At 66.3% G+C, this 202,557-nt stretch carries 179 protein-coding genes, 4 tRNA genes and 3 pseudogenes; 116 read left to right on the forward strand and 70 right to left on the reverse strand.

From position 1 onward, the window contains the following. Nucleotides 1-74: 74 nt before the first annotated feature. From argS to ABIB14_RS00610, 25 genes are all read left to right on the forward strand, one after another. Complete coding sequence (gene argS / locus ABIB14_RS00485; protein ID WP_354233302.1) at nt 75-1,739, forward strand: arginine--tRNA ligase; 1,665 nt, start codon at nt 75-77, stop codon at nt 1,737-1,739. Between the two features lie 5 nt (nt 1,740-1,744). Next, nucleotides 1,745-3,226 (forward strand): diaminopimelate decarboxylase, encoded by a 1,482-nt coding sequence (gene lysA, locus ABIB14_RS00490; protein WP_354233304.1) that lies wholly within the window; start codon nt 1,745-1,747, stop codon nt 3,224-3,226. Beyond that, the gene (locus tag ABIB14_RS00495; RefSeq protein ID WP_354233306.1) at nt 3,227-4,558 is read left to right on the forward strand and encodes a homoserine dehydrogenase; all 1,332 of its coding nucleotides are present in this window, start codon (nt 3,227-3,229) and stop codon (nt 4,556-4,558) included. It abuts the gene before it with no gap. After that, nucleotides 4,559-5,665, forward strand: coding sequence for a threonine synthase (gene thrC, locus ABIB14_RS00500; RefSeq protein WP_354233308.1), 1,107 nt, complete (start codon nt 4,559-4,561; stop codon nt 5,663-5,665). 2 nt (nt 5,666-5,667) lie between these two features. Beyond that, nucleotides 5,668-6,654, forward strand: coding sequence for a homoserine kinase (gene thrB / locus ABIB14_RS00505; protein WP_502909570.1), 987 nt, complete (start codon nt 5,668-5,670; stop codon nt 6,652-6,654). Nucleotides 6,655-6,963: 309 nt separating this feature from the next. Then, the gene (gene rho, locus ABIB14_RS00510) at nt 6,964-9,123 is read left to right on the forward strand and encodes a transcription termination factor Rho (RefSeq protein WP_354233309.1); all 2,160 of its coding nucleotides are present in this window, start codon (nt 6,964-6,966) and stop codon (nt 9,121-9,123) included. A 188-nt stretch (nt 9,124-9,311) separates the two neighbouring features. Continuing rightward, the gene (prfA, locus tag ABIB14_RS00515) at nt 9,312-10,385 is read left to right on the forward strand and encodes a peptide chain release factor 1 (RefSeq protein WP_354233310.1); all 1,074 of its coding nucleotides are present in this window, start codon (nt 9,312-9,314) and stop codon (nt 10,383-10,385) included. A gap of 31 nt (nt 10,386-10,416) precedes the next feature. Then, nucleotides 10,417-11,325, forward strand: a complete 909-nt coding sequence (prmC, locus tag ABIB14_RS00520; protein ID WP_354233311.1) for a peptide chain release factor N(5)-glutamine methyltransferase — start codon at nt 10,417-10,419, stop codon at nt 11,323-11,325. Then, the gene (locus ABIB14_RS00525; RefSeq protein ID WP_354233312.1) at nt 11,322-12,083 is read left to right on the forward strand and encodes an L-threonylcarbamoyladenylate synthase; all 762 of its coding nucleotides are present in this window, start codon (nt 11,322-11,324) and stop codon (nt 12,081-12,083) included. Before prmC ends, ABIB14_RS00525 begins: the two co-directional genes overlap by 4 nt. Nucleotide 12,084: 1 nt before the next feature. Beyond that, nucleotides 12,085-12,996: a glycosyltransferase gene (locus tag ABIB14_RS00530; RefSeq protein WP_354233314.1), complete on the forward strand. Its 912-nt coding sequence runs from the start codon at nt 12,085-12,087 to the stop codon at nt 12,994-12,996. A 6-nt stretch (nt 12,997-13,002) separates the two neighbouring features. Further along, on the forward strand, nt 13,003-13,938 hold the full coding sequence (locus tag ABIB14_RS00535) for a glycosyltransferase (RefSeq protein WP_354233315.1): 936 nt from the start codon (nt 13,003-13,005) through the stop codon (nt 13,936-13,938). A gap of 167 nt (nt 13,939-14,105) precedes the next feature. Next, the gene (locus ABIB14_RS00540; protein ID WP_354233532.1) at nt 14,106-15,956 is read left to right on the forward strand and encodes a polysaccharide biosynthesis protein; all 1,851 of its coding nucleotides are present in this window, start codon (nt 14,106-14,108) and stop codon (nt 15,954-15,956) included. Further along, entirely contained in the window at nt 15,953-16,978 is a 1,026-nt protein-coding gene (locus ABIB14_RS00545) for an MraY family glycosyltransferase (RefSeq protein WP_354233316.1), read from the forward strand. The genes ABIB14_RS00540 and ABIB14_RS00545 overlap by 4 nt, the downstream gene beginning before the upstream one ends. An 80-nt stretch (nt 16,979-17,058) precedes the next feature. Next, entirely contained in the window at nt 17,059-17,544 is a 486-nt protein-coding gene (locus ABIB14_RS00550) for a Cg1360 family ATP-synthase-associated protein (protein ID WP_354233317.1), read from the forward strand. A gap of 449 nt (nt 17,545-17,993) precedes the next feature. After that, nucleotides 17,994-18,794, forward strand: coding sequence for a F0F1 ATP synthase subunit A (atpB, locus tag ABIB14_RS00560; protein ID WP_354233320.1), 801 nt, complete (start codon nt 17,994-17,996; stop codon nt 18,792-18,794). Nucleotides 18,795-18,870: 76 nt separating this feature from the next. Further along, nucleotides 18,871-19,089, forward strand: a complete 219-nt coding sequence (gene atpE / locus ABIB14_RS00565; RefSeq protein ID WP_211882710.1) for an ATP synthase F0 subunit C — start codon at nt 18,871-18,873, stop codon at nt 19,087-19,089. 53 nt (nt 19,090-19,142) lie between these two features. After that, a complete protein-coding gene (locus tag ABIB14_RS00570) occupies nt 19,143-19,694 on the forward strand; it encodes a F0F1 ATP synthase subunit B (protein ID WP_354233321.1) in 552 nt (183 codons plus the stop codon). After that, on the forward strand, nt 19,694-20,518 hold the full coding sequence (locus ABIB14_RS00575; RefSeq protein WP_354233322.1) for a F0F1 ATP synthase subunit delta: 825 nt from the start codon (nt 19,694-19,696) through the stop codon (nt 20,516-20,518). The genes ABIB14_RS00570 and ABIB14_RS00575 overlap by 1 nt, the downstream gene beginning before the upstream one ends. 87 nt (nt 20,519-20,605) lie before the next feature. Continuing rightward, nucleotides 20,606-22,243 (forward strand): F0F1 ATP synthase subunit alpha, encoded by a 1,638-nt coding sequence (atpA, locus tag ABIB14_RS00580; protein ID WP_354233534.1) that lies wholly within the window; start codon nt 20,606-20,608, stop codon nt 22,241-22,243. Between the two features lie 75 nt (nt 22,244-22,318). Next, entirely contained in the window at nt 22,319-23,212 is an 894-nt protein-coding gene (locus tag ABIB14_RS00585; protein ID WP_354233323.1) for a F0F1 ATP synthase subunit gamma, read from the forward strand. Nucleotides 23,213-23,293: 81 nt separating this feature from the next. Beyond that, nucleotides 23,294-24,748: a F0F1 ATP synthase subunit beta gene (gene atpD, locus ABIB14_RS00590; protein ID WP_354233324.1), complete on the forward strand. Its 1,455-nt coding sequence runs from the start codon at nt 23,294-23,296 to the stop codon at nt 24,746-24,748. 1 nt (nt 24,749) lies between these two features. Then, nucleotides 24,750-25,034 carry a F0F1 ATP synthase subunit epsilon gene (locus tag ABIB14_RS00595; protein WP_354233325.1) on the forward strand — a complete coding sequence of 95 codons (285 nt, stop codon included), beginning with the start codon at nt 24,750-24,752 and terminating at the stop codon, nt 25,032-25,034. A gap of 10 nt (nt 25,035-25,044) precedes the next feature. Beyond that, nucleotides 25,045-25,476, forward strand: a complete 432-nt coding sequence (locus ABIB14_RS00600) for a DUF2550 domain-containing protein (protein ID WP_354233326.1) — start codon at nt 25,045-25,047, stop codon at nt 25,474-25,476. Between the two features lie 5 nt (nt 25,477-25,481). Then, a complete protein-coding gene (locus ABIB14_RS00605; RefSeq protein ID WP_354233327.1) occupies nt 25,482-26,852 on the forward strand; it encodes an alpha/beta hydrolase in 1,371 nt (456 codons plus the stop codon). Continuing rightward, nucleotides 26,849-29,338, forward strand: coding sequence for a phosphatidylglycerol lysyltransferase domain-containing protein (locus ABIB14_RS00610; protein ID WP_354233328.1), 2,490 nt, complete (start codon nt 26,849-26,851; stop codon nt 29,336-29,338). The genes ABIB14_RS00605 and ABIB14_RS00610 overlap by 4 nt, the downstream gene beginning before the upstream one ends. Nucleotides 29,339-29,448: 110 nt before the next feature. On the opposite strand, the gene ABIB14_RS00615 is transcribed toward ABIB14_RS00610, so the two are convergent. After that, nucleotides 29,449-29,652 (reverse strand): cold-shock protein, encoded by a 204-nt coding sequence (locus tag ABIB14_RS00615; RefSeq protein WP_011692441.1) that lies wholly within the window; start codon nt 29,650-29,652, stop codon nt 29,449-29,451. A 331-nt stretch (nt 29,653-29,983) separates the two neighbouring features. Beyond that, a complete protein-coding gene (nucS, locus tag ABIB14_RS00620; RefSeq protein WP_354233329.1) occupies nt 29,984-30,679 on the reverse strand; it encodes an endonuclease NucS in 696 nt (231 codons plus the stop codon). Nucleotides 30,680-30,803: 124 nt separating this feature from the next. Here nucS and ABIB14_RS00625 point away from each other — a divergent pair, with 124 nt between their 5' ends. Further along, nucleotides 30,804-31,184, forward strand: a complete 381-nt coding sequence (locus ABIB14_RS00625; RefSeq protein ID WP_354233330.1) for an Rv1322 family protein — start codon at nt 30,804-30,806, stop codon at nt 31,182-31,184. A 33-nt stretch (nt 31,185-31,217) separates the two neighbouring features. Further along, nucleotides 31,218-32,018 (forward strand): alpha/beta hydrolase, encoded by an 801-nt coding sequence (locus ABIB14_RS00630; protein ID WP_354233332.1) that lies wholly within the window; start codon nt 31,218-31,220, stop codon nt 32,016-32,018. A 57-nt stretch (nt 32,019-32,075) separates the two neighbouring features. Here the strand turns inward: ABIB14_RS00630 and ABIB14_RS00635 are convergent, their stop codons facing one another. Continuing rightward, the gene (locus ABIB14_RS00635; RefSeq protein WP_354233536.1) at nt 32,076-33,248 is read right to left on the reverse strand and encodes an AI-2E family transporter; all 1,173 of its coding nucleotides are present in this window, start codon (nt 33,246-33,248) and stop codon (nt 32,076-32,078) included. 390 nt (nt 33,249-33,638) lie between these two features. On the opposite strand from ABIB14_RS00635, the gene ABIB14_RS00640 reads away from it, so the two are divergent. The 8 genes from ABIB14_RS00640 (at nt 33,639) to ABIB14_RS00675 (ending at nt 43,346) form a co-directional block, all read left to right on the forward strand. Then, nucleotides 33,639-35,447 carry a hypothetical protein gene (locus tag ABIB14_RS00640; protein ID WP_354233333.1) on the forward strand — a complete coding sequence of 603 codons (1,809 nt, stop codon included), beginning with the start codon at nt 33,639-33,641 and terminating at the stop codon, nt 35,445-35,447. 35 nt (nt 35,448-35,482) lie between these two features. Beyond that, a complete protein-coding gene (locus tag ABIB14_RS00645) occupies nt 35,483-36,514 on the forward strand; it encodes a tetratricopeptide repeat protein (protein WP_354233334.1) in 1,032 nt (343 codons plus the stop codon). Continuing rightward, nucleotides 36,514-37,614 (forward strand): NADH:flavin oxidoreductase/NADH oxidase, encoded by a 1,101-nt coding sequence (locus ABIB14_RS00650; protein ID WP_354233335.1) that lies wholly within the window; start codon nt 36,514-36,516, stop codon nt 37,612-37,614. The genes ABIB14_RS00645 and ABIB14_RS00650 overlap by 1 nt, the downstream gene beginning before the upstream one ends. A gap of 85 nt (nt 37,615-37,699) precedes the next feature. Beyond that, entirely contained in the window at nt 37,700-38,521 is an 822-nt protein-coding gene (locus ABIB14_RS00655; RefSeq protein WP_354233336.1) for an ABC transporter ATP-binding protein, read from the forward strand. Continuing rightward, the gene (locus tag ABIB14_RS00660) at nt 38,503-40,074 is read left to right on the forward strand and encodes a transporter (protein WP_354233337.1); all 1,572 of its coding nucleotides are present in this window, start codon (nt 38,503-38,505) and stop codon (nt 40,072-40,074) included. Before ABIB14_RS00655 ends, ABIB14_RS00660 begins: the two co-directional genes overlap by 19 nt. A gap of 133 nt (nt 40,075-40,207) precedes the next feature. Beyond that, nucleotides 40,208-40,990: a glucosamine-6-phosphate deaminase gene (gene nagB / locus ABIB14_RS00665; protein WP_354233338.1), complete on the forward strand. Its 783-nt coding sequence runs from the start codon at nt 40,208-40,210 to the stop codon at nt 40,988-40,990. A 40-nt stretch (nt 40,991-41,030) separates the two neighbouring features. Next, nucleotides 41,031-41,375, forward strand: coding sequence for a DUF3039 domain-containing protein (locus ABIB14_RS00670; RefSeq protein ID WP_354233537.1), 345 nt, complete (start codon nt 41,031-41,033; stop codon nt 41,373-41,375). A gap of 174 nt (nt 41,376-41,549) precedes the next feature. Beyond that, the gene (locus ABIB14_RS00675; protein ID WP_354233339.1) at nt 41,550-43,346 is read left to right on the forward strand and encodes a DEAD/DEAH box helicase; all 1,797 of its coding nucleotides are present in this window, start codon (nt 41,550-41,552) and stop codon (nt 43,344-43,346) included. Nucleotides 43,347-43,462: 116 nt separating this feature from the next. On the opposite strand, the gene ABIB14_RS00680 is transcribed toward ABIB14_RS00675, so the two are convergent. The 3 genes from ABIB14_RS00680 to ABIB14_RS00690 form a co-directional block, all read right to left on the reverse strand. Further along, complete coding sequence (locus tag ABIB14_RS00680) at nt 43,463-43,807, reverse strand: hypothetical protein (RefSeq protein WP_354233340.1); 345 nt, start codon at nt 43,805-43,807, stop codon at nt 43,463-43,465. A 79-nt stretch (nt 43,808-43,886) separates the two neighbouring features. Next, entirely contained in the window at nt 43,887-44,522 is a 636-nt protein-coding gene (locus ABIB14_RS00685; RefSeq protein WP_354233341.1) for an isochorismatase family protein, read from the reverse strand. A gap of 1 nt (nt 44,523) precedes the next feature. After that, nucleotides 44,524-45,852 (reverse strand): nicotinate phosphoribosyltransferase, encoded by a 1,329-nt coding sequence (locus ABIB14_RS00690; RefSeq protein ID WP_354233342.1) that lies wholly within the window; start codon nt 45,850-45,852, stop codon nt 44,524-44,526. A 96-nt stretch (nt 45,853-45,948) separates the two neighbouring features. Between ABIB14_RS00690 and clpS the strand changes: the two genes are divergently transcribed. Genes clpS through ABIB14_RS00710 form a run of 4 tightly spaced genes read left to right on the forward strand, consistent with a single transcriptional unit; the run spans nt 45,949 to nt 48,802 of the window. Next, nucleotides 45,949-46,329 carry an ATP-dependent Clp protease adapter ClpS gene (gene clpS / locus ABIB14_RS00695; protein WP_354233344.1) on the forward strand — a complete coding sequence of 127 codons (381 nt, stop codon included), beginning with the start codon at nt 45,949-45,951 and terminating at the stop codon, nt 46,327-46,329. After that, nucleotides 46,322-46,882, forward strand: a complete 561-nt coding sequence (locus ABIB14_RS00700) for a DUF2017 domain-containing protein (protein ID WP_354233346.1) — start codon at nt 46,322-46,324, stop codon at nt 46,880-46,882. The genes clpS and ABIB14_RS00700 overlap by 8 nt, the downstream gene beginning before the upstream one ends. A 55-nt stretch (nt 46,883-46,937) precedes the next feature. Beyond that, nucleotides 46,938-48,008 carry a glutamate racemase gene (murI, locus tag ABIB14_RS00705; RefSeq protein WP_354233347.1) on the forward strand — a complete coding sequence of 357 codons (1,071 nt, stop codon included), beginning with the start codon at nt 46,938-46,940 and terminating at the stop codon, nt 48,006-48,008. Next, nucleotides 48,005-48,802, forward strand: coding sequence for an MBL fold metallo-hydrolase (locus tag ABIB14_RS00710; protein ID WP_354233348.1), 798 nt, complete (start codon nt 48,005-48,007; stop codon nt 48,800-48,802). Before murI ends, ABIB14_RS00710 begins: the two co-directional genes overlap by 4 nt. Before the next feature lie 93 nt (nt 48,803-48,895). On the opposite strand, the gene ABIB14_RS00715 is transcribed toward ABIB14_RS00710, so the two are convergent. The 4 genes from ABIB14_RS00715 to ABIB14_RS00730 all read right to left on the reverse strand — a co-directional run bounded on the left by ABIB14_RS00715 (nt 48,896) and on the right by ABIB14_RS00730 (nt 52,296). Next, nucleotides 48,896-50,305: an MBL fold metallo-hydrolase gene (locus ABIB14_RS00715; protein WP_354233350.1), complete on the reverse strand. Its 1,410-nt coding sequence runs from the start codon at nt 50,303-50,305 to the stop codon at nt 48,896-48,898. Nucleotides 50,306-50,575: 270 nt separating this feature from the next. Beyond that, a complete protein-coding gene (locus ABIB14_RS00720) occupies nt 50,576-50,893 on the reverse strand; it encodes a rhodanese-like domain-containing protein (protein ID WP_354233351.1) in 318 nt (105 codons plus the stop codon). A 27-nt stretch (nt 50,894-50,920) separates the two neighbouring features. After that, nucleotides 50,921-51,679, reverse strand: coding sequence for a sulfite exporter TauE/SafE family protein (locus ABIB14_RS00725; RefSeq protein WP_354233352.1), 759 nt, complete (start codon nt 51,677-51,679; stop codon nt 50,921-50,923). Further along, the gene (locus ABIB14_RS00730; protein WP_354233354.1) at nt 51,676-52,296 is read right to left on the reverse strand and encodes a rhodanese-like domain-containing protein; all 621 of its coding nucleotides are present in this window, start codon (nt 52,294-52,296) and stop codon (nt 51,676-51,678) included. Before ABIB14_RS00730 ends, ABIB14_RS00725 begins: the two co-directional genes overlap by 4 nt. A gap of 153 nt (nt 52,297-52,449) precedes the next feature. Here ABIB14_RS00730 and ABIB14_RS00735 point away from each other — a divergent pair, with 153 nt between their 5' ends. Genes ABIB14_RS00735 through ABIB14_RS00745 form a run of 3 tightly spaced genes read left to right on the forward strand, consistent with a single transcriptional unit; the run spans nt 52,450 to nt 53,609 of the window. Further along, nucleotides 52,450-52,707 carry a metal-sensitive transcriptional regulator gene (locus ABIB14_RS00735; RefSeq protein ID WP_354233355.1) on the forward strand — a complete coding sequence of 86 codons (258 nt, stop codon included), beginning with the start codon at nt 52,450-52,452 and terminating at the stop codon, nt 52,705-52,707. Between the two features lie 49 nt (nt 52,708-52,756). Then, nucleotides 52,757-53,185 carry a DUF302 domain-containing protein gene (locus ABIB14_RS00740; protein WP_354233357.1) on the forward strand — a complete coding sequence of 143 codons (429 nt, stop codon included), beginning with the start codon at nt 52,757-52,759 and terminating at the stop codon, nt 53,183-53,185. Between the two features lie 43 nt (nt 53,186-53,228). Then, the gene (locus ABIB14_RS00745; RefSeq protein ID WP_354233359.1) at nt 53,229-53,609 is read left to right on the forward strand and encodes a DsrE family protein; all 381 of its coding nucleotides are present in this window, start codon (nt 53,229-53,231) and stop codon (nt 53,607-53,609) included. 269 nt (nt 53,610-53,878) lie between these two features. On the opposite strand, the gene ABIB14_RS00750 is transcribed toward ABIB14_RS00745, so the two are convergent. Then, nucleotides 53,879-54,592: a TetR/AcrR family transcriptional regulator gene (locus ABIB14_RS00750; RefSeq protein WP_354233360.1), complete on the reverse strand. Its 714-nt coding sequence runs from the start codon at nt 54,590-54,592 to the stop codon at nt 53,879-53,881. Nucleotides 54,593-54,704: 112 nt separating this feature from the next. Between ABIB14_RS00750 and ABIB14_RS00755 the strand changes: the two genes are divergently transcribed. Continuing rightward, the gene (locus tag ABIB14_RS00755; RefSeq protein WP_354233362.1) at nt 54,705-55,433 is read left to right on the forward strand and encodes a DUF4386 domain-containing protein; all 729 of its coding nucleotides are present in this window, start codon (nt 54,705-54,707) and stop codon (nt 55,431-55,433) included. Between the two features lie 62 nt (nt 55,434-55,495). Here the strand turns inward: ABIB14_RS00755 and ABIB14_RS00760 are convergent, their stop codons facing one another. Together ABIB14_RS00760 and ABIB14_RS00765 are read right to left on the reverse strand one after the other, a co-directional pair. Then, nucleotides 55,496-56,128, reverse strand: a complete 633-nt coding sequence (locus tag ABIB14_RS00760; RefSeq protein WP_354233363.1) for a thioredoxin-like domain-containing protein — start codon at nt 56,126-56,128, stop codon at nt 55,496-55,498. A gap of 53 nt (nt 56,129-56,181) precedes the next feature. Further along, entirely contained in the window at nt 56,182-57,372 is a 1,191-nt protein-coding gene (locus tag ABIB14_RS00765; protein WP_354233364.1) for a TDT family transporter, read from the reverse strand. 114 nt (nt 57,373-57,486) lie between these two features. Between ABIB14_RS00765 and ABIB14_RS00770 the strand changes: the two genes are divergently transcribed. The 3 genes from ABIB14_RS00770 (at nt 57,487) to rdgB (ending at nt 60,111) form a co-directional block, all read left to right on the forward strand. Continuing rightward, nucleotides 57,487-58,440 carry a LysR family transcriptional regulator gene (locus ABIB14_RS00770; RefSeq protein WP_354233366.1) on the forward strand — a complete coding sequence of 318 codons (954 nt, stop codon included), beginning with the start codon at nt 57,487-57,489 and terminating at the stop codon, nt 58,438-58,440. 268 nt (nt 58,441-58,708) lie between these two features. Next, the gene (gene rph / locus ABIB14_RS00775) at nt 58,709-59,467 is read left to right on the forward strand and encodes a ribonuclease PH (protein ID WP_354233367.1); all 759 of its coding nucleotides are present in this window, start codon (nt 58,709-58,711) and stop codon (nt 59,465-59,467) included. Then, on the forward strand, nt 59,464-60,111 hold the full coding sequence (gene rdgB / locus ABIB14_RS00780; RefSeq protein ID WP_354233369.1) for an RdgB/HAM1 family non-canonical purine NTP pyrophosphatase: 648 nt from the start codon (nt 59,464-59,466) through the stop codon (nt 60,109-60,111). The genes rph and rdgB overlap by 4 nt, the downstream gene beginning before the upstream one ends. Before the next feature lie 48 nt (nt 60,112-60,159). Here the strand turns inward: rdgB and ABIB14_RS00785 are convergent, their stop codons facing one another. Continuing rightward, nucleotides 60,160-60,924, reverse strand: a complete 765-nt coding sequence (locus tag ABIB14_RS00785; protein ID WP_354233538.1) for a VTT domain-containing protein — start codon at nt 60,922-60,924, stop codon at nt 60,160-60,162. A gap of 67 nt (nt 60,925-60,991) precedes the next feature. On the opposite strand from ABIB14_RS00785, the gene ABIB14_RS00790 reads away from it, so the two are divergent. Both ABIB14_RS00790 and ABIB14_RS00795 read left to right on the forward strand, forming a co-directional pair. Continuing rightward, on the forward strand, nt 60,992-62,020 hold the full coding sequence (locus tag ABIB14_RS00790) for a 3'-5' exonuclease (protein ID WP_354233370.1): 1,029 nt from the start codon (nt 60,992-60,994) through the stop codon (nt 62,018-62,020). A gap of 60 nt (nt 62,021-62,080) precedes the next feature. Then, nucleotides 62,081-62,632 carry a DUF4395 domain-containing protein gene (locus ABIB14_RS00795; protein ID WP_354233371.1) on the forward strand — a complete coding sequence of 184 codons (552 nt, stop codon included), beginning with the start codon at nt 62,081-62,083 and terminating at the stop codon, nt 62,630-62,632. Here the strand turns inward: ABIB14_RS00795 and ABIB14_RS00800 are convergent. After that, nucleotides 62,619-63,743 (reverse strand): ADP-ribosylglycohydrolase family protein, encoded by a 1,125-nt coding sequence (locus tag ABIB14_RS00800; protein WP_354233373.1) that lies wholly within the window; start codon nt 63,741-63,743, stop codon nt 62,619-62,621. The two genes, ABIB14_RS00795 and ABIB14_RS00800, sit on opposite strands and share 14 nt — an antisense overlap. A gap of 139 nt (nt 63,744-63,882) precedes the next feature. On the opposite strand from ABIB14_RS00800, the gene ABIB14_RS00805 reads away from it, so the two are divergent. From ABIB14_RS00805 to ABIB14_RS00835, 7 genes are all read left to right on the forward strand, one after another. Then, the gene (locus ABIB14_RS00805) at nt 63,883-64,239 is read left to right on the forward strand and encodes a YidH family protein (RefSeq protein ID WP_354233374.1); all 357 of its coding nucleotides are present in this window, start codon (nt 63,883-63,885) and stop codon (nt 64,237-64,239) included. Beyond that, nucleotides 64,236-64,583: a DUF202 domain-containing protein gene (locus tag ABIB14_RS00810; RefSeq protein ID WP_354233375.1), complete on the forward strand. Its 348-nt coding sequence runs from the start codon at nt 64,236-64,238 to the stop codon at nt 64,581-64,583. Before ABIB14_RS00805 ends, ABIB14_RS00810 begins: the two co-directional genes overlap by 4 nt. Before the next feature lie 80 nt (nt 64,584-64,663). Next, a complete protein-coding gene (locus ABIB14_RS00815; RefSeq protein WP_502909571.1) occupies nt 64,664-65,635 on the forward strand; it encodes an MIP/aquaporin family protein in 972 nt (323 codons plus the stop codon). Between the two features lie 65 nt (nt 65,636-65,700). Continuing rightward, the gene (locus ABIB14_RS00820; RefSeq protein ID WP_354233376.1) at nt 65,701-66,882 is read left to right on the forward strand and encodes an exonuclease SbcCD subunit D; all 1,182 of its coding nucleotides are present in this window, start codon (nt 65,701-65,703) and stop codon (nt 66,880-66,882) included. Further along, the gene (locus ABIB14_RS00825) at nt 66,879-69,956 is read left to right on the forward strand and encodes an AAA family ATPase (protein ID WP_354233377.1); all 3,078 of its coding nucleotides are present in this window, start codon (nt 66,879-66,881) and stop codon (nt 69,954-69,956) included. The genes ABIB14_RS00820 and ABIB14_RS00825 overlap by 4 nt, the downstream gene beginning before the upstream one ends. Nucleotides 69,957-70,045: 89 nt before the next feature. Next, entirely contained in the window at nt 70,046-71,380 is a 1,335-nt protein-coding gene (locus ABIB14_RS00830) for an MFS transporter (RefSeq protein ID WP_354233378.1), read from the forward strand. A gap of 244 nt (nt 71,381-71,624) precedes the next feature. Then, nucleotides 71,625-72,956 carry an MFS transporter gene (locus ABIB14_RS00835; protein WP_354233379.1) on the forward strand — a complete coding sequence of 444 codons (1,332 nt, stop codon included), beginning with the start codon at nt 71,625-71,627 and terminating at the stop codon, nt 72,954-72,956. 100 nt (nt 72,957-73,056) lie between these two features. Here ABIB14_RS00835 and ABIB14_RS00840 read toward each other — a convergent pair whose 3' ends face one another. From ABIB14_RS00840 to ABIB14_RS00860, 5 genes and pseudogenes are all read right to left on the reverse strand, one after another. Then, on the reverse strand, nt 73,057-73,884 hold the full coding sequence (locus tag ABIB14_RS00840) for an alpha/beta fold hydrolase (RefSeq protein WP_354233380.1): 828 nt from the start codon (nt 73,882-73,884) through the stop codon (nt 73,057-73,059). 4 nt (nt 73,885-73,888) lie between these two features. Further along, nucleotides 73,889-74,218 carry a biotin/lipoyl-containing protein gene (locus tag ABIB14_RS00845; RefSeq protein ID WP_043482513.1) on the reverse strand — a complete coding sequence of 110 codons (330 nt, stop codon included), beginning with the start codon at nt 74,216-74,218 and terminating at the stop codon, nt 73,889-73,891. Further along, a complete protein-coding gene (locus tag ABIB14_RS00850) occupies nt 74,211-75,266 on the reverse strand; it encodes an alpha-ketoacid dehydrogenase subunit beta (protein ID WP_354233383.1) in 1,056 nt (351 codons plus the stop codon). Before ABIB14_RS00850 ends, ABIB14_RS00845 begins: the two co-directional genes overlap by 8 nt. Then, entirely contained in the window at nt 75,259-76,296 is a 1,038-nt protein-coding gene (locus ABIB14_RS00855) for a thiamine pyrophosphate-dependent enzyme (protein ID WP_354233384.1), read from the reverse strand. Before ABIB14_RS00855 ends, ABIB14_RS00850 begins: the two co-directional genes overlap by 8 nt. A gap of 135 nt (nt 76,297-76,431) precedes the next feature. Then, a pseudogene (locus ABIB14_RS00860) lies at nt 76,432-77,822 on the reverse strand (amino acid permease). A gap of 171 nt (nt 77,823-77,993) precedes the next feature. Here ABIB14_RS00860 and ABIB14_RS00865 point away from each other — a divergent pair. After that, a complete protein-coding gene (locus tag ABIB14_RS00865; RefSeq protein ID WP_354233385.1) occupies nt 77,994-78,467 on the forward strand; it encodes an Lrp/AsnC family transcriptional regulator in 474 nt (157 codons plus the stop codon). A gap of 14 nt (nt 78,468-78,481) precedes the next feature. Here ABIB14_RS00865 and ABIB14_RS00870 read toward each other — a convergent pair whose 3' ends face one another. After that, a complete protein-coding gene (locus ABIB14_RS00870) occupies nt 78,482-79,108 on the reverse strand; it encodes a maleylpyruvate isomerase N-terminal domain-containing protein (RefSeq protein ID WP_354233386.1) in 627 nt (208 codons plus the stop codon). A gap of 219 nt (nt 79,109-79,327) precedes the next feature. Here ABIB14_RS00870 and ABIB14_RS00875 point away from each other — a divergent pair, with 219 nt between their 5' ends. From ABIB14_RS00875 to ABIB14_RS00895, 5 genes are read left to right on the forward strand one after another with little or no spacing between them, the layout of a single operon-like run. Further along, nucleotides 79,328-80,044: an NUDIX hydrolase gene (locus tag ABIB14_RS00875; protein ID WP_354233542.1), complete on the forward strand. Its 717-nt coding sequence runs from the start codon at nt 79,328-79,330 to the stop codon at nt 80,042-80,044. Then, entirely contained in the window at nt 80,041-81,339 is a 1,299-nt protein-coding gene (nadA, locus tag ABIB14_RS00880; RefSeq protein ID WP_354233387.1) for a quinolinate synthase NadA, read from the forward strand. The genes ABIB14_RS00875 and nadA overlap by 4 nt, the downstream gene beginning before the upstream one ends. Then, a complete protein-coding gene (locus tag ABIB14_RS00885) occupies nt 81,336-83,147 on the forward strand; it encodes an L-aspartate oxidase (RefSeq protein ID WP_354233389.1) in 1,812 nt (603 codons plus the stop codon). The genes nadA and ABIB14_RS00885 overlap by 4 nt, the downstream gene beginning before the upstream one ends. Beyond that, on the forward strand, nt 83,144-84,064 hold the full coding sequence (gene nadC / locus ABIB14_RS00890; RefSeq protein ID WP_354233390.1) for a carboxylating nicotinate-nucleotide diphosphorylase: 921 nt from the start codon (nt 83,144-83,146) through the stop codon (nt 84,062-84,064). Before ABIB14_RS00885 ends, nadC begins: the two co-directional genes overlap by 4 nt. Further along, nucleotides 84,061-85,218, forward strand: coding sequence for a cysteine desulfurase family protein (locus ABIB14_RS00895; RefSeq protein WP_354233392.1), 1,158 nt, complete (start codon nt 84,061-84,063; stop codon nt 85,216-85,218). Before nadC ends, ABIB14_RS00895 begins: the two co-directional genes overlap by 4 nt. Before the next feature lie 32 nt (nt 85,219-85,250). On the opposite strand, the gene ABIB14_RS00900 is transcribed toward ABIB14_RS00895, so the two are convergent. Together ABIB14_RS00900 and ABIB14_RS00905 are read right to left on the reverse strand one after the other, a co-directional pair. Then, the gene (locus tag ABIB14_RS00900; RefSeq protein WP_354233394.1) at nt 85,251-85,760 is read right to left on the reverse strand and encodes a GtrA family protein; all 510 of its coding nucleotides are present in this window, start codon (nt 85,758-85,760) and stop codon (nt 85,251-85,253) included. A 4-nt stretch (nt 85,761-85,764) separates the two neighbouring features. Next, nucleotides 85,765-86,439, reverse strand: coding sequence for a DUF1684 domain-containing protein (locus tag ABIB14_RS00905; RefSeq protein WP_354233396.1), 675 nt, complete (start codon nt 86,437-86,439; stop codon nt 85,765-85,767). Between the two features lie 152 nt (nt 86,440-86,591). Here ABIB14_RS00905 and ABIB14_RS00910 point away from each other — a divergent pair, with 152 nt between their 5' ends. Together ABIB14_RS00910 and ABIB14_RS00915 are read left to right on the forward strand one after the other, a co-directional pair. After that, on the forward strand, nt 86,592-87,401 hold the full coding sequence (locus tag ABIB14_RS00910) for a hypothetical protein (protein ID WP_354233397.1): 810 nt from the start codon (nt 86,592-86,594) through the stop codon (nt 87,399-87,401). 15 nt (nt 87,402-87,416) lie between these two features. Then, nucleotides 87,417-88,223 carry a transglutaminase-like domain-containing protein gene (locus tag ABIB14_RS00915; protein WP_354233398.1) on the forward strand — a complete coding sequence of 269 codons (807 nt, stop codon included), beginning with the start codon at nt 87,417-87,419 and terminating at the stop codon, nt 88,221-88,223. Here the strand turns inward: ABIB14_RS00915 and ABIB14_RS00920 are convergent. The 6 genes from ABIB14_RS00920 to ABIB14_RS00945 form a co-directional block, all read right to left on the reverse strand. Continuing rightward, a complete protein-coding gene (locus ABIB14_RS00920; RefSeq protein ID WP_354233543.1) occupies nt 88,213-88,734 on the reverse strand; it encodes a MarR family winged helix-turn-helix transcriptional regulator in 522 nt (173 codons plus the stop codon). The two genes, ABIB14_RS00915 and ABIB14_RS00920, sit on opposite strands and share 11 nt — an antisense overlap. After that, nucleotides 88,734-89,837, reverse strand: a complete 1,104-nt coding sequence (locus ABIB14_RS00925; protein WP_354233399.1) for an LLM class flavin-dependent oxidoreductase — start codon at nt 89,835-89,837, stop codon at nt 88,734-88,736. Before ABIB14_RS00925 ends, ABIB14_RS00920 begins: the two co-directional genes overlap by 1 nt. Before the next feature lie 295 nt (nt 89,838-90,132). Next, nucleotides 90,133-93,414: an efflux RND transporter permease subunit gene (locus ABIB14_RS00930; protein WP_354233400.1), complete on the reverse strand. Its 3,282-nt coding sequence runs from the start codon at nt 93,412-93,414 to the stop codon at nt 90,133-90,135. A gap of 76 nt (nt 93,415-93,490) precedes the next feature. Next, entirely contained in the window at nt 93,491-94,996 is a 1,506-nt protein-coding gene (locus tag ABIB14_RS00935; RefSeq protein WP_354233401.1) for a malate:quinone oxidoreductase, read from the reverse strand. Between the two features lie 79 nt (nt 94,997-95,075). Beyond that, nucleotides 95,076-96,734, reverse strand: coding sequence for an ABC transporter substrate-binding protein (locus ABIB14_RS00940; protein ID WP_354233545.1), 1,659 nt, complete (start codon nt 96,732-96,734; stop codon nt 95,076-95,078). Nucleotides 96,735-97,203: 469 nt separating this feature from the next. Then, complete coding sequence (locus tag ABIB14_RS00945; protein WP_354233403.1) at nt 97,204-97,680, reverse strand: MarR family winged helix-turn-helix transcriptional regulator; 477 nt, start codon at nt 97,678-97,680, stop codon at nt 97,204-97,206. A 175-nt stretch (nt 97,681-97,855) separates the two neighbouring features. Here ABIB14_RS00945 and ABIB14_RS00950 point away from each other — a divergent pair, with 175 nt between their 5' ends. From ABIB14_RS00950 to ABIB14_RS00970, 5 genes are all read left to right on the forward strand, one after another. After that, nucleotides 97,856-99,976, forward strand: a complete 2,121-nt coding sequence (locus tag ABIB14_RS00950; protein WP_354233404.1) for a transglycosylase domain-containing protein — start codon at nt 97,856-97,858, stop codon at nt 99,974-99,976. A 703-nt stretch (nt 99,977-100,679) separates the two neighbouring features. Further along, on the forward strand, nt 100,680-101,867 hold the full coding sequence (locus tag ABIB14_RS00955) for an FAD-dependent monooxygenase (RefSeq protein ID WP_354233405.1): 1,188 nt from the start codon (nt 100,680-100,682) through the stop codon (nt 101,865-101,867). 181 nt (nt 101,868-102,048) lie between these two features. Beyond that, the gene (locus ABIB14_RS00960) at nt 102,049-102,327 is read left to right on the forward strand and encodes a DUF4193 family protein (RefSeq protein WP_354233406.1); all 279 of its coding nucleotides are present in this window, start codon (nt 102,049-102,051) and stop codon (nt 102,325-102,327) included. Between the two features lie 437 nt (nt 102,328-102,764). Further along, nucleotides 102,765-104,090: a DUF2254 domain-containing protein gene (locus ABIB14_RS00965; protein WP_354233407.1), complete on the forward strand. Its 1,326-nt coding sequence runs from the start codon at nt 102,765-102,767 to the stop codon at nt 104,088-104,090. A 798-nt stretch (nt 104,091-104,888) separates the two neighbouring features. Beyond that, nucleotides 104,889-105,221, forward strand: coding sequence for a LapA family protein (locus ABIB14_RS00970; RefSeq protein ID WP_502909572.1), 333 nt, complete (start codon nt 104,889-104,891; stop codon nt 105,219-105,221). Nucleotides 105,222-105,754: 533 nt separating this feature from the next. Here the strand turns inward: ABIB14_RS00970 and ABIB14_RS00975 are convergent. The 5 genes from ABIB14_RS00975 to ABIB14_RS01000 form a co-directional block, all read right to left on the reverse strand. Continuing rightward, a complete protein-coding gene (locus tag ABIB14_RS00975; RefSeq protein ID WP_354233410.1) occupies nt 105,755-106,234 on the reverse strand; it encodes a MarR family winged helix-turn-helix transcriptional regulator in 480 nt (159 codons plus the stop codon). Nucleotides 106,235-106,245: 11 nt separating this feature from the next. Beyond that, entirely contained in the window at nt 106,246-106,989 is a 744-nt protein-coding gene (locus ABIB14_RS00980; protein ID WP_354233411.1) for an SDR family NAD(P)-dependent oxidoreductase, read from the reverse strand. Nucleotides 106,990-107,084: 95 nt separating this feature from the next. After that, nucleotides 107,085-108,029, reverse strand: coding sequence for an FUSC family protein (locus tag ABIB14_RS00985; protein ID WP_354233412.1), 945 nt, complete (start codon nt 108,027-108,029; stop codon nt 107,085-107,087). Between the two features lie 790 nt (nt 108,030-108,819). Then, nucleotides 108,820-109,479, reverse strand: a complete 660-nt coding sequence (locus ABIB14_RS00995; RefSeq protein ID WP_354233413.1) for a response regulator transcription factor — start codon at nt 109,477-109,479, stop codon at nt 108,820-108,822. Further along, nucleotides 109,476-110,816 (reverse strand): histidine kinase, encoded by a 1,341-nt coding sequence (locus ABIB14_RS01000; RefSeq protein WP_354233414.1) that lies wholly within the window; start codon nt 110,814-110,816, stop codon nt 109,476-109,478. The genes ABIB14_RS00995 and ABIB14_RS01000 overlap by 4 nt, the downstream gene beginning before the upstream one ends. 174 nt (nt 110,817-110,990) lie before the next feature. Here ABIB14_RS01000 and ABIB14_RS01005 point away from each other — a divergent pair, with 174 nt between their 5' ends. From ABIB14_RS01005 to ABIB14_RS01015, 3 genes are all read left to right on the forward strand, one after another. Next, nucleotides 110,991-112,124, forward strand: a complete 1,134-nt coding sequence (locus ABIB14_RS01005; protein ID WP_354233416.1) for an ABC transporter permease — start codon at nt 110,991-110,993, stop codon at nt 112,122-112,124. Nucleotides 112,125-112,201: 77 nt separating this feature from the next. Next, nucleotides 112,202-112,903, forward strand: coding sequence for an ABC transporter ATP-binding protein (locus tag ABIB14_RS01010; RefSeq protein WP_354233417.1), 702 nt, complete (start codon nt 112,202-112,204; stop codon nt 112,901-112,903). An 89-nt stretch (nt 112,904-112,992) separates the two neighbouring features. Beyond that, a complete protein-coding gene (locus ABIB14_RS01015; protein ID WP_354233419.1) occupies nt 112,993-113,430 on the forward strand; it encodes a DUF2871 domain-containing protein in 438 nt (145 codons plus the stop codon). A gap of 465 nt (nt 113,431-113,895) precedes the next feature. Here ABIB14_RS01015 and purU read toward each other — a convergent pair whose 3' ends face one another. The 7 genes from purU to glyA are packed head-to-tail and all read right to left on the reverse strand — an operon-like array spanning nt 113,896 to nt 122,640. After that, nucleotides 113,896-114,789 (reverse strand): formyltetrahydrofolate deformylase, encoded by an 894-nt coding sequence (gene purU, locus ABIB14_RS01020; protein ID WP_354233420.1) that lies wholly within the window; start codon nt 114,787-114,789, stop codon nt 113,896-113,898. A gap of 3 nt (nt 114,790-114,792) precedes the next feature. Beyond that, entirely contained in the window at nt 114,793-116,166 is a 1,374-nt protein-coding gene (locus tag ABIB14_RS01025) for an L-serine ammonia-lyase (RefSeq protein ID WP_354233422.1), read from the reverse strand. Then, nucleotides 116,166-116,801: a sarcosine oxidase subunit gamma gene (locus tag ABIB14_RS01030; RefSeq protein ID WP_354233423.1), complete on the reverse strand. Its 636-nt coding sequence runs from the start codon at nt 116,799-116,801 to the stop codon at nt 116,166-116,168. Before ABIB14_RS01030 ends, ABIB14_RS01025 begins: the two co-directional genes overlap by 1 nt. Further along, nucleotides 116,794-119,742 (reverse strand): sarcosine oxidase subunit alpha family protein, encoded by a 2,949-nt coding sequence (locus tag ABIB14_RS01035; RefSeq protein ID WP_354233424.1) that lies wholly within the window; start codon nt 119,740-119,742, stop codon nt 116,794-116,796. Before ABIB14_RS01035 ends, ABIB14_RS01030 begins: the two co-directional genes overlap by 8 nt. Next, nucleotides 119,742-120,068 carry a sarcosine oxidase subunit delta gene (locus ABIB14_RS01040; RefSeq protein WP_354233425.1) on the reverse strand — a complete coding sequence of 109 codons (327 nt, stop codon included), beginning with the start codon at nt 120,066-120,068 and terminating at the stop codon, nt 119,742-119,744. Before ABIB14_RS01040 ends, ABIB14_RS01035 begins: the two co-directional genes overlap by 1 nt. A 14-nt stretch (nt 120,069-120,082) precedes the next feature. Then, nucleotides 120,083-121,303: a sarcosine oxidase subunit beta family protein gene (locus ABIB14_RS01045; RefSeq protein ID WP_354233426.1), complete on the reverse strand. Its 1,221-nt coding sequence runs from the start codon at nt 121,301-121,303 to the stop codon at nt 120,083-120,085. Further along, nucleotides 121,300-122,640 (reverse strand): serine hydroxymethyltransferase, encoded by a 1,341-nt coding sequence (glyA, locus tag ABIB14_RS01050; protein WP_354233427.1) that lies wholly within the window; start codon nt 122,638-122,640, stop codon nt 121,300-121,302. The genes ABIB14_RS01045 and glyA overlap by 4 nt, the downstream gene beginning before the upstream one ends. Nucleotides 122,641-122,867: 227 nt before the next feature. Between glyA and ABIB14_RS01055 the strand changes: the two genes are divergently transcribed. The 3 genes from ABIB14_RS01055 to ABIB14_RS01065 all read left to right on the forward strand — a co-directional run bounded on the left by ABIB14_RS01055 (nt 122,868) and on the right by ABIB14_RS01065 (nt 126,474). Beyond that, nucleotides 122,868-124,244 (forward strand): MFS transporter, encoded by a 1,377-nt coding sequence (locus ABIB14_RS01055; RefSeq protein WP_354233428.1) that lies wholly within the window; start codon nt 122,868-122,870, stop codon nt 124,242-124,244. A gap of 68 nt (nt 124,245-124,312) precedes the next feature. Continuing rightward, the gene (locus ABIB14_RS01060) at nt 124,313-125,569 is read left to right on the forward strand and encodes an aminopeptidase P family protein (protein WP_354233430.1); all 1,257 of its coding nucleotides are present in this window, start codon (nt 124,313-124,315) and stop codon (nt 125,567-125,569) included. 80 nt (nt 125,570-125,649) lie between these two features. Continuing rightward, the gene (locus ABIB14_RS01065) at nt 125,650-126,474 is read left to right on the forward strand and encodes an IclR family transcriptional regulator (protein WP_354233432.1); all 825 of its coding nucleotides are present in this window, start codon (nt 125,650-125,652) and stop codon (nt 126,472-126,474) included. Nucleotides 126,475-126,672: 198 nt separating this feature from the next. On the opposite strand, the gene ABIB14_RS01070 is transcribed toward ABIB14_RS01065, so the two are convergent. From ABIB14_RS01070 to ABIB14_RS01130, 13 genes are all read right to left on the reverse strand, one after another. Further along, nucleotides 126,673-128,199, reverse strand: coding sequence for an aminopeptidase P family protein (locus ABIB14_RS01070; RefSeq protein ID WP_354233434.1), 1,527 nt, complete (start codon nt 128,197-128,199; stop codon nt 126,673-126,675). A gap of 563 nt (nt 128,200-128,762) precedes the next feature. After that, nucleotides 128,763-130,247 carry an aldehyde dehydrogenase (NADP(+)) gene (locus ABIB14_RS01075; RefSeq protein ID WP_354233435.1) on the reverse strand — a complete coding sequence of 495 codons (1,485 nt, stop codon included), beginning with the start codon at nt 130,245-130,247 and terminating at the stop codon, nt 128,763-128,765. Between the two features lie 37 nt (nt 130,248-130,284). Beyond that, entirely contained in the window at nt 130,285-131,748 is a 1,464-nt protein-coding gene (locus ABIB14_RS01080; RefSeq protein ID WP_354233437.1) for an FAD/NAD(P)-dependent oxidoreductase, read from the reverse strand. Continuing rightward, nucleotides 131,745-132,077: a (2Fe-2S)-binding protein gene (locus ABIB14_RS01085; protein ID WP_354233438.1), complete on the reverse strand. Its 333-nt coding sequence runs from the start codon at nt 132,075-132,077 to the stop codon at nt 131,745-131,747. Before ABIB14_RS01085 ends, ABIB14_RS01080 begins: the two co-directional genes overlap by 4 nt. Further along, on the reverse strand, nt 132,074-133,258 hold the full coding sequence (locus ABIB14_RS01090; protein WP_354233439.1) for an NAD(P)/FAD-dependent oxidoreductase: 1,185 nt from the start codon (nt 133,256-133,258) through the stop codon (nt 132,074-132,076). The genes ABIB14_RS01085 and ABIB14_RS01090 overlap by 4 nt, the downstream gene beginning before the upstream one ends. Beyond that, nucleotides 133,255-133,980 (reverse strand): GntR family transcriptional regulator, encoded by a 726-nt coding sequence (locus tag ABIB14_RS01095; RefSeq protein WP_354233440.1) that lies wholly within the window; start codon nt 133,978-133,980, stop codon nt 133,255-133,257. Before ABIB14_RS01095 ends, ABIB14_RS01090 begins: the two co-directional genes overlap by 4 nt. Beyond that, a complete protein-coding gene (locus ABIB14_RS01100; protein WP_354233441.1) occupies nt 133,977-134,933 on the reverse strand; it encodes an ornithine cyclodeaminase family protein in 957 nt (318 codons plus the stop codon). The genes ABIB14_RS01095 and ABIB14_RS01100 overlap by 4 nt, the downstream gene beginning before the upstream one ends. Then, nucleotides 134,930-135,931 (reverse strand): proline racemase family protein, encoded by a 1,002-nt coding sequence (locus ABIB14_RS01105; RefSeq protein WP_354233442.1) that lies wholly within the window; start codon nt 135,929-135,931, stop codon nt 134,930-134,932. Before ABIB14_RS01105 ends, ABIB14_RS01100 begins: the two co-directional genes overlap by 4 nt. Before the next feature lie 88 nt (nt 135,932-136,019). Further along, nucleotides 136,020-136,925, reverse strand: coding sequence for a dihydrodipicolinate synthase family protein (locus ABIB14_RS01110; protein ID WP_354233443.1), 906 nt, complete (start codon nt 136,923-136,925; stop codon nt 136,020-136,022). Between the two features lie 141 nt (nt 136,926-137,066). After that, entirely contained in the window at nt 137,067-137,939 is an 873-nt protein-coding gene (locus ABIB14_RS01115; RefSeq protein WP_354233444.1) for a substrate-binding periplasmic protein, read from the reverse strand. A gap of 57 nt (nt 137,940-137,996) precedes the next feature. After that, entirely contained in the window at nt 137,997-138,650 is a 654-nt protein-coding gene (locus tag ABIB14_RS01120) for an amino acid ABC transporter permease (protein ID WP_354233445.1), read from the reverse strand. Next, a complete protein-coding gene (locus ABIB14_RS01125; RefSeq protein WP_354233446.1) occupies nt 138,647-139,291 on the reverse strand; it encodes an amino acid ABC transporter permease in 645 nt (214 codons plus the stop codon). Before ABIB14_RS01125 ends, ABIB14_RS01120 begins: the two co-directional genes overlap by 4 nt. A gap of 1 nt (nt 139,292) precedes the next feature. Beyond that, nucleotides 139,293-140,078: an amino acid ABC transporter ATP-binding protein gene (locus ABIB14_RS01130; protein WP_354233447.1), complete on the reverse strand. Its 786-nt coding sequence runs from the start codon at nt 140,076-140,078 to the stop codon at nt 139,293-139,295. Nucleotides 140,079-140,204: 126 nt separating this feature from the next. Here ABIB14_RS01130 and ABIB14_RS01135 point away from each other — a divergent pair. Continuing rightward, a pseudogene (locus tag ABIB14_RS01135) lies at nt 140,205-140,342 on the forward strand (transposase); the annotation flags it as partial. Nucleotides 140,343-140,444: 102 nt separating this feature from the next. Here the strand turns inward: ABIB14_RS01135 and ABIB14_RS01140 are convergent. From ABIB14_RS01140 to arsB, 4 genes are all read right to left on the reverse strand, one after another. Continuing rightward, nucleotides 140,445-141,122: a fasciclin domain-containing protein gene (locus ABIB14_RS01140; RefSeq protein ID WP_354233449.1), complete on the reverse strand. Its 678-nt coding sequence runs from the start codon at nt 141,120-141,122 to the stop codon at nt 140,445-140,447. 214 nt (nt 141,123-141,336) lie between these two features. Next, nucleotides 141,337-142,314: a thioredoxin-disulfide reductase gene (gene trxB, locus ABIB14_RS01145; RefSeq protein WP_354233450.1), complete on the reverse strand. Its 978-nt coding sequence runs from the start codon at nt 142,312-142,314 to the stop codon at nt 141,337-141,339. Nucleotides 142,315-142,339: 25 nt separating this feature from the next. Continuing rightward, nucleotides 142,340-142,762, reverse strand: a complete 423-nt coding sequence (locus tag ABIB14_RS01150; protein ID WP_354233451.1) for an arsenate reductase ArsC — start codon at nt 142,760-142,762, stop codon at nt 142,340-142,342. 25 nt (nt 142,763-142,787) lie between these two features. Next, the gene (gene arsB / locus ABIB14_RS01155; RefSeq protein ID WP_502909574.1) at nt 142,788-143,879 is read right to left on the reverse strand and encodes an ACR3 family arsenite efflux transporter; all 1,092 of its coding nucleotides are present in this window, start codon (nt 143,877-143,879) and stop codon (nt 142,788-142,790) included. Between the two features lie 101 nt (nt 143,880-143,980). On the opposite strand from arsB, the gene ABIB14_RS01160 reads away from it, so the two are divergent. Then, a complete protein-coding gene (locus tag ABIB14_RS01160; RefSeq protein ID WP_354233453.1) occupies nt 143,981-144,331 on the forward strand; it encodes an ArsR/SmtB family transcription factor in 351 nt (116 codons plus the stop codon). A 39-nt stretch (nt 144,332-144,370) separates the two neighbouring features. Here the strand turns inward: ABIB14_RS01160 and ABIB14_RS01165 are convergent. Further along, nucleotides 144,371-144,452 (reverse strand) — tRNA-Leu (locus ABIB14_RS01165). Between the two features lie 118 nt (nt 144,453-144,570). Then, on the reverse strand, nt 144,571-145,044 hold the full coding sequence (gene bcp, locus ABIB14_RS01170) for a thioredoxin-dependent thiol peroxidase (RefSeq protein WP_354233455.1): 474 nt from the start codon (nt 145,042-145,044) through the stop codon (nt 144,571-144,573). An 85-nt stretch (nt 145,045-145,129) separates the two neighbouring features. Between bcp and ABIB14_RS01175 the strand changes: the two genes are divergently transcribed. The 4 genes from ABIB14_RS01175 to ABIB14_RS01190 all read left to right on the forward strand — a co-directional run bounded on the left by ABIB14_RS01175 (nt 145,130) and on the right by ABIB14_RS01190 (nt 147,266). After that, entirely contained in the window at nt 145,130-145,621 is a 492-nt protein-coding gene (locus ABIB14_RS01175) for a MarR family winged helix-turn-helix transcriptional regulator (RefSeq protein WP_502909573.1), read from the forward strand. Nucleotides 145,622-145,690: 69 nt separating this feature from the next. Beyond that, complete coding sequence (locus ABIB14_RS01180; protein WP_354233457.1) at nt 145,691-145,825, forward strand: hypothetical protein; 135 nt, start codon at nt 145,691-145,693, stop codon at nt 145,823-145,825. A 76-nt stretch (nt 145,826-145,901) separates the two neighbouring features. Next, nucleotides 145,902-146,132 (forward strand): hypothetical protein, encoded by a 231-nt coding sequence (locus ABIB14_RS01185; RefSeq protein WP_354233458.1) that lies wholly within the window; start codon nt 145,902-145,904, stop codon nt 146,130-146,132. Nucleotides 146,133-146,171: 39 nt separating this feature from the next. Next, entirely contained in the window at nt 146,172-147,266 is a 1,095-nt protein-coding gene (locus ABIB14_RS01190; RefSeq protein ID WP_354233460.1) for an AI-2E family transporter, read from the forward strand. A 93-nt stretch (nt 147,267-147,359) separates the two neighbouring features. On the opposite strand, the gene ABIB14_RS01195 is transcribed toward ABIB14_RS01190, so the two are convergent. From ABIB14_RS01195 to ABIB14_RS01220, 6 genes are all read right to left on the reverse strand, one after another. Further along, on the reverse strand, nt 147,360-148,316 hold the full coding sequence (locus ABIB14_RS01195; RefSeq protein WP_354233462.1) for a hypothetical protein: 957 nt from the start codon (nt 148,314-148,316) through the stop codon (nt 147,360-147,362). Next, on the reverse strand, nt 148,313-148,795 hold the full coding sequence (locus ABIB14_RS01200) for a hypothetical protein (protein WP_354233463.1): 483 nt from the start codon (nt 148,793-148,795) through the stop codon (nt 148,313-148,315). Before ABIB14_RS01200 ends, ABIB14_RS01195 begins: the two co-directional genes overlap by 4 nt. An 81-nt stretch (nt 148,796-148,876) precedes the next feature. Beyond that, nucleotides 148,877-149,326, reverse strand: coding sequence for a hypothetical protein (locus ABIB14_RS01205; protein ID WP_354233465.1), 450 nt, complete (start codon nt 149,324-149,326; stop codon nt 148,877-148,879). Nucleotides 149,327-149,856: 530 nt separating this feature from the next. Next, nucleotides 149,857-149,932: transfer RNA gene (locus ABIB14_RS01210), tRNA-Lys, on the reverse strand. A gap of 115 nt (nt 149,933-150,047) precedes the next feature. Next, nucleotides 150,048-151,142, reverse strand: coding sequence for a PQQ-dependent sugar dehydrogenase (locus ABIB14_RS01215; RefSeq protein WP_354233466.1), 1,095 nt, complete (start codon nt 151,140-151,142; stop codon nt 150,048-150,050). Nucleotides 151,143-151,144: 2 nt separating this feature from the next. After that, a complete protein-coding gene (locus ABIB14_RS01220; RefSeq protein WP_354233468.1) occupies nt 151,145-152,146 on the reverse strand; it encodes a sunset domain-containing protein in 1,002 nt (333 codons plus the stop codon). A gap of 104 nt (nt 152,147-152,250) precedes the next feature. On the opposite strand from ABIB14_RS01220, the gene ABIB14_RS01225 reads away from it, so the two are divergent. The 21 genes from ABIB14_RS01225 to ABIB14_RS01325 all read left to right on the forward strand — a co-directional run bounded on the left by ABIB14_RS01225 (nt 152,251) and on the right by ABIB14_RS01325 (nt 178,375). Continuing rightward, a complete protein-coding gene (locus ABIB14_RS01225; protein ID WP_354233470.1) occupies nt 152,251-153,189 on the forward strand; it encodes a LysR family transcriptional regulator in 939 nt (312 codons plus the stop codon). Between the two features lie 138 nt (nt 153,190-153,327). Beyond that, entirely contained in the window at nt 153,328-155,049 is a 1,722-nt protein-coding gene (ilvD, locus tag ABIB14_RS01230) for a dihydroxy-acid dehydratase (protein WP_354233472.1), read from the forward strand. A gap of 410 nt (nt 155,050-155,459) precedes the next feature. Beyond that, nucleotides 155,460-157,358 carry an acetolactate synthase large subunit gene (locus ABIB14_RS01235; RefSeq protein ID WP_354233474.1) on the forward strand — a complete coding sequence of 633 codons (1,899 nt, stop codon included), beginning with the start codon at nt 155,460-155,462 and terminating at the stop codon, nt 157,356-157,358. 2 nt (nt 157,359-157,360) lie between these two features. Beyond that, complete coding sequence (gene ilvN / locus ABIB14_RS01240) at nt 157,361-157,873, forward strand: acetolactate synthase small subunit (protein ID WP_354233475.1); 513 nt, start codon at nt 157,361-157,363, stop codon at nt 157,871-157,873. Nucleotides 157,874-157,940: 67 nt separating this feature from the next. Further along, nucleotides 157,941-158,966, forward strand: a complete 1,026-nt coding sequence (ilvC, locus tag ABIB14_RS01245; protein ID WP_354233477.1) for a ketol-acid reductoisomerase — start codon at nt 157,941-157,943, stop codon at nt 158,964-158,966. A gap of 132 nt (nt 158,967-159,098) precedes the next feature. Continuing rightward, the gene (serA, locus tag ABIB14_RS01250) at nt 159,099-160,706 is read left to right on the forward strand and encodes a phosphoglycerate dehydrogenase (RefSeq protein ID WP_354233478.1); all 1,608 of its coding nucleotides are present in this window, start codon (nt 159,099-159,101) and stop codon (nt 160,704-160,706) included. Between the two features lie 202 nt (nt 160,707-160,908). Then, nucleotides 160,909-163,698 (forward strand): FtsX-like permease family protein, encoded by a 2,790-nt coding sequence (locus ABIB14_RS01255; protein WP_354233479.1) that lies wholly within the window; start codon nt 160,909-160,911, stop codon nt 163,696-163,698. 38 nt (nt 163,699-163,736) lie between these two features. Beyond that, entirely contained in the window at nt 163,737-164,459 is a 723-nt protein-coding gene (locus ABIB14_RS01260; protein ID WP_502909575.1) for an ABC transporter ATP-binding protein, read from the forward strand. 61 nt (nt 164,460-164,520) lie between these two features. Further along, nucleotides 164,521-166,080, forward strand: a complete 1,560-nt coding sequence (metG, locus tag ABIB14_RS01265) for a methionine--tRNA ligase (protein ID WP_354233481.1) — start codon at nt 164,521-164,523, stop codon at nt 166,078-166,080. Between the two features lie 280 nt (nt 166,081-166,360). After that, nucleotides 166,361-166,978, forward strand: coding sequence for a hypothetical protein (locus ABIB14_RS01270; RefSeq protein WP_354233482.1), 618 nt, complete (start codon nt 166,361-166,363; stop codon nt 166,976-166,978). Nucleotides 166,979-167,057: 79 nt separating this feature from the next. Beyond that, a complete protein-coding gene (locus ABIB14_RS01275; protein ID WP_354233483.1) occupies nt 167,058-167,816 on the forward strand; it encodes a class F sortase in 759 nt (252 codons plus the stop codon). Between the two features lie 65 nt (nt 167,817-167,881). Further along, entirely contained in the window at nt 167,882-168,934 is a 1,053-nt protein-coding gene (locus tag ABIB14_RS01280) for a 3-isopropylmalate dehydrogenase (RefSeq protein ID WP_354233484.1), read from the forward strand. A gap of 108 nt (nt 168,935-169,042) precedes the next feature. Further along, entirely contained in the window at nt 169,043-170,155 is a 1,113-nt protein-coding gene (locus ABIB14_RS01285) for a branched-chain amino acid aminotransferase (RefSeq protein ID WP_354233485.1), read from the forward strand. A 100-nt stretch (nt 170,156-170,255) separates the two neighbouring features. After that, nucleotides 170,256-171,050, forward strand: a complete 795-nt coding sequence (locus ABIB14_RS01290) for an MBL fold metallo-hydrolase (RefSeq protein ID WP_354233487.1) — start codon at nt 170,256-170,258, stop codon at nt 171,048-171,050. Between the two features lie 46 nt (nt 171,051-171,096). Further along, entirely contained in the window at nt 171,097-171,873 is a 777-nt protein-coding gene (locus tag ABIB14_RS01295) for a fumarylacetoacetate hydrolase family protein (RefSeq protein ID WP_354233488.1), read from the forward strand. Between the two features lie 35 nt (nt 171,874-171,908). Beyond that, a complete protein-coding gene (gene gltX / locus ABIB14_RS01300) occupies nt 171,909-173,432 on the forward strand; it encodes a glutamate--tRNA ligase (protein WP_354233490.1) in 1,524 nt (507 codons plus the stop codon). Next, nucleotides 173,432-174,163 (forward strand): HAD family hydrolase, encoded by a 732-nt coding sequence (locus tag ABIB14_RS01305; protein ID WP_354233492.1) that lies wholly within the window; start codon nt 173,432-173,434, stop codon nt 174,161-174,163. Before gltX ends, ABIB14_RS01305 begins: the two co-directional genes overlap by 1 nt. A gap of 403 nt (nt 174,164-174,566) precedes the next feature. Next, nucleotides 174,567-174,638: transfer RNA gene (locus tag ABIB14_RS01310), tRNA-Gln, on the forward strand. A gap of 129 nt (nt 174,639-174,767) precedes the next feature. Continuing rightward, a tRNA-Glu gene (locus tag ABIB14_RS01315) sits at nt 174,768-174,843 on the forward strand. Between the two features lie 107 nt (nt 174,844-174,950). After that, on the forward strand, nt 174,951-176,762 hold the full coding sequence (locus ABIB14_RS01320; RefSeq protein WP_354233494.1) for a dynamin family protein: 1,812 nt from the start codon (nt 174,951-174,953) through the stop codon (nt 176,760-176,762). Further along, nucleotides 176,759-178,375 carry a GTPase gene (locus ABIB14_RS01325; protein ID WP_354233496.1) on the forward strand — a complete coding sequence of 539 codons (1,617 nt, stop codon included), beginning with the start codon at nt 176,759-176,761 and terminating at the stop codon, nt 178,373-178,375. Before ABIB14_RS01320 ends, ABIB14_RS01325 begins: the two co-directional genes overlap by 4 nt. A 13-nt stretch (nt 178,376-178,388) precedes the next feature. Here ABIB14_RS01325 and ABIB14_RS01330 read toward each other — a convergent pair whose 3' ends face one another. Both ABIB14_RS01330 and ABIB14_RS01335 read right to left on the reverse strand, forming a co-directional pair. Then, the gene (locus ABIB14_RS01330) at nt 178,389-178,928 is read right to left on the reverse strand and encodes a DUF1697 domain-containing protein (RefSeq protein ID WP_354233498.1); all 540 of its coding nucleotides are present in this window, start codon (nt 178,926-178,928) and stop codon (nt 178,389-178,391) included. 36 nt (nt 178,929-178,964) lie between these two features. Continuing rightward, nucleotides 178,965-179,684, reverse strand: a complete 720-nt coding sequence (locus ABIB14_RS01335; protein ID WP_354233500.1) for an IclR family transcriptional regulator — start codon at nt 179,682-179,684, stop codon at nt 178,965-178,967. 161 nt (nt 179,685-179,845) lie between these two features. Here ABIB14_RS01335 and leuC point away from each other — a divergent pair, with 161 nt between their 5' ends. Next, the gene (gene leuC / locus ABIB14_RS01340; RefSeq protein WP_354233501.1) at nt 179,846-181,306 is read left to right on the forward strand and encodes a 3-isopropylmalate dehydratase large subunit; all 1,461 of its coding nucleotides are present in this window, start codon (nt 179,846-179,848) and stop codon (nt 181,304-181,306) included. 56 nt (nt 181,307-181,362) lie between these two features. Continuing rightward, entirely contained in the window at nt 181,363-181,965 is a 603-nt protein-coding gene (leuD, locus tag ABIB14_RS01345) for a 3-isopropylmalate dehydratase small subunit (RefSeq protein ID WP_354233503.1), read from the forward strand. A 95-nt stretch (nt 181,966-182,060) separates the two neighbouring features. Here leuD and ABIB14_RS01350 read toward each other — a convergent pair. Then, a pseudogene (locus tag ABIB14_RS01350) lies at nt 182,061-183,531 on the reverse strand (HNH endonuclease). A gap of 498 nt (nt 183,532-184,029) precedes the next feature. Between ABIB14_RS01350 and murA the strand changes: the two are divergent. From murA to ABIB14_RS01370, 4 genes are read left to right on the forward strand one after another with little or no spacing between them, the layout of a single operon-like run. Continuing rightward, nucleotides 184,030-185,355 (forward strand): UDP-N-acetylglucosamine 1-carboxyvinyltransferase, encoded by a 1,326-nt coding sequence (gene murA / locus ABIB14_RS01355; protein WP_354233505.1) that lies wholly within the window; start codon nt 184,030-184,032, stop codon nt 185,353-185,355. Between the two features lie 9 nt (nt 185,356-185,364). Further along, nucleotides 185,365-186,195 (forward strand): lysophospholipid acyltransferase family protein, encoded by an 831-nt coding sequence (locus ABIB14_RS01360; protein WP_354233507.1) that lies wholly within the window; start codon nt 185,365-185,367, stop codon nt 186,193-186,195. 8 nt (nt 186,196-186,203) lie between these two features. Continuing rightward, nucleotides 186,204-187,253 carry an NAD(P)H-dependent glycerol-3-phosphate dehydrogenase gene (locus ABIB14_RS01365; RefSeq protein WP_354233548.1) on the forward strand — a complete coding sequence of 350 codons (1,050 nt, stop codon included), beginning with the start codon at nt 186,204-186,206 and terminating at the stop codon, nt 187,251-187,253. A gap of 2 nt (nt 187,254-187,255) precedes the next feature. Then, nucleotides 187,256-188,404 (forward strand): D-alanine--D-alanine ligase family protein, encoded by a 1,149-nt coding sequence (locus tag ABIB14_RS01370; RefSeq protein WP_354233508.1) that lies wholly within the window; start codon nt 187,256-187,258, stop codon nt 188,402-188,404. 73 nt (nt 188,405-188,477) lie between these two features. Here the strand turns inward: ABIB14_RS01370 and ABIB14_RS01375 are convergent, their stop codons facing one another. After that, on the reverse strand, nt 188,478-188,981 hold the full coding sequence (locus ABIB14_RS01375) for a DUF3515 family protein (protein WP_354233509.1): 504 nt from the start codon (nt 188,979-188,981) through the stop codon (nt 188,478-188,480). A gap of 515 nt (nt 188,982-189,496) precedes the next feature. Between ABIB14_RS01375 and ABIB14_RS01380 the strand changes: the two genes are divergently transcribed. From ABIB14_RS01380 to ABIB14_RS01420, 9 genes are all read left to right on the forward strand, one after another. Further along, on the forward strand, nt 189,497-189,883 hold the full coding sequence (locus tag ABIB14_RS01380; RefSeq protein ID WP_354233510.1) for a hypothetical protein: 387 nt from the start codon (nt 189,497-189,499) through the stop codon (nt 189,881-189,883). Between the two features lies 1 nt (nt 189,884). Next, entirely contained in the window at nt 189,885-191,150 is a 1,266-nt protein-coding gene (locus ABIB14_RS01385) for a glycosyltransferase family 4 protein (protein ID WP_354233511.1), read from the forward strand. Continuing rightward, entirely contained in the window at nt 191,147-192,904 is a 1,758-nt protein-coding gene (locus ABIB14_RS01390; RefSeq protein ID WP_354233513.1) for a glycosyltransferase family 4 protein, read from the forward strand. Before ABIB14_RS01385 ends, ABIB14_RS01390 begins: the two co-directional genes overlap by 4 nt. Continuing rightward, nucleotides 192,904-193,791: an ABC transporter permease gene (locus ABIB14_RS01395; protein ID WP_354233515.1), complete on the forward strand. Its 888-nt coding sequence runs from the start codon at nt 192,904-192,906 to the stop codon at nt 193,789-193,791. Before ABIB14_RS01390 ends, ABIB14_RS01395 begins: the two co-directional genes overlap by 1 nt. Before the next feature lie 52 nt (nt 193,792-193,843). After that, nucleotides 193,844-194,674 (forward strand): ABC transporter ATP-binding protein, encoded by an 831-nt coding sequence (locus tag ABIB14_RS01400; protein ID WP_354233517.1) that lies wholly within the window; start codon nt 193,844-193,846, stop codon nt 194,672-194,674. Further along, a complete protein-coding gene (locus ABIB14_RS01405; protein ID WP_354233518.1) occupies nt 194,671-196,578 on the forward strand; it encodes a glycosyltransferase family protein in 1,908 nt (635 codons plus the stop codon). Before ABIB14_RS01400 ends, ABIB14_RS01405 begins: the two co-directional genes overlap by 4 nt. 11 nt (nt 196,579-196,589) lie before the next feature. After that, nucleotides 196,590-197,843, forward strand: a complete 1,254-nt coding sequence (wecC, locus tag ABIB14_RS01410; RefSeq protein WP_354233519.1) for a UDP-N-acetyl-D-mannosamine dehydrogenase — start codon at nt 196,590-196,592, stop codon at nt 197,841-197,843. 92 nt (nt 197,844-197,935) lie between these two features. After that, nucleotides 197,936-199,939: a DUF6270 domain-containing protein gene (locus tag ABIB14_RS01415; protein ID WP_354233521.1), complete on the forward strand. Its 2,004-nt coding sequence runs from the start codon at nt 197,936-197,938 to the stop codon at nt 199,937-199,939. A 191-nt stretch (nt 199,940-200,130) separates the two neighbouring features. Beyond that, nucleotides 200,131-201,720: a hypothetical protein gene (locus tag ABIB14_RS01420; protein ID WP_354233522.1), complete on the forward strand. Its 1,590-nt coding sequence runs from the start codon at nt 200,131-200,133 to the stop codon at nt 201,718-201,720. Nucleotides 201,721-202,557: the final 837 nt, after the last annotated feature.

A 202,557-nucleotide genomic window follows, 5' to 3' on the forward strand; every position in this document is an offset into this window, starting at 1 on the left:
CCCCGGGAACACCGCAGCCGAACATGACGACGCCGTAGTTCCGCGCTGCTGCGGGCCCCCGGTAGGCTAGAACCGTGACCCCAGAAGAACTCTCCCTCGCCATATCCGCCTGCCTGAAGGACGCCGTCGCTGCCGGTGAAATCGCCCTCGCCGCCACCGACATCCCCGAAGCCGTGCGTGTGGAGCGACCCAAGAACAGGGAACACGGGGACTGGGCCACCAGCATCGCCCTCCAGCTGGCGAAGCCGGCCGGAACCAACCCGCGTCAGCTCGCCACCCTGCTCAGCGCGCGGCTGGCCTCGATCGCGGGAGTCTCCGCCATCGACGTCGCCGGACCGGGATTCCTGAACATCACAGTCGACGCCGCCGCAGCCGGAACCCTCGCCAAGGCGATCGTCGAAGCAGGGCCCGCCTACGGGACCAACACCGCGCTCGCCGGCCGCACGGTCAACATGGAGTTCGTCTCGGCCAACCCCACCGGGCCGCTGCACATCGGCCACACCCGCTGGGCCGCCCTGGGCGACTCGATTGCCCGGGTGCTCCGGGCCTCCGGTGCCGACGTCACGGCGGAGTACTACATCAACGACGCCGGCTCGCAGATGGACGTCTTTGCGCATTCGGTGCTGTCCCGGCTCCACGGCCGCGGCGTCCCGGAAGGCGGCTACCCCGGCGAATACATCGCGGACCTCGGCCATAAGGTCCTGACGCAGCACCCCGACATCCGGGAACTCACCGACGTGGCGGCGCTGCCGGTGATCCGCGGTGCTGCCTACAAGGAGCAGCTCCATGACATCCAGGCGACCCTGGCTGAGTTCGGCGTCGAGTTCGACGTGTTTTTCTCCGAGCAGGAACTGCACGACGCCGGCGCCATCGCGGACGCCGTCGCCCGGCTCCGCGAGCAAGGCCACGTCTTCGACGACGGCGGCGCGGTCTGGTTGCGCACCACCGACTTCGGCGACGACAAGGACCGCGTGATGATCCGCGCGAACGGCGAGCCGACGTACTTCGCCGCCGACGCGGCGTACTACCTGTCCAAGAAGGACCGCGGTTTCACCGAGAAGATCTACCTGCTCGGCGCCGACCACCACGGCTACATCAACCGCCTCAAGGCGATCGCTGCCGCTGCCGGCGATGACCCTGAGGTCAACATCGAGGTGCTGATCGGCCAGCTGGTCTCGGTCAACGGCGCCAAGCTGTCCAAGCGGGCCGGAAACATCATCGAGCTCAAAGACCTGATCTCCTGGCTGGGCAAGGACGCCGTGCGGTACTCCCTGGCGCGCTTCCCGGCCGACTCGCCGCTGACCCTGGACCCGGAGCTGCTCAAGAAGCACAGCAACGAGAACCCGGTGTTCTACGTCCAGTACGCGCACGCCCGGTCGCGCGGCGCCGCGCGCAACGCCGAGGCAGCCGGCGTGGACCGCAGTGTTGAAGGGAAAGAGGCCTTCGACGCCGCGTTGCTGGACCACGCGACCGAAAACGAGCTGCTCTCGCACCTGGGCAGCTACCCCTCTATCGTGGCAAAGGCCGCCGAGCTGCGCGAACCGCACCGCGTCGCCCGCCACCTGGAAGTCATCGCCGGCGCCTACCACCGCTGGTACGACGCCTGCCGCATCACGCCCCTGGGCGGGGAAGACATCACCGACCTGAACCGCACCCGGCTCTGGCTCAACGACGCTACCAGCCAGGTGCTCGCCAACGGACTGGACCTGCTGGGCGTCTCGGCGCCGGAACGGATGTGAACGCCATGACCGCGAATCCGCATAAGGAACATGCTGCCTCCCCGCTCGCCCCGAACTGGCTCGCTGTCCCGGACGACCTCAATGCCCTGCACGAACCGATGTGGGCTGCCGGCGCGGCGCGCACCGACGCCGGCGAACTCGCCATCGACGGCATCCCGGTCAGCGACCTGCAGCGGCAATTCGGAACGCCGCTGTTCGTGATGAGCGAGAGCGACTTCCGGGCCCGTGCCCGGGCGTTCCAGGATGCGTTCAACGAGGCGTTCTCGGATATCTGCGGGGGAGTGGACGTCTACTACGCCGGCAAATCCTTCCTGTGCACCGCCGTCGTCCGCTGGGTCGAGGAGGAAGGCCTCCGGCTGGACACCGCCTCCGGCGGGGAACTCGCCGTCGCGGCGATGGCCGGCATTCCCGGCGCCGCCGTCGCCCTGCACGGCAACAACAAGTCCGACGCCGAGATCCACCGCGCCCTGGACATGAAGCTGGGCCGGATTGTCGTGGACAGCCTCGCCGAACTGGAGCGGGTAGCCGTTATCGCCGCGAACCGCGGCGAACGGGCCAAGGTCATGCTGCGGCTGACCCCCGGAGTGTACGCGCACACCCACGAATTCATCGCCACCGCGCACGAAGACCAGAAGTTCGGCCTCTCGATGGCCGGGGACTCGACCGACCATGCCGGGTTGTCCGCCGCGGAGGAAGCCGTGGCGGCCGCCGCCGGGCATGAGAGCATCGAACTGCTGGGCCTGCACTGCCACATTGGCTCCCAGATCTTCGAACCGGACGGATTCGCCCTGGCCGCGCAGAAGCTGCTCGACTTCCTGGCCGCGATGCAGTCCAAATACTCGATCGTGCTGCCCGAGCTGGACCTGGGCGGCGGCTACGGCATCGCCTATACCCCGGCAGACACCCCGCGCCCGCCGGCGGAAATCGCACGGGCGATGGCCGCCGTCGTCCGCGCCAAGGTGGCCGAACTGGGCATAACCGCGCCGCGGATCTCGATCGAGCCGGGCCGCGCGATCGTGGGCACCAGCACCTTCACGCTCTACGAGGTCGGCACGTGCAAGACGGTACGGGTCGACGCCCCGGACGGAGCTCCCGGTGAAAACACGGCAGAAAACGTTACGTACCCGCGCCGGTATGTGTCGGTGGACGGCGGCATGAGCGACAACGCGCGCCCGGTGCTTTACGACGCGGATTATTCCGCAATTCTTGCCTCCCGGGCCTCCGGCGCCGCCCCGCAACTGTCCCGAGTGGTGGGCAAACATTGCGAGAGCGGCGACATAGTTGTTAGAGATGTATATCTGCCCGAGGACGTGGCAGCCGGTGATCTGCTCGCTGTACCGGGAACCGGCGCCTACTGCTGGGCCCTGTCAAGCAACTACAACTATCTGGCCCGGCCGGGCGTTGTCGCGGTGCGCGATGGGTCGGTCCGGCTCATTGTCCGCGGCGAAACCGAACAAGATCTGCTCAACCGCGACATGGGAGTCTGAATGACGGAAATGCGAACCCTGAAAGTGGCCCTGCTGGGCTGTGGCAATGTCGGGGCCCAGGTTGCGCGGATTCTAATCGACGACGCTGAGACTCTGGCGTCTCGTGCCGGCGCCCGCCTGGAGCTCAGCGGCATCGCCGTACGCAACCCTGACGCCCGCCGCGACGTCGAACTGCCCCGTGAGCTGTTCACCACCGACGCCGACACTTTGGTCAAGGACGCCGACCTGGTGATCGAGCTGATGGGCGGCATCGAACCTGCGCGCACCCTGATCCTCACCGCGATCCGGCACGGCGCCTGCGTCGTGACCGGCAACAAGGCGCTGCTGGCCCAGGACGGCCCGACCCTCTACGAGGAGGCCGACAAAGCCGGGGTGCAGCTCTCCTACGAGGCCGCCGTCGCGGGTGCCATCCCGATCCTGCGCCCGATCCGGGACAGCCTCTCCGGGGACCGGATCACCCGCGTGCTGGGCATCGTCAACGGCACCACCAACTTCATCCTGGACCAGATGGACACCACGGGCGCGCAGTTCGCCGACGCCCTCGCCGAGGCTCAGCGCCTCGGCTACGCAGAAGCGGACCCCACCGCCGACGTCGAGGGACACGACGCCGCAGCGAAGGCCGCGATCCTGGCCTCCCTGTCCTTCCACACGCGTTTCGCGCTCGAGGACGTCTTCTGCGAGGGCATCAGCTCCGTCACCGCCTCGGACATCGCCGCCGCGAAAGACGCAGGCTTCGTGATCAAGCTGCTGGCCATCGCCGAAAAGCTCGGGGCCGCCGGCACGGAAACAGGCGAGGGGACCGACGGCGTTTCCGTCCGCGTCCACCCCACTCTCCTGCCCCGCGAGCACCCGCTGGCCGCGGTGCACGGCGCGTTCAACGCCGTCTTCATCGAGGCCGAAAACGCCGGCGAGCTGATGTTTTACGGCCAGGGCGCCGGTGGTACCCCGACGGCCTCGGCCGTGCTGGGAGACCTGGTCTCGGCGGCCCGCCGGATCGTCCTGGGCGGACCGGGGCGCACCGAAACCACCACCGGTCATGTCCCCGCGCTCCCCATCGACGCGGCCGTCACCAGTTACTACATCGGCCTCGACGTGGCGGACCAGCCCGGCGTCCTGGCCCGGATCGCGCAACTCTTCGCCGAGCACGGTGTTTCCATCGAAATCATGCGGCAGACCATCCACCGCGACTCCGCCGCCAAGGCGGAGTCGGCTGAACTCCGGATCGTTACGCACCGCGCGAGCGAAGCCGCGCTGGCAGCAACCGTCGAGGCCGTCAAGGGCCTCGACGTCATCAATTCCGTCACATCCGTACTGCGGGTAGAAGGGGTCTAAGTGGCTCACCAATGGCGCGGAGTCATCCGCGAATACGCCGAACGACTGCCGGTCACCGAGGCCACCAAGGTCATCACCCTGGGCGAGGGCGGCACCCCCCTCGTGCACGCTCAGAAGCTCTCCGAGCTCACCGGCTGCACCGTCTACCTCAAGGTCGAGGGTATGAACCCGACCGGATCCTTCAAGGACCGCGGCATGACCATGGCCATGACCGCGGCCGTCGCCTCCGGAGCCAAAGCCGTGGTCTGCGCCTCCACCGGCAACACCTCAGCCTCCGCCGCGGCATACGCGACGTCCGCCGGGCTGCAGTGCGCCGTGCTGGTGCCCGAAGGCAAGATCTCGATGGGCAAGCTCAGCCAGGCGATCGCGCACGGCGCGACGCTGCTGCAGGTGGACGGCAACTTCGACGACTGCCTCGACATCGCCCGCAAACTCGGCGAGTCCTACCCGGTGTTCCTGGTCAACTCGGTCAACCCGGCCCGGATCGAGGGCCAGAAAACCGGCGCGTTCGAGATCGTCGACGCGCTCGGGGACGCCCCGGACATCCATGTGCTTCCGGTCGGCAACGCCGGCAACATCAGCGCGTACTGGAAGGGCTACAAGGAATACGCGGCACCCTTCGAATCCGCCACCGCCGGACGGCTTGCCGCCGTCGCCACGAAGACGCCGGTGATGTGGGGCTTCCAGGCCGCGGGTGCCGCCCCGTTCGTCGCCGGACACCCCATCACGGAGCCGGACACCATTGCCACCGCCATCCGGATCGGCAACCCCGCGTCCTGGGACACCGCTGTCGCGGCCCGGGACCAATCCGGCGGCGTGATTGAAGCCGTCACCGACGAGGAAATCCTCTCCGCGCACCGCTGGCTCTCCGCCCGCGAAGGCGTGTTCGTGGAACCCGGCTCCGCAGCCGGGGTCGCCGGGCTGATCAAAAAGCACGCCGCGGGCGAGGTCCCCGCGGGTAAGACCATCGTCATTACTGTCACCGGCCACGGCCTGAAGGATCCGCAGTGGGCCCTGCGCACCGAGGACGGCAGCGAGGTGCAGCCGGTCAAGGTTGCCAACGACGTCGTCACGGTGGCCGCCGAACTGGGACTGGAAGAAAAATAGCTTTGGAAACCACGCTCACCGTCCCGGCCGAATCTCCCGCCGACACGCCGGCGGTTCCGGCCGGGCTGGCTGTCACCGTCCGGGTCCCGGCCACCAGCGCGAACCTGGGCCCGGGCTACGACAGCCTGGGGCTGGCTCTCTCACTGCACGACACGCTGACAGTGGAAACCCTGGAGAGCGGGGAGCTTGAATTCGAGCTCAACGGCGAGGGCGCGGACACGCTGCCGCGCGACGCGAGCCACCTGGTGGCACGGGCCCTTACCGAGGCCTTGCACCTGCTGGGCTTCCGCCACGATGGGCTGCGGATCACGGCGGACAACGTCAACCCGCACGGCCGCGGCCTCGGCTCCTCGGCCGCCGCCGTGGTTGCCGCCGTCACGGCCGCAAACGCACTGGTCCCGGCGGCGTCGCGGCGCGGCAAGGACTGGATCCTGCAGCTCACTTCCAAGATGGAAGGCCATCCGGACAACGTCGCACCCGCCATTTACGGCGGACTGGCGCTGTCATGGCAGGACAGTGACCAGTACAGCAGCACCTGTGCGAGGGTGGATCCCGCCATCGTTCCGGTGGTCGCGGTGCCGGACTTCGAGCTGTCCACCGAAGCCGCCCGGGCGCTGCTCCCGGCCTCCGTGGGACACCACGCGGCGGCCATGAACTCGGGCCGGGCAGCGCTGCTGATCCACGCGCTGACGCAGAAGCCTGAATTACTGCTGCCGGGAACCGAGGACTACCTGCACCAGCACTACCGTGCCCAGGCCATGCAGCCGAGCGCCGGGCTGATCGCGGCGCTGCGGGATGCCGGCCACGCCGCCGTCGTGTCCGGCGCGGGACCCACCGTGCTGGTACTGGCGGCCAGCGAAAAGGAAGCGGCCGACGTCGTCGAGTTCATCGGAGCTTTTACTGCGGCCAACACGCCGGACGTCACCTGGCGTGTGATGAAGCTGGCTGTGGACACTGAAGGTGCTAAAGTGGAATTGCACCGGCGGTAAGCACGCAAGTTTGTCAAAAGACCGCGATGTTGGCCAAGTTGCCCTCTCTCATCTTTCACTGCGCAATATTTTCCGGTGCCACCTGCTTTCGGTCTGACGCAGGAAGCTGCAGAATTCCTCTGTACCGCTGAAGTGTCAGCCGCCGTTCCTCCATTTCGGGACGCGTATTGGTGTAGCAGTATCCGGCCCTGCTGGCGAAAATCCAACCGGCAAGGCCGAAAATCCCGGCTGCAGATCTGAACTGCAGCCCAGATCAAATCACCGCGTCCAGCTCCTAGCCTGGACGCCGTCGAGGGGGAAGGATCCTTCGTGACCGAAACCACTGAGCTGTCTTCAGCTGTGGAACTATCATCTTCTGCTGCCGAACCGGCAGCACCCGCCAAGAGCAGCGGCCTCGCAGGCCTCAAGCTCGCCCAGCTCCAGGCCCTGGCCAGCCAGCTGGGGATTTCCGGGGGCTCGCGGATGCGCAAGGGCGATCTGGTGACCGCCATTTCCGCCCACCGTGCCGGTACTCCGGTCAGCAAGGCGCCCGCCCGCGCAGCCGAGAAGGCTACCGACAACGGCACTGTCGCCCAAGCGGCTCAGGCCCCTGCACCCGCAGCCGCCTCGTCCGAGGCTCCGGCCCAGGAAAACCCGCGGGCACGTACCCGTGGGCGCAGCCGGCGCGCAGGCAGCGACGGCGTCGTCACCGCCCCCGTTGCTGAGGCGCCCGCCGCAGCAGCGGTGGAGGCTCAGTCCGCCCCGGCCGAAGCCGCTCCGGCCGACCAGACCGCCGAAGGCAGCGACCGCACCCGCCAGCCGCGGACCCGCAACCGCCGCCGCGGCGAGGTTGCCGGTCAGGGGGAAAATGCAGCCGCACCCGCTGCCGAAACCCACACGGAGCAGCCCTCCGCCGAGCAGCGCCAGGAGCGTCACACCGAACAGGGCGGCGACGACGGCCAGCGCCGCGAGAACACCCGCGGCCGTGGCAACCGTGAGGACAACACGTCCGGCAACCGGGACAACGCATCCGGCAACCGGGACAACGCCTCCGGCAACCGCGACAATGCGTCCGGCAACCGGGACAACGCGTCCGGCAACCGCGACAATGCGTCCGTCAACCGCGACAACGACGACGACGGCGGCAGCCGCCGCAACCGCCGCAACCGCCGCGACCGCAACGACCGCAACGACCGCTCCGGCGGCCAGGACAACCGGGACAACAGCTCGCGCAACGACCGCTTCCGCGACCGGAACGAACGCCGCCGCGGCCGTTCCCAGGGACCCGACGTCGACGACGTCGAGGTCACCGAGGACGACGTGCTGCTGCCCGTCGCCGGCATCCTGGACGTGTTGGAGAACTACGCGTTCATCCGCACCTCCGGTTACCTGCCGGGCCCGAACGACGTCTACGTGTCCCTCGCCCAGGTCAAGAAGTACAACCTGCGCAAGGGCGACGCCGTCGTCGGGGCCATCCGCGCCCCGCGTGAAGGCGAAACCCAGCAAGGGAACCAGCAGCAGTCCGCCCGCCAGAAATTCAACGCCCTCGTCCGCGTCACCTCGGTCAACGGCAAGGCCCCGGAGGAGCTGAAGGACCGCGTCGAGTTCGCGAAACTCGTCCCGCTGTACCCCTCCGAGCGCCTGCGCCTCGAGACGGACCCCAAGAAGATCGGCCCCCGTGTCATCGACCTGGTGGCCCCGATCGGCAAGGGCCAGCGCGGCCTGATCGTCTCCCCGCCGAAGGCCGGCAAGACGCTCATCCTGCAGTCCATCGCCAACGCCATCACCACCAACAATCCTGAGGTCCACCTCATGATGGTGCTCGTTGACGAACGTCCCGAAGAAGTCACGGACATGCAGCGCACCGTCAAGGGCGAGGTCATCGCCTCAACCTTCGACCGTCCCGCCGACGACCACACCACCGTGGCCGAACTCTCCATCGAGCGCGCCAAACGCCTCGTGGAAATGGGCATGGACGTTGTGGTGCTGCTGGACTCCATGACCCGCCTGGGCCGCGCCTACAACCTGGCCGCACCGGCGTCCGGACGCATCCTGTCCGGCGGCGTCGACTCCGCCGCGCTGTACCCGCCGAAGCGTTTCTTCGGGGCAGCCCGCAACATCGAAAACGGCGGCTCACTCACCATCCTGGCCACCGCTCTCGTCGAGACCGGTTCCAAAATGGACGAGGTCATCTTCGAAGAATTCAAGGGCACCGGCAACATGGAACTGCGCCTTTCCCGCCATCTCGCGGACAAGCGCATCTTCCCGGCGGTGGACGTCAACGCGTCCGGCACCCGCCGCGAAGAGAACCTGCTCTCGCCGGAGGAAGTCAAGATCATGTGGAAGCTGCGCCGAGTCCTCTCCGGGCTTGAGACGCAGCAGAGCCTGGAGCTGCTGACCAACAAGATCCGGGAGACCCAGAGCAACGTCGAGTTCCTCATGCAGGTGCAGAAGACGACGCTTGGGGCGAAGTCCGATAACGACAAGTAGCTGAGTACAACCGCTCGAAAATTGGCGGCCCCGCCCCTCCGCCGGGTGCCTCACGATCTGCGATCGTGAGGCACCCGGCTACGGCAGGCCCGAAGCCACTCCCTGGCCGCCAATTTCTCGAGCGGTTGTTGGTTTAAAGGGACCGGCCCGCAGTAACTAGACTTGAGAGAGTCGAAAGAGGTTTTGAAATGTTTGAGTCCGTACAGGGGTTGCTGGATGAGCATGCTGCCATCCAGGCCCAGCTTGGGGATCCTGCTGTCTATGCTGACCAGAAGCTGGCCCGGAAGTTGGGGCGGCGCTCGGCCCAGTTGAACGGAATTGTCGAGGCATACCATCGCTGGGAGGCCATCAGCGATGACCTCTCCGCTGCGAAGGAAATGGCGGGCGAGGATCCGGAGTTTGCCGCCGAGGTGCCCGTGCTGGAGGCCGCCCTGGACACGGCGGCGGCCAAGCTGCGCCGTCTGCTCATCCCGCGAGACCCCGACGACGCCCGCAACGTGATCCTCGAGGTCAAGGGCGGCGAAGGCGGCGACGAGGCCGCCCTGTTCGCGGCCGACCTGCTGCGCATGTACACCCGTTACGCGGAATCCCGCGGCTGGAAGACCGAGCTTATCTCGGCCACCGAATCGGATCTGGGCGGTTACAAGGACGTCCAGATGGCCGTCAAGGGCAGCTCCAACGACCCGGCCGAGGGCGTGTACGCGCGGCTGAAGTTCGAGGGCGGCGTGCACCGGGTCCAGCGCGTTCCCGTGACCGAATCGCAGGGCCGCATCCACACCTCCGCGGCCGGTGTGCTGGTGCTGCCCGAAGTGGACGAGCCCGAAGAGCTCGACATCAACCAGAACGATTTGAAGATTGACGTCTACCGTTCTTCCGGCCCCGGCGGACAGTCGGTCAACACCACCGACTCGGCCGTCCGCATCACACACCTTCCCACCGGGATCGTGGTGGCGATGCAGAACGAGAAGTCCCAGCTTCAGAACCGTGAGGCCGGCATGCGCGTGCTGCGCGCCCGCATCCTCGCCCACCAGCAGGAACTGATCGACGCCGAGAACTCGGCCCAGCGCAAGTCGCAGATCCGCACCATGGACCGCTCCGAGCGCATCCGCACCTATAACTACCCGGAAAACCGGATCGCTGACCACCGCACCGGCTACAAGGCGTACAACCTGGACCAGGTCATGAACGGCGACCTGGAGCCGGTGATCCAATCCGCCATCGAGATGGACGAACAGGCCCGCCTCGACGCCATCGGCGACTAGCCAGGTTCCTTGCCGCCGATGACACCTGACAATGAGACCTGAGCCCGGGCCGAGCCTCGCCGAGGCCGTCCGCGAGGCCACCGCCGTGCTGGCCGCCGCCGGTGTACCGAGCCCCAGGGTCGACGCCGAACTCCTTGCCGGCCACCTCCTGGGCGTCGGTCCGGGCCGGCTTCGCGCCATGGTTCTTGGCGACTCGTTGGCGCCGGCCGGTTATGCCGAACTCGTGGCTGAGCGAGCGCAGCGGATCCCGCTGCAGCACATCACCGGCGTGGCGTACTTCCGCTACCTCGAACTCGCGGTGGGCCCTGGCGTGTTCATCCCGCGTCCGGAAACGGAATCCGTGGTCCAGTTGGTGATCGACTGGCTCGTGGACAGGGAGCGAACGCACGGGTTGACGCGGCCCAAGGTTGTGGACCTCGGGACAGGCTCAGGCGCGATTGCCGGGTCGATCGCGCACGAGGTTCCCGGCGCTGAAGTCCATGCCGTGGAGTTCAGCGAGTTCGCACACGCCTGGGCGGCGAAGAACCTCCTCCCGCTTGGCGTCCAGCTGATGCGCGGCGATCTGCGGGACGCACTGTCCGAACACAACGGCAGCTTCGACGTCGTCGTGTCCAATCCGCCCTATATACCCGCTGAGGCAGTCCCCAACGAGCCCGAAGTGGCGCTGCACGATCCGCCCGAGGCGCTGTACGGCGGGGGAGCGGACGGGATGGATCTCCCGACGGCGGCTGCGGCGTCCGCGGCGCGGCTGCTGGTTCCCGGCGGCTACTTCGTGATGGAGCACGCCGAGGTCCAGGCAGGCTGGATCGCCGCGATGCTGGCGCGCTCCGGACTCTGGACCGGGGTGGCAACGCACCTGGACCTCAATGGCCGTGAACGCGCCACCAGCGCCTTGCGTCACACGACCCACACCAGAACTGATGAAAGGATAGGCCAGTGACGACTAGCTACGATTGCGCGGACGCCGATCAGCGCGCCGCAGGACTCGAACACGCCCAGCGGGCCATCCGCGAACACAAGTGCGTGGTCCTCCCCACCGACACCGTGTACGGCATCGCCGCGGACGCGTTCTCCCCCCAGGCCGTAACGCTGTTGCTCGCCGCCAAGGGCCGCGGCCGCACGATGCCGCCGCCGGTGCTGATTCCGCGGCTGAACGCCCTGGACGGCCTCGCCACCGACGTCCCGGCCGAGGCCCGCCGGCTGGCCGAGGCTTTTTGGCCCGGCGGACTGACGCTGATCCTGCACGCCCAGCCCTCGCTGGACTGGGACCTCGGCGAGACGAAGGGCACCGTGGCCCTGCGCCTCCCGGCCGACGACGTCGCCCAGGACCTACTCACCCTGACCGGGCCGCTGGCGGTCTCCTCCGCAAACCGCACCGGCCAGCCGGCCGCGCAGAGCGCCGCCGGGGCCGAGGCGCAGCTGGCGGAATCGGTGGAGGTCTACCTCGAGGGCGGCCACCGGCCGGTCGACGGCAGCGAGGCCGAGCCGTCCACCATCGTCGATGCCACCGCACTGCCGCTGCGCGTGGTCCGGCAGGGCGCCATCAGCCTCGAGCGCCTGCGTGAAGTGGTGCCGGGCGTGCTCGGCGCCGGGGAAGCGGAGCCGGCCATGAACGAAACCCCGGACAGCGGCCCCGCTACCCCCGACGAAACCCCGGACAGCGGCCCCGCTACCTCCGACGAAACATCAAGGAACTGACATGCAGCCCAAAGTCGCCGTCGCGGCCGTAACCTTTGACCGCCACGGGGAACTAGCCCTGCTACTGCAGGGACTGGCCGCGCAGACCGCGCCGATCCACTCGATCGCCCTCGTGGACTCCGGCACCGTTCCGGCCACCGACGTCGTCACGGCCGGCGGAGCGCACAACATCAACTATCTGCGGTCCGAAGCGAACCTCGGCGGGGCCGGCGGCTTCGCGTACGCGATCCTGGCAGCGATGGCCAGCGGCGCCGAATGGATCTGGATGATGGACGACGACGGCCACCCCGAGGACGCCAGCTGCCTGGCCGAGCTGCTGAAGACCGCCAGCGAGCATCGGCTCGACATCGTGAGCCCGCTGGTGGCCGCGACGGCCGACCCGGACCGGCTCTCCTTTAACTTCAGGATCAACGGTCTGCTGACCAACGACCGCTCTCGGCTGGCGCCGATGGGCTACCTCCCGGACATGGTGCACTTCTTCAACGGCGCGCTGATCAGGACCGAGGTGTTCTACAAGATCGGCATCCCGGATGTGAAGTTCTTTATCCGCGGCGACGAAGTCGACTTCCTCTCGCGCGTGAAGAAGGCGGGCCTGAAATACGGCACGCTCGCCACCGTCGCGGTACAACACCCCGCCACCTGGACCGAGATGAAGCCGGTCTTCGGCGGGTTTATCACGCCAGTCATCCCCGAGGGCGAATTCAAACGCTACTGCTACTTCCGCAACCGGGGTTACCTGACCCGCAAGTACCGGAACCTGCGCTGGTTTGGTGCCGACATCATCGGCTTCCCGTACTACTTTCTGAAGGCCGGGGACCTCAAGGGCCTGGCGCACTGGTTCCGCGCCTATTCCATCGGTTTCCGCGGCAAGGGCTTCGGCTCGCCCGCGGAACTGATGTCCGCCAACAGCTAGGCCGCCGTGAAAGACCTGTACGCCGTCGTCGTCACTTACAACCGTGCCGGCTTCCTGGACAATCTGCTCCAATCCTTCGCCCGCCTCGACACCGGCCCGGCGCGGATCATCGTGGTGGACAATGCCAGCAGCGACCACACGGCCGACGTCGTGTCCCGGGCGATCGCGGCCGGCGGGCCGCCGATTGTGTACGAGCGGCTGGGCGAAAACATCGGCGGCGCAGGCGGATTTTCCCGCGGCGTGGAACTGGCACTGGAAACAGGGGCTGGATGGCTGTGGCTGATGGACGACGACGTCGAGGTGCTCCCGGGCGCGGTCGAGGCGCTGGACAAGTTTACGCCGGACTACTCCTGCCTGATCGGCCGCCGTTACGACGCCAACGGCAGGCCCTTTTTCTGGCAGCACCACTTTGTCGAGGCGCTCGGCGTCTTCCTCCCGGTGTCGGGCAATGTTTTCCGACATTCGGAGGTCTTCCGCACCAACGTCGGAAACTTCGAGGGCATGCTGATCAAAGCCTCGGTGGCCCGGAGCATCGGGTTGCCGGATCCGCGCTTCTTCATCACCTGGGACGACCTGATCTACGGCTGGCTCGCAGCTCTTCAAACCCCGGTGGTCTACGTCAACGCGTTCGTCATCAAGAAGGTCCGCGCGCAACGCCAAGTGGACCTGGGCCTGCGCCATCTCAACGATTCGTCCGACCTCAGCCGCCGCTACGTGATGCGGAACCGGGGGCACGTCGCACAGTATCTCAGGGTCCACGGCAGGTTCCACCGGGCCGGATTCGGGGCAGGGACGGCGCTGACGTTCCTGAAGGAAGTTGCCCGGCTCCTCCTCGTCGAACGGACGTTGAAGGGTATCGGCGCGCTCTGGCAGGGATGGCGGGAATCGCGTGCCATCCTCGCCGACCGTGGCTGGAAACCCATGCCCCCGCTGCCGAATTGACGCCCGGTCTGGGACACGGACCCGGGCTGCGGAGGCGGAAGCGATTACTATCGTTCTAGGCCCCGACGCCGTCCGACAGTTTTGCGGCGGGGAATTTTTTGAAACAGGCGGATGGCCGCCGTGGTAGTGGAAGTCGGTTGCAATCTCTGTTGACTACGAAATCTGAAATGCGCGAAGCTGCGGCGGGCCGTGACGAGAAGCCCGCCCTTTGGATCTGGATCCAGCTGTTCCTTGACTCCATGTCCTGGGTCGTGGCGATTGTCCTGGCCCTGCTGCTGCGCTACGAGATGGGAATCCGGGCGGAACAGTTCGCCGGCGCCTTCGCCATCGCCGCCGTCGCCGTCGCCGCCCAGGTGCTCGCCGGCTACGCACTGGCCCTGTACCGGGGCCGCTACCCGTTTGGCAGCTTCCAGGAGGCACGGGCACTCGTCTTCGTCACCGTGATTGTGGCCGCCTCGGTCACCGCGAGCCTGCTGGTGGTCTATGAAGCCATCAACATCGGCCGGAGCGTGGGCCTGATCGCGTTCCCCTTCGCCTGCCTCTTCATGGGGGCCGCCCGCTACGCCAAGCGGCTCTACGTCGAAGGCAAGACCAGGCCCGGCGACGAAGCGCAAAACACGCTGATCTACGGCGCGGGATTTCTGGGCAACTCGCTCCTCACCCGGATGCTGCAGGATCCGGAGTCCCCGTACTTCCCGGTCGGCCTGATCGATGACGACCCGGCCAAAAAGCACCTCCGTCTTTCCGGAGTCCAGGTCCTCGGCCGCGGGGACGACCTCCCGGCGATCATCCGCCGCACCCGCGCGAAAGTTCTGGTCCTGGCCTTCGCCCACGTCGAGGCCCCCATCGTCCGCCGCATCTCGGACGCCGTGGCCGGCCTGAACATCCGCGTGCTGGTGCTGCCGCCGTTGCGGGACATGCTGGGCGGCGGTGCGCCGGACGGCTTCTCCGATTTCCGCGACGTTGCAGTTGAAGACCTGATCGGCCGGCGGCCGGTCGACATCAAGGTCGAAGAGATTGCCGGCTACATCAAGGACAAACGGGTGCTTGTGACCGGGGCCGGCGGCTCGATCGGCTCGGAACTCTGCCGCCAGATCGTGCAGTTCGCCCCGGCGGAGCTGATCATGCTGGACCACGACGAGACCGGCCTGCAGCACACCCAGATCTCCATCACCGGCCGGGGCCTGCTGGCCGGCCGCGATACCGTGCTGGCCAACATCCGCGACGGCGAGGCCCTGTTGGACATTTTCGAGGACCGGCGGCCGGAAGTGGTGTTCCATGCGGCAGCCCTGAAGCATGCCCCGCTGCTCCAGCAGTACCCGGTCGAGGCCTGGAAGACTAACGTTTGCGGCACACTGAACGTGCTGCGCGCGGCCCAGCATGTGGGTGTCTCGCACTTTGTGAACATCTCCACGGACAAAGCGGCCAACCCCACCACCGCCCTTGGCCATTCCAAGCGCGTCGCGGAGAAGCTGACCGCCTGGATGGCAGGCAAGACCGCCAGCAAGTTTGTGTCCGTCCGCTTCGGCAACGTGATGGGCAGCCGCGGTTCGATGGTGCCCCTCTTCACCGAACAGATCCGCGTCGGCGGCCCCGTGACGGTCACCGACCCCGACGTCACCCGCTTCTTCATGACGATTCCGGAGGCCTGCCAGCTGGTGATCCAGGCCGGTGCGATCGGCAGGGGCGGCGATGTCATGATCCTGGACATGGGTGAGCCGGTCAGGATCGTGGACGTAGCCCAGCGGATGATCGCCATGTCCGGCAAAAAGGTCGACATCATCTACACCGGACTGCGTCCGGGGGAGAAGCTGCATGAGGAGCTGGTGGGCACCGGCGAACTGGACCAGAGGCCCCTGCATCCGAAGATTTCACACACCCTGGCGACCGAGCAGAACCCGGACAAGCTGGACCTCAACGTCTGGCTGGCCCGCTGCGAGGCCGAACAGGGCGCCAACATCGCCGAGATCCCCGACGACGAGGCCGATGAAACGGGACCGATCCGGGTGGCGTCGTGACTCCACTGGCCCTGGCGGCCGGGGTCACCCTGCTGGCCAGCCTGCTGCTTCCGCTGGCCGTCAAGCCGTGGCTGGTCCGGATGGGCGTGGTGGACATCCCGTCTGCCCGTTCCTCGCACCAGAAGGCGACCATCCGCGGCATGGGCGTGGCCGCGGCCCTGGCCACCGCCGTCGGCTACTTGGCTGCGGTGCTCCTGCAAGTGGTCACCGTCGACCGGTCCGTGTTCGCCGTCGTGCTGTCGATCATCGCCGCGTGTGCGGTGGTGGGCTGGATCGAGGATCTCCGTGGTCTGTCCATCCGCGGCCGGGCGGCTGCCCAGCTGGGGATCGGTGCAGCCGGCTCCGCTGCACTGATCGTGCTCACGGCCCAGTCCTTCTGGTGGCTGCCGCTGGCGGCCGTGGCGATCGCGGCCTACGTCAACATCGCGAATTTCATGGACGGCGTCAACGGGATATCCGGCCTGCACGGGGTCACCGCGGGCGGCGCCTACGCGGTGGCCGGCCTGCTGGCCGAACAGCCCTGGCTCATGGCCGGCGGCGCGGTGCTGGCCATGTCCTTCCTCGGCTTCCTGCCGTGGAACCTCGGCCGAGGTTCGGTCTTCCTGGGCGACGTCGGCAGCTACCTGCTGGGCGCCTCGATCGCCGCCCTCGCCGTGGCGGGCTTCCTTAGCGGCGTCTACGTCGAATACGTCCTCTCGCCGATCCTCGTCTACGCCGCCGATACCGGTTACACCCTGCTGCGCCGGATCAAGGCGGGGGAGCGCTGGTACGCGTCCCACCGCGAGCATGTCTACCAGCGGCTCACCGACGTCGGCCTTTCGCACCTGCAGTCGGCGGCCGTGGTCACACTGTGCACCGTCGCCGTGATAGTTTTCGGCTTTATCGCCGCCACCGCCCCGCTGCCGGCCGTCGTACTCTGCGTGGCAGGCAGCCTGCTCGTGCTGGGGCTGTACCTGGCGTCCCCGGATCTGATCGGCCGGTTCCGGCGCCGGTCGAAGGTGACCCGCCTGCCCGTAACCTAGCCTTGTTCTATCTCGTGTAGAATTTAGGGGCGGCTTATCGCCGCACTCCTTCCCCTAACAGCCACGAAGATTGGGACCCCATGAGCTCCGACGCCGAGTCCGGACACAAGTCCGGCACCGGATCAGTCGGCGTCTCCGGTCCCACCAGGTCGCTGTGGCTGGGCTTGCTGGCTCTCAGTTCAGCTGCCGCTGCGGGTGTTCTGCTGCTCACCGCTGTCATCGCCTTCGTGTTCAACGGCGGCTTCGGAGCCCTGTCAAGCCTCTTCGGCGGCGCGGTGGTGATGGCGTTTTTCGCCATCAGCCTGGCGATCGGCCACTTCGTTGGACGTAACAATCCCTCCGGTGCCATTGGCATGTTTGTGGCCACCTACTTCGTGAAGGTCGTCGGCTTTGCCGTGGTGCTTTTTGTCATCGGCGCACCGGCCTGGCTGCACGCACGCTGGTTCCTGATCGGCGCCGTCGTGAGCGTGGTCGCCTGGCAGGCGGCCGAGATCATCGGCTTCGCCAGGGCACGGCTGCAAATCTACAACGACCCCGAATCCCCGGAAGGCGGAACCAATGCTTAGACGCAGGTCCGCAGGCAAGAACCCGGGCAGCAAAGCTGCCAAGAACGCTTCCAAAAGTGGCTCACGGACCCCCCGCAGGACCGGTGGCGCCCCCGGCGTGTCGCAGGACGGCAACGACGGCGGGTACAACGCCGGGATCGCCGTCTTCAGCTACATTGTTGGCGGAATCATCGTCTGGAGTTTGATAGGGTGGGGTCTGGATAATCTGTGGGGAACCCGCTGGATTGTGCTCGCAGGCGCCCTGCTTGGAGCCGCGGGAGGGTTCTATCTTTCTCATATGCACGGCCTCACCAGTCAACGGATTCCGACTGGCAGAGAGGGCGCTGCAGGTGGCCCGTCCAAAGACGCGGAACAGTAATGCCAAAAAATTTCACAACGGGAAAGGCTGGCAGGAATGCCGCCGCTCCCCGCCCAACGCCCAATGACGGACACTGCAGAGAGGAAACGCGTTGATCGCGCTTGCGCTCCCGGCCCAAGATTCAGGAGAGTTCACTCCTCCTGGAATTGAACAATTGCACCTGCCGGCTATCCTGCCCTGGGGTGCGGCCGAAGGATTCTCCAAGCAGATGCTGCTGGTGATCCTCTCGGTCGTCATTATCGCCACGTTCTTTTTGCTGGCTGCGCGGAAGCAGCAGCTGGTTCCCGGCAAGCTGCAGTTCGCCGGCGAGGCCGCCTACGGCTTCGTCCGCAACGGCATCGCCAAGGACATCATCGGCGGCAAAGACTTCATGAAGTACGTCCCGCTGCTGTTCAGCCTGTTCTTTTTCATCCTGGTGAACAACATCTACGGCGCGATCCCGGTGATCCAGCTGCCGAGCTTCTCGCATGTCGGCGGGGCCTACGTGCTTGCCGGTGTCGTGTACATCACCTGGATTGCTATCGGCATCAAGAGGAACGGCCTGAAGTACTTCAAGCTGGCCACCGTGCCGAGCGGTGTACCGATCTACATCCTTCCGATCGTCATCCCGATCGAGATCATCTCCAACTTCCTGGTCCGGCCCGTGACGCACAGCCTCCGTCTGTTCGCCACCATGCTGGCCGGCCACCTGATCGTGATGATCGCCGGCTCCGGCATCGAGTTTCTCGTCATGCAGGAGAACGTCCTGCTCAAGGGCGCCTCGGTGCTGGTGCTCGCCGGCTCGGTGGCGATGTACATGCTGGAGGCGCTGATCATGGCGCTGCAGGCGTATGTCTTCACGTTGCTGACCGCGATCTACATCGAAGGCGCGCTGCACGCCGACAGCCACTAGGCACCCACAAACTTCCCCTCGGGGATGAAGCAACCCAAACAACCTGCCACCTGGATGGCATCTTGAAAGGAAAACCATGAACGGCTCCATCAACGGCTCCCTCAACCTCATCGGCTACGGCCTCTCCGCCATCGGCGGTGGTATCGGTGTGGGTCTCGTGTTCGCTGCTTACATCAACGGCGTTGCACGTCAGCCGGAAGCCCAGCGCGTCCTGCAGCCGATCGCATTCCTCGGCCTTGCGCTGACTGAAGCCCTCGCCATCCTCGGCCTGGTCTTCGCATTCGTTCTCAAGTAAAGCTTCAGAACCCAGCGAACATCCAGAACCGAGTAGATAAGGACGGGTGAAATATGAAGCAGCTGATCATCTCAGCCGCCACCGAGGGTGACACCAACCCCCTCGTTCCCAACATCTGGGAAATGTTTGTCGTCCTCGTAGGCTTTGCTGTCCTCCTGTTCATCGTGATGAAGTTCGTCGTCCCGATGTTCGAGAAGACGTTCGCAGAGCGTTCCGAGGCCATTGAAGGCGGCATTGCCAAGGCCGAAAAGGCGCAGGCAGAGGCTTCTGCAGCACTGGAAGAGTACAAGCAGCAGCTCACCGACGCCCGCACCGAAGCCAACCGCATCCGTGAGGAAGCCCGCGGCGAAGGCGCCCAGATCCTGGCGGATCTGAAAGAGAAGGCAGCTGCCGAGTCTGCCCGTATCACTGCCCAGGCACACGCGCAGATCGAATCCGAGCGCCAGGCGGCCGTTGTGTCGCTCCGCGCCGAGGTCGGAACGCTGGCGACCACGCTGGCTGGCCGCATCGTTGGCGAGGCGCTCACGGATGATGCGCGTTCGGCCCGTGTGGTTGACCGCTTCCTGGCAGATCTGGAGAACCAGAACGCAGGTGCAGCCAAGTAATGGCAGGTGTATCGAGCGAATCGCTGACCGCGGCACTCGTCGCGTTGGAGGCCAAGCTTCCCAACGCGTCGCTGCAGTTGGCTACGGAACTCTTCGGAATCCTGGGAACGGTGGACAGCTCGGCTGGCTTGCGCCGTGCACTGACTGACCCGTCCCGCAGTGGTGACGAAAAGTCTGCGCTGGTCAAGCAGCTCTTCAGCGGAAAAGTTTCCGCTGAAGCTGTGGAGATCACGAGCGGGCTGGCCAGCTCACGCTGGGCGTCGGCACGTGACATCGGCGATGCACTCGAGACTCTTGCCGCTTCGGTGGTAATTGCCGTTGCAGAAAACAAGTCGGCAGTCTCTGCCTCGGGCATCACCGGCCTGGAAGAGCTCGAGAACGATTTGTTCTCCTTCAACCGGACCGTCGATTCCAGCCACGAGGTTCAGCGTGCCTTGTCCGAGCCGCAGGCGAGTCACGCTGCCAAGGTGGCCCTCGCCGACAAGCTAGTGCCCAGTGCAAGCTCGGAAGCGAAAGTCCTGATTGGACAGGCAGTTTCGCAGCCCCGCGGCCTCAAGGTCACCAAGCTGGTCACCCGTTTTGCCGAGCTAGCAGCCAAGCGCCAGCAGCGCTGGATCGCTACGGTGAGCGTCACCCGTCCGCTGACGGAGGCCCAGGCCAGTCGTCTGCAGACAGGGCTCAACGCCCTGTACGGCCGCGAGCTCAAGATCAACTTGAATGTTGATCCGGCTCTGATCGGTGGCATCCGGATCCAGATTGGCGACGAAGTGGTTGACGCTTCGGTCTTCGCTCGTCTGGGCCAGCTCCAGCGTCAGCTTGTTTAGTTACCCGGACAAGCACAACTTACCGACAAGAAACCCCGGTCATCGTGAGCAACGATGATCACGAAAACAGGAGAGCAGGGACTGCAGATGGCCGAATTGACCATCAACGCCGACGACGTCCGTAATGCGTTGAACGAGTTCGCGGCGTCCTACGAACCCGGAAACGCGGAGCGCGTAGAGGTTGGCCGTGTAACGACCGCAGGTGACGGCATCGCCCGTGTTGAGGGCCTTCCCTCGGTCATGGCGAACGAGCTGCTTCGCTTCGAAGACGGCACGCTGGGCCTGGCCCAGAACCTCGACGTCCGCGAGATTGGCGTCATTATCCTCGGTGACTTCACCGGCATCGAAGAAGGCCAGGAAGTACACCGCACCGGACAGGTTCTGTCCGTTCCGGTCGGCGACGCCTTCCTCGGCCGCGTGGTTGACCCGCTGGGCCAGCCCATCGACGACCTCGGCGACATCAAGGCCGAAGCGACCCGAGCCCTGGAACTCCAGGCGCCCGGCGTGACCCAGCGAAAGTCGGTCCACGAACCGATGCAGACCGGACTCAAGGCCATCGACGCCATGATCCCGATCGGCCGCGGCCAGCGCCAGCTGATCATCGGTGACCGTCAGACCGGCAAGTCGGCCATCGCCATCGACACGATCATCAACCAGAAGGCCAACTGGGCTTCCGGCGATGTGACCAGGCAGGTGCGCTGCATCTACGTCGCCATCGGCCAGAAGGCGTCTACGATCGCGGCTGTCCGCCAGACGCTCGAGGACAACGGCGCGCTCGAATACACGACCATCGTGGCTTCCCCCGCGTCCGACCCCGCCGGCTTCAAGTACCTGGCACCGTACGCCGGCTCGGCCATCGGCCAGCACTGGATGTACGGCGGCAAGCACGTCCTCATCGTGTTCGATGACCTTTCCAAGCAGGCCGAGGCCTACCGTGCGGTGTCACTGCTGCTGCGCCGCCCGCCGGGACGCGAAGCCTACCCGGGCGACGTCTTCTACTTGCACTCCCGTCTGCTTGAGCGTTGTGCCAAGCTTTCCGACGAGCTGGGCGCAGGCTCGATGACCGGCCTGCCGCTGATCGAGACCAAGGCGAACGACGTGTCCGCCTACATCCCGACCAACGTCATCTCCATCACCGACGGCCAGATCTTCCTGCAGTCGGACCTCTTCAACGCCAACCAGCGTCCCGCAGTCGACGTCGGCGTGTCCGTCTCCCGTGTTGGTGGCGCCGCGCAGGTCAAGTCGATGAAGAAGGTGTCCGGCACCTTGAAGCTGGAACTTGCGCAGTACCGCGACATGCAGGCATTCGCCATGTTCGCATCGGACCTCGATGCCGCATCCCGCCAGCAGCTGACCCGTGGCGCCCGCCTGATGGAACTGCTGAAGCAGGGCCAGTACTCGCCGTTCCCGGTTGAGGATCAGGTTGTCTCCATCTGGGCCGGCACCAACGGCTACCTCGACGACGTACCGGTTGAAGACATCAGGCGCTTCGAGTCCGAGTTCCTGGAGCACCTCAAGCACAAGTCCTCCATCCTGACGACGCTGGCGCAGACCAACGTCATGGACGATGACACGGCCGAGGCGCTGAAGACCGCGATTGTTGACTTCAAGAAGGGCTTCTTCGGCGAGGGCGACAGCTTCCTGGTCGGCGCGGGCCATGAGGAGCACGCCGCGATCGGCGAGGACCAGGTCGATCAGGAAAAAATCGTCAAGCAGAAGCGCTAGTTTCGCTGGCAGGGACTGCCGGACCCCCGCGGGTCCCGGCAGTCCCTGCCACCGGGATCTTAGGAAAGGATAAGTATGGGAGCCCAGATTCGGGTCTACCGCCAGAAGATCAGCTCGACGACGTCGATGCGCAAGATCTTCAAGGCGATGGAACTGATCGCTACCTCGCGCATCGGCAAGGCCCGCGCACGCGTAGCGGCTTCACTGCCTTACGCAAATGCGATCACGCGCGCCGTTTCTGCTGTCGCAAGCCAGAGCGAAGTCGACCATCCGCTGGTTACCGAGCCGGAGCAGATCCGCCGCGCCGCAGTCCTGGTCATCACCTCCGACCGCGGCCTCGCCGGATCCTACTCGGCCACCGTACTCAAGCAGGCGGAAGGCCTCGCCGAACTGCTCGTTGAGGAAGGCAAGGAAGTCAAGACGTATGTCATGGGCCGCAAGGCACAGGCATACTTCGACTTCCGGAACCGGCCCTACGAACGGGTATGGACCGGCAACACCGACGCACCGCTGTTCGAGACGGCACGGGAAGTCGGCGAGGCACTGCTGGCAGACTTCGCCACGGCCTACGAAGAGGGCGGTGTCGATGAGATCCACGTTGTCTACACCCGCTTCAAGTCCATGGTGACGCAGGAGCCGACGGTCATCCGCCTGCTCCCGCTTGAGGTCGTTGAAGAGCAGGCCGCCTCCGAATCGGAGCTTCTGCCGCTTTACGAGTTCGAGCCGGAGACGGAGCAGGTACTCGACGCCCTGCTGCCGCGCTACATCGAGTCACGTATCTTCGCCGCCATGTTGCAGGCAGCCGCTTCGGAGCTCGCAGCACGTCAGCGGGCGATGAAGTCCGCCGGCGATAACGCCACGGACCTCATCAAGAAATTCACGCGTCTGCGCAACACTGCCCGCCAGGCTGAAATTACGCAGGAGCTTTCCGAAATCGTTGCCGGTGCCGACGCCCTGAACGCGTCCTAGCCAGCACCAGTCCGGAACCAGCTTTACCTGCAGCAAAGAATTAACTAACCCCCACGCCATCTACTGAGTGAAGTGAGAGAGATGACTGCCACTGCTACCGAACACGTAGCCGCGACGACCGGTGCTACCGGCCGTATTGCACGTGTTATTGGCCCGGTTGTCGACGTCGAATTCCCGGCTGACGCAATCCCCTCGATTTACCACGCCCTCACCGCTGAGATTACTCTCAACGGTGAAACGAGAACCATCACGTTCGAGGTTGCACTGCACCTCGGCGACAACGTCGTTCGCGCCATTTCCCTGCAGGCCACCGACGGACTCGTCCGCGGCAGCGCCGTGGTTGACACCGGAGCACCCATCTCCGTTCCCGTCGGCGACGTCGTCAAGGGACACATCTTCAACGTGCTGGGTCAGCCCCTGGACGTTGCCGAGTCGGAACTCGAGATCACCGAGCGTTGGCCCATCCACCGCAAGGCTCCGGCCTTCGCGACGCTTGAGGGTTCCACCGAGATGATGGAAACCGGCATCAAGGTCATCGACCTTCTCACCCCGTACATCAAGGGTGGAAAGATCGGCCTGTTCGGCGGCGCCGGCGTCGGCAAGACCGTGCTGATCCAGGAAATGATCACCCGTGTTGCCCGCAACTTCGGCGGCACCTCGGTGTTCGCCGGTGTTGGCGAGCGTACCCGTGAAGGTAACGACCTCTGGGTCGAAATGGAAGAGGCCGGCGTTCTCAAGGACACCGCCCTTGTCTTCGGCCAGATGGATGAGCCGCCGGGAACGCGTCTGCGCGTGGCCCTGTCCGCACTGACCATGGCGGAGTACTTCCGTGATGTGCAGAACCAGGACGTGCTGCTCTTCATCGATAACATCTTCCGCTTCACCCAGGCCGGCTCCGAGGTTTCCACCCTCCTCGGCCGCATGCCTTCGGCCGTGGGCTACCAGCCCAACCTGGCCGACGAGATGGGCCTCCTGCAGGAGCGCATCACGTCCACCAAGGGCCACTCCATCACCTCGATGCAGGCCATCTACGTTCCCGCGGATGACTACACCGATCCGGCCCCGGCCACGACCTTCGCACACCTCGACGCGACCACGGAACTTTCCCGTGAAATCGCTTCCCGTGGTCTGTACCCGGCCGTTGACCCACTGTCCTCGACGTCCCGCATCCTGGATCCGCAGTACATCGGGCACGACCACTACAACACGGCCGTGCGCGTCAAGCAGATCCTGCAGAAGAACAAGGAACTCCAGGACATCATCGCCATCCTCGGGGTCGATGAGCTCTCCGAAGAAGACAAGATCGTCGTGTCGCGTGCACGCCGTATCCAGCAGTTCCTCTCGCAGAACACCTACACCGCAAAGCAGTTCACCGGCGTCGAAGGCTCCACCGTGTCCATCAAGGACACCGTGGAAGGCTTCACCGCGATCTGCGACGGCGACCTCGACCACATCGCAGAGCAGGCGTTCTTCAACGTCGGCGGCCTGGATGACGTTGAGCGCCAGTGGGCCAAGATCCAGGAACAGACCAAGTAACATGGCTGAACTTGAGGTTGAGATTGTCGCAGCGGACCACTTCGTGTGGTCCGGAGCGGCCACCATGGTCAAGGCCCGCACCAGCGATGGTGAAATCGGAATCCTGCCCGGCCACTCGCCCCTGCTGGCGATTCTGGCCGAAGGTGAGCTGGCGATCGAGCCGGTGTCCGGTGACCGTATTGCTGTAGTCGTCGACGGCGGGTTCTTCTCCGTCGACAACAACAGGGTCGTCATTGTTGCTGACAACGCCCAAATGGGTGACGCGGCTACTGCGGGGATCCGCTAGTCCTACCTTGATGAACGTCATCGGTTTCCCGTTCATCGTTCTGGCAACGGTCTTCGCGTTGCTGGTCTTTACACTGTGCCTTGCCGGGGTGCGCCGCTTCAATCTGCGGCGTGCCCTTGGCACGGTGGACGCCTCCATCTGCGTGGCTGGAAACAGCTGGCAGATGGGGGTTTGTCGTTATCAGGACAACGATCTTGAGTGGTTCCGGCTCGCCTCGCTGAGCGTGCGGCCGAAGCACACTTTCCGCCGCAGCTCGCTCGAGCTGATCGGCCGCCGTCAACCCACCGAAACCGAACTGGTCCGGGTGCCGCCCGAGACCGTGATCGTAGAGCTGCGCTATGAGGGCCTGGATGTCCTGCTTGCCATGAGGTTCGACGCCTACACCGGGCTCTCCTCCTGGCTCGAGGCCGGTCCGGTCATCGGCGTCGGCACCTGGCGCTAGCCCCGGTGGACTTCATCGAGGACATCCGGCTGGCCGACGGTCCGGTGCTATGGATCGCGTGGGCGGCGGGCGTGGCCGGTCTGGCATATCTGCTGTGGCGGAGCGGGCGGCGTCATACGATCAGTGCCTCCGCCGTGGTGATCGCCGCTGCGCTCATGCTCGCGGCAGCCCTGGTGGCAGGCACCCACCTGCTGCTGATCTACGTCTTACTGGCCTTCCCCGAGGAGCTCCCGTGGGAGACCCTCGTTTGGAGCGTTCCGGCTGTCGCCGCCCTGCTGCTGTGGTTGCTCCGGCTGCATGGCATTTGGGGACGGCGGCCTTTTCTTGCGAGCATCCCCCGCCCCACGCTACCGGTACTGCACCGGGTCCGATCGACCGCCGCGGCATCCGCGGCACTGTTGGGTGTGGTGGCGTTGTCCGCAGTGCAGGTCAACGCCTACTTCGGGCTGAACCATACGGTGAGCGATCTGACCGGTACCGCCGTCGCACGGATCCCTGTCCTCGAGGACGCGCTTAAGCGCCAGCCGGGGGAGAGCGCTACGGTCAGCCTGTCCGACTGGGCGCCGCCGGCAGGCCTGCCGGCGGACGGGATCATCCGGAAGGCTGCCATCCCCGGAACGGTCTCCGGCTTCCGCAGCCGGGACGCCTACATCTATCTACCGCCGGCCTACCAAAGTTCGCCGCGGCCGGCCCTTCCGGTGCTGGTGCTCTTCTCCGGCCAGCCGGGAAGCCCCGCGGACTGGCTCACGGGGGGCGCCTTGCGGAGCCGGCTGGACCGCTTCGCCTCCGGCCACGGCGGCGTCTCGCCGGTAGTGGTTGTAGTGGACCCCAACGGCACACCGTCCGGCAACACGCTGTGCATGGACAGCCGGATCGCGCAGGCGGATACTTTCCTGGCCCAGGACGTGCCGGCCTGGATCCGTGCCACCGTCGACGTCGACCCGGACCCCCGGCAGTGGGCGGCCGGCGGCTTTTCCTTCGGTGCCACCTGCGCGATGCAAATGGTGACCCGGCATCCCGATATCTACAGTGCGGCGCTAGCATTCTCGAGCGAGAAGGAGCCCGCCATCGCCAAGGAGCGGCACAAGACCATTGACGCATCTTTCGGCGGCGACACCGCCGCTTTCGATCGGCTGACGCCGCTGGGCGTTATGAAGGAACGCCGCTTCGACGGCAAGGCCATCTACTTTGGTGCCGGCGAACGGGACCCGGAGTTTGTTCAGTACATGGCGCTGCTCTCCGGGGCCGCCCGGGCTGCAGGCTTCACGGTCGAAGTCCACCGGATTCCCAACGCCGGCCACTCCTGGGAGACCGCGTCCCGTGGGCTGCCGGGCGGTCTGGACTTTCTAGCGGCACGCTGGGGGATCAAGCCATGACGGGCCTGCGCGGTATCTGGACCCAGTTCCGGCATCTTCCGTTCACGCTGTCCGTGCTCGTAGCCTTTCTGTTCACGGCGGCGGCCACCGGAAGCTTCCTGAACGGTCCGCCCGAGTCGCTGCTCGAGGTGGCCTCCGTCAGCGCCCAGGGACTGCAAGCCGGCCGGTGGTGGACGATGTTCACGTCGCTGTTCTTCGCGACCAACCCGCTGGCCTATCTGGCCGCCTCCTTCATGATCGTGGCACTGCTGGGGGCCGCAGAACGGCAGCTCGGCTCGCTGCGCGCCGCGGTGTTCTTCTTCGCGGGCCAGTTTGGTGCCGTATCGCTGTTCCTGCTCGTCACCCAGCTTGCCCGCTACGCCGGCGACGGCTGGCTGGGCCTGATGGTGGACGCCCCGCTGATTGGGCCCTATGCGGCCATCCTTGCGGCCGTGCTGGCGGCTTGCGGGCTGTTGCCCACGCTGTGGCAGCGGCGCTTGCGGACCGCCGTGGTTTCTGCCGCCTTGTTGCTGGTGCTCTACGTGGGCCATCCGGAAACCGTTGCGGGCCTGGCCGGCGCCCTGATCGGGTTGGTGGCGGGCTGGTGGCTGCAGGGGGACAAGGGAACCCTGCACAGGCACCGCTCCACCGGCCGGGAAACCCGCAACCTGCTGGCCCTGACCGTGGCGATCTTCGCCGTCGGTCCGATCCTCACGGCTACCGTGCGGACTCCCACCGGGCCGCTGGCGCTGCTGCGCGACGTTGTACTGAATCCGCTGCCCACCTTGACACAGCTGGAGCAGAACTGTGGGGGCACCGTTGACGTGAACTGCCTGGAAGCCGGTCGTTCGGGCTTCGCCGGCCCGCTGGGTCTGGTGCTGGCCGTGGTTCCCGTGGTGCTGCTGCTAATTTGTGCCGATGGCATGCGGCACGGACGGCAGCTTGCGCTGCGCATCGCCGTCCTGGTCCAGCTGGCGGTCACCGCTCTGGCCACCGTCTACCTGGCGTTGTTTGCCAGGATCCCGCACTACCCCAACCGGCCGCACACTGCGCTCATGGGGTCCGGCTTTGTCCACGTCCTGCCTCTGGTGGCCGTCCCGCTGGCGCTGGTGCTGCTTCTCGCTGCCAACCGGCATCTGTTCCGGGTGGAAACCACGCGCAAGGCCCGCCGCATCCTGGGCCTTGGAGTCGGGGGGACATTCCTGGGGCTCGCAGGCGGCTACGCCGGGGCATGGTTAGCCGCCGGCGGGCTGGACCGCGACGGCGGCTGGCTGGGCCTCGCCGCGGAACTGGCCCGGCAGTACCTGCCCCTGCCCATTCCCAGCGCCTACAACCGCGTCTTCCAGCACCGCAACGCCGTCGAAGCTTTCCTGTTCGCCTACTCGGGGGTCGTCTTCTGGGTGGTTGCGCTGGCCGGTGTGTGGCTCGTGCTGCTGCGCCGGTCCCACGGCACCGACGCCGGAATCGGGGACCGGGACGTGGTGCGTCGGTTGATCCGGCAGGGCGGCGACAGCCTGTCCTGGATGGCACTCTGGGAGCCGAATAAATACTGGTTCAGTCCGGGGCAACGCGGAGCCGTGGCGTACCAGCAGCACGGGAACGTGGCGTTGACGCTGGCCGGTCCGCTCGGTCCGGCGGAGCAGTGCGAACAGACGGCGGCGCAGTTCCTGGACTATTGCGCCGAACACGCCCTCATCCCCTGCTTCTATTCCTGCACTGACGAGCTGTGGCCCATGCTTCAGGCGCGCGGCTACCGCAGGCTCGCCGTGGCGCAGGAGACCCGGCTCGGCCTCCGCGAGCTCACGTTCAAGGGCAAGGAATGGCAGAACGTGCGTACGGCGCTGAACCGCGCCGCCAAGACCGGGGTGCACCCCGTCTGGAGCCGCTACGCCGATTTGTCCCCTTCACTTCGCGCCCAGCTGAGTGAACTCTCCGAAGAGTGGGCGGCGCGTAAGTCCGTCCCGGAAATGGGGTTCACCCTGGGCGGCCTGGACGAGCTGGCCGACCGCGAGGTGCAGTGCTGCCTCGCCGTGGACGTTGACGGCCGCGTGCAGGGTGTCACCAGCTGGCTGCCGGTGTACAACCGGGGGGTCCTGGTCAGCTGGACGCTGGACTTCATGCGCCGGCGCACCGATGCTTTTCCGGGAGTGATGGAATTCCTGATTGCCTCGGCCGTGCTGGAGTTGCGCAATTCCGTGGAAGCCATTTCGCTTTCGGGCTCGCCGCTGGCCACGGAGGAATTGGGGGAGGAATCCGGGGACGATGCAAAGCCGGCCGAAGGACTGGCCGGAATTCTGGACGTGGTGGCCCGGGCCCTGGAACCGGTGTACGGATTCCGCTCGCTGGCCGCGTTCAAATCGCGGTTCAAACCGGAATACCGCACCTTATTTCTGTACTACCAGGACCCGCTGCAACTGCCGGCGATCGGCCGTGCCCTGAGCCGGGCGTACCTTCCCGACCTTTCGGTGCGCCAGAGCGCCCGGCTACTGCGGACGCTCGTCCGCTAAGACAATTGCCGGCGGCCGGACTAAACCGAAGCAAATAAATGATCCCCGGCAATATAGCCGGGGATCATTTATGGAGCGGGGTGCGCCGGAGGCAGCCCCGCCGGGTGAGCCTAGACCAGCGTGACGCCGGTGGCCTGGGGGCCCTTGGCGCCCTGGCCGATCTCGAACTGAACGCGCTGGTTCTCGTCGAGGGTCTTGAAGCCGCCGGTCTGGATCTCGGAGTAGTGAACGAAGACATCGCCATCGGAGTCATCCGGAGTGATGAAGCCGAAGCCCTTTTCAGCGTTGAACCACTTTACGGTTCCCTGTGCCATTAAATTCTCCTCATCATTGATCTTGAATAAGTCCGACGCACTTTGCGCCGGGCTTGGTCACTCTGCGAGAAGAACCTTGGCTTCCGCCCGGAACAACCGGGCCTTGGCGGCAGGAGCTTCGCGCTCGCAACATGTCTTGCGAGCATGAAAAACACCTACACAAAGACTGATACAAGAATTCCATGGGACTTCCGTTAGGTCAACGGCGCCGGCGGATAATTCCGGAAATTTTATGCAAAGCGTGCGTTAACGACTTTGCGTCAGCGGAATGGGCGGCCGTACCTGCCATTCTCCGCCGCGCATTGCGCGCTAAGGTCGTGGCCCGCTGCCGTTAGAAAAGCCGCGACTCGCTATCGTCAACGCCGCGCATGGCGTCGTAGTCCAGGGTGACGCAGGAAATGCCGCGGTCGATCGCGAGCACCTTCGCCTGCGGCTTGATCTGCTGGGCAGCGAAAATGCCCCGCACGGGGGCCAGCAGCGGGTCGCGGTTGAGGAGTTCGAGGTAACGGGTGAGCTGCTCGACGCCGTCGATGTCGCCACGCCGCTTCAGCTCGATGGCGACTGTGACGCCGTCGGCGTCGCGGGCCAGGATGTCCACCGGGCCGATCGCGGTGAAGTACTCGCGGCGGATCAGCGAGAAGCCGGCGCCGAGGGTTTCGATCTGGTCGGCGAGCAGCCGCTGCAGATCGGCCTCCACGCCGTCCTTGATCAGTCCCGGGTCCCGGCCCAGCTCGTGCGAAGTGTCGTGCAGCTGCTCGTGGATGTTGATGATCAGCCGGTCGTCGGTCTTCGCGGACTGCACGGTCCACTGTTCGACGACCCCGACTTCGACGTCGACCTCGTCAGGGGTAGAGACGCGGAGGCTGGCCGGGGGGCTCATCCAGTTCAGCGGCTTATAGGAACCGCCGTCCGAATGGATCAGCACCGAACCGTCGGCTTTGACGAGCAAGAGCCGGGTGGCGAGCGGAAGATGGGCTTTGAGCCGGCCGACATAATCAACGGAGCAACGGGCTATGACTAAACGCACCCGGTCAACACTACCGCCACCGCCGGCGCTGCACGGTCCCCGGCGGCCCGTCGGCGGGCTGCCGACGCGCTGCTGGTGCGCCGTCGATGGGCAGGGAGCGTCCGGGCTGGGGCAGAATGGAACCATGCCCCGTTCCAACCGTCCCCGCCGAGCCGCGTCGGCAAATGCCGCCGCCGGGAAGGCATCCGCCGGTAAGGGTACCGGACGGGCGGCAGGCGGCAAACACGCCGCAGGACCCGCGGCCGAGCTGGACCTGGAACGCGCCCGCACCGGGATCGCGCGGCGGGAGAGTGCTCCCGACGGCGAATGGATGGTCCGCTCGATCTCTGCCAGCCGGGCCGGGAAAACCTATGTCTGCCCGGGCTGCTTCACCGCCGTCACGCCCGGCACCGCGCACCTGGTGGTCTGGTCAGAGGACCACATCTACGGGGCCGCCGCGGGTTTGGCCGAGCGGCGGCACTGGCACTCCAACTGCTGGACCTCGCGCAGCTACCGGTACCGCTGAACCGTTCCCCGCTGTGTCGCTAAGCTGGAGGGCATGACTTTTGACCCGGCGTCCTACCTGTTCAGCCAGCCTTCCGCGCCCACCGCTATCCGTGCCTCCACGGTGCTTCCGGCGCACCGCGAGAATGTGGAACTCCGGACCGAGGACGGGCACCGGCTGGTCGGCGAGCTGGCCGTCCCGGAGTCCGGCGTGATCAAGGCAACCCTGATCACGCTGCATCCGCTGCCCACGCACGGCGGATTCATGGACTCCCATGTGTTCCGCAAGGCCTCCTACCGGCTGCCCGCCCTTGCCGGCGTCGCGGTGCTCCGGTTCAACACCCGGGGGACCGCCTCCCCGCGCGGCACCAGCCAAGGCTCCTTCGAGGAAGGCATCGGTGAGCGGCTCGACGTCGAGGCGGCGGTCCGTTTCGCCGTCGAGCGCGGTCTCCCCAACCGCTGGCTGGTGGGCTGGTCCTTCGGGACCGAGCTTGCCCTGATGTACGGCGCCACCGAACCCGTTGCCTCCGCGATCGAAGGCGCCATCCTGCTCTCGCCGCCGCTGCACCGGGCCACCGATGTCCATCTCAAGGAATGGGCCGCCGCGGGCAAACCGCTGAAGGTGCTGGTCCCCGAACACGACGACTACCTGCAGCCGGACGCCGCCGCGGAACGCTTCAGCCTGGTGCCGCACGCCGAGCTTGTGGGGGTCGACGGCGCCAAGCACCTGTGGGTGGGGGAGAAGTACGCAGGCCGGGTCCTCAACGAGATTGTCGCCGAGGTCACGCCGCGCGGAGGCGGCGCGCCGGCCTTGCCGGAAACGTGGGACGGCCCGGTCGCCAGCGCGCACTCGTGACGCGCACGCGTCACGCGCCCGCCTGACCAGGGCGGCGGGCCCGTACAAAGCGTGTGACTAGTGCTTGTCCTGGCGCGCGATGAAGATTTCCTTGACCAGCAGCATGGTCGCCGCGGCCGTGGGGATGGCGATCAGGGCGCCGAGCACTCCGAGCAGGCTGCCGCCGGCGATGACCGAGATCACGGCGACCGCGCCGGGCACCGCGACGGCCTTCTGCATGATGCGCGGAGAGATGAAGTAGGCCTCGAACTGGAGGTAGGCGAAATAGCAGATCGCGTAGACAGCGGCCGTCTGCCAGCCCGCCGTCAGCGAGATCAGCGTGACCAGGACGCCGGCGATCATTCCGCCGACCAGCGGGATGAACGCGAGCAGGGCCACGACGAACGCCAGCAGCACGGCGAACGGGACACCCACAATCGACATCACTATGAAGGCAAAGGTGGCGTTCAGCAATGCGACGCAGACCTGGCCGATGACGTAGTTGCCCACGGAGCCGGTGATCTCCTCGGACAGCGCCTCGACCCGTCCCCGGCGTGAGCGCGGCGCCAGCCGGTAGCCCCACCGCTTCATGGCCGGCATGGCCGAGAGGAAATAAAGGCTCAGGACAAGGACGATCAGTGCACCGAACAGGCCGTTGGCCACGGTGGAGCCGAAGCCGACGACGCCGCCGAAGATGCCGCTCATGGCCTCCGGGTTATTGACGAACTTCGCGAGTTCCTGGCTGACCCGGTCGCGCACACCGAACTGGTTGTCGAGGGTGTGGAAAAAGTCCGAGGCGATGAAATCCTGGATCCAGCGCGGCGCCTCCTGCACGATCTGGGTCACCTGCTGGACGATCGTGGGGATCAGGGTGGCGAAGAAACCCGCAATGACCCCGGCCAGGACGGCCACGGAGATGACAATACCGGCCGGCCGCGGGACCTTCTTGCCTTCGAGCCAGCGCACCACCGGGTCCAGGCCGAGCGCAATGAACAGGGCCGTGACGATCCAGAGCAGCAGCTGCGTGGTGTTTGAGCCGATCCAGTAGACCAGCAGGGCGGCGCCGACACCGACGGTGCCCATAAAACCGACGTACAGCGGGTGCTGGGACGACAACCGGGGTCCGGGACTGCCGAAGCGTGCCGTGCCCTCGACGTCGAGTCCGGCGTCGTCCTCTTCCTGTTCCGGCGGCATCTCGAACCGCAACCGCGGCTGGGCCCCGGGCAGCGGCTGGCGCAGGCGCCGGGCCATCGAGATGAGGAAGCCGGCGACGGCCGCACGCGGGGTCGATAGCTGCGGGGCCGGCTCCTGCGGGCCGCGTGGCTGGCTAACGGGTTCCTGGCTGGCTGGGTATTCTGTGGGGGTCGGAACCGCTGGTTCAGTCACTGCGTTTAGAGCCCTTTTTGTCTGGTACTTCCCGGCAGATCCGCGGATGCGGGCAGGGGTGTGACGATCACCGCAAACACTATCAGCAGGCTTGCCAGCTGGCGGATTGGCGGACCCGGGAACGCCCCGGCAGGAGGTCGGCAGGGTTTGACCACGCCACCGATCTGACTCGGAGGTAACAAAACGGTTACCCTTAAAACTACGTGTCCGCTGATGATGGGTAATATTTTGCGTTTCAAGACTGCCGTTGCACTAATGATGCTCGGCCTCCTGACATTGCTGGCCGGAATCGGCCAGACAACGGTTTGGGCTCCGCCTGAGACCGTTACCGCCAGCGCGCCCGCCGGCGGGACCGCCACACCGTTGACCGTCTTCGACGGTAAACTGCGGACCCTGCACGGCGGCACAGTGAAGATCGACGTCAAGGGGGAGGGCAGCTTCATGCTGGCCGCCGGACGGCCGGACGACGTTGCAGCGTGGGTCGGTAAGACCGCCCACAACACCGTTTCCGGTGTTTCCGGGGACGGCAAAATGCTGCAACTCGACCACTCCGACGGCGAAGCCGCGGCTCCCTCCCCGGCAGGCTCGGACCTGTGGGTAACGACGGAGAACGCCAACGGCGAGCTGACCTACAACTGGACGCCGCCGGCGGACGGCGACTGGTCCCTGCTGCTTGCTGCCGACGGGACCAAGCCGGCCCCCTCGGCTATTTCGATGACATTCCCCAACGACACCTCCACCCCGTGGGCCATTCCATTCATGGTGCTGGGCGCACTGCTGATCCTGGCCGGCGCAGCCCTGCTGGTGATCAAGCCCAGGACCGGCAACGCGGACGACGACGATTCCGGCGACGGCCAGGGCGGCAGCCGGAAGGGCAGCCCGTTTGCCCGTCGCGCCCGGGCCCAGGCCATGACGCGGTCCAAAGCCCGCAGTGCCGGTACCGACGCCGGCGCCGCGACAGGTGAGACCGGCGGGGCGCCGGGCGGGGCGCCGGCGCCGAAGGGCAGCGCTGAACGCGTTGCCGCCGGTTCCGCCGTCCGGCGGGCCGCCGGCACCGCCGTTGCGCTGCTGACTGCCGCCGCGGTCGCCGGCACGGGAGTCGCGGCGCAGGCCAGCCAGACGCCGTCGCCGAGCGGTTCCTCTGCGGCCGCCGCCACGGGTGCCCCCGCCCCGGGTGCCCAGGCCCCGGTCCTGCTGGATGCCCAATTCCGCCGCATCCTTGAGCAGGTCGCCAGCGCAGTCGATGCCGGTGACGCGGCCAAGGACGCCGCCAAGCTGGCCCAGCGCGTGGCGGCGACGGAGCTGGACGTGCGCACGCAGAACTACAAGATCCGGTCCCAGGTGGGCAGCTACGAGCCGCGGATGCCGGTCCGGGCCACGAAGCTGCTGACCACCGTGGTCAGCAGCAAGCGCGAATGGCCGCGGTCAGTGCTGGCCGTGACGCAGGGTGACGGCAACGTCGTCCCGCAACTGCTTACCCTCGTGCAGGCCTCCCCGCGGGAGAACTACAAGCTGGTCGGCGCCACCCCGCTGCAGCCGGGCACCACCTTCCCGGGTATCAACCGCGGCGGCACCGATACGCTCGCCGCCGCGGACAAGTCCGGGCTGCTGTACAGCGGCGAGGAGGCACTCGCCGGGCTGGGGGACCGCCTGACCACCGCCGAGTCGACCTTCAAGGACAAGCTCACCGAAGGACAGTCCTCGCCGTACATCGCGGACACCCTGGCCTACCAGAACGACGTCGTGAAGTCCGGCGCGAACGGCAACTTCGCCTTCAGCCACAAGGTTGTGCCGGAGAACACCGTGGTGTTCCGCACCGCCGACGGCGGTGCGCTGGTGTTGGGCCGGCTGAACTTCGGCCTTGACGGCACCCCGAAGAACCCCGGTGACAAGCTCACCATCGGAGACGATGCTGCCGCCCTGGCCGGAGGCAAGGAAACGACCACGGGCATGGTCCTGAACTATGCCGAATCCGTCGCGGTCTACGTGCCGCCGGCCGGTTCCAAGGATCCGATGAAGCTGGTGGCGGCCACCCGCGGTTTGGTGGGGGCAAGCTTCAAATAGGCCCGTGGGCGCGGCGTAGTGGATAGAGTGGGGCTATGACTTCGCCAGCTTCCCGCCCGGTCCCTCCGGCCGCCGCCAACCCGCTCAACCTGAGGGGCGCCGTCGACCTTTCCTCGCTGAAACAGCGACCCGCGCCGCCCGCCGGCGGTGCGGGTGCCGGCCGGCCCCCTGCTGCCGGCCCGGCTGCAGGGGAGGCTGCCGACGGCGCTGCAGACCAGAAAATGGCAGGCGCGCCGCTGCGGGTGGACGTCACCGAGGCGAACTTCCAGGAGCTGGTGGATCTTTCTGCGCAGGTCCCGGTGGTTATCGCCCTCTGGGCCGGCTACTCGCCGGGCTCCGCGGAGCTCGTCGACGTGCTTGAGCGGATCGTCGACAGTTACGACGGTCGGCTGGTCCTTGGTGCGGCCGATATTGAGGCTTTCCCCCAGCTCGCGCAGGCGTTCCAGGTCCAGGCCGTTCCAACCGCCGTCGCCGTGGTCAAGGGCCAGCCCGTGCCGCTGTTCCAGGGCGGCGCCGAAGAGCAGCAGGTCCGGAGCCTCTTCGATGAACTCCTGAAGTTGGCCGCCTCCAACGGCGTGACTGGCCGGCTCGGAGCCGGCGGGCCAGGCTCGGCTGAGGCTGAGGCTGAGGCCGAGGTTCCGCCGCTGCCGCCGCTGCACCAGAAGGCGTTCGACGCCATCGAGGCCGGCGACTATGCCGGCGCCGCCGCTGCCTACCGGCAGGCGCTGACGGAAATGCCGGCCGACGCCGAGGCGAAGGCCGGGCTGTCGCAGGTGGAGCTGATGGGCCGCCTCCAGGCCCTGTCCGCCGCAGAAACGGATGCCGTCCGCGGCCGTGCCGCCCAGGAACCGGACAACCTCGATGCCCAGCTAGCCGTCGCCGACGTGGACGTTGCCGGCGGCCACGTCGAGGACGGCCTCGGCCGGATCGTGACGTTCATCGGGCGGAACTTCGGGCCGGAGCGTGAAACTGCCCGGGTCCGCCTGTTGGAGCTCTTTGACGTGGTGGGAACCTCCGACGAGCGTGTCGCCAAGGCCCGGCAAAACCTCGCGCGGGTGCTGTTCTAATGGGCTCGGCGCTGTTCGCTCCGTTGGAGCTGCGTGCGCTGAGGCTGGAGCACCGCGGCTGGGTGTCCCCGATGTGCCAGTACAGCTGCGGGCCGGAGACCGGCGAGGCAGTGCCCAACGACTGGCACCTGATGCACCTCGGGTCCTTCGCAACCGGGGGAGCAGCCCTCATGCTGACCGAGGCAGCCGCCGTCAACCCCGTGGGCCGGATCAGCCCCCGGGACACCGGCCTCTACAACGATGCACAGGCCGAAGCGTGGGAGCGGATCGTCTCCTTCGTGCACCGGCACGGCTCCGCCAATGCCAAGATCGGCACCCAGCTGGCACACGCAGGGCGCAAGGCGTCCTCCTACTGGCCGTTCTCCGGCAAGAGCGGCACGGTGCCTGGCTCCGACGGCGGCTGGGACACCGTGGGGCCAGGTTCGGGCGCCTTCGACGGCTACGCGCCGCCGTCGGCCATGACCGAGGATGAGATCGACGGCGTGATTGCCGACTTCGCCGCCGCCGCCGTGCGCGCCGTCGGCGCGGGCTTCGACACGATCGAGATCCACGGCGCCCACGGCTACCTGCTGCACCAGTTCCAGAGCCCGCGGGTCAACGACCGCACCGACGGGTGGGGCGGGGACGAGGACGGCCGCAACCGGCTGACGCTGGCAGTCCTCGACGCCGTTCGGGACGTCATTCCCGACTCGATGCCGTTGCTGCTGCGGATCTCCGCTTCCGACTGGGCCGAAGGCGGCATCGACGTCGAGGCTTCGGTGCGGCTGGCAAGTGCGGCCGCCGAACACGGTGTGGACCTCGTGGACGTCTCCAGCGGCGGGGCGGTGGCGCACCAGTCGATCCCGATCGGCCCCGGGTATCAGACCGGATTCAGCGCCCGGATCCGGCGCGAGGCCGGAATCCGGACCGGTACCGTGGGGCTGCTGACCTCCGCGGGCCAGGCCGAGCACGCCGTCGCCACCGGGCAGGCGGACGGCGTCTTCATTGCCCGCGCCGCGCTGCGCGATCCACACTGGTGGCTGCGCGCGGCGTTCGAGCTGGGCCATGAACTGGCGTGGCCGCCGCAGTACGAGCGGGCCGTCCCGCGGCACACGTTTTAGCCCCGCGGCCGTCCGCAGGGATCAGGGCCTAAACTACCCCGTCCGGACGGCGCCGTCCGCAGTCGGCGGCGGTTAGTCTATCGATATGACTTTCGAGCACCTGCAACCGCCCGTCGCTGCGGCGCCGGCCAGTCCGGCTGACCCTGCCCCGCCGGTCCCGGCGCTGGCCCTGCGCGGACTAGCCAAACGCTTCGGCACGAAGATCGCCGTCGACGGCATCAGCCTCGTCGTTCCGGCCGGCTCCTTCTACGGGATCGTCGGCCCCAACGGTGCCGGTAAAACCACCACCTTGTCGATGGTAACCGGGCTGCTGCGGCCGGATTTCGGCACCGCACTGGTCCACGGCGTGGATGTCTGGCAGCATCCCCTGGAGGCCAAGAAGTTGATGGGCGTGCTGCCGGACGGGGTCCGGCTCTTCGACCGTCTCACCGGCGAACAGCTGGTCAGCTACGCGGGCCTGCTGCGTGGCATGGACAAGGCGGTCGTGGTGTCCCGGGTCGCCGAGCTGCTCGCGGCCCTGGACCTCAGCCAGGACGCCGGGACGCTGGTGGTGGACTATTCCGCCGGCATGACGAAGAAGATCGCGCTCGCGTCGGCGCTGATCCACGCGCCCAGGCTCCTGGTGCTGGATGAGCCGTTCGAATCGGTCGACCCCGTCTCGGCCGCCAATATCCGGGACATCCTGGAACGCTATGTAGCCTCCGGCGGCACTGTCATCGTCTCCAGCCACGTCATGGACCTCGTCCAGCGGATGTGTGACCACGTCGCCGTCGTCGCCGCGGGCCGGGTGCTGGCCGCCGGAACCGTCGACCAGGTGCGCGCCGGCGAGTCGCTTGAGGACCGCTTCGTCCAGCTGGTGGGCGGCCGCAGCCACGCGGAAGGGCTGGAATGGTTGCGCACCTTCTAAGGCTCAAGCTCACCCTGCTGCGCAACGGCCTCCGGCGCAGCCCCTGGCAACTGGCGGGCCTCGGCATCGGGGCGCTGTACGCACTCGGCGTCGTGGGGATCGGCATCGCCGGACTGTTGCTGCTGCGCCAGGCCGACGTGGCGACGGCGCAGACCGTGGTGGTGCTGGGCGGCGCGGCCGCGGTGCTGGGCTGGGCGGTCATCCCGATTGTGGCCTCCGCGGCCGACATGACGCTGGATCCGGCCCGGTTCGCGACCTTCGCCGTGCCGATGCCGCAGATGCTGTTGGGCCTGGCCCTGGCCGGCCTGATCGGCGTACCCGGGGCGGCGACGTCGCTGGTGGCGCTGGCCACCGTCGGCACCTGGTCGCGAAGCGTCCTTGGCGCATTCGGGGCCCTGGTAGGCGCGGTCCTCGGGGCGCTCACCTGCGTGGTGCTTGCCAGGGTGGTGACTGCCGGTACCGTCGGCCTGGCCAGTTCCCGGCGTTTCAAGGACGTCAGCGCCATCGCCTTTCTGATCCCGCTGGTGCTGATGGGGCCGATCGTGGCCGGCGTTGCCCGCGGGATCGCGGGTTCCGCCGGGTTCGTGGCGGATCTGGGGCGGTTCCTGGAGTGGACGCCGGCCGGAGCCGCGTGGGCGCTCGGCGGTGAGTTCGCCGCCGGCCACTACGGGCCCGCCATGGTCAAGCTGCTGATTGCTCTTGCCAGCCTGGCCGCGCTCGCACTGTGCTGGAAGGTGCTGCTGCAGCGCGCGCTCGTCACACCGCCCTACGCGGGCACCGCAAAGAAGAAGACCTCGGGCCTGGGGCTGTTCGGGGTTGTCCCGGCCACCCCCACCGGGGCAATTATTGCCCGCTCACTGAGCTACTGGCTGCGCGATCCGCGCTACGCCGCGGCGCTTGTGGTGGTGCCGCTGCTGCCGGTGCTGCTGTGGTTCCAGGCCAGCCAGTCCGGATTCTACGGGCTCCTGCAGTTCGTCGGGCCGCTGACGGCCTTCCTGCTCGCCTGGTCCATTTCCTCGGACGTCTCCTACGACAGCACGGCCTTTGCGCTGCACGTCTCTGCCGGGGTGCGCGGCATCCACGACAGGCTCGGCCGGGCCTTGGCCTGCCTGGTCTTCGCGCTGCCGGTTGTGCTGCTGTTCAGCGTCGTCCCGATGTTCATCAGCGGCGGCTGGACGCTGCTGCCCGGCATCCTGGGCCTGTCCCTGGGCGCGCTCTTCACCGGGTTGGGCCTGTCCTCGGTGGTCTCGGCACGTTACAGCATGCCTGTGCCGCTGCCCGGCGACAGCCCGTTCAAGAAGCCCCCGGGCAACGTGGCGCAGACCCTGGCCGTGCAGTTCGGCGGGATGGCGGTCCTGCTGGTTCTCGTGAGCCCGGAGCTGGCCCTCGTGGCCCTGCAGCTCGCGGGCGGCAGCGCGGTGCCGGGCTGGATTTGCCTTGCCCTGGGCCCGGTCCTTGGTGTGGTCCTGTTCGTCGCCGGTGTGAGTCTCGGCGGCAGGTGGTTGGACGCGCGCGGGCCGGAACTGCTCGCGCAGCTGGCTGTGAACCGCTGACCGGGCCTGACGGCCCGGGCTGCGACAGCCGGAGTGGGATAGCCTGCCGGTAGGCGGCGGCGTCCGGCGCCGACCGCGCCCGCCGCACGCCCGGCCTCCAAGGATGCGGGCCGACACAACGAAGGCAGGGACCATGGAAATTGTCATCCTTCCGGGCAGCAGGCCAATCGCCGCCCTCGCCGCCGACGCGGTCGAGGCCCTGTTGCGGAGCAAACCCGAAGCCGTCCTGGGCCTGGCCACCGGATCCTCGCCGCTGCCCGTATACGAGGAGCTGGTGCGCCGGTACGAACGCGGCGCCCTCGACTTCAGCCGTGCCCGGGCTTTCACGCTGGATGAGTACGTCGGGCTGCCCGCCGACCATCCGGAGTCCTACCGTGAAGTCATCCGGCGCGACTTCACCGGCCGCGTGAACATCAGCCAGTCCCACGTCCTCGGACCCGACGGGCAGGCCGCCGATATTCCCGCCGCCTGCCGGGCTTTCGAGGACGCCATCGGCGCGGCCGGGGGAGTGGATTTGCAGCTGCTGGGGGTGGGCACGGACGGCCACATCGGCTTCAACGAGCCGGGATCGTCCCTGGCCTCCCGTACCCGGATCAAGACCCTGCTGGAGCAGACTCGGCGGGACAACGCCCGCTTTTTCGGCAGCCAGGCGGAGGTGCCCCACCATGTCCTTACCCAGGGCCTGGGCACCATTCTGGAATCCCGGCACGTGATCCTGCTCGCCGCCGGGGCGCAGAAGGCGCAGGCCGTTCGCGACCTTGCCGAGGGACCGGTGGCCGCGATCTGCCCGGCATCGGTCCTTCAGCTACACCCGCACGTCACGCTCCTGCTGGACGAGGCCGCGGCTTCCTCGCTGCGCCTCGCCGACTACTACCGGCACAGCTACGAGGGAAAACCGGGCTGGCAGGGCCTGTAACGACCCCGCCGTCGCAATGAGGTCAGTACCAGCGGCTAAGATGGATGTCATGACCAGCATGACGGATCCTATGACGAGTGCCGTGGAAAACCCCTTGGAAAACGACCCGATGCGGGAGCTCTCCGGAGCCGGGACGTCGACGGCAACCATTGAGCGCGAGGAAGTGCGCCAGGAAGTGGAACCGGGCGACCGGGAGCGCTTCTCGCACTACGTACGCAAGGAAAAGATCATGGAATCCGCCCTGTCCGGGGAACCAGTGATTGCCCTTTGCGGCAAGGTGTGGACGCCCGGCCGCGACCCGAAGAAGTTCCCGGTCTGCCCCGAATGCAAAGAGGTCTACGAAGGCCTGCGCCCGGGTGGCGACGGCGGGGACTCCGGCAAATAGAGGGACTCTCCCGCGGCGGCCCGCTCCGTTGCGTTGCCGGCGCCGGCCGGCGCTGTTGGCCCGTGGCCGGGTCCGGGACCGTTGATGTCCGGTTTTTCCGAAAAGATTGGTGTTTTTGTGCTTAATTGGGTTTCTCCGGAACCGGCTCACGTGTGCGGACGGGAGGCCTCGTAGGTGACCGAGACACTCTTCGGCGGACCAGTCCTGCCGCCCGCCTATCCCGAGCGGGCCGCCTGGGGAACCGCACCGAAGCTCCGTGCCTGGCAGCAGGAAGCCCTGGACAGCTACTTCAGCGGCAACCCCAAGGATTTCCTGGCGGTCGCCACACCCGGCGCCGGCAAGACGACGTTTGCCCTCCGGGTCGCCTCCATGCTAATCGACGCCGGGGTGGTCAACCGGGTGACCATCGTGGCCCCCACGGACCACCTCAAGCGCCAGTGGGCGGACGCCGCCGCGAAGGTCGGCATCGCCATCGACCCCAACTTCAAGAACGCCGACGGCCAGCACGGACGCGGCTTCGTCGGCGTCGCCGTCACCTACGCGCAGGTGGCCAGCAAGCCGATGCTGCACCGGGCCAAAACCGAGGCGGCGCGCACGCTGGTGATCCTCGACGAAATCCACCACGGCGGCGAGGCGCTGTCCTGGGGCGACGGGCTGCGCGAGGCCTTCGACCCGGCCACCCGGCGCCTGTCCCTGACCGGGACTCCGTTCCGCTCGGACACATCCCCCATCCCGTTCGTCGAGTACGCCGAGGACCGCGACGGCATCCGCCGCTCCAAGGCCGACTATACCTACGGCTACGGCAAGGCCCTCCGCGACCACGTGGTCCGCCCGGTGATGTTCATGGCCTACTCCGGCCAGATGCGCTGGCGTACCAGCGGGGGCGAAGAAATGGCGGCCTCGCTCGGTGAGGCATCCGTCACCAAGGACGTCACCGCCCACGCCTGGCGCACTGCGCTGAACCCCACCGGCGAGTGGATCCCGGCCGTGCTGGCCGGGGCCGACAAGCGGCTCAGCGAGGTCCGGCGCAGCGTGCCCGACGCTGGCGGCCTGGTCATTGCCACCGACCACGACGACGCGCGCGCCTACGCCGGCCAGTTGAAAAAAATCACCGGCGAGTCACCCACCGTGATCCTCTCCGACGATTCGAAGGCCTCGAACAAGATCGAGGAGTTCTCCGCCGGCGGCAAGCGCTGGATGGTCGCCGTCCGGATGGTGTCCGAAGGCGTGGACGTCCCCAGGCTTTCGGTGGGCGTCTACGCGACCTCCACCGCCACTGCGCTGTTCTTTGCCCAGGCCGTGGGCCGCTTCGTGCGTGCCCGCAAGCGCGGGGAGACGGCGTCGGTGTTCCTGCCCTCCGTCCCGCAACTGATGGGGCTGGCGAACTCGATGGAAGCCGAGCGGGACCACGCCCTGGACCGTCCGGACAAGGAAGACGCCGACGGGCTGTTCAACCCCGAGGACTCCCTGATGGACGAGGCCAACCGCGCGGAGAAGGCCTCCGACACCCTGATGAAGGGCAAGTTCGAGGCGCTCGACTCGCAGGCTTCCTTCGACCGGGTGCTGTTCGACGGCGGCGAGTTCGGGACCGGCGGCGAGGTGGGGTCCGAGGACGAGCTCGACTTCCTTGGCATCCCCGGCCTGCTGGACGCCGATCAGGTGGGGACCCTGCTGCGGCAGCGCCAGCATGAGCAGCTCAGCCGCAAAAATAAGCGCGCCCCGCAGGGCGCTGCGGCGGCCTCCGCCGTTCCCGACGCGCCCGCGGTCCCGGACCACCGGATGCTGATGGACCTGCGCACCGAGCTGGCCAAGAACGTCGCGGCCTGGTCCGCGCGGACCGGAACCCCGCACGGGGTCATCCACAACAAGCTGCGCACCGTATGCGGCGGCCCGGCGGTGGCGCAGGCCAACGAGAACCAGCTGCAGACCCGGCTCAGGAAGCTCCAGGACTGGTTCATCGGCCGGAAGTAATCCGGCGTGATCCTGGGTACTAGCAGCGGACCCTAACGGTCCGGGGAGATACGAAAGGGACCGGGGAAACCCGGTCCCTTTTCGTGTAGGGCCTCGCGCGCGGGTGGTCGGCGCCGTTACTGCGCGGCGCTGCAGGCCTGGGAGAAGACCTGGCCGGCCGAGGTGTACTTGGCCTTCAAGTCCGCCAGTTTGGCCTGGTCCGGGTCCTTCTTGGCGGACTCGTCGAGGTACTCCACGATGGACTGCAGCGGCGCTTGCAGATCCGCCGAGGCGCTGGCTTCGATGGGCCGGATCTGGTTCGCCAGCCGGGTCATGCCGAACTTGTCCGAGCCGGAGGTCGGGGACGCGGTGATGGTCTGGATGCGGGCGCAGGTTTCCTGGCTGGTCATCTTGGGGGCTGAGCAGGCTGCTGCGCCGAGCAGGGTACCGGCCGCGATCAGGACGGTCAGGGTCTTCTTCATGGTGTACTCCGGGAATTTACGGGTCCGACGTTACTGGCAAGGATTCCGAGTCTACTGTGCGCTGCGTGGTGCCACGAGTTCAGGCGAGGTCCACACCGCCCAGCTCCATCTCAGCAAAGGCATCCTCGAGGTCTTCGGCGATCCCCACGGTGAGCCCGCGCGGCACGGTGACGGAGTAGCCGGCCTGGACGGCGTCCAGGGCGGTCGCCTTCACGCAGTGGTCGGTGGCGATCCCCACAACCACTACTTCCTCGACGTCGTGGCTCTGCAGCCAGTCATCGAGCCCGATGGCGTCCTCGTCCACGGCAAAGGCTCGTGCGTCGCCCGCCGGCAGCGAACCGGGTGTGCGGTCCCCGGTGGGGACGGCGTCGTCCGGGGCGAGCAGCCCCTCGAAGCCGGAGTAGGCGGCCGTAAACTGTCCCTTGCGGAAGTAGGCCTGGACGTATTCGGTGTCCAGGTCCGGGTGCAGCTCGGCGCCGCGGGTGCCCGCGACGCAATGCGGCGGCCAGCTGTTGACGTGGTCCGGCTGGTCCGAGAAGTGCGCGCCGGGGTCGATGTGCCAGTCCTGGGTGGCCACGATGTGGTCGAACTGCCCGCGGCGGGCGTCGACGTATTCGCTGATTTCGGCGGCAAGGGCCGCGCCGCCCTGGACGGGGAGAGCCCCGCCCTCACAGAAATCGTTCTGCACGTCGACGATGATTAAGGCGCGTGACATTTCAGTCCTCCTCGTAGATGGTGGGGATCGCTGCTTCGCCGCGCTGGAGCCGGTTTACCGCTGCCGGGAGCTCCTTCATGCTGTCCGCGTGACGCTGCTTGGCCCGCAACACACCCTCGGGTCCGGTCCAGCCGGGCAGCAGTTCGCCGTTTTTGACGAACTGCTGCAGCAGTTGCCGGTCGTTGCCGTCGTCGTCCGGGCGGTGCCCGATGCCGACAAGCTCCTGGGTGGCGGTGCCGCGGTCGTTGAGTTTGCGCAGCGCGTACTTGCGCCCGCCCTTGCTGGCCTTGTTCTTGGCCGTCTTGGCCACCGAAACGAAGGTGCCGGCGTCGTCGGTGTGGCTGACCAGCTTGTAGACCATGCTGGCCGTCGGCGCGCCGGAGCCGGTCACCAGCGAGGTGCCCACGCCATACAAGTCCACCGGGGCGGACTGCAGCGCGGCGATGGCGAATTCGTCCAGGTCGGAGGTGACCATGATGCGGGTGTTTTCGTTGCCCAGCTGGTCCAGGAGCTGACGGACCCACTGCGCCTGCGCGACGAGGTCGCCCGAGTCCAGCCGGACCGCGCCGAGCTTGTCGCCGGCCAGTTCGACGGCGGTGCGGACGGCGGCCTCGACGTCATAGGTGTCCACCAGCAGCGCCGTGCCGGCGCCCATCGAGGCGATCTGCGCTTCGAAGGCTTCCCGCTCGGTGTCATGCAGCAGGGTGAAGGAGTGGGCGGCTGTGCCCACCGTCTTGATCCCGTAGCGGCGGCCGGCCTCGAGGTTGGAGGTGCTGTCGAAGCCGGCGATCACCGCGGCCCGGGCGGCCGCGACGGCGGATTCCTCGTGCGTCCGCCGTGAACCCATTTCGATGCAGGGCCGGGCGCCCGCCGCCGTGATCATGCGGGACGCCGCGGACGCGATGGCGCTGTCGTGGTTGAGGATCGAGAGGATGTACGTCTCGAGGATGCAGGCCTCGGCAAAGGTGGATTCCACGATCATGACGGGGGAGTTGGGGAAATACGCCTCGCCCTCGGCGTAGCCCCAGATATCGCCGGCAAAGGAAAAGCCGGCGAGGTACTCCAGGGTCTCTTCATTGACCACCTTGGTACGGCGCAGGAAGTCGAGTTCGGCGTCGCCGAAGCGGAAGTCGGCGATCCCCTCGAGAAGCCGCCCGGTGCCCGCCACGATCCCGTACCGACGCCCGTCGGGGAGCCGGCGTGCGAAGGCTTCGAATACCGACTTGCGGTGCGCGGCGCCGGAATGCAGGGCTGCCTGCAGCATGGTCAGCTCGTAATGGTCGGTGTACAGGGACGTGCGGGGATGGTCCCAGCCAGCGGAGGTACTCACAAATTCACTCTAGTCCCCACCGGCTCCCTCGTCTCGCTTCGCTTCGGAGGCTGGGCCCTCGCCGGCGTGGGCCCAGCCTCCCCATAGAATGGACAGATGACCCTCAGCGTTGCGCTCGGCCCTGACACCCAGGAGAGCACCCAGACCGGAACAGCGGCGTCGACCGACGTCCTGACCGCCCCGGACATCCCGTGGAACCTCGTGATCTGGAATGATCCGGTGAACCTGATGAGCTATGTGAGCTACGTCTTCCGCAGCTACTTCGGTTATTCCGAGGCGAAGGCCAACAAGCTCATGCTGGAGGTCCACAAGAAGGGCCGGTCCATCGTGGCGCACGGCAGCAAGGAACAGGTGGAGCAGCACGCCGTGGCGATGCACGGCTACGGCCTGTGGGCCACCGTGGAGAAGGCCAGCGGCGGCCCCGGCGGCGGATCGGGCGGTACCGGATCGGGCAGGGGCAAGGGAAAACGTGGCTAAGGCATTCAAATACGGGCTTAAAGGCATCACAGGCTACCTGGAGCCGGCCGAACGGGACCTCCTGCGCAGCCTCTTCGACGACGTCATCTCCATGCTGGAGCCGGAGGAACGGGCTAACCAGGATCCGCTGGCGGCCCTCGTCGGGCTCGACAGCGAGGCCAGGGAACCGTCCGACCGCGCCCTGCGGCGCCTGCTGCCCAACGTCATGAAGGACGACGACGAGGCCTCCCTTGAGTTCCGCCGGTACACCGAGCGCTCGCTCCGGGAGAGCAAGACCGGCGCGCTGAAGGCGGCCGCCCTGGGGCTGGACAAGGACGAGCTGGTCCTGACCCCGGTCGACGCAAGACACTGGTCCACCGCGCTCAACGACGTCCGGCTGGTGCTCGCCGAACGCCTCGACATCCGGGATGACGCCGACGCCGAGCACGTCCGCCGGATGCAGGACTGGTCCCAGGCCGAGGACGTGGAAAGCTACCTGGCCCTCGTCTACAACTTCACCACCTGGCTGCAGGAATCACTGGTCCAAGCGATGCTGGCCTCGCTGGAGGCGTAGCGTGCCTCGGGCCCGCCGTGTGACCCACTAGACACGAGTCGCTCGCCACAATGTGATGGCCGCACCTGCAGCGAAGCCCTATCCTCGAATAATCATGACTTCAGCATCGAGCACGGATCCGGCAGCGGACGCTGCGGCGGAGACCGCAGCGGGCAGCGCCGAAACTTCAGGCCTGGGGGAGCGACCGATCGGGGTCTTCGATTCCGGCGTCGGCGGCCTCACCGTGGCGCGGTCCATTATCGACCAGCTGCCCAACGAATCCATCCTCTATGTCGGGGATACCGCGCACGGGCCTTATGGACCGCTGCCCATCGCCGAGGTCCGCGCCAACGCCCTCGGCGTGATGGACGAGCTGGTGGATTCCGGCGTCAAGCTGCTCACCATCGCCTGCAACTCCGCTTCCGCCGCTGTGCTCCGCGATGCCCGTGAGCGCTACACCGCGCGGTACGGCATCCCGGTGATCGAAGTGATCCAGCCGGCCGTCCGCCGTGCGGTCGCGGCCACCCGTAACGGCCGGATCGGCGTGCTCGGCACCTCCGCGACCATCGGCTCCCGCGCCTACGAGGACACCTTCGCAGCGGCGCCGGACCTGGCCATTACCTCGGTGGCCTGCCCGGCCTTCGTACCCTACGTGGAGGCCGGCATCACCACCGGCCCCGAGCTGCTCGCCGTCGCCCGTGAATACCTGGCACCGCTCACGGCGGCCGGAGTGGACACCGTGGTGCTGGGCTGCACCCACTACCCGCTGCTCACCGGAGTGATCTCCTTCGTCCTGGGCGAGGAGGTGACGCTGGTGTCCAGCGCGGAGGAGACCGCCAAGGACGTCTACCGGGCGCTGGCGTCCCGCGGCCTGGAGCGCACCGGTGCTGCCGCGCCGGAACACCATTTCATCGCGACCGGGGACGCCGCGCAGTTCGAGCATCTGGCCCGCCGCTTCCTCGGCCCGGAAGTCCTCAGCGTGCGCCACGTGGACCACGTCGCCGCGCAATACCCCACCGGCAGCCTGGCCCGGATCACCCCGGAAATGATCGTCGCCGCGCAAGCCGCGGCGGGACGTCCCCGGATCTCCAACTTCGTCTCCTCCGAAGGTCCGCGGCTGACCCGCCTGCACGGGACCGGCCTGTGAAGCTGACCATCGTGGGCTGCACCGGATCCTTTCCGGGGCCCGGCTCGCCGGCGTCGTGCTACCTGCTGACCGCGCACGACGGCGAGCGGCGCTGGAAGATCGTGCTGGACCTGGGCAGCGGGGCGCTGGGCGCCATCCAGCGGTACACCGACCTCGAGGACATCGACGGGATCTTCCTGACCCACCTGCACCCGGACCACTGTATGGACCTGTGCGGCCTGCATGTCGCGGTGCGCTGGAAGCCGGGCGGCTGGGGACGCGGCAGGATCCCTGTCTGGGGGCCCGCGGCCACCGCCGACCGGATGGCCACCGCGTACGGACTGGACCTGGATCCGGGCATGCACGAGGAATTCGACTTCAGCAACTGGGCCGAGCGCAAGGCCGTTGCCATTGGCCCCTTCACTGTCACCCCGTACGCGGTAAACCACCCCGTAGAGGAGGCCTATGCGCTGCGGGTGGAGGTCACCGAGCCGGACAAGGACGGCACCCCGGTCACCCGGGTACTGAGCTACTCCGGGGACACCGACTCGTGCCCCGGCCTCGAGGACGCCGCCCGGGACGCGGACCTGTTCCTCTGCGAGGCGGCCTTCGAGGAAGGCCGCGACGACGCCATCAAGGATGTGCACCTGACCGGAAAGCGTGCCGGCGAGGCGGCGGTGGCGGCCGGGGCGCGGCGGCTGCTGCTGACCCACATCCCGGTCTGGACCTCTCCCACGATCGTGATGGCAGAGGCCAAGGAAGTTTTCGGCCAGCATGTGGCCGTCGCCGTCGCGGGCGTGCACTACACCGTGTAAGGGCTGACCCGCATCCGTGCGGCGACGATAACCCCGGACGCGGCGAAGAGCACAGGGAACAGGCCCCAGACCGGCGCCGTCTGCGGTTGTGGATCAGTTTTTGCCGGCTGAGAGCTGGGAGCTTTGGAAGGCGTCCCAGGCGGCGTAGCTGCCGTCGAGTTCGACCACGTCGTACCCGGCGCGGCGCAGGGCGCTGGCCGCGACGGAGTTCCGCACTCCGCTCTGGCAGTACGTCACGATGCTGCCTTCGGCCGGGAGCTGGTCCAGATGCCACATGACGCGGCCGCCGCTGAGCTGGAAGGAACCGGGAATGTTGCCGGCGATGTGCTCGCCGCGGTTACGGACATCAAGCACCATGGCCGCGTCAAAGTTTGACAGTTCCGCGGGCTGGACCAGCTTCGGGGTGAAGGTGGGCAGACCGTCGATGCTGGTGACGTAGCCGGCGACGTTGTCGATGCCGACCCGGACCAGATGGTCCCGCATCTCCCGGGCCTGCTCCTGCCCGTCAGCGAGCAGTACCAGCGGGTTCTTATCGGTCTCCGGGTTCACTACCCAGGCGCCGTAGCTGGCTACGGACTTGCCCGCCGGGATGTTCAGCGAACCGGTGACGGTGCCCTGGTGGACCTCGGCATTCGGACGGGTGTCGATGAAGGTCAGCGTGTCCTCTGCCAGGCTTGCAGCAACGGTACCGGTTGGCAGTTCATGCAACGGCGTACGTTCGCCCATCACGGCGGGGCCTTCACGGTTCTCGCGCTTCATCCGGCCGAAGTAGGCGTGCGCGTCGGGCTGGCCGTCCAGGAGCTCGGCGATGAAACCCTGCTCGTCGTTGACCGCGAGGAAGTTGCCCCACCAGGCGTAAAGCCGTTCGTAGCCGACGGTGGAGGAGGGGATGGCGCCCAGGGCTTTGCCGCAGGCACTGCCGGCACCATGCGCGGGGTGGACCTGGACGTGGTCCGGCAGGGTCAGGAACTTATCCCGCAGGCTGGCGAACAGCTGCCTGGCGCCCTCGAAGCGGGTGTCCACCCCGCCTGCGGCCTCATCGAGCAGGTCCGGCCGGCCCAGGTCCCCGGAGAAGACGAAGTCACCCGAGAGCAGGTAGCCGGGCTTGTCGCTGAACGCGCCGTCGGTCACCAGGAACGACAGGTGCTCCGGGGTGTGCCCCGGGGTGTGGACGGCCTGGATGCTGATGTTGCCGACGGTGATCTTGTCGCCGTCGTAGAGCCGTTCACCCTCGAATTCGTATTTCCAGTCAGGTCCGCCTTCACCGGAGACGTAGATTGTCGCGCCGGTCGCGGCCGCGAGCTCCCGGGTGCCGGAGAGGTAGTCCGCGTGGATGTGCGTTTCGGTGACGGCGACGATCTTCATGCCGTTCTTCTTAGCCAGGTCCTGGTACACCGCGATGTCCCGCCGGCTATCAACCACGACGGCGGTGCCGTTGGCCTGGCAGCCGATCAGGTAGCTGGCCTGGGCGAGGTCCTCATCGTAAATGCGCTCAATAAGCACTGGTGGTCTCCTTGGTGAAGTGGCGGGAGGGGGGAATCGTCCCGGTGTTCTGATAACAATAATAATACCCTATGGGGTATACGGCCAGTAGGGGTGGGCCGTGCAGTCAACGCTCAGGAGGTGCGCCGGACCCGCCTGAGGATCCGGTTAAGGAACGCAGTTCGCGGATGCCGGTTTCCGGGTCGGGAATGTTCGGCCGGAGGGGCGGCGAAGGCGACGGGGTGACCGTTGCGGTACCACCCGGTGATTCCTCCGGCGGCGTTCACGGTGTCATAGCCGTACCCGGTGAGGATCCTGGCCGCCTGGCCGCCTGGCCGCCTGGCCGCCGGGCTCGGCTGGGCCGCAGAGCAGGCAGACGTGGTGTTCGGTAGCAACGACGGTCCGGATTTTCTGGATCCCTGCGGTGCTGCTCTGCAGCCGGACCAGGGGGACGTGCTTGGGCTGGAGAGCCCGTCCGGACCGCCATTCGGCGACGGTGCGGACATCGATCAGGGTGGCACCTGAGGAAATGAGTTCCTTGGCTTCGGCCACCAAAACGGTCTTATAGGGTTTGCCGAGTGCCTTTTTGAGCGAGCTGATCAGTCCCATGGACTTCTCCCGGGTAACAGTCGGCTGTTAGGCGGTGAGTGTGCCGGCAGAGACCCAGGCTGCGACGGCGAAGATGAGAACCGCGAAGGACATGCGGATGTGCTTGTCCTTCAAGCGGCGGGCAAACCGGGCTGCGATGACCGATCCGAGGAGGGCGGGGATCGCGAACGCCAGTGTCGTTGCCCAGTCGATCGTGTAGCCGGCGGCGTGGGCGCTGAAGCCGGCGGCGGAATTGATGGCGATGATCGCCAGTGATGTCCCGACGGCCTGTTTCATGCGCAGGCCCAGGAAGATCGTCAGCGCCGGGGTGACGAGGAAGCCGCCGCCGACCCCCAGCAGGCCGGTGAGGAACCCGACGAGCAGGCCTACCGCGACAGCTTTGGGGGCGCAGGAGCGGAAAGCCCGGGAGGGTCCGGTGCTGCAGGAGCCCTCGGTTTCGGTGGTGCCGGTGAGCATCCGGATCCCGGCGATCACCATGATGGCTGCGAACGCCAGCATCAGGATGTTGGGGTCCAGCAGGCCGCCCACTGCTGCTCCGCCCCAGGCGGCCGGGATGCCGGCACCGCCGACCAAGAGTACTACGGGCCAGTTCAGGCCCTCCCGGACCCTGGGCAACAGCGCTGCCAGGGAGGACAAACCGACCACGAGCAGCGAGGTCGGGATGGCCTCGGCCGGGTGCATGCCCACCCCGTAGACCAGGGCCGGGACGGCGATGATCGACCCGCCGCCCCCGACCAAGCCCAGCACGATCCCGACGACGAGCCCCAGTACCAGGGGCGGGATCATGCCGCTGCGGTCTCTTCGGACGCGCCGCTACGGACGGGAAGTTGCTGGATGGCCGTTTCGCGCGTGGGCTCCTTGGCGGCCTTGTTCCACGGCATCGCTGAGATGGCCTGGCCCATGGCGCAGGTATTGGTCGCGGCGGAGAAGGTCAGGCCGGTGCCGATGGCCCCGGCGAGCATGCGGATCTTCGGGGAGACGAACCTGCCTCCCGCCAGGCCAAGGACAACGAGGGAACCGGCAGCCAGTCGCACCTGACGCTCCAGGTCCCAGCGGGTCCTGCCGCGGACAACATCACCGCCGGCGGACGCGAATCCGGGAACACCGCCGGTCAGGACGTACGCGGTGCCGATGCCGGCGCCGCCAAGGCGCTGCCGCGCATGCTGGGCCCGCGCCCCGGACTGGCAGACCAGCACCACGCGGCTGCCCAGCCGGTCCGCCAGCTCATTTGTGTGCTCGGAGAGCAGCGGCAGCGGAACGTTGTAGGAGCCGCGGATATGCATCGACTCGAACTCGGCCGCCGACCGTACATCGATCACCAACAGGTCCCCGTGCTCCTTAAACCAGCTGTTCAGGGTCTCCGGAGCCAGTGAAGTATCGGCGGGAGCGGAAGTGGAAGTCATGGATGTCCTTTCGAGACGGATCACGGCGTAGCTGAATACCCCACCGAGTATTACAGATACCCCCCAGGGTAGTCAATTACACCCCAGGGGGTATAGGATAGAGTATTGGTCACCGCTTTAGGGGACCCCATGACCTGCTTTTGGAGAAAAACCTTGGAACTGAACCCGTCAGAACTCACGCCCGTGATCAACCGCCTCAAGCGCGCCCAGGGCCAGTTGGCTGCCGTGACGCGCATGCTGGAGGAAGGCCGGGACTGCAAAGACGTCGTAACCCAGCTCGCTGCCGTCTCTAAGGCCCTGGACCGGGCCGGTTTCGCTATCATCGCCACCGGACTCGAGCAGTGCATCGTCCAAAAAGATGCAAGCATGAACACCAAAGACTTGGAGAAGCTCTTCCTCTCCCTGGCCTAAAACACGGTTGCCGCCCGCCTTGGCGGTGACCTAAGCGCAAGGAGCCCGCATGAGTTATACCCACACCATCACCGTGCCGCTGGACTGGGCGGAAGCGGTCGAACGCACCCGTGAGGCGCTGGCCGGGCAGGGATTCGGGATCCTGACCGAAATTAACGTCCGCGCCACGTTCGAAAAAAAGCTCGGAACCGGGGCCGCCGACGCCGTGGGTGACTATGTGATCCTCGGCGCCTGCAACCCCGAGCTGGCGAGCAAGGCCTTGGCCGCCGAACCGGACCTTGGCGCGCTGCTGCCCTGCAATGTCGTCGTCCGCCGCGGCACCGACGAGGCAGTGACCACCATCCAGGCCATCGACCCCCAAACCATGGTCCAGCTCAGCGGCAGTCCCGCGGTCCGGGAAGTAGCCGATGACGCGGACACGCGGCTCCGGGCAGCCCTCGCCGAGCTCAACGGGACCGGTCCATCCTCCGCCCAGTAAGCGCCTCACCTCACCATGCCCGCGGGCGACCCGGAAGGACACCATGCCAGAAACCCGTAACATCACGCCCCCAGCAACAACCGGCCCCGGCTTGCTGATCCATGCCGCCGGCCCGATGGATGAGGAGGGACTGCTCGCCGTCCTGCGCAGTGCAGCCAACGCCACCGCGGCCCTACCGACCGATAGGCCCATCGAAGTCCTAATCCAGGGCCCAGGGGTCAAATTACTCGCCAGCGACTCGGTCGCGATCGCAGCGGTCCAGGAAGCGCTCGGCGCGGGAACGCACCTCCTGGCCTGCGAAAACAGCCTCCGATCCGCGAATCTGGAACCCGGTCGGCTCACACCCGGTGTCGGCACCGTCCCGGCCGCCATCGCGCACCTCGCGTACCGTCAATGGGATGGCTGGGCCTACGCGCGGCTGTAGGTCGATGGTGCTGACCTCGTTCGGAATCAGAACCATCGACGGCGGGTTCGTCTTTGGCATTGCCCAGCTCCGCAAGACACAGAAGGTCCCCATCACCGTACTCGTGGGCTGGCAGCGGGTCTCTGGCGACTTGAATTCCGTGAACGGACCCTTTACCTGGCGGGTTGAAACGGCCGGTTTTCTGGATAGGCGTGGGGAACTGCGACGACTTGCACTGCGTCCTTGTAGACAAATCGGGAGGGATTGCGGGTTCGAAGCGCTATGGCCAGTCAGCTCCGCCCCGGCGGACGCCATCCTGTTTGGTGGAGCCGCTCGAAACCGTCAAGGAGTAGGTCGAGGGCGAATTCGAACTCGAATCTGTCGTCGCATCCGTGTGCCACGACTGTTCCGTCATGGTCGGCCGCGCCGCTGATCCGCGCGATGTTGGGGTAGCGCTCTGCCACGGCGAGGGTCTGGGCAGATTGCACTTCGGGGGCCGTCTCGGCTGCGGCCGCACTGCCGGAGCTGGGGGATTGGTCGAACAGTTCCTGGGTGAAGCCCCACATCCGGCTGCCCAGAGCGTGCATGACGTGGTGGGTGAGGTCCACGGAGAACCCGCCGGTCAGGAACATCCCGATCGTGGACTCGAGGTAGTCCAGCACGGTCGGCGTGTGATTGGTACGCGACTCAAGTACGGGGCGCGCCCACGGATGCCGCATCAGTACCTGCCGGGCCGAGATAATCCGCAGACGGACAGCCGTCTTCCAGTCGGTGCTGCTGATCGGCGGATCGATCTCGTTGATAATCACCTCGACCATCGCGTCGAGCAGCTCTTCTTTGTTCGCGACGTGCTTGTACAGCGCCATCGGTACGACCCCGAGCTCTTCGGCGAGCCGGCGCATGCTCAGCGCCTCGAGGCCGATCTCGTCGGCGAGCTCCACCGCGGCCTGAAGCACTCGATCGCGGTTAAGACGTGTGCGCGGGGCGGCCAGCCCTGGAGCCATTGCGGTCCCTTTCAGGTTGGGAGACGGTTCACCCTTGACAGGAGTACATCGTACACCTTACAGTCTTTTCACCAAAGGTGTACCGCGTACACCGTGACTCAAAGGAGTTCTTATGACCCCCACCCGCAGAACCGCAGTTCTCATCGGCGGTCTCTTCCTGCTCAGTGAAGTCGGCGCGATCGTCGCCCGGCTCCTCTACGCTCCGGTGCTAAACACGCCAAGCTACGTCACCGGAACCGGCCGGGACCCGTCGGTGGCCCTCGGTGTTTTGTTCGAGGTGTTGCTCGTGATCGCCGTCGTCGGCACCGCAGTGGCCATCTATCCCGTCGTTAGACGCCGGAGCCCAAGGTTGGCCCTGGCCTACGTCGCCGCCCGCATCCTCGAGGCGTCAATCATCACGGTGGGCACTATCAGCCTGCTCACCGTGCTGCTGCTGCGGCAGCAGCCCCACGGCGCCGACGAGGGCACCCTCGAAGTCGTCGCGGCGGCCCTGCTGGCGCTGCAAGACGCTTCGCTCCTGTTCGGCCAGGGCTTTGCGCTCGGCACCGGCTCGATCGTGCTGGCCTGGCTCATGTACACGTCCCGCCTCGTGCCTCGCTTCATCGCGGTTCTCGGCCTCGCAGGTGGCGCGGTCATCACGCTCTCAACCGTGCTGGTCATCTTCGGCCTGTACGGGCAGTTCTCACCGATCGGGCTGCTCGTCGCGCTGCCTGTATTCGCCTGGGAGATATCACTCGCGCTCTGGCTGATCATCAAAGGCTTCAATGCCACTGCACTTGAGCGGGTGGAAGAAAGCCGCGTTGGCACCGAGCGGGCGAAATATTCAGCCATCACCAACTAGCCCTGACAATCGATAGGGACGCGCATTCCTCCGTAGCGGACCGGCCGACAGATCAACGGCCACTATCCATTAATTCCGCCGCTGCAGGTCTCTCCAGGTTCTGGTGTTTGCGGGCCTTGCTGGAACGCGTTGATGAAGGCGGTCAGGCGCGGGTCTGTCGGGTCGGTGACGCTGAGTTGTTTGCCCCAGGCGGTGGCTTCGATGCGGGAGCTTTGGCCGGGGAAGGGGCTGACCAGGACGTGGCTTTGATTTGTTGCGAGTTGGGCGAGCCTGGCGATGTCGTCGGTGGGAAGTCCGGGTTGGTAGCTGATCCAGACGGCACCGTGTTCCAAGGAGTGCACGGCCAGGGTTTCCAGAATGGGCCGGTCATAGGCTCCGCAGTTCGTCCAGATCGGGGCATGGTCTCCGCCGACGCCGGGACGTTGTGGATAGATCACCGCGGTCTGTACGTGGTTCCTACTCAGTCCCGCATAGCTGATGACTCCTTCAATGTTCGTCGGGTCCTTCTCTACTGCCGGGTTCGATTGGTGGGTGCTGTTTGTGCTGAGTCCGTAAGTGAGTGCCCCGACGGCGACGACGAGTGGCACGCCGACGGCCACCAATAGCCGCCGCCATCGGACGGGCGCATGGGGCGTTTGCTTGTTGATGGATGCGTGCTCAGTTGGGCGGGAACCGGGTGGTGTTCTGGGGGTCATGGAGTGGTCCTTCGGATGGGGGCGGTGGGTTGCACGGCTGAACGGTGGGTCTTCTACAGCTTCCCCGAAGGTATGGCGGTGGCGGGTTTCTGGAAGAGGGTGCCTTCGAGGATGCTGCCGTGGAAGGTCCGGGCGGCGACGACGATCCAGGCGGCGACCAGCAGGGCGTAGCCGGTGACGGCCATCGCGTCGAACGCGGTCAGGTGTGTGTGGGCGGCGAGGCCGGTCAGGCCGGTGACGCAGGTCCCGATGGGGAAAGTGAAGGACCACCAGGTCAGGGAGAACGGCAGGCCCTGACGGGCGGTGCGGATGGTGATGGCGGTTGCGAGGGCCGCCCACATGAGTGCGAAGCCCAGGACCGGTACGCCGTAGAGGACGCCGAAAGCTTCCATCGCCCTGGCCAGGGTCCCGGACACGGCGAGGTGGGCGTTTCCGCCGAGGAGATTAGCGGCGGTGATGGACTGACCGAGCGGGCCCAGGACGATCCACAGAGTGGGGACTGCCGCGGCGGCCCCGATCTTGTGTGCGGCCAGCCTGCTCCAGATCAAGGTGATGATGATGATAGAGGCGAGCAGGCTCAGTCCGAACATCGCGTAGCAGCCCATCAGAAGGGTCAGGCGCGCCTGCCCGGCCGGGACGTAGGGCAGCAGCAGTGCCCCGGTGGAGGCCGAGACCATCGGGGGGACCACGGGCATCAGCCAGCCGCCGAACGCGCTGTCCTGTGTGATCTGGTGCCGGGTGAACTGCAGGTACGGGACCGCGACGGCGCTGGCCAGCCCGAGCACGGTCCCGGCGGTCCACAGCACCGCATCGATGCCGAGCGCGAGCTGTTCGCCGAGGATGTCCTTGCCCAGCAGCAGGGTCCCGGCCCCGACGGTAAGCAGCGCCATCGGAGGTGCGCCGTAGAAATGCGCCATCACCGGATGGCTGTGGTGGCTTGCCGCGGTCTTCCGGTGCTGGATCCAGTGCACGCCGGTCGCTGCGGTCAGCAGGATCAACAGCACGGACGCGAGGGCCCAGACGATGGTGGCGCCGGTGCGCAGGCCCGGGAATTGCAGGGGAAGCGTCGCGGCGGCGGTCGCGACGATCCCGGTGCCCATGATGGAGGCAAACCAGTTCGGGGTCAGGTTCGCGAACAGCTCCGACGGCTTCTCCAGCCGGCGCAGGACGCGACGGCCGCCAGCACGGAAGCCCGGGGGCAGTTCCGGTGGTGCGGTGTGGTGTTTATCGGCGGTTAGCAGCATGGTTCCCATACCTTCCATGATCCCGGTCCCGGACCGGCCGCAGTAGGGGGCATAGACTTGTCCGGGTACAAGTCGAACTTGTATCACATGCGCCGTTTTGAAGGAGATTCCCCGATGCTCAGCCCCCGCATACCGCAGCTCTCCGCCCTGGAAATGCTCGCCGCGGTCCATGATCTGGGATCCCTCTCCGCCGCCGGGAAACACCTTGGGCTATCCCAGCAGGCTGTCTCCTCCCGGATGCGTTCCCTGGAATCCCAGATCGGGTCCGCACTGTTGACCCGGACACCGCGGGGATCCACCCTGACAGAGTCCGGCGCCCTGGTCGCGGGCTGGGCGGCGGAGGTCCTCGCCGCCGCGGAGCGGCTCGATGCCGGGATCGCCTCGCTCCGATCCGACACCGCCCGCCAGCTGAAAGTCGCAGCCAGCCAGACGATCGCCGAACATCTGCTGCCGCTCTGGCTGGTTGCGCTGCGCCGCCAGCAGGAGGCCCTCGGGCTCACGCCCACCGTCGTGGAGTTGACGGTGAACAACAGTGAAGCCGCCGTAGCCATGGTCCGATCCGGACAGGCGGCCCTCGGTTTCATCGAAAGCCCGCACCTTCCCCCGGACCTGAGCGCCGCCGCGGTGCAGGACGATGACATGGTCCTGGTCGTCGCACCGGGGCATCCCTGGGCCCGGCGCCGGACACCTGTCACAGCAAGGGAACTGGCGGCAACAGCACTGGTCACCAGGGAACACGGCAGCGGAACCCGGGACGCCCTCGAGCACCTGCTCAAGGCCGCCGGAGCCGCGACCCTGGCAGCTCCGCTGGTGGAACTCTCCACCACGGCGGCCGTCCGCTCCGCCATCGCCGCCGGCACGGCCCCCGGCGTACTTAGCGCACTGGCCGTCCGTGACGACCTTGCCCTGCACCGGCTCGTCGTCGTCGCCGTCCGCGGGCTGCCCCTGCGCCGGACACTGACAGCCCTCTGGCAGACCGGCACCTTACCCCCACCCGGACCGGCCCGGGACCTGACAGCCATCGCCGCCAGGCCTGCGCCCGGGGCTGGCGCGCGCCGTAAGGCATAACCCGGCGGCGTCGAACGAATGGCCCACCGCCGACTTGCACTAAAACGGGTAATGCTCGGACCGCGCTTGCGAGACCGAACGGAGTTGGAGAATTTAGAGCAGCCAGTGTCGGGGAGCAACACGCCCCAGCCGGGCCGTTACACCACGCTAATGGACGCTACTTCTGCGGGAGGGGCGTGCGTGTCCGGCGTCCGCATCCGGTCCAACCGGTTGGTCTTCACCGGGGCTCCGCTAAGGAAGCTCGCGCCGAGTCGATAAGCTAGAAGGCATGACTTCCGAAGCCCTCCCTGCCCCCGTTATCCGCGCCGATGGCCGCACCCCCGACCAGCTCCGCCCGATCAGCATCACCCGCGGCTGGTCCAAGCAGGCCGAAGGCTCGGCCCTGATCGAGTTCGGAAATACCCGGGTGCTCTGCACGGCGTCGTTGACCGAAGGCGTGCCGCGCTGGCTCAAGGGCGAGGGCCGGGGCTGGGTGACCGCCGAGTACGCCATGCTGCCGCGGGCCACCAACACCCGCTCCGCCCGCGAGTCAGTGAAGGGCAAGATCGGCGGCCGCACGCACGAAATTTCCCGCCTGATCGGCCGCTCGCTGCGCTCCATCATTGACACCAAGGCGCTGGGCGAAAACACGATCGTGCTCGACTGCGATGTCCTGCAGGCCGACGGCGGCACCCGCACGGCGGCGATCACCGGCGCGTACGTGGCGCTGGCCGAGGCCATCCGCTTCGCCCGGGAGAATAAACTCATCACGCGCAATGCCCAGCCGCTGGTCGACACGGTCGCCGCCGTCTCGGTGGGCATCATCGACGGTGTGCCGATGCTGGACCTGCCGTACGTGGAGGATGTCCGCGCCGAGACCGACATGAACGTGGTGGTGACGGGCTCGGGTAAGTTCGTCGAGGTCCAGGGCACCGCCGAGGGCGCCCCGTTTGACCGCGACGAGCTCAACAAACTGCTGGACCTGGCCTTGCTCGGGACGGAGCAGCTCGCCGCCATCCAGCGCGAGACGCTGGCCGAAGCCCCGTGACGGGAGTCGCCGCGCCCGTTTTGGTCCTGGCCACCCATAACCAGGGCAAGCTCAGGGAACTGCGCGAGCTCCTACGCGGGCAGCTGCCCGGGGTCGACGTCGACACGCAGGTGGTGGACGCCGGCGCCGTCGGAGCCCCCGACGTCGTGGAGACCGGGGTGACCTTCGCGGAGAATTCGCTGCTTAAGGCCCGGGCTGTGGCGGCCGCCACCGGCCTGATTGCGATCGCCGACGACTCCGGCCTGGCCGTGGACGTCCTGGGCGGGGCGCCGGGCATCTTCTCGGCGCGCTGGGCGGGACATCACGGGGACGACGCCGCGAATCTGCGGCTGCTGCTGGACCAGCTCTCGGACGTGCCGGACGACTTCCGCGGCGCGGCTTTTGTCTGCGCCGCGGCGCTGGCCCTGCCGGCCATGGCCGGCGAGGAAGCCCGGGAGGTGGTGGAGTACGGCCAGCTGGAGGGGACTCTGCTGCGTGAACCGCGGGGGGCCGGCGGCTTCGGTTACGACCCGGTGCTCCAGCCGAGCGGCCTGGACCGCAGCTGCGCCGAACTCAGCCCGGAGGAGAAGAACGCCATCAGCCACCGCGGCCACGCCTTCCGGGCGCTGCTTCCGGCGATCGTGGCGGCGTTGGCCGGCAAGTAGCCGGTGCGGCCGGCCCTGACGGGCCGGCCGGCGGGGGAGTAGCGCTCCCTACGGCGTCTTGCGCTCTTCTTCCGGTTCGTGCTCCTCGATGAATTCCTCGACGACGTCGGTGCCGTTCTTTGCGCCCTGGCGCTTGGCGATCAGGCCCCGGAGTATTTCGATGCCGATCGGGATCACGGATAGCAGCACGATCACGATGAAGATGATGTCGATGTTCTTCCCGACCCAGTCGTACTGTCCGAGCCACGCGCCCAGGAGCGTGACGCCGCCGCCCCAGAGCACCGCGCCGATCACGTTGTAGACGAAGAACTTGTGCTTGCTCATCTGGGCCACGCCGACGATGACCGGGACGAAGGTCCGGATGATCGGGACGAAGCGGGCAAGGATGAGGGCCTTGCCGCCGTGCTTTTCGAAGAAGGCGTGCGCGCTCTCCACGTTTTCGCGCTTAAAGAGCTTGGAATCGGGCCGCTTGAAGATCGCCGGGCCGGCCTTGGAACCGATCAGGTAGCCGGCCTGATTACCGAGTATTGCCGCGACGATGATCAGCGCGCACATCCCCCAGAGATTGAACTTGATGGCCCCCGTCGCGACCAGCAACCCCGCCGTGAACAACATGGAGTCACCCGGCAGGAAGAACCCGATCAGCAGCCCGGTTTCGGCGAAGATGATGGCGCAAACGACCAGAACAACCCAAGGACCCAGCGGAGAATCGCGCAAGAAGACATCGGGGTTGAGCCAGTCGGGCAGGAAGGCGGACAGGTGCGGCTGGACGGGTCCGGCGCCTCCGAGGGTGGTCACGGCGAGTTCGTGCAGGCTAATAGGGTTCACCCATCAAGGGTACTTGACGGGCCGGTCCCGGTTCCGGCGCTAAAGTGGCAGCGTGGGTTTGGACTTTACGGCGATCGACTTCGAGACAGCTAACGGCTTCCGCGGCTCGCCGTGCGCCGTCGGCCTGAGCAGGGTGCGCGACGGTGTCGTCGTCGAGGAGGCCGCCTGGCTGATGCGGCCGCCGGCGAACCACGACGTGTTCGACCACCACAACGTCCGCATCCACGGCATCCGGCCCGAGCAGGTGGCTGGGCTGCCCCGTTTCGGTGAGCTGTTCCCCGAGATCGGCGCCTTCATTGGCGATGACGTGCTGGCCGCCCACAACGCCGCCTTCGACCTCGGCGTGATCCGTTCCGGCCTGGAGGTCTCCGGCCTGCCGGGGCCCGCCTACGACTATGTCTGCACTGTGATGCTGTCCCGGCGCTGCTATTCGCTGGTGTCCAACTCGCTGCCGTACGCCGCCGAGGAGGCCGGCGTCCCGCTGCTCAACCACCACGACGCCGCCGAGGACGCCCGGGCCTGCGCCGGCATCCTGATTGACATCGCGGCCCGCAACGGCGCCGCCAGCATCGCGGAACTGTACCTCTCGCTGGGGCTGGCCATGTCCCGGCAGCAGGCCTTCGACCCGCGCCGCGACCCGCTCTCCAAGGCCACCCGGTCCGCAATCGAGGCGCTCGCCTCCGGCCAGGGTCCGGGTTCCCCGGGCCGCGGGTTCCGTCCGGGCTGGCCGGAGGAGGGAGCCAACCCGGAGCCCAACGCCGCGGCAGAGGCCGACCACCCGCTGTTCGGGCAGACCGTGGTGTTCACAGGGGAACTGGCGATTGCACGGCCCGAGGCGAAGCTGCGCTCGGCCGAGCTCGGTGCCCGGCCGGAAAGCCGTGTCACCGCCCGCACCACGGTCCTGGTGGTGGGGGACGGCTTCGTCGCCGCGGACCTGCGCTCGGGCCGCCTCACCGGCAAAGCGCGCCGGGTCCTCGAACTGCACGAACGCGGCCAGCGGATCGAGGTCCTCTCCGAGGGGGAGTTCCTGCAGATGGTGGGCGGACACGTGACCGAAGTTCAGCCCGCCCGGGCCTTCTAAGCGGGTCATACTGCGCAACAATCGTTTCGCCCGGGCCGGGCCCGCTCCTAGCCTTGGACGATGAGCAAACTGATCTCTGCACCGGTCCGCCCGGCCCAGGTTCCCGCCCCCGGGGCGCGGGGCCGCGTCGACTGGCGCAAGGTCTTCGCCTTCCCCAACCCGGTGAACGAGTACTCTGCGCGGATCACCGCGGCCCTCGTGGTGCTGCTGTCGCTCGTGACCCTGCTGACCGGCGCCGGCTGGGGGCTGGCGGTCATCGCGGCCGGCTTCTGGCTGCGGATGCTGTTCGGCCCGCGGATCTCGCCCTTCGGTGTGCTCTCGGTCAAGGTCCTGACGCCGTTGTTGGGCAGGAAGCGGCTTGTCCCCGGCCCGCCGAAACGCTTCGCGCAGGGCATTGGCGCAGCCATGTCCACGGCTGCCGCCATCCTCTTCGCCGCGGGCCTGGCACCGGCCGCCTGGATCCTGCTCACGGTCCTGATCATCGCCGCGTCACTGGAGGCCTTCGCCGGCTTCTGCCTCGGCTGTGCAATCTTCGGACTGCTGCAGCGCCGCGGACTCATTCCGGACGATGTCTGCGAAGCCTGCAACAACATTTCGCTCAGGCGCCCGTAACCGCCACCAGCCGCGTGGCCATGCCCCGGATGAGCTCGGGGGCCTCGAGCGCGGCCAGCCAGTCCGCGGGCAGGCATCGCTCGCCGTAGTGTGCCCCCAAGATGTTGCCGGCGATCGACGCGGTGGAGTCGCTGTCGCCGCTGTGGTTTACCGCCACGCCGATCGCGGCCCGGAAGTGGTCCGCCGGGCTGGCGGCAGCCGCCGTCGTCTCCGGGGCGGTGGCCAGTACGGCGTAAAGACCGACGGCGAGTGCCTCCTCGGCCGCCCAGCCCTCACCCAGCTGCCGCACCAGTTCTTCGGCGCCCAGCAGGCCGGCTGTTGCGGCTTCGGGGGCCAGGCGCAGGGCCGCCGTCAGCCGCCCGACCAGGGCCGGATCGGGTTCCTCACCCTTCGGCAGCCGGCCCTCCTGCAGCTGTGCGAGTGCGACGCCGGCCGCCTCGTGCAGGCCTCCGCCGTCGACCAGGGAGCGGATCAGCAGGCTGAACACGCCTGCGCTCTGCCGGGCCGAGGGGTGCCCGTGGGTCAGCGACGCCGCGTCCGCACTTATCTTGTAGACCGCGTCCGCCGGGATGTGCGGAATCAGTCCGAACGGGGCCGAGCGCATCACCGTGCCGCAGTCCTTGGACTCCGGGTTGACCGGCCGGTACACGGTGCCCATCTGCCCGGTGGAGAGGCCGCTGAGGCAGGCGTTGCCCGGCGCGCGGCGGTGCCGGAGCACCTCGTGGCTGTCGATCCAGCGCGGCGGCTGGAACGGTGCGGAGTCCGGGAGCGACACGCCCTGGCTGCCGAGCCAGCGCAGGTAGGCCAGCCACAGGCAGGCGTTCGTGTCCGCCGCCACACCGGAGTTGGCCCACTCGAGCGCCTCCAGCAGCCCGTCCACCGTGTACAGCGTCATCTGCGTGTCATCGGAGAAGTGGCAACCGCCGCCGAGTTCGGCGAAGTCCCGCAGCCCGTCCGGCCCGAAAACGGCACGGATGGCGCCGATGGCCTCGAATTCCACCGCGTAGCCCAGCGAATCGCCCAGGGCGCCGCCCAGCAGGCAGCCGTGGATGCGGGACCGGTGGGACGGTACGGGGGACGCTGCAGGGGTGCTGACGGTCTCGAAACTCATGCCCTCAAATTTACCCCGGCGCTCTGCCCGAGGGTAAAGCGGTCCGGCGCGGTGCCTGCCGCTGCCGGTAGGGTTCTATTGGCGCACTGTCAGTCAGGGTGCCGTGTTAAAGGACAAGGAACACGGGTGGAGGAGACGGATGCGCGAACCAGCCTGGCGGAAGACCGGCAGCACGCCCGACTACAGGTTTTCGCTGGCCAACGAGCGGACGTTCCTGGCCTGGATCAGGACCTCGCTGGCCCTGATCGCCGGCGCGCTCGCCGTTGACCAGCTGGCGCCGGGAATCGCGCCGGGTCCGGTCCGGGTGGTGCTCTGTGTGTTGCTGGCGCTGATCGGCGCCGGGCTGGCGGCCCTTTCCTACCGGCGCTGGGGGAAGATGGAGGCGGCAATGCGGAACAATCGCGAATTGCCGTTTTCCGGCGTGCCGCTGGTGGTGACGGTGGGCGTGGCCGCCGCGGCGTTCATCCTGGCCGGCCTGATCCTGCTGGCCCGTTGAGCGCTCCGGCGCACCGGGACCCCGGGCTCCAGCCCGAGCGGACCTCGCTGGCCTGGCGGCGCACCTTGCTGGCGCTCGTCGTCGTCGACCTGTTGGTCTGGCGGAGCTGGGCGCACGGCGGCGGCCCGGCGGCAGGGGGTATTGTCTCCGGAGTCGACCTCCGGGGCCTCTGCGTCCTGGCCGCCATGGCGGCCACCGTCGTGCTTGCCGGTTGCGGGTTCGTGCGCGGCCGGGAGCTGCACCGGGGGTCAGGGGCGCCGCCGGCTGTCCTGATGGGGTGCGCCGCAGCCGCCGTGATCACCGTCGCCGGCGGCACGGTAGCTGCCCTGGCACTGGGCCGCTAAGCTCCGTCCCAGCCAACGTCCAGACTCCGCTGGGAGACTTTTTCCGGCAGCAGGCCCCCAAACGAAGGAATCCCGAGAACATGACGATGCCAGTGTCAGCCTCCGAGCCCGGCGGTCCCCACCCGTCCGCCGTCCGGGACGACCGGCAGCCCGGCCTCATCGCCCGGCTCTCCGCCGAGGCCCTCGGGACCCTGTTCGTGGTGGTCGTCGGCCTGGGCGTGGCGATGTTCGCGATTCCGCAGTACAACCCGATTCCCGCTTCGCTGGCGGCGGGCCTGGCCCTTACTGCGGCCATGCTCGCCTTCGGCTACCTGTCCGGCGGCCACTTCAACCCCGCCGTGACGGTCGGCAACGCGATCGCCGGCCGGATCAGGCCGGTCGAGGCCGCCGCCTACATCGGCGCGCAACTGGTGGGTGCCCTGCTCGGTGCGCTGGCGCTGTTTGGCGTGCTGCGCACCGTGCCCAAGCTCAACGGCACCCAGGCGGCCTTCGACACGGTGGCGGCCGGCTTCGACGCGCGCTCGGTCATCCAGGCCCCGCTGGCCGGCGTCCTGCTGGTCGAGGTGGTCGGGGCGGCCCTGCTGGTCGCCGTGTATCTCGGCACTACCGCAGGACGCAATCCGGCCAGGGCGGCGGCACCGTTCGCCGTCGGCCTGAGCATGGCCGTGCTGTTGCAGCTGGGCCAGAGCGTCGGAAACGCCCCGTTCAACCCGGCCCGCGCCACGGCCGCCGCGCTGTTCAGTAGCCCGGATGCGCTGGGCCAGCTCTGGCTCTTCTGGGTGGCGCCGCTGGTCGGCGCGGCCGTGGCGGGGCTGGTGTTCCGTGGCTTTGCCCACACTTCGGTGCGGGCGGGCTCGGAGTCCGGTGACCCGGCGGCGGAGTCCGCGGACGCCGGTGGCCCCGACGACATCGATGACATCGATGACCTTGGTGACGTTGATCACCTCGACGGCGACACGGCCGCGCCGGCCAGTGCCCCGACCAAGGAGCCGGCGCCGGGCCCGGCGCGCTCCGATGAGGCCCGCGACTTCTTCGACAAGCGCACCCCTTAAGGTTCCCTACCGCCGTCACCGGGCCGGTGCGCAAGACTGTCGGTGGCAGCCGATAGCGTAGTGGCATGCGGTTATTGCACACCTCGGACTGGCATTTGGGCCGGTCGTTCCACGGCGTCGGGATGCTCGACGCCCAGCGGGCCTTCGTCGACCAGTTGGTCGATGTCGTCCGCGAGCGAGCTGTCGATGTGGTGCTGATCGCGGGCGACGTCTACGACCGCGCGCTGCCCGGCGTCGACGTCGTCGGCCTGCTCGACGACGCCCTGGTGCGATTGACCGGCGCCGGGGCGAAGGTGGTGCTCACCAGCGGCAACCACGATTCGGCCATCCGGCTGGGCTTCGCCTCCCGGCTGCTTGAACGCGGGGGAGTGCACCTGCGCACCCGGCTCGCGGAGCTGGACACTCCGCTGCTGCTGCCCCTCGCCGATTGCACGGACGAAGACAGCGGGCCGGTGCTGGCGATTTACGGCATCCCCTGGCTGGAGCCGCGGCTGGTCGCCGGGCAGTTGGGCGTCGAAACCGCCAGCCATTTCGAGGTGACGCGCGCCGCCACCGAACTGATCCGCGCCGACATCGCGGTCCGGTCCGAGTCCCGGACCGTCCATTCCGTGGTGCTCGCCCACACCTTTGCCAGCGGCGGGATCAGCTCCGACAGCGAACGGGACCTGAGCATCGGCGGGGTCGGCGCGGTGCCGCTAGATCTCTTTGACGGCTTCAGCTACACAGCCCTGGGCCACCTGCACGGCCGGCAATCGCTCTCGCCCGGCGTCCGCTACTCCGGTTCGCCGCTGGCCTATTCGTTCTCTGAAGCGAAGCACCGGAAAGGCGGCTGGCTTATCGACCTGGACGCCAGCGGCGTCACCGACGTCACCGAGGTGCTGTGGGAAGCCCCGCGTGAACTCGCCGTGCTGCGCGGCAAACTGGACGAGCTGCTTGAGGACAAGGAGTTCGGGTGGGCGGAGGTCGCCTACTGCCAGATCACGCTGACAGACCCGCAGCGCCCTTCCCACGCCATGGAACGGCTGCGCGCCCGCTTTCCTGACACCCTCGTCCTGGGCTTCGACCCCGACGGCGGCGCGGCAACGGCCAAGATCAGCTACAGCAGCCGGCTCGCCCGGGCCGGGGACGACCTCTCGATCTGCTGCGGATTCCTGGAACACGTGCGCGGCCGCAGCGCCGACACGGCAGAATCCGCCGTCCTGGCTGAAGCGCTCGAAGCCGTCCGGCTGGAAGGGGTGTCCCGGTGAGGATCCACCGCCTGGAAATTTCCGCGTTCGGCCCCTTTGCCGGCACGGAGCGTGTCGACTTCGACCGGCTCAGCAGTCACGGGCTCTTCCTACTCAACGGTGCCACCGGGGCCGGAAAAACCAGTGTCCTCGACGCCATCTGCTTCGCCCTTTACGGCTCGGTACCCGGCGCCCGCCAGGAGGGCAAGCGGCTGCGCAGCGACCACGCCGACGCTGCCGCTGAGCCGCGCGTGACCTGCGAGTTCTCCGCCAAGGGCAGGCACTTCGAAGTGTCCCGGACGCCCGCCTGGAACAAGCCCAGCGCGCGGGGCAAGAACGGCTTCACCGAGCAAAAGGCCAACACGCTGCTGCGCGAGCGGGTCGACGGAGAATGGGTGGAAAAGTCCGGCCGCAATGACGAGGCGGGCGCCGAAATCACGGCCCTGCTGGGCATGGACCGGGACCAGTTCACCCGGGTGGTGATGCTGCCGCAGGGCGACTTCGCGGCCTTCCTGCGCTCCAAGGCCTCCGACCGGCTGGTGCTGCTCCAAAGCCTGTTCGGGACCCAGCGCTTCGAAGCCGTGGAACAGGAACTGGGCCGGCGGGCGGCGGCCGCCCGCGCGGAGGTGGAGAGCCTCAACAACCAGCTGGGGCTGCTGCTGGCGCAGGCCGAGGCGGAAACCGCGGGCCTCGGCGTGGAATTGGACGAGGCGCCGGACCGCGAGGACGCCGATCGGCTGCTGGCCTGGCTTGAGGCCGCTGCAGCGTCCACAGCCGGCAACCGGCAGGGCGCGGCGGCCGAGGCCGAGCGCCTCGGCGCAGACCTGACCGCCCGCTTGGAGGCGGCCGCGGCGCGCGCCGCCCGGGAGGCAAAACTGGCGGCGGCCGAGCGGCGCAGGGCCGACGCCGAGGCAGCCGCTCCGGAGCTGCGCAACAAGGCCGCGCGGCTCGAACAGCACCGCAAAGCCGAAGTGCTCGGCGGCCAGCTGCAGGCCGTGGACAGTGCCAAGACCGCTGAGGAACGGGCAGGCGCTTCCGTGTCCGCGGCGGCCGCCGAGCTGCGTGCCGCGGCGCTCCTGGACCCGGAGCTGGCCGGGCTGCCGGGCACACTTCCGGGCACGGGGCCGGACGCGCTGTCCGACGGCGGTCCGCCAGTCGACGGATCCGTGCTGCGGAGCGGGCTCGCCCGGCTTCGCTCTCTCGGGGCCGTACTGGAGGAGCGGCTGCCGGACGAGGAACGCCTGGCCGCCCTGCTCACCCGCCGCACCGAACTGCAGCTCAGCCTGGACAAGCTCCACACGGCAACCCGCTCCGGTACCGCGGCACTGGACATCCTGCGCGCCGAGGCGAAGGAACTCTTTACCGTACTGGCCCCGCTCGAGGAGCTGGCCGCTGACGTCCAGCTGCGGACCAAGGAGGCCGCCGCCGCGGACGAGCTGGTCAGCATCGTGGGCAGGCACACTTCGGCCGCGGCAGATTGTGCAGGCATCGCCCAGCGGCACCGCCTGGCCCGCGACCAGCACCAGGACCGCCGTCAGCGCTGGCTGGACCTCAGGGAGGAGCGGCTCACCAATGCCGCAGCGGAACTCGCGGCTCAACTGCTCCCGGACCAGCCGTGCCCGGTCTGCGGCAGCCCCGAGCATCCCGACCCCGCTCCCGCCGCGGCGTCGGCGCTCGCCATCGCCGAGGCCGAAAGCGGAGCCCAGGAAGATGCCGAGGCGGCCGAGACCGTGCTGTCGGCGCTGGAACGCGAGCTGGCCGAAGCCCAACAAGTCCTCGCCGTGCTGGCAGCGCAGGGCGGCGACACGGACCCCGACGTTGCCCGCAGCGACGCCGCGCTGACCAAGGCACGGGCAGCCGACGCCACCCGCGCCGTCGCGGAGTTGGCGGCCAACCGGGCCCGGCGCTCCGAACTGGAGCAACAGATTTCGGCCGCGGAACAAGCCCGAACGGCGGCCGCTGAAGGGATCGCCCGGACCGGGTCCACCCTCAGCGAAGTCCGAGAGCAGTCCCAGGGCCTCGAAGCCGCTGTGGCGAGCCTGCGCGGCGGGCACGCAACCCTCGCGGCCCGGCTTGATGCGGTCCGTGGAACGACGGCGCTGCTCGAGCGTGCAGACGCGGCCGCAGACGGCCTCGAACAGGCCCGGGCGCGGACCGCGGACACCATGGCCCTGCTGGACCAGGCCCTGCCTGCCTCCGGCTTCGACTCGGCCGCCGCGGCCCGCGCGGTGCTGCTCCCGGCCCCCGACGCGGCCGGGCTGGAAGCCTCTCTCCGGGCCGGGCATGATGAAGCCGCCCGGCTCGAGGAACTCTTTGCCGGCGAGGAACTCGCCCTCGCCGCCCGTGAACTGGCGACTGACGGGCCCGTGGACCCCGGCATGCTCGATCAGCTTCGGGCCGACTCCGCCGCGGCGGATCGCAACGCCCGTGAGGCTGTGCTGGCCTCCGGACTCGCCGGGAAGTCGGTGCGGACGCTGGGCGGGATCTCCGCCCAGTACGCGGAACAGGCCGCCGCCGGCCGTGGTCCCCGGGACCGGGCGGCGCTGTGGACCGCCGTGGCGGAAGCGGCCCGTGGCGGCGGCGACAACTCCTACCGCATGAGCCTGAACAGCTACGTTCTGGCCGCCCGGCTGGAACAGGTGGCAGCGGCGGCGTCGGAGCGGTTGATCGGTATGAGCGACGGCCGGTACACCCTGCAGCACACCGACGCCCGGGCAGCCCGCGGACAAAAATCCGGGCTGGGCCTGGAAGTCGTGGACCAGTGGACCGGCCAGCGCCGCGATACCGCCACACTGTCCGGCGGGGAGTCCTTCATGGCCTCGCTCGCCCTGGCCCTCGGCCTCGCGGACGTGGTGCAGATGGAATCCGGCGGCGTGGACATCGAGACCCTGTTCGTTGACGAGGGCTTCGGAAGCCTCGACGAGCAGTCACTCGAACAGGTCATGGATGCGCTCGAAGGGCTTCGCGATGGCGGCCGGGTGGTGGGCCTGGTAAGCCATGTGGCCGAAATGAAACAACGGATTACCACCCAGCTGCAGGTGGTCAAGGGCCGCAACGGATCCACCCTGCACATCTCCGACGACGGCCAGGCCTGAGGCCGGCCCGCTCGGCTACACTTGAAGGGTTACCGGGTCGCGCGCATCGGGAGGAGGGACGATGCGCACCATCGAACGAGCCCGGAACCATGAACCCTTCACCGTCGTCTACGACGTCCCTGACCGTTGCGACCCCAGCGGCACCCCGCAGCGGCGGGCGTTTCGCCCGGTTGCCCCTGCTGGCCGGCCCGGGTTTCATCCCGCTTGGGCTCTTCGCCCGTCTGCCGCTGGCCATGCTGACAGTGGGCGCCCTGACGCTTGTCACGGCCGTGACCGGGTCCTACGCGGTCGGCGGTGCCGCGGCCGGGGCCGTCGGGATCGGCTCGGCTCTCGGCGCCCCCGTGCTGGGGATCCTGGCGGACCGGCTGGGCCAACGCCCGGTCCTGCTCTTTTTCGCAGTCTTCAACACCGTGGCCGTGACCGCCCTGATCCTCGCCGCGTACCTTGTCCCCGGCACCCAGGAGCTGTCCGCCGCCGTGCCGGTTCTCGCCGCGGCGTTCGTGGCCGGCGGCAGCTGCCCCCAGGTCGGCCCGCTGGCCAGGGTCCGCTGGATGGCTATGAGCTCCAGCGGCAGCGGCCAGCAGGGGGACCTGGACACCGCACTGTCCTATGAGAGCACCGCCGATGAACTGACGTTCGTGATGGGTCCGGCGCTGGTGGGAATCCTCGCCAGCCTGGTCAGCTCCTGGCTGCCGCTCGCGCTTGCCGCAGCTCTCACCCTCACCCTGGTGCCCGCCTTCGCGGTGCACCCGACGCACCGTGCCGTGCCGCGCACCCCGGCGCTGAGCGGCACCGCTGCGGCCGCCGCCCGGCAGCGCCGGAAAGCCCTGCCGGCGTCGCAACGCGCGGCCGGCGTCTTCGCCGTCGGTCTGCCGGTCCTGGCCATGGTCTGCATGGGAACCTTCTTCGGCTCGACCCAGACCTCCCTGAGCTCGTTCGCAGCCGGCTTCGCCAGCTCGGAGCTGGCGGGGCTGTTGTATGCGGTGATGGGCCTGAGCTCGGCCGCCGCGGCGCTGTCGGTGGCGTACTGGCCCGGGCGCTTCAGCATCCCCGCCCGCTGGCTGGCCTGCGCGGCCCTGATGGCCGGACTCGCGGCACTGCTGCTGCTGCCCTCGACCGCGCCGCCCATGATCCTCGTGCTGCTGGTACTGGGGGTTCCGGTGGGTCCGCTGATGGTCACCGTGTTCGCCATCGGCGGCCTCGTGGCCCCGGAAGGGAAACTCGGCACCGTGATGACGGCGCTGGCCAGCGGCCTCGTCGCCGGAACTGCCGTGGGGTCGTCCATCGCCGGGCAACTCGCACAAACCGTCGGCTATTCGGCCGCGTTCCTGGTTCCGGTCTGCGCCGCCTCGGCGCTGTTCCTGCTCGGGGCGGCAGCCGCCGTCGTACTCCGGCGAAGCACCGGACCCGCGGCCTCAGCCTGACCCCTCAGCCTGACCCCTCTTCCTGACCCCGCTTCCTGACCCAACTGACAGAGCAGATTGAACCGGCAGACTGAACGGCGTTCGACCCGCCGGCCGGGCATTTCCCCGACTATGTGCGACTTATCACAGTTTCATAGTATGATCACGAATACCAACTGACCGTTCGATCAGTAATCACGAGGCACTCAGTTATTCACTTCGCACCCACCCGGGCAGCACCTCTGCCCCCAGCTATGGAGTTCCAATGACCGCAACTTCCACCGTCGATTCAGAGGCCGGCCCCAGCAGTAAACATGAGGAACGCAAGGTCCTCGCCGGGACCCTGGTCGGCACCACCATCGAGTGGTACGACTTCTTCATCTTCGCCCAGCTGACGGCAACGCTGCTGTCTCCGCTCTTCCTGGCCCCCCTGAATGACTCAAATCCCGGCCTGGCGCAGATCCTATCCTTCGCGCTGATCGGAATCAGCTTCCTGTTCCGTCCGCTGGGCGCCATCATCGCCGGGCACCTTGGCGACCGTCTCGGCCGCAAGGCCATGCTGGTTTTCACCCTTGTCATGATGGGAGCCGCTACGGCCCTGATCGGCGTGCTGCCGACCTACGCCCAGATCGGCTTCTGGGCCCCGGTCCTGCTGATCCTGCTCCGAGTCATCCAGGGCTTCTCGGCCGGCGGTGAATGGGGCGGCGCCGCCCTGATGGCTGTGGAGCACGCCCCGATGAGCAAGCGCGGCCTGTTTGGTGCCTACCCGCAGATCGGCGTTCCGGTGGGCATGATCCTCGCCACCGGCCTGCTCTACTTCCTCAACACCGGCATGTCGAAGGAAGACTTTGCCGCCTGGGGCTGGCGGATGCCGTTCCTGCTCTCGATCGTGCTGATCGTGGTGGGTTACCTGATCCGCCGCGCCGTCGCCGAAAGCCCGGTCTTCAAGGAGATGCAGGACCGCAAGGAGGAAAGCAAGGCTCCGCTGGGCGAGCTGATCCGCAAGCACAAGAAGGCTGTCCTCTACTCGACGATGATCTTCATCGGCAACAACGCTGCCGGCTACCTGCTGATCGCGTTCTTCATCTCCTACGCCACCAAGACGCTGAAGATGCCCACGCCGCAGATCCTGCTGGCCACCACGCTGGCCTCCTTCGGCTGGCTGGTCTTCACCCTCGTCGGCGGCTGGCTTTCGGACAAGATCGGCCGGGTCAAGACCTTCCTGATCGGCTACGCAATCGTCTTCGCCTGGATGATTCCGATGTTCGCCCTGATCGACACCAAGAACATCGTGCTCTACGGCGTGGCGTTGTTCGTCCTGACCATCGGCCTGGGGCTGTCCTATGGCCCGATGTCCGCAATGTACGCCGAGATGTTCCCGGCGAACGTCCGCTACTCGGGCATCTCGATCGGGTACGCCTTCGGCGCCATCCTCGGCGGCGCCTTCGCGGCAACGATCGCTGAGGTCCTGCTGCAGGGCACGCACTGGACCGGGTCGATCGGCATCTACATCATGATCCTCTGCGTCATCTCCGCCGTCGGCGTCGTCCTGGCCAAGGAGACGCGCGGCCGCCCGCTGGGCGTCAGCAAGCACTAAGCGGGACCACAGCAACGCGGGATCACCTCGTGCCCGGCCGGAACCTCCGGGCCGGCGCGAAGTGACCCCGCGTTGGCTGTTTAAGGCTGGCTAAGAACGCCTAGACGGCCAGGAAGCTGATGGCGCCCTGCTTGAAGGCCCGGCTGGTGACGGCGTTGGTGTGGTTCCGGCCCGGCAGGATGAGCTGTTCCGCCATGGAGCCGGCCCTGGCGCCCAGCTTAGCGAGGTCGGGCATGGTCGCAGCCCGCTCGTCCTGCTCTCCGGCCACCAGCAGCATCGGCATCGGCGGGACAGCCTCGGCCGGGTCGAACGGCTCGTCCTTGATCGCCTCGATCAGCGACAACAACGCAAAGATGTTGTTGCTCGGCAGCAGTTGCGCCATCTTCAGCAGGCCGGCGGTCGATTGGTCAGCGATCGGGGTGCCGTCGGCCAGGTACCGTTGCGCGGCGACCAGGTCGAAGTCCGCCAGCGGGTCCGCCACGTTGGGGCCGCCGAGGACAAGCCGGTGGACCAGTTCGTGCTGCGTGGCACCGAATTCCCAGGCCAGCCTGGCCCCCAGCGAGTAGCCGATCACGTCCAGCCCGCTCGCCGGATCGCCGTCGCGCAGGGGGCGGGCGCCGGCGTCCGACGCGATTTGGAGCAGATCCGCGCGGATCCGGCTGGGGGAGTACGAGTCCCGGTCCTCCGGGGCGCCGCTGCGGCCGTGGCCGGGCAGGTCCACGGTGATGACGCGGCGGCCGGCCTGGCTGAGGGCCGCGATCCAGCCGGTGTCCTCCCAGTTGAGTTTGGCGGAGGAGGAGAAGCCGTGCAGCAGCAGCACCGGGCGCAACCCGGCGTCGTCCGCTGGATCGTGCACCCCGACGTACAGCCGGGGATCGGTGCCCTCGACGGTGTGGGAATGCTGTTCGCCGGTGTGCCTGCCGCTCATGGTCTCAGTCCTCATCAAGTACGGCGCTCAGGCGGACCCGGCGCTTCGGTGCCTCTTCCTTCGGGACCGTGCCCACGATGCCGGCGGTGTTGTCCGGCACCTCGAACACGATCAACGGCTCGCCGACATTGATCTTGTCGCCGGGCCCGCCGTGGATACGCACTACCTTACCGGCCTGCGGGCTGGGCAACTCGACGGCCGACTTGGTGGTTTCGACCTCCACGAGCGGCTGGTTGCGTTCCACCTGGTCGCCCGGGGAAACCAGCCATTCCAGCACGGTCGCCTCGATCAGGCCCTCGCCGAGATCCGGCAGCGGGAAGGAAATTTCAGCCACGTTTGTACTCCAATACTCGCTGGATGCCGAAGAGGATCCGGTCAATGTTCGGGATGTATTCGTCTTCCAGGTCACCCGAGGGGTACGGGACATCGAAGCCGGTGATGCGTTCCACCGGCGCCCTGAGGGTGTCGAAGCAGTGCTGGGTGATCAGTTGCGCCACCTCGGCGCCCAGCCCGGACGTCAGCGGCGCCTCATGGACGACGACGGCGCGGCGCGTCTTCCGCACGGAGGCGGCCAGCGCCTCGGCATCGATGGGCTTGAGCCAGCGCAGGTCCAGGACCTCGACCTCGATCCCGTCTTCGGCGGCGAGCTCGGCCACCTGCAGGCAGCGGGACACCATGGCGCCCCAGGCGACGAGCGTCAGGTGCTTACCCTCGCGCATGACCTTGGCGCCTTCCGGGGCCCCGCCGGACGGATCGGCTATGACGGGATCGACGTCGCCCTTCTGCCAGTAGCGGGACTTCGGCTCCATGAAGATCACCGGGTCCGGACGGGTGGCAGCGTACTTAAGCAGGTGGTAAGCCTCGTGCGGGTTCGACGGGGAGACCACCTTAAGCCCGGGCACGTGCGCGAAGAGCGCCTCGAGGCTTTCGCCGTGGTGTTCAGGGGCACGGATGCCGCCGAAGCTGGGCACGCGCAGGGTAATGGGCATCGGCAGGGTACCGCGGCTGCGGTAGTTCAGCCGGGCGATCTGGCAGACGATCTGGTTGATCGCCGGATAGGCGAAGCCGTCGAACTGGACCTCGGGGATGGGGTGGAAGCCGGCCATCGCCAGGCCCACGGACATGCCGAGGATGCCGGATTCCGCCAGCGGGGTGTCGAAGACCCGCTGCGCGCCGTGCTTGGCCTGCAGTCCGTCGGTGATCCGGAAGACGCCGCCGAGCCGGCCGCAGTCCTCGCCGAAGATGACGGCCTTGGGGTTGTCCGCGAGCACCTCGTCCAGGGCCCGGTTGAGCGCCTGCTGCATGGACATCACGGTGACGGAAGCTGGCGTGGCTGCGGGCGTGCTTGCAGCGGCCCTACTGTCGAGAATCGAGTTAGACATGTTCGGACTCCTCGCGCCAGTTGGCGGCCTGGGCCTGCAGGGCAGGGGTGGTTTCCTGGAACACCAGGTCAAACATTTCGGCTCCGGGCCGCGGCCCGAGGGCCTCGATGCCGGCCCGGATGTCCTCCTCTTCGGCCTTGGCCGCGGCGAGGGCCTCGGCGAAGAAGGCCTCGTCCGCGATGCCGTCCGCCAGCAGCCGCTGCCGCAGGCGCTCCAGCGGATCTTCACCGGCACCGTCGCGCTCCTCGTCGAGCGAGCGGTAGCGGCCGGGGTCATCGGCAGTGGAATGCGGGCCGCGGCGGTAGGTCTTGGCCTCGATCAGCACCGGGCCGTTGCCGGCCCGGGCGTGTGCGAAGGCGCGGCGGGTGGCGTCGACGACGGCGACGACGTCGTCGCCGTCGATCTGCAGGGCCGGCATGCCGTAGCCGGCGGCGCGGGCGGCGACGGAGCCGCCTGCCACCTGGCGTTCGGTGGGCACGGAGATGGCCCAGCCGTTGTTCTGCACAAAGAAGACCACCGGCGCCTTCATTACGGCGGCGAAGTTCATGGCCTCATGGACATCGCCCTGCGAGGATGCGCCGTCGCCGAAGTACGTCAGGGCGACGCCGTCCTTCTGCTCCAGGGTCTGGCCGTGGGCCCAGCCGACGGCGTGCAGCACGGACCCGGCGACAACAGCCTGGATCGGGGCGAGCCGGGACTCCAACGGGTTGTACAGGCCGCCGTGCCAGGTGGCCTTGTGCGTTGACATGTAGCCCACCATGTCCACTCCCATGGTCCGGGCGACGCCCATCTCGCGGTACGTGGGGAACACGAAGTCGCGGGTGGTGTCCACGGCGTAGCCGCTGCCCACCTGCGCCGCCTCCTGGCCGAGCTCGGGGGCGTAGCCGGGGATGATGCCCTGCCGCTGCCAGGCGATCGCGGAGCGGTCCAGATGCCGCACTGCGACCATCAGTGAGTACAGTTCGCGGAGCTGGGCGGGGCTGAGCGGTCCGGCGTCGCCGCCGGCGATCGCAAGGGGGAGTGCGTCCATATCTGTGACCTTAGTCACCCGTGAAGTGCTGTGCAATCAGCCTGGATATCAGTGATCATGCTGCGCAATTACTTACGCTGGGTCACTGATTTTGGCGACAATTTGTGCAGCCGGTGGTGTTCGAGGTATTACGGGTCAGCGGGGCCCGGGGTCAGCTGCGCGGCGGGAGCGGGTGAGGCGCGCGCCGGCCCAGCACGCGGCGGCGATGCCGGCAATCAGCGCCAGGGTACTGAAGAGCTGCCTGCTGCTCTCCGGGCTGCTGAAGCCGACCGCGAAAATCAGCGCCAGGAGCACCAAACCGAAGATGGTCAGCCTGGGGAAGCCCTTCATCCGCAGTGGCAGGGGAGTGCCCTCGCGGTCGGCCCGGCGGCGGAGGATCAGTTGGGACACCAAGGCCGAGCCCCACACCACGAGGCAGGTGGAACCGACCAGCTGGAACAGCGCCGGCAGCACCCGGTCCGGGAAGAGCAGCTCCAGCACGGCGGCCAGGAAGCCGAAGGCCACCGAGACGCCGACGGCGACCACCGGAACGCGGGCCTTGTTGAGCATCGAGAGGACCCGCGGGGCCTCGCCGCGAACGGATAGCGAAAACACCATCCGCGAAGCGCCATAGAGATTCGCGTTCAGCGCCGAGAGCAGGGCGACGACGGCAACCAGGGTGATGGCCGTGCCCGCCCCCGGAATCCGGGCCGCGTCCAGGACACCGGCGAACGGCGATTTGAGGGCCGCCGACGTCGACGGCAGGATCGCGGCAATGACGAACACGGAGCCGATGTAGAACACCAGGATCCGCCAGACGACGGTGCGGATGGCCAGGCCCACGCTGTGCTCCGGGTTTTCGGTCTCGGCGGCGGCCACGCTGACGATTTCCGTGCCGCCGAAGGCGAAGATGACCACGAAGAGTGCGGTGGCGATGCCGCCCAGGCCTGCCGGGGCGAAGTTCGAGGTGATGTTACCCAACCCTGGGGTGGCGACGTCGGGGAGCCAGCCGAGCAGCAGCGCGACGCCGACTGCCAGGAACAGCAGGATGGCGGCGACCTTGAGGATGGCGAACCAGAATTCGAACTCGCCGAAGTTTTTCACCCCGGCCAGGTTGATGGCCGTGAAGGCGGCCATGAAAATCAGCGACAGCCCCCAGACCGGGATTACGGGCCAGACGGTGAACAGTAGCGCCGAGGCACCGAGGGCTTCGGCCGCGATGACCACCACGAGCTGCAACCACCAGAGCCAGCCCACCGTGGCGCCGGCGGTTTTGCCCATCGCTTTTGTGCGTACACGGAGAAAGCGCCGCTGTTCGGGTTGGCGGCGGCCATCTCACCGAGGGCCCACATGACCAGGATGATCAGGGTTCCGGCCACCAGGTAGGAAATCAGGACGGCCGGGCCCGCCGCCTGGATTCCGGCCCCCGATCCAAGGAACAGGCCGGCTCCGATAGCGCTGCCGAGTCCCATCATGGTGAGCTGGCGGGGCTTCATGGAGTGGCCGAGCTTCAGGGCCGGGCGCTCCGTGGCGGACTTCGTTGTCATGCTGGCGAACCTTCTTAGCTGGTGGCGGCGTCCTTTTGGGACCCTACGAATTTACCGCCCCGGGCGGCCCGTTCTGCACGGAGGGCGTGACAGCATGGTTACAGTCTGTTGAGCCATTGGCACCAATCGCGAAGATTTGTGCTGTCGAATCCCTGAGGTAGAGGAAGTTACGTGAACGTCGACCCGCTGGACGCGAAGATTGTCCGTTTCTTCACGGATTCCCCGCGGGCCTCCGTGCTGGAGGCATCCCGGGTGCTGAAGGTGGCCCGCGCGACCGTGCAGTCACGGTTGGACCGGATGCAGGACAGCGGCGTCATCGGCTCCTGGGTCCCGCAGCCGGACCCGGCCCGCTTCGGCTATCCGGTGGTGGCGTTCTGCTCCCTGACCATCAACCAGGACCTCGGGCACGACGCCGTCGTGGAGGCGCTGTCACGGATCCCCGAACTGATCGAGATCCATACGGTCTCCGGGAGCTCGGACCTGATGGCACGCATCGCGGCGCGCTCCAACTCTGACCTGCAGCGCGTACTCGATGCCATGATCACCACGAAAACCGTACTGCGTTCCTCTTCGGTGATTGTGCTGAACACCCATTTCCAGGGCCGGACCCTGCCGCTGCTGGAAGCCGCCGCCCGCGGCCGGTAGGTCCGCCCCGGGAGCTACAGCACGCTGAGATTCCGGGGAAGGCCGGAGCGGCCGGTGAGCAGGAGCAGCAGGTCCCCCGCCGCGGGCAAGTGCGCGCCGACCGCTGCGGCGAGTTCCAAAGAGGCTGCCACCGCGGGGCCGAGCGCGGCAGGGGACGGAAGGGTCAGCGCGCGGGCCAGGTCCAGGCTGTGCACGGCCAGTTCGAAGGTCCGTGTGGGCAGGTAGCCGATCAGGTTCATCGCACCCGCGGGCGTGGCCACGGCCGCGTCATCCGGGGTGTCGCGGAGCAGTGTGGTGACCCGCTGTACGAGGTCCTTCACGGCGGTGGCCGGTTCAGCCCCCAGCGCATCGCCCGTCTCCCTCCCTCGCCGTGCGATCATATCCGGCGCCATGGAACTGCGGACGGCCAGGAAGTAGGCCGCCGGGCCAGCAACGCTTTCCCCGGTGGCTGGCATCGCTAGGTAGGTCTCCACCGTGCTCAGGGCCCGGCTGGCGTGCCCGGTGAGCCCGCGCACGTCCCACACCCCCAGCGCCGGCTTTGCCCAGGCGGCTTCCGGCACTTGTTCGACCAGCTCCAGGAAGGCCCGGGCGGCTCCGAGGTAGCAGGTCCTGATTGTTTCGCTGTCCTGAGCGCCGTCCATGCCGCCGATTAAAACAGCGGCAGGCCCGGGCTTTCAATAGCGGCCGCGCAATGACGTCCATGCGGCGGCAGACGCACCGCTGGCCGAAACATTTCCCATCCGGGCGATCGGGTCGTAGAATTAGTTCTAGTCATATTGACTATAACTAATCCGGCGGTCGGGCCGGAACCGTCCGGGCAGCCCGCAGGGGCCGGTCCGGACCCCGGACAACGGGGGTCGATCACCGTCTACGCCTCACCAGCCAACGTCTCGGAGCGCCAGCTCGCACCGCCGTCGTTGGCCATTTCCACCGTGATCTTCGCGTTGCGCCCGAGCGAAAGCTCCGGCCGCCCGACGCTGTGGATTCCGCTGGTGCGCCGGATCCGGGAACCCTTCAAGGACCTGTGGGCCCTTCCCGGCGGCCCGCTGACCCACTCGGAGTCGCTACAGGACGCCGCGTCAAGGAACCTGCGCGAGACCACCGGGCTGGCGCCGAACTACCTCGAGCAGCTTTATGCTTTCGGCGGCCTGCACCGCTCACCCTCCCAGCGGGTGGTCTCGATCGTCTACTGGGCCCTGGTCCAGCCCACCGAAGCCGCGCTCGCCGACGAATCCGAAAACGTCCGCTGGTTCCGGGCCGACCGGCTCGGCGAACTGGCCTTCGACCACAAGTCGATCATCGACTACGCGCTCTGGCGGCTGCGGAACAAGATGGCCTATGGCTCGATCGCCTACCACCTGCTCGGCGAGTACTTCACGCTCGCGCAGGTCCGGGAGGTCTACGAGGCCGTTCTGGACCGTGAGCTGGACCCGGCGAACTTCCGGCGCCAGATCAAGGCAGCCCCGGAAATCGAAGAAACCGACGACTACCTCCAGGGCGGCAAGCACCGCCCGCCCCGCCTGTACCGCTTTACCGGCCGCCCCGGCCTCGATCCAGACAACAGGAGCACACCATGAGCAGCGTCAACACGGCGATCCAGCTGATCACGCGCGAACAGGCTGAAGGCACCCCGGCAGAGTCCACCTGCAGCCCGGCCCTGGCCCGCGGCCCCTGGGACTTCGACCTCGCAGAGGCCCGGGCCGGCGTGCCGGCATACGGTCCCGGCGCGTCCGCGGCGGACGTGGCCCCGCCGTCGACCCCCCGGCAGGGCCAGCTTCCGGAGGAATACCGGCTGGCCGGCGACGCCGAACTGGACGCCAGGATCCGGGCCGCCAAAGCGGTACTGGGCGACCGGGCCGTCATCCTGGGCCACTTCTACCAGCGTGACGAGGTAGTCGAATACGCCGACTTCGTGGGGGACTCCTTCCAGCTCGCCAACGCGGCCCTGACCCGGCCGGACGCCGAGGCGATCATCTTTTGCGGCGTACATTTCATGGCCGAGACCGCGGACATCCTCTCCGCCCCCGAGCAGGCCGTCATCCTGCCCAACCTGGCCGCCGGCTGCTCGATGGCGGACATGGCGGACATCGACTCGGTGACTGAATGCTGGGAACAGCTGGCAGAACTGTTCGGCACCGAGCCCGGCGCTGACGGCCGCGTGCCGGTCATCCCGGTCACCTACATGAATTCCTCGGCAGCGCTCAAGGGTTTCTGCGGCGAACACGGCGGTATTGTCTGCACCTCCTCGAACGCGGCCACGGTGCTGGAGTGGGCCTTCGAACGCGGCCAGCGCGTCTTGTTCTTCCCGGATCAGCACCTGGGCCGGAACACCGCCAAAGCCATGGGGGTGCCGCTGGAGCAGATGCCGCTGTGGAATCCGCGCAAGGAGCTCGGCGGCACTGACGAACGGACCCTGCAGGACTCCCGAGTGATCCTGTGGCACGGTTTCTGCTCGGTGCACAAGCGCTTCAACGTGGCCCAGATCGAGAAGGCCCGCGCCGACTTCCCGGGCGTGCAGGTCATTGTGCACCCCGAATGCCCCATGGAGGTGGTGGACGCCGCGGATTCCGCCGGTTCCACCGATTTCATCCGCAAGGCCATCGCCGCCGCTACCGAGCCCGCCACGTTCGCCATTGGCACCGAGATCAACCTGGTCAACCGGCTGGCGGCGGAATACCCGCAGCACACCATCTTCTGCCTGGACCCGGTCATCTGCCCCTGCTCTACGATGTACCGCATCCACCCGGGCTACCTGGCCTGGGTGCTGGAGGCCCTGGTCGGCGGCGAGGTGGTTAACCGCATCACGGTCGACCACGACGTCGCGGCCCCCGCACGGGTCGCGCTGGAGCGCATGCTGGCGGCGCGGCCATGACCAGGCGGCTCGTCGTCGTCGGCGGCGGGATCGCCGGGCTGTACGCCGCGCTGCTCGCCTCCGAGCCTGCCTCCGGCCCGGGGGGCGTCGCTGCCCCGGCCGCCGAGGTGGTGCTGTTGACCAAGGGCACGCTCGAGGCGAGCAACACGTTCTACGCCCAGGGCGGAGTGTCCGCAGTGCTGGCGCCGGGCGAGGCCGCCCCGGGCGACTCCGTGGCTGCGCACATCGCGGACACCCTCGCTGCCGGGGCCGGGCATAACAACCCCGACGCTGTGCGCATCCTGTGCTCCGAGGCCGTCCGGGACATCGCCGGGTTGCGCCGGTTCGGCGTGCGCTTCGACGTCGGCGCCGACGGCGGGCCGGCCCTGGGACTCGAAGCCGCGCATTCCGCCGCCCGCATCCTGCACGCCGGCGGTGACGCAACCGGCGCCGCCATCGCCCGCGGGCTCGTGGCCGCGGCGCTGGACCGCGCAGAAAAGGGGAGGCTGCGGGTCGAGACGGGAGCCTTCGTGACCGAACTGCTGACCGGACGCCGGAGCCCTGCGGGACGCGGCTCTGTCCATGCCGTCACCGGCGTCGCCTACCTCTCCGGCGGGGAACTGAGGCAGCTGGACGCCGACGCCGTGCTGCTCGCCACCGGTGGCGCCGGGCGGCTGTTCGCCCGCACCAGCAACCCCTCGGTCGCCACCGCCGACGGCCTCGCCCTGGCCTGGCGCGCCGGGGCCGCCGTCCGCGACCTGGAGTTCTTCCAGTTCCACCCCACCACGCTGGCCGCTGCCGAAACGCCGGGCGGCCCGCCCGCGCTGCTGATCTCCGAGGCGGTCCGCGGTGAGGGCGCCATGCTGCTGGATGCCGCCGGCCGCCGCTTCTTGCCCGACTACCACCCCGACGCGGAGCTGGCCCCGCGCGACGTCGTCTCCCGCAGCATCGCGCTGCATCTGGCGTCCGCCGGGCTGCCGGCCGACAGCCCGGTGTACCTGGACGCCCGCGGCATCGAAACCCGCCGCGGGGCCGGTTTCCTGGCCCGCCGGTTCCCCACCATCACCGCCCGGACCCGCGCCGCCGGCTACGATTGGACCGCCGAACCGCTGCCGGTGTCCCCGGCCGCGCATTACTGGATGGGCGGGATCGCAACCGACCTGGACGGACGCACCACCGTGCCGGGTCTCTACGCAGCGGGAGAGGTGGCGTGCACCGGGGTCCAGGGCGCCAACCGGCTGGCCAGCAATTCCCTGCTCGAAGGGCTGGTGTTCGGGCGGCGGGCCGTGGAGGATTTCCTCAGAGTCGAGGCGCCGCACGACCGCACTGCTCCGCGTGCTAGCTCAGCCGCGGGCGGCCTCGCTTTGACGCACGCTTCCGCAGTACCGTCGCGCGACTCGGCCGGGCAAGGAACCTCACGGACCGCCGCCGAGGTTGTTTTTGACTTTGGGCCGGGTCCCGGGCCGTTTTCGAGGGAGGCCCTGGGGCGGTTGATGACCGGTACGGCCGGGGTGCTGCGCAGCGGCAGACATCTGCGGGAGGCGGAGGCCACCCTCGCTGCCTGGGCCGCCGTCGTCCGTCCCGAAAGTGTGACAGACGCACTGGACCCGTCCGCCCACGAGGACGCGAACCTGCTGCTGGCCGCCCGCCTGCTGGTGGACGCTGCGCTGGACCGTACCGGCTCCCTCGGCGCCCACTTCCGCACCGACGCGGCCGGTGGCGCCGCCCGCCAGGCAGTGCCCGCGGGACCGCACCGCTCCACCCCGGCCGGCACGCACAGCCCCCGGTCTGCCGCCGCCTTCCGTCCGAAACAAAGGATCCCGTCATGACAGCCACCGCTCTAGCCCGAACCGCAGCCCGGGCAGCCGCTCTCGCCGGCACGCTTCCCGCGGCTGCCGTCGACGCCGTGCTTCGTGCTGCCCTGATCGAGGACGCACCCTACGGCGATATCACCTCGCAGACCCTCATCCCGGCCGAGGCGCGCGCAACGGCGGTGCTGGCGGCGCGGGGGCCCGGCGTCTTCAGCGGCGGGGAGGTGTTTGCCGCGGCAATGAAGCTGGCGGACCCGGCCGCCGCCGTCGAACTGCTCGTGGCGGATGGCGAGGCCTTCGATGCGGGCACGGCGCTGGCACGGGTGACCGGCAACGCCCGCGGCGTGCTGCTGGCCGAACGGGCGGCGCTGAACCTGGTCCAGCGGATGAGTGCCATCGCCACCCGGACCGCGGAGTTCGTCGCGCTGGTAGCCGGCACCCACGCACGGATCACGGATACCCGAAAGACGACGCCGGGGCTGCGGGTGCTGGAGCGCTACGCAGTCCGCTGCGGCGGCGGGGCAAACCACCGCTTCAGCCTCTCGGACGCAGTCCTGGCCAAGGACAACCACCTCGCGGTGCTCACCGGGGGAGACCCGGCGCGGCTCACCACGGTGCTGCGCGAAGCCAAAGCGCGGCTGGGGCACACCACGCACTTCGAAGTGGAGGTGGACAGCATGGACCAGATTGAACCAGTGCTGGCCGCCGGCGTGGACACCATCATGCTGGATAATTTCTCGCTGATCCAGCTCGCCGACGGGGTTGAACTGGTCGGCGGGCGGGCCCGGGTGGAGGCCAGCGGCAACGTCAACCTCGCAACCGTGGCCGGCATCGCCGCCACCGGCGTGGACGTCATCTCCGTCGGCGCGCTCACGCACAGCGTCACGGCCCTGGACCTGGGACTCGACGTCGAACTGGAACCGGGGACGCCGTGATCTTCCTCGACGCCGCCGCCACCACTCCGGTCCGCCGGGAGGTGCTGGAGGCGATGTGGCCTTATCTCAGCGGGGATTTCGGCAACCCGTCCAGCCGCCATTCGCTCGGTGACGCCGCCGCTGCGGGGCTCGCGGGAGCCAGGGAGGCGACGGCGAAGGCCTTGGGCTGCCGCCCCGGCGAGATCATCTTCACCTCCGGCGGCACGGAAGCGGACAACCTCGCAGTCAAGGGCATCGCCCTGGCCCGGCGTGCCGCTGATCCACGCCGGAACCGGGTGGCAATCAGTGCCGTCGAACATCCCGCGGTCGAAGAGTCCGCGCGGTACCTCGATCGCGTCCATGGCTTCGCCGTCGACGTGATCCCGGTGGACCGCTACGGGCAGGTCACCGAGGAGGCGCTCGCGGCCGTGCTCCGGCCGGACACGGCGCTGGCCAGCGTCATGTATGCCAACAACGAGGTGGGCACGGTCCAGCCCGTGGCCCGGCTGGCGGCGCTGGCGCGCGGCCACGGCATCCCGTTCCACAGCGATGCCGTGCAGGCCGCGGGCTGGCTGTCCCTCGACGCGCGGGACCTGGGAGTGGATGCACTGAGCATTTCCGGCCATAAGCTCGGCGCCCCCAAGGGCTGCGGGGCGCTGTATGTGCGGGGCCGGACCCGGTTGGAGCCACTCATCCACGGCGGCGGGCAGGAACGCGGCCGTCGCTCGGGCACCGAAAACGTGGCCGGGGCCGTGGCGTTGGCGACGGCGCTGACCCTCGCCCGGACGTCACAGCGGGAAGCCTCAGCCCGGGTCGCGGCACTGCGTGACGAGTTCATCGCTGCAATCCTGGCCGGGGTGCCCGGCGCTTTCCTCACTGGCCATCCGGCTGCGCGGCTGCCCTCGGTGGCGTCGTTCTGCTTCCCGGGAACCAGCGGTGAGTCGGTGCTGCTGGAACTCGAACGGCAAGGCGTCATTTGTTCCAGCGGCTCGGCTTGCGCCGCGGGCTCGGACGATCCTTCCCCGGTGCTCCTGGCGATGGGGATCGCCGCCGACGTGGCCCAGACCGCGGTTCGGTTCAGTTTTGATGCCAGAGTCACTGCCGCCGAGCTGCGCGAGGCGGCAGGCGCGGTCCGCACCGCCGTCGGCAGCGTCAGCTCCCTTGGCAGAAGGTAACCGGGTCGCGGAAGGTAACCGGGACGCGGAAGTCAGCGGTGCCGGGCTCGGCGGAAGATCCAGTGCCGCAGCATGGTGAAGCGCACGGCCGTGGCCAGGAACCCGGACAGCGTAGTGGTCCAGAGTTCGGCGGCGACGGTCGCATCCGGGTTGATCCAGTGCAGGATGCCCAGGCTGCCGCCGGTGAGCAGCAGCGCGACGGCGATCACGATCAGGCCGTTGAGGTGGTCACGTTTTATCCGGTGCCGCTCGGTGATCTTAAACGTCAGCCGCCGGTTCAGGGCAGTGTTCATCAGCGAGGTCAGGATCAGTGCCGCGGCGTTGGCAGGCTGGGGACCGATCCAGGGCCGGAGCAACGCGTACAGCGCCAGTGAGGTCACGGTACAGATAACGCCGACGCCGGTGAACCGCAGAAGCTGCCGCGCCACCGGATAGCGGAGGAGGCCGCGTTGCCGCCGGCGAGTCGAAGCGGACGGGGCGCGCGGCGCCGTCGTCGCCCCGGAGGGCAGGCGCGGCTGTGCGTCTTGTAGCGTCGGCTCCATCCGCCTAGTACAGCTCTCCGACCGGGATGTCCACGGCGAGGCGGTTGGACGGACCGGCGAGGGGGCAGGCCCACGCCTCGTTGTACGCGCAGGACGGGCTGTAGGCGAAGTTGAAATCCAGCACGAACTCGGCGTCCGGTCCGGAACCGGCCACGCCGTGGAAGGCGCCCTTGACCGTGTCCACCAGGTAGCGCCCGGCGCCGTAGCTGCCGCCGGGCCGGCCGGCGGTGGCGTCGCGGAATGGCACAAAGATGCCGCCGCCGTAGCCGTTGAGCTTCCAGACCGCCAACTGGCCCATCTCGGGCAGGTCGAACGTGCCCAGGCGGACAAAGCGGACGACGCCGTCGGTGCCGGTTTCGACGTTCATCTCCCGCCCGGCGCCCTCCTGGGTGACGGGCACGTGAAAGCGGTAAATCGGGTCGTAATCGGCGGTCCTGAGACCGCCGAAATTCGCCTTGTCAGCTTCCGTCAGCGGCGAGGCGGGGTGCGTGCCGAACATCCGGTCCCGCTCATGCCGCCAGTAGGAATGGGCTTCGGCAGGGCTGTCGGCAGCGATCTTCCGCACGGTGGCGTAGAGCGCGAAGGTCCGGAGCCGCCAGTCAGCGATGTCTACGGCGGACATTCCCGCCACGCGGTCCGGGCCGCCAAGGTCCGCTGCATCCAAGTGCTGTTCCACCATGCCCCCAGCCTAGCCTTGTTTGGCTGGCCGACCTGCGGGCCCCGACCGCGGGGCGCCGCTACCCGGGCCAAAGACCCTGGGCCGGGCGTCCGCTTCTACGAAACGCTGCTCCGGAAGCTCTGAACCGACCGGGCCCCGGCTAGGCTGGCACCATGACTGGGACGAACCTTTCCCGTGGAATCCGGCTTGCCGCCGCGCTGGCGCTCGCAGCCTCGGCGCTCGCCGGCTGCAGCAGCGAAGGCAAGGGCATGCCGGCCTGGACTGCAGGCGCCCCGGAGGGCAGTACGACGGCGGATCCGTCCGCCGCTGCCGCGTCGCCGGGCGCAGCCGGTACGGCATCCGCGTCGGCAAGCGCCGGCACCGGTGCGACGGCGGGTGCGACGGCCGCGGCCTGGAAGACGTATTCCGATCCTGGAAAGAACGTGAGTTTTGACCTGCCGGCGGCGTGGATTGCCCAGTCAATCACCCCGGCGCAAGGCACACTGCCCGGCGCGCTGCGGATCGAGATCAAGGACGCGGAGGGACGGTACCTGGCCGCCCTGCAGACCGGACTCCCGGCGCAGCCCGCCGGTGCGTGTGCGGCCGATTCAGCGAAGCCCTACGTGGTGGTCAGCAGCGTCCCGGTGGACCTGCCGCACCGTAGCGGGGAGGGAACCATCGACCCGCACGTCGTGTTCCGGGTGATCCAGGGCTACAAGTATTTCGGTTCTTACGGCGTCACCAATGTGGTTGGCGGCGCGGACGGAAAGTCCTGTGCCTTGCAGAACCTCGTGCGCGGGCCCGAAGGGAAGGGCGACTACTCCTTCACAGACCTGGCCGAGCTCAAGGCGTTCGCCCCGGACCAGAAAGTTGCCCCGGCCAAGTCCTTTGACACGCTGGCGCAGGCAGACAAGTACGTCAACGATGGCTCGGAATTTGCCAACGTCCAGCGGATGCTAATGTCGCTGAAGATCAAAAACTAGTCCCTCCGGAGATTCATGGAACGCATAGTGTCCGCACGCCTGGCCTTCAAGACCGCGGCCGACACCAAGGTCGCGATGGCCGTCGCCGTTGCCCGCAATCCCGGCTATAGCGGATTCGAGGAGTCGCTCTCCGTCACAGCGGCCGGGGAGGACGTGCCCCTGACCGAACTCTCGGACCACCACGGCGGACGCTTCCACTACATGCAGTTCGCCGAGCCCACCGAGGTCCTGGTCGAGTATGGCGCCACGGTCACCGGGCGCGCGGCCCCGGAGAGACTAGGACTGATGGAGCTCATCCGCTACGTCCGGCCCAGCCGCTACGCCGAATCCGACCGGCTGCTCCCGACAGCGTACGCCGAGTTCGGCGGGCTGCAGGGTGCCGAACTGCTGCACGCCGTGCGCGACTGGGTCTTCAATGAACTGCGCTACATCAGCGGGTCATCGCGGGGGACCGACGGTGCCGTCGAGACGCTGTTGAACCGGCGGGGCGTCTGCCGGGACTTCGCCCACCTGGCTATCGCACTGCTGCGTTCCAAAAACGTCCCGGCGCGGCTCGCAGCAGTCTACGCTCCCGGGCTGAGCCCGATGGATTTCCATGCCGTGGCCGAAGCCCATCTTAACGGCGTCTGGCACGTGATCGACCCGACCGGACTGGCGCCCCGGGAGTGCATGCTCCGGATCACCGCCGGCCGGGATTCCTCGGACACGGCGTTCCTGTCAACCGTGGGCGGCAGCCTTTTGCTCAGGGAACTCAACGTCACCGCCACCGTGACAGGCCAACTGCCAACCGAGGATCCGGCTGCGCTGGCCGCTATTGTTTAGCGTTCAGGACCGAGGTCCGCAGCTTCTCCGTCAACCGCAGCAACTGGCGCTGTTCCTCGGCGGTCAGGGCCGGGGCAACCAGGGACGCGATGTCGCGCACATGCTCGCGGCCGATCTGTTTCTGCAGGTCCCGCCCGGCCTCGGTGAGTTGGACCAGGACGCCGCGGCCGTCGTCGGGGGCGGGCATCCGCTGTACCAGTCCCCGCTTTTCCAGCCGCTCCACCAGCCGGCTTAGGCTGGACTGACTCAGCAGCACATGGTCGTTGAGTTCGTTCTGCCGGAGCCAGCCGGACGGACAGCCGGAGAGCGCGAACAGCACATCGTACTCATTGAGGGCCAGGGCCTTGAACGCCGGGCCGGCTTGCAGCCTGCGCATCATGGCGACCTGCGCCCGGAACAGCGACTCCCAGGTCTGCGCAGCCAGCCGCACCGGGGAGGCCGGTGCGACTGGAGGGTCGGCTGGCGTCAAAGCCTTCGTCCCGGCGGCGGCCGGCGTCGCCTTGGCAGGCATCATGCGTCCTGCGGGGCCGCTTCACGGGCGGCCAGCGAGGCTGCCACGCGTCCGGCGTGCGTCGGCGGTGCCGGCACGTGGGCCGGAGTCTTCTCCGCGTATTCCTTGCGGAGCACCGGCAGTACTTCCTCGCCGAACAGGTCAAGCTGATTCAGCACCGTCTTCAGCGGCAGACCGGCGTGGTCGATCAGGAACAGCTGGCGCTGGTATTCGCCGAAGTACTCGCGGAAGCTGAGGGTTTTCTCGATGACTTCCTGCGGACTCCCGACCGTCAGCGGGGTCTGCGACGTGAAGTCCTCCATCGAGGGGCCGTGGCCGTAGACCGGGGCGTTGTCGAAGTACGGGCGGAACTCCCTGACGGCGTCCTGTGAGTTCCTGCTCAGGTAGAACTGTCCGCCGAGGCCCACGATGGCCTGGTCTGCCTTGCCGTGGCCGTAGTGCTCGTAGCGTTCACGGTAGAGACCGATCAGCTGCTGGTAGTGCTCCTTGGGCCAGAAGATGTTGTTGGCGAAGAAGCCGTCACCGTAGTACGCGGCCACTTCGGCGATCTGCGGCGTGCGGATGGAGCCGTGCCAGACGAAGGGGGCGACGCCGTCGAGCGGGCGCGGCGTCGAGGTGAAGTTCTGCAGCGGGGTGCGGAACTTGCCGGACCAGTTGACCGTTTCCTCGTCCCAGAGCCGGCGCAGCAGGCTGTAGTTCTCGATCGCGAGCTCCACCCCGTCCTGGATGTTCTTGCCGAACCAGGGGTAGACCGGGGCGGTGTTGCCGCGGCCCAGGACCAGATCCACCCGGCCGTCGGCGAGGTGCTGGAGCATCGCGAAATCCTCGGCGATCTTGACCGGGTCGTTGGTGGTGATCAGCGTGGTGGCGGTGGAGAGGATGATCCGCTCCGTCTGCGCCGCGATGTAGCCCAACGTGGTGGTAGGGGAGGAGGAGAAGAACGGAGGGTTGTGGTGCTCGCCGATGGCGTACACATCCATGCCGATTTCTTCGACCTTCCTGGCGATGGCCACCGAGGCTTTGATGCGCTCATTCTCGGACGGGATGTGACCCGTCGTAGGGTCGGGGGTGATGTCGCTGACGCTGAATACGCCGATCTGCATGGTGTTCCTTTCCGGTCCGGAGTCTTCCGGTTGCTGCTTCCAGTGTAGCCGATTTATATGCGTTTGCATCTATCGGCCGGTATAACGCCGCTCACGCCGGTATATTCCGCGGGGCGGTGGTGGCGGCTCACAGACCACCTGTCCGCCCCGCCAGGGCAAGTCGAAGGCGGGATTCCGGGGTGCGTAGGACGATTTCAACAGGCCAGGAGCCCACAATCCCAACTAACTGGCAGCAGGGGCCGTTTTGAGCCCTCAAAACGGCCCCTGCTGCCAGTCAGTTGGGTAGCGCGGGGCGCTAGCTGCGGAGCGCGGGGGCATCGTCCGGTTCGTCGGCTTCTTCCGGAACGCCTGCGCGCGGGAATCCGTTTGTCTCATCCGGATCGGCGGTGCCCCGGGGGCCGGAGGCAGCTCCTGCTCCGGTGGCAATGTCGGCAGGTGCAGGCTGTGCCCGGCGGCCATGGACGCGCTTGCCGCCGTCGGCCTTCTGGAGCGCCCTGCGTTCGCGGCGGCCCTCCACCAGCCGGTACAGCACCGGGACCAGGACCAACGTCAGGGCGGTGGAGGAGATCAGGCCGCCGATCACCACAATGGCCAGCGGCTGCGAGATGAACCCGCCGCCGCCGGTCAGGCCCAGCGCCATCGGAGTCAGCGCGAACACCGTAGCCAGCGCGGTCATCAGGATCGGCCGCAGACGCTGCCGTGCACCGTGCGTGATCGCCTCCGCGACGCCCATGCCCGGCTCGCCGTTGCGGGGCTGGCGGTACTGGTTGATCAGGTCGATCAGCACAATCGCGTTGGTCACCACGATGCCCACCAGCATCAGCATCCCGATCAGGGACGGCAGCCCCAGCGGAACGCCCGTCACCAGCAGCAGGGCGATGGCGCCGGTGGCCGCGAAAGGGATCGAGACCAGCAGGATCAGCGGCTGCACGAGCGACTTGAACGCGGCGACCATGATGACGTACACAATTGCGATGGCGGCCAACAGGGCCAGCCCCAGCTGGGCGAAGGACTCGGTCTGCTGCGTGGTGGCGCCGCCGATCTCCGCGGTGACGCCCGGCGGCAGCTGGACCGACTTGAGCCGCGCCTGCACCTCGGTGCTGACCGCGCCCAGATTGCCGCCCGACGGCGTGACGGACACCCGCGCGGTCCGCTGGCCGTTGCTGGCGGTGATTGAGACCGGCACGTCCACCTGTTCCACGGAGGCGATTGAGGACAGCGGAACGGGCCCGCGCGCCGTCGGCAGTGGGAGGGCGCGGACGGCGTCGATGCTGGTGAAGCGGGTGCCTTCGCCGATCCGGACCGGGAAATCGCTGGTGCCGATCCGGACGGTGCCGCCGGGGATCGGGCTGATGGTGGAGGCCAGCACGCCGGCGACCTGCTGCTCGTTCAGGCCGGCGGCGACGGTCTTAGCGCGGTCCACCTTGACCTGGACCACGGGCTGGCTCGCCGCCAGGTTGGTGCTGACCTCGGACGAGCCGGGAACGCCGGCCATGGCCTTGACCATGGCATCGCTGGCGGTCTGGAGATCGGCGGACGTGGCGGCCTTGAGCGTAATGTCGACGGTCGACGTCGTGCCGAAGCCGCCCTGCTGCGAGCCGACGGTGATCTTGCCGGCGCCGGCGATTCTGGCGAGTTCGCCGCGGACGGTGACCTGCAGCTTGCCCTGGTCGGTTTTGTCGTCGGTCACCACTGTGAAGCTGGAATTCGCTGCCCCGGCGGACAGCAGCGCGGAGAAGCCGGACTGGGCGTTGCCGGTGGTGACCTGGACGTCCTTGATCCCGTCGATGCCGCGCAACACGTTTTCGACTTCGATCGCCGCGGCGTTGCCCTCGGCCAGGCTGGTGCCGGCCGGAAGGGCCTGCCGGACGGTCATGCTGTTTTCGCCGGAGCGGCCCAGCAGGTCGGTGGCGAGCAGCGGGGACATCGCGGCGGTGCCCCCGAGCACCAGGAGGGCCGCGACCAGGGTCATCACCGGGTGCCGCTGGGTCTTGGTGAGGACGGGCAGGTAGGCACGCTGAAGGACGCTGCGCTGTTCGGCCTCGTGGGCCTTCGCGGCGGCCTCACGGGACGATGACTCGGACACGGAAGTTCCGGCCTTCTCCGCCGCCGTCCGCAGGAACCAGTACGCCAGCACCGGAACGATGGTCAGGGACACCAGCAGCGAGGACACCAGGGCGATGGTGACGGTCAGGGCAAAGGGCCGGAACAGCTCGCCGGCCAGCCCGGCCACGAAGGCAATGGGCAGGAAGACCGCAACCGTGGTGAGGGTCGACGCCGTGATCGCGCCGGCGACTTCCCGGATGGCGGTCAGGATGGCGGTGATCTTGGTCTCGCCGTAGCTGAGGTGGCGCTTGATGTTCTCGATCACCACGATCGAGTCGTCCACCACTCGGCCGATCGCGATCGTCAGCGCGCCGAGGGTCAGGATGTTCAGCGAGTAGCCGGTCGCCGAGAGTCCGATGAAGGTGATGAGCAGGGACAGCGGGATGGAAACGGCAGTGACCAGCGTGGAGCGGACCGAGAGCAGGAACAGCAGGATGACGGCGACGGCGAAGCCCAGGCCCAGCAGGCCCTCGGTGGTGAGGTCCTTGATGGACTTCTCGATGAACGGCGCCTGGTCGAACACCGGGGTGAACTTGGCGTTGGCGCCCAGTTCGGCTTCGAGTTGCGGAATGGAATCCTTGACCGCATGCGAGATAGCCACCGTGTCGCCCCCGGGCTTCTTGGTGACCGACAGCGCCAGGGTTTCCTTGCCGTTGGTCCGGGTGATCGAGGTGCGGGCGTCCTCGGCGATGCTGACGTCCGCGACGCTGCCGATGGTCGCGGCGTTGCGGGCGCCTCCCAGTGGCAGGGACTTCACCGCGTCGAGGGAATCCACCGGACTTCCGATCTGCAACGAGAGCGTTTTTCCCTGCTCCTCGATGCTGCCGGCCGGTACCAGCGAGCCGTTGTTCTTCAGTGCATCGGTTATGGACTGGATGGTCGTCCCGGCGGCTGCCATCGCGTCGGGCCGCGGCAGGATTTGGATGTGCCGGGTGGCCCCGCCGGTCACGTCGGCGCCCCGCACGCCGTCGAGCTTCTGCAGCCGCGGGACGCTCAGCCGGGCTAGGTCAGTGTTGAGTTCGCTCAACGGCTTGTCCGAGGACACCGCGAGGTACACGATCGGGAAGTCGCTGATGCTGCCGGCGATCGCCTGTGGCTGGACGTCCTTGGGCAGCGCCTGCTTGGCGTTGGAGATGGCGCGGTCAATCTGGTTCCGGGCACGGTCCAGATTGGAGCCGTAGGTGAACACCAGGGTGATCTGCGAGACGCCGTTGCGCGAAGTCGACGACGTCGACTCCAGCCCCTCCACGCCGTTGAGCGCCGTCTCCAGCGGGCCGCTGATCTGCTTGTCCACGACTTCCGGCGAGGCCCCGGGCATCGAGGTGATGACAGTGATCTGTGGGAACTCGATGGAGGGGATGAGTTCCTGCTTGAGCGAGGACATGGTGATCACGCCGAAGACCGAGGCGAACACGGTGATGAGCGCGATCAGCGCCCGGTTTGCTAGCGAGAGCTGGGCGAGCCGGAACATCTCATGGTCTCCTGGCAGGTCGACGGACGTACTTCAAGGTCCAAACGAGTAAAACGTGCCGCCGCCCGCAAGGGTGTCAGCCCTGGCTGGCGCTGACCGGCTCCAGCTGGAGGGCTGCGGCCGTCTCGGCCTCGAGCCGGGCGGCAAGGTCCGGGTTCTCATTGAGCTTCACGCCGTAGCCGGGCATCATCTCCTTGAGCTTGGACTGCCAGCCCTTGAAGTCCTTCGGGAACGACTTCTGCAGCAGCTCGATCATGATCGGCACCGCGGTGGACGCGCCCGGGGACGCGCCCAGCAGGGCGCCGATCGTGCCGTCGCGGCCTGCGATGACCTCGGTGCCGAACTGCAGCACGCCGCCCTTCTTCGGGTCCTTCTTGATGATCTGTACACGTTGGCCGGCCGCGATCAGTTCCCAGTCGCCGTCTTTGGCTTCCGGGTAGTACTCACGCAGGGCCTCCACCTTGGCGCCGTGCCGCTTGGCGACCTCCTTGACCAGGTAGGCGGTCAGGTCCATGTTGTCCTTGGCTACAGCCAGCATCGGGATGATGTTGGAGGCCCGGATGGACAGCGGCAGGTCCAGGTAGGAGCCGTTCTTCAGGAAGTTGGTGGAGAAACCGGCGTATGGGCCGAACAGGAGTGAGCGCTTGCCGTTGACGTACCGGGTGTCCAGGTGCGGCACGGACATCGGCGGGGCACCCACCGAGGCCTGGCCATAGACCTTTGCGCTGTGCTGGGCAGCGAGAGTCTCGTCCGTGCAGCGGAAGAACTGGCCGGAAACCGGGAAGCCGCCGTAGCCCTTGCTTTCCGGAATGCCGGAGGCCTGCAGCAGGTGAAGCGCCCCGCCGCCGGCGCCGACGAAAACGAACTTGGCGTGGATTGAGCCGCGCTCACCGGAGCTAGGGTGCTTGAGCGCAAGGTCCCAGCCGCCGTCGGAGGCCTTGGAAATACCGGTTACGTCGTGGCCGTAGTTGATTTCCACACCGTTGTTGCCGAGGTAACCGTTCAGCTCGCGGGTCAACGCACCGAAGTCGATGTCGGTGCCCTCGGCGGCGCGGGTCGCCGCGACGTGCTGCTGCGGGTTGCGGCCCTTGACGATCAGCGGCGCCCACTTGGCGATCTGGGCGTGGTCCTCGGAGAACTCCATCGACCGGAACAGCGGATTTGGCTTGAGCGCCTCGAAGCGGGTCCGCAAGAACTTGGTGTTGGCGTCGCCGACCACGAAGCTCATGTGCGGCACCGTGTTGATGAAGCCTTTGGGCGAGCCAATCAGGGAATTGGTAACCAGGTGGGACCAGAACTGGCGGGACAGCTGAAACTGCTCGTTGATGTGCAGGGCCTTTGCCGGGTCCACCGAGCCGTCTTGGGCGGCGGGGGAGTAGTTGAGCTCACACAGGGCGGCGTGTCCGGTGCCGGCGTTGTTCCAGGGGTCGGAGCTTTCCAGGCCGGGTTGGTCCAGCCGCTCGAACAGCGAAATGGTCCAGTTTGGCTCGAGCTGCTTCAGGAAGGCGCCCAGCGTGGCGCTCATGATGCCGCCGCCAATCAGGACGACGTCGGCATGTTGGGTCTTGGAAATGAAAGTCACAATCAGTCTCCGATAGCAGCGGCTCTGGCTGTCACAGAATATCCCCGCACGGCCCACTAACTGAAATTGGGCCCTGCCGTCAAGGCTTTAGCACGACCTTGGTGAAAACTTCATTCAGGACCGGTGACGCCGGGTATTTCAGCACCCGGTCGGACAGTGCCAGCGCCGAGATCGGGAACGCGATCGGGACGGCGGGCACCGTCGCGGCGATCTGGGCATTGATGGTCTGGTACTGGTCAGTGCGTTCCTTGCCGTCTGGCAGGCCCCGGGCGCGGGCGATCTTGGAAAACACCTGCGGGTCCTGGTAATTGAACTCGCCGTTGTTCTGGCCGAAGAGCGGGCCAACGAAATTGTCCGGATCCGAATAGGAGCCGTTCCAGCCGAGCAGGTGCAGGGCGTGGTCCCCCGGTGAGGTGACCTTCTGCAGGTAGCCGTCGGCCCAGTCCACCGGCACAGGTTTGATGTTGAGTCCGACGGCGGTCAGTTGGCGGCTGATCTCGGCGTAGATCTTTTCCGGGGTCGGTAGGTATGGCCGATCAACGTTCAGCGGGTAATAGAACTTCAACTCTTCGCCCTTGTAGCCGGCCTCAACGAGGAGTGCCTTGGCCTTGGCCGGGTCGTATCCTAGCGAGGGGGCGTTGTTGTTGAAGCCGCTCAACTTCGGCGGGACGAACTGCGAGGCGGCCGAGGTGTTGTCAATAAAGAACTTGCGGATCAGGGTGTCCTTGTCCAGGGCCATCTCGATCGCCTGGCGGACCTTCAAGTTCTGCAGCACCGGCACTGCCTGGTTCATGCCCAGGTACATCACGGAGAATGGATCGCGCTGGATGATTTGTTTGCCGCGCTTGACCAGCTGGTCGAAGTTGCCGACGGTGACGGAGTCGTAGGCGTCAATCTTGCCGTCCAGCAGGGCCTGCATCCGGGTCTGCGGGTGATCGAAGCTGATGAAATTGATCGTTCCGATCTGGCCCTTATCGCCCCAATAACCCGCGTTGCTGTTCAGCGTGACGGTGTTGTTGTCCCACGAGCCGAAGACGTAGGGGCCGGTGCCGACCGGGTGCAGCGCGTAGGCGGACACAGGCTGGCCCTCGCGGTTCTGGTTTAGTACGTCGGCGGACCGGCCGGCGAGTGCCTGCGGCGAAGAGATCGCGAACGCCGGCAGGGTGAGGGCCTGGAGGAAGCCCGTGAACGGCTCGGTGAGATCGATCTTGACGCTGTCCGCCGCCAGCGCTGTGCAGCCCTTGTAGACGGAGAGCGAGGCCTGGTCCGCGTGGGCCCTGAATGCGGACTTGAAGGTGGTGCCCGGCGCCTGCTTGCGGAGCGCCTCGGGGAAGTTGAACCAGCGGTTGAAATTGGTGCACACCGCCGCCGCGTCGAAGACCGTTCCGTCATGGAACTTCACGTTATCGCGGAGCTTGAAGGTGTAGGCGCGGCCGTCGTCACTGCCGTTCCATTCAGTGGCCAGCATGGGGGTGGGCTTGCCGCTGGTCTCGTCGACGCCGACCAGGCCTTCGAGTACCTGGCGGGTGACGCGGTAAGAGTCGGCGTCGGACACTAGGGCGGGGTCCAGGCCGAGGGGCCGGGACGCCGTGCCGAAATTGAATGTGGCGGTGGGGCCGGCAGTGGACGCGCTGGCGCTGCCGCTGGCTGACGACTGCGCCGGGGCGGGTGTTCCGGTGCATGCGCCGAGCGGAAGCAGGAGCAGGACCGCCCCGAAGCCTGCCGCGATCCGGCGCAAGGCCCTGCTGGGGCAGGTACGGGTCGGCGCGGGACTGCTTGGCACTCGGGAATCACCTCTGGGAACTGTAAAGCCGCCGGCTGCGGAACAGCCCAGTCTAGTAGACCGGATTGTGGATTCCCGGCGGGGCGCCCAGTTGGGTGCCTGCTCCCCAGGCCGGTGGTGGGCGCCTGTGACTGTTACATAGCCTTGATCCACCGACGCGGATCGGGATCCTGACCGCGGTTTAACCCGGGAATGCCTGTCTTTTCAGGGCCGGCGAAGGCCCCGGCGGTGGAGAATGAGGACGCCGTAGCCGTAAAGCCTCAGCAGGATCAGGACGATCGTCGGCAGGAGGGGAACGTGCTGGGGGGTGCCAGGCGAGAACACGCGCCAGTGTCACGGCTGGGCCGGCATCCGCATCGGCCCGCTCATCATGACGCCCGGATCGCCGTCCCCGGGGTCGGCAAGCCGGCCAGCAGCGCCACGCCTAGATCCCCAGGATGAGGGTCTCGTCCGGGGACGGCTCGCCAGCGGCCCGGGCGAATATTTCAAATCCCGCCTGTACGGCGTCCAGGTCCGTGGCGGAGAGCTTCTCCAGCACCTCGGTGATCTCCCGTCTGCGCGCGCTAGTGACTTCGGCGTACACCCGTTCCCCGACCTCCGTCAGGGCGATGATGACTTCGCGGCGGCTGTCGGGGCTGGCGGAGCGCGCGATCAGCCCGCCGGTGACCATCCGGTCCGCGAAGCGGCTGAAGCTGGATTGGTTCGCCCCGAGGTGGAGGGCGAGTTCGCCCATGCGCTGAGGGCCGAAATTGGAGAGCACCACGAGGACCCGGAACTGGGGGAGCGTGACGGTGTCCATTACCGGGGCCAGTGACCGGGCGATGACGCCCAGGAGGGCGCGGGAAGCAATGAGGGTGCCCTCGAGCGCGGCGTCGCTGTGTTGCCCGGTCCAGGGTTTCACGCCTCGCCCGCCCAGGAAAGAGAACTACGAAAATTCATACTTGCTATAGTACATATATTGCGAAAGATCATGCATTGGGGGGTGGGCCGGCCGGTCTCCCTCCGATTCAGCTTGAACCCGGGGGCCGCCAAGACGGCACCGGAAACAACATTCCCGACAGCTAAGGATCTTCATCGTGGCTCATGCCCGGACTGCCCTGGGGCGGCTTCTTCTCTTTCTCGTTGTCGGCGCCGTGTGCGGTGTGATGGTGGCGGGGCTAATGATTCCGGCCGCCGCGGTTGCCGGTTCGGCGGCAGGGCTCTCAGCTGACCTCGTGGGCCGCCTGCCCGATGAGTTGAAGATCGGCACGCCCGCCCAGGCCACCACTGTCCTCGCCAATGACGGATCCGTCATCGCCACCTTTTTCAGCCAGAACCGGGACAGCGTAGCCCTGGACCAGATGTCGCCCTACATCCGGGATGGCATCGTCGCGATCGAGGACGCCCGGTTCTACGAGCATGGTGGTATCGATCCGACCGGGATTCTCAGGGCGTTGGCGGCCACCGCGGGAGGCGGACGACAGGGTGCCTCGACCATCACCCAGCAGTACGTGAACAATGTCATTATCCAGTCCCACATCGCCGCGGGACGCCCGGATCTGGTCAAACTCGGCGCGGCGAAGACGGTCGGGGATAAAATCCGGGAAATGAAGCTGGCTATCGCGCTGGAAAAAACGTACTCCAAAGATCAGATCCTCCGGGGTTACCTGAATATCATCTATTTCAACAACAACGTCTACGGGATTCAGGCGGCCGCGGAGTATTACTTTGGTGCGCTGGCCAAAGACCTCAGCCTGCCCCAAGCCGCCACCCTCGCCGGTATCATCAACAATCCGGCCTTCTACGATCCCGTCACCGAACCGGACCATGCAGTCGCACGGCGGAACCTGGTGCTGGACAAAATGCAGGAACAGGGGAAAATCTCGGCGGCAGCACATGACAACGCCGTCAAGAGCCCGATCGGGCTGAATGTCCATCCCGCCCGGCAGGGGTGCACAGCCGCCGCCATGGCCCCGTATTTCTGTGACTACGTTCAGCGGCTGGTTCTTAACGATCCGGCCTACGGCGCCGATGAGAGCGCGCGGCGCGGTTTCCTCTACCGCGGCGGGCTGACAATCAGGACCACCCTGGACCCCAAGCTGCAGCAGGTGGCCCAGGACCAAGTCAACGCCACCATCGCGGGGACTGACCCCCTGCAGCGCGGAGCCGAACTGGTCAGCATCGAACCAGGCACCGGCAAGATCCTGACCATGGCCCAGAACACTGCCTACAATCCGGCGGACGCCCCGGGAAACTACATGGGCAACTTCGCGCTTCCCGCATCCGACACCCACGGCCAACCACTGGACGGGGCCGGCGGGTTCCAAGTCGGATCCACTATCAAACCGTTCATCTTCGCCCAATGGCTCAACGCCGGAAAATCCATGAACACCATCCTCAACGGGGCCGCCCGGGACTACCCGCCGGGGTTCCCATGGCGGAACTCATGCGGGACAACCACGGGATCCTATGATCCGGCGGCCGGGACACACCTGCTGCCCAACGACGACCCGCACCACTACTACCCGATGACCGTGCTCCAGGGCCTGTATCAGTCGATCAATACGATTACATTCCAGTCCGCCAGCCGGCTGGACCTGTGCGACGTGCAGAGAATGACTACGGCCGCCGGAATAGCGGACGGACACACCAACGAGGCCTACAACTTCTCGAACATTTCCAACCTGATCGGCTCCGTCGACGTCGCCCCGCTGACCATGGCCAACGCGTTCGCGACCTTTGCCAGCGGAGGAGTCTACTGCGCCCCGACGGCGCTTACATCCATCGCCGACAGCGGTGGAAAGGCGCTTCCGGTTCCGGGATCGGACTGCCACCAGAGCATCGACCCCGGAGTCGCCGCCGGGGTGACGTACGCGCTCAAGGACGTCCTGAAAAAAGGATCCGGCTACAACATCCCCGTCGACAAGAGCAGCTACGACATCTTCGCCAAAACCGGTACCACCGACGGGAACACCATGACCTGGACCGTTGGCGCCACCGCAGGCATCGCCACCGCATCCTGGTTCGGCAGCTACAAAGGCACCGGCCCGCGATGGGTCAACCAGAACATCACCATCAACGGTCGCTACTACGCAGGCGTCGACGGCGCCGACCTCGCAGGCGGCCAATGGGGACGCTTCATGGACGCGGCCGCCCCCCAATTCAAAACCAACGCATTCCCGCAACCGCCGGCAGCCATGCTCGGCCGGACCCGATGAATACCAAAGGCAATCTCGCTGACAATGCTGATCGGGGGCGCGGTCAGCCGCCTAACCTAACCCACGGGTACGGCGTGTCCGGTCCGCAGACCTAGCGGGGGTGACTGCAGCCGGAATCCGTTGTGGAGGGCGGACTGTGCCGCGTACCATCCGCACAGGCTGTGGACTGAGGGGCCCGGCGGGTCTGCAGGTCCGGCCGCCGAGAGATCCAGCAGTATCGCTTTCACTCCGGAACGCGGCAGGGAGGAACGCGAAGACGACGGCGCCGGGACTGACGGCAGCCGGCCCGGCGTTGGTACTTCGTCCGGGCTATTCGGATCGCTCGGCCCTCCGACTGTGGGTGGCAGTCGGCGCCACAACGGCCCGCACGGCCTCGGCCGCAATGCGGGGTACGCCGAATGACGTCATCACCTGTCACCCGTGCTATCCGGACCGGGAACTCCTGCCCGGCGGCACAAAGGCGAATCGCCTGACTGAGTCGGTCCCGCCCCGAAATCAGCGCCGCTAACTCAGGCGGCACCCGGGGTCGGACCCGTGGCGGAGCGCTATCTATGTGACCGATAAATGACACCCCTGCGGAAATCCTGAGCGCTGGACATCCCGCGAGGAATGAGTCAAGAATGAGCCGGCGGGTGTCGGCGAAACTCCCTGTGCTCCCGGTCGGGCTCATTAGCCCGGCGGATCAGATCGATGGAGGCGGGACATGAAGGCTGTGATTGTCGGGGCGGGCATTGCGGGCCTCGTCGCGGCCCGCCAGCTCGGTTTGGCCGGCTGGGACATCGAGGTCCTCGAGAAATCGGCCGCTCCGCGCCCCGATGGCTACATGATGGACTTCTTTGGTCCGGGAGTGGAAGCGGCGGAGCGGATCGGCCTCTACCCGCGGCTCGCCGCGGTGGCCTACCACGTCGAGGCCGCCGAATACGTCGATGCAACAGGACACCCGACCTCCAGCATCGATTACGAACAGTTCGCCCGGCTTGCCGGCGGGAAGGTCCTGAGCCTGCTGCGCCCCGACATGGAACGCGCCGCCCTCGCTGCGCTCGACGACGTGGCCTCCGGCAGGGTGCGAATCCGTTACGGGGCGGCGGTTTCCCGGGCGTGGAGCGGTGACGACGGCGTGCAGGTCGTCGTCGGTGGCCAGCACGCCGTCACGCTCGGCGCGGACGTCCTCGTCGGCGCCGATGGCGTCCATTCCGGTGTACGAGCCCACGTCTTCGGCCCCGAAGAGGGCTACCTGCGCCCCTTGGGCATGCGTGCCGCCGCGTTCATTGTGACCGAACCGATCCTGAATGCCCGCTTCCGGAACCGGTTCGTCCTCACCGACAGCATCGACCGGATGGCGGGGCTCTACAGCCTCCGCTCGGGCGAGGTGGCGGCATTCATGGTCTACCGGGATGCCACAGACGCGGCAGGGCACCAGCGCTCAGGGAGTCCGAGGGAGCGGCTGCGCCGTGAGTTCGCCGGCCTCGGGAACGCCGTCGACCGGCTGCTGGAGCTGTGCCCCGAGCATCCGTACGACGATGTCGTCGCACAGATTGTTATGCCGGGCTGGCAGAAGGGGCGGACCGTTCTCGTGGGGGACGCCTGCGGGGCCGTGTCGCTACTCGCGGGTCAGGGCGGCTCGCTCGCCATCGCCGGTGCCGCTTTGCTGGGGGACGTCCTGGGACCCGTGGCGTCATCTGACGGGATCAGCGCAGCCCTCGCCGAATTTGAGCGACGCTGGAAACCGGTAGTAGAGGAGGCGCAGGCCGCCGGGAGGCGCACCGCGTCGTCGTTCCTCCCCGCAAATCGGACCCAGCGTCTCCTGCGCCGCTGGATCATACGGGCCACCCATCTGCCAGGAATCGACCGGTTCGTGGCCCGCCAGATCGTGGGCAGAATCGCCAAATAGGCCGCGCGACCGGCAGCGGTCGTCCAGAAGAGCGTCGGGAATCGGCCGAGAGCTGCCCTAGTTTCCCGCGGAGCTGGAATGCTCCGCGCCGCGGTGGAGGCCAGTATCGCGCCTCAGCACAACCCGCCCTGCCGTTACTGCTCCGGAACCAAGTTGGGGAACATGCGCCGCTGCGCATTCGTTGCACTCGGGACGACTAACGCAGGATAAGTCCCTTGAGGCACTAAAGTCCGCCAACACCCCTGACGCGCTCAGCGTGGTCCGGGAACTCGACGCACCCGATGGTGCTGACGCTCCCCGCGTTCCGGGCGGAGAAATCGTAACTGAGGAACTCACCGTTCAGGTCGTCCCCCAAGCCGCGGACGAATTTACGTGTCACTCCTGCTTCCTGGTCCGGCACCGCTCCCAAATGGCCCGGGAACACGACGGTCACCAATATTGCCAGGAATGCGAAGGCTAACCGCCCCGTTCGGCGCTCTAGCACCGAACCTCACACCATGCCGGAGCCGGCCGCTTCCTGCAGATGCGACCGGAGAGCAGACCCATCGCCGAGTTTGCTCTTGGGATTGACGCTGATGGTCCCGTTCGTTTCAAGCACCACCGCTGCCATGTCGGCGAGGTCGCCGGGTCCGGTGCCACGCGCCGCTTGCAGTGACCCGGAGAGTATCCGCCCAGGAATCAAACCACGTATGCTCCATGCTCCTTCGATACGGTAGGCGGCCGATATCAGGGACAGGGGAAGGCCACTGACAGTACGCTGGGTATGTCCGGTTCGGTTAGCTTCAAGCCAAAGGGCAGCGGGCAGGGAAGCTGAATCGCCCATCGAAAGCTGGCCTTCGAGCAGGAAGAGCAGGACCTTATGACTGGAGTGACTTCACTACAGGCGGACCGCTGCTGATGAACGAGCGGGCCGCACACTGGCTGGACGCGCTGCGGACCCAGTTATGGCCTCTCCCGGCGTTGGCGGTTGCCCTCGCCGTGGTGCTGGGTGTGGTGTTGCCTGCTCTGGATTCCGCTGTCGACGGTCAACTGCCTAAGAATGTCAGTGTATTTCTCTTCAGCGGAGGCCCTGCAGCGGCCAGATCGGTCCTTCAAGCCATCTCGGGGTCCCTGATCACGGTGACGTCTCTGACCTTCTCGCTCACCGTGGTCACACTGCAGCTGGCCAGCAGCCAATTCTCGCCGCGGCTGCTGCGGACCTTCACTTCCGACCGCTTCGTGCACGGAACGCTGGCCCTCTTTCTGGCATCCTTCGCCTTCGCGCTGACCGTCCTGCGCAGCGTCCGCGACGAAACCAACGGAAACACCGCCTTCGTACCGGAGATTTCAGTCACCCTCGCGTTCGCCCTTGCCATAGCCAGCGTCGTCGGGCTGGTGCTCTTCCTGGCGCATCTCACCCGGGAAATCCGGGTGGAAACCATGATGCGCAAAGTCAACGTGGAAACCCGGGAAACCATTGACCGGGTTTTTCCCGGGGACCGGCCCGCACGCGGGCCAGAACCCGTCCCGGCGTCCGGCGCCTTCCTCATCAAATCCATCTCCTCGGGTTTCCTGACCTCGCTGGATAAAGGCGCACTCCTGAAGGCAGCGAAAGAATCCGGTGCCGTGGTACGGATAGACCGGGAACCGGGCAGCTCCCTCGTGCAGGACGTTCCTTTCGCTACCGCCTGGCCAGCCGAACCGGGAAGAATATTAGGACACGAGGCCCGCGAGAAGCTGGCCAAAGATGTCAATGCCGCTGTCTCTACAGGGTATGAACGCACCAACGTCCAGGACGTCGGGTTCGGGTTCCGGCAACTGGTTGATGTCGCCGCGCGGGCACTCTCGCCGGGCATCAACGACCCCACCACGGCAGTGCACGTCATCGGGCACCTCTCGGCCCTGCTGTGCCGGCTGGCGGGAAGGAACCCCGGCCGGGAGCACGTGACCGACGACGACGGGCGCGTCAGGGTGGTGCTGTCACATCCCACACTCCAGGACCTGCTCGACATGGCGATGAACCAGCCCCGGCAATACGGCGCCGCGGACGCGGCCGTCGCGCGCCGCCTCCTGGGGCTCCTTCACGAACTAGCATGGTGCGACCCGAAGGGCCACTACCGGACGGAGATCCAGGACCACCTGGGCCGCATGCGCAACGCCATCGGCGCCGGGGATTACTCAGGCCCCGAACGAAAAAACCTACTGGACACGGCCGACTCCATAGGAAAAAAGATAAGCTCGTAGACGTGTCCAACAGGAAGTGGGGACGGCTGCGCTGAGTTGGCCTTCGCTGCCTCGTTTCGCTGCGAAGCGCTTTCGTGCGTTTCCTCGCGGCGTTTCTGCTCCCGGGGCCGCCTCGTACACCCACGGCAGCCGGTATGCCAGCGTTAGACACAGCCCCTTTCACTCAGTGAGCCCAATCGCCCGGCCCGGGTGAGATGCGGTCGTCGGCTTCTCTGGCTGTCCGCGTGACCGGGCCACCACCCTTGCCGGAGCCCGGGCCGGCACCTCCGGCGACCCCACCACCGCGCTACGCGGCTACGAATCGCACCAACCGCAAAGCGGGCCAACTCCGGCCAGGGCGGCCACGTCTTGGCCGCCGCGCTGCTCGTCCCCGCGACCCGAACCGGCCTCACTGCCCGCAACCTCACGGCCCAACCTCTGCCGCAACGAGCACCGAAACCAGCGCGGTCGCCACCAACTGGAAACTCCCGCAAAGGCGCCCCGGCTGGCCGCAGGAGAAAGTTGTCCGAGCCGAGGCGACGGGTCTGAATTTGTCGCCCGGACGTGACCCAGCCCGCGTCTTCTGCGCGGCGCCAGCGCTGGGACTTACCCGGCAGAGGACGCAGGCCCGCGGGGGGAGTACCCTGTGAATATCCGTCCGGCACGGACGGACGCCTTCGGTGTTAGGGGATGAAAATCGTGGCTGCTGATCCAGCGCCGGGTCCAGCAACCGGGCCGAACCCCGCCTCGCGTCCGGTCAACAAACCTGCCCCTTCCAAGCCAAAAAGCCCTCCCGAGAAACCATCCCAACATAGGGAGGTGCCCACGGACGTGACGCGGGCGGGGATGATCTGGGTTGCCGTCAGTGCGGGTCTAGTCCTTCTGGTGTTGCTGATCATTTTCATCCTGCAGAACCAGGATCGCGTGACCGTGTACTATTTCGGCGCGGCGGGGGAGCTTTCCCTGGGCATGGCGCTGTTCATCGCGGCAGTGGCGGGCGGGATCCTCGTCGCGATCGCCGGGGCAGCGCGGATCCTCCAGTTGAGGAAGCAACGACGCCACCCGCCCGCCGGGCCTCCGGCCGCCCCGGCGAACGGCACACTGCCGGGGCCCGCCACCACTGGCCGACACGAACCAACCCCCGGGCAGTGATTCCGCTGCGCTAGTCGGGACAGCGCTCAACTTCCTGAGCCGCCGAGCGGGCCTTGGTCAGCAAGAGCGCATAGGGGATCGCTGCGCTCGGACAGCACAAGCATTTCTTGACCCTTTTTGTTGCTGTCCGCCGGATCTTACGTGCCTACTCCACCGGCTCTGCCGTCCTGCGGTCGTCGTTCGACGTGCCGAAGCTGTTGGAAGTACCCGTCTGCCCTGAGAATGGTCAGCCAGACCCGCCAGACGTGGGCGACCGGATCCCCGACGAGGATAGATGGAAAGTATAGACAGATGTCGCATGGCCGCCCGAGCGCCCGGCGCTAGGGAGTTGGGGTGGAGGGGAGGTGGCGTCCAGGCCTCGACCGCCCACCCGGGATGCGAACAGACCTGAAAAATTCATGGTTTTGGGGCCCGACCCGGGTATCACCCGCTCCAGCCTCTACCGTTACCCACCGCCCCGTCCGCTGGAGGCGCTGACCCCAGGACCAAGGTCTGAAGAAGCCGTAGGTTTATGAGATCGCTCGAGGTGGCGGCTACGGGTCCGTAGGCGTGTCTTGAGTGTCCCTCAAGGTGGCTGCTACGCGGTTGCTTTCTATCTCGAACCGGGCCATTAGCCGCACCAGGTCGCTGCGGTCCTCGGCGCTCCAGCCTTCCAGCAGCTCATCGATGAGGGAATTTCCTGCATGCTGCAGTGCCTCTCCTGCCCGCTGCCCGGCCTCGGTGAGCAGGATCAGTGAGGCCCGTGAATCCAGCGGGTCCCCGGAACGACCAACGAGTCCGGCCTGTTGAAGGCGCGCGGTGATTTTGGAGATGTTGGAGGCTCCTGTGACCATCCGCTCGGCCAGTGCCGAGGGCCGCTGAGCTCCGGAATTGTTCAGGATGGTGAGCAGTGTCAGGGCCGCCGGGTCCAGCGCTACGCCCTCGCGCGCGGCGACAGCGGTGGTGAAGTCCGGTGCCGTCCATTGCGCCAATATCCCGTTCAGAACCTCGATAAGCGCCGTATTCTGCTCCACTGCCGCCAAGGCTAGGCCTCCGTTCCGCCGTCGACGCGCAGCACGACGCCGGTGATGAAGGCCGCCTGGTCCGACAGCAGGAAGGCAGTTGCGTTGGCGATGTCCTCCGGCTTTCCCAGGCGTTTCATCGGGATCTCTGCGGCGTATCCGGCCTTGGCCTTGGCAGGCAGGGAAGCCAGCGCAGCGGTTTCAATGGCACCGGGCGCCACCGCGTTGACGCGGATGCCCAGTGCCGCGTTTTCCTTGGCCACGCTGCGGGTCAGGGAAACCACCCCGTGCTTTGCCGCTCCATAGGGAGTCAGTTGGGGTGTGGCACTGATGCCTGCCAGCGAGGCGATGTTGACGATCGAACCGCGTCCCTGCTCCAGGAAGTGGGCGATCTGTGTCTGCATGGCCAGAAAGGTGCCGCGCAGGGTCACGTTGATGGTGCGGTCCCAGTCCGCGGCGGTGATCTCCTGAACGGGCTTCGGCATGGCCCCGACACCTGCGTTGTTCACAGCCATGTCCAAGCGGCCGAAGCTCTCGATCGCGAAAGGAACCAGGGCATTGACCTCTTCCGCTTCGGCGACGTTGGCATGCTTGTAGGCGGCCCGTCCGCCTGCGCCCTCGATGAGCGAAACGGTTCCGGCGCCGGCCTCGTCGTCGACGTCCGAAACGATGACCGAGGCACCCTCGGCGGCCAGTCTTAAGGCAATCGCGCGGCCGATGCCGGCACCGGCCGCGGTGACAAGTGCAACCTGGTTTTCAAAAAGCATGGGAAGGTCTCCTCCTTGGATCATATACTGTCGTACGGACAGTATATGCCCAGAGTCCGGCTACGCGGTACAACGCCCAGGGGCGACTTGAGGTTTTAGCCGGAGACAGCCTCACGCCGGGATTCCCAGCGCCGTAGCAGCAAGGCAACCAGCACCGCCGCGGCAATTCCAATCACCGTGAAAATGACACGTTCAATGGTCAGCTCGAAACCGCGCTCGACGTCGCCGAGGGAAGCGAAGATCAACAGCATCGGTGTCAAGGCAAGCGCCTGCATCAGGTATGCCCCTCCCATGGAATACCAGACCAGGAAGAACAAGCACAGCACGGCCACAATGACAGCGCCCCACACGGGCAGGAACAGCACAGCCAGCAGGGCCAGCACGGCCCCTAGAAAAGTGCCAATGAGGCGTCCGTTTAGGGTGGCGCGGCGCTGGTCGGGCAGCGGCCGCAACGCCATCAGCACGGTTACGGCGATCCAGTATCCATGGGGAATGTGATTGGTCAGGCTCCAGAACATGATCGCTGCGCACAACAGACCCACCGCGATGCCGTGCTCCCAGGCAGTACGCTTCTCTACGGGAAGGGTCGGGGCCTGGAACTTCAGCATGCGGGTGATGACGGCGCCCACCACGCCACCGGCAAGAATCCATAACGCGGCGGACCACCAGTTGAGATTGATAGGACCCGGGCCAAACAGGATTACCATGACCGGGGTCAGCGATAGCAGCCCGGCGGAACGCTGGTTGGTTACCGCAAACAGGAGCGCGGAGATGAACATGAGCACCGCGATGGCCCACGGCGTTGAACCAGCCAATGACGCCAACGCGCCAAGTGCCGCACCCAGGATCACCAGCAGCGCCGCCTGGCGCGGCCGACTGACGGGCGTGACCGCCATCCCCAGACCCATGGCCAGGCCAAATCCCATGCTGGCCGAGGTCCCTCCCAGCACGCTCACGATTGCGGAAGGAATCAGGATTGCCACTAAAAGCTTGAACGTTGTCAGCAGGGTTCCCGGTTGAGGTCGGCTAAAAATCGCCATGGTGTCGTCACCTTTTGCATGGGTCGGAGGGCAGCAGGAGAACCAAAGCCTCCGAGGACGGATTTGGTGAAGAGGCCGTTCTACCAACCACCATACTGGTGTGAATCCCTCTCGATTCCACTACAGAACAGCATTCCTCTCACGGCACGAATCACCCAGGCAATCCGTCCTGTCTGCTACACACCCGAGATGGCCGGGTTTGGCCCGGCAACGCTGGGCAGATCCGATCCGGGTCGATTCGGCAAATCCGGAGGATTCGATGTCCCGGGCTGCAGAGTCAGCGGCGAAGCACGTCGTGATCACACCAGCAACCACAACCGGTTGGCGGAGCGTCGGAAGGGGCGGATACCCCCCCGCGCAGCGATGTCGGCGATTCGCATAGACTGGCCGGATATCCGGTAAACCTGCGCTCAGGAAAAAGATCCTGGATGAGTTCGAGGCGATTCTCATCCAGGAGGGTGAACGCTCCGCCACGATGGACGCGGTTGCCCTGCGTGCGGGGGTCTCGTGTGCCCTCGGTTGCAGGGACTTCTGACGGGAACTAACCTCGATTTCGCTGAACCGTGAACGCCTCCAGCTGTGATGGTAAGAGCCGTCAGGATCGCAGCTTTTCGATTGAGTGAATTCCGCGGACGAGGGTGGGGCCGCACCTACCAGGATCCGGGCTCCGGCGGCCAGGGCAAGCAGGACGATGACGGCCAGGAATTGCCCAAGGAGCATGACGTAGGCCATCCCGATCGTGGTGGCGTACGTCAAGTGGAAAGCGGGCCTCGAGGAGTCAGTCCTATGCTTACGCCTGCTGGCCGGGGGCCCGGATGATGCGGCGCTGGGTAGCGGCAGCGATGGCGGCGGTGCGGTTGTCCACACCGAGTTTGCCGTAGATATGTACGAGGTGGGTTTTTACGGTTGCCTCGGAAATGAAGATCTGTTTCGCGATGGCCCGGTTGGAGAGCCCGGTCGCGAGCAGTTCCAGCAGTTGGACTTCCCGCCTTGTGAGGGTGGGGGCCGGATTGTTGATCCGGCCCATGAGCAGGGCAGCCACTCTCGGTGCCAGTGCTGTCTGGCCGGCGGCGGCGGCCAGCACGGCGTGGTGGATCTGTTCAGGAGGGGCGTCCTTGAGCATGTAGCCGCTGGCGCCTGCCTCCACGGCGGCGAGGATGTCCGCGTCCGTATCGTACGTGGTCAGGATCAGGACCGGTGGAGGATCGTCCAGAAGTCGGATCTGCGAGGTGGCGGTAACTCCGTCCATGCCTGCGCCCATCTGCAGGTCCATGAGCACAACGTGCACCGGATCGCCTAGAATCTGTAACCGTTTCAGTTCTTTGAGTGCTGCGTCGCCGTCGGCTGCTTCGGCTGCCACTGAAATGCCTTCGAATTCGGTGAGCATGGCCCGCAGCCCGGCCCGGACCACGGGATGGTCATCGACGAGCAGAATGCGGATGCCGTTCATTGTTCTTCCTTCTCAGGCTCGTCGTCCAGGGGCAGGCGGATCGCCACCACCGCGCCTTCCCCGGGAGCTGATTCGATCTCCAAAGATCCTTGGAGCGCCGTCACCCGTTCCTGTAGTGACCGGATCCCGAAACCGCTCCCGTCCGTCCGGGCCATAATATGAGCGCCTAACCCGGCGGGGTCGAAGCCGACACCGTCATCATAGATGTCCATGGTGACCTCGCTGCCGAGAAAAGAGATGGTGACGACGGCGTTGCTGGCTTTGGCGTGGTCCCTGACGTTGGCGAGGCTGGCCTGGGCGGCCCGGAGCAGGGTCACCCGGTACGGTTGCGGCAGCTCGACGGCGACGCCGTCTAGTTCGAGCCGGCACCGCAGCCCCAGACCACGGGCAGCAGCGCTGGTTTCGAAACTTTCGCAGAGCCGGCGAAGGCTCTCGATCAGCGAGGTCCCCTGCAGCTGCGGGGAGGAGAGCCCGCGGACGAAATTCCGGGCTTCTGCGAGGTTCTCCGACGCGGTCTGCTGCACTAGCGCGAACCGTGCGACGGCGGTGGCGGTGTCTCCGTCCGCGAGCGATTTTTCTGCCGCTCGGGCCACCAGCACGATGCTCGAGAACCCCTGAGCGAGCGTGTCGTGGATCTCCCGCGCCAGCCGCTCGCGCTCGGCCAGGACACCGGCATCATGTTGGGAGGCTGCCAGCTCCGCCCGGGTCCGCCGGAGTTCATCGGCTGCACGGCGCTGGTTCTCCGCCTCGCGGTAGAGCGCGAGGTAGGCAAGTCCGGTCACGACAGAGAACCCCGCACCGAAAAGCGGTCCCAGAACGACCGCCAGAGCGGGGACGGGAAGCCCGCTGGCAGTCCATTGGGCGGCAATCACCGCCGCCGTCATCAACGCGATCGTCAGCAGGGCAATCCGTCGCGGCAGCAGGTGCAGGTGGAGGAAGAAGAGGGGAAATGCCAGCCAGGCGAAATCAGCGCTCCCGGCCAGCAGGAGGAACCACAGTGCGGTGATGATCCCCAGCCACAGGACACCGTAGCGCCGGGGGTCGAATCCTCGGCCACCGGCGGCATAGCGCTTTTCCATAATCGTTCCGGTCAGGTAGACCCCGGAAAGGACCAGCGCTATCCCGGTCAGGACATACCGCAGAGCGTCCACCCCGCCGGATACCAGCAGCCTCAGGACAGCCACCCCGAGCAGGGCGGCGAAGCCCACGTGCAGGGTCACTCTCAGAACGCGCAGAATCGCAACAGAAGGGGCAGCCTCCAACCCTCTGAAAGGTTCATCACCAGGCCCTGTGGGGCAGGCTCCGTCCAGGGGAGGCAGGGGTTCGGTGGCGGGCATTGGATCAGCTTATGCGTCCCCGGCCGGGTCCGGGTCAACCAAAAGGTTGATAGGGGGATCAACCCTTCGCCCGCCCGGATCAACCACCTGCACGATGGCCCGAGGCCCTGCCCGCGGAAGAGTGGATATAGGAGCTTTTCCCGCCCCGCATCCTCGATTGAAAGAAGAGAAACCGTGTTTCTTGCTATCCGCGATATCCGCTTTGCCAAGGGCAGGTTCGCCCTGATGGGCGGCGTCGTCGCCCTGATCACCGTGCTGCTTGTCATGCTCTCGGGACTGACCGCCGGCCTGGGCGACCAGTCAACCTCGGCCATCGAGAAATTAGGCGCGGCCCACGGCAGCGGCGTCGCCTCCAAGGCAGTTGACAGGATCGCGTTCGGTGCACCCGGCACCAACGAGCCCAAGGCCTCCTTCACCGAAAGCGAAGTCACCGCCGCGCAGCTTGAGAGCTGGAAGAACCGGGCCGGCGTGCAGGACGCCGAAGCCCTGGGCATCAGCCAAACCCGTTTCCAGGCCGTGGCCGAGGGCACCGGAGCCGGTACCGGCACCACTAACGTCGCCGTGTTCGGCGTCGCACCCGAGGGCCAACTGGCACCGTCCCGCGTCAGCGCCGACACCGTCGTGATCGGCACATCCGTGGCCAGGGCCCTTTCCCTGAACGCCGGCGACAAGGCCAACGTCGGAGGCACCGAACTAACTGTCGGCGCCGTCGTCGAAGACCAGTGGTACTCCCACACCAGTGTTGTCTGGACTGCCCTTCCCACCTGGTCCAAGCTCGCCCACCTGTCCGCCCCGGGACAGGTCGGAACCGTTGCCGCCATCACGTACAAGGACGGCGCCACCGTTGACGAAGCCGCCGCCAACACCGCAGCACACACCGTCAGCGCATCCCGTACCGGATCCTTCCAGGCCCTGGGCTCCTACAAGAGCGAGAACGGCTCCCTGACCCTGATGCAGGCCTTCCTCTACGGCATCTCCGCCCTGGTCATCGTGGCCTTCCTGACGGTCTGGACCGTGCAGCGGACCCGCGACATCGCCGTGCTCAAAGCCATGGGCGCCTCCGGCGGCTACGTCCTGCGCGACGCCATCACCCAGGCCGCGATCGTCCTGCTCGCAGGCGCCGGAATCGGCGGCGGGATCGGCGTCCTCGGCGGATTCTTCGCGGCCCAGGCAGCACCCTTCCTGGTCACCCCCGCGACGACCCTGCTGCCCATCCTCGGGATCATCGCCCTCGGCCTGGCCGGCGCAGCCGTGGCTGTCCGCCGGGTCACCAAAGTCGACGCCCTCATCGCCCTCGGCGGTAACTAAACCCTCCAACGGCCCGGCACCACCCGCAGACCCACCCCGGAATCCTCCCCGAGCACATTCTCAAAGGAAGTACCACCATGTCCTCCACCCCCAGCCCCCTGAACCTCGTCAACGTCACCCTCGAATACCCGGACGGCGACGGAACCATCAAAGCCCTGGACACCGTGAACCTCACGGTCCAGGCCGGCCAGATGATATCCCTGGTCGGACCATCGGGATCCGGTAAATCCAGCCTTTTGGCCGCCGCCGCGACCCTCGTGCGCCCCACCCACGGACTGGTGATCATCGATGGCACCGATGCCACCGGGCTCGGCGACAAGAACCTCACCGCGCTGCGGCGGGAGAAGATCGGCATCATCTTCCAACAGCCCAACCTGCTCGCGTCCCTGACAGCCACAGAACAACTCATCATCGGCGATCACCTGCGCGGAAAGTCCGTCAAAGCCGCACGCGCCAAAGCCGCGGAACTCCTCGAGATCGTCGGCCTCTCCTCCAGCGCGGACAAACGTCCGCACCAGCTCTCCGGCGGCCAGCGCCAGCGGGTCAATATCGCCCGTGCTCTCATGGGAGAGCCCAAGGTTCTGCTCGTGGACGAGCCCACTGCGGCCCTGGACCACGAACGCAGCGACTCCATCGTCCGGCTCCTGCGCCGCGTTACCGACGACTTCATGGTCGCCACCGTCATGGTCACCCACGACACCGAATTCGTCCCGCTGACAGACTCCGTCGCCACCATGCGCGACGGGAAGCTCACCGCGCCCGTACTCACCACCGTCTGACGTCCGCCGTCGCCCCCCGCAAAACCACGCCCCTCCCGGGCACCAGCGCGGTAACCCGCTTCCACCCCATCAAGCCAAGGACCACCACCATGAAAAAGCTCTACTACGCCGCCCTCACCTACATGATCGCCGGACTAGCGTCCGGGTTGTTCTACCGCGAATTCACCAAAGCCAACGACTTCACCGGCGACAGCCAGCTCTCCGTGGTCCACACCCACCTCCTGGCCCTGGGCATGCTCTTCTTCCTCACCGTCCTGGCACTGGATAAAATCTTCAACCTTTCCGGCCTGCGCATGTTCAACCCGTTTTTCTGGACCTACAACGCCGGACTGGCCCTCACCGCGGCCATGATGGTCCTCAGCGGCATCCTTACCGTCCAGGGCACCACCCCGTCCGCCGCTATCGCAGGCATCTCCGGGCTGGGCCACATTGGCCTCACCGCCGGCCTGATTCTCCTCTTCATCACCCTCAGCAAGCGCGTCTCCGGTAAAGAAAACGCCGAAGCCGAACTCACCACCGCCAACTGACCCCCCGCTGACCCGGGGGAGGAAGATATGACCTTGAACCTGGAAGGGCCGGCGACCGGCACGCGGAAACGGTCGCCGTGGTGTCAATAGTCTTAGGGATTGGCATGTCTATTTGAATGCTGAGGCCGACTACATTCCTTTGGCGCTGAACCCCTCATTCCGAAGTGTTGATTCGGGAAGTCGGCGTAGGTCTTGAGAGGCCCGCGGACACCATGTTTCCAGGCCGCGACGCCAACGGCGACGAGGCCGGTGTACCTGCCCATTTGCTGGAGCTGGCTGTCACCTCTGTGACACCCCGCTGCCGGCTTAACAGCGTAAGCCGGCGGATTGGGACTGAGGAGTGATCCCAGGGTCCGCGTCTAACGAGGACTCATCGTCGTGCGCAACCCCTACATGTGGGCCCGCGCGATGCCGTCCGGGCGTCGACGAAGGCGGCGCCGGTGCCTTTCGCGGCCGGCTGTTGGTCTATTTCAGGACGACGGTGCGGTTGCCTTGGAGGAAGACACGTCCCTCGCAGTGCCAGCGGACGGCGTTGGAAAGTGCTTTGCGTTCGGTGTCGCGTCCGGCGGCCACCAGGTCCTCGGCAGTGTAGGTGTGGTCCACTTCCACTACCTGCTGGGAGATGATGGGGCCCTCGTCGAGTTCCGCGTTGACGTAGTGGGCGGTGGCCCCGACGGTTTTCACCCCGCGGGCGTGCGCCTGGTGGTAGGGTTTTGCGCCTTTGAAGCTGGGCAGGAAAGAATGGTGGATGTTGATGGCGCGGCCGTCGAGGCGGCGGGTGAGGTCGTCGCTGAGGACCTGCATGTAGCGGGCCAAGATTACGAGTTCGACATCGAGGCGGTCAACGAGTTCCATCAGGCGCCCTTCGGCCGCCGGCTTTGTGGCTGCCGTGACGGGCACATGGAAAAAGGGGATGCTGTGCCATTCCACAATCCCGCGGTGATCGGGGTGGTTCGAAACGACACCGACGATGTCGATGGGCAGCTCGCCGATGCGTGCCCGGAACAGCAAATCGTTGAGGCAGTGCTCGAATTTGGAGACCATGATCAGGACCCGGCGTTTCGTCCTGTGGGTCTGCAGTTGCCAGTGCATGCCGAATTTTTCGGCGACCGGCCCGAAGGCCTCCCGGAGCGTATCAATACCGGCCGGTCCGCCGACGGGCTCGCCCGACGGGTCTTCGGCTGCGGCGAAGAGGATCCGCATGAAGAAATGGCCGTCCAACTGGGAGTCGAACTGTTTGCTTTCCAGGATGTCGCAGCCCTGTTCCAGCAGGAATCCGGACACGGCGTGGACAATTCCGCGGGTCTCGGGGCAATCGAGGGCCAGGACATATTCATTGCTGCTGTTTGGAGTATTCACGGTTCAGCACTCGATGACGTTCACGGCGAGGCCTCCGCGGGAGGTTTCTTTGTACTTGGTTTTCATGTCCGCTCCTGTTTCGCGCATGGTCTTGATGGCTTTGTCCAAGGACACTTTGTGGCTGCCGTCCCCGTGGAGGGACAGGCGGGCTGCGTTGATGGCCTTCACGCTGGCGATCGCGTTCCGTTCGATGCAGGGGATCTGCACCAGGCCGCCCACCGGATCGCAGGTCAGGCCGAGGTTGTGTTCGATCCCGACTTCGGCGGCATTTTCCACCTGGGCGGGGCAGCCGCCCAGGACTTCGCAGAGACCGGCCGCCGCCATGGAGCAGGCGGATCCGACTTCGCCCTGGCAGCCCACTTCGGCGCCGGAGATGGACGCGTTGATTTTGAACAGGATCCCGATGGCCGCAGCCGTCAGGAGGAAGCGGATGACGCCGTCGTCATTGGCTCCGGGGACGAACTTGGTGTAGTAGTGCAGGACAGCCGGCACGATGCCGGCCGCGCCGTTGGTGGGGGCGGTGACGATGCGTCCGCCGGCGGCATTTTCCTCGTTGACGGCGAGTGCGAAAAGGTTCACCCATTCCATTGCCCGGAGCGGATCGGTCACACCGGTGTCCGCGGTCAGGGTGTGGAATAACGACGGCGCGCGGCGGCGGACGTTCAGCCCGCCGGGAAGGATTCCTTCCGCGGCGCAGCCGTTGTCCACGCACTGACGCATGACCGCCCACAGGGCCAGGAGCTTTTCCCGAAGTTCAGCCTCGCTGCGCCAAACCAGCTCGTTGGCGAGCATCACTTCGGAGATGGACATGTCCTCGCGCCGGCAGATTGCCAGGAGTTCGTCGGCTGTGGTGAAGGGGTAGGGCAACACCGTGTCGTCGGCAATCACCTGGTCGGGGCCCTGCGCGTCCCCGTCAACGACGAAGCCGCCGCCGATCGAGTAGTAGCTGCGTTCCCGGAGCACTGTCCCGGTGTGGTCCAGGGCCCTGAAGGTCATGCCGTTGGGGTGGGCCGGCAGGGACTTGCGGCGGTGCAGGACGACGTCCTCGTCCCAGTTGAAGTCCACCCGGTGGTCCCCGCCGAGCCGCAGTTCGGCGTCCAGCGCGGCCGCCGCGACCTGGTCATCGGCGGTTCCGGTGTCCACCGTTTCGGGGGACTGGCCCTGGAGGCCCAGGACCACGGCCTTGTCCGAGCCGTGGCCCCGGCCCGTGGCGCCGAGGGAACCGAACAGTTCGGCCTGCACCCTCGTGGTTGAACTCAGCTGCCCGTCGCTTTTGAGCCCGTCCGCGAACCGTTTGGCCGCCCGCATCGGGCCGACCGTGTGGGAGGACGACGGCCCGATGCCAACAGAAAACAGATCCAGGACGCTAAGCGCCATCAGGGAACCTCGGGGGACGCATATTCGCGCATGGCGTCCAGGAGCCAGCGGCCAAGGAACTCCGCGAAGGAGGCCCGCGGGAAGATCCGGTAGCTCTCCTCCGTGGTTTTCCACAGAATGGCCGGGATGCCGCCGATTTCCGTGGACAGTGCTGTCCCGGCCTTGAAGACGCGGGGATGCAGATCCAGGGAGCAGCCCTTCTCCAGGACGGACCGTGCCCGGGGGCCGGAGAGTTCGAACGTGGTGCGGTTGGCGGAGAGATCCACTACCTGGCCCTCGCCGCCGGCCAGGGCCTCGAACAGCGCACCGGGAAGGTCGCCGCCGAGGCTTTCGTGGGAGTCGGCAGATGCCACGAGCATGAATTCCGACGGCCCGAGCCACAGCACCGCGGTGTCGCCGCCGGTGCAGACGTCACCGGATGCGGAAGGCAGCCCTCCCGTCAGGGTACCGAGCCGACGCCCGGCGTCGCTGGCCGGGTCGACCCGGAGACCGGCCATGGTCAGGAACGGTACCTCGCGCAGCTCCACGGTGCCCGCCACGGATCCGGTTTCGAAGGCTGTGCCCAGGATTGACGCCGGGCTCTTCCGGAGGGTCTGGATTTTCTTGGAATTTTCGAGTGCTGCTGTGTCAGCCATCTTTGCGGGTCCCTTCAGAGTCAAAAAGTACGGTTTCTGCGATGACTACGTCCACCAGTTGGTCGCCAGCGGCAGCGACGAGGGTTTCGCCGATGCGGTTGCGGCCGTTCTTGATCAGGGCCAGGGCAAACGACCTGCCCAGTGCGGCGCTGTGGTAGCTCGAGGTCACGAATCCCTGCATGGGCACCGGGCCGTAGGCGGGGTTGACGGTGATGCCTTGTTCCACCAGCTGGGTGCCTTCGGGGAGCCGGATTGAGCCGTCCACGGGGAGGACGCTGACCAGGTGTTTCCGGTCGGTGCGGCCGGCGTCCTGGCGGGCGTAGGAGCGCTTTCCGATGAAGTCCTTGACCTTGGATACGACCCATTCCATGCCGGCGTCCTGCGGGGTGACGGTCCCGTCGGTGTCCTGGCCGACGATCGGGTAGCCCTTCTCCGCTCGCAGCACGTGCATGGTTTCGGTGCCGTAGGGGGTGATGTTGAATTCGGCTCCGGCGGCTGCCACGGATTCCCAGGTGTTTAGGCCGTACCAGGACGGGACGTTGATTTCGTAGGCCAGCTCACCGGAGAACGAGATCCGGCAGATCCGGGCCCGGACGCCGGAGGCGAGGGTTGTTTCCTTGAACGTCATGAACGGGAAAGCCTCGGCGTCGAGGCCGCCGTCGGCCGCCAGTTCGGGCGCGAGCTTCGCGACGACGGCGCGTGACTTGGGCCCGGCGACGGCGATGGTGGACCACTGCTCAGTGACGGAGGTGCAGTGCACGTCCAGGTCCGGCCATTCGGTCTGCAGCCATTCCTCCAGCCAGTCGAGCACTTTCGCGGCACCGCCGGTGGTGGTGGTCATAAAGAACCGGTCCTCATCGAGGCGGAGCGTAACGCCGTCGTCGAAGATCATCCCGTCGGGGGTGCACATCACGCCGTAGCGGGCCGAGCCCGGAGCAAGCTTTTTGAACGCGTTGGTGTAGATCCGGTTCAGGAACTCGCCCGCGTCCTTGCCCCGGATCTCGATCTTGCCCAGGGTGGTGGCGTCCATGAAGCCCACCGAGTCCCTAACGGCGGCGCATTCGCGCAGGACCGCGGCGTCCATGTCCTCGCCGTCCTGCGGGTAGTACCAGGGCCGCTTCCACTGGCCGACATCTTCGAAGAGGGCGTTGTGGGCGACGTGCCAGGGGTGGATCGAGGTGAGGCGGGCGGGGTCGAAGAGCTCGCCGCGTTGACGACCGGCCAGGGCAGCGAACGCAACGGGGGTGAAGGGGGCGCGGTACGCGGTGGTCCCGATTTCTCCGATGCCCCGGGACGCTTCGCCGGCCTGCCGCAGTGCGGCGGCGATGACGCCGATGGCGTTCACCCCGGAGGTCTTGCCCTGGTCGTTGGCGGTGCTGATCGAGGTGTAGCGCTTGACGTGCTCCACCGAGCGCATGCCGGCGCCGGTGGAGCGGAGCACATCCGCCACGGACTGGTCGCGCTGAAAGTCGACGAAGTGGTGGTGCCAGTCATCGGGGCCGCCTTCCTGCCCGGGGACCAGCCAGAGCTGGCGGGTCGGGGCGGAGGCGCGCGGCGCCGTTGCCGGCTTGGCGTCCGAGCCTGCGGCGGTCTCGAAGCCGGCGGCGCCGGCCGCCGCAGCCCCGGCGGAAATGCCTTCGGCGAGGCAGTCGGCGAGTTCGAAACTGCCGCGGCCCGAACCGGCCACCTGCTGGTTGGGGACGATGCTGCTGGGCACGAAGGCCGCCAGGTCCTCGTCCCAGCGGATCTTGCCTTGCCGCTGGGAGTGCAGGTGCACCACGGGTGACCAGCCGCCGGAGACGGCGAGCAGGTCGCAGGCGATATATTCGACGCCTGAGGTGATCTCGCCGGCGTCGTTGATGCTGCGGACGGTGACGCTGGAGATCCGCTCTTCGCCCAAGGTGTCGGCAACAGCGCTGCCGATCAGCACCCGCGTGCCGGCAGCGCCCGCTGCGGCGGCTGCTTCGCTCAGCTGAGGGCGGGCGTCCACGACGGCTTCGACGCTGAGGCCGGCCGCCTGGAGGTCGGCGGCCAGGGCGTAAGCGCTGTCGTTGGTGGTGCTGATGACCACCCGGGAACCGGCGGCAACGGCGTAGCGGTTGAGGTAGCTGCGGACCGCGGAGGCCAGCATGATGCCGGGACGGTCGTTGTTCTCGAAGACCAGCGGGCGTTCGTGGGCGCCAGGGGCCAGGATGACCTGGGCCGCGCGGATGTGCCAGATCCGTTGGCGGGACACGCCGGGCGCGGCCGGGGTCAGGAGGTGGTCCGTCCGGTTCTGGGCTGCGATGACGTAGTTGGAGTCGTAGGAGCCGAAGGCAGACGTGCGGTTCAATACAGTGCACTCGACCGCGGAGATCAGCTCGGCTTCAACGTTGGACACCCAGTCCAGGGCGGGTACCCCTTCGATGCTCTCCGCGAGTGCCGGATCGGTGGATCCGGACAGCAGCGAGCCGCCCAGCTCGGGCTGGTCGTCAATGAGGATGACCCGGGCGCCGGCACGGACGGCTTCGCGGGCCGCGGCGAGGCCTGCCGGGCCGCCGCCGACGACGAGGACATCGGTGTGGACATACTTCTTGTCGTATTCGGCACGGTCCTCGTCCGGGTCCAGTTTCCCTAGTCCGTTGAGGAGTTCGGCGCTGAGGCCGTCCACGAGGGACACCGTGGTGGCGGGGAGCATGGACTCAGCGACGTGGCCCGGGAACCGGGCTGCGATCTTGACCAGGGCGTTGGATTCCTCGACTCCGGCGGACATGATGCCGCGGGGGCGGTTCTCGTAGAGGGAGTTGCCCGCCTGCAGCCGGCCGTTGGCCAGCAATGCGGAGGCGAGGGTGTCGCCGGGGTGACCGGTGTATTCGCGGCCGTCCAGGGTGAAACGCCAGGTGACGCTGCGGTCGATGCGACCACCGGTGCGAAGACGCGCGGGCTGCGGGTGAGCGGTCATTATACTGCTCCTTCCGGGGAAACGGGGGCGGGGATTGTGGGGGCTGTGGTTCCCGTGGCTGGGCGAAGCTGGCCCATCGGATAGACAGCCTGGATGTCATAGGTCAGCGTGTCGCGGAGCATGTTGAACCATTGCCGGCATCCGGTGCTGTGGAGCCAGCGTTCGGCGAAGGCACCCTTGGTGTTGTCGCGGTAGAAAAGGTACTCCGCCCACTCGCGGTCGGTGAGCTCTGCCGGGTTTTCGGGGTAGGCGACGTGGGCCTGGCCGCCGTAGTGGAATTCTGTTTCGTCGCGGGGACCGCAGTTGGGGCAGGGAATCAGGAGCATGTCCTTACCTCTTTCTAGTGGGCCACGGCGGCAGCGCCGTGTTCGTCGATCAGGGCGCCGGTTTCGAAGCGTTCGAGGGCGAAGGGCTTGTTGAGCTGGTGCGGGGCGCCGGTGGCGATGGTGTGCGCGAACGTTAGCCCGGCGGCCGGGGTGCCCTTGAATCCGCCGGTTCCCCAGCCGCAGTTGACGAACATGTTCTCCACCGGGGTGGTGCCGACGATGGGGGAGGCGTCCAGGGTGGTGTCCACGATTCCGCCCCAGGTCCGGAGTACGTGGGCGCGGGCAAAGATGGGGAAGAGTTCGACGGCGGCGGCCATTTGGTGCTCGATGACGTGGAAGGAGCCGCGCTGGCCGTAGCCGTTGTAGGAGTCGACGCCGGCGCCCATGACCAGTTCGCCCTTGTGGGCCTGGGAGACGTAGACGTGGACGTGGTTGGACATGACCACGGTGGGGTGGACGGGTTCATGGAGTTCGGATACCAGGGCCTGCAGCGGGTGGGACTGGATGGGCAGCCGGAAGCCGGCCATTTCCGCCAGGACGGAGCTGTGTCCGGCCGCGCAGAGACCGACTTTTTCGGTGTGGATCGTGCCGCGGTTGGTCTTGACCCCGACGACGCGGTTGCCGTCCTTGAGGAAGCCGGTGACTTCGCAGTTCTGGATGATGTCAACGCCGAGTTCGTCGCATTTGCGGGCGAACGCCCAGGCGACGTGGTCGTGCTTGGCGATGCCGGCGCGGGGCTGGTAGGTGGCGCCCATGACCGGGTAGCGGATGTTGTCGTTGATATTGAGAATCGGGCAGAGTTCCTTGACCTGCTTGGGGTCCAGCCACTCTGCGTCCACACCGTTGAGCTTGTTCGCGCCGACACGGCGGACGCTTTCGCGGACGTCACCTAGGGTGTGGGCCAGGTTCATCACGCCGCGCTGGCTGAAGAGGAAGTCGTACTCCAGTTCCTCCGGCAGGATTTCCCAGAGCTTGAGGGCGTGCTCGTAGATTGCAGCGCTCTCGTCCCAGAGGTAGTTGGACCGGATGATGGTGGTGTTGCGGGCCATGTTCCCGCCGGCGAGCCAGCCCTTTTCCAGGATGGCGATGTTGGTCATGCCATGGTTCTTGGCGAGGTAATAGGCCGTGGCCAGTCCATGGCCGCCGCCGCCGACAATGACGGCGTCGTAGGAGGACTTGGGCTCGGGATTGCGCCAGAGGAACTCCGGGTGCTCCGGCAGGTGCTCAGTGGTCATTGTGCTGCTCCAATCAGGTCTGCCTCAAGGGCGGGTGCCGCGGTCTTTCCGCCGAGGTGCGGGTAAAGGGGGAACCTTCCCGCCAGGGCGCTAACCCGTCCGCGGAGCCCGGCGGCGGTTTCGTCGCTGAGTTCGTTCTCGGTGGCCGGGGAAACAAGTGCGGTGGCGATGATATCTGCCACCTCCGCGAATTCAGCGGGACCGAATCCGCGGGTGGCCAGGGCCGGGGTGCCGACCCGGAGCCCGGAGGAAACCATGGGCGGGCGGGGGTCGAAGGGAACGGCGTTGCGGTTGACGGTGATGCCGATCCTGTGCAGCCGGTCTTCGGCCTGCTGTCCGTCCAGTTCCGAGTTCCTCAGGTCCACCAGGACCAGGTGTACATCGGTGCCGCCGTTGACTACGGATATCCCGGCGGCAGCGACGTCATCCTTCAGGAGACGGGACGCGAGGAGGCGGGCGCCTTCAAGGGTGCGTTCCTGACGTTCTTTGAACTCCGCGGACGCCGCTATTTTGAATGCCACGGCCTTGGCCGCGATCATGTGTTCCAGCGGGCCGCCTTGCTGGCCGGGGAACACGGCGCTGTTGATCTTGCGCGCATACTCCTGCTTGCTCAGGATTACCCCGCCGCGCGGGCCGCCGAGGGTCTTGTGGGTGGTGGTGGTGACAACGTCGGCGTAGGGCACCGGGTTCGGGTGGAGTCCCGCGGCGACGAGTCCGGCAAAGTGTGCCATGTCCACCATGAGGTAGGCGCCTACGAGGTCGGCGATCCGGCGGAATTCGGCGAAGTCCAGTTGCCGTGAGTAGGCCGACCATCCGGCCACGATCAGCTTGGGGCGGTGCTCAAGGGCGAGGGCCTCGACTTCGGCCATGTCGACCAGATGGTCGTGCTCGCTTACGTGGTAGGGGACCACGTTGTAGAGCTTGCCGGAGAAGTTGATGCGCATGCCGTGGGTGAGGTGTCCGCCGTGGGCCAGGGAAAGTCCCATGATCGTGTCGCCCGGTTCCAGCAGGGCAAACATGGCGGCCGCGTTGGCCTGGGCGCCGGAGTGCGGCTGAACGTTCGCCGCTTCCGCGCCGAACAGGGCCTTGACCCGGTCGATGGCGAGCTGTTCGATCACGTCGACGTGCTCGCAGCCGCCGTAGTAACGCTTGCCAGGATAGCCCTCGGCGTATTTATTTGTCAGGACTGAGCCCTGCGCCTCCATGACGGATGCAGGAGCGAAATTCTCGGAGGCGATCATTTCGAGGGTGGACTGCTGGCGCTCCAGCTCGCGGTCGATGGCCCGTGCGACATCAACGTCCACGCTGGCCAGGGATTCAATCAGAGTGCCCGTCATGGCTGCCTCTTTCGTTCATAGGAGGAACAGATGAACTTCTGCAACTGTGTTGCGTTGAGTGCAACTCTAGATCGTTAGATGTGTTGCGTCAATCACTTTTGATTTCGGGGATTATGTAAGCAGACTTCTTCTAGCAAGATAAAAAAGCCCTTGACTGTGGTCTGGCTCACGCATAATCTGATGCAACAGCGTTGCGTTCAATGCAACCCAAATTAATTGGTGGACATATGAGTAACGAACCAAATCAAGCGGCAACCATGCCCGGCCCAAGCTCGCAGCAGAAACCGGGATCCGGAGAGTCCCGGCCGGCCAGCGGGCCCGGACACACAGTCAGTAAGGAGACCCGGCGACGGGTGATCGCCGCCAGCTTCATCGGCAACTTCGTCGAGTGGTTTGACTACGCCGTCTACGGCTACCTGGCAGTGACCATCGCCGCAGTGTTCTTCCCCGAATCCAATCCCCAAACAGGGCTCCTGCTGACCTTCGCCCTGTTCGCCATCTCGTTCCTGGTGCGGCCACTGGGGGGCTTCGTCTGGGGACACATCGGAGACCGGGTGGGCCGCCGGACGGCACTGTCCCTTTCCATCCTGATCATGTCCGGTGCGACATTCTGCATCGCCCTGATACCGGGCTACGCCACGATCGGCATCTGGGCCCCTATCTTGCTGCTGATCATCCGGGTCGCCCAGGGCTTCTCCGCCTCCGGTGAATACGCCGGCGCCTCCGCCTTCCTGGTGGAGTATGCCCCGGCCAACAAACGCGGCCTCTACGCCGCAGTCGTGCCCGCCAGCACAGCCGCGGGTCTGCTGCTCGGTTCCCTCCTCGCCGGACTGCTGACCATTCTGCTCACTGCCGACGCCATGCAGGGCTGGGGCTGGCGTCTGCCGTTCCTGCTTGCAGCTCCCATGGGCCTGATCGGACGCTACATCCGCACCAAGTTGGAAGACACCCCTGTCTTCCGCGAGCTCGCAGCGGAGGACCAGACGATCAAGGCTCCTGTCTTTGGCCTCTTCCGCAACCACTGGCGGCTGCTGCTGAGGGCGGTTGGAGCAGTGCTGCTCAACGCCGTCGGCTTCTACGTCATTCTCAGCTACATGCCGACGTACCTATCCTCGGAACTTGGCCTCGGGAAAACCGAATCCTTCCTCGCCACCACCATCGCTCTGGTCACATACATCGGGTTTATCTTCCTGACCGGAATGCTTTCGGACCGCTACGGCCGCAAGAAAGTGCTCATCGCCGCATCACTGACCTTCATCGTGCTGACAGTTCCGGCCTTCGCCCTGCTGGGAACCGGAAACTTCCTGGTGATCGTCCTTGTCCAGGTCCTGCTGGGTGCCATGCTCACCCTCAACGACGGCACGCTCCCGAGCTTCCTGGCGGAGATGTTCCCGACCCGGGTCCGCTACAGCGGCTTCGCCGTCAGCTTCAACCTCTCCAACGCACTCTTCGGCGGCACCGCACCCTTCATGGCCACGCTACTTATCGCTGCCACGAAAAATGAACTCGCACCCGCCTGGTACCTCGTCGCCGCCGCACTCGTCTCCCTCGTAGCGGTCGCTCTCTCCCGGGAGACGTGCAAAGAACCACTACGCCACGAGTAGAGAAGCACGGCAACACTCAACCGACAAAGACCTCCCAAAGAACGTAATTGCAGAAAGGCTCGACCCCAATGACCAGCACAACATCCTTGACCGCCTCCTCCATCTCCGAGCTGGAGCGCCTGAAGGTCCTGCACAACGGACGGAAGGAAAAACTGACCTTCTCCGATGCCGAGTTTGAGCGCCGGCTGTCCGGGCTGCGCCGCATCATGGCAGAGAAGGACCTCGACGCCGTCGTCCTGACCAGCTACCACTCCATCAAGTACTACTCCGATTTCCTCTTCACCTACTTCGGCCGCTCCTACGCCATGGTGGTCACCAAGGACGACACCGTGACCGTCACCGCCAACATCGACGCCGGCATGCCCTGGCGGCGCAGCTACGGCGAGAACGTGGTCTACACGGACTGGCGCCGGGACAACTACATCTTCGCCATCCAGGAGGCCCTGCGGACCCGCGGCATCAGCCCCCGCCGGCTCGGCGTCGAAGACGACTCGCTCCCGCTGGACAACCGCAACAAGATCCAGGCGGCCTTTGCCTCGGCCACCCTGGTGGACGTCGCCCAGGCAGCCATGCGCCAGCGGATGATCAAGTCCGCCGAAGAAATCGAGGTCATCAAGCACGGTGCGCGCATCGGCGACCTGGGCGGGGAAGCCATCCGCAACGCCATCACCGCCGGCATCACCGAATACGAGGTTGCCCTGATCGGCACCGAAGCCATGGTCCACGAAATTGCCCGCACGTTCCCGGATTCCGAGATCCGGGACACCTGGGTCTGGTTCCAGTCGGGTATCAACACCGACGGCGCCCACAACTGGGCCACCACCCGCAAGCTCCAGGAACACGACATCCTGTCGCTGAACTGCTTCCCGATGACCTCCGGCTACTACACGGCCCTGGAACGCACCCTGTTCTTCGGCGAACCCGACGCCCGCTCCCTGGAGCTGTGGAACATCAACGTCGAAGTCCACCGCCGCGGCCTGGAACTCATCAAGCCCGGAGCCGTCTGCAAGGACATCGCCGCCGAACTCAACGAGATCTACGTCGGCCACGGGCTGCTCGCCAACCGCACGTTCGGCTACGGCCACTCCTTCGGCGTCCTGAGCCACTACTACGGCCGCGAAGCCGGACTCGAGCTCCGCGAGGACATCGACACCGTACTGGAACCGGGCATGGTGGTCTCGATGGAGCCCATGATCACCGTCCTGGACGGCCAGCCCGGCGCCGGCGGCTACCGCGAACACGACATCCTGGTCGTCGGCGAGGACGGAGCAGAAAACATCACCAAGTTCCCCTTCGGCCCCGAACACAACATCATCAGCGCCTAACGCCAGTGTCCCGTATCTAAGCGGCGCCACGTCCCACGTGGCGCCGCTTTTGGCTTCCGTAAGGAATGATGGGAGACACCATGACCTCAGCAGATACCCCAGAGACCAGCGGAAACGGCGACACCAAAGGCGCCTCCGTCATCGTCAACGCCATCGCCGTGCTGCGGTCATTCACAGCCGACGAGCCGCTGCTCGGGGTCACCGAGATCGCCAACAGGGTCGGTCTGCACAAGAGCACTGTCTCCCGAATCTTGTCCACATTCGAACAGGAACGCATCGTGGAGCGTGATGCGGAAACACGCCGCTTCCGTCTGGGGCTGGGACTGATCGCCGTCGCCGGACCGTTGCTCGCAGAACTGGAGGAACGGCGCGTAGCCTATCCAGTCCTCCAGGAACTAAGGGAGCAAACAGGGGAAACCAGTGCCCTCATGGTCTGGAACGGCACCGAATCAATGTGTGTGGAGCAGATCGGCAGCCATCATCAGATCAAGCACACCACCCCGCTGGGCGCGCGCTACCAGGACGCCATGAGCGCCTCAGTGCAGGTTTTTCTCTCCACGGAGCCCGCCGATCGCGTCTCAGCCCTTCTGCGCAGCGGTGAAATCACCTATCCGGGGCTCGATGAAGCAGGCCTCGACGGTTACAAAATCAGACTCGGCGACGTATCTTGCCGCGGTTGGGCCATCAACTACGGTGAATCGTCCATCGATGAAGTGGGCGTCGCCGCCCCCGTTTACGATCATCGGGGCGACGTCGTGGCCGCAGTGCTGATCTCGGCTCCAAAATTCCGAGTCTCACGAGAACGGCTGCAAAGCCTGGGAGAGGCCTGCGCCGCTGCCGCAGGCAGAGTAACGACACGACTCGGCGGCCGTTTACCAGAGAGAGCTGACCCTGCCGGCCGTTGATTGGACAGCCGGTAAACGCCCGCCGGAATGAGTCAGTACGCGCATACTCCGCCGTTCACCCCGGGGCGGGGGACGGGCGAGAGAAGGCCTCGAGGGCGTCACGTCCGCCTCACGCGGTTCCCGAATGGAAAACGGCCACGGGACGGTACAACTATGTCAAGGCTGGCTTATTGATCTCACCGGCACGGTCTCGCGATATTATCTGGAACCAGGGTGAAGCGCGGCGCGCATCCACCGCTCCAGGCCGGAGGCGTCCAGCGGGAGAGCGTCGGAGAGCACCTCCGCCCCGGCGGGGGTGATCAGAATGTCGTCCTCAATCCGGACTCCGATCCCGCGCAGCTCTGGCGGGACCATGAGGTCGTTGGCGTGGAAGTAGAGCCCGGGCTCCACGGCAAGCACCATTCCCGGCGCCAGAATGCCTCCCTGATAAGCTTCGTAGCTGGATTGGGCACAGTCATGGACATCCAGGCCCAAGTGATGCCCGACCCCGCAGACTATCCAGCGGCGGTGCTGCTGACCTTCCGGCGAGAGCGCTTCATCAACCGAGACCTTCAACAGGCCCCAGTCGTGCAGGCCCTGCGCAATGACCTCCAGCGAGGCCACATGGAAGTCGGAAAACTTCTTTCCTGCCTGGGCCGCGGCCAGGGCGGCACGGTGGGACTTCTCTACGAGATCGTGCACCTGGCGCTGAACGCCGCTGAATGTGCCCGACGCCGGGAATGTCCGCGTGATGTCAGCGGTGTAGTAACTGCGCATTTCCACGCCCATATCCAGCAGCAGCACCTCTTCGGGCAGGACCGCCCCGTCGCAGCGAACCCAGTGAAGGGTCGGAGCGTGACGCCCGCTGCCAACGATGGTCGCGTACCCCACTCCGTTCCCATACGTCCGCGCGTGCCGGTCAAACGTGCCCTGCAGCCAGCGCTCCCCCTTGCCGTCGATAGCGTCCGGGATTTCACGGATCACGGAGCGGAACCCCTCGATCGTGTGTCCGACGGCCTCACGCAGCTGCGCTATTTCCCAGTTATCCTTGACCATGCGCAGCTGGGCCAGCATGCGCAGTAGTACCGTCGATGGGCCAAGCTGGTGGCGGGTCGCGGTCTCACAGTCCAACGGCCCGGCTGCAAGTGCCCCGGCAGCCTTCGTCAGCGCAGTATCGAGCTCTGCCAACGGGCGCACAGGAACCCCGAGCGCCGAGGACCACTCGGGCATGCCGGGCGCCGCGCCGACCCACATTTCGCCTTGGGCGGCGTTGGCAAAAAAATCCCGCTCGCCCGGATAGGCGGGCTGCGGCATGTAAACGGTAGCGTCGTGGCCGCCAGCGGTGGGGGCCATGACCAGCACCGCTCCCTCCCGGGAGCACCCGGTCAGCCAATAGAAATTACTGTCCGGGCGGAAGTCATAATTATTGTCATTCACACGCACCGGGGCGCGCCCAGCAGCAATCACAAGCGCAACACCTTCAAACTCGGCCCCGAGCTTGCGCCTGTGCACACCGGCGGCATGCTCGGCGCCGTCCACCATCGGGGGTGTGCGGTCAGGAACTGCCCAGCCGTGACCCATATAGGCAACGAATGACGCCGAGTCGGCCAATCGGGGAAGCCGCGGGTCGGGCGTGAGCGCAACGGGCATCGAGCCTGCATGGCTCGGAAGGCCGGCCCCGGCACTCTGCGTGGGGCTGAAGGGGCCGGGCACCGGGAGTGCCGGGATGATGGATGAATGGGTCATTTCGGGGATCCTTGCCGTCCAAGCGTGCGATGGGGTTGGTACTGAATATTGGTCGCCTACCCAGAACTTAGACACGCGGTGGGCCGGGGCGGTACGGCCACCTAACTCGCGTGAAGTGTTACATATCACCCTTGGAAGGAGGCTGGTCGGTCGGTGCACGACCGGACGGCAGCCACCAGCGCCTTCCGGATGGGGCTTGCCGGGCGATCCGGTCTTGATGTTGGTCAAGCCAGCGGATCGATAGGCCACAGACCGGGCGGATCCTCGCGTCTTCTGAACAGTTCAGGCGTTGCAACTATGGTGAGAATCCAACCTCCCAAGTGATTTTTCGTGGAGGCGGCGAAGAGCATCGGGTTAGGTTTGTCGAGGCGGTCCAACGTAGGCCCCGAATCCGGGAACGTGTATTCCGCCCGCGAGAATCCACCAGTAGGAGTCGCTTGAATCCAAGCGTTCGCTCACGATCCAACGGCCGGGATCGCGCTTAGGGGCATGCCGGCTGGCCTCGCGTGATCTCCGAGTGCCGCGCCTAGTGATTGCCTGCAACCACTGAAGCATAACCATGGCTATGCTTCCCGCCGGCCGTCCATCAGCCGCGGCACTCGGAGAGGGTTGTCATCGCGGAGTGCTTCCGGCAGGAGGTGCTGCGGGAACCCCTGGTAAGCGACCGGACGCAGAAAGCGTTCGATCGCGGCGCTGCCCACGGAGGTGCTACCGACGGCTGTTGTCGCCGGATACGGTCCGCCGTGTTGTTGCGCATGAGTCACCGAGACACCTGTCGGCCACTCGTTCCAGACTATTCGCCCCGCCTTGCGGACCAGAACTTCTACAAGTCCGGAGACCTGGCAGGTATCTGTTCCATGAACTGTGGCCGTCAGTTGACCTTCGAAGGTCTCGGCGAGCCGGGGGAGCTCGGACTCTTGATCGTAGGTAACCACTACTGCGGTGGGGCCGAAACACTCCGTCTGTAGTGCGTGTGGTTCCGAGAGCATGTCCGCCGCGGTGGTGAGGAGCAGCGTTGGACTTGGTGGATCGGCCAATGGATCTGAGCCCTCTGCCAGTGTGGCTAAGCGGGGGTTGGCTTGCAGGCCTCTGAGGACGTCCGTGTAGCCGGATTGGATCCTTTCGTTGAGCAGGGGAGCGGCAGGGGGAAGGGCGGCGTCGCGCAGTGCCCTCACCATGCCTGAGCCGGCCGGAACGAAGAGTGTTCCGGGCTTGGTGCAGAATTGCCCGGCCCCCATGGTGAAGGAGTTCACGAAACCCTGGGCGATCTCCGCGCCGCGCTCGCCGGCTGCGGCCGCGGTGACGAAGACAGGGTTGTTGCTGCCCAATTCCCCGAAGAAGGGGATGGGTTCCGGCCGGGAATTCGCGATGTCAAAAAGTGCGCGGCCGCCTGGGATGGAGCCGGTGAAGGCACCGGCTTTGATCCGTGCGTCGCGCAGCGCCGCGGCTCCAGCGGCAGTCCCGGCGATGAGGGCGAATGAGCCGTCCGGAGCGCCCGCCTCGCGAAGCGCGGAGGTAACCACCTCTGCCGTAAGCCGGGACAGCCCGGGATGGCCGGAGTGGGCTTTGAGCAGCACCGGGCTGCCTGCGGCCAGCGCTGAGGCAGTGTCTCCGCCGGCAACGGAGAACGCGAAGGGAAAGTTACTTGCTGCGAACACCACCACCGGTCCCACGGGTACGCGCAGGCGCCGCAGATCGGGTCGTGGGGCGCCCATGGGCCACTCGGCGTCGGCGTGATCGATGCGGGCGTCAAGGTAGCCGCCGTCGCGCAGCAAGTCTGCGAAGAGGCGCAGTTGGAAGGTAGTGCGCTTGAGCTCTCCGCGCAGGCGCGCCTCGGGAAGGTGGGTCTCTTGTTCTGCCTCGGGAATGAGTTGGCCGGCTGCAGCATCCAAGGCGTCACCGATGGCGTCGAGCAGCCCGGCGCGCTCGGCGGGACGGAGTGCGGCAAGTGGTGCCGCCGCCGTTTGGGCCGCTGCCAGCCGTTGTTCCAGTTCGGCGTCGGTGGTGGGTTGGAGTACGACGGCGGAGGCGGGGGTGATGGTGGTCATGCGTTGTCTCCTTTCGGGAGGCAGGTCAGAGGGGACTTCAGTTGGCCGTAGTCGTTAGCAAGGCGAGCTCGCCGATGTTCACGGGTGCGGCCAGGGGTCGTTTTGCTGCAGCGGAGAGGCTCTCAAGGGTAGGAGTAGTTCCCGGGCCGGAGCCGAGGCAGGCGGCCGCGAAACCGCAGACGCGGCCCTGGCACCAGCCCATTCCAGCGCGGGTGAAGGATTTGAGTGTGCGCGCGTCGCGTGCACCCAGATTTTCCCGGGCCTCGGTGATCTCGCGGGCCGTTACCTCTTCGCAGCGGCACACGGTGGTCTGGGGAGTGAGCCAGTCCTGCCAGGCGGCGGGTAAGGGGTGGGCCCGGTGCATGGCCGCGGCGAAGCGCCGGTGCCGCGCCATGGCACGAAAACCCGATACCCCCGCGGGAGCTTCAGCTGCGGCCGCTGCGGCCGCACCAGCGGTGAGGCCCTCAAAGACTGCCAGGGTAGCGCCTCCTACGCCGGTGGCCTCACCTGCCAGGTACAGGCCGGGAATGCTCGATTCCTGCCGCTCGGTGACGACGCCGACAAGGGAGCCGTCCGCATCCAGACGGGTGTCCGCGCCGAGGGACAGGGGTAGCTCCATCTGCGGTGTGAAACCCCAGCCGAAGCCGATGACGTCCACGTTCTGGTAGGCGCGCTCCGTGCCGGGCCGGACCCGGCCGTCGGCGTCCACCTTGGCTGTGCGCACGCCGGAGGCGCGGCCGTCCCCCAGTACCTCCGTGACGATAGTCCTGATGCGGTACGGGATCCGGTGCCGGGCGAACGCGGCGGCGTACTCGAGACCCTCCACGGCTTTCGCCGGCACCCCCGCGGCTGCCCTAAGGTGCGGCAGCCAGGCCGTCGGTGAGGACGACTCCAGCACTGCGAGGACCTGGCCGCCGGCTTCGGCGATGCCCGCCGCCACCGGCAAGAGGAAAGGGCCGGTGCCGGCGATGACGAACCGCTTTCCCGGCAGGGCTCCGTTTCCCTTGATGAACGCCTGGATTCCGCCGGCGGCCATCACGCCGGGCAGGTCCCAACCGGGAACAGGCAGCTGGCGGTCGTAGCCTCCGGGGCATAAAACCAGGCGCCGGGCGATGACGGTGGTGCCGCCGCCGGTCTTCCCGGATGTCCGGTTCCCGGTCACGGTGGGCGTGGTGCGGACAACGAATCCGGTGTCGGCCTTTTCCGTCATCCAGACCTGCTGGCCCGGGAAGTACGCAATTCGTCCCGTGTCATGGGCGGCGTCGAAGCGGGCACGGAGGTCTCGGTAGGTCCGCCAGCCATGGTGGCCCCTACCATCGGGGTCGGGCTCGACGGTTTCGGGGCGGTGGCGCCAGAACTGGCCGCCTGGTTGGGGGCCCGCATCCACAACCACGACGGCGGCTCCGGCCTCGGCCGCCGCGACGGCCGCGGCCAGCCCCGCCGGGCCTGCACCCACGACGGCAACATCCGCGTCAATAGTGCCCGGGAGTGCGGCTCTCATTTCCGTCCCCCTTCTGGTTCGGCCAGTGGAGCGACGGGTGGCTCACAGGAACCCTTGACGTCCATGCCGTCGCGCACTTCGACCAGGCAGGCCCGCTGATTCGGTACGCCGTCGACTGCGACAAGACAGTCGAAGCACACGCCGATGCCGCAGAATAGCCCGCGGGGACGTGCGTGCTTGCGGGTATCGCGCCAAGCAGTGATGCCGTTGGTGACCAGCGCGGATGCCACGCTATGGCCCGGGGCTGTCCTGATCGGGCGGCCGTCAAAGCTCACGGTTACCTCGCCCGGCGTGCTGGAAGGGTTGGCTCCTGATGAGTGGGCGTTCATGCTGTGGCCTCCTCTCGGTGGGTTGTTCTGTTGGGGGCTTGTTCGCCGAATCGGGCCGGGGCAAAAGGGGCCAAATCAAGGTCCGGAGATTGTCCGGCCAGTGCCTGTGCCAGGAGTTTGCCCGTTCCTGCGGATAAGCCAATGCCGGCGCCCTCATGGCCGGCCGCGTGCCAAAGGCCGGGGGCGCGGTCGTCGTGTCCTATCACCGGGAGGTGATCCGGGCAGTAGGGCCGGAAGCCGTGGTAGTGGCGGATGGCCTTAATGTGTTCGAGGAAAGGGAAGAGCGCCACGGCGTTGCCCGCCAGCAGCCTGAGGGCCTCCGTGCTGACGGTGCGGTCGAAGCCGACGCGTTCGCGTGTGGAGCCGATGAGGATGGTGCCGCTGGGGGTTCCTTCTACCACGGGGGAGGCCTGGAGGCCGGCGTCGGAACTGCCCACGTTGTCGATGTATTCGGCTGCATAGACCTTGTGGTGGACCATGGGGGGCAGCGGCTCGGTGACCATAACGAATCCCCGTCGGGGAAGGACCGGAACGCTGACCCCCGCAAGGGCGGCGAGTTGGCCGGCCCACGTCCCGGTGCAGTTGACCACGGCGCTGGCGGAGAAGTCCCCGCGCGGTGTCCGCACACCGGTGACGCGGTCTCCGCTCCGGAGGAAGCCGCTGACGGGCGTCTCGGCAAGGAAAAGTGCTCCGGCTTGTATCGCCAGACGGACCAGGTGCGCGGCAACAAGCATGGGCTGCACCTGGCAGTCTTCCGGGTAGCTCGCCCCGCCCAGGGCGTCCGGCGTGATGTGCGGCTCGGCTTTCCGCAGGTCATCCGGGTCCAGCCTGTCCACCACAACGCCGTAGCCGGCCTGGGCGGCCATCACCCGGTTGAGGGAGGTCAGGCTGCTTTCCCGAGAAGCCACGATGATGCCGCCCTTGGACTCGAATTCCCAGAGCCGCTTGTGCTCAGCCAGATCGCCCTGCCACACGTCCAGAGAGTAGCGGGTCAGTTCAAGCTCGGGACCGAGTTCCTTATCCGAGACAAGGATGTTTCCTTCACAGGCCGACGACGTGCCGCTGGCGGGGAGCCCCTTGTCCAGGACGGTCACGGTGAGGCCTTGTTGCGTTGCGAAATAGGCAGTGGCGGCCCCGATTACGCCTGCGCCGATAATCAGCACATCACTCGCTGCGTTCATGTCTGCTGCTCCACGGCTATCTCGGTCTCCCCGGTGGCCCAAAGGCCACGAGCATGGCTGATGTGTTGGCGCATCAATTCAGTCGCGGCGGCTCCGTCTCCGGCCTCGACGAGGTCCAGCAGAACGTGATGTTCCTGCGCGGAATCGGCCAGCCGGTTGCTTTCGCTCAGGATCTTAAGGCCGTACAGGCGGGTACGGGACCTAAGGCTGGTGGCCAATTCGACAAGCTGGCCGTTGCCGGCATACCGCAAAAGCTCCGCATGGAAAATGCGGTCCGCGGAAAGGTAGTCCGTCAGGTCGCCCTGCCGCGCAGCGTCCACAATGTCGTCGGCCATGGACCGGAGAACCTTGACTCCGGCTGGTGGAATAGTGCCTGCCACATCGCCAACAACAGGCGGTTCGAGAAGCAGCCGGATCTCCGTCAGTTCGTCCAACTCGCGGTCGCTCATGGTGGTGATTCGGAAGCCCTTGTTCTTGACTGTCTCCACCAGGCCTTCACGGGTCAGGTCCATCATCGCCTCGCGCACTGGCGTGGCTGAGACACCCAAAGCGGCGGCAAGTGCCGGCGCGGAATAGAGCGCGCCCTCCTCCAACGTTCCGGCGATGATCGCCGTGCGCAGGGACTCCGTCACTGATTCGCGCAGGCTGTGCTGGCGGCCGAGCGGGGCGATCGGAAGCTGGTTGCTAGCTGGCACAGTGAGCACTCCTTGTTCGGGATTCATGGACGGGTGCCTCCTTCATACACCAGGCCGGCGATCACGAGGTCTTCCCAGGCCATCCCAACCCCCGCGTAGAGGCAAGGCTTTCCTGCCGCCCGCCCGAATTCGCCTTTCACGAGATCGCGGAGGTTGGCCGGACGGATCACCTCCCATTCCTGTGCAGACCGTGCGGGTATCAGGTCCCCGGCTTCGCGCAGCGCTGACGCCCGCCCTTCAACCACGACGTCGCTTCGCAGAACAAGCTCCGCGTCAACCTCCCGGGCATCCAATCCGTGCTGGCCAACGGCTGCCACCACGGCACCGGGGGCAACCAAGCTGCCCCTGAACAGCGGCGTACGGGAGGAGGTAGCGCAGATCACCGCATCAGCCTCAGCCACGTCGTCGGGGGCGCCCGGGCGCACGTCCAGGCCCTCGGCAGCCAGCTGCCCGATCAGCGACGTCACCCTCTTCGGGCGACGTCCGACGACGGTGAGGCGCGCCTCCGGGATTACGGCGTGCGCGGCGCGCAGGTGGTTGAGCGCCTGCACTCCGGTGCCGAACACGAGCACCCGGATCGTTTCGGTGTGCCGGGGAGCGGCGGTAAGGGGCGCAGCTGCAAGGATGTGCTTGATGGCCAGCAGCGTGGTGGCCGGCGTCCGGATGGCGGTGAGCTCGATGCCGTCCATCGTGGCCAGCGGGGTGGACGTATCCGAATCGAACAGAACGTAGACCCCTTGGATCTTTTCCAGCCCCCGTGCCGGGTTGGCTGGCGCCATGGTGAGCGCCTTGATCCCGCTGTACTGCCGGTTCGTCGCAGGCATGAGCAGGAATTCACCGTTTGGTGCTGGGCTGAACAACCGCGGGCTGTCGTCCTCAGGGTCGACCGCGTTCAGGAGCGCCTGCTCCAGGGCCTCGATAGCCGTTGTCCAAGGTGCAGCTGCGCGCACAGCAGCCGAATCGAAGTAGGGAATGTTCACAGCAGGAAACCCGCCGGAAAGGGGTCGGTGGGGTCCAGGAAATACTGGGCGGTACCGGTCAGCCAGGCCCGTCCTGTGACGGTCGGGATTACCGCCGGACGGCCGGCTACTTCCGTCTCCTCGACCAGGCGGCCGATGAATCGGGTGCCGATATAGGACTCGTTGACGAAGTCCGTGTCCAGGGCCAGCTCGCCGCGGCCGTGCAGCTGGGCCATCCGGGCACTTGTCCCTGTGCCGCAGGGGGAACGGTCGAACCAGCCCGGGTGGATGGCCATCGCATGGCGGGAATGTTCGGCCGTGGAGCCGGGTGCATTGAGGTACACGTGGTGACAGCCCCGGATGTCAGCGCGCTCCGGGTGTACCGGTTCATCCGTGGCGTTGATTGCTTCCATGACGGCCAAGCCGGCCTTAAGCAGGTCATCTTTGCGCCCGCGCTCGAACGGCAAACCCAGGCTGTCCAGGTCAACGATGGCGTAGAAGTTTCCGCCGAAGGCCAGGTCGTAGGACACGGCACCGTACCCGGGCACTTCTACCTTCGCGTCCAGCCGCTCCACGAACGAGGGAACGTTGCGGATGGTCACGGACTCGGCGTGCCCGTCCCTCACTGCCACCTCGGCAATGACCAGGCCAGCAGGTGTATCGAGCCGTACTGTGGTGACCGGCTCGATAACCTCCACCATGCCGGTCTCTACCAGGACGGTTGCGACGCCGATGGTGCCGTGGCCGCACATCGGCAGCAGCCCGGAAACCTCGATGTACAAAACGCCGAAGTCCGCGTCCGGCCGTGTGGATGGCTGGAGGATGGCCCCGCTCATCGAGGCGTGGCCCCGCGGCTCCGTCATCAGGAGGGTGCGGATCCAGTCGCTGTTCTCCATAAACCAGAGCCTGCGCTCGGCCATGGTGGCGCCGGGGATCGTCCCGATTCCTCCGGTGATAACCCGCGTGGGCATACCCTCGGTGTGTGAGTCCACGGCGTGGAAAATGCGGCTGGTTCTCATGAAGTGCTTCCTTGTTGTTCCATCGGTTGCTCCGTAACTGCCCTCGGGTTTTCAGGGGCAGTTACGGAGCGGGCGTTGGCCTGGTTGGTTACTTGTAGCCCTTGGCCAGGGCTGCTTCAGTGTCCCGGACGACGGCGTCGCGCACCGCCGGGGAGAGCGGGCCACGCGGCGGGCGGCAGGCACCGCCCCGGAGGCCGACTACATCCATGGACAGCTTGATGGCCTGGACAAACTCGGTCTTGCTGTCCCACCGCAGCAGAGAGTGCAGATCGCGGTAGATCTTGCGGGCGCGCTCGAGGTCAGCGACGTCACCGGAGGTGGAGAGGCGGTAGAGCTCCAGAGTGGACTCCGGGATGGCGTTCGGGTAGCCGGCAACCCAGCCCACGGCACCTGCCAGGCCCATCTCTACTACGGTGTCGTCCGTCCCGATCAGGAGGTCCACCTCCGGAGCGAGCTCCTTGATCTCGTAGGCACGGCGAACGTCGCCGGTGAATTCCTTCACGCCGACAATTAGTCCTTCGCCGTGCAGACGCGCTATGAGTTGGGGGGTCAGATCCACTTTGGTGTCGATCGGGTTGTTGTAGGCCACAATCGGCAGACCGACCTCGGCGGCGCGTCGGTAGTGGTCCACTACCTCGTCATCGTTGGCCCGGTAGGAATTAGGGGGGAGCAGCATCAGGGCTTTCGCGCCGGCTTCGGCGGCTTGCTCTGCCCACTTCTGCGTCTGGAGTCCACCGTAAGCTCCAACGCCGGCCATCACGGTGAAACCCTCCGGCGCGGCCTCGACCGCCGTCGTGATCACACGGGCACGTTCTTCTTCGCTCAGCGTTTGGTACTCGCCCAGCGACCCGCTGGGCGCAACGCCGTCACAGCCTGCGTTGGCCAGGAAACGGACATGTTCAGCGTAGGCGTCATAGTCCACGCTCAGGTCATCCTTGAACGGCAACGCTGTGGCTACGAGTACGCCATGCCAGGGCTTGCGGGTTTCAGTCATTGTGGGTCCTTTCGGTGTGGCACACGCGGCGCCGATATAGTGCTGCCGTGAGATACCTCACAGCTAATCTACCATGTGACATTGCACAGGAGGTATGGGATGCCGGGCCGAAACCCGGCATCCAGGGTTTGTTGTAAGGGGCTAACTTGCGGGAACGACGTACTGCTTATCGGCGACTTTGCCGAGGCCCTCGGAGAGGCCGGCGTCGGTCAGGAGCTTGGTGATGGTCCCATCCGCGCGTTGGGCTTTGATGCCGTCGTCGAGGGCTGTTTGCAGGCTCTTGTTGCCCTTGGTCATCGGGAAGGCGGCCTCGGGTGCGTGGGCTATAGCCCCAACGCGCGCGTCCGGCTTTTCGTTGGCCAGTGCAACCTTGACTCCGGCGACACCCTTGAACTGAAGCACCTGCACCCCGTAAGCGTCGACGTCGGCATCCAGGCGGCCAGCATCGAAATCGGCCTTAAGTTCGACGCTGCTGGGATAGGTGACCAGCTTGTCGCCCAGGATCTTCTTGAGGTCCTCGACCCACAGGTAGCCGTCGATCGTGCCGACCTTCTTCATCTTCTCGAGGTCAGTCACCGTGGTGGCACCTGACTTGGAAACGATCCCCATACCGTCGAGGTAGGTTGAGGCGGAGAAGTCAACGGCCTTGAGCCGCTTTTCGGTGGCGTCGATGGTGCCGACCGCGAGGTCAATGTTGCCGCCGGAGATGGACTGGACGGCATCGGCGTAGGTGGCCTGCTGGTAGGCCGGCTCGAGGCATTCGTCCTTGGCGATCTTGCTGACGATCGAGATATCGATACCGTTGGGATTGCCGCTGTTGTAGCTGCTGAATGGCGGGATGTCTATGACACCGACCGTGAGCTTGCCCGGTGCGACGGTCTGGATGCCCGCGTGCTTGGGTGTGCACGAGGGGGTGCTTGCTGCGGAGGATCCGCTGCAGGCAGTCAGACCGAGGCTGAGGGCGATCGCGCTGGCGGTCAGGATGCCGGCGCCTTTGAGGGGGTGGATATTCATGGTTCCTCCTGTGATGGGGTGCTGGGGTTTGGGAGCCCTGCGGGATAAGTGGAGTGGTTAGTTGTGGCGCGCCATGCGTTTTTCGAAGAAGACGGTGATCCAGGTGGCCGGCATGGAGATGGCGGCATAGCAGAGCCCTGCGAGGGTGAAGACCTGCAGGTAGTTGAAGTCCTGGCTGCCGATGTTATAGGCGGATTTCATGAGCTCGGGGACTGCGATGGCGTAGGCCAGGGACGTGCCTTGGAACATCTGGATCGCTACGCCCATCAGACCCGGAATGGCCGAGCGCATGCCCTGGGGCATGATGACTCGGAAGAAGGCGTCGCGCTGGGACAAGCCAAGAGCATTGGAGGCCTCGAGTTGTCCGCGGGCCACGGACTGGATCCCTGCGCGGATGATCTCGCTTGAGTACGCTGCGGAGTTCCAGGTGAGGGCGAGGCAAGCCGCCGTGATGCTGTCGAAGGTGACGCCGAATTTCGGCAGGCCGTAGTAGAAGAGGTAGAGGATGACCAGGGCCGGGGCCCCGCGGCCTATTTCGACGACGGCGAGACCCAAGGTGCGGGCGGCCAGGCTCTTGGCGGTGACCATGAGGCTCAGGCCCAGGCCCAACGGGTAACCGAAAACGATCGCGATACCGGCGATCAGGAGGCTGACGCCAAGTCCGGACATCATCTGCGGGAGGTAGCCCGCCCATTCTGTTAGCCAGGTCATACGTAGATGGCCTTCCTCATGCGGGAATCGAGTCGACGAGACAGGTAAGCGACCGGCAAGCTGAGCACGATGTAGAGGACGCCTACGAGGATGTAGGGCAGGATCCCCTCCACGGTGGGGTGCTGTCGGGCGAAGGCCTGGGATTGGAAGACCATCTCCGTGACGATGATCGTCGAGGCGATCGAGGAGTCCTTGAGCAGACCGGTCAGGTAGGTGGCGATGGAGGGGGAGACGATGCGAAAGGCCTGCGGGACCACGACACCGAAGAATGTCGTGGGGTTTGCCAGGCCCAGGGCCTGGGACGCTTCGAGCTGACCGCGTGGCACTGCCTGCAAGCCTCCACGGTAGATCTCGGCCAAGTAAGCGATGGATACGACGCCCAGCCCTACTATCGCTGCGGCCACAGGACTGAACTTGAACGTTCCGATCTGGATGCCGAACTTGAGCAGGAACAGCCAGACGATGATCGGTACTCCGCGGACAAGGTCAACGAAGAAACGGCACGCCAGCCGGACCAAGGCGTTCGAGGACGAGAGCCCCACCGCGAGCGGGACGGCCCCGACGATGCCGATCCCGAAAGCCGACAGCGTCAGCAGGATGGTCATGGGCAGCCCTTGGAGGACCGCAGAAAACGCGTCCATATCAGCGCTCCAGCACGGCGCGCAGGAAGCGTCGGGTGCGGGCCTCCCGCGGATCGCTCAGGATGGCCCCCGGATCACCCTGCTCGATAATCTTGCAGTCTGCCATGACCACGAGTGTGTCTGAGACGTCGCGGGCGAACTGCATCTCGTGGGTGACTACGATCATCGTCATGCCATCGGCGGCCAGTTCGCGCATCACGGCCAGGACCTCGAGCCCCACCTCGGGGTCCAAGGCCGACGTCGGTTCGTCGAAGAGCATAATCCCGGGGTCCAGGGCCAGGGCGCGGGCAATCGCAATACGCTGCTGCTGGCCGCCCGAACAGCGGCCGGGATGCTGGTCCGCCTTTTCCCTGAGGCCCACCCGCTCGAGGAGCTGCAGGGAGCGCTCGTCCGCTTCTTCCTTGCTGCGCCCGAGGACCTTCTGCTGCGGGAAGCTGATGTTCTTCAGCGTGGACATGTGCGGGAAGAGGTTGAAGGACTGGAACACCATCCCAACCGTGCGCCGCAAGGCAGCGAGGTCCCGGCTGTTGATTTCCTTGCCCGGTTCGATGGTGTGCTGGGCTACCTGGATGGTGCCGGAGTCGGGACGCTCCAGGAGGTTGATGCACCGCAGGAAGGTGCTCTTACCCGCCCCTGAGGGGCCGATAAGGGCTGTAACAGTTCCCGGTTCGACGTGCAGGGAAACATCATCAAGGACGACATGCTCGCCGTAGCGCTTCGAGATGTTGTCGAGTTTGATGCCGAAACGGGGTGCGATCCTGCCGTCCGCAATTTCTGAAAGGGTCATAGTGATCTTCCATGTGGGGAGCCAATGAGACGCCGGATTGTGTGCCATGTCACGTAATATGTGCAATGGTACATGGCACAACGTAAAATGCAACCCCTTCGGCGATCGCCATAGCCGCTTGCAGGTCAACTCCCGTCCAACAACCCGCAGGATCGCCTAACCATGGAAATCCGACGACGCACCGACGTCGCGGGCATCTTGCCGGACCGCACCGCGCTGGTCCGGCTCGGCAGAGCTGTGCTGGCCCAGCAGGGCGACGGATGGTGCTGAAACAGGCGAAGGCCCGCACCATCAGGTGCGGGCCTTCGTTTCTCCAGGTGGATCCAGGGAGTCAGGCTGGATCCGGGGCGGAGGGCTTGGTGCTGCCTACTTGGGCATCAGGACGGAGTCGATCATGTAGACCGTGGCATTGGCGGTCTTGACGCCGCCGCAGACCACGTTCGCGCCGTCGACCTTGAGCGCGTCCTTGGTGCCGCTGACGGTCACTGAGCCGCCCTCAACCGTCTTGTGCGTTCCGACGATCTGGTCCGGGCTGATCTTGCCGGGAACCACGTGGTAGGTCAGGATCTTGCTCAGCAGGGCGTCGTCCGTCTTGAGCTTGTCGATGGTGGCGGCGTCGATCTTCTTGAACGCGTCATCCGTCGGGGCGAAGACGGTGAATTCGCTGCCGTTCAGGGTGTCCACCAGGTTGACCTTGGGGTTGAGCTTGCCGGATACGGCAGCCGTCAGGGTCGTCAGGATCGGGTTGTTGGAGGCGGCCACGGCGACCGGGTCCAGGGCCATGCCGGACACGGAGCCCTTGCCGCTGGGCACCTGGGCGGCGTACGCGGCGCAGCCGGGGCCAACCAGGTCCGCTGCCGGGTTCGCGGCTGCGGCGGAGGAGCTCATGGACGGCGACGGCGCCATGCTTGAGGTGGACGGCGCGGCCGCCGGAGCCGAGGAGCTGCTGGAGCTCGTGCCGGAACCGCCGCAGGCGGTGAGGCTGAGCATGGCTGCAGCAGCGATACCTGCAACGGCGAAAGTCGTGCGCTTGATGGTCTGCATTTCGAATCTCCCTTGTTGTGCCGATGTATTGCCGGCAGCGGACGTCTTTGCCGCTGTGGCCCTTTTCCGACTGTTGGGCACCGACCCTTGGTTGGTGTCTCAATTGATATTCGCGGGCTCGGCGGACACGGATGGGTGGGATTTGAAATTCTTTTTGGCGCCCCGGCTCAGGGCAGGCGGGGCCGGCGGCTCGGGTGTTCTCCCAGAGTGCGGGTCAGGCGTGGGTGGGCGCCTCGACCAGGGCGGTGGCGATGCTGTCCGCGTCGTCGAGGGCGGCCAGGTAGCGCTCGGCGTCGAGGGCTGCAGCGCACCCGGTTCCGGCGGCGGTGATGGCCTGGCGGTAGCGGTGGTCCACGGCGTCCCCGCAGGCGAAGACGCCGGTCAGGTTGGTGACAGTGGTGGGGGAGTCAACCTTGATGTAGCCCTCGGCGTCGAGCGCCACCTGGCCGTGCAGCAGTTCGGTGCGCGGCAGGTGGCCGATCGCGACGAAGATGCCGGTGGCGGCCAGTTCGCGGGTTTCACCGGTGGAGGTATCGGTCAGGGTGACGCCGGTGACCTTGCCGTCGCCGTGGATGGCAGTGACGGCCGAGTTCCATGCGAAGCGGATCTTGGGGTTGTCCTTGGCCCGCTGGGCCATGATCCGTGAGGCGCGCAGCTCGTTTTTGCGCACGACGACGGTCACCGTCTTGCCGAACCGGGTCAGGAACGTCGCCTCCTCCATGGCGGAGTCGCCGCCGCCGACCACGATGATGTCCTGCCCGCGGAAGAAGAACCCGTCGCAGGTGGCGCACCAGGAAACGCCGTGGCCGCTGAACTTCTTTTCTTCGGGCAGGCCGAGTTCCTTGTAGGCGGAGCCGGTGGCGAGGATGACGGCGGGCGCCTCGTGGATCTCGCCGGCTCCGGTGACCACCCGCTTGAGGTGGCCGCTAAGTGTCACTTCGGTGACGTCGTCGAACACCACCTGCGCGCCGAACTTCTCTGCCTGCTGCTGCAGGCCGTCCATCAGCTCCGGTCCCTGGACGCCCGCCGGGAAGCCGGGGAAGTTTTCCACCTCGGTCGTGTTCATCAGCGCGCCGCCGGCGGTGACCGACCCGGCGAGGACCAGCGGCTTCAGGCCGGCCCGTGCAGCGTAGATCGCCGCGGTGTAACCGGCAGGACCGGATCCAATGATGATCAGCTGTTGCGTGCTCATGAAGACTCCTGGTTGTATCTAGCGGCTACTTGGCGGCAGGGGTAAGCGAGGCGATGAGGTCCACGATACGGGTCTTGATCTCGTCCCGGATGGGCCGGACGGCGTCCACGCCCTGGCCGGCCGGATCTTCGAGGTCCCAGTCCTCGTAACGTTTTCCCGGGAGGATCGGGCAGGTGTCGCCGCAACCCATGGTGATGACGACGTCGGACCCTTTCACGGCGTCGGTGGTGAGGACCTTGGGGATTTCGGCGGACATGTCGACGCCGAGTTCGGCCATGGCCTCGACGGCGGCGGGGTTGATTTTGTCCGCCGGCTGCGAGCCGGCGGAACGGACCTCGATCTGTCCGTCGCCGAGGGCGGTGAGGAAGGCGGCGGCCATCTGGGAGCGGCCGGCGTTGTGGACGCAGACGAACAGGACGGAAGGCTTCTTGGCGGCTTCGGTACGCATAAATTCTCCTGAACGCTGGTGGGGGTTAGACGTAGTGCGGGGCCGGGGCGAAGTAGCGTTTGCGGGCCGCAAGGGCGACATACACCAGTGCAACAAGGACGGGAACTTCGATCAAGGGGCCGACGACGCCGGCCAGGGCCTGCCCGGAGGTGACGCCGAACGTGCCGATCGCCACGGCGATGGCGAGTTCGAAGTTGTTGCCGGCCGCCGTGAAGGCCAGCGTGGTGGTTTTGGCGTAGCCAAGCTCCAGCCACCTGCCGATCAGCATGCCGGCGCCGAAGACCACCAGGAAATAGACCAGCAGCGGCACGGCAATCCGGACCACGTCCAGCGGGCGGGCGGTGATGGTGCCGCCCTGCAGCGCGAACAGCAGGGTAATGGTGAAGAGCAGCCCGTACAGCGCCCACGGTCCGAGCTTCGGCAGAAATGTCCCCTCGTACCAGTCGCGGCCCCTGGCCTTTTCGCCGAGGACCCGGCTGAGGAAGCCGGCGAGCAGGGGTATCCCGAGAAACACCAGCACGGAGGCGGTGATGGTCCAGAAGGAGAAGCCGGCGCTGGTGGCAGGCAGGCCGAGCCAAGCGGGCAGGAGTTGAAGATAGAACCAGCCGAGGGCACCGAAGGCGAAGACCTGGAAGACGGAGTTAATGGCTACCAGCACGGCCGCTGCTTCGCGATCGCCGCAGGCAAGCTCGTTCCAGATCATCACCATCGCGATGCAGCGGGCCAGACCCACAATAATCAGCCCGGTGCGGTACTCCGGCAGGTCCGGGATGAAGATCCACGCTAGGGCGAACATGAACGCCGGCGCCAGGACCCAGTTCAGGACCAGCGAGGTGATCATCAGTTTGCGGTCCCGCACGACGCGGTGTGCATGGTCGTAGCGGACCTTGGCGAGCACCGGGTACATCATGACCAGCAGTCCGACGGCTATGGGCAGGGAAACTTCGCCGATCTTGAGTACCTCGAGGGCGGTGTTCAGGCCCGGGACAAAGTTGCCCAAAAGCAGACCGAGCCCCATCGCGGCAATGATCCAGACGGGCAGGAAGCGGTCCACGGTGGAAAGTTTGCCGACGGCGGCAGGCCCGCCGACAAGAGCGGGGGAGAGTTCAGTCCGGATACTCACGAGCCTCCTGTGCTGCTACTCGTTGCATTGATGGCTATCGATGTGAAGTATTGCCAACTATATCGATGTATGTCAATGAATGGGCATAATGGAGCATGACTTCCCTGCGAACCCCTGAGGTGGGCCTCGCCGCGGCCTGTTGTCCGACGCCCGGTCAGCCGTTCCTAAGTGCGGAGGATGCCCGGCGCAAGGCCTTCGTTTTCAAGGCTCTGGCCGATCCCAACCGGTTGCGGCTGCTTTCCATCGTCAAAGGCGCCGAATCGGGGGAGGCCTGCGTCTGCGATCTCACCGAGCCGCTGGGGCTGAGCCAGCCCACCGTCTCGCACCACCTCAAAATCCTGGTCGACGCCGGCCTGCTGCACCGCGAGAAGCGTGGCACCTGGGCGTACTACTCGCTCGTTCCCGGCGCCATCGAGCAGGCGGCCGGCCTTCTGGCATCCCTCTGAAACAGAGGAACCCCGGTCCGAAGACCGGGGTTCCGCAGGTGCGCAAGGGGGGACTTGAACCCCCACGCCCGAAGGCACAGGAACCTAAATCCTGCGTGTCTGCCAATTTCACCACTCGCGCGCGGCGCCGTCGTCGGCGGGGTCCTCAGAACCTCGACGGCGGATGCCAGGACCCAGTCTACAGTTCGGCTCCGCCGGCGGTACCGCCGCCCCGCCGGCGGCCTCCGGCCAGAAAGGGGCTAGGCGTCGAGCTTGAGGTCGCGTCTCAGCTTGGCGACGTGCCCGGTGGCTCGCACGTTGTACTTCGCCAGGATGACTTTGCCGTCCGGACCGACCACCACGGTGGAACGGATGAGGCCGTCGTAGCTGCGGCCGTAGTTCTTCTTCTCGCCCCATGCCGCGTACGCCTCCGCCACCGCGTGGTCCGGATCGGAGAGCAACGGGAAGCTCAGTCCTTCGGCGGCGGCGAACTTGGCCAGCTTCTCGACCGGGTCGGGGGAGATGCCAACCACGTCACAGCCCGCCGCCCGCAAGGCCGAGAGGGAGTCGCGGAAGTCACAGGCCTGCTTGGTGCACCCGGGAGTGGCGGCCGCGGGATAGAAGTACACCACCGTGCTGCGGCCGCGGAAGTCCTCCAGGCCGACTTCGCGTCCTGTCGAGTCCAGTAGTTGAAAGTCGGGCGCGGTGTCCCCGGGAACGAGTCGTTCAGGCATGCTTATCTCCTTGACGAATTGACGCATACCAGTCTAGGGAGTGCCTGGTCGGGCGACTAATCGGACAGTCGTTATACTCTTTGGTATGCCTGATATGGATCGCTGGCCCACCGGCCGCCTATTGTCCACGGCAGCACGCCTTGTAGAACACTCCTGGAACGAGAAGCTTGGGGCCATCGGCCTCACCCATGCCGGGGTTATCGCGATGGAAGTGCTCTCCGTCCAAGGACCGATGACCCAAGCGCATCTGGCGCAGCTGGTCCGGGTCCAGGCCCAGACCATGGGTAAAACGCTCAGCCGGCTCGAGTCCCACGGCCACATCTCGCGGGAGCGCAGTATCTCGGACCGCCGCAGCCACGTCGTGACACTCACCGAACGCGGACGCGAGGCCGTGCTTGAGGCCTCGGACATGGAACGGTCTGTTCTTGCCGCTGCCTCGATTGATCCGGACTCACTACGGCGCGAGCTGCAAGCCGTGGTCCGGGAACTAGCCAACAAGATTTCCTCGCCGGAGGGGAAAGCCATCGTCACCGCAGCGGACCCGGCCGTTCCCGCCGAGGCGACCAGCCTCGGTTAGGCCACCCGATACCGGGGCCGGTCCGTGTCACGTCCGGGGACCGGCGGCGTGCTCACATAAGGTTTTCCTATGGATACGGCGCCGCCACCCGAATTGGACGGTCAGTCCTCAATCAACGATCTGCTCGACGAGCCGGTGGGGGTTACGCCGGTCCAGCTTGCACTCCCCATCCACTTCCAGGTGTCCACGGCCGGCCGACGCTAGAAGCGGGCCGCAAGTGGCCAGCCGGAAGCCCGCGGAGATCCCCTGACCCGATGGCCGGGAACGTAGTATGTCGAGGATGAGAAAGCGAAGGAGTGCCGGCGTCGTTCTCACTGCCTTGACCGCCCTCGTCCTCACCACCGTTGCCATCACCACCGCCGCCGTCGCAGCTCCGGCAACCGCCGAGCCCTTCGGCCCCACTGAGGGCCGAATAAGCACAGGAAACGTCCTGCTGACCCTCGGCGGACTGCCGGTCTCCGTCTCTGCGCTCCTGAGCCTCGGGGCAGTGTTCCCTAACGGACGAGTTTAATTTTCCCGACCATCCGGCACTTTTGAAGGAGAGAATCCAATGCCTGACTTCCGCAACGGACTACCGCCGATCTGGGCGGATGGACTAGGCCGTGCCAGCATCCGCTCCGTTCAGGCCCTCACCGTAGCTGCCCTGGGCTGGGCGATCGTCTGGGCCGCGACCAGGGTGCCTCTGGTTTTGATTCCGGTACTGATTGCATTGATCCTGGCCGCCGCTATAGCGCCGCTGGTCCGCTGGCTCACGGGTCACAACTGGCCGCGTGCGCTCGCCGTCGTCGCTGCCTTCCTGGCAATCCTGGCCGTCTTCGGGGGTGTCATCACCGGCATTGTGTTCCTCGTCCGGGCGCAGTCCAAGGACCTGGTTGCCAAGTTCACGGTGGGCATTGACCGGCTTCATGCGTTTCTGAACAGCGGGCCGGTCCCGGTCAGCGACGCGCAGATCCTGGCCGCCCGCGAGTCCGTCCAGAAGTTCTTCACCTCCAGCTCCTTCGGTACCGAGGCCCTCACCGGAGCCCGCACCGTCGGGGAAATCCTTGCCGGCATGATCCTCATGGCCGTCACGTTGTTCTTCTTCCTCAAGGACGGTGCCAAGATCCGTGCCTTTGTCATCGGTTTCCTGCCGGAAAGGCACCGGGGCAGAGCGCTCGTGTCCACCGAGCGCAGCGCCGTGGTCCTGGGCGGCTACGTCCGCGGCACCGCGCTGATTGCCGCCACCGACGGCCTCGTCGTCGGGATCGCCCTGGCCATCCTCGGCGTGCCTCTGGCTCTCCCGCTGGGCGCCTTCGTCTTCATCGGCGGGTTCATTCCGATCGTCGGCGCGACCGCGGCCGGCACGCTCGCCGTCGGCGTAGCGCTGATTTCCAACGGGCCAGTGACGGCAATTGTGGTCCTCGCCGCCGTTGTAGGAGCTAACCAACTTGAGCACCACTTCCTGCAGCCCGTCCTGATGGGCAAGGTGCTCAGGATCCATGGACTGGCCATCCTGCTCGCGCTGGCCGCCGGAACCATTCTGGCCGGAATCGTCGGCGCCCTCCTGGCCGTCCCGCTGACCGCCGTCGGCTGGACAATGATCAAGACTTGGTCAGGCCGGGACGCAGGTGACGAGGTTGTTGCGGCGCCGGCTCCGGACGCCTGACGCCGTCGCCGTGTGACGGCCTGACGGTGCTCCGCCGGCGGTGCAGCGCGACGGCGTTGTCGACGCCGCTGGCGGGCCGCGCCGGTGCGGGTTTCAGTAGGTCTTCCCCGTATCGAAGTCAGCCTCTACCAGGAGCATGTAGTCGCGGTCTTCCGGGGTCAGGACCGACCGGTCCCGGCCGGCCGAAAGCTCGGCGTCCCAGATTTCGACGATCATCCGATGCAGTCGTTCCTGCGGCGCAGCGTGCTCTGTTGTCTTGAGGGTCCGCTCCGGGTCGGCACCTTCCAAGGCCTTGTCCCTGATCTCAGAGACCTTGACGACAGTGCGGTCCAGGCGCCGTGCAGCCCGGCGCCGCGTGATGTGCCCGGCGACCGGCGGGATAGTCAATCCGATACCCACAAGGACGACGGCGGCCAGCTCGAACTCCCGGACCGGGACGCCCAGATCCAGATCGAGAGACGGGAACGGGCCCTTGAGCTCTCCGAGCATCATGTCGGTCATAACAATGACCGAAAAGACGCAGCCGAGGCCCACCATGGAGAAGCCAACCCGGAACGACTGCCGCATCCGCGGAACGAAACGGAAGCACGCCCAAGCGATGTGGCCGCAGCTCCACGCAATGAAGCAGAGCATCATCAGCGCGAACAGGGACGTGGCAGCGCGGTTGCTGCGGTCCCCTTCCCAGGCGGTGGTCGTTGAGACCAGACCGGCCAGGACGAAGAAGACGGTCTGGAGCACCAGGGCCAGTGACAGCGGCAGGATCCTCAGCCAGCAGGGACGGGTGTCGGGGTCCGGCGACACAGCGCTGAGGACAGCGGTGCGCAGGTACCAAAGACCCACGATCATGAAGGAATTCAGAACCAACTTGGCCAGGTTCACTCCGCCCAGGACGGGGTCGATGGCCAGGTAGACAGGGGCCGCCAACAACAGGCATGAGGCGCCGGCGAACAAGCCTGCCATGAAGACGGCGTCTTTGCCGTTGCGGCTCAGAGAGGGGATCCGTGCAGCTGCGAGGGCGAACAGCGCACCGGCCATGATGAAAGGGATCACCCGAACACGGCTCCGAAGTTGGCTGGCTGTGCGTAGCGGCGGACGGACCGGCGGATCCTCGCGGCCAGGCGGTCGGCCAGGAGCTCCGCGGTGATTTCGAACTCGTCCAAGAAGTCGGTGCGTTTCAGCGCGGTGACCACTCGCTCCGGGTCCAGGTCGGGGAAGAACGCCCTGGCATAGTCGGGGGAGAGGGTCTCCTGCTCATGCCGCAGGATCATGTGGCCGAATTCGTGCAGGATGATCTGCTGCCGGTGCATTTCGGACGCGGCGGGCGCGTGGAGGATCAGATCAAGGTCATCCATGCCGAACCACAGGCCGCAGACCTTGTCGGTCGGGGTGCCCTTCATCGGCTTGATGATGATTTTGCGGGACCGCAGCTTTTCGATGTGGCGCTGGATGGATCCGAGGGACACGGGGTCCGGCAGATTCAGGGCTTCCTCGGCCTCTTGGGCCCGGGCGCGAGCAGCTGTGTAGATCATTTGTGGGATGGTCCTAGGTTGGCGGCAGTGACCCGGAGTCCCCCGTCTCTGCGTCCGAGCCTAACAGTCCGGTGGGGTCTTTTAGCTGGGATCACGTGGTACGTCGGTGCCCTGTGCGAGCTGTTCGTCGATGATGTCCCGGATCTGCAGTAGCATCTCGGCCGACAGGCCGTCCAGCTGGCGCGCTGCGAAGCTCCGGACCTTGTTGGCCCGCATGGCGGCAAGCAGGTCCATTTGAGCTTCAACTTTCGCAGGCATTTCCTCGCCGCCGTCGGTCAGATAGTCCGGGTTGACGCCGAAGAACATCGCCAGGTTGCGCAGCAGTTCAGTTTTCTTGACTTCGGGGCCGCTGCCGCTGCGCATGTAGTGCCAGCGCGCCCGGGACAGCGGGGTACCGGCGGCGGCCATGGCATCGCGGATGTCGTTGTAGGCAATCTTCCGGCCTTCCGCTTCGGCGGCGTCCAGCAGGAGGTTCAGCTTGCGGGCAAGCGGGGACCCCGTGCGGTCCGGGATCGACGTTTCGTCGGTCACAACGGTCCTTTCAACGGCGGGAGGGTCTGGTGCATCCATTTAGTGCAAAGAGTTGGACATGTCTAATCCTTGCAGGTACTCTCAGCAGGAGGAAATCAGACATGTCCAATTTCTCCGTATGCGACGTGTCTCATCCGGTTATACGGGACCGCGTTCCGGCCAGAGATCAACCGTGGGGGGTGGCCGGAACGCGGTCGTGTTTTAACGTCAGACATCGCCGCTCAGAGTGATGTCCACGGGGCGCGGCCGGATTTCGGGCATCTCGTGGCGGCTGGTCCTTTTGGGGATCTATGCGGAAAGCCTCCGCGCGAGTCCTGGGACTCAAGCGCAGAGGCCGCCGGTCCTCCAAGCTGGGGGGAACTGGAGAACCAATATGAGTCTACTGGTAGAGGTGAAGCCAAGGAATTTCCAGGGCGCAAGAGTGGATTTAGGGTATTACCGCGGGAAATCATGAAGCTGACCCACGACAACCTGGGCACAAGAAAACCCCGCCTTTGCCGACCAGTGGCCAGTAAAGACGGGGTTTTCGCTGGTGCACCCCCCGGGACTTGAACCCGGAACCCATTGATTAAGAGTCAATTGCTCTGCCAATTGAGCTAGAGGTGCAGCTGTTGTTTCTGTTGCCGGGGCTTTTTATTTCCCGCGGTGTTCTCCGCAACGACATGAAACTCTACACGAGTTTGGCCGGAGTGTGAAATCAGCCCCGAGTGCTCCGGTGGCGCTACCGGCGGAGGCTCAAAACAAGCACAAAATCGGGGTTCTGGTTGTTGCTCAGGGCCCACAGGCGGCCGTCCGGCGCGCGCGAGACGTCACGGATACGGCCGTACTCGCCGGTGAAATAGGCAACAGGATCGCCGGCAAAATCGCCACGTAGTGGAACTACCCACAGGCGCTGGCCCCGAAGTGCCCCGAGGTAAGCCGTGTCACCAACAATCTGGAGGCCGCTGGGCGACGACTCCGCCGTCGACGGCCACACCACCTTGGCGTCCAGGAATCCCTCGCGGTGCGGCGCGCCCGTCACCATCGGCCAGCCGTAGTTGCCGCCGGGGACGATCAGGTTGAGTTCGTCGTCTACGTCCGGGCCGAATTCGCTCGCCCACAGCCGCCCCGCGCGGTCCCAATCGAGTCCCTGGACGTTCCGGTGCCCCAGGCTGTAAACAGGGTTGTGGCCGAAGGGATTGCCGGGCGCGGGTTTCCCCTCGGGGGTCAGGCGGAGAATTTTGCCGCCCAGGGCGTTCCGGTCCTGCGGCTGGTCGCGGCGCTGGGAATCGCCGGTACCGACGTAGAGGAAGCCGTCCGGGCCGAAGCGTATTCGGCCGCCGTTGTGCGTAGAGGCCTTGGGGATCCCGGTGAAGATCACGTCCGGCGCTCCCAGGACCGGCCTCCCGCCCCTGTCGTCAAGCCGAAAGCGGGCAATCCGGTTGTCGGCCTGTGCGGTGAAATAGGCGTACAGGAACCGGTCTGACGCGAAGTCCGGGGACAGCGCCAGCCCCAAAAGGCCGCCTTCTCCGCCTGGGACAACGTCAGGTACCTTGCCCACCGTGGCCGCCGGGCCGCTGCCGCCCGGCGGCACAACTTTCAGCAGCGCACTGTCCCGTTCCGAGATGAGGGCAGCGCCGTCCGGCAGGAAGACCGTCGACCATGGCAGCGTCAGCCCGGCATCTATGCGGGCAGCAACCGTCGGCGCCTCCGGACCGGCTGGGCTGGTGCCGTCGGAGGGGACGGGAACGGGATTAGTGGTGCAGGCCGCCGCTGCCAGGGATAGGGCCGCCGCAGCGGCAGCCCAGGCGGCCCGCAGCGGCGACCGCCGAGGCATGGTTACAGCCGTGAACGGCGGGGCGGGCGGAAGCCCGCAGCCTCGGCATGGGCCGGGGAAAGGAACCAGACCTCAGCACGGGTGTCCTCATACGACGGGCTGGTCTCATCGTGGTAGATCATCGACGAGGCCTCTCCCTTGACGGAGAAACCCTCCGGCCCGCTGCCATCGGTGGCCGGAGCCGCAGACCCCTCGCCGTACGGCTGCTCCACGGCCAGATGCCCGGCCGGCGCCGCGGTATGGCTCGCGATGCCCTCGGAGGCTGCCACCGAGGATGCGGACTGCGCCGTCTCTGGCTCCGCCGCTTCGGCCGCCGCGGATTCCGCACCGGGAAGGGTGGGGGCGTGCGGGGCGGTGTACTCGGGGTGGTGCAGCGGGGCGTGTTCCGCGGACGGGTGCGCCGGCTCGGCCGCGGATGCAGGCAGGGTCTCAGACGCGGGTGCTTCCATGTCGGGCAACGGGGCTGCGTCCGCCGGTGCGGTGGCAGTGCCTACGGTGGCTTCCATCCCCGCGGACTGGCCCCCGTCGGCCGGGTGTGCGGCGTGCGCCCCGCGGGGAACGTCGTGGTGCGTGGTGGCCTGCGGCTCGACCGGCGGCGTTTCCGACCACTGGGTCTCCCATTCGGGGCCGCTTTGGGGCGTATTTTCCACAGCAGAACTCCCGCCGGGCACGCTGCCCGGATGCGCGATGTCGGGCGCTGCGGCAACTGCGTCGTCGGCCGCGCGTTCCTCGGCGGTGGTTGGTGGAACCGGCTCGGCATTGCCGAAGCCGGCCGCGGACGGGATCCCTGTCGTCGCGGCCGCGACGGCTGACGCTGCGGCGTTCCCGCCGGAAAGTGCGCCGTCGTGCTTTTCCCGGCTTGCAGAAGCCAGCGGTGCGGCGTCGGACCCCGACCCGGTGGATGTCGACGTTCCAGCGCCACCGCGGGAATTGTTGCGGTTCAGCAGCCACCACACGATGCCGACAATCACCACGATCACGATGAGCCAGATAATCCAATCCATGGCCGAATCCTTCTGTCCAAGCGGCAGGGTTGCCGATGCTTGACGTTACGTCCGGCCACTCGCGGCTGTCCATAGTTCCCCACGCGCCCCTGTAGCCTCGCTTCATGGATGTCAAGAGACTGCGGATTCTTCGCGAACTGGCGGACCGCGGAACCGTGGGGGCTACCGCCGAGGCCCTGCGGGTGACGCCGTCGGCCGTGTCGCAACAGCTCAAGACCCTGCAGGAAGAACTGGGCGTGGTCCTCGTCGAAAAGTCGGGCCGGGGAGTCCGGCTGACCGAGGCAGGGCTGGCGATGGCCGGCGCTGCCGCCGACGTGTCCACCGCCATGGCCCGCGCCGAAGCGACCATCGACACCTACCGGCTCGGCCGGCAAACCCAGATCAAGGCGGCTTTCTTTCCCAGTTCCGCGGAGATGTTCCTGCCGGGGCTGTTACACCGCGTCAAGGAGATCGACGGGCTCCGCTTCGAGGCGCACTTCGAGGATCCCGGCGTCGCCGGCTTTGCCGCCCTGGCCGCGGACTACGACATTGTCCTGGCGCACAGCGTCGACGGGCCCGAAGTATTCGCCCGGCAGGACCTCTTGGTGATCCCCTTGCTGGACGAGCCGTTGGACGTGGCGGTCCCGGCTGCCCACGCACTGGCGGGCAAGGCCACGCTCAGCGCCGCAGACCTTGTGGGATTCCCCTGGATGGGTGTGCCCGACGGCTTCCCCTTCGACGCCGTGCTGCGCCAGATCGAAACGCAGGCCGGCGCTCCGGCCCTGCGGGCGCAGCTCTTCCCGGACCTGCGTGTCCTGGAAGCGCTGGTCAGCGCCGGGCACGGGCTCAGCCTGTTGCCGCGTTACACCGCGCTCAAAAATCAGGGGAGCGGCTTCGTGCTGCGCCCGCTCCGCGGCGTGAAAGCCAGCCGAAGCATCGTGGCACTGGTCCGTCCCGAAGTCGCCGCCCGGACCACCATCCAGCAGGTGCTCGGCATGCTCAAGGCTGAGGCCCGGGGAGTCGCCGAAGCCTCCGAACGTCGTGACACGCCTCACAGCGGCTGACCGCAGAACCGGATCGGGGGCCGGAAAGTCCAAGGAGTGAGACGGATGTCCACTATTTGGATGAAATATTCCCTATTTTGGGCTTAATGAGCCGAGCCGGCTCGTGGCGCCTGCCGGCGGGGCCCTAGACTTTGAGCCATGAGTCAGGACACCCAAACAGCAGCAGACACCAAGCCGGACATCAAGCCCCGCAGCCGGGTCGTCACCGATGGCATCCATGCCGCACCGTCGCGCGGAATGCTCCGGGCGGTCGGCATGGGCGACGACGACTTCGCCAAACCGCAGATTGGCGTGGCGAGCTCCTGGAACGAAATCACTCCCTGCAACCTTTCCCTGAACAGGCTCGCCCAGGGCGCCAAGGAAGGCGTCTTCGCCGGCGGCGGCTTCCCGATGCAGTTCGGCACCATCTCCGTCTCCGACGGCATCTCCATGGGCCACGAGGGCATGCACTTCTCCCTGGTGTCCCGCGAGGTCATCGCCGACTCGGTGGAAACCGTGATGCAAGCCGAGCGCATCGACGGCTCGGTGCTGCTGGCCGGCTGCGACAAGTCCCTGCCCGGCATGCTGATGGCAGCTGCCCGGCTGGACCTGGCTTCGGTCTTCCTCTATGCCGGCTCGATCATGCCTGGCTGGGTCAAGCTCGAGGACGGCTCCGAAAAGGAAGTCACCCTGATCGACGCCTTCGAAGCCGTGGGCGCCTGCGCCGCCGGCAAGATGAGCCGCGGGGACCTGGACCGCATTGAAAAAGCCATCTGCCCGGGCGAAGGTGCCTGTGGCGGGATGTACACGGCCAACACCATGGCCTGCATTGGCGAGGCACTGGGCATGTCCCTGCCCGGCTCCGCCGCTCCCCCCTCCGCGGACCGCCGCCGAGACGTCTTTGCGCACAAGTCCGGCGAGGCCGTCGTCAACCTCCTCCGCCTCGGCATCACGGCCCGCGACATCCTGACGAAGAAGGCCTTCGAGAACGCCATCGCCGTCACCATGGCCTTCGGCGGCTCCACCAACGCAGTGCTGCACCTGTTGGCCATCGCCCGCGAAGCGGAAGTCGACCTCAGCCTGGAGGACTTCAACCGGATCGGCGACAAGATCCCGCACCTGGGCGACCTCAAGCCGTTCGGCCGCTATGTCATGACCGACGTCGACAAGATCGGCGGCGTGCCGGTCATCATGAAGGCCCTGCTCGACGCCGGCCTGATCCACGGCGACTGCCTCACCGTCACCGGCAAGACCGTGGCCGAAAACCTCGCCGCGATCAACCCGCCGGATCCCGACGGCAAGGTCCTGCGCGCCATGGACAACCCCATCCATAAGACGGGCGGCATCACGATCCTGCACGGTTCGATGGCGCCGGAAGGCGCCGTTGTGAAGACGGCCGGCTTCGACGCCGACGTCTTCGAGGGCAACGCCCGCGTGTTCGAGCGCGAACAGGGCGCTCTGGACGCACTCAACAATGCCCAGATCAAGGCCGGCGACGTCGTCGTCATCCGCTACGAGGGGCCCAAGGGCGGACCGGGCATGCGCGAAATGCTTGCCATCACGGGCGCCATCAAGGGTGCCGGCCTCGGCAAGGATGTCCTGCTGCTCACCGACGGCCGCTTCTCCGGCGGCACCACCGGACTGTGCATCGGCCATGTCGCCCCGGAAGCGGCCGACGGCGGCCCCATCGCCTTCGTCAAGGACGGCGACCGGATCCGCGTGGACATCGCCGCCCGCACGTTCGACCTGCTGGTGGACGACGCCGAACTCGAGTCCCGCAAGGTGGGCTGGGAGCCGCTGCCGGCCAAGTTCACCAAGGGCGTGCTCGCCAAGTACGCCAAGCTCGTGCACAGCGCCTCAACCGGCGCGTACTGCGGCTAAACGCCATCTTGTTGGCCTCCGGCGGTGATATAGCCGCTGGAGGCGGCAGGGCTTAATAAGGGCTGACCCGAGGGGCCCCCGGCGGACGGCGCTTGCGCCGGAGATCCGGGGGAGGATCAACCCGTGGACAATGGAGTCCATATAGTGAGACAGGCGGCAACCTCGTTGACACGTGTCTCACTCAGAGGGAAAACTGAACGCATGATCGAGATCGTTATTGCCGGCGTCGCCGTCGTCCTTACCAAGCGCGTGGCTGACTAGCCCGACTGGTAACGATCCGTCACGCGCAACCCCTCGAAGAGCCCTACGGCTGAGGGGTTTTTTTGTTTCCTGCATTACCAGCAGCACCCAACACCGCGGTTTCCCCAGCAGTTCCACGATCACAGAAGATCCACCAAAGGAAGAGTCCGATGAGCAAAGGATCGCCGATCAGCCCCTCGCTGATGGCCACAAAGTCCGCTGGAGCCCACAAGGCTCCGGAACGCGTCGAACGCCCGGCAGACGCCGGCGTCGAGCATGCTGCTGCCTCTCCCGTCCTTGGGCCGAACAACGTCGTACCCCCGACGGTGATGACCGGCTCGCAAGCAATCGTCCGTGCGCTCGAGGAACTCGGCGTCCAGGACATTTTCGGTTTGCCCGGTGGCGCAATCCTGCCCACCTATGACCCCTTGATGGCCTCCAAAATGAACCACATTCTGGTCCGTCACGAACAGGGAGCCGGCCACGCCGCGCAAGGCTATGCCATGGTCACCGGTCGGGTTGGCGTCTGCATCGCCACCTCGGGCCCCGGTGCCACCAACCTCGTTACCGCCATCATGGATGCCCACATGGACTCCGTGCCGATGGTGGCCATCACCGGGCAGGTCGCCAGCGGAGTCATCGGCACCGATGCCTTCCAGGAGGCGGACATCGTCGGCATCACCATGCCGATCACCAAGCACTCCTTCCTGGTCACCGATCCCAACGACATCCCGCAAGTCATGGCTGAGGCATTCCACCTTGCCTCGACCGGCCGGCCCGGCCCCGTCCTGGTGGACGTGGCCAAGGACGCCCAGCAGGGCCAGATGACATTCTCCTGGCCGCCCAAAATCGACCTTCCCGGCTACCGGCCGGTGGTCCGCGGCCACAGCAAGCAGGTCCGTGAGGCTGCCCGGCTGATCGCGGACGCCCACAAGCCGGTGCTGTATGTCGGCGGCGGTTCGGTCAAGGCCCACGCGGCAGCGGAACTACTGGCACTGGCCGAACTCACCGGCGCGCCCGTGGTCACCACGCTGACGGCCCGCGGCGTCTTCCCGGACTCCCACCCGCAGCACGTCGGCATGCCCGGCATGCACGGCGCGGTGTCCGCCGTGACCGCGCTCCAGCAGTCCGATTTGCTGATCACCCTCGGCGCGCGCTTCGATGACCGGGTCACCGGCATCCTGAAGTCCTTTGCCCCGCACGCCAAGGTCATCCACGCGGATATCGATCCGGCCGAAATCTCCAAGAACCGGACGGCCGACGTGCCGATCGTGGGCTCGGTCAAGGAGATCATCCCCGAGCTCAGCGACGCTGTGCGCCTGGCATTCGAAACCTCCGGCACCCCGGACCTGACTAACTGGTGGGCCTTCCTGAACAACCTCAAGGAGACTTACCCGCTCGGCTGGACCGAACCCGAGGACGGCCTCATTGCCCCGCAGCGGGTGATCGAACGGATCGGTGCCCTGACCGGCCCCGAGGGGATTTACGTTGCCGGCGTCGGCCAGCACCAGATGTGGGCCTCGCAGTTCATCAAGTACGAACGCCCGCACGCCTGGCTGAACTCCGGCGGCGCCGGCACCATGGGCTACGCAGTTCCGGCCGCCATGGGCGCCAAGGTGGGGGAGCCGGACCGTGTGGTCTGGGCGATCGACGGTGACGGCTGCTTCCAGATGACCAACCAGGAGTTGGCCACCTGCGCGATTAATAAGATCCCGATCAAGGTTGCCATCATCAACAACTCCTCACTGGGCATGGTGCGGCAGTGGCAGACCCTGTTCTACGAGGGCCGCTACTCCAACACCGACCTCAACACCGGCCACGACACCGTCCGTATCCCGGATTTCGTCAAGCTCGCGGACGCCTACGGCTGCGCCGCTTTCCGCTGCGAACGCGACGAGGACATCGACGCCACCATCCAGCAGGCCCTGGCGATCAACGACCGACCCGTGGTCATCGACTTCGTCGTGAGCCCCAACTCCATGGTGTGGCCGATGGTCCCCGCCGGAGTCAGCAACGACCAGATCCAGGTTGCCCGCAACCTGACCCCGGACTGGGAAGAAGAGGACTGAACATGACCCGCCACACACTCTCCGTTCTGGTCGAAGACAAGCCCGGTGTGCTGACCCGCGTCGCCAGCCTCTTCGCCCGCCGCGCCTTCAACATCAACTCCCTGGCCGTCGGCCCGACCGAGATTCCGGGCATCTCCCGGATGACGGTCGTCGTCGACGCCGACGGCGAGCTCATCGAACAGGTCACCAAGCAGCTGAACAAGCTGGTCAACGTGATCAAAATCGTCGAGCTCACCCCCGAATCTTCCGTGCAGCGCGACCACATCCTGGTCAAGGTACGGGCGGATGCCGCAACCCGGTTGCAGGTAACCCAGGCGGCCGACCTGTTCCGCGCCTCGGTGGTCGACGTCTCCACAGAGTCGGTGGTCATCGAGGCCACGGGGCACCCCGACAAGCTCAAGGCACTGCTTTCGGTGCTGGAGCCCTTCGGCGTCCGCGAAATCGTGCAGTCCGGAACCCTGGCCGTCGGCCGCGGGTCCCGCTCCATGAGCGACCGGGCCCTGCGCTCGGCCTAAGAGTTCCACCACCTCCGAATTTTCCCTAGACAGCACCACAGAATCCACTCATAAGGAGACACCCCCAGTGACTGAAATGTTCTACGACGACGACGCCGACCTGTCGATCATCCAGGGCCGCACCGTTGCCGTCATCGGTTACGGCTCCCAGGGCCACGCCCACGCCCTTAGCCTGCGCGATTCCGGTGTTGACGTCCGCGTCGGCCTGAAGGCGGACTCCAAGTCCCGGGCCAAGGCCGAGGCCGAGGGACTGCGGGTCCTCAACGTCGCCGACGCCGTCGCCGAAGCGGACCTCATCATGGTCCTCACCCCGGACCAGGTCCAGCGCCACGTCTACGCCGAGGACATCGCCCCGAACCTGCAGGCTGGCGACGCGCTGTTCTTCGGCCACGGCTTCAACATCCGCTACGGCTACATCAAGCCGCCGGCCGACGTCGACGTCGCCCTCGTCGCCCCCAAGGGACCGGGCCACATCGTGCGGCGCGAATTCGAAGCCGGCCGCGGCGTGCCGGACCTGATTGCCGTCGAGCAGAACCCGTCCGGCAAGGCGAAGGAACTGGCCCTGTCCTACGCCAAGGCAATCGGCGGCACCCGCGCCGGCGTCATCGAGACCACCTTCACCGAAGAGACCGAAACGGACCTCTTCGGCGAGCAGGCCGTCCTCTGCGGCGGAGCCTCGCAGCTGATCATGTACGGCTTCGAGACCCTGACCGAAGCCGGCTACAAGCCCGAGGTCGCCTACTTCGAGGTGCTGCACGAGCTTAAGCTCATTGTCGACCTGATGGTCGAGGGCGGCATCGCCAAGCAGCGCTGGAGCGTTTCGGACACCGCGGAGTACGGTGACTATGTCTCCGGCCCCCGCGTCATCACCCCCGAGGTGAAGGAAAACATGAAGGCCGTCCTCAAGGACATCCAGGACGGAACCTTCGCCAAGCGCTTCATCGACGACCAGGACGCGGGCGCCCCCGAGTTCAAGGCCCTGCGCAAGAAGGGCGAGGACCACCCGATCGAGGCCACCGGCCGCGACCTGCGCAAGCTCTTCTCCTGGATCAAGAACGAAGACGACTACACCGAAGGCTCCGTAGCCCGCTAGATCCCGGCGGTGGTGGGCGGCGGGGTCCTTGACGGCTGCGTTGTTGCGTGAGGAACCAGCGCAGCAGCCGAGAGGACACCGCCGTCCACCACCTAACGTTCTAAAATCCCCACCTGAATTACAAGAGAGCTAATGAGGTCACCGGTGACAAGCACCAAACCTGTCGTACTCCTCGCTGAGGAACTTTCGCCCGCCACAGTCGAGGCCCTCGGCCCGGACTTTGAAATCCGCCAGACCGACGGCGCCGACCGTTCCCAGTTGCTCTCCGCGATCGCCGACGTCGACGCGATCCTGATCCGGTCCGCCACCCAGGTGGACGCCGAGGCCATCGCGGCCGCCAAAAACCTCAAGGTGATCGCCCGCGCCGGCGTGGGGCTGGACAACGTGGACATCAAGGCCGCTACGCAGGCAGGCGTCATGGTGGTCAACGCCCCGACGTCGAACATCGTCTCCGCCGCCGAACTCACCGTCGGACACATCCTCAGCCTCGCCCGGCACATCCCGCAGGCCTCCGCCGCGCTCAAGGACGGCGAGTGGAAGCGCTCCAAGTACACCGGCACGGAACTGTTCGAGAAGAAGATCGGCATCATCGGACTTGGCCGGATCGGCGCCCTCGTCGCGGCCCGGCTCAAGGGCTTCGACACCAAGATCCTTGCGTACGACCCCTACGTCACCTCCGCCCGCGCCGCCCAGCTCGGCGTGCAGCTGGTGACCCTGGACGAGCTCCTGGCCCAGTCGGACTTCATCACCATCCATATGCCCAAGACGCCTGAGACCGTCGGCATGCTCGGCGCGGAAGCCTTCAAGAAGATGAAGAGCAGCGCCTACGTTGTCAACGTCGCCCGCGGCGGGCTACTGGACGAGGAAGCACTTTACGCCGCGCTGGAGTCCCGCGAGATTGCCGGCGCCGGCGTCGACGTCTTCGTGAAGGAGCCCAGCACCGACCTGCCGTTCTTCAGGCTCGACAACGTCGTGGTCACCCCGCACCTGGGCGCCTCCACCGACGAGGCCCAGGAAAAGGCTGGCGTTTCCGTCGCCAGGTCCGTCCGCCAGGCGCTGGCCGGCGAGCTGGTGCCCGACGCCGTGAACGTAGCCGGCGGTGTCATTGCCCCGGAGGTGCGCCCCGGCATCGCGCTGATTGAGAAGCTGGGGCGGATCTTTACCGCGATGACCCACGCCTCGCTCACCCAGTTCGACGTGGAAGTGGCCGGCGAGATCTCCTCACTCGATGTCAAGGTCCTCGAGTTGGCCGCGCTCAAGGGCATCTTCGCCGACGTCGTGACAGAGCAGGTCTCCTACGTCAACGCGCCCGTGATCGCAGAGCAGCGCGGCATCAACGTCCGGCTCATCACGACACCGGACACAGAGTCCTACCGCAACGTCCTGACCCTTCGCGGTGCCCTGAGCGACGGCGCCCAGATCTCGGTGGCCGGAACCCTGACCGGGCCCAAGCAGGTCCAGAAGCTCGTCGGTATCAACGGCTTCGAGGTGGAAATCCCGATCAGCGAGCACCTGGTGGTGGTGGAGTACTCGGACCGCCCGGGCGTGATCGGCACGATCGGCCACATCCTCGGCATGAACAACATCAACATCGCCGGCATGCAGGTGGCGCGGCGGGATGAGGGCGGTCAGGTGCTCGCACTCCTGACCATCGACAGCTCCGTCCCGCAGCAGGTGCTGGACGCGATCAAGGCCGGAATCGGCGCCGACATGGTGCGCGAGGTCGACCTCACGGACTAAGTTCACGATGGCCCGCCTGCGGCGGCAGCACCACCGCAGGCGGCCACGAACGTGCGGCCGGTCTGGGTACAATGGCTAGGTCCGAAATTTCGGATCCGGCCGGCAGACCGGCCTTTACTTTTGCACACCCACCCGCGGACGCCGTTACTTCCGCGCGGAATGAACAGCGGTGTGCGCACGCAATCCAGCTTTCAGGAGCCCAATGAACGCCGTCCAAAGGTTCATCAGAAGCAGAGTGCTTTTGCTGACCGCGTCCATTTTGATCGCAGCCATGTGCCTTTCCGTTTTGGTGCAGGGCCAGTCGCAGGCAGCGCTGAACCGGACCGTCGACCAGAACTCCCGCGGGCTCTATGACGTCCTGGTCCAGGCCAAGACCAACGACAACGGCGGCCTCATGCAGCCGGAAATCGCGTCCGGGCAGGGCGGTATCAGCTTCGGGCAGCTTGACGCGATCCGCAAGCTCTCCGGCACCTCCGTCGCGGCCCCGATCAGCCTGGTCTCCCGGGTCTCCCAGAACCTTCAGTCCCCGCGTCTCGAGGCCACCGATTACCTCGGTTACAACGCAGGCCTCGCCGGCACCGCCGGTGACCCCACCGCGACAGATCCGTCCAAGTGGCCCGCCGCCGAGTCCGTCCTGAGCGGCACCCCCAAGAAGTACCGGCTCACCGCCAGTGCCGTCAGCTCGGATGGCTCCTCCGAACAGACTCTGTTCAAGACCACCGCCGAAGGCACTCTCGGCAAAGCCAAACTCGTCGAGGAACAGGTGGCCGGCGGCAAGAACGTGCGGATCGCGGGTCCGGCAGGGGAGACCGGGATTAAGTTCCCGGCCCCGGCTGGCGGCTCCGAGCACAATCTCTTCAACCTCTCCGTCTCGCTGCCCACCGCCCCGCAGGTGACCGAGTCCGTCGTCGCCGTCGACCCGGTCTCGGAGCGCGCCCTGCTGGGCGGTGCCGGGGACTTCCTCGCACCCCTGGAGAAGGCGCCGCCCGCCGATGCGCGCAGCGCCAGCGCGATCGGCAGCCACTTTGAGAGTCTCTTCACCAACGGCATCAGCATGGCCCAGCTCAAGGAAGGCCCCGACTTCCTCGGCGTCAAGCTGAAGTACTGGGCCCCGCTGATGACCCAGTACCAGCAGGCCAAGCGGGCCGGCCAGCTGACCGCCGATTCGCAGGCGATTCCGCTGATCGTCCGTGCCGGCACTTCCCTGGACCTTAAGTACTCGGTCAAGATCGAAGAAATCGACGCCGCCGGCAACGTCACCAAGGACGTTGGCACCGTCTCGCGGTCGCTGGACAAGGATTACCTGCCGTTCGTGTCCAAGTCGCCGTTCGCGCTAGCGTGGCCCGGCTCCAAAGACCTCTCCGGGCTAATGGGGGACACCAGCAGCTTCGGACAGGGTCTCTACAACCCCGCGACGTGGAGCACCGACTTCGCCGCCGCGCCCAAGTACGGGGACGGCAAGACCGCCGGCAACGGCGCCGTCGAAAAGTCCGCGACCCCGGGCGACTGGATCACAGTCAACAGGCTGCCGGAGAAGGGCGTCAACGGCGCCCCCGTCGACCAGACGCAGCGCACACCGGTCGACGAGCGGTCGTACCGCGACAACCTTGCGACCGGCAAAAAGCCGGCCACGCCGCTGGCCATGGTCTACGGCACCTTCGACCCGGCCAAGGTCCAGGAGGCAGCCGGCGACGTCAACCGGCTCCCGCTGGGTGGCTACGACCCGACCCCATTCACCCTGACCAAGGACGCCGCCGGCAAGGACGTCGGGCCGACCGTGCTCAAGCCCTCGCTCAGCGGCACCGGACTGGTCAGCCAGTCGGCCGGCGCTATCACCGACTACTACGGCCTGGCCGCTGCCCGCGGCTACCAGAACAACGCCTCCGTGATCGACGCCGTGCGGGTCCGCGCCAACGTCGACGGTAACTGGAAGCAGGCCCAGCCGGACGTCGAGAAGCTCGCCAACGAGATCCGCGACATGGGGCTGCAGGCCACCGTTGTTGCCGGCTCCGCCCGTCAAGATGCCAGCATCTTCGTGCCCGGCTACTCCAAGGACGACGCCGGCAAGGAGTCTCCGCTGGGCACCGTGCAGCAGTCATGGGTCCGCCAGGACGCCGCCACCGCGGTTTCCGGCTCGCTGACCGGCACCAACCTCACGCTGCTCTTCCTGACCCTGTGCGGTGCCGCCCTGCTCACCGGCGCCGCCACCGTCAGCTACGTCCGCAAGCGCCGGCGCGAGGCCGGCACCCTCCGGGCCATGGGCTGGACGCAACGCAAGGTCCGGTCCTGGGTGCTGGCCGAGTTCGGCGTCGGGGCGGCGCTGCTGGCGGTCGCCGGGATCGCCTTGAGCCTGATCAGCTGGAACGCCGCCACCGCGATCGTCTCCGCCGCGGTTCTGGTCCTCTACTGCGGCGCCGCGTACTTCGCCGCGCAGCAGCTGAGGCACCGCGAGATCATCGACCAGGAGCCGCAGCACGATGAGCGTCTCATCCCGGTTGACTCGCCGCTGACTTTCGCCAGCCGGCAGCTGAGCACCAATAAGTTCAACACCGGTTCGCTGGCCATAGCCGTCGGCGTCTTCGGCGCGGCGGTTGGCGGGCTCGCCGCGCTGCTGATCGACATCCCGCGGGCCGCCGGCGCCAGCGCACTGAGCGGGCTGGCCGCGGCCAGCATCGCCCTGCCGAGCCTCATCCTGGCCCTGTCCGGCGTCGCTGTGGGGCTGCTGCTGACCATGGTCACCGGCCGTTTCGAGCTGGGGGCCAAGCGCGAGTACCTGGGTACCCTGCAGGCCATGGGCTGGAACCCGGACATGCTCGGCCAGGTCCGCTTCTTCGAAAACGCCATGGTGGGGACCATCGCACTGCCGCTGGGTGTCCTGGGTGCCCTTGGCATCGGATTGCTCCTCGCCCCCTACGCCGCACTCTGGGCCGGAATCGCCGGACTCGTGGCAGTACTTTGCTGGATTCCCATTGCAACGAAAGTGGTCCAATGACTAACGAGCTGAACCAGACCAGGGCGGCCCGGAACCGGATGCCGGCGAGCACCGGGGCCGGCCACCAGACGCGCGCCAACACGATCGTGAAGGCCACCGACCACGCCACGCCGCTGGAACTGAGCAACATCACGATCCATTACGGCGGCGGCAAGGGCGGCGCGGAGGCCGTGAACGTGGTCGATGACTTCAACATGACGCTGCACGCCGGCGAAATGCACTGTGTCGCCGGCCGCTCCGGCTCGGGCAAGACCAGCATCCTGACCGTCGGCGCGGGCCTGACCCTGCCGACGTCGGGCCGGGTGTTCTGGGAAGGCGACTCGCTCGAAACCATGGGCGACGATGAAATCGCCGACCGCCGCCGCGCTCTGATCGGCTACGTCGACCAGGGCGGCGCCCTGATCGACGGAATGAGCGCGCTCGAAAACGTGCTGCTGCCGGCCGTGCCCGACGGCGAGGTCGAACAGCGCCGCGACATGGCCAAGGACCTGCTGGACCTGGTAGGCCTGGGCCGGCGGATGCGCCACCGCCCCGCGCAGCTCTCCGGCGGCGAACGCCAACGGGTCGCGATTGCCCGCGCCCTCATCCTCGGCACCCGGGTGCTGGTGGTGGACGAGCCCACCGCCAGCCTGGACCGCACCTCGGCCAACCGCATCATCAGCATCCTCAAGGACACGACGTCGGACGGCATCGCCGTCCTGGTCGCTTCGCACGACCACGAACTGGTCCGTCTGAGCGATACCGTGACCGAGCTGATCTAGGTTTGGGGGCAGCGTCCCCGTCCGCCGGTCCGCACCGCATCAGAAAAAGGTAAATTCAAGAGTGTCGTCTTCAGCCAAAACCCCGTTCTACATCACCACGGCCATCACGTACCCCAACGGTGTGCCGCACATCGGGCACGCCTATGAGTACATTGCCACCGATGCGATGGCCCGCTTCAAACGGCTGGACGGCTACGACGTCTTCTTCCTGACCGGCACCGACGAGCACGGCATGAAGGTCGCCCAGGCGGCGGAGAAGGAAAGTATTACGCCCAAGGAACTGGTGGACCGTAACGCGGAAATCTACCGGGCCACCCACGCGGCGCTGGGGATCTCCTATGACCGGTTCATCCGCACAACGGATGCCGACCACTACGCGGCATCGCAGGCCATCTGGCAGAAGATGGAAGCCAACGGCGACATCTACCTGTCCAAGTACGAAGGCTGGTACTCGGTCCGCGACGAGGCATACTACGTCGAGGACGAGACGGTGGTGAAGGACGACGGCGTCCGCTACTCGCGGGAATCGGACACCGAAGTGACCTGGACGGCGGAGGAGAGCTATTTCTTCAGGCTCTCCGCCTACCAGGACAAACTGCTGGCCATGTACCAGGACCACCCCGAATTCGGTGCCCCGCAGTACCGCTTCAACGAGGTCATCAGCTTCGTCCGCGGCGGCCTGGAGGACCTGTCCATCAGCCGGACCAGCTTCGACTGGGGCGTCCCCGTTCCCGGCAACGACCAGCACGTGATGTACGTCTGGGTCGATGCGCTGACCAACTACCTCACCGGCGTCGGTTACCCGGATTTGGAGTCCGAGTCGTTCAAGAAATTCTGGCCCGCGGATGTCCACGTGATCGGCAAGGACATTTCCCGGTTCCACGCCATCTACTGGCCGGCGTTCCTGATGAGCGCCGGACTGGAGCTGCCTAAGCGCGTCATGATCCACGGCTTCCTGCAGAACAACGGCGTCAAGATGTCCAAGTCGCTGGGCAACGTGGTGGCCCCGGCGGACTTCGTGGCACAGTACGGGCTGGACCAGGTCCGTTTCTTCCTCCTGCGCGAGGTGCCCTTCGGCGCCGACGGCAGCTACAGCCACGATGCGATTGTCGGCCGGATGAACTCGGACCTGGCGAACAACTTCGGCAACCTCGCGCAGCGCTCCCTGTCCATGGTAGCCAAGAACTGCGAGGGCACGGTTCCCGTCCCGGCCGGCTTCAGCGCCGAGGACGCCGCGCTGTTGGGTCAGGCCAAAGGGCTGCTGGAGATCGCCCGCGCGGCGTTCGAAAAGCAGGAGTTCAGCCGCGCGCTCGAAGTGATCTGGAACGTCCTGGGCGACACCAACGCGTACTTCGCCGCGCAGGCGCCGTGGGTGTTGCGGAAGACTGACGTCGAACGCATGAACACAGTCCTGTACGTCACCCTTGAGGTGCTCCGCACCGTCGCGATCCTGGCGCAGCCGGTGATGCCGACCGCGGCCGGAGCCATCCTGGACAGTCTGGGCCAGCCGGAAGGTGAAGCCCGCGACTTTGCGGCCCTGGGCACCCCGATCGAAGCCGGGACGGTCCTTCCCGCCCCAGCGCCGGTGTTCCCGAAGTACGAGGACCCCGCGGAGGCGTAACCGTCCTCTTGCTCCCATTCCACACTCGCGGACGCCCGGACCCAAGTAGTTGACCTGCGAGAACGCGTAGGTCCGCGCTCAAAGCGGGCAGTCGCTACCCGGGACAGGGGCTGCCACCCCGCCTAGCCTGACAGCGTTAGCGGACTGACAAATCTGCTGGGGAGTAACTGTCATCACTCATCCTCGCTGCCAAAGGCCTCGAACGGCCCGTTTTGGCCCCAAGGGCTACTCCACGCGGTGAAGTCAGGTCGGAAATCGACTCTTGATGGAGCGACCAAAGATGAGACGAACTATCGCAACGGTGGGGATCCTAGGACTGGCCCTGCTGGGAACCGCAGGAACAGCAAGCGCCGCACCATCGGGCAATGACACGGCATCTCACACCGCCGGCCCGACTACTACTCCTTACCTCGGCCACTCTGCCGTTATCCACTACGGGGAGAACCCGACTCATGAGTATCAGTCGAAGCCTGGCGGGGACGGCACAGGCAAGTGGGACAAACCGGATAAGTGGGACAAACCGGACAATTCTGACGAGTGCGAGGAGCCGGTGACGCCGCCGGTTGAGAAGCCGGTCACGCCGCCGGTTGAGAAGCCGGTGACGCCGCCGGTTGAGAAGCCGGTGACGCCGCCGGTTGAGAAGCCGGTGACGCCGCCGGTTGAGAAGCCGGTGACGCCGCCGGCCGGAGCCGCCAAGGCAATGCCCAAGGCAGTACCCGCTCCCGCACGGGTGGTCAACGTGGGTTTCAACGTCCAGACGGCGGCGGGTGGGAACCCCGGCGGGAATCCGGATGCCGGTCTTCCGCTGTGGCTCTCCGTGCTGACGGGACTCTTTACGGCAGGGACTGCAACGGTTCTCTGGCGGGGCAGGGCCCGGGGCGCAAACTCTGACAGCTAGGGGATTCGCGGGCCGGCCGCCACTGCGTCACCGGCCCGCACACCCCTGGCCCTCGAGTAGCACTTCTACAGGAGCTCCCATGGTCCGTCGCCGCAAGGCCCATCAAGTCCACACAGCAGCCACGCGTGGACTGCTTCTGCGCGGGCGGGACAAACTTCTGCTGGCAATCTTCGTCGTCGGGCTTCTGGCGGCGTGGCTTGTCTACGGAACTCTCGGCGGCGGTGCCGGGAGGGACAGCCTGACCGGTCCCTTCCCTACGTCGATGGCGGCGGCGCGAGGACCTGCAACCCCCGTACCGTCCGCCACCGTGGGAGGGATCCTCACCACGCCGCAGAATTTGCCGTCCCAGGCGGCCGCGCCAAGCACTGCCCCTCCGGTCGTGCAGGGCCCTGTTGCTTCCGCCCCGCAGCGAATTTCCTACCCGGCAGCACGACTGGACGTCGTGGTACATCCCCTCCAGCCGGACAGCGGGGATATTCAAAGCCAGAGCATCGTGCCTCCCGAGACGATGGACGGCTACTGGCTGGCCCCCTTCGGTATTCCCGGCGCAGGGTCAACCAACACCACCTACGTCGTCGGCCATAGTTGGGAGGGCATCGAAGCGCCCTTCAACCGCCTGAGCACGATGGCCGCGCCCGGGGACGAGCTGACGGTACAAACGGCAGCCGGCGCCATTGCCTACAAGGTGGATTCCGTGACCACTTACCTAAAGTCAACGTTGAAAGACAGCCCAATTTGGGCCGTGGTCCCCAACAGGCTCGTCCTGATCTCCTGCTACACGGGGGACCTGTGGGGCAAGAACGTGGCCGTCGTCGCGTCGCCGGCAGCTGCACCCTAGGAACCGTCCTTCCGGATGTTGAGACGAATTGACCACCATATGGATGCTGTGGCTAGGCTTAAACCATGAGCGCATCCACGATTGATCTGGCCGTAATTCCGGGCGACGGCATCGGCCCCGAGGTCATTGCCGAAGCCCTGAAGGTCCTCGAAAAGGTTGCCGCCGCGGAAGGCATCGTGCTGGAGCAGACGCACTACGAACTCGGCGCCGCGCACTGGCTGGCGACGGGCGAAACCCTGCCGGAGCACATCCTGGCGGATCTTCGCGGGCGGGACGCTATCCTCTTCGGTGCAGTGGGTGCGGCTCCGGGCGATACCCGGATTCCCTCCGGCATTATCGAGCGTGAACTGCTGCTTAAGCTCCGCTTCAGCCTGGACCACTTCGTCAACCTCCGGCCCTCCCGGCTCTACGCCGGCGTCCGCAGCCCGCTGGCGAGCCCCGGCGAGATCGACTTCATCGTGGTCCGCGAGGGCACCGAGGGGCCGTATGTCGGCAACGGCGGCACCCTGCGTGCCGGCACGCCGCATGAGGTGGCCACCGAGGTCTCGCTGAACACTGCCCACGGTGTGGAGCGCGTGGTCCGGGATGCCTTCCGACGCGCCAACGAGCGCCCGCGCAAGAAGCTGACCCTGGTGCACAAGCACAACGTATTGGTCTTCGCCGGCCACCTGTGGAAGCGGACCGTGGAGGCCGTCGCCCAGGAGTTCCCCGAGGTCAGCCACGACTACCTGCATGTGGACGCCGCCACGATTTTCATGGTCACCGATCCGGCGCGCTTCGACGTGATCGTCACAGACAACCTCTTCGGCGACATCCTCACGGACCTCGCCGCCGCCATCACCGGCGGCATCGGCCTTGCCGCCTCGGGCAACATCAACATGGACCGCACCGCGCCGTCGATGTTCGAGCCGGTCCACGGCTCGGCCCCGGACATCGCCGGCCAGCAAAAGGCGGACCCGAGCGCCGCCATCCTGTCCGCCGCGCTGCTGCTGGACCATCTGGGCCATGCCGCGGCAGCCCGGAAGATCGAGGCAGCCGTTGCCGCCGACATCGAAAGCCGGGACGGCAGCGCACGCAGCACCGCCGCGATCGGCGATGCCATCGCCGCGGCACTCTAGGAGCCGGGGCGCCGACGCGGGCGTAAGCTTGTTTCGAATCACCAACATGCTGCCGTGGTCCAGGGATTAACCACGTTCACACACCCGGCAGCCGACCGTGGAGGAACCATGACCCAGACTGCCCATGGCGTCGAATTCACCCAGCAGCTCTCGGCCACCCCGAAGTCTGCTGATGAGCGTGCAGCCATCCTGGCCAACCCCGGATTCGGCGACTATTTCACCGACCACACCGCTGTGGTTGACTACAGCGTCGACGCCGAGGGTAAGGGCGGCTGGCGCGATGCGCGGATTGAGCCCTATGGTCCCATCATGCTGGATCCCTCCGCGGCAGTGCTGCACTACGGCCAGGAAATCTTCGAAGGACTCAAGGCCTACCGGCACGCCGACGGGTCCATCTGGACGTTCCGGCCCGAGGCCAACGCGGCCCGGCTGAACAAGTCCGCCCGCCGGCTCGCCCTGCCGGAACTGCCGGAGGAATACTTCCTCAAGGCCATCCAGGAACTCGTCTCCGTGGACCGGGACTGGGTTCCCTCCGGCGACGGCGAAGCACTCTACCTGCGCCCCTTCATGATCGCCACCGAGGCCTTCCTGGGCGTCCGGGCAGCCCGCGAGGTCTCATTCCGCGTCATCGCCTCCCCGGCCGGCAACTACTTCGGCGGCGAGCTCAAGCCGGTTTCCATCTGGATCTCCCGGGAGTACGCCCGCGCCGGCCGCGGCGGCACCGGTGCGGCCAAGTGCGGCGGCAACTACGCCGCCTCCCTGATCGCGCAGCAGGAAGCCGAAGCCCACGGCTGCAAGCAGGTCCTGTTCCTGGACCCGTTCAACGACAACGCCGTCGAGGAACTCGGCGGCATGAACGTCTTCTTCGTGATGAAAGACGGCTCGCTGGTTACCCCCGCACTGTCCGGCACCATCCTGGAGGGCGTCACCCGCTCCTCCGTGATGCAGGTGGCCAGGGATATGGGCCGCGACGTGACCGAACGCAAGATCACCCTGGACGAGTGGCGTGACGGGGTGGCCGCCGGCGAGATCACCGAAGTCTTCGCCTGCGGCACCGCCGCCGTCATCACACCGATCGGCGTGCTCAAGGACGACACCGAATTCATCGGCTCCGAGGATGCCACGGCGGGGGAGACCACCATGGCCATCCGCGAACAGCTGCTCGGCATCCAGACCGGCACCGTCGGGGACACCCACGGCTGGCTGACCCGCCTGGCCTAGGCCGCCCCCGCATCAACGACGGCGGCCCGCACCTCACGGTGCGGGCCGCCGTCGTTGGTTTCCCTGCCCTCTTGGCGCCCCTCGGTGGGATGATGGAGAGGTGATCCCCGATGATGACCGCGCCCCGGACCGCAGCACCGAGCTGACACGCTTCCGCCTTGCCCCGAATCCGGGTCCGATGAGCCTGCACGGCACCAACTCCTACGTGCTGGCCGCCCCCGGCTCGCCCGGCGTCGTCGTCGTGGACCCGGGACCCCTCGACGAGGAGCACCTACGCGAGCTGACGCAGTACGGGGCCGTGGAACTGATCCTCATCACGCACCGCCATGCTGACCACACCGCCGGCGCAGCGCGATTCGCCGAACTCACCGGCGCCCCGGTCCGGGCCGTTGACCCCGCACACTGCCATGGCGGGGAGCCGCTCCGGGAGGGCGAGGTGCTGCACGCCGCCGGGGTGGAAATCCGGGTGCTGGCGACGCCGGGCCATACCTCCGACTCGGTCTGCTTCCACCTGCCGCAGGACGGTGCCCGCGGGGCCGTCCTGACCGGCGACACCATCCTCGGCGTCGGTACCACCGTCCTTGACTACCCCGACGGCACGCTGGGTGACTACCTTGACTCGTTGGACCGGCTGGAGCGACTGGGTCCGGCCACGGTCCTGCCGGCCCACGGTCCCATGCTCCCGGCCCTGGACAGCATCGTCTGCGCCTACCGAGACCACCGGCAGGACCGCCTCGCGCAGATCCGCGCCGCCCTCGATGAGCTCGGCGAGAAGGCCGGTGTGCAGGACGTGGCGGACGCCGTCTACGCCGCCGTCGACCCGGCGGTGCGGCCGGCCGCTGAACTGTCCGTGGCCGCGCAGCTGGACTACCTGCGCTCGGCCGGCTCCGCCTAATAACCGCGTCCGAAGACGCGCCGTTCGAGACGGTACGCTTGGACCCATGCGCATCGCCCGGTTTGTAGTCGATTCTGATCCCCTGTACGGCATTGTTGAGGGCCCGTCCGGCAGTGAGGAAATCACTGTCATCAATGGCGATCCCTTCTTCCACGGCGTGGAGCGGACCGCCGTCAAGCACCAGCTGGAGGACGTCCGCCTCCTCGCGCCGATCATCCCGCGCAGCAAGGTCATCGGCGTCGGCCGCAACTTCGTGGAGCACGCCCACGAGCTCGGCAACGAGGTACCCGCGCAGCCGCTGCTCTTCCTCAAGCCCAACACCTCGGTGATCGGGCCCAACGATCCGATCGTCCTGCCGGAATTCTCCGACGAGGTCTCCTTCGAGGCCGAGCTGTGCGTCGTGATCGGCCGGATCTGCAAGGACGTCCCGGAGGAGCGCGTCGACGACGTCGTCTTCGGCTATACCTGCGGCAATGACCTGACTGCCCGGGACGTGCAGAAGACCGACCTGCAATGGGCGCGGGCCAAAGGCTTCGACACCTCCGCGCCGTTGGGTCCGTGGATCGAGACCGAACTGGACACCGAAGACCTGCAGATCCAGGGCCGGCTCAACGGCGAGCTCCGGCAGGACGGCAGCACCAGCCAGATGATCCGCGGCGTCCGTGAACTTGTGTCGATCGTCTCGCACGCCTTCACCCTGCTGCCCGGCGACGTCATCATGACCGGCACACCGGCCGGCGTCGGCCTGGTCAAGGCCGGAGACCGCTACGAGGTCGAGATTGAGGGCATCGGACGCCTCTCCAACCCGGTGGTCCGCCGCTAAGGAAAGTCCGGGCACGCGGTAAAGTTGGTACCACTATGACTACTCCCACCGCGCCCGACGCCGTCTCCAGCACCGCCACCCGTGAAGTCACCGCCGAAACCCCGGTCCGGGTCCGGTTCTGCCCGTCACCGACCGGGACCCCGCACGTCGGCTTGATCCGCACGGCCCTCTTCAACTGGGCGCACGCCAAGCACACCAAGGGCACGTTCGTGTTCCGGATCGAGGACACCGACGCGGCACGCGACTCGGAGGAGAGCTACCAGCAGCTGCTGGAGGCGCTCAACTGGCTCGGCATCAGCTGGGACGAGGGCATCGGGGTGGGCGGACCGCACGAGCCGTACCGGCAGTCGCAGCGGCTGGACCTCTACAAGGACGTCGTCGCCAAGCTCCTGGCCGCCGGCTACGCCTACGAGTGCTACTCCTCCCCGGAGGAGGTCGAAGCCCGTCACCGGGCCGCCGGCCGCGACGCCAAGCTGGGCTACGACAACTTCGACCGGCAGCTTTCCGAGGCGCAGGTCGCCGCGTTCCAGGCCGAGGGCCGGAAGCCGGTGCTGCGCGTGCGGATGCCGGACGAGGACGTTACCTTCACCGACATGGTCCGCGGCGAGATCACCTTCAAGGCCGGCAGTATCCCCGACTACGTGATTGTCCGCGCCGACGGCTCGCCGCTCTACACCCTGGTCAACCCGGTGGACGACGCACTGATGGGGATCACCCACGTGCTGCGCGGCGAGGACCTGCTGTCCTCCACCCCGCGCCAGGTGGTGCTGATCCGCGCGCTGATGGAGATCGGCGTCGCCAGCTACCTGCCGGTCTTCGGACACCTGCCGTACGTCATGGGCGAGGGCAATAAGAAACTCTCCAAGCGGGACCCCGAGTCCAACCTCTTTCTGCTCCGGGACCGCGGGTTCATCCCCGAAGGCCTGCTGAATTACCTGTCCCTGCTTGGCTGGAGCCTCTCTGCCGACGAGGACATATTCACCGTGGACCAGCTGATCGAGAACTTCGATGTCCACGACGTTCTGGCCAACCCGGCGCGCTTCGACATTAAGAAGGCCGAGGCGATCAACGGCACCCACATCCGCATGCTGGAACCAGAGGACTTCCGCGGCCGCCTGGTGCCCTACCTGCAGGCTGCCGGCCTGGTGGGGGAGAGCCTGACAGCCCGCGAGGAAGAGATCCTCAACGAGGCGGGCCCGTTGATTCAGGAGCGCATCTCGCTTCTGGGAGAGGCCCCGGAGATGCTGGCCTTCCTGTTCAAGGACGACGACGCGATCGACGTCGCCGCCGACGCCCGAAAGGGCCTCCCGGAAAACCTCACCGAGGTGCTCGACGCCGCACTGGCGGCCCTGGAGCCTGTCGCCGGGTGGACCGCGGAGAACATCCAGACCGCGCTGAGGGAGGCCCTTGTCGAGGGCCTGGGCGTCAAACCGCGGCTGGCCTTCGGCCCGGTCCGCACCGCCGTCTCCGGCCGCCGGATTTCCCCGCCGCTGTTCGAATCCATGGTCATCCTTGGCAAGGATTCGTCCCTGGCCCGCCTGCGCGCCTTCCGCGGCTGATGAGCGACGGGGTACGCGGCGGCGTCCTTGCCGCCGGGCTTGACGGTATCCGCGGCGTGTTGTTCGATATCGACGACACACTCGTGGACCTGGAGTTCGCGATGACCACGGCGCTGCGCGGGGTCAGCGAACACCTCCTGCCCGGCCTCAACGAGGCCGGCTGGGAGCGGTTCGGCCGGATCTTCACGCGGGAGACCACGCACTTCTACGACCGCTACCTCTCCGGCGAACTGAGCTTCAACGAACAACGGCTGCTGCGTGGCCGGGCCGCGCTGGGGCACTTCGGCGTCGAACTCGAGGACAGCGAAAAGGCGGAGCACTGGGTCAGCTCCTACGCCAGTCTCCAGCACAGCTATATCCGCGCCTTCGACGACGTGGTACCGCTGCTGGATGCGCTGGACGCTGCCGGGGTACCGTACGGGGCTGTCAGTAACAATGTGCACGACTACCAGCGGGTCAAGCTGGATGCCGCCGGACTGGACCGCATCGGGATCCTGGTCGGCACGGACACGCTCGGCGTGGCCAAGCCGGATCCCGCGATTTACCTCGAAGGCGTGCGCCGGCTCGGCACCGGGCCCGGTGAAACACTGTACGTCGGCGACAACCGCCTCCTCGACGCTGAAGGTTCGACGGCGGCGGGCCTGCTGGGCGTCTGGCTGAACCGCGGCGGCGAGCCCGCTCCGGGGTTCGCCGGCCGCGAGGTCGCCTCGCTGCTGGACTTGCTGGGCTGACCCGGAACCAGCGTCACGAACCCAACGGCCCCGGCGGAGGAATCCCTTCCTCCGCCGGGGCCGTTTTTTCGTACCGGGCTGAGCGCCCAACTATGCCGTTCGGACTCCGATAAAAGTGAGGCAGCTAACATCCCGAAGCGGCCGTCATTCTGCCCGCGACGGGGCGGGGGAAGGGGTGGTAACTCATTGGTAACTTACCGCGAGTGAACTTGGCTTGGCCGGGTTGGCAAGGGTTTTCGGGGATCAACCTCCGGAATGCGGCCAGCCGAGAGAGCACGGGGCCGCCAGGGCAGGCGCCACTTGCCCGATTTGTGCAGGGCAAAAGTCTCGGGTAAAGTAATTACTCGTGCTGAGGCGCCGGGAGCGCGGGTTTAGACCTGCAAAACCGGCCCGAAAGTTCCTTTGGGATATGGTGTAATTGGCAACACTACGGTTTCTGGTACCGTCATTCTAGGTTCGAGTCCTGGTATCCCAGCTCTGAAAAACCGCGGATTTCCGCGGCGGCTCAGGGGTTTCAAAGCGGCAGTGCCGGCTTGGAACATGTGCTGAGTGGGTGAAATACCCACTGAGATTCAATGGCAGAAATGCTGTTTGGAAAGTGCAGGGCCCCATCGTATAGCGGCCTAGTACGCTGCCCTCTCACGGCGGTAACGCGGGTTCGAATCCCGCTGGGGTCACCATCGAAACGGTCCCGGGCATCAGCCCGGGGCCGCTTTTGTTTGCCCACACCCTGGCTGCGGGGCCCCGAACCCACGGCTCAGCCCGGCCCAACTGGCATGATGATGCTGTGACCACCAACCAAAGCGCCGGCGGGTCCGGGCAGCCGTCACCCGCGGCCCGACAATGCGCCGCCGTCGAACTGCTCGAAGCCGTGCGGCGTGAGCTGTCTGCGGTGTCGCTGCCGCTGGCCCTGCCCGGCGCAGAGACGGCGCGGCTCTACATCCGGCACGCCGTGGCCCAGCTGGACGACTACATCTTGCCCCGTTACCGCAGCCTTGACGCGCCCCTGCTGGCCGTCGTCGGCGGTTCAACCGGCGCCGGCAAATCCACCTTGGTGAACGGGCTGGTGGGGCACAACGTGACCCGCGCCGGAGCGATCCGCCCGACCACCCGGCAGCCCATCCTGCTGCACCACCCGGACGACGCAGCCTGGTTCGAGGACCAGCGTGTGCTGCCGAGCCTCAGCCGGATCCGCGGAACAGTGGTCACCGCAGCGTTGCCAGCCACCCAGGCCGGCCCCACCCCGGCCGGCCCTACCCCGGACGGCCGCACCCCGGACGGCCGCGCCGTCACCTCGCTGGTCCTCGCCGCCGACCCTGCCGTGCCGCAAGGTATCGCGCTGCTGGATGCCCCCGACGTCGACTCCATCTCGGATGACAACCGAAGGCTGGCGGGCCAGCTGCTCGCGGCCGCCGACCTATGGATATTCCTCACCACCGCCAATCGCTACGCCGACGCCGTCCCCTGGCGCCTGCTGCTGGACGCCGCCGCGCGTGACATCATGGTGGCCGTCGTGCTGGACCGGGTGCCGCCGGCGGCCGAGGAGGAGGTCAGTGCCGACCTCAAGTCCATGCTGAGCCGGGAGGGACTGGGCTCCGCCCGGCTCTTCGTCGTACCCGAGCTGGTGCTGGATGCCGCGGGCATGCTTCCCGTTGACGCGGTTGCGCCCCTGCAGGGTTGGCTTTCGGAACTCGCCGCCGACGCGGCCGGCCGCGCGGCGATTGCCCGCCGGACGCTCAACGGCACGGTCAAGGCGCTGGGCGGGCGGGTGGACGCCGTGGCGGAGGCGGTGGCTGCCCAGCACCGCGCGGCCGAACTGCTGACCGGGGATGTACACGGCGCCTACCGCGACGCCGTGGGCCGGATTCTGGACGCAACCCGGGACGGCGCCCTGCTCCGCGGTGAGGTCCTGGCCCGCTGGCAGGACTTCGTGGGCACCGGGGAGTTCTTCCGGGTGATGGAGCAGAACATCGGGCGGCTGCGGGACCGCATGGGCGCTTTCTTCCGCGGCGAACCCACCCCGGCCGTGCGGGTCGAGACCGCGATCGAGACCGGCCTGCAGGCGGTCATCGTGGATGAGGCCGCCAACGCCGCGGAAGAAGCGGACCAGCGCTGGCGCTCCGACCCGGCAGGCCGGCAGCTGCTCGGCACCGATGACCTCTCCGGCACCAGCGAGGGCTTCGCCGACGCCGTCGCCGAGGAGATCCGTGCGTGGCAGGGCAGCCTGATGGAACTGATCCGGACCGAAGGCCAGGACAAGCGCAGCCAGGCCCGCTGGCTTTCCTTCGGCATCAACGGCCTTGGCGCGGCGCTGATGATTGTGGTCTTCTCGATGACCGCGGGCCTGACCGGGCTGGAGATCGGAGTGGCCGGCGGCACCGCCGTCGTCGGCCAGCGGGTGCTGGAAGCCGTTTTCGGCGAGGATGCCGTGCGCCGGCTGGCCAAGACAGCGCGCGAGGATCTCCAGGCCCGCTGCGAGCGGCTGCTGCAGGCGGAACGCCAGCGGTTCCTTGCCCGGCTCGACATGATTGACGATGCTCCGCAGGGCGCCCTTGCGGGACGGGCTGCCGCTCTGGGCCGGCTGGCGGCCTCCGCATGAACCGTCACGGCTCCGCGCGGGACGCCACGCGGCTGCAACGCCGGCTGGAAGCCCTCAATGAGGCCAGGGAACTCGGAGCGGGGGCCCTGCCCGAGGAAGCCCTGGACGAAGTGCTGCAGGTGCTGGAGCGCGCAAGTTCCCGGCGCTCACTCTCCGCGGACCACACCGTGGTGGGCTTCTTCGGCGCCACCGGCAGCGGCAAATCCTCGCTCTTCAACGCCGTCAGCGGGGCGGAAATCGCGACGGCGGCCGCCCGCCGCCCGACGACGTCCGAACCGCTGGCCGGCATCTGGGGCGCGGAGGGCAGTGAAGCGCTGCTCGACTGGCTGGAGGTCCGCCGCCGGCATCAGGCCGCGGCCGTGCCCGGCTTCGCCGACGAGGAGACCGGGCTGATCCTGCTTGACCTGCCCGACTTCGACTCGACCCGCTCGGAGAACCGGGAGATCGTGCAGCGCATGGTGGGGCTTGTGGACGTGCTCGTGTGGGTGCTGGACCCGCAGAAATACGCCGACGCCGCCGTCCACAATGACTTCCTGACACCGCTCGCCTCGCACGCGGCCGTCACCCTCGTGGTGCTCAACCAGGTGGACAGACTGCCGGAACATGAGATCCGCCCGGTGCTGGAGTCACTCAAAGCTATCCTGGCGCGGGACGGCCTCGGCAAGGTGCAGGTTCTGGGAGCCTCGGCGGTTGCGGGCACCGGCGTGGATACTGTCCGGGGCGCCATCCGTCAGGCCGCCATGGCGCGGCTGGCCCTCTCGCAGCGGCTCGCCGCGGATGTGGACCGGGCCGCCGCCAAGCTTGCGGAAGCGTCCGGTACGGGGGAGGCCGCCGGCGTCAACGCCGGCACCAGGGAGAGGTTGGCCGCGGAACTGGCCGTGGCAGCGAATGTTCCGCTGGTGGTGGACGCCGTGGCGCGCTCGTACCGGCAGGAGGCCACGCGACGAACCGGCTGGCCGGTGACGCGTTGGCTGGTCCGGTTCCGGCCAGACCCGCTGCGACGGCTGAACCTGCGCCGGTCGGGCGAGCGGCCGGAGCTGAACCGGACGTCGCTGCCACCCGCCGGGGCCCCGGCCCGGGCCCGCACCGACGCCGCGGTGCGGGAGTTTGCCGATGCCGCGTCCGACGGCGCGCCGGGACCCTGGCGCGCCGCCATCCGCGGCGCCGCCCGGGAGGGGCGGGAGCAGCTCCCCGCCGCGCTGGACCAGGCCATTGCCGGCACCGATCTCAAAGCCGGGCGAAGCTCCTGGTGGTGGACGGCCTTCAATGTGTTCCAGTGGCTGGGTCTGCTCCTGGCGCTCGGCGGCCTGGGCTGGCTCGGTGTGCTCGCCGGGCTGGGGTACTTCCAGCTGCCCGTTCCCGAGGTTCCCCGGGTGCAGGGCTGGCCGGTCCCCACCGTGCTGGTGGCAGGCGGAGTCCTGCTGGGCATTGTGCTGGCCTTTGCGGCAAAGTTTATCGCCGGCGCCGCTGCCCGGGCCCGGGCGTCGGCGGCCCGACGGCGGTTGAATGCCTCGGTGACCGCCGTCGCACAGGACCTGGTGGTCGGACCGGTGGAACTCGAAGTCAGCCGACTGGCGTCGTTCAACGCGGCGCTGAAGTCCGCGGCAGGTTGAACTGCGGAGTCGCCTAAGCCAGCCGCGCGGCGGCGTCGCGGACCTTGACCAGGGTCCGCAGGTTCCGGGTGGTGGTGCTGGCCTTGTAGCGGGCCTTGGCGGAGAGCTTGCTGAACGGGCTGTCGAGGGTGCCGCCGGCGGGAGCCAGCCACGCCACGGCTTCGGCGCCCAGCCGGGTCAACTCCACCCCGTCGAGGGCAGCGCCGGCGTCGTACAGTTCGGCAAGGGCCGCGGCGTCCGAGGACAACGTCACATAGCTGTGAGTGGCGGCGTCGTCGGCGGGGTACGGGCAGGCTTCGACCAGTTCCGCCACGCGGGCAGCGGTCAGCACCACCACCCAGGCGTCGAAGCCGAAGGCATCCCGCAGGCAGGACTCGAACTCGGACTTTACCGCGGCTGCCGGAAGTTCGCTGGCCAGCACGACGTTGCCGCTGGCGAGGAGCGTCGTCACGGCCGAAAACGGGAGCGCTTTTAGTGCCTCTCTAAGGTCGGCCATCTTGATGTTGATGCCGGCCACGTTGATGCCGCGCAGGAAGACCGCATAGCTGTTCATGGGCACAGCCTAGCGGCGCCGAGGAACATCGGGGACTCAGTCGTTGCTCTTGCGCAACGCCTCGGTCAGGACCCGGGCCGCGTTGCAGACCACTTCGGCGTGCAACCGGCCGGGCTGCCGGGTCAGGCGTTCGATCGGGCCGGACATGGAGACCGCTGCGATCACCCGGCCGGAGGGCCCGCGGACCGGCGCCGAAACTGAGGCGACCCCCGGTTCGCGTTCGCCGAGGCTCTGGGCCCAGCCCCGGCGTCGTACCCCGGCCAGGACGGTGGGCGTGAAGCGGGCCGCCTGGAGGCCCTCCAGCAGGCGGTCGTGGTCTTCCCAGGCCAGCAGCACCTGGGCGGCGGAGCCGGCTTTCATGGACAGCTGGGTGCCCACCGGGATGGTGTCCCGGAGGCCGATGGGGCGTTCGGCGGAGGCCACGCAGACGCGCCATTCGCCCTGGCGGCGGAAGATCTGCGCGCTCTCGCCGGTGGCGTCACGCAACTGCATCAGTACGGGCCCGGCGGAGGCGATAAGCCGGTCTTCGCCGGCGGCGGAGGCCAGCTCCACCAGGCGGCTGCCCAGCACGAAGCGGCCCTGGATGTCGCGGCTCACCAGGCGGTGGTGGACCAGCGCCAGCGCGAGGCGGTGCACCGTGGGCCGGGCCAGGCCGGTGGCGGCCACCAGCTGGGCCAGGGTGGTGGGGCCGGCCTCAAGTGCATCGAGCACATGGGCCGCTTTGTCGATGACACCAACGCCACTAGAATTGTCCATGTAATGATATTGCCGTCTCAGTATCTGAGATGCAAATCATTGCGCTGGCGTATTTGACGGCACTCCTGATTCAGTGGACATCATCAACCCGCCTGTGCGGCATCAGTCGCGGAGCAGCGGGGACAGCTACGCATTAAAGACAGCAGTGAAGGGAGCAGGCCGTGGCAAAAACATTGGCCGAGAAAGTCTGGGACGCGCACGTGGTGCGCAAGGGGGACGGCGAAGGCGCCAACGCCCAGCCGGACCTCCTCTTCATCGACCTCCACCTGGTCCATGAGGTGACGTCCCCGCAGGCTTTCGAGGGCCTGCGCCTCGCCGGCCGAGGGCTCCGCCGGCCGGATCTCACGATCGCCACCGAGGACCACAACACTCCCACGCTGGACATCGACAAGCCTATCGCGGACCTCACCAGCCGGACCCAGATCCAGACCTTGCGCAACAACTGCAAGGAATTCGGCGTCCGCCTGCACTCCCTGGGCGACGCCGAGCAGGGGATTGTGCACGTGGTCGGCCCGCAGTTGGGCCTCACCCAGCCGGGGATGACAGTGGTCTGCGGCGACTCGCACACGTCTACGCACGGTGCCTTCGGGGCGCTCGCCATGGGCATCGGGACCTCCGAGGTGGAGCATGTCATGGCCACCCAGACGCTGTCCTTGAAGCCGTTCAAGACCTTGGCCATCAACGTCGAGGGCACGCTGCGGCCCGGCGTCACCGCCAAGGACATTATCCTGGCCGTCATCGCCAAGATCGGCACCGGCGGCGGCCAGGGCTACGTGCTGGAGTACCGCGGCTCCGCCATCCGCGCCCTGTCCATGGAAGCCCGCATGACCATCTGCAACATGTCCATCGAGGCAGGCGCCCGCGCCGGCATGGTGGCCCCGGACCAGACCACTTACGACTACATGCAGGGCCGCCCGCACGCGCCGCAGGGCGCGGACTGGGACGCCGCCGTCGCGTACTGGAACACGCTGAGCACCGACGACGGTGCATGCTTCGACGCCGAAGTAGACCTCGACGCCGACACCCTGGAACCGTTCGTGACGTGGGGAACCAACCCGGGCCAGGGCGTCTCGCTGTCCGCCAAGGTCCCTTCGCCGGGTGACTTCGGCGACGAGAACGCCAAGGCCGCCGCCGAGCGGGCGCTGCAGTATATGGGCCTCGAGGCCGGGACGCCGATGAAGGATATCCGCGTCGATACCGTCTTCCTGGGCTCCTGCACCAACTCCCGGATGGAGGACCTGCGGGCCGCTGCGGACATCATCCGCGGGCGCACCAAGGACCCGAAGGTGCGGATGCTGGTGGTGCCCGGCTCCGCCCGCGTCCGGCTCGAAGCCGAGGCCGAGGGCCTGGACAAGGTCTTCACGGACTTCGGCGCCGAATGGCGGTTCGCCGGCTGCTCGATGTGCCTGGGCATGAACCCGGACCAGCTGGAAGTGGGGGAGCGCTGCGCCTCAACGTCCAACCGCAACTTTGAGGGCCGCCAGGGCAAGGGCGGACGCACGCACCTCGTCTCGCCCGTTGTCGCGGCGGCGACGGCGGTGCGCGGCACGCTGAGCTCGCCGTCGGACCTGGACCGCGAACCCGTGTCCGCGTCCGCCGCCCCGGGTGCCGGTGCGGCCTAGCCCTCCGGCGCCGACCCAGCCTGCATCGATCCATCCAGCCCCCCAAAGGATCCGCCATGGAAAAGTTCACCACCCACACCGGAATCGGTGTCCCGCTGCGCCAAAGCAACGTCGACACCGACCAGATCATCCCCGCCGTGTACCTCAAGCGCATTACCCGGACGGGGTTCGAGGACGCCCTCTTCTCCGCCTGGCGCAAGGATCCCGCCTTCATCCTGAATCAGGAACCGTTCAGCTCCGGCTCCGTGCTGGTCGCCGGGCCGGACTTCGGCACCGGCTCCTCGCGCGAACACGCCGTCTGGGCGCTGAAGGATTACGGCTTTAAGGCCGTGCTGTCTTCCCGTTTCGCCGACATCTTCCGCGGCAACTCGGGCAAGCAGGGCCTGCTGGCCGCAGAGCTGGCCCAGGACGATATTGAGCTGATCTGGAAGGTGCTGGAGAACGCGCCCGGCACTGAGGTCAAGGTGGACCTCGGCTCCAAGACGGTCGAGTGCGGCAACGTGGTGGCTCCGTTCGAGATCGACGACTACACCCGCTGGCGCCTGCTCGAAGGCCTGGATGACATCGGCCTGACCCTGCAGCACGAGGAAGACATCACCGCCTACGAGACCACGAGGCCTGCGTTCAAGCCGACGACACTGCCGGCCAAGCTCTCCTGAGATCAACCTGCGGGCACTGATTGCCGTCGTCGAGTCGAAAGGCTCGACGACGGCAGTCCGAGTTAAGTGGCTGCCGAGGCTACCGGGCTAAGCGGTTAGGCAGCCGGCTGTCCGCCCAGGCGGGCGCCCATGATTACCTTTGCCCGGTGTCTGAGGTTCCGCCGGTGAATCGCCTCAGCGTGATCAGCCTCGACGCCCTGCCCGATCCATTGTGGAGCCGGACGTCGGCGGCCGAGGCCGGCTCCTGGCAATGGTGGTGCGGTGGAGTGGTAGGCGTGGCCGGTGGGGGTGGTGAGTTGGAGGGTGTGTCTGGGGCCCGGCCGGGGTTGGGCGTTCCAGCCGGGTGTTTCTTTGGTGTGGTTGCAGGCTTCGCAGAGTCCGGCGCCGTTGTGGCTGGTGGTGGTTCCGCCGTTGTGCCAGGGGACGATGTGGTCCAGGTGCCGGATGGGGGCGTCGCAGTAGGGTGTCCGGCAGGTGTGGTCCCGGGTCTGGATGGAAGCGGCGAAGCCGGGGAGGGAAGATCCGGGCGCGGGAGTCCATGCCGACGAGGTCGCCGGTGCTCGGGGCGGTGTAGAGCCGGCGGAGCCAGGTCCTGAAGGCCGGTTCCCCGTCACGGGGTTGGTCCGCACCGCCGCTGGCCCCGCCCGCGTCGGCGCCTTCAAGGAGTGTCCGGGCCCAGCCGGCGGGGACGGTGCCGTAGCCGGGGAGCCTGGCGGGTTCGCTGTCGGCCTGGAACAGGGTGCGGTCGGTCATGACGAGTTGTATTTCGATGCCGCTGATCCCGCCGGCTTTTCCGGTGGTGCGTTCGACGAGCGCGTCGGCCATGAGCTGGCCCCGGGACCGCTCGTCCCCGCCGGAGCGAAGAGAGTCGGCGTGCCGGGTGAGTGCGGCGTGCATGGCGACACCGGCGGCGACGGGCAGCAGGGCGGTGAGGTAGCACATGGTGTCCGGGGCCGGGCGGAAGCTGACGTGGCGTTCGGTCGCGGCGTGGGCGGCCCGCTGGGTGACGGAGCGCGGATCGCGGCGGTAGGCGGCGGCCCGGGCCGCGGCAACGATGGAACGGTCGCCCGCCCCGTCGAGGGTCCCGGCGTCGGGGGCCAGCTCATCATCGACGGCGGCCCGATCAGCGGCGGACAGGCAGGCAGTCTCACGCACCAGAAGCGTCGCGCGCCATTCGTTGAGCTGCCCGGTCTCCAGAGCCGCGAGGGTGTGTGGCATTTCGGTGACCAAAGCTTTGGCCAAGCCCAGCAATCGGCCTCCCTTGGCGGGGGATTCGCGGCGGGCGAGGGCGAGTTGCGCCCCGACCCCCGCGCCCAACTCGTCCGCGGGCATCCCGGCGTCGGCCTGTTCGCGGCGCTGGAGCAGGTCGAAGGCGACGGCGTGCCGGGCCTGGCGGGCGGCCAGGGCGGACTTCAGGTCCTCCAGTTGGCGTGTCTCGGTGATGAGGTCGGCGGGACTGACCGGGACCGGGAGTCCGACCAGGATCCGGGCCAGAGTCGCGACGGTCGCTGCACTCGCCGGTGCCGGGTCCGCCGGAACTATGTCGTGCGCCTGAATGACGTCCATGTATCAAGTGTCCCTGCGGGCTATGACAGTTATGGCCTGGCGGAGTCGTGCCAAGGCTTCGGGATGCATCGGGGCCTTTTCAGGTCCGGAGAGAACGCCTGGAACGCTGCCCAACACAACGGCCAACTGGAGCCGCGTTAGCAGGATGTCCAGGGCGGAATTCAACTCCCTAAGCCGCCGGTGCTGCGCCGCCACTGATGAAGCCGCCTCTGATCCTCGATTTCCGTCCATAAATCAAGTGAACCTCAGGGGTCAGACAATAACGCAGGACCGGTTGGGCGGCCGCGACGCAAGCGCCAATTGGCGCCAGAAACGTGCGCGTCCGGCATCGCGGGGCAGTGGCGGGACAACCTGGAAACGCCTCCTGGCATCCCAGTCCAAACCATCCATTCCGTGCCGTCCCGGCCGCGCCGTATTTCGGATCGGTAACGCAAGCTCCTATGCTTAGCGGGTGCCTTTGTAAGGATTGGGGGCGAGTAGTCGTGAGGAAACCGGTAAATGAGTAGTGTTCTGACAATCCGCGGAGGCGTCCCGCTGACCGGCCGCGTCACCGTCCGGGGGGCCAAGAATCTTGTCCCCAAGGCGATGGTTGCTGCCCTGCTGGGCAATGAACCGTCCGTGTTGCGCAACGTGCCCGAAATCAAGGACGTTGAGGTTGTCACCAGCTTGCTCCAGCTCCACGGGGTCACGGTGGATAAGGACCCGGTGACCGGGGATCTCACGCTGGACCCGACCAATGCCAAGACGGCCTCGCACACTGCCATCGACGCGCATGCCGGCGACTCGCGCATTCCGATCCTGCTTTGCGGACCGCTCATCCATGCCATCGGCGAGGCCTTCATTCCGGACCTCGGCGGCTGCAAGATCGGCGACCGCCCCATCGACTACCACCTCAACGTGCTGCGCCAGTTCGGCGCCGTCGTGGAGAAGCGCCCGGGCGGCATCCACATCTCCGCTCCCAATGGACTCAAGGGCGCCAAGATTGCGCTGCCTTACCCGTCCGTCGGGGCAACCGAACAGGTCCTGCTCAGCGCCACCCGCGCGGAGGGCATCACCGAACTGACCGGCGCGGCCACGGAACCCGAGATCGTGGACCTCATCGCCGTGCTGCAGAAGATGGGCGCCATCATCAGCGTCCAGACGGACCGCACCATCCGGATCGAGGGCGTCCACGATCTGGGCGGCTACAACCACCGGGCCCTGTCCGACCGGAACGAGTCCGCGTCCTGGGCCTCCGCCGCCCTGGTCACTCGCGGCGACATCTTCGTCGAAGGCGCCACCCAGCGCGACATGATGACCTTCCTGAACACCTACCGCAAGGTGGGCGGCGGCATGGACATCGGCGACGACGGCATCCGCTTCTACCACCCCGGCGGCAAGCTCAGCCCGCTGGTACTCGAAACCGACGTGCACCCCGGGTTCATGACCGACTGGCAGCAGCCGCTGATCGTGGCCCTGACGCAGGCGGAGGGGGTGTCGATCGTGCACGAGACCGTCTACGAAAACCGCTTCGGCTTCACCGACGCCCTGGTCCGGATGGGCGCCAACATCCAGGTCCACCGCGAATGCCTCGGCAGCGTCCCGTGCCGTTTCGGCCAGCGGAACTTCCTGCACTCAGCCGTAATCTCCGGCCCCACCCAGCTCAAGGGCACCGACATTGACGTGCCGGACTTGCGCGGCGGCTTCAGCCACCTCATCGCTGCCCTGGCCGCCTCCGGTACCTCCCGGGTCACCGGCATCGACATCATCAACCGTGGTTACGAGCGCTTCACCGAGAAGCTCGCCGGCCTGGGCGCCGACTTCGACATCACCACGGCCGGGTAGAGGGACCACGTGAAGGAAACGGCCAAGAGCCACATCAACTTTGCCATCGCCGCCGGCATTGTCCGGCCGGTGATGAACCTGCTGATGACCAAAAAGTGGGAGGGCCTGGACAAGCTCCCCGCCGGCGGCTTCATCGCCGCGCCCAACCACTGCACCGAGATCGACCCGCTGGTGATCGGCCATATGCTCTACAACCAGAATCGGATGCCGCACTTCCTCGCCAAGGGCAGCCTTTTCAAGGTCCCGGTGCTGCGTGCCGTTTTGCGCAACACCAAGCAGGTCCCGGTGGAACGCTCGACGGCGGGCGCCAACCGTTCGCTGCAGCTCGCCAAGGAAATCGTGGACGAGGGCGGCGCAATTGTGATCTATCCGGAGGGGACGCTGACCCGCGACCCGGAGCTGTGGCCGATGAAGGGCCACACCGGCGCTGCCCGGATGGCGTTGCAAAGCGGCATCCCGGTGGTTCCGATGGCCCACTGGGGGGCGCATGAGGTCTTTCCGCGCTACGCCAAGCGGTTCCATGTCTTCCCGCGTAAGACCTCTCGGGTGCTTGTGGGCGACCCGGTTGACCTGAGCGCTTTCGCCGGCCGCCCGCTGGACAAGGCCACGCTGACCGAAGCGACGGCCGTGATCATGGACGCCATCACCGAACTGCTCGCCACGCTGCGCGGCGGTCAGCCGCCACTGGTGCGGTGGGATCCCTCGGAGCACAACCAGTCCAGCCATGGCCGCTTCGTGGACCGCGGCGGTAAGCCCGGCGGTGCTGCCCCGGACGCCGGCAGTGCCCCGGACGCCGGCAGTGCCCCGGACGCCGGCAGTGCCCCGGACGGTTTCAAGTGACGGCAGAGCTGCCCGGCGTTAGTGCCGCCGGCTCGGCCGTGCGTGTGGCCGTGCTCGGCGCCGGCTCCTGGGGGACCACCTTTGCGAAGATCCTCGCCGACGCGGCCGACGCGTCCGGCGTCGAGCGCAGCATCCGCCTCTGGGGGCGCCGCGCCGCCGTCGTGGACCAGATCAACACCGTGCACCGCAACGAGCAGTACCTTAAAGACATCGCGCTGCCGGCCAGCATCACCGCCTCCACTGACGTCGCGGACGTCCTGGACGGTGCCGAACTGGTGGTCCTGGCCGTCCCCGCGCAGACCCTGCGGCCGCAACTGCGCGAGTGGAAGCACCTGATTGCTCCGGGCGCGCTCGTCGTGTCGCTGATGAAGGGCCTCGAACTGCACTCCGACGCCCGGATGAGCGAGGTCATCTGCGAGGAGCTCGAGATTCCGGCCGAACGCGTTGCCGTGGTGTCAGGACCCAACCTGGCCATGGAGATTGCCCGCGGTGAACCGACGGCCTCCGTGGTCGCCTGCTCCGACGCGGCGGCGGCCGGCTGGATTGCCCGCAGCTGCACGGCGCCCTATTTCCGCCCGTACACGACGTCGGACGTGGTCGGCGTCGAAATCGGCGGCATCGTCAAAAACATCATCGCCCTCGCCGTCGGCATCTGCGAGGGCAAGGAGATGGGCGACAACACCAAGGCGTCCGTGATCACCCGCGGCCTCGCCGAGACCTCGCGGCTGACGCTCGCCCTGGGCGGCGAAGTCCGGACCATGGCCGGCCTCGCGGGCCTGGGCGACCTCGTCGCTACCTGTTCCTCGGCCCTGTCCCGGAACCACACCGCCGGACGGCTGCTCGGCACAGGGCTGAGCCTGGACGAGGTCACCACCGAGATGACGCAGACCGCCGAGGGCATCAAGTCGGCGCAGGCGGTGCACGAACTGGCCGGCAAGCTGGGCGTCGAGATGCCCATCACCGCCGCCGTCGTCGCGGTGCTGGCCGGAAAACTGTCCGTAGACGACCTGGGCCCGCTGCTGCTGTCCCGGGACCTCAAATCCGAAGGCGATTACTAAAAGTGTCGGAGAAGAACTTGACTACAGAGACCCAGGCGGTCCGCTCCCGGCCCCGCGTGGCGGTGCTCTTCGGCGGCCGCTCCAGCGAGCACGCCGTCAGCTGCGTCACAGCCGCCGGCGTGCTCGGCGCGATCGACCAGGCAAAGTATGAGGTGATTCCGATCGGGATCGCCAAGACCGGCCAGTGGGTGCTGGCCTCCGGTGACACCCGTGAGTGGTCGTTGTCCGCCAGCTCACTGCCGGAAGTCGCGCCGTCGGAGAAGACCGTGACGCTGGCCGAGATCGGCGGCGAACACCAGCTGATCGTGGCCGCGCCCAACCAGGTACCCCAGGAACTCGGCTCCGTGGATGTGGTCTTCCCGCTGCTCCACGGGCCCTTCGGTGAGGATGGCACCATCCAAGGCCTGCTGGAACTGTCCGACACCCGCTACGTCGGCGCCGGCGTCCTGGCCTCAGCCGTCGGGATGGACAAGCACTACATGAAGGTGGTGTTCGAGTCCGCCGGGCTGCGCGTGGGGCCTTACCTTGCGGTGACGGACCGGCAGTGGCTCAACGATCCGGAGCTGGTGCGCAAGCGCGTGGACGCCCTCGGCTTCCCGGTCTTCGTCAAGCCGGCGCGGGCCGGTTCCTCGATGGGGATCTCGAAGGTGGATTCGCTGGAGGGCCTGGACGCCGCCATCGAGGCCGCCCGGCAACACGATCCCAAGCTCGTGATTGAGGCCGGCATCGTCGGCCGGGAAATCGAATGCGCCGTGCTCGAAGGCCGCGGAACAGACGCGCCGCGCACATCCATGCCGGGTGAGATCTCCGTCGCCGGCGGCGGGCACGTCTTCTACGACTTCGCCGCCAAATACGTGGAGGACGACGCCGCGGCGCTCAGTTGCCCGGCCGACCTCCCTGCTGAGGCCATCGCCCGGGTCCGCGAGCTGGCGGCCGTCGCTTTCGACGCCGTGGGCGCCGAGGGCCTGAGCCGGGTGGACTTCTTCTACACGCCCGAGGGCGAACTGATCATCAACGAGATCAACACCATGCCCGGTTTCACGCCCAAGAGCATGTACCCGCAGATGTGGAAGGCCTCCGGGCTGGACTACGCGGAGCTGATCGACGAACTGATCCACCTGGCCCTGCACCGCAAGACCGGCCTCCGCTAGTCCCCACGGGCACCCTAACCTCGCTCCGCTTCGGCCAGGGAACCCTGCCGGCGTGGGCCCAGCGCCTCGGTCGCTACAGCCCGGTGGGCAGGTTCTGCAGGTCCGCCTGGCCCACGCAGTTCCGGTTCGCCTTGATCTTTGCGGCCGGGCCGGAGAGCTCGGCCAGAACGGTGGCCGAGCTGATCTTGTTGGGATCCATCAGGATCTCGGTGGCGGGGTCACGTCCGAAGGTGGTCAGCGTCCACACCGGATCGCCCTCCTTCATCACCCAGTCGACGCCGTTGACGCTGACGCAGCGGTCGGTGGTGGGGCCGGGAACGTTGACGCCGCAGCGCAGGACCACGAGGGACGGGTCCCCCCACGCCGCCGTTGCCTGGCTGTCGGTCTTGCGCAACTTCGCCTCTCCGATGCTGTCCGGCAGCGCGAGCATCATCGGCGCGCATGCCGCGTTCGCCGCGTCCTTGGCGGGGGCGACGTCGACGGCGGGGGAGCAGCCGCTGAGCACCAGCCCGGCGGCGGCTGCAGTGGCAAAAAGGCGGAGCGGACGAAGGGAACCGGGCCGGCGGAGCTGTTGCATCCATCCAGCCTATCCCGGTGGGTGAGGTAGCCCGGACGGGGACAACAACAGCCCTTGGCCGCTTGCTGCCGGACGTGCCGGGGAGGCTGTAGAATGCTTTCGGTGCCGCCGCACGTTGGTGGCCTGGACACCCGGTACGTCGGTGAACTTTACGACGCACTGAATTGGATATTGCTTTGGGGGAATACTTGAACTCGTCACGCTGCGCCGGCCGCACGGCCATGATCCGAAGCACGACGGCGGCACTCGGCGCAGCCGTGCTTCTCACCCTCAGCCTTGGTGCAACCCCCGCTCAGGCGGACGACCCGGCCACGCCCGCGCCCAGTCCCGGTGGGACCATTGTGCTGCCGCTGCCGGCGGAGACACCCTCCACCCCCACGAATCCAGAGCCGGCACCGGCACCGGCGCCCGATCCCCAGCCCGAAGTGACGGCGCCCGGGACGCAGGGGCCACCCCTCGATCAGCCGACTATCCCCGCAGGGCCCGTAGCGTCTCCAGCTCCGAACCCTGATCGAGTGTCGCCGTCCGTGGACTGGGCGGTCCCAGCAGCGCCCGCGCCGGCTGGCGGCAACCCGGTCCAAAACAAGGCCGCAGTCATCCCCCCGGCCGTCCCGGCGCAGCCCGCCGCCCAGCCGGCGGAGACCAGTTCACCGTCGCCGGAACCGACGCCATCGGAGAGCGCTGCCGCCAAGGCTCCGCCCCAGACACCTGCACCGGAGCCGACGCTGGCCGGCCCGGTTGCCCACGCCGCCCCGGTTATCCAAGCAGCGGTGACAGCAGCAACAGGAAGCCCGTTCGGCGTCCAGCTGGTCACTGTCCTGATCCTGCTCGGGGCAGGGTTTGCCTACTTCCGCGCCCTGGGCGCTAAGGGTACCCGGTCCGCGGCGAAGGCCGGAAAGTAGCATGTCCCGGAACACCTTCCAGGGCCTGTCAAACAACGCCGAAGCTGAAGTTCGTCCTGTCCGGGTGAGCCTGTTGGTGCATTCCTATTGGCCCGAGAGCAGCCCTCCGCAGCGCCGCTGGACGGCACTCCTGAAAGAATTCTGCGCCTCGGGGTGGGATATCGACGTCGTCACGCCGGTGGCCCACGCCCCGTCGGGCCGGCGGGAACTTCCCCCTGAGCGGGCCGGACGAGCCTTCCGGCGGCAAAAAGGACAGTTCACCGAGATAATTCGCCGCGTTCCATACCTGCCGCACGGAAACTCCCAGTTGGCGCGCTTCGTCGATCATTGTTTCTCGGCCGGGATGACAGTGCCCTTGGGCCTCCTGACCCGCCGGCCCGACGTCGTGCTCGCCACCGCGCCGAGCCTGCCGATCCTCGCGGCGGGCTACCTTTTGGCCCGTGCTCGCAGGGTTCCGCTAATCGTTGAAATGCGGGACGCCTGGCCGGACCTCGCCCGCGACTCCCGCATGGTGAAAGGCCGCATTAAGAGCGTGGTTGAGGTGGCCGTCGAGTTCATCCAACGGCGCGCCGACCTGGTGGTCACCGTCACCGAGGGGTTTGCGGACACCCTCCGCCTGCGGGGACTTAAGAATGTTGCGACCGTCAGCAACGGCCTGCATGTGGACACCATCCCGTTCCTTCCTCCGCCGGAACCGGAGCGTGAGATCTTTGAGGCGCTCTACCTCGGCAACCACGGAGCAAGCCAGCGCTTGGAGGTCGTCATCCGCGCCAGTGCACTGGTGGGCGACGCGATGCACCTGCACCTGGTGGGGCACGGGACACAGTCGCCGGCGCTGGAAAAGTTGGCCCGCGAGCTCGAGGCTCCGGTCACCTTTCACCAGCCTCAGCACGGCCAGGCCGTCCTTGACCGCTACGCTTCGGCGGATACCTGCATCATTTCGCTTCGGGACGACTGGAAATCGTTCGAAACCACGGTCCCTTCCAAGACCTATGAGGTGTTGTCCCTGGGCCGTCACGTAACGGCAATCGTCAAGGGCGAGGCCGCGCGCATCATCGATGACGCCGAGGCCGGGGACATCGTGGCCAGCACTCCGGAGGCCGTCGCCGAGCTGTGGCGCGAGCTCGCATCGGACCGATCACGGCTGGTGCGGGCCGAAGCCAGCCGTCAATGGGTCAAAGAAAACGCCGACTACGGCCAGCTGGCCGGGCGGTACATGGACCTCATTGCCGAGTTGCTTGGCCGGGAGCCGGTCCCAGCCCGATGACCCAGCTTTTCCGTAATATCCGGCTGGCCGTGGGGGTGGCCGGGAGCCACCTGACCGACGATCCCCTCCTGCTGCTCCTGCAGTTCAGCCGACGTCTGCCGCTAACTCTGGTACGGCCGCTCTCGACGGCGGTTTTACGTCTCGCCCTTCACGGCTCCAGCGCTTTCCCTGTTCTTCTCGCCGGACTAGTGGCCGGCGAAGACGCAGACGTGGAGCACCGGCTCTCACAGCCCGCAAGTGCCAAGGCGGCAGGGGAGCACGCCCGGCGCCTCGCCGACGTCGCTCTCGCCGCCCGGTTACCCGCCCTCGCCGATGATTTCCTCGGCCGCGCAGGCGGCGCTGCTGGCTTGGCCCGGACCCTGGCGCGACGGTCGTGGTACGACGGCGCCGTCAGCGACGCCGTCACGCTCCTGGAAGGTGACGGCAGGGCGAGCCGGAGTCAGCGGGCGCGCCTGGCCGCGGAAGTGAGCGTTCTTTCCGGCGCGGAGGCTCCTCAACTGGGCCGCAGAAATTACAGCCCGGTCCCACGACGGGTCCTGCACCTGCTGACCAACTCGCTCCCGCACACAGCGAGCGGCTACGCGCAGCGATCCCATTCCATTCTTGCCGCACAGCAGGCCGCAGGCTGGGACGTTCTGGCCGTCACCAGGCTGGGCTACCCCGTCCAGATCGGCAAGATAACGGCGAAGCCGGTGGACGTGGTGGACGGTGTCCGCTACCGGCGGCTCCTTCCGGCAAAACTGGCTGCGACGATGGACGCGAGGCTGCAACAACAGGCCGAGGAACTCCTGGACGTCGTGCTGGAGTTCCGGCCAAGCGTGCTGCACACCACCACGCACTACGCTAACGCTCTGGTAGTCCGGGCCGTGGCCCAGGCCGTGGGCATTCCCTGGGTGTATGAGGTGCGCGGGCAACTTGCCGACACCTGGGCGTCGACGCGGGGTGCGGCGGCTAAGAGCAGCGAGTACTACCGGCTCTTCCAGGAACGCGAGGCCGAGGTCATGCGGGACGCAGGCCTGGTGGTGACTTTGGGCAGCGCGATGAAAGCCAACATCGTCGCGGCCGGCATCCCGGAAAAGAAAGTTTTGATCGCTCCTAACGCCGTAGGCGGGGACTTCCTCGACGAACCGCCGGCGCCTGCGACCGCGCGTCGTGAGCTTGGACTCAACGAGGCGGGACAGTACATCGGCACGGTGAGCAGTTTGGTAGCCTATGAGGGCCTCGACTGCCTCATCGGAGCGTTTGCGCTGCTGGCTACGAGATTTCCGGAGCTCAAATTGCTAATTGTGGGTGATGGCGTCTCCCGGCCCGCACTTGAGGTTCAATCCCGTGAGTCCGGCTTTAGCGACCGGATCATCTTCACGGGGAGGGTTCCGCGGCAGCAGGCAGCGAGATATCACCAAGCTTTGGATGTATTTGTTGTGCCACGCAAAGATCTTGACGTCACGCGGTCCGTGACCCCCCTTAAACCGGTTGAGGCACTCGCCTGCGCCCGGCCTGTGGTGGCAAGCAGGTTGCCGGCGCTGGAGGAGATTGTTGACGACGGCGTCGATGGTTTGTTGGTGCAGCCGGAAAACCCGGAGGAGTTGTCACAAGCGTTGGGGGTGTTGCTGACGGAGGCCTTATTGAGAGCGTCCATGGGGGACGCCGGCCGGACGAAGGTCTTGGCGACTAGAACTTGGGCTGCAAACGCCAAAGCCGTGGCAACGGGTTACAACGAGCTGTCTATCAAGAAAAATGAGGAGAATAGTTAGTGTCCGCAGAAACCGAAGTGGGGCCGGCCCAGCCGTTTGTCCAGCCGTTATCTGTCGACATGCGCCGGCTGACGCGCGTCGGCTCGCGTCCCGGCTTCTTGGACTATCTCGTTCAATTGTGGGATTTCCGGCAGTTCATCTTTTATGACGCCCGCGCCCGTGTGCAGAGCGGAACTCGGCGCGACCGTTTAGGGAGCGCGTGGTTGCTTCTTAATCCGGTATTCAACGGCCTAACCTACTATATTATTTTCGGCGTTTTGCTGCAAACCAGCGGCGGAATTGACAACTTTTTAGGCTATTTGGTCACCGGAATCTTTGTCTTTCAGTTCAGTGCAGGTGCCGTAACGTCCGTGGCCCGATCCATACAAAGCAACCGCTCCGTTGTCCAAGCATTCAATTTTCCCCGCGCGGCGTTGCCTATAGGTGCGAATTTGCGTGAAGAGATCGCCGCCGTTCCACTCATTATTGCGATGCTGCTGATAGTGATAATCTTGCCGCCTGTTGAGTTCATCGGTCCTCTTTGGCTATTAATAATTCCAGCATTGGTTCTGATGTCCGTCTTCAACCTGGGCATTGGACTAATTTTGGCTCGAATAATCTCTCGGATAAATGATGTAACTCATCTTTTGCCGTTCATTATTCGGCTATGGATGTATGGTTCTGCCATCTTCTACTCTTATGATCGATTTATCACGCATCCAGTCTTATTGGAGATGATGAAGTTGAATCCATTATTCAACGTCATCAATATCGTCAGGGACTGTGTTCTTTACAACCGAATACCAGAGTGGCAGTCCTGGGTTACCTTGGCCGTCTTCGCCTTGGGCACCTTGATGATTGGTATTATTTTCTTTTGGCGTGGGGAGGAGAACTATGGCCGCGACTGAGGACGCCGTATTCGTCGATGGCAGTCCCTGTGTCGTTTTGGACTCCGTTCGAATGAGCTACAGTGTCGACTCCACTGCGAAAGGCGGTCCAGGCGGCGCCAGCCGGAGGCAGAGGATTCTGAATAGGGCACTTGGTCGCCAAAAAAAGGTCCGCGTTGACGCGTTAAAAAACATATCCCTTGTGGTGGAACGCGGCGAGTCGGTTGGTATCATCGGCCGCAACGGCTCGGGGAAGAGCACCATGATGAAGTTGATCAGTGGACAGGGCCGCCCGACGTCCGGTGCCGTCTACGCATCGAGCACTCCCATCATGCTTGGCGTTCACGCTGCGCTGGTTCCCGATCTGGCCGGAGACCAGAACGTAGTCTTGGGTTGCCTAGCAATGGGTATGGAGCGGTCGGTCATACACAAGAAATTTGACAGCATAGTTGAGCTTTCAGGGCTGGTTAATTCTATCCACTTGCCGATGAAGTCATACTCTTCGGGCATGGGCTCACGGTTGCGTTTTGCAATTGCGGCGGCTGTGGATCCAGAAATTCTTTTAGTTGATGAAGCTTTGAATACAGGTGATGCTCAATTTGTGGATCGAAGCCGTAAACGAATGGATGAGTTACGGCAGAATGCGGGTTGTGTTTTTCTGGTGAGCCACAGTCTTCACACAATTGTAGACATGTGCACACGAGTTCTCTGGCTGGATAACGGGGAACTGATCATGGATGGTGAGCCCACAGAGACAACTGGCGCATACAAAAGCTTCACGGATCACCTCGCCAAGGGAAACAACATTTCGGCCGCCAAGATCAAAGATGAGGCGCGTTCCGCGTTGGTCGTCACCGAGATCCATCCCAGGATCCAAGGCCGCCGCGCCGGGAGTCCGTCGTGACACTTATTCGCAATGCCCGATCTGCGCTGTGGCATGTTCGTAAAGGTGGCATCCGTCAACTTCGACAGTGGTACCTGCGTCGCCTCGCCGAAGCAGGACATCACATTCCCGCGAACATCAGGGGCGCCGAGGGTGGCTGGAAGGGAAGGGGCCGCCGACGGCGTCTGAGTTTCAGACCGTTCGAAGCACCCAAGGTCAAGCCGCGTCGGGTGGATCTGCGTGTTGGGATCATTTTGGACGACTTCTCCCGAGCGGCGTTCGGTTTCGAATGGAACACGTTGGTTCTGTCGCGAACGAACTGGCGCGAACAGCTCGAGTCAGTTCCGGTGGACCTCGTATTTATAGAGTCCGCCTGGAACGGAAATGGTGGCGACTGGAAGTACCAGCTCACCGGAGAGTCTGGCCCCAAGCCCGAATTCCTCGCCTTGATGGATTGGTGCCGAAATAGTGGCATTCCGACGGTCTTTTGGAACAAGGAGGATCCGCCACATTTCGATGATTTCCTCCCAGCCGCGCGTCTGTTTGATTTTGTGTTTACGAGCGATGCCAACAAGATTCCCGACTACCAATCGGCTCTGGGACATCAGCGAGTCGCCGTGTTGCCCTTCGCCGCGCAGCCTGCGCTTCACAACCCGATACGTCCGGGGCGCGGGCACCAGACTCGCGGCGTCGCATTCGCCGGGATGTATTTCTCTCACAAGTATCCTGGGCGCCGTGCTCAGATGGACATGCTCTTGGGAGGTGCCGCGGACGCTGCGGCGAAAGGCGAGTTCGAATTTGAGATATTCTCTCGGCAACTGGGTCGGGACCCCCACTATCAATTTCCCGCTCCGTTTGCCTCGCACGTAGTGGGGAGCCTGACCTACCCGCAGATGTTAACGGCCTACCGTTCTTACAAGGTTTTCCTGAACGTTAATTCCGTCGTCGATTCCCCAAGTATGTGCGCGCGACGGATTTTTGAGATTACAGCAAGCGGCACTCCGGTGGTGAGCTCGGCGTCGGTAGCGATTGGCACCTATTTCGGCGGTGACGAGGTGCTCGTGGCGACCACCCGGGCCGAGGCCGCTGCGCAGATCCGGTCCGTGGTGGCCAACCCGGAATATCGGGACAGGATTGTCCATAGAGCCCAGCGCCGTATTTGGGAAGCTCACACGTATTCTCACCGTGCAGAAACTGTGGTGGGGGCGGTAGCCCCAGAACTCGCAAAACCACGAGTTCTACCCACTGTGAGCGCACTGGTCTGTACTTTTAGGCCGCAGCAATTGGTAGACGTCTTCACGACTGTCGGCACCCAGCGGAACGTGGAGCTGGAGCTGGTTCTGCTGACCCACGGCTTTGAGGTAGCCGAGGAAAGGCTGATAGATCTTGCCCAACGCCACGGCGTTATCAACTACCAATTCCTTTCAGCGCCTCGCGAAAGGACCCTGGGGGAGTGCTTGAACCTCTGCGTGGCCGCTTCGAAGGGGGAGGTGCTGTCCAAGGTCGACGACGACGACTTCTACGGGCAGGACTACATGCTAGACATGCTCAATGCACTGGACTATTCGAAGGCCGCAGTCGTCGGGAAGCAGGCCCACTACATGCACTTCCTGTCGAACCAGGCGACAATTCTTCGTTCTGCCCACAAGGAGCACCGATTCGGCCGCCTCGTCGCCGGTCCAACTATTACGGCGGCTCGCTCGGTTTTCGAAGCTCACCCCTTCGAGCTAAGAAACCGAGGGGAAGATACCCGCTTCCTTGAGGCTGTCGGGCTCGCCGGTGGGGCGATCTATTCGGCGGACCGTTTCAACTACTGCCAGATTCGGCGTGGAACGGGCCATACCTGGGACATCGCTGACAAAGAACTTCTTGCATCCGGACCAATCAAATTTTTTGGTCGACCAACTGAAAACATCACCATCTAGGGGGAACTGTCTTGGGTACCATCCAACGAGTAGCGGTTATTGGACTGGGGTATATCGGCTTGCCGACGGCGGCAATTCTTGCCACAAACGGCTTCGAAGTTGTCGGAGTTGATGTCAATCGGCGAACAGTCGAATCCGTGAACGCAGGTGAAGTTCCCTTCGTGGAACCGGACCTCGGGGTTCACGTGGCCGGCGCCGTCAGCAGAGGGAGCCTCCGGGCTTCCCTGGATACTCCCAAAGCAGACGCATATATCGTCGCAGTGCCTACTCCTTTCAGCGCAGACCGGTCGGCAGACCTCAGCTACATTGAAGCTGCGGCGCGGGGGATTGCGCCGCAACTCGAGGGTGGTGAACTCGTTGTCCTGGAGTCGACCTCGCCTCCCCGGGCCACGAGGCACCTTGCTGACTACATCCTCAACCTCCGGCCCGACCTCTCCCTGGACGGAGCTGGCGGGAAGCCGGCAATTTTGTTGGCCCACTGCCCCGAACGCGTTCTGCCGGGACGAGTCATGATTGAGCTCGTGACCAACGACCGCATTATCGGAGGCATCACACAGGAAGCTGCCGAGCGGGCGAAGGCCCTCTACGCGACGTTCTGCCAGGGAGAAATCCATGTGACCGATGACATCACGGCGGAAATGGCAAAGCTCGTGGAAAACTCGTTTCGCGACGTTAATATTGCCTTTGCTAACGAGCTGTCCGTAATCAGCGACCGCTTGGGGATCGATGTTTGGGAACTGATTCGACTCGCTAATCACCACCCCCGCGTGAATATCCTCCAGCCAGGACCGGGAGTCGGCGGTCACTGTATCGCGGTAGATCCGTGGTTCATCGTTGCTGAGGCCCCTGAGCAAGCCAGGCTGATTAAAATCGCGCGGACCGTTAACGACACAAAACCGTTATGGGTGGTTGACAAAGTTATTCAAGCCTTGGAAGCGGCACCATTAGGGACTCAGATCGCCATCCTTGGACTCGCGTTCAAGGCCAACATCGATGATCTCCGTGAGTCACCGGCCGTTGAAATCACCAGGTTGGTCGCTGAGCGCTCACCGGAGTCGAAGATCAATGTCGTAGAGCCGCACGTCGAGCAGTTGCCGCATCAGTTCACAGGTTTGGATAACGTGGAGCTCACGGATCTGACAGTCGGTTTGAAGAACTCAGGTATTGTAGTGTTGCTCGTCGACCACGATGACTTTAAGGCTGCGGGGCAACTTGATCTGGACGGCAAAGTCATTATCGATACACGCGGGATCCTTTCGGTCTGACGGTTGCGGCTTGCAACAAGTCACCGCCGTCACCAGCCGTAGCACCGTTGCCGGGGGTTGGGGGGCGACAAATCTCTTGGAGGGAAATTATCATGCGCTTCATTGGAGAGACACGGTTCAGCCTACTGAAACCGGAGTCACCCAATTGGCTGGCGTCGAACGGCAGCAGATTTGGGTCTCTCGAAGAATATCGGGACTACTTGTATTCAACGAAACGGCTGGACGTGAGAAGCGAGATCTTCCTAGACGTTTCTCTACCGCAGTTGCAGCGGGCCTCGGCAAGCGTTGACTACCGCCACGTCGTGTCCTACTCAGAAACACTGCCCGCAACATATCAGCTGCGGTTGGAAGAAGCTCGGCGGCAGTTCGACTTTCTTGTACTCGACCGGCATACGGGCGACACTACCGAAAGTTCGTCCCTTGAAGTAGCCAGGGAAATCTTCGGCCCGGACAGCCCAACTGGTGGAGCAGGGACACCCTTCGGCTGGTTCCGACTCGATGACGATGACCTGTTGTCCGCAGATTACTTTGAGCAGATGCGGCCATACGTCACCGCCGCAAACGTCGGGATGCAGGTTAGTTTGGGCAGCGGGTACACAGCGCTGTGGAAGGACGGATGCTTTTATGATCCGCGAAGCGCCTGGAGTCCGCTGATCGCCGTGGGTCTTCTCAGTATCTGCATGTTTGATGGCACTGGACAGGTTATCCGTCCCGTAGAGGCGCCCCATCACGAGTCGGACCGCTACAATCCCGTTATTCTGGACTCACGTAAAGCGGGCTACCTGTGGGTTAGGCATCTCTCGCAGGACACGTCTCTCCGTTGCGTCGAAGGCGGCCCTGATGAGGCGCTAGCGAGTATTATGAAGGATCTCAACCGCTTTCCGCGGGTGAACTCGATGGGCGAAGTCGAAAGGCTGTTCCCCCTTAGTGCAGAGCGGTTTTCACCGGCGCCCAGCCCGGGCTTGGCGTTGATTGCCGTGGGTCACCCGATTCCTGCGCTCGACGAACGGGGGCTGCGGGTCGAGACAGGAGCCACTGATCGCGCGATCCAGGTGGAGCTGACGCTGGAGTGCGGGGCGGATGCCGTTGCAGGAAACGCGCTGCTGGGCTTGGACCTCGTGGATTCGGCAGGAATCCCTTTGGGGCCGGACGATATGCAGGACGAACTCCGCCAACTCGGGCTGTCCTTTTCGCAGGTGCCGGGAATCGGTCATTTTCGGTACCTCGCGTCGCGCCCAGGGAGATCAGACTACTCAGTGACGCTAAACCTGCCCGACGGCGTATTCTGCACGTCCGTTCTCCTCCGACGCTGGAACAACCCCGCATTGGACATTCGTGTGGCTCGGCTTGAGATTTTTGGCATGCAGTTCCGTGGCGCTCCTAAGTCCAAGCCCGTTAAAGTGTTCATCTGGGGCAGTTGCGTGTCGCGGGATCCATTTGAACTCGATTCCGACATCGAAATCGTCGACTACAGAGCCCGGTCGTCCTTGGGAAGCGCATTTGCTGCCCGTCCTCTGGATTGGGAGAATCAGATCGACCTTGGATCACTGACTAGCCCTTTCCAACGACGCATGGCGACTGCCGATGTCATCAAGTCGCTGGCAGTAGACCTGCGAAGTGCGGAATTCGATGCTCTAATTTTGGACTTCATCGACGAGCGCATGAGCACGGTGGACTTCTGCGGTTCCGTCGTGACGGATTCCCCCGAGCTGGCGGCGGCAGGCCTTAACGTGCCAGCCACACTCAAGCATGAACCGTGGAGCGAGAATGGGTGGGCACTTCGCAAGGCTGGCATCGTGTCACTTCTTGAAATTGTGGATCCATCCCGCATCATTGTCAATCGCGTTTATTGGGCGACCACCGACGATGCTGGAGACGCGTTTGCCCAGGCGAGATGGATTGCCAAGAATAATGCCTTCCTTCGCGAACTCTATGAAATCATTGAACTGATTCCCGGCATTCGATTCATCGACTATCCGGACGAAATGCTGGTCGCCGGATCCGAACATCATTGGGGGCGGCAGCCCTATCACTACATTGCCGAGCTGAATCAATACTTTCTCTTCGAGGTGGAGAAGATGCTTGCCGCAGACTGATCCGGCCCGTCGTATTTAGGTATCGTTCGTTTGATCGGTCCGGTAAGGCCGCGTCCCGCTGCGGTATGTATGAGCGTATTTCCGTCTGGGATCCATGAGATAGCTCGGGCCCTACTTGAGTATTCTCCCATAAGAGGTGGCAGGTCGAGCCTGCCAGAAATCCTGAAGAGATTAAGTGAAAGTAGTTAAGCATGGAAAAGCAAATCAAAATAGAAGAGTATGCTCGGCTCTTCGTCAAGGATCTTTCGTCGGTCTGGTCGATCGCAAAAATTGAGAATGGTTACGAAGTAACATTTCCTAATGGCCGCCGTGGGCTGATACGAGGCGAAGACACCCAATGGGCTCATGATTTCGCCGATGATCCCATTACGTCCAGGCTTTGGTTTCACAGCCTTTCGTACGCCCCTCACTTCTACTGGGACTACGGGGACTGGGACACGACAGCCGCAGTTTTTTCGTCCTATGCGCGCTTCTTCCAAGAACAGCTGCGCAAGCCAGGCTACCGTCCTATGAACAGCTTGGACCATGCTCACTCAGTTCAGCTCCTTGTCGTGAGTACTACCTACGCTTCGCTCATCGAGAAGGGGGAACTCACTCCCGATAGGGAAAAAGTTTTAGTCGACTTTGTTGAGACAATTGCGTTGTCGGCGACCGCGGATGGAATGATCACCGCGAACAATCACGGCATGATGCTTACCCGCTCATTGGCACATGTGGGCTTCGCGTTCGAGGGTAAGACGGATATGGCGGCTCGGTGCAAAGAATTGGGTAAAGGTCGTTTTGATGAGATCATTCGCGGGGCCTTCGATGAAGAAGGCATTGCAAATGAGAACACTCCGGCTTACCAAGTTCTTTACATGCGCGTAATCGAGACTATGATTACCTTTCTCTCACAAACAGAAGGGGAAGACGACCCGATGCTTGTGAAGTGGAAAGCTCTTATGGAATTGGCGAGGGACTCCCTTGCTCTTCAACTCTTTCCCGATGGAACGATCCCACCAATAGGCGACGACGCGGGGGGGCCGTCGCCCTACGCTGGGCGAATTGGCGAACTCTACTCACCTACGAATGGAATCTTTGTCCGCAAGGATGATGAACAATATGTGTCGATTATCTCCGGCAACAAAGGTGTCGTGCATAAACAATTCGACGACACATCGATTCGCATCCAATACAAAGGCGTCGATTTGCTAATTGACGCTGGACTGCTCAGTTATGATGTCACTGACAGGATCGGAAGGTCGATCGTCTCACAGCGAGGTCATTCCGGTTTATACTTCACAAGATTTGACGATATTGTTCCCCGCGACGTATTTTCGGCTAATCCACCACGGCAATCCGGGTCATTAACCCGTGGCGTGGACGATAAGGGCTACGAGTATTTCGATTGCTCATACGTAATCGATGATCTTTACAAAGCCAAGCGTCGATACACGTTCCTGTCTCGATCCAAAATAGAAATCAACGACGCATACTCAGCGCCGGATGCCACGGAACCAGTAGTCCAGCGATTCATCCTTCCGAGGCGGGCGCAACTCACGTTTAATCCGTCGGGCGTACGTGTCGATGTAGACGATGCGTCTCTCGTCATCGAAACCGAGGGTGATAACGGTGTCCGGGTATACCATGGCTCTCAGGCGGAGCAGCCGAAGGGCTGGCGTGCTGTCAAACAATACAATTCTGAGCCCTGCTGGTGTCTTGAAATTTCGCCTGCACAGGGAGTTCTGAATATGAACACCTCCATAGCATTCGGTGATAAAACACTTGATAGGCGGCCCTAAGCAGAAGCTTGCATCTTTATTTCCAACACTGGGACAGGACGTAACTGGTGGGTGGCTGTCGTTTTACGGTCGCCTTGCGAGGTGCCCAGGTGGTTGTGGTATTCGGCTGGGCGTCATGGCTCGGAAATAGATTGTAGTCCCTCGCCTATCTTCCTAGCAGTCTCGATTCCTGGCCTACTTCACCACGCAACGCCCATCGAATGGCGGCACCGAAGCCATCATCGAACTCCACCGTCCCCTGGCCCGCGGCTACTGCAACCGATACAACTACCGCCTCCGAATGCGGCTCTTCGTGGTTCGTGGGGAAAGTGATTCCCGGGTGAGTGGGCTCTTCGTGGTTCGTGGGGAAAGTGATTCCCGGGTGAGTGTCATACCGCCGTCCGGACGGCACTTCTCAAGAGAATAACCGATTTGTAGTTGGCGGCGTTGCGGTAGCCGCGCGCGGTGCGCTTGATGTTCTTGATAGCGGTGTTGTTGGTTATCTGGAGCCACCTCCTTGGACCTGCGAAATCATGGGGTTGTGCGTGGCTGACACGTCTTTGACGGGGTTCTGCCCGGTGAGTCAGGGCTCCTGACATGGGGATTCGGGGGCTGGCCGGGTTTCCCGGATTGGCGGGGATTTTGCGGGTCCAGGGTCTTTCAATTCTGCCCGCAGTGTCATATAATTAGGGGGAGATTCTATTAGGTTCCGGGAGGTGGGAAGATGGGCAGGATGACCGCGCAGCCGCCCCTTCCCCTGTGCCCGCCCGAGGCGGTGGAGCTTGGGGCCGCCGCCGTCCTGGAAGACGAAACCGGCGGCCGGGTCTACCTCTTCGGGGTACTGTCCTTCCAGTGGGA

It is taken from the genome of Arthrobacter sp. UYEF3, from assembly GCF_040546245.1.
Taxonomy (GTDB): domain Bacteria; phylum Actinomycetota; class Actinomycetes; order Actinomycetales; family Micrococcaceae; genus Arthrobacter.

What these genes read in the sequence shown, in the direction of transcription:
- ilvD (WP_354233472.1), top strand. Translation starts at nt 153,328, where the DNA reads ATGAGTCAGGACACCCAAACAGCAGCAGACACCAAGCCGGACATCAAG.
- ABIB14_RS00645 (WP_354233334.1), top strand. Translation starts at nt 35,483, where the DNA reads ATGACTTCGCCAGCTTCCCGCCCGGTCCCTCCGGCCGCCGCCAACCCG.
- ilvN (WP_354233475.1), top strand. Translation starts at nt 157,361, where the DNA reads ATGACCCGCCACACACTCTCCGTTCTGGTCGAAGACAAGCCCGGTGTG.
- ABIB14_RS00915 (WP_354233398.1), top strand. Translation starts at nt 87,417, where the DNA reads ATGGAACGCATAGTGTCCGCACGCCTGGCCTTCAAGACCGCGGCCGAC.
- ABIB14_RS00575 (WP_354233322.1), top strand. Translation starts at nt 19,694, where the DNA reads ATGGCAGGTGTATCGAGCGAATCGCTGACCGCGGCACTCGTCGCGTTG.
- ABIB14_RS00750 (WP_354233360.1), bottom strand. Translation starts at nt 54,592, where the DNA reads ATGGCTCCAGGGCTGGCCGCCCCGCGCACACGTCTTAACCGCGATCGA.
- ABIB14_RS01150 (WP_354233451.1), bottom strand. Translation starts at nt 142,762, where the DNA reads ATGCGTACCGAAGCCGCCAAGAAGCCTTCCGTCCTGTTCGTCTGCGTC.
- ABIB14_RS01160 (WP_354233453.1), top strand. Translation starts at nt 143,981, where the DNA reads ATGACTTCCCTGCGAACCCCTGAGGTGGGCCTCGCCGCGGCCTGTTGT.
- ABIB14_RS00725 (WP_354233352.1), bottom strand. Translation starts at nt 51,679, where the DNA reads ATGATCCCGCCCCTGGTACTGGGGCTCGTCGTCGGGATCGTGCTGGGC.
- ABIB14_RS01070 (WP_354233434.1), bottom strand. Translation starts at nt 128,199, where the DNA reads ATGACCCATTCATCCATCATCCCGGCACTCCCGGTGCCCGGCCCCTTC.
- ABIB14_RS00815 (WP_502909571.1), top strand. Translation starts at nt 64,664, where the DNA reads ATGACGATGCCAGTGTCAGCCTCCGAGCCCGGCGGTCCCCACCCGTCC.
- ABIB14_RS00730 (WP_354233354.1), bottom strand. Translation starts at nt 52,296, where the DNA reads ATGACTTCCACTTCCGCTCCCGCCGATACTTCACTGGCTCCGGAGACC.
- ABIB14_RS01105 (WP_354233442.1), bottom strand. Translation starts at nt 135,931, where the DNA reads ATGAGAACCAGCCGCATTTTCCACGCCGTGGACTCACACACCGAGGGT.
- ABIB14_RS01270 (WP_354233482.1), top strand. Translation starts at nt 166,361, where the DNA reads ATGAGACGAACTATCGCAACGGTGGGGATCCTAGGACTGGCCCTGCTG.
- atpD (WP_354233324.1), top strand. Translation starts at nt 23,294, where the DNA reads ATGACTGCCACTGCTACCGAACACGTAGCCGCGACGACCGGTGCTACC.
- ABIB14_RS01130 (WP_354233447.1), bottom strand. Translation starts at nt 140,078, where the DNA reads ATGACCCTTTCAGAAATTGCGGACGGCAGGATCGCACCCCGTTTCGGC.
- ABIB14_RS01065 (WP_354233432.1), top strand. Translation starts at nt 125,650, where the DNA reads ATGACCTCAGCAGATACCCCAGAGACCAGCGGAAACGGCGACACCAAA.
- ABIB14_RS00850 (WP_354233383.1), bottom strand. Translation starts at nt 75,266, where the DNA reads ATGTCTAACTCGATTCTCGACAGTAGGGCCGCTGCAAGCACGCCCGCA.
- ABIB14_RS00670 (WP_354233537.1), top strand. Translation starts at nt 41,031, where the DNA reads ATGGATGTCATGACCAGCATGACGGATCCTATGACGAGTGCCGTGGAA.
- ABIB14_RS00830 (WP_354233378.1), top strand. Translation starts at nt 70,046, where the DNA reads ATGAACCCTTCACCGTCGTCTACGACGTCCCTGACCGTTGCGACCCCA.
- glyA (WP_354233427.1), bottom strand. Translation starts at nt 122,640, where the DNA reads ATGACGGGCACTCTGATTGAATCCCTGGCCAGCGTGGACGTTGATGTC.
- ABIB14_RS01420 (WP_354233522.1), top strand. Translation starts at nt 200,131, where the DNA reads ATGGAAAAGCAAATCAAAATAGAAGAGTATGCTCGGCTCTTCGTCAAG.
- ABIB14_RS00655 (WP_354233336.1), top strand. Translation starts at nt 37,700, where the DNA reads ATGACTTTCGAGCACCTGCAACCGCCCGTCGCTGCGGCGCCGGCCAGT.
- nadA (WP_354233387.1), top strand. Translation starts at nt 80,041, where the DNA reads ATGAGCAGCGTCAACACGGCGATCCAGCTGATCACGCGCGAACAGGCT.
- ABIB14_RS00795 (WP_354233371.1), top strand. Translation starts at nt 62,081, where the DNA reads ATGAGCAAACTGATCTCTGCACCGGTCCGCCCGGCCCAGGTTCCCGCC.
- ABIB14_RS00640 (WP_354233333.1), top strand. Translation starts at nt 33,639, where the DNA reads ATGATGCTCGGCCTCCTGACATTGCTGGCCGGAATCGGCCAGACAACG.
- ABIB14_RS00760 (WP_354233363.1), bottom strand. Translation starts at nt 56,128, where the DNA reads ATGACCCCCAGAACACCACCCGGTTCCCGCCCAACTGAGCACGCATCC.
- ABIB14_RS00840 (WP_354233380.1), bottom strand. Translation starts at nt 73,884, where the DNA reads ATGAGCGGCAGGCACACCGGCGAACAGCATTCCCACACCGTCGAGGGC.
- ABIB14_RS00820 (WP_354233376.1), top strand. Translation starts at nt 65,701, where the DNA reads ATGCGGTTATTGCACACCTCGGACTGGCATTTGGGCCGGTCGTTCCAC.
- ABIB14_RS00755 (WP_354233362.1), top strand. Translation starts at nt 54,705, where the DNA reads ATGACCCCCACCCGCAGAACCGCAGTTCTCATCGGCGGTCTCTTCCTG.
- ABIB14_RS01260 (WP_502909575.1), top strand. Translation starts at nt 163,737, where the DNA reads ATGCCGGCGAGCACCGGGGCCGGCCACCAGACGCGCGCCAACACGATC.
- trxB (WP_354233450.1), bottom strand. Translation starts at nt 142,314, where the DNA reads ATGAGCACGCAACAGCTGATCATCATTGGATCCGGTCCTGCCGGTTAC.
- murA (WP_354233505.1), top strand. Translation starts at nt 184,030, where the DNA reads ATGAGTAGTGTTCTGACAATCCGCGGAGGCGTCCCGCTGACCGGCCGC.
- ABIB14_RS01140 (WP_354233449.1), bottom strand. Translation starts at nt 141,122, where the DNA reads ATGCAGACCATCAAGCGCACGACTTTCGCCGTTGCAGGTATCGCTGCT.
- ABIB14_RS01190 (WP_354233460.1), top strand. Translation starts at nt 146,172, where the DNA reads ATGCCTGACTTCCGCAACGGACTACCGCCGATCTGGGCGGATGGACTA.
- ABIB14_RS00885 (WP_354233389.1), top strand. Translation starts at nt 81,336, where the DNA reads ATGACCAGGCGGCTCGTCGTCGTCGGCGGCGGGATCGCCGGGCTGTAC.
- ABIB14_RS01385 (WP_354233511.1), top strand. Translation starts at nt 189,885, where the DNA reads ATGTCCCGGAACACCTTCCAGGGCCTGTCAAACAACGCCGAAGCTGAA.
- ABIB14_RS01415 (WP_354233521.1), top strand. Translation starts at nt 197,936, where the DNA reads ATGCGCTTCATTGGAGAGACACGGTTCAGCCTACTGAAACCGGAGTCA.
- ABIB14_RS01120 (WP_354233445.1), bottom strand. Translation starts at nt 138,650, where the DNA reads ATGACCTGGCTAACAGAATGGGCGGGCTACCTCCCGCAGATGATGTCC.
- ABIB14_RS01330 (WP_354233498.1), bottom strand. Translation starts at nt 178,928, where the DNA reads ATGAACAGCTATGCGGTCTTCCTGCGCGGCATCAACGTGGCCGGCATC.
- ABIB14_RS01220 (WP_354233468.1), bottom strand. Translation starts at nt 152,146, where the DNA reads ATGGATTGGATTATCTGGCTCATCGTGATCGTGGTGATTGTCGGCATC.
- ABIB14_RS00900 (WP_354233394.1), bottom strand. Translation starts at nt 85,760, where the DNA reads ATGGAGCCGACGCTACAAGACGCACAGCCGCGCCTGCCCTCCGGGGCG.
- ABIB14_RS00745 (WP_354233359.1), top strand. Translation starts at nt 53,229, where the DNA reads ATGCCAGAAACCCGTAACATCACGCCCCCAGCAACAACCGGCCCCGGC.
- ABIB14_RS00800 (WP_354233373.1), bottom strand. Translation starts at nt 63,743, where the DNA reads ATGAGTTTCGAGACCGTCAGCACCCCTGCAGCGTCCCCCGTACCGTCC.
- ABIB14_RS00765 (WP_354233364.1), bottom strand. Translation starts at nt 57,372, where the DNA reads ATGCTGCTAACCGCCGATAAACACCACACCGCACCACCGGAACTGCCC.
- gltX (WP_354233490.1), top strand. Translation starts at nt 171,909, where the DNA reads ATGACTACTCCCACCGCGCCCGACGCCGTCTCCAGCACCGCCACCCGT.
- ABIB14_RS01045 (WP_354233426.1), bottom strand. Translation starts at nt 121,303, where the DNA reads ATGACCACTGAGCACCTGCCGGAGCACCCGGAGTTCCTCTGGCGCAAT.
- ABIB14_RS00585 (WP_354233323.1), top strand. Translation starts at nt 22,319, where the DNA reads ATGGGAGCCCAGATTCGGGTCTACCGCCAGAAGATCAGCTCGACGACG.
- serA (WP_354233478.1), top strand. Translation starts at nt 159,099, where the DNA reads ATGAGGTCACCGGTGACAAGCACCAAACCTGTCGTACTCCTCGCTGAG.
- ABIB14_RS00920 (WP_354233543.1), bottom strand. Translation starts at nt 88,734, where the DNA reads ATGCCTGCCAAGGCGACGCCGGCCGCCGCCGGGACGAAGGCTTTGACG.
- ABIB14_RS00625 (WP_354233330.1), top strand. Translation starts at nt 30,804, where the DNA reads ATGCCCCGTTCCAACCGTCCCCGCCGAGCCGCGTCGGCAAATGCCGCC.
- bcp (WP_354233455.1), bottom strand. Translation starts at nt 145,044, where the DNA reads ATGCCTGAACGACTCGTTCCCGGGGACACCGCGCCCGACTTTCAACTA.
- ABIB14_RS01180 (WP_354233457.1), top strand. Translation starts at nt 145,691, where the DNA reads ATGGATACGGCGCCGCCACCCGAATTGGACGGTCAGTCCTCAATCAAC.
- ABIB14_RS00835 (WP_354233379.1), top strand. Translation starts at nt 71,625, where the DNA reads ATGACCGCAACTTCCACCGTCGATTCAGAGGCCGGCCCCAGCAGTAAA.
- ABIB14_RS01075 (WP_354233435.1), bottom strand. Translation starts at nt 130,247, where the DNA reads ATGACCACCATCACCCCCGCCTCCGCCGTCGTACTCCAACCCACCACC.
- ABIB14_RS00550 (WP_354233317.1), top strand. Translation starts at nt 17,059, where the DNA reads ATGAGCTCCGACGCCGAGTCCGGACACAAGTCCGGCACCGGATCAGTC.
- ABIB14_RS01215 (WP_354233466.1), bottom strand. Translation starts at nt 151,142, where the DNA reads ATGCCTCGGCGGTCGCCGCTGCGGGCCGCCTGGGCTGCCGCTGCGGCG.
- ABIB14_RS01400 (WP_354233517.1), top strand. Translation starts at nt 193,844, where the DNA reads ATGAGCTACAGTGTCGACTCCACTGCGAAAGGCGGTCCAGGCGGCGCC.
- ABIB14_RS01055 (WP_354233428.1), top strand. Translation starts at nt 122,868, where the DNA reads ATGAGTAACGAACCAAATCAAGCGGCAACCATGCCCGGCCCAAGCTCG.
- ABIB14_RS01175 (WP_502909573.1), top strand. Translation starts at nt 145,130, where the DNA reads ATGCCTGATATGGATCGCTGGCCCACCGGCCGCCTATTGTCCACGGCA.
- ABIB14_RS01090 (WP_354233439.1), bottom strand. Translation starts at nt 133,258, where the DNA reads ATGAACGCAGCGAGTGATGTGCTGATTATCGGCGCAGGCGTAATCGGG.
- ABIB14_RS01335 (WP_354233500.1), bottom strand. Translation starts at nt 179,684, where the DNA reads ATGGACAATTCTAGTGGCGTTGGTGTCATCGACAAAGCGGCCCATGTG.
- ABIB14_RS00635 (WP_354233536.1), bottom strand. Translation starts at nt 33,248, where the DNA reads ATGGCCCGGCGCCTGCGCCAGCCGCTGCCCGGGGCCCAGCCGCGGTTG.
- ABIB14_RS00855 (WP_354233384.1), bottom strand. Translation starts at nt 76,296, where the DNA reads ATGGACGCACTCCCCCTTGCGATCGCCGGCGGCGACGCCGGACCGCTC.
- ABIB14_RS01295 (WP_354233488.1), top strand. Translation starts at nt 171,097, where the DNA reads ATGCGCATCGCCCGGTTTGTAGTCGATTCTGATCCCCTGTACGGCATT.
- ABIB14_RS00540 (WP_354233532.1), top strand. Translation starts at nt 14,106, where the DNA reads ATGCGCGAAGCTGCGGCGGGCCGTGACGAGAAGCCCGCCCTTTGGATC.
- ABIB14_RS01125 (WP_354233446.1), bottom strand. Translation starts at nt 139,291, where the DNA reads ATGGACGCGTTTTCTGCGGTCCTCCAAGGGCTGCCCATGACCATCCTG.
- ABIB14_RS01325 (WP_354233496.1), top strand. Translation starts at nt 176,759, where the DNA reads ATGAACCGTCACGGCTCCGCGCGGGACGCCACGCGGCTGCAACGCCGG.
- ABIB14_RS00805 (WP_354233374.1), top strand. Translation starts at nt 63,883, where the DNA reads ATGCGCGAACCAGCCTGGCGGAAGACCGGCAGCACGCCCGACTACAGG.
- ABIB14_RS00910 (WP_354233397.1), top strand. Translation starts at nt 86,592, where the DNA reads ATGACTGGGACGAACCTTTCCCGTGGAATCCGGCTTGCCGCCGCGCTG.
- ABIB14_RS01085 (WP_354233438.1), bottom strand. Translation starts at nt 132,077, where the DNA reads ATGAACGCCCACTCATCAGGAGCCAACCCTTCCAGCACGCCGGGCGAG.
- ABIB14_RS00930 (WP_354233400.1), bottom strand. Translation starts at nt 93,414, where the DNA reads ATGTTCCGGCTCGCCCAGCTCTCGCTAGCAAACCGGGCGCTGATCGCG.
- atpA (WP_354233534.1), top strand. Translation starts at nt 20,606, where the DNA reads ATGGCCGAATTGACCATCAACGCCGACGACGTCCGTAATGCGTTGAAC.
- ABIB14_RS00660 (WP_354233337.1), top strand. Translation starts at nt 38,503, where the DNA reads ATGGTTGCGCACCTTCTAAGGCTCAAGCTCACCCTGCTGCGCAACGGC.
- ABIB14_RS00615 (WP_011692441.1), bottom strand. Translation starts at nt 29,652, where the DNA reads ATGGCACAGGGAACCGTAAAGTGGTTCAACGCTGAAAAGGGCTTCGGC.
- ABIB14_RS01275 (WP_354233483.1), top strand. Translation starts at nt 167,058, where the DNA reads ATGGTCCGTCGCCGCAAGGCCCATCAAGTCCACACAGCAGCCACGCGT.
- rph (WP_354233367.1), top strand. Translation starts at nt 58,709, where the DNA reads ATGACTTCCGAAGCCCTCCCTGCCCCCGTTATCCGCGCCGATGGCCGC.
- ABIB14_RS00570 (WP_354233321.1), top strand. Translation starts at nt 19,143, where the DNA reads ATGAAGCAGCTGATCATCTCAGCCGCCACCGAGGGTGACACCAACCCC.
- ABIB14_RS00925 (WP_354233399.1), bottom strand. Translation starts at nt 89,837, where the DNA reads ATGCAGATCGGCGTATTCAGCGTCAGCGACATCACCCCCGACCCTACG.
- ABIB14_RS00985 (WP_354233412.1), bottom strand. Translation starts at nt 108,029, where the DNA reads ATGGCGATTTTTAGCCGACCTCAACCGGGAACCCTGCTGACAACGTTC.
- ABIB14_RS00770 (WP_354233366.1), top strand. Translation starts at nt 57,487, where the DNA reads ATGCTCAGCCCCCGCATACCGCAGCTCTCCGCCCTGGAAATGCTCGCC.
- ABIB14_RS01255 (WP_354233479.1), top strand. Translation starts at nt 160,909, where the DNA reads ATGAACGCCGTCCAAAGGTTCATCAGAAGCAGAGTGCTTTTGCTGACC.
- ABIB14_RS00980 (WP_354233411.1), bottom strand. Translation starts at nt 106,989, where the DNA reads ATGCTTTTTGAAAACCAGGTTGCACTTGTCACCGCGGCCGGTGCCGGC.
- ABIB14_RS01285 (WP_354233485.1), top strand. Translation starts at nt 169,043, where the DNA reads ATGACCCAGACTGCCCATGGCGTCGAATTCACCCAGCAGCTCTCGGCC.
- lysA (WP_354233304.1), top strand. Translation starts at nt 1,745, where the DNA reads ATGACCGCGAATCCGCATAAGGAACATGCTGCCTCCCCGCTCGCCCCG.
- ABIB14_RS01010 (WP_354233417.1), top strand. Translation starts at nt 112,202, where the DNA reads ATGTCCTCCACCCCCAGCCCCCTGAACCTCGTCAACGTCACCCTCGAA.
- ABIB14_RS00610 (WP_354233328.1), top strand. Translation starts at nt 26,849, where the DNA reads ATGACGGGCCTGCGCGGTATCTGGACCCAGTTCCGGCATCTTCCGTTC.
- nagB (WP_354233338.1), top strand. Translation starts at nt 40,208, where the DNA reads ATGGAAATTGTCATCCTTCCGGGCAGCAGGCCAATCGCCGCCCTCGCC.
- leuD (WP_354233503.1), top strand. Translation starts at nt 181,363, where the DNA reads ATGGAAAAGTTCACCACCCACACCGGAATCGGTGTCCCGCTGCGCCAA.
- ABIB14_RS00965 (WP_354233407.1), top strand. Translation starts at nt 102,765, where the DNA reads ATGAACGAGCGGGCCGCACACTGGCTGGACGCGCTGCGGACCCAGTTA.
- ABIB14_RS00530 (WP_354233314.1), top strand. Translation starts at nt 12,085, where the DNA reads ATGCAGCCCAAAGTCGCCGTCGCGGCCGTAACCTTTGACCGCCACGGG.
- ABIB14_RS00600 (WP_354233326.1), top strand. Translation starts at nt 25,045, where the DNA reads ATGAACGTCATCGGTTTCCCGTTCATCGTTCTGGCAACGGTCTTCGCG.
- ABIB14_RS00685 (WP_354233341.1), bottom strand. Translation starts at nt 44,522, where the DNA reads ATGTCACGCGCCTTAATCATCGTCGACGTGCAGAACGATTTCTGTGAG.
- ABIB14_RS00630 (WP_354233332.1), top strand. Translation starts at nt 31,218, where the DNA reads ATGACTTTTGACCCGGCGTCCTACCTGTTCAGCCAGCCTTCCGCGCCC.
- ABIB14_RS01025 (WP_354233422.1), bottom strand. Translation starts at nt 116,166, where the DNA reads ATGGCGCTTAGCGTCCTGGATCTGTTTTCTGTTGGCATCGGGCCGTCG.
- ABIB14_RS00870 (WP_354233386.1), bottom strand. Translation starts at nt 79,108, where the DNA reads ATGGACGGCGCTCAGGACAGCGAAACAATCAGGACCTGCTACCTCGGA.
- ABIB14_RS01225 (WP_354233470.1), top strand. Translation starts at nt 152,251, where the DNA reads ATGGATGTCAAGAGACTGCGGATTCTTCGCGAACTGGCGGACCGCGGA.
- ABIB14_RS00740 (WP_354233357.1), top strand. Translation starts at nt 52,757, where the DNA reads ATGAGTTATACCCACACCATCACCGTGCCGCTGGACTGGGCGGAAGCG.
- ABIB14_RS01185 (WP_354233458.1), top strand. Translation starts at nt 145,902, where the DNA reads ATGAGAAAGCGAAGGAGTGCCGGCGTCGTTCTCACTGCCTTGACCGCC.
- ABIB14_RS00955 (WP_354233405.1), top strand. Translation starts at nt 100,680, where the DNA reads ATGAAGGCTGTGATTGTCGGGGCGGGCATTGCGGGCCTCGTCGCGGCC.
- nadC (WP_354233390.1), top strand. Translation starts at nt 83,144, where the DNA reads ATGACAGCCACCGCTCTAGCCCGAACCGCAGCCCGGGCAGCCGCTCTC.
- murI (WP_354233347.1), top strand. Translation starts at nt 46,938, where the DNA reads ATGGCCGCACCTGCAGCGAAGCCCTATCCTCGAATAATCATGACTTCA.
- ABIB14_RS00595 (WP_354233325.1), top strand. Translation starts at nt 24,750, where the DNA reads ATGGCTGAACTTGAGGTTGAGATTGTCGCAGCGGACCACTTCGTGTGG.
- ABIB14_RS00995 (WP_354233413.1), bottom strand. Translation starts at nt 109,479, where the DNA reads ATGAACGGCATCCGCATTCTGCTCGTCGATGACCATCCCGTGGTCCGG.
- ABIB14_RS01390 (WP_354233513.1), top strand. Translation starts at nt 191,147, where the DNA reads ATGACCCAGCTTTTCCGTAATATCCGGCTGGCCGTGGGGGTGGCCGGG.
- prmC (WP_354233311.1), top strand. Translation starts at nt 10,417, where the DNA reads ATGAGACCTGAGCCCGGGCCGAGCCTCGCCGAGGCCGTCCGCGAGGCC.
- ABIB14_RS00720 (WP_354233351.1), bottom strand. Translation starts at nt 50,893, where the DNA reads ATGGGACTGATCAGCTCGCTCAAAAAGGCACTCGGCAAACCCTATAAG.
- ABIB14_RS01015 (WP_354233419.1), top strand. Translation starts at nt 112,993, where the DNA reads ATGAAAAAGCTCTACTACGCCGCCCTCACCTACATGATCGCCGGACTA.
- ABIB14_RS01280 (WP_354233484.1), top strand. Translation starts at nt 167,882, where the DNA reads ATGAGCGCATCCACGATTGATCTGGCCGTAATTCCGGGCGACGGCATC.
- ABIB14_RS01035 (WP_354233424.1), bottom strand. Translation starts at nt 119,742, where the DNA reads ATGACCGCTCACCCGCAGCCCGCGCGTCTTCGCACCGGTGGTCGCATC.
- ABIB14_RS01305 (WP_354233492.1), top strand. Translation starts at nt 173,432, where the DNA reads ATGAGCGACGGGGTACGCGGCGGCGTCCTTGCCGCCGGGCTTGACGGT.
- ABIB14_RS01030 (WP_354233423.1), bottom strand. Translation starts at nt 116,801, where the DNA reads ATGGCTGACACAGCAGCACTCGAAAATTCCAAGAAAATCCAGACCCTC.
- prfA (WP_354233310.1), top strand. Translation starts at nt 9,312, where the DNA reads ATGTTTGAGTCCGTACAGGGGTTGCTGGATGAGCATGCTGCCATCCAG.
- ABIB14_RS00650 (WP_354233335.1), top strand. Translation starts at nt 36,514, where the DNA reads ATGGGCTCGGCGCTGTTCGCTCCGTTGGAGCTGCGTGCGCTGAGGCTG.
- ABIB14_RS01095 (WP_354233440.1), bottom strand. Translation starts at nt 133,980, where the DNA reads ATGAATCCCGAACAAGGAGTGCTCACTGTGCCAGCTAGCAACCAGCTT.
- ABIB14_RS01115 (WP_354233444.1), bottom strand. Translation starts at nt 137,939, where the DNA reads ATGAATATCCACCCCCTCAAAGGCGCCGGCATCCTGACCGCCAGCGCG.
- ABIB14_RS01060 (WP_354233430.1), top strand. Translation starts at nt 124,313, where the DNA reads ATGACCAGCACAACATCCTTGACCGCCTCCTCCATCTCCGAGCTGGAG.
- ABIB14_RS01375 (WP_354233509.1), bottom strand. Translation starts at nt 188,981, where the DNA reads ATGCAACAGCTCCGCCGGCCCGGTTCCCTTCGTCCGCTCCGCCTTTTT.
- ABIB14_RS01040 (WP_354233425.1), bottom strand. Translation starts at nt 120,068, where the DNA reads ATGCTCCTGATTCCCTGCCCCAACTGCGGTCCCCGCGACGAAACAGAA.
- ABIB14_RS01000 (WP_354233414.1), bottom strand. Translation starts at nt 110,816, where the DNA reads ATGCCCGCCACCGAACCCCTGCCTCCCCTGGACGGAGCCTGCCCCACA.
- ABIB14_RS01080 (WP_354233437.1), bottom strand. Translation starts at nt 131,748, where the DNA reads ATGAGAGCCGCACTCCCGGGCACTATTGACGCGGATGTTGCCGTCGTG.
- ABIB14_RS00680 (WP_354233340.1), bottom strand. Translation starts at nt 43,807, where the DNA reads ATGAAGAAGACCCTGACCGTCCTGATCGCGGCCGGTACCCTGCTCGGC.
- ABIB14_RS01200 (WP_354233463.1), bottom strand. Translation starts at nt 148,795, where the DNA reads ATGATCTACACAGCTGCTCGCGCCCGGGCCCAAGAGGCCGAGGAAGCC.
- ABIB14_RS00495 (WP_354233306.1), top strand. Translation starts at nt 3,227, where the DNA reads ATGACGGAAATGCGAACCCTGAAAGTGGCCCTGCTGGGCTGTGGCAAT.
- ABIB14_RS01110 (WP_354233443.1), bottom strand. Translation starts at nt 136,925, where the DNA reads ATGACTGAAACCCGCAAGCCCTGGCATGGCGTACTCGTAGCCACAGCG.
- ABIB14_RS01235 (WP_354233474.1), top strand. Translation starts at nt 155,460, where the DNA reads ATGAGCAAAGGATCGCCGATCAGCCCCTCGCTGATGGCCACAAAGTCC.
- clpS (WP_354233344.1), top strand. Translation starts at nt 45,949, where the DNA reads ATGACCCTCAGCGTTGCGCTCGGCCCTGACACCCAGGAGAGCACCCAG.
- ABIB14_RS00905 (WP_354233396.1), bottom strand. Translation starts at nt 86,439, where the DNA reads ATGGTGGAACAGCACTTGGATGCAGCGGACCTTGGCGGCCCGGACCGC.
- atpE (WP_211882710.1), top strand. Translation starts at nt 18,871, where the DNA reads ATGAACGGCTCCATCAACGGCTCCCTCAACCTCATCGGCTACGGCCTC.